At 69.7% G+C, this 230,686-nt stretch carries 175 protein-coding genes, 1 tRNA gene, 13 pseudogenes and 1 riboswitch (2 of these 190 cut by a window edge); of the genes and pseudogenes, 97 read left to right on the top strand and 92 right to left on the bottom strand.

What is annotated here, in order from left to right; translation table 11 throughout:
• Positions 1-161 (top strand): annotated as a pseudogene (locus OIE69_RS03265) (IS982 family transposase) (its annotated part extends 33 nt beyond the left edge of the window); the annotation flags it as partial.
• 267 nt (positions 162-428) lie between these two features.
• On the opposite strand, the gene OIE69_RS03260 reads toward OIE69_RS03265, so the two are convergent.
• The gene (locus tag OIE69_RS03260) at positions 429-1,682 is read right to left on the bottom strand and encodes an MFS transporter (RefSeq protein WP_326570395.1); all 1,254 of its coding nucleotides are present in this window, start codon (positions 1,680-1,682) and stop codon (positions 429-431) included.
• A 449-nt stretch (positions 1,683-2,131) separates the two neighbouring features.
• Between OIE69_RS03260 and OIE69_RS03255 the strand changes: the two genes are divergently transcribed.
• Positions 2,132-4,267, top strand: coding sequence for an acyltransferase family protein (locus tag OIE69_RS03255; protein ID WP_326570394.1), 2,136 nt, complete (start codon positions 2,132-2,134; stop codon positions 4,265-4,267).
• 37 nt (positions 4,268-4,304) lie between these two features.
• Here OIE69_RS03255 and pdxR read toward each other — a convergent pair whose 3' ends face one another.
• Positions 4,305-5,720, bottom strand: a complete 1,416-nt coding sequence (pdxR, locus tag OIE69_RS03250) for a MocR-like pyridoxine biosynthesis transcription factor PdxR (protein WP_326570393.1) — start codon at positions 5,718-5,720, stop codon at positions 4,305-4,307.
• A 47-nt stretch (positions 5,721-5,767) separates the two neighbouring features.
• On the opposite strand from pdxR, the gene OIE69_RS03245 reads away from it, so the two are divergent.
• The 3 genes and pseudogenes from OIE69_RS03245 to OIE69_RS03235 all read left to right on the top strand — a co-directional run bounded on the left by OIE69_RS03245 (position 5,768) and on the right by OIE69_RS03235 (position 10,032).
• The gene (locus OIE69_RS03245) at positions 5,768-6,976 is read left to right on the top strand and encodes an MFS transporter (RefSeq protein ID WP_326570392.1); all 1,209 of its coding nucleotides are present in this window, start codon (positions 5,768-5,770) and stop codon (positions 6,974-6,976) included.
• Positions 6,977-7,167: 191 nt separating this feature from the next.
• Positions 7,168-7,347: pseudogene (locus OIE69_RS03240) on the top strand (SAM-dependent methyltransferase); the annotation flags it as partial.
• 846 nt (positions 7,348-8,193) lie between these two features.
• Positions 8,194-10,032: a LamG-like jellyroll fold domain-containing protein gene (locus OIE69_RS03235; protein ID WP_326570391.1), complete on the top strand. Its 1,839-nt coding sequence runs from the start codon at positions 8,194-8,196 to the stop codon at positions 10,030-10,032.
• A 125-nt stretch (positions 10,033-10,157) separates the two neighbouring features.
• On the opposite strand, the gene OIE69_RS03230 is transcribed toward OIE69_RS03235, so the two are convergent.
• Positions 10,158-10,823 (bottom strand): DUF4097 family beta strand repeat-containing protein, encoded by a 666-nt coding sequence (locus OIE69_RS03230; RefSeq protein WP_326580941.1) that lies wholly within the window; start codon positions 10,821-10,823, stop codon positions 10,158-10,160.
• Positions 10,824-11,060: 237 nt separating this feature from the next.
• On the opposite strand from OIE69_RS03230, the gene OIE69_RS44725 reads away from it, so the two are divergent.
• Positions 11,061-11,816: a helix-turn-helix domain-containing protein gene (locus tag OIE69_RS44725; protein WP_392567452.1), complete on the top strand. Its 756-nt coding sequence runs from the start codon at positions 11,061-11,063 to the stop codon at positions 11,814-11,816.
• Between the two features lie 413 nt (positions 11,817-12,229).
• Positions 12,230-13,096: an AraC family transcriptional regulator gene (locus OIE69_RS03215; RefSeq protein ID WP_326570390.1), complete on the top strand. Its 867-nt coding sequence runs from the start codon at positions 12,230-12,232 to the stop codon at positions 13,094-13,096.
• 219 nt (positions 13,097-13,315) lie between these two features.
• On the opposite strand, the gene OIE69_RS03210 is transcribed toward OIE69_RS03215, so the two are convergent.
• Positions 13,316-13,807 carry an FBP domain-containing protein gene (locus OIE69_RS03210; RefSeq protein ID WP_326570389.1) on the bottom strand — a complete coding sequence of 164 codons (492 nt, stop codon included), beginning with the start codon at positions 13,805-13,807 and terminating at the stop codon, positions 13,316-13,318.
• A gap of 197 nt (positions 13,808-14,004) precedes the next feature.
• On the opposite strand from OIE69_RS03210, the gene OIE69_RS03205 reads away from it, so the two are divergent.
• On the top strand, positions 14,005-14,157 hold the full coding sequence (locus OIE69_RS03205) for a hypothetical protein (protein ID WP_326570388.1): 153 nt from the start codon (positions 14,005-14,007) through the stop codon (positions 14,155-14,157).
• A 210-nt stretch (positions 14,158-14,367) separates the two neighbouring features.
• Positions 14,368-14,802 carry a hypothetical protein gene (locus OIE69_RS03200; RefSeq protein WP_326570387.1) on the top strand — a complete coding sequence of 145 codons (435 nt, stop codon included), beginning with the start codon at positions 14,368-14,370 and terminating at the stop codon, positions 14,800-14,802.
• A gap of 140 nt (positions 14,803-14,942) precedes the next feature.
• Here the strand turns inward: OIE69_RS03200 and OIE69_RS03195 are convergent, their stop codons facing one another.
• From OIE69_RS03195 to OIE69_RS03185, 3 genes are all read right to left on the bottom strand, one after another.
• Positions 14,943-15,476 carry a hypothetical protein gene (locus OIE69_RS03195; RefSeq protein ID WP_326570386.1) on the bottom strand — a complete coding sequence of 178 codons (534 nt, stop codon included), beginning with the start codon at positions 15,474-15,476 and terminating at the stop codon, positions 14,943-14,945.
• Between the two features lie 75 nt (positions 15,477-15,551).
• Positions 15,552-16,007, bottom strand: coding sequence for a GNAT family N-acetyltransferase (locus OIE69_RS03190; protein WP_326580937.1), 456 nt, complete (start codon positions 16,005-16,007; stop codon positions 15,552-15,554).
• Between the two features lie 206 nt (positions 16,008-16,213).
• Positions 16,214-16,804 (bottom strand): PadR family transcriptional regulator, encoded by a 591-nt coding sequence (locus OIE69_RS03185; RefSeq protein WP_326570385.1) that lies wholly within the window; start codon positions 16,802-16,804, stop codon positions 16,214-16,216.
• Between the two features lie 67 nt (positions 16,805-16,871).
• Here OIE69_RS03185 and OIE69_RS03180 point away from each other — a divergent pair, with 67 nt between their 5' ends.
• Together OIE69_RS03180 and OIE69_RS03175 are read left to right on the top strand one after the other, a co-directional pair.
• The gene (locus OIE69_RS03180; RefSeq protein ID WP_326570384.1) at positions 16,872-17,570 is read left to right on the top strand and encodes an ABC transporter ATP-binding protein; all 699 of its coding nucleotides are present in this window, start codon (positions 16,872-16,874) and stop codon (positions 17,568-17,570) included.
• 5 nt (positions 17,571-17,575) lie between these two features.
• Complete coding sequence (locus tag OIE69_RS03175; RefSeq protein ID WP_326580935.1) at positions 17,576-20,380, top strand: ABC transporter permease; 2,805 nt, start codon at positions 17,576-17,578, stop codon at positions 20,378-20,380.
• 93 nt (positions 20,381-20,473) lie between these two features.
• Here the strand turns inward: OIE69_RS03175 and OIE69_RS03170 are convergent, their stop codons facing one another.
• Both OIE69_RS03170 and OIE69_RS03165 read right to left on the bottom strand, forming a co-directional pair.
• Positions 20,474-24,694, bottom strand: a complete 4,221-nt coding sequence (locus OIE69_RS03170) for a carboxypeptidase regulatory-like domain-containing protein (RefSeq protein WP_326570383.1) — start codon at positions 24,692-24,694, stop codon at positions 20,474-20,476.
• A gap of 286 nt (positions 24,695-24,980) precedes the next feature.
• A complete protein-coding gene (locus OIE69_RS03165; RefSeq protein ID WP_326570382.1) occupies positions 24,981-25,604 on the bottom strand; it encodes a hypothetical protein in 624 nt (207 codons plus the stop codon).
• Positions 25,605-26,077: 473 nt separating this feature from the next.
• On the opposite strand from OIE69_RS03165, the gene OIE69_RS03160 reads away from it, so the two are divergent.
• The 4 genes from OIE69_RS03160 (at position 26,078) to OIE69_RS03145 (ending at position 35,424) form a co-directional block, all read left to right on the top strand.
• Positions 26,078-26,338 carry a hypothetical protein gene (locus OIE69_RS03160; RefSeq protein ID WP_326570381.1) on the top strand — a complete coding sequence of 87 codons (261 nt, stop codon included), beginning with the start codon at positions 26,078-26,080 and terminating at the stop codon, positions 26,336-26,338.
• Positions 26,339-26,883: 545 nt separating this feature from the next.
• Positions 26,884-27,672, top strand: coding sequence for a hypothetical protein (locus OIE69_RS03155; protein WP_326570380.1), 789 nt, complete (start codon positions 26,884-26,886; stop codon positions 27,670-27,672).
• 83 nt (positions 27,673-27,755) lie between these two features.
• Positions 27,756-27,992, top strand: coding sequence for a hypothetical protein (locus OIE69_RS03150; RefSeq protein ID WP_326570379.1), 237 nt, complete (start codon positions 27,756-27,758; stop codon positions 27,990-27,992).
• A gap of 451 nt (positions 27,993-28,443) precedes the next feature.
• Positions 28,444-35,424 carry a glycoside hydrolase domain-containing protein gene (locus OIE69_RS03145; RefSeq protein ID WP_326570378.1) on the top strand — a complete coding sequence of 2,327 codons (6,981 nt, stop codon included), beginning with the start codon at positions 28,444-28,446 and terminating at the stop codon, positions 35,422-35,424.
• Positions 35,425-35,661: 237 nt separating this feature from the next.
• Here OIE69_RS03145 and OIE69_RS03140 read toward each other — a convergent pair whose 3' ends face one another.
• From OIE69_RS03140 to OIE69_RS03130, 3 genes are all read right to left on the bottom strand, one after another.
• Entirely contained in the window at positions 35,662-35,826 is a 165-nt protein-coding gene (locus tag OIE69_RS03140; protein ID WP_326570377.1) for a hypothetical protein, read from the bottom strand.
• Positions 35,823-36,404 carry a dihydrofolate reductase family protein gene (locus tag OIE69_RS03135; protein WP_326570376.1) on the bottom strand — a complete coding sequence of 194 codons (582 nt, stop codon included), beginning with the start codon at positions 36,402-36,404 and terminating at the stop codon, positions 35,823-35,825. The genes OIE69_RS03140 and OIE69_RS03135 overlap by 4 nt, the downstream gene beginning before the upstream one ends.
• Positions 36,405-36,878: 474 nt before the next feature.
• On the bottom strand, positions 36,879-37,523 hold the full coding sequence (locus OIE69_RS03130) for a dihydrofolate reductase family protein (protein WP_326570375.1): 645 nt from the start codon (positions 37,521-37,523) through the stop codon (positions 36,879-36,881).
• A gap of 205 nt (positions 37,524-37,728) precedes the next feature.
• Between OIE69_RS03130 and OIE69_RS03125 the strand changes: the two genes are divergently transcribed.
• The 3 genes from OIE69_RS03125 to OIE69_RS03115 all read left to right on the top strand — a co-directional run bounded on the left by OIE69_RS03125 (position 37,729) and on the right by OIE69_RS03115 (position 39,860).
• The gene (locus tag OIE69_RS03125) at positions 37,729-38,187 is read left to right on the top strand and encodes a hypothetical protein (RefSeq protein WP_326570374.1); all 459 of its coding nucleotides are present in this window, start codon (positions 37,729-37,731) and stop codon (positions 38,185-38,187) included.
• 149 nt (positions 38,188-38,336) lie between these two features.
• A complete protein-coding gene (locus OIE69_RS03120; protein ID WP_326570373.1) occupies positions 38,337-39,131 on the top strand; it encodes a hypothetical protein in 795 nt (264 codons plus the stop codon).
• Positions 39,132-39,275: 144 nt separating this feature from the next.
• Positions 39,276-39,860, top strand: a complete 585-nt coding sequence (locus tag OIE69_RS03115; protein ID WP_326570372.1) for a hypothetical protein — start codon at positions 39,276-39,278, stop codon at positions 39,858-39,860.
• A gap of 88 nt (positions 39,861-39,948) precedes the next feature.
• On the opposite strand, the gene OIE69_RS03110 is transcribed toward OIE69_RS03115, so the two are convergent.
• From OIE69_RS03110 to OIE69_RS03085, 6 genes are all read right to left on the bottom strand, one after another.
• Positions 39,949-40,710: an NUDIX hydrolase gene (locus OIE69_RS03110; protein ID WP_326570371.1), complete on the bottom strand. Its 762-nt coding sequence runs from the start codon at positions 40,708-40,710 to the stop codon at positions 39,949-39,951.
• A 73-nt stretch (positions 40,711-40,783) separates the two neighbouring features.
• On the bottom strand, positions 40,784-43,465 hold the full coding sequence (locus OIE69_RS03105; protein ID WP_326570370.1) for a CHAT domain-containing protein: 2,682 nt from the start codon (positions 43,463-43,465) through the stop codon (positions 40,784-40,786).
• Positions 43,466-43,512: 47 nt separating this feature from the next.
• Positions 43,513-45,060 carry a CATRA conflict system CASPASE/TPR repeat-associated protein gene (locus OIE69_RS03100; RefSeq protein ID WP_326570369.1) on the bottom strand — a complete coding sequence of 516 codons (1,548 nt, stop codon included), beginning with the start codon at positions 45,058-45,060 and terminating at the stop codon, positions 43,513-43,515.
• Positions 45,061-45,097: 37 nt separating this feature from the next.
• A complete protein-coding gene (locus OIE69_RS03095; protein WP_326570368.1) occupies positions 45,098-45,421 on the bottom strand; it encodes a CATRA system-associated protein in 324 nt (107 codons plus the stop codon).
• Positions 45,422-45,892: 471 nt separating this feature from the next.
• Positions 45,893-50,098 carry a carboxypeptidase regulatory-like domain-containing protein gene (locus tag OIE69_RS03090; RefSeq protein ID WP_392567451.1) on the bottom strand — a complete coding sequence of 1,402 codons (4,206 nt, stop codon included), beginning with the start codon at positions 50,096-50,098 and terminating at the stop codon, positions 45,893-45,895.
• Between the two features lie 349 nt (positions 50,099-50,447).
• Positions 50,448-53,471, bottom strand: a complete 3,024-nt coding sequence (locus OIE69_RS03085; RefSeq protein WP_326570367.1) for a family 16 glycoside hydrolase — start codon at positions 53,469-53,471, stop codon at positions 50,448-50,450.
• Between the two features lie 516 nt (positions 53,472-53,987).
• On the opposite strand from OIE69_RS03085, the gene OIE69_RS03080 reads away from it, so the two are divergent.
• Together OIE69_RS03080 and OIE69_RS03075 are read left to right on the top strand one after the other, a co-directional pair.
• Positions 53,988-55,511, top strand: a complete 1,524-nt coding sequence (locus tag OIE69_RS03080; protein WP_326570366.1) for a serine/threonine-protein kinase — start codon at positions 53,988-53,990, stop codon at positions 55,509-55,511.
• A 529-nt stretch (positions 55,512-56,040) separates the two neighbouring features.
• Positions 56,041-60,162, top strand: a complete 4,122-nt coding sequence (locus OIE69_RS03075; RefSeq protein ID WP_326570365.1) for a carboxypeptidase regulatory-like domain-containing protein — start codon at positions 56,041-56,043, stop codon at positions 60,160-60,162.
• Between the two features lie 115 nt (positions 60,163-60,277).
• Here the strand turns inward: OIE69_RS03075 and OIE69_RS03070 are convergent, their stop codons facing one another.
• Positions 60,278-61,492, bottom strand: a complete 1,215-nt coding sequence (locus OIE69_RS03070; RefSeq protein ID WP_326570364.1) for an FAD-dependent oxidoreductase — start codon at positions 61,490-61,492, stop codon at positions 60,278-60,280.
• A gap of 64 nt (positions 61,493-61,556) precedes the next feature.
• Here OIE69_RS03070 and OIE69_RS03065 point away from each other — a divergent pair, with 64 nt between their 5' ends.
• Together OIE69_RS03065 and OIE69_RS44720 are read left to right on the top strand one after the other, a co-directional pair.
• Complete coding sequence (locus OIE69_RS03065) at positions 61,557-62,162, top strand: PadR family transcriptional regulator (protein ID WP_326570363.1); 606 nt, start codon at positions 61,557-61,559, stop codon at positions 62,160-62,162.
• 307 nt (positions 62,163-62,469) lie between these two features.
• Positions 62,470-62,727: an NAD(P)-binding protein gene (locus OIE69_RS44720; RefSeq protein ID WP_392567450.1), complete on the top strand. Its 258-nt coding sequence runs from the start codon at positions 62,470-62,472 to the stop codon at positions 62,725-62,727.
• Here OIE69_RS44720 and OIE69_RS03060 read toward each other — a convergent pair.
• Complete coding sequence (locus OIE69_RS03060; RefSeq protein ID WP_326570362.1) at positions 62,720-63,238, bottom strand: hypothetical protein; 519 nt, start codon at positions 63,236-63,238, stop codon at positions 62,720-62,722. The two genes, OIE69_RS44720 and OIE69_RS03060, sit on opposite strands and share 8 nt — an antisense overlap.
• An 825-nt stretch (positions 63,239-64,063) precedes the next feature.
• On the bottom strand, positions 64,064-64,873 hold the full coding sequence (locus OIE69_RS03055) for a transposase family protein (RefSeq protein WP_326569999.1): 810 nt from the start codon (positions 64,871-64,873) through the stop codon (positions 64,064-64,066).
• A gap of 125 nt (positions 64,874-64,998) precedes the next feature.
• On the opposite strand from OIE69_RS03055, the gene OIE69_RS03050 reads away from it, so the two are divergent.
• A complete protein-coding gene (locus tag OIE69_RS03050) occupies positions 64,999-65,439 on the top strand; it encodes a flavin-dependent monooxygenase (protein ID WP_326570361.1) in 441 nt (146 codons plus the stop codon).
• A 327-nt stretch (positions 65,440-65,766) separates the two neighbouring features.
• Complete coding sequence (locus OIE69_RS03045) at positions 65,767-66,654, top strand: NmrA family NAD(P)-binding protein (RefSeq protein ID WP_326570360.1); 888 nt, start codon at positions 65,767-65,769, stop codon at positions 66,652-66,654.
• Positions 66,655-66,700: 46 nt separating this feature from the next.
• Here the strand turns inward: OIE69_RS03045 and OIE69_RS03040 are convergent, their stop codons facing one another.
• The 3 genes from OIE69_RS03040 to OIE69_RS03030 all read right to left on the bottom strand — a co-directional run bounded on the left by OIE69_RS03040 (position 66,701) and on the right by OIE69_RS03030 (position 68,720).
• On the bottom strand, positions 66,701-67,441 hold the full coding sequence (locus OIE69_RS03040) for a flavodoxin family protein (RefSeq protein WP_326580931.1): 741 nt from the start codon (positions 67,439-67,441) through the stop codon (positions 66,701-66,703).
• Between the two features lie 119 nt (positions 67,442-67,560).
• Complete coding sequence (locus OIE69_RS03035; protein WP_326570359.1) at positions 67,561-68,205, bottom strand: RraA family protein; 645 nt, start codon at positions 68,203-68,205, stop codon at positions 67,561-67,563.
• A gap of 356 nt (positions 68,206-68,561) precedes the next feature.
• Complete coding sequence (locus OIE69_RS03030; protein ID WP_326570358.1) at positions 68,562-68,720, bottom strand: hypothetical protein; 159 nt, start codon at positions 68,718-68,720, stop codon at positions 68,562-68,564.
• A 509-nt stretch (positions 68,721-69,229) separates the two neighbouring features.
• Between OIE69_RS03030 and OIE69_RS03025 the strand changes: the two genes are divergently transcribed.
• From OIE69_RS03025 to OIE69_RS03010, 4 genes are all read left to right on the top strand, one after another.
• Positions 69,230-69,463 (top strand): hypothetical protein, encoded by a 234-nt coding sequence (locus OIE69_RS03025; protein ID WP_326570357.1) that lies wholly within the window; start codon positions 69,230-69,232, stop codon positions 69,461-69,463.
• On the top strand, positions 69,444-69,845 hold the full coding sequence (locus OIE69_RS03020; RefSeq protein ID WP_326570356.1) for a PPOX class F420-dependent oxidoreductase: 402 nt from the start codon (positions 69,444-69,446) through the stop codon (positions 69,843-69,845). The genes OIE69_RS03025 and OIE69_RS03020 overlap by 20 nt, the downstream gene beginning before the upstream one ends.
• A gap of 166 nt (positions 69,846-70,011) precedes the next feature.
• Complete coding sequence (locus tag OIE69_RS03015) at positions 70,012-71,469, top strand: glycoside hydrolase family 47 protein (RefSeq protein ID WP_326570355.1); 1,458 nt, start codon at positions 70,012-70,014, stop codon at positions 71,467-71,469.
• Between the two features lie 340 nt (positions 71,470-71,809).
• Positions 71,810-72,037, top strand: coding sequence for a hypothetical protein (locus OIE69_RS03010; RefSeq protein ID WP_326570354.1), 228 nt, complete (start codon positions 71,810-71,812; stop codon positions 72,035-72,037).
• A gap of 157 nt (positions 72,038-72,194) precedes the next feature.
• Here OIE69_RS03010 and OIE69_RS03005 read toward each other — a convergent pair whose 3' ends face one another.
• Positions 72,195-72,806, bottom strand: coding sequence for a helix-turn-helix domain-containing protein (locus OIE69_RS03005; protein WP_326570353.1), 612 nt, complete (start codon positions 72,804-72,806; stop codon positions 72,195-72,197).
• Between the two features lie 138 nt (positions 72,807-72,944).
• Between OIE69_RS03005 and OIE69_RS03000 the strand changes: the two genes are divergently transcribed.
• The 8 genes from OIE69_RS03000 (at position 72,945) to OIE69_RS02965 (ending at position 79,230) form a co-directional block, all read left to right on the top strand.
• Positions 72,945-73,934 carry an alpha/beta fold hydrolase gene (locus OIE69_RS03000; RefSeq protein WP_326570352.1) on the top strand — a complete coding sequence of 330 codons (990 nt, stop codon included), beginning with the start codon at positions 72,945-72,947 and terminating at the stop codon, positions 73,932-73,934.
• A 10-nt stretch (positions 73,935-73,944) separates the two neighbouring features.
• Positions 73,945-74,124, top strand: coding sequence for a hypothetical protein (locus tag OIE69_RS02995; RefSeq protein ID WP_326570351.1), 180 nt, complete (start codon positions 73,945-73,947; stop codon positions 74,122-74,124).
• Between the two features lie 52 nt (positions 74,125-74,176).
• Positions 74,177-74,302, top strand: a complete 126-nt coding sequence (locus OIE69_RS02990) for a hypothetical protein (protein WP_326570350.1) — start codon at positions 74,177-74,179, stop codon at positions 74,300-74,302.
• A 128-nt stretch (positions 74,303-74,430) separates the two neighbouring features.
• Positions 74,431-74,964, top strand: coding sequence for a GNAT family N-acetyltransferase (locus OIE69_RS02985; RefSeq protein ID WP_326570349.1), 534 nt, complete (start codon positions 74,431-74,433; stop codon positions 74,962-74,964).
• 394 nt (positions 74,965-75,358) lie between these two features.
• A complete protein-coding gene (locus OIE69_RS02980) occupies positions 75,359-76,255 on the top strand; it encodes an aminoglycoside phosphotransferase family protein (RefSeq protein ID WP_326570348.1) in 897 nt (298 codons plus the stop codon).
• Positions 76,256-76,750: 495 nt separating this feature from the next.
• On the top strand, positions 76,751-76,885 hold the full coding sequence (locus tag OIE69_RS02975) for a hypothetical protein (RefSeq protein WP_326570347.1): 135 nt from the start codon (positions 76,751-76,753) through the stop codon (positions 76,883-76,885).
• Between the two features lie 688 nt (positions 76,886-77,573).
• Positions 77,574-78,191: a DUF6461 domain-containing protein gene (locus OIE69_RS02970; RefSeq protein WP_326570346.1), complete on the top strand. Its 618-nt coding sequence runs from the start codon at positions 77,574-77,576 to the stop codon at positions 78,189-78,191.
• A gap of 349 nt (positions 78,192-78,540) precedes the next feature.
• Positions 78,541-79,230 (top strand): hypothetical protein, encoded by a 690-nt coding sequence (locus OIE69_RS02965; protein WP_326570345.1) that lies wholly within the window; start codon positions 78,541-78,543, stop codon positions 79,228-79,230.
• A 697-nt stretch (positions 79,231-79,927) separates the two neighbouring features.
• Here OIE69_RS02965 and OIE69_RS02960 read toward each other — a convergent pair.
• Positions 79,928-80,755, bottom strand: a complete 828-nt coding sequence (locus OIE69_RS02960) for a helix-turn-helix transcriptional regulator (RefSeq protein ID WP_326570344.1) — start codon at positions 80,753-80,755, stop codon at positions 79,928-79,930.
• 240 nt (positions 80,756-80,995) lie between these two features.
• Between OIE69_RS02960 and OIE69_RS02955 the strand changes: the two genes are divergently transcribed.
• The 4 genes from OIE69_RS02955 to thiE all read left to right on the top strand — a co-directional run bounded on the left by OIE69_RS02955 (position 80,996) and on the right by thiE (position 85,135).
• Positions 80,996-81,751, top strand: a complete 756-nt coding sequence (locus OIE69_RS02955) for an SDR family NAD(P)-dependent oxidoreductase (RefSeq protein ID WP_326570343.1) — start codon at positions 80,996-80,998, stop codon at positions 81,749-81,751.
• 309 nt (positions 81,752-82,060) lie between these two features.
• Positions 82,061-82,154: riboswitch (TPP riboswitch) on the top strand.
• On the top strand, positions 82,146-83,552 hold the full coding sequence (locus OIE69_RS02950; RefSeq protein ID WP_326570342.1) for a purine-cytosine permease family protein: 1,407 nt from the start codon (positions 82,146-82,148) through the stop codon (positions 83,550-83,552). It overlaps the preceding riboswitch by 9 nt.
• Positions 83,553-83,639: 87 nt before the next feature.
• On the top strand, positions 83,640-84,449 hold the full coding sequence (gene thiM / locus OIE69_RS02945; protein WP_326570341.1) for a hydroxyethylthiazole kinase: 810 nt from the start codon (positions 83,640-83,642) through the stop codon (positions 84,447-84,449).
• On the top strand, positions 84,446-85,135 hold the full coding sequence (gene thiE / locus OIE69_RS02940; RefSeq protein WP_326570340.1) for a thiamine phosphate synthase: 690 nt from the start codon (positions 84,446-84,448) through the stop codon (positions 85,133-85,135). Before thiM ends, thiE begins: the two co-directional genes overlap by 4 nt.
• Positions 85,136-85,189: 54 nt before the next feature.
• Here thiE and OIE69_RS02935 read toward each other — a convergent pair whose 3' ends face one another.
• From OIE69_RS02935 to OIE69_RS02925, 3 genes are all read right to left on the bottom strand, one after another.
• On the bottom strand, positions 85,190-85,537 hold the full coding sequence (locus OIE69_RS02935) for a Ku protein (RefSeq protein WP_326570339.1): 348 nt from the start codon (positions 85,535-85,537) through the stop codon (positions 85,190-85,192).
• A 309-nt stretch (positions 85,538-85,846) separates the two neighbouring features.
• Positions 85,847-86,239, bottom strand: coding sequence for a fic family toxin-antitoxin system, toxin component (locus OIE69_RS02930; RefSeq protein ID WP_326570338.1), 393 nt, complete (start codon positions 86,237-86,239; stop codon positions 85,847-85,849).
• Positions 86,236-86,520, bottom strand: coding sequence for a hypothetical protein (locus OIE69_RS02925; RefSeq protein ID WP_326570337.1), 285 nt, complete (start codon positions 86,518-86,520; stop codon positions 86,236-86,238). The genes OIE69_RS02930 and OIE69_RS02925 overlap by 4 nt, the downstream gene beginning before the upstream one ends.
• Positions 86,521-86,984: 464 nt before the next feature.
• Between OIE69_RS02925 and OIE69_RS02920 the strand changes: the two genes are divergently transcribed.
• The gene (locus OIE69_RS02920) at positions 86,985-87,935 is read left to right on the top strand and encodes an SDR family oxidoreductase (RefSeq protein ID WP_326570336.1); all 951 of its coding nucleotides are present in this window, start codon (positions 86,985-86,987) and stop codon (positions 87,933-87,935) included.
• A 106-nt stretch (positions 87,936-88,041) separates the two neighbouring features.
• Here OIE69_RS02920 and OIE69_RS02915 read toward each other — a convergent pair whose 3' ends face one another.
• Positions 88,042-88,164, bottom strand: a complete 123-nt coding sequence (locus OIE69_RS02915; RefSeq protein WP_326570335.1) for a hypothetical protein — start codon at positions 88,162-88,164, stop codon at positions 88,042-88,044.
• Positions 88,161-88,712 carry a TetR/AcrR family transcriptional regulator gene (locus OIE69_RS02910; protein WP_326570334.1) on the bottom strand — a complete coding sequence of 184 codons (552 nt, stop codon included), beginning with the start codon at positions 88,710-88,712 and terminating at the stop codon, positions 88,161-88,163. Before OIE69_RS02910 ends, OIE69_RS02915 begins: the two co-directional genes overlap by 4 nt.
• Positions 88,713-88,831: 119 nt before the next feature.
• Between OIE69_RS02910 and OIE69_RS02905 the strand changes: the two genes are divergently transcribed.
• Entirely contained in the window at positions 88,832-89,878 is a 1,047-nt protein-coding gene (locus OIE69_RS02905; RefSeq protein WP_326570333.1) for an aldo/keto reductase, read from the top strand.
• 457 nt (positions 89,879-90,335) lie between these two features.
• Positions 90,336-90,980, top strand: coding sequence for a dihydrofolate reductase family protein (locus OIE69_RS02900; RefSeq protein WP_326570332.1), 645 nt, complete (start codon positions 90,336-90,338; stop codon positions 90,978-90,980).
• A 268-nt stretch (positions 90,981-91,248) separates the two neighbouring features.
• Here OIE69_RS02900 and OIE69_RS02895 read toward each other — a convergent pair whose 3' ends face one another.
• The gene (locus OIE69_RS02895) at positions 91,249-91,710 is read right to left on the bottom strand and encodes a hypothetical protein (protein ID WP_326570331.1); all 462 of its coding nucleotides are present in this window, start codon (positions 91,708-91,710) and stop codon (positions 91,249-91,251) included.
• A gap of 267 nt (positions 91,711-91,977) precedes the next feature.
• Here OIE69_RS02895 and OIE69_RS02890 point away from each other — a divergent pair, with 267 nt between their 5' ends.
• A complete protein-coding gene (locus tag OIE69_RS02890) occupies positions 91,978-92,937 on the top strand; it encodes a phosphotransferase enzyme family protein (RefSeq protein WP_326570330.1) in 960 nt (319 codons plus the stop codon).
• 277 nt (positions 92,938-93,214) lie between these two features.
• On the top strand, positions 93,215-93,550 hold the full coding sequence (locus tag OIE69_RS02885) for a hypothetical protein (RefSeq protein WP_326570329.1): 336 nt from the start codon (positions 93,215-93,217) through the stop codon (positions 93,548-93,550).
• Between the two features lie 21 nt (positions 93,551-93,571).
• Here OIE69_RS02885 and OIE69_RS02880 read toward each other — a convergent pair whose 3' ends face one another.
• The 4 genes from OIE69_RS02880 to OIE69_RS02865 all read right to left on the bottom strand — a co-directional run bounded on the left by OIE69_RS02880 (position 93,572) and on the right by OIE69_RS02865 (position 97,991).
• Positions 93,572-95,071 carry an ISL3 family transposase gene (locus tag OIE69_RS02880; RefSeq protein ID WP_455550600.1) on the bottom strand — a complete coding sequence of 500 codons (1,500 nt, stop codon included), beginning with the start codon at positions 95,069-95,071 and terminating at the stop codon, positions 93,572-93,574.
• A 520-nt stretch (positions 95,072-95,591) separates the two neighbouring features.
• Positions 95,592-95,666, bottom strand: a tRNA-Met gene (locus tag OIE69_RS02875).
• 117 nt (positions 95,667-95,783) lie between these two features.
• Positions 95,784-97,214 (bottom strand): dihydrolipoyl dehydrogenase family protein, encoded by a 1,431-nt coding sequence (locus OIE69_RS02870; protein WP_326570327.1) that lies wholly within the window; start codon positions 97,212-97,214, stop codon positions 95,784-95,786.
• Positions 97,215-97,520: 306 nt separating this feature from the next.
• Entirely contained in the window at positions 97,521-97,991 is a 471-nt protein-coding gene (locus tag OIE69_RS02865) for a VOC family protein (RefSeq protein ID WP_326570326.1), read from the bottom strand.
• A gap of 597 nt (positions 97,992-98,588) precedes the next feature.
• Between OIE69_RS02865 and OIE69_RS02860 the strand changes: the two genes are divergently transcribed.
• Positions 98,589-99,455 carry a helix-turn-helix transcriptional regulator gene (locus OIE69_RS02860; protein ID WP_326570325.1) on the top strand — a complete coding sequence of 289 codons (867 nt, stop codon included), beginning with the start codon at positions 98,589-98,591 and terminating at the stop codon, positions 99,453-99,455.
• Positions 99,456-99,777: 322 nt separating this feature from the next.
• The gene (locus OIE69_RS02855; RefSeq protein ID WP_326570324.1) at positions 99,778-101,877 is read left to right on the top strand and encodes a glycosyltransferase family 4 protein; all 2,100 of its coding nucleotides are present in this window, start codon (positions 99,778-99,780) and stop codon (positions 101,875-101,877) included.
• On the opposite strand, the gene OIE69_RS02850 is transcribed toward OIE69_RS02855, so the two are convergent.
• Positions 101,874-102,884: an NADP-dependent oxidoreductase gene (locus OIE69_RS02850; RefSeq protein WP_326580929.1), complete on the bottom strand. Its 1,011-nt coding sequence runs from the start codon at positions 102,882-102,884 to the stop codon at positions 101,874-101,876. The genes OIE69_RS02855 and OIE69_RS02850 overlap by 4 nt on opposite strands.
• Positions 102,885-102,995: 111 nt before the next feature.
• Here OIE69_RS02850 and OIE69_RS02845 point away from each other — a divergent pair, with 111 nt between their 5' ends.
• Complete coding sequence (locus tag OIE69_RS02845) at positions 102,996-103,586, top strand: TetR/AcrR family transcriptional regulator (RefSeq protein ID WP_326570323.1); 591 nt, start codon at positions 102,996-102,998, stop codon at positions 103,584-103,586.
• A 376-nt stretch (positions 103,587-103,962) separates the two neighbouring features.
• Here the strand turns inward: OIE69_RS02845 and OIE69_RS02840 are convergent.
• A pseudogene (locus OIE69_RS02840) lies at positions 103,963-104,427 on the bottom strand (C40 family peptidase); the annotation flags it as partial.
• Positions 104,428-104,676: 249 nt separating this feature from the next.
• Positions 104,677-104,961, bottom strand: a pseudogene (locus OIE69_RS02835) (glutathione S-transferase family protein); the annotation flags it as partial.
• Positions 104,962-104,980: 19 nt separating this feature from the next.
• Between OIE69_RS02835 and OIE69_RS02830 the strand changes: the two are divergent.
• A complete protein-coding gene (locus tag OIE69_RS02830; RefSeq protein ID WP_326570322.1) occupies positions 104,981-105,592 on the top strand; it encodes an SMI1/KNR4 family protein in 612 nt (203 codons plus the stop codon).
• A 223-nt stretch (positions 105,593-105,815) separates the two neighbouring features.
• Entirely contained in the window at positions 105,816-106,508 is a 693-nt protein-coding gene (locus tag OIE69_RS02825) for a hypothetical protein (protein ID WP_326570321.1), read from the top strand.
• Positions 106,509-106,844: 336 nt separating this feature from the next.
• Here OIE69_RS02825 and OIE69_RS02820 read toward each other — a convergent pair whose 3' ends face one another.
• Entirely contained in the window at positions 106,845-107,810 is a 966-nt protein-coding gene (locus tag OIE69_RS02820; RefSeq protein WP_326570320.1) for an AraC family transcriptional regulator, read from the bottom strand.
• A 103-nt stretch (positions 107,811-107,913) separates the two neighbouring features.
• Here OIE69_RS02820 and OIE69_RS02815 point away from each other — a divergent pair, with 103 nt between their 5' ends.
• The 3 genes from OIE69_RS02815 to OIE69_RS02805 all read left to right on the top strand — a co-directional run bounded on the left by OIE69_RS02815 (position 107,914) and on the right by OIE69_RS02805 (position 110,471).
• The gene (locus tag OIE69_RS02815; protein WP_326570319.1) at positions 107,914-108,654 is read left to right on the top strand and encodes an SDR family oxidoreductase; all 741 of its coding nucleotides are present in this window, start codon (positions 107,914-107,916) and stop codon (positions 108,652-108,654) included.
• 201 nt (positions 108,655-108,855) lie between these two features.
• Positions 108,856-109,707 carry a D-alanyl-D-alanine carboxypeptidase family protein gene (locus OIE69_RS02810; RefSeq protein ID WP_326580927.1) on the top strand — a complete coding sequence of 284 codons (852 nt, stop codon included), beginning with the start codon at positions 108,856-108,858 and terminating at the stop codon, positions 109,705-109,707.
• 233 nt (positions 109,708-109,940) lie between these two features.
• Complete coding sequence (locus OIE69_RS02805) at positions 109,941-110,471, top strand: hypothetical protein (protein ID WP_326570318.1); 531 nt, start codon at positions 109,941-109,943, stop codon at positions 110,469-110,471.
• Positions 110,472-110,861: 390 nt separating this feature from the next.
• On the opposite strand, the gene OIE69_RS02800 is transcribed toward OIE69_RS02805, so the two are convergent.
• Complete coding sequence (locus OIE69_RS02800) at positions 110,862-111,731, bottom strand: phosphotransferase family protein (RefSeq protein WP_326570317.1); 870 nt, start codon at positions 111,729-111,731, stop codon at positions 110,862-110,864.
• Positions 111,732-112,233: 502 nt separating this feature from the next.
• A complete protein-coding gene (locus OIE69_RS02790; RefSeq protein ID WP_326570316.1) occupies positions 112,234-112,839 on the bottom strand; it encodes a VWA domain-containing protein in 606 nt (201 codons plus the stop codon).
• Between the two features lie 447 nt (positions 112,840-113,286).
• Between OIE69_RS02790 and OIE69_RS02785 the strand changes: the two genes are divergently transcribed.
• A complete protein-coding gene (locus OIE69_RS02785; RefSeq protein ID WP_326570315.1) occupies positions 113,287-114,600 on the top strand; it encodes a tetratricopeptide repeat protein in 1,314 nt (437 codons plus the stop codon).
• Positions 114,601-114,831: 231 nt separating this feature from the next.
• Here OIE69_RS02785 and OIE69_RS02780 read toward each other — a convergent pair whose 3' ends face one another.
• Positions 114,832-115,311: a YczE/YyaS/YitT family protein gene (locus OIE69_RS02780; protein ID WP_326570314.1), complete on the bottom strand. Its 480-nt coding sequence runs from the start codon at positions 115,309-115,311 to the stop codon at positions 114,832-114,834.
• A gap of 444 nt (positions 115,312-115,755) precedes the next feature.
• On the opposite strand from OIE69_RS02780, the gene OIE69_RS02775 reads away from it, so the two are divergent.
• A complete protein-coding gene (locus tag OIE69_RS02775; RefSeq protein WP_326570313.1) occupies positions 115,756-116,172 on the top strand; it encodes a MerR family transcriptional regulator in 417 nt (138 codons plus the stop codon).
• A 192-nt stretch (positions 116,173-116,364) separates the two neighbouring features.
• Here OIE69_RS02775 and OIE69_RS02770 read toward each other — a convergent pair whose 3' ends face one another.
• Positions 116,365-117,120 (bottom strand): SDR family NAD(P)-dependent oxidoreductase, encoded by a 756-nt coding sequence (locus OIE69_RS02770; protein ID WP_326570312.1) that lies wholly within the window; start codon positions 117,118-117,120, stop codon positions 116,365-116,367.
• A 185-nt stretch (positions 117,121-117,305) separates the two neighbouring features.
• Here OIE69_RS02770 and OIE69_RS02765 point away from each other — a divergent pair, with 185 nt between their 5' ends.
• Both OIE69_RS02765 and OIE69_RS02760 read left to right on the top strand, forming a co-directional pair.
• Entirely contained in the window at positions 117,306-118,055 is a 750-nt protein-coding gene (locus OIE69_RS02765) for a transposase family protein (protein WP_326570311.1), read from the top strand.
• 245 nt (positions 118,056-118,300) lie between these two features.
• Complete coding sequence (locus OIE69_RS02760) at positions 118,301-118,987, top strand: hypothetical protein (protein WP_326570310.1); 687 nt, start codon at positions 118,301-118,303, stop codon at positions 118,985-118,987.
• 394 nt (positions 118,988-119,381) lie between these two features.
• Here the strand turns inward: OIE69_RS02760 and OIE69_RS02755 are convergent, their stop codons facing one another.
• From OIE69_RS02755 to OIE69_RS02745, 3 genes are read right to left on the bottom strand one after another with little or no spacing between them, the layout of a single operon-like run.
• Positions 119,382-120,176: a ferritin-like domain-containing protein gene (locus OIE69_RS02755; RefSeq protein WP_326570309.1), complete on the bottom strand. Its 795-nt coding sequence runs from the start codon at positions 120,174-120,176 to the stop codon at positions 119,382-119,384.
• Entirely contained in the window at positions 120,176-122,488 is a 2,313-nt protein-coding gene (locus OIE69_RS02750; protein WP_326580925.1) for an HAD-IB family phosphatase, read from the bottom strand. Before OIE69_RS02750 ends, OIE69_RS02755 begins: the two co-directional genes overlap by 1 nt.
• Positions 122,488-123,315 (bottom strand): hypothetical protein, encoded by an 828-nt coding sequence (locus OIE69_RS02745; protein WP_326570308.1) that lies wholly within the window; start codon positions 123,313-123,315, stop codon positions 122,488-122,490. Before OIE69_RS02745 ends, OIE69_RS02750 begins: the two co-directional genes overlap by 1 nt.
• A gap of 622 nt (positions 123,316-123,937) precedes the next feature.
• Here OIE69_RS02745 and OIE69_RS02740 point away from each other — a divergent pair.
• Genes OIE69_RS02740 through OIE69_RS02730 form a run of 3 tightly spaced genes read left to right on the top strand, consistent with a single transcriptional unit; the run spans position 123,938 to position 127,188 of the window.
• A complete protein-coding gene (locus OIE69_RS02740; protein WP_392567449.1) occupies positions 123,938-124,729 on the top strand; it encodes an SDR family NAD(P)-dependent oxidoreductase in 792 nt (263 codons plus the stop codon).
• Positions 124,730-124,767: 38 nt separating this feature from the next.
• Positions 124,768-125,475, top strand: a complete 708-nt coding sequence (locus tag OIE69_RS02735) for a lysophospholipid acyltransferase family protein (protein ID WP_326570306.1) — start codon at positions 124,768-124,770, stop codon at positions 125,473-125,475.
• Positions 125,476-125,487: 12 nt separating this feature from the next.
• Positions 125,488-127,188: an FAD-binding oxidoreductase gene (locus OIE69_RS02730; protein ID WP_326570305.1), complete on the top strand. Its 1,701-nt coding sequence runs from the start codon at positions 125,488-125,490 to the stop codon at positions 127,186-127,188.
• 210 nt (positions 127,189-127,398) lie between these two features.
• On the opposite strand, the gene OIE69_RS02725 is transcribed toward OIE69_RS02730, so the two are convergent.
• The 3 genes from OIE69_RS02725 to OIE69_RS02715 all read right to left on the bottom strand — a co-directional run bounded on the left by OIE69_RS02725 (position 127,399) and on the right by OIE69_RS02715 (position 133,883).
• Complete coding sequence (locus OIE69_RS02725; RefSeq protein WP_326570304.1) at positions 127,399-131,163, bottom strand: S8 family serine peptidase; 3,765 nt, start codon at positions 131,161-131,163, stop codon at positions 127,399-127,401.
• Positions 131,164-131,950: 787 nt separating this feature from the next.
• The gene (locus tag OIE69_RS02720) at positions 131,951-132,688 is read right to left on the bottom strand and encodes an SDR family NAD(P)-dependent oxidoreductase (RefSeq protein ID WP_326570303.1); all 738 of its coding nucleotides are present in this window, start codon (positions 132,686-132,688) and stop codon (positions 131,951-131,953) included.
• A 172-nt stretch (positions 132,689-132,860) separates the two neighbouring features.
• The gene (locus OIE69_RS02715; protein ID WP_326570302.1) at positions 132,861-133,883 is read right to left on the bottom strand and encodes a hypothetical protein; all 1,023 of its coding nucleotides are present in this window, start codon (positions 133,881-133,883) and stop codon (positions 132,861-132,863) included.
• A gap of 315 nt (positions 133,884-134,198) precedes the next feature.
• Here OIE69_RS02715 and OIE69_RS02710 point away from each other — a divergent pair, with 315 nt between their 5' ends.
• Positions 134,199-135,218, top strand: coding sequence for a helix-turn-helix domain-containing protein (locus tag OIE69_RS02710; protein WP_326570301.1), 1,020 nt, complete (start codon positions 134,199-134,201; stop codon positions 135,216-135,218).
• Positions 135,219-135,558: 340 nt separating this feature from the next.
• On the opposite strand, the gene OIE69_RS02705 is transcribed toward OIE69_RS02710, so the two are convergent.
• Positions 135,559-135,876, bottom strand: a complete 318-nt coding sequence (locus OIE69_RS02705; protein ID WP_326570300.1) for a DUF6221 family protein — start codon at positions 135,874-135,876, stop codon at positions 135,559-135,561.
• 77 nt (positions 135,877-135,953) lie between these two features.
• On the opposite strand from OIE69_RS02705, the pseudogene OIE69_RS02700 reads away from it, so the two are divergent.
• A pseudogene (locus tag OIE69_RS02700) lies at positions 135,954-136,194 on the top strand (IS5/IS1182 family transposase); the annotation flags it as partial.
• Positions 136,195-136,223: 29 nt separating this feature from the next.
• Here the strand turns inward: OIE69_RS02700 and OIE69_RS02695 are convergent.
• A complete protein-coding gene (locus OIE69_RS02695; protein WP_326570299.1) occupies positions 136,224-137,228 on the bottom strand; it encodes an ArsR/SmtB family transcription factor in 1,005 nt (334 codons plus the stop codon).
• A 134-nt stretch (positions 137,229-137,362) separates the two neighbouring features.
• On the opposite strand from OIE69_RS02695, the gene OIE69_RS02690 reads away from it, so the two are divergent.
• Entirely contained in the window at positions 137,363-138,334 is a 972-nt protein-coding gene (locus OIE69_RS02690; RefSeq protein WP_326570298.1) for an SMP-30/gluconolactonase/LRE family protein, read from the top strand.
• An 874-nt stretch (positions 138,335-139,208) separates the two neighbouring features.
• Here OIE69_RS02690 and OIE69_RS02680 read toward each other — a convergent pair.
• A complete protein-coding gene (locus OIE69_RS02680; RefSeq protein WP_326570297.1) occupies positions 139,209-140,114 on the bottom strand; it encodes a hypothetical protein in 906 nt (301 codons plus the stop codon).
• A gap of 912 nt (positions 140,115-141,026) precedes the next feature.
• Between OIE69_RS02680 and OIE69_RS02675 the strand changes: the two genes are divergently transcribed.
• The 5 genes from OIE69_RS02675 (at position 141,027) to OIE69_RS02655 (ending at position 149,453) form a co-directional block, all read left to right on the top strand.
• Complete coding sequence (locus tag OIE69_RS02675) at positions 141,027-145,667, top strand: family 78 glycoside hydrolase catalytic domain (RefSeq protein ID WP_326570296.1); 4,641 nt, start codon at positions 141,027-141,029, stop codon at positions 145,665-145,667.
• Positions 145,668-145,867: 200 nt separating this feature from the next.
• Entirely contained in the window at positions 145,868-146,413 is a 546-nt protein-coding gene (locus OIE69_RS02670; protein WP_392567448.1) for a GNAT family N-acetyltransferase, read from the top strand.
• Positions 146,414-146,824: 411 nt separating this feature from the next.
• Complete coding sequence (locus OIE69_RS02665) at positions 146,825-147,208, top strand: VOC family protein (RefSeq protein WP_326570294.1); 384 nt, start codon at positions 146,825-146,827, stop codon at positions 147,206-147,208.
• Between the two features lie 422 nt (positions 147,209-147,630).
• Positions 147,631-148,170: an ArsR/SmtB family transcription factor gene (locus OIE69_RS02660; RefSeq protein WP_326570293.1), complete on the top strand. Its 540-nt coding sequence runs from the start codon at positions 147,631-147,633 to the stop codon at positions 148,168-148,170.
• Positions 148,167-149,453, top strand: coding sequence for an MFS transporter (locus OIE69_RS02655; RefSeq protein WP_326570292.1), 1,287 nt, complete (start codon positions 148,167-148,169; stop codon positions 149,451-149,453). Before OIE69_RS02660 ends, OIE69_RS02655 begins: the two co-directional genes overlap by 4 nt.
• A gap of 93 nt (positions 149,454-149,546) precedes the next feature.
• Here OIE69_RS02655 and OIE69_RS02650 read toward each other — a convergent pair whose 3' ends face one another.
• Entirely contained in the window at positions 149,547-149,867 is a 321-nt protein-coding gene (locus tag OIE69_RS02650) for a hypothetical protein (RefSeq protein WP_326570291.1), read from the bottom strand.
• A 102-nt stretch (positions 149,868-149,969) separates the two neighbouring features.
• On the opposite strand from OIE69_RS02650, the gene OIE69_RS02645 reads away from it, so the two are divergent.
• Positions 149,970-150,422, top strand: a complete 453-nt coding sequence (locus tag OIE69_RS02645) for a helix-turn-helix domain-containing protein (RefSeq protein ID WP_326570290.1) — start codon at positions 149,970-149,972, stop codon at positions 150,420-150,422.
• Here the strand turns inward: OIE69_RS02645 and OIE69_RS44715 are convergent.
• On the bottom strand, positions 150,376-151,008 hold the full coding sequence (locus OIE69_RS44715) for a DJ-1/PfpI family protein (RefSeq protein WP_392567447.1): 633 nt from the start codon (positions 151,006-151,008) through the stop codon (positions 150,376-150,378). The two genes, OIE69_RS02645 and OIE69_RS44715, sit on opposite strands and share 47 nt — an antisense overlap.
• A gap of 130 nt (positions 151,009-151,138) precedes the next feature.
• Between OIE69_RS44715 and OIE69_RS02630 the strand changes: the two genes are divergently transcribed.
• A complete protein-coding gene (locus OIE69_RS02630) occupies positions 151,139-151,612 on the top strand; it encodes a hypothetical protein (RefSeq protein WP_326570289.1) in 474 nt (157 codons plus the stop codon).
• A 237-nt stretch (positions 151,613-151,849) separates the two neighbouring features.
• Here OIE69_RS02630 and OIE69_RS02625 read toward each other — a convergent pair whose 3' ends face one another.
• Together OIE69_RS02625 and OIE69_RS02620 are read right to left on the bottom strand one after the other, a co-directional pair.
• Positions 151,850-153,160, bottom strand: coding sequence for an AfsR/SARP family transcriptional regulator (locus tag OIE69_RS02625; protein ID WP_326570288.1), 1,311 nt, complete (start codon positions 153,158-153,160; stop codon positions 151,850-151,852).
• Between the two features lie 507 nt (positions 153,161-153,667).
• On the bottom strand, positions 153,668-157,462 hold the full coding sequence (locus OIE69_RS02620; RefSeq protein WP_326570287.1) for a S8 family serine peptidase: 3,795 nt from the start codon (positions 157,460-157,462) through the stop codon (positions 153,668-153,670).
• Positions 157,463-158,446: 984 nt separating this feature from the next.
• Between OIE69_RS02620 and OIE69_RS02615 the strand changes: the two genes are divergently transcribed.
• Both OIE69_RS02615 and OIE69_RS02610 read left to right on the top strand, forming a co-directional pair.
• Positions 158,447-161,833 (top strand): S8 family peptidase, encoded by a 3,387-nt coding sequence (locus tag OIE69_RS02615; RefSeq protein ID WP_326570286.1) that lies wholly within the window; start codon positions 158,447-158,449, stop codon positions 161,831-161,833.
• Positions 161,834-162,199: 366 nt separating this feature from the next.
• Positions 162,200-162,946 carry a cysteine hydrolase gene (locus OIE69_RS02610; protein WP_326570285.1) on the top strand — a complete coding sequence of 249 codons (747 nt, stop codon included), beginning with the start codon at positions 162,200-162,202 and terminating at the stop codon, positions 162,944-162,946.
• Positions 162,947-162,988: 42 nt separating this feature from the next.
• Here the strand turns inward: OIE69_RS02610 and OIE69_RS02605 are convergent, their stop codons facing one another.
• Positions 162,989-163,597, bottom strand: coding sequence for an ABATE domain-containing protein (locus tag OIE69_RS02605; RefSeq protein ID WP_326570284.1), 609 nt, complete (start codon positions 163,595-163,597; stop codon positions 162,989-162,991).
• Positions 163,598-163,693: 96 nt separating this feature from the next.
• Here OIE69_RS02605 and OIE69_RS02600 point away from each other — a divergent pair, with 96 nt between their 5' ends.
• Positions 163,694-164,491: an MBL fold metallo-hydrolase gene (locus OIE69_RS02600; RefSeq protein ID WP_326570283.1), complete on the top strand. Its 798-nt coding sequence runs from the start codon at positions 163,694-163,696 to the stop codon at positions 164,489-164,491.
• A gap of 310 nt (positions 164,492-164,801) precedes the next feature.
• Here the strand turns inward: OIE69_RS02600 and OIE69_RS02595 are convergent, their stop codons facing one another.
• Positions 164,802-165,653: a class I SAM-dependent methyltransferase gene (locus tag OIE69_RS02595; protein ID WP_326570282.1), complete on the bottom strand. Its 852-nt coding sequence runs from the start codon at positions 165,651-165,653 to the stop codon at positions 164,802-164,804.
• A gap of 756 nt (positions 165,654-166,409) precedes the next feature.
• On the opposite strand from OIE69_RS02595, the gene OIE69_RS02590 reads away from it, so the two are divergent.
• A complete protein-coding gene (locus OIE69_RS02590; RefSeq protein ID WP_326570281.1) occupies positions 166,410-167,891 on the top strand; it encodes a CoA-acylating methylmalonate-semialdehyde dehydrogenase in 1,482 nt (493 codons plus the stop codon).
• Positions 167,892-167,956: 65 nt separating this feature from the next.
• Here OIE69_RS02590 and OIE69_RS02585 read toward each other — a convergent pair whose 3' ends face one another.
• The 3 genes from OIE69_RS02585 to OIE69_RS02575 all read right to left on the bottom strand — a co-directional run bounded on the left by OIE69_RS02585 (position 167,957) and on the right by OIE69_RS02575 (position 170,043).
• Entirely contained in the window at positions 167,957-168,529 is a 573-nt protein-coding gene (locus OIE69_RS02585) for an ABC transporter substrate-binding protein (protein ID WP_326570280.1), read from the bottom strand.
• Positions 168,530-168,941: 412 nt separating this feature from the next.
• Entirely contained in the window at positions 168,942-169,700 is a 759-nt protein-coding gene (locus OIE69_RS02580) for an SDR family NAD(P)-dependent oxidoreductase (RefSeq protein ID WP_326570279.1), read from the bottom strand.
• Between the two features lie 190 nt (positions 169,701-169,890).
• A complete protein-coding gene (locus OIE69_RS02575; RefSeq protein WP_326570278.1) occupies positions 169,891-170,043 on the bottom strand; it encodes a hypothetical protein in 153 nt (50 codons plus the stop codon).
• Between the two features lie 373 nt (positions 170,044-170,416).
• Here OIE69_RS02575 and OIE69_RS02570 point away from each other — a divergent pair, with 373 nt between their 5' ends.
• Positions 170,417-170,872 (top strand): NUDIX domain-containing protein, encoded by a 456-nt coding sequence (locus tag OIE69_RS02570; RefSeq protein ID WP_326570277.1) that lies wholly within the window; start codon positions 170,417-170,419, stop codon positions 170,870-170,872.
• A 294-nt stretch (positions 170,873-171,166) separates the two neighbouring features.
• Here the strand turns inward: OIE69_RS02570 and OIE69_RS02565 are convergent, their stop codons facing one another.
• The 3 genes and pseudogenes from OIE69_RS02565 to OIE69_RS02555 form a co-directional block, all read right to left on the bottom strand.
• Positions 171,167-173,719: an NACHT domain-containing protein gene (locus OIE69_RS02565; protein ID WP_326580922.1), complete on the bottom strand. Its 2,553-nt coding sequence runs from the start codon at positions 173,717-173,719 to the stop codon at positions 171,167-171,169.
• 181 nt (positions 173,720-173,900) lie between these two features.
• On the bottom strand, positions 173,901-174,308 hold the full coding sequence (locus tag OIE69_RS02560) for a hypothetical protein (RefSeq protein ID WP_326580920.1): 408 nt from the start codon (positions 174,306-174,308) through the stop codon (positions 173,901-173,903).
• A gap of 254 nt (positions 174,309-174,562) precedes the next feature.
• A pseudogene (locus tag OIE69_RS02555) lies at positions 174,563-174,796 on the bottom strand (AMP-binding protein); the annotation flags it as partial.
• A 611-nt stretch (positions 174,797-175,407) separates the two neighbouring features.
• Here OIE69_RS02555 and OIE69_RS02545 point away from each other — a divergent pair.
• Positions 175,408-176,481 (top strand): IS110 family RNA-guided transposase, encoded by a 1,074-nt coding sequence (locus tag OIE69_RS02545; RefSeq protein ID WP_455550595.1) that lies wholly within the window; start codon positions 175,408-175,410, stop codon positions 176,479-176,481.
• Between the two features lie 40 nt (positions 176,482-176,521).
• Here OIE69_RS02545 and OIE69_RS02540 read toward each other — a convergent pair whose 3' ends face one another.
• Positions 176,522-177,916, bottom strand: a complete 1,395-nt coding sequence (locus OIE69_RS02540) for a pyridoxal phosphate-dependent decarboxylase family protein (protein ID WP_326570276.1) — start codon at positions 177,914-177,916, stop codon at positions 176,522-176,524.
• A 447-nt stretch (positions 177,917-178,363) separates the two neighbouring features.
• Positions 178,364-179,737, bottom strand: a complete 1,374-nt coding sequence (locus tag OIE69_RS02535) for an MFS transporter (RefSeq protein WP_326580918.1) — start codon at positions 179,735-179,737, stop codon at positions 178,364-178,366.
• Positions 179,738-179,891: 154 nt separating this feature from the next.
• Here OIE69_RS02535 and OIE69_RS02530 point away from each other — a divergent pair, with 154 nt between their 5' ends.
• Positions 179,892-180,701, top strand: coding sequence for a transposase family protein (locus OIE69_RS02530; RefSeq protein WP_326569999.1), 810 nt, complete (start codon positions 179,892-179,894; stop codon positions 180,699-180,701).
• A gap of 775 nt (positions 180,702-181,476) precedes the next feature.
• Here the strand turns inward: OIE69_RS02530 and OIE69_RS02525 are convergent.
• The 3 genes and pseudogenes from OIE69_RS02525 to OIE69_RS02515 all read right to left on the bottom strand — a co-directional run bounded on the left by OIE69_RS02525 (position 181,477) and on the right by OIE69_RS02515 (position 184,929).
• Positions 181,477-182,052, bottom strand: coding sequence for a TetR/AcrR family transcriptional regulator (locus OIE69_RS02525; protein WP_326570275.1), 576 nt, complete (start codon positions 182,050-182,052; stop codon positions 181,477-181,479).
• Between the two features lie 929 nt (positions 182,053-182,981).
• Positions 182,982-183,639, bottom strand: a pseudogene (locus tag OIE69_RS44710) (IS5 family transposase); the annotation flags it as partial.
• Positions 183,640-183,873: 234 nt separating this feature from the next.
• Positions 183,874-184,929: an aldo/keto reductase gene (locus tag OIE69_RS02515; protein WP_326570274.1), complete on the bottom strand. Its 1,056-nt coding sequence runs from the start codon at positions 184,927-184,929 to the stop codon at positions 183,874-183,876.
• Between the two features lie 303 nt (positions 184,930-185,232).
• On the opposite strand from OIE69_RS02515, the pseudogene OIE69_RS02510 reads away from it, so the two are divergent.
• Positions 185,233-185,442, top strand: a pseudogene (locus OIE69_RS02510) (nucleotidyltransferase family protein); the annotation flags it as partial.
• A 103-nt stretch (positions 185,443-185,545) separates the two neighbouring features.
• Here OIE69_RS02510 and tnpA read toward each other — a convergent pair.
• The gene (gene tnpA / locus OIE69_RS02505) at positions 185,546-186,004 is read right to left on the bottom strand and encodes an IS200/IS605 family transposase (RefSeq protein ID WP_326570273.1); all 459 of its coding nucleotides are present in this window, start codon (positions 186,002-186,004) and stop codon (positions 185,546-185,548) included.
• Between tnpA and OIE69_RS02500 the strand changes: the two genes are divergently transcribed.
• Together OIE69_RS02500 and OIE69_RS02495 are read left to right on the top strand one after the other, a co-directional pair.
• Entirely contained in the window at positions 186,003-187,253 is a 1,251-nt protein-coding gene (locus OIE69_RS02500; protein ID WP_326570272.1) for an RNA-guided endonuclease InsQ/TnpB family protein, read from the top strand. The genes tnpA and OIE69_RS02500 overlap by 2 nt on opposite strands.
• A pseudogene (locus tag OIE69_RS02495) lies at positions 187,246-187,689 on the top strand (nucleotidyltransferase family protein); the annotation flags it as partial. The gene OIE69_RS02500 and the pseudogene OIE69_RS02495, both read left to right, overlap by 8 nt.
• Here OIE69_RS02495 and OIE69_RS02490 read toward each other — a convergent pair.
• From OIE69_RS02490 to OIE69_RS02470, 5 genes and pseudogenes are all read right to left on the bottom strand, one after another.
• Positions 187,673-188,091 (bottom strand): annotated as a pseudogene (locus OIE69_RS02490) (transposase); the annotation flags it as partial. The pseudogenes OIE69_RS02495 and OIE69_RS02490 overlap by 17 nt on opposite strands.
• Before the next feature lie 38 nt (positions 188,092-188,129).
• The gene (locus tag OIE69_RS02485) at positions 188,130-190,991 is read right to left on the bottom strand and encodes an FtsX-like permease family protein (protein ID WP_326570271.1); all 2,862 of its coding nucleotides are present in this window, start codon (positions 190,989-190,991) and stop codon (positions 188,130-188,132) included.
• On the bottom strand, positions 190,988-191,725 hold the full coding sequence (locus OIE69_RS02480) for an ABC transporter ATP-binding protein (protein ID WP_326570270.1): 738 nt from the start codon (positions 191,723-191,725) through the stop codon (positions 190,988-190,990). The genes OIE69_RS02485 and OIE69_RS02480 overlap by 4 nt, the downstream gene beginning before the upstream one ends.
• 99 nt (positions 191,726-191,824) lie before the next feature.
• A complete protein-coding gene (locus tag OIE69_RS02475) occupies positions 191,825-192,451 on the bottom strand; it encodes a PadR family transcriptional regulator (RefSeq protein ID WP_326570269.1) in 627 nt (208 codons plus the stop codon).
• Positions 192,452-193,023: 572 nt separating this feature from the next.
• Positions 193,024-194,202 carry an adenosylhomocysteinase gene (locus OIE69_RS02470; RefSeq protein WP_326570268.1) on the bottom strand — a complete coding sequence of 393 codons (1,179 nt, stop codon included), beginning with the start codon at positions 194,200-194,202 and terminating at the stop codon, positions 193,024-193,026.
• Between the two features lie 465 nt (positions 194,203-194,667).
• Here OIE69_RS02470 and OIE69_RS02465 point away from each other — a divergent pair, with 465 nt between their 5' ends.
• Together OIE69_RS02465 and OIE69_RS02460 are read left to right on the top strand one after the other, a co-directional pair.
• Positions 194,668-194,886, top strand: a complete 219-nt coding sequence (locus tag OIE69_RS02465) for a hypothetical protein (RefSeq protein WP_326570267.1) — start codon at positions 194,668-194,670, stop codon at positions 194,884-194,886.
• The gene (locus OIE69_RS02460; protein ID WP_326570266.1) at positions 194,870-195,241 is read left to right on the top strand and encodes a fic family toxin-antitoxin system, toxin component; all 372 of its coding nucleotides are present in this window, start codon (positions 194,870-194,872) and stop codon (positions 195,239-195,241) included. The genes OIE69_RS02465 and OIE69_RS02460 overlap by 17 nt, the downstream gene beginning before the upstream one ends.
• 2 nt (positions 195,242-195,243) lie before the next feature.
• Here OIE69_RS02460 and OIE69_RS02455 read toward each other — a convergent pair.
• From OIE69_RS02455 to OIE69_RS02440, 4 genes and pseudogenes are all read right to left on the bottom strand, one after another.
• Positions 195,244-195,395: pseudogene (locus OIE69_RS02455) on the bottom strand (transposase); the annotation flags it as partial.
• A 79-nt stretch (positions 195,396-195,474) separates the two neighbouring features.
• Entirely contained in the window at positions 195,475-195,789 is a 315-nt protein-coding gene (locus OIE69_RS44705; RefSeq protein WP_392567646.1) for a transposase family protein, read from the bottom strand.
• 239 nt (positions 195,790-196,028) lie between these two features.
• The gene (locus OIE69_RS02445; RefSeq protein ID WP_326570265.1) at positions 196,029-196,832 is read right to left on the bottom strand and encodes a phosphatidate cytidylyltransferase; all 804 of its coding nucleotides are present in this window, start codon (positions 196,830-196,832) and stop codon (positions 196,029-196,031) included.
• Positions 196,829-198,592, bottom strand: a complete 1,764-nt coding sequence (locus OIE69_RS02440; RefSeq protein WP_326570264.1) for a histidinol-phosphate transaminase — start codon at positions 198,590-198,592, stop codon at positions 196,829-196,831. Before OIE69_RS02440 ends, OIE69_RS02445 begins: the two co-directional genes overlap by 4 nt.
• 744 nt (positions 198,593-199,336) lie before the next feature.
• On the opposite strand from OIE69_RS02440, the gene OIE69_RS02430 reads away from it, so the two are divergent.
• Positions 199,337-199,540, top strand: coding sequence for a cold-shock protein (locus OIE69_RS02430; protein ID WP_326570263.1), 204 nt, complete (start codon positions 199,337-199,339; stop codon positions 199,538-199,540).
• A gap of 785 nt (positions 199,541-200,325) precedes the next feature.
• Here OIE69_RS02430 and OIE69_RS02425 read toward each other — a convergent pair.
• From OIE69_RS02425 to OIE69_RS02410, 4 genes and pseudogenes are all read right to left on the bottom strand, one after another.
• Positions 200,326-200,727, bottom strand: coding sequence for a hypothetical protein (locus tag OIE69_RS02425; protein WP_326570262.1), 402 nt, complete (start codon positions 200,725-200,727; stop codon positions 200,326-200,328).
• 316 nt (positions 200,728-201,043) lie between these two features.
• Positions 201,044-201,217: a hypothetical protein gene (locus OIE69_RS02420; RefSeq protein WP_326570261.1), complete on the bottom strand. Its 174-nt coding sequence runs from the start codon at positions 201,215-201,217 to the stop codon at positions 201,044-201,046.
• A 799-nt stretch (positions 201,218-202,016) separates the two neighbouring features.
• Positions 202,017-202,364 (bottom strand): annotated as a pseudogene (locus OIE69_RS02415) (hypothetical protein); the annotation flags it as partial.
• A gap of 893 nt (positions 202,365-203,257) precedes the next feature.
• Positions 203,258-204,628, bottom strand: a complete 1,371-nt coding sequence (locus tag OIE69_RS02410; RefSeq protein WP_326570260.1) for a cytochrome P450 — start codon at positions 204,626-204,628, stop codon at positions 203,258-203,260.
• 559 nt (positions 204,629-205,187) lie between these two features.
• Between OIE69_RS02410 and OIE69_RS02405 the strand changes: the two genes are divergently transcribed.
• Entirely contained in the window at positions 205,188-206,111 is a 924-nt protein-coding gene (locus tag OIE69_RS02405; protein ID WP_326570259.1) for an AraC family transcriptional regulator, read from the top strand.
• A 453-nt stretch (positions 206,112-206,564) separates the two neighbouring features.
• Here the strand turns inward: OIE69_RS02405 and OIE69_RS02400 are convergent.
• The 3 genes and pseudogenes from OIE69_RS02400 to OIE69_RS02390 all read right to left on the bottom strand — a co-directional run bounded on the left by OIE69_RS02400 (position 206,565) and on the right by OIE69_RS02390 (position 210,082).
• Positions 206,565-207,042: pseudogene (locus tag OIE69_RS02400) on the bottom strand (HIT family protein).
• Positions 207,043-207,292: 250 nt separating this feature from the next.
• Positions 207,293-208,312: an SDR family NAD(P)-dependent oxidoreductase gene (locus OIE69_RS02395; protein ID WP_326570258.1), complete on the bottom strand. Its 1,020-nt coding sequence runs from the start codon at positions 208,310-208,312 to the stop codon at positions 207,293-207,295.
• A gap of 348 nt (positions 208,313-208,660) precedes the next feature.
• Positions 208,661-210,082 carry a cytochrome P450 family protein gene (locus OIE69_RS02390; RefSeq protein WP_326570257.1) on the bottom strand — a complete coding sequence of 474 codons (1,422 nt, stop codon included), beginning with the start codon at positions 210,080-210,082 and terminating at the stop codon, positions 208,661-208,663.
• A gap of 669 nt (positions 210,083-210,751) precedes the next feature.
• On the opposite strand from OIE69_RS02390, the gene OIE69_RS02385 reads away from it, so the two are divergent.
• The 4 genes from OIE69_RS02385 (at position 210,752) to OIE69_RS02370 (ending at position 212,215) form a co-directional block, all read left to right on the top strand.
• Positions 210,752-210,892 carry a hypothetical protein gene (locus OIE69_RS02385; RefSeq protein ID WP_326570256.1) on the top strand — a complete coding sequence of 47 codons (141 nt, stop codon included), beginning with the start codon at positions 210,752-210,754 and terminating at the stop codon, positions 210,890-210,892.
• A gap of 86 nt (positions 210,893-210,978) precedes the next feature.
• Positions 210,979-211,173, top strand: a complete 195-nt coding sequence (locus OIE69_RS02380) for a hypothetical protein (RefSeq protein ID WP_326580916.1) — start codon at positions 210,979-210,981, stop codon at positions 211,171-211,173.
• Positions 211,174-211,565: 392 nt separating this feature from the next.
• Positions 211,566-211,790 carry a hypothetical protein gene (locus OIE69_RS02375; RefSeq protein ID WP_326570255.1) on the top strand — a complete coding sequence of 75 codons (225 nt, stop codon included), beginning with the start codon at positions 211,566-211,568 and terminating at the stop codon, positions 211,788-211,790.
• 152 nt (positions 211,791-211,942) lie between these two features.
• Positions 211,943-212,215, top strand: a complete 273-nt coding sequence (locus OIE69_RS02370) for a hypothetical protein (protein WP_326570254.1) — start codon at positions 211,943-211,945, stop codon at positions 212,213-212,215.
• Between the two features lie 293 nt (positions 212,216-212,508).
• On the opposite strand, the gene OIE69_RS02365 is transcribed toward OIE69_RS02370, so the two are convergent.
• Positions 212,509-214,431 carry a glycoside hydrolase family 35 protein gene (locus tag OIE69_RS02365; protein WP_392567446.1) on the bottom strand — a complete coding sequence of 641 codons (1,923 nt, stop codon included), beginning with the start codon at positions 214,429-214,431 and terminating at the stop codon, positions 212,509-212,511.
• A 77-nt stretch (positions 214,432-214,508) separates the two neighbouring features.
• Between OIE69_RS02365 and OIE69_RS02360 the strand changes: the two genes are divergently transcribed.
• From OIE69_RS02360 to OIE69_RS02325, 8 genes are all read left to right on the top strand, one after another.
• Positions 214,509-215,531 carry a LacI family DNA-binding transcriptional regulator gene (locus tag OIE69_RS02360; RefSeq protein ID WP_326570252.1) on the top strand — a complete coding sequence of 341 codons (1,023 nt, stop codon included), beginning with the start codon at positions 214,509-214,511 and terminating at the stop codon, positions 215,529-215,531.
• A 265-nt stretch (positions 215,532-215,796) separates the two neighbouring features.
• Positions 215,797-217,122 (top strand): carbohydrate ABC transporter substrate-binding protein, encoded by a 1,326-nt coding sequence (locus OIE69_RS02355; RefSeq protein WP_326570251.1) that lies wholly within the window; start codon positions 215,797-215,799, stop codon positions 217,120-217,122.
• A 107-nt stretch (positions 217,123-217,229) separates the two neighbouring features.
• The gene (locus OIE69_RS02350) at positions 217,230-218,216 is read left to right on the top strand and encodes a carbohydrate ABC transporter permease (protein ID WP_326570250.1); all 987 of its coding nucleotides are present in this window, start codon (positions 217,230-217,232) and stop codon (positions 218,214-218,216) included.
• Between the two features lie 23 nt (positions 218,217-218,239).
• Positions 218,240-219,157, top strand: coding sequence for a carbohydrate ABC transporter permease (locus tag OIE69_RS02345; protein WP_326570249.1), 918 nt, complete (start codon positions 218,240-218,242; stop codon positions 219,155-219,157).
• A 40-nt stretch (positions 219,158-219,197) separates the two neighbouring features.
• A complete protein-coding gene (locus tag OIE69_RS02340; protein WP_326570248.1) occupies positions 219,198-219,377 on the top strand; it encodes a DUF6903 family protein in 180 nt (59 codons plus the stop codon).
• Positions 219,374-220,798 carry an alpha-L-fucosidase gene (locus tag OIE69_RS02335; RefSeq protein ID WP_326570247.1) on the top strand — a complete coding sequence of 475 codons (1,425 nt, stop codon included), beginning with the start codon at positions 219,374-219,376 and terminating at the stop codon, positions 220,796-220,798. Before OIE69_RS02340 ends, OIE69_RS02335 begins: the two co-directional genes overlap by 4 nt.
• Positions 220,795-221,955, top strand: coding sequence for a peptidylprolyl isomerase (locus OIE69_RS02330; protein WP_326570246.1), 1,161 nt, complete (start codon positions 220,795-220,797; stop codon positions 221,953-221,955). Before OIE69_RS02335 ends, OIE69_RS02330 begins: the two co-directional genes overlap by 4 nt.
• Entirely contained in the window at positions 221,952-224,321 is a 2,370-nt protein-coding gene (locus tag OIE69_RS02325) for a discoidin domain-containing protein (protein ID WP_326570245.1), read from the top strand. Before OIE69_RS02330 ends, OIE69_RS02325 begins: the two co-directional genes overlap by 4 nt.
• Positions 224,322-224,423: 102 nt before the next feature.
• Here the strand turns inward: OIE69_RS02325 and OIE69_RS02320 are convergent, their stop codons facing one another.
• From OIE69_RS02320 to OIE69_RS02310, 3 genes are all read right to left on the bottom strand, one after another.
• On the bottom strand, positions 224,424-225,179 hold the full coding sequence (locus tag OIE69_RS02320) for an IclR family transcriptional regulator (protein ID WP_326570244.1): 756 nt from the start codon (positions 225,177-225,179) through the stop codon (positions 224,424-224,426).
• A gap of 135 nt (positions 225,180-225,314) precedes the next feature.
• Positions 225,315-226,166, bottom strand: a complete 852-nt coding sequence (locus OIE69_RS02315) for an alpha/beta fold hydrolase (RefSeq protein WP_326570243.1) — start codon at positions 226,164-226,166, stop codon at positions 225,315-225,317.
• 162 nt (positions 226,167-226,328) lie between these two features.
• On the bottom strand, positions 226,329-227,150 hold the full coding sequence (locus tag OIE69_RS02310) for an alpha/beta hydrolase (RefSeq protein ID WP_326570242.1): 822 nt from the start codon (positions 227,148-227,150) through the stop codon (positions 226,329-226,331).
• 611 nt (positions 227,151-227,761) lie between these two features.
• On the opposite strand from OIE69_RS02310, the gene OIE69_RS02305 reads away from it, so the two are divergent.
• Positions 227,762-228,589 carry an SDR family NAD(P)-dependent oxidoreductase gene (locus OIE69_RS02305; RefSeq protein WP_326570241.1) on the top strand — a complete coding sequence of 276 codons (828 nt, stop codon included), beginning with the start codon at positions 227,762-227,764 and terminating at the stop codon, positions 228,587-228,589.
• Between the two features lie 63 nt (positions 228,590-228,652).
• Here the strand turns inward: OIE69_RS02305 and OIE69_RS02300 are convergent, their stop codons facing one another.
• A protein-coding gene (locus tag OIE69_RS02300; RefSeq protein WP_326570240.1) for a helix-turn-helix transcriptional regulator crosses the window boundary here: on the bottom strand, positions 228,653-230,686 show its 3' portion. The gene runs 708 nt beyond the window's last position; only the last 2,034 of its 2,742 coding nucleotides appear in the window; its start codon lies off the right edge, out of view — the gene reads right to left on this strand; the stop codon is at positions 228,653-228,655.

Below are 230,686 nucleotides of genomic sequence, written 5' to 3'. Positions count from 1 at the left end.
ACCTTCAAGGGACAGCTTGACGTCGAACGGCGCCGAGGGCGCACACCGGGAGGTGTCATAGCCCGCGTCATGCAACGCATCCTCGCGCTGACCGCCGCGATCCGACACAAGGACGCCACGGACAAACCGTCCTGCGCTCACTGATCGCCTACGATCACTGAGCCCTTGGAATAGATCATCCAGGAGAGATCAGATGGCAGAGCGGCACGGCACGGGCTCAGCGGCAAGGTGCGCTGTCGTCGCGTCCTCCGCGGACTGAACGCACTCCTCGGCAGCGCGATGCGCGGCCGGGGCGGGTCGCAGTGATCAATGGGCTGTCGCCAGCGGGAAGACCGGTCTTCTGCAGGAATTCACCGACGGCGTCGTCTCCGCCGGGGCATGGTCCTCGAAGCCTCGGGATCCGCCGGCACGTCCGGTCGGTGCTCGGCTCAGCGGTACGTCGATACGGCGGCCGCCGCTTCCGCGGGGGCACCGGCCCGCGGGCGACGGAAGCAGATGCCGCACAGGCGGAGCAGCACCGCCCCCGCGAGGAACGGAGCCCGGGGGCCGATGCCTTGATAGGCCGACCCTGCCAGCAGGGTCCCCAGCGCGCCCGCGCACATGTTGGTCATCTGGAAGGACATCGTGACGCGGCCCAACAGCCCTTCCGGAAGCTGGGACTGACGCAGCGACACCGCGGTGACGTTCCACACCAGGCCCACCGCGCCGTACACGGCGATCAGCACCGTCGCCATCAGGACGGACCGGGCCGAACCGATGCCGGCGCAGAGCAGCGCGGTGGCCGGCATGCCGATCCGCAGCACCCGGCGGGCCCCGATCCGGGCCTCCAGCAGGGGCGCGAGCGGCACCCCCGCGATGCCTCCCACGGCGTAGGCCACCATCAGCGCCGCGAAGCCGGGACCTTCCAGTCCCAGCGTCCGGCGGGCGTACAGGACCAGGACGGACATCAGACCGACCACGACGAGATTGCCCATGGCGGCCACCGCGCACAACTGCCGCAGCAGCCGGTGCCTCCACAGCCACGTCAGCCCTTGCAGAACGTCGTCGCGCAGCGATCGCCGTATCGGGGCGCCATCCTCGGGACGGGTGCGGGCGCTCCCCGCCACCAGCAGGATCAACCCCGCCGAGCACGCGTACGACACCGCGTCGACGGTGAGCGGAAGCACAGGCGTGACGCCGAACAGGACCGCCCCCACCGGGGTGCCCAGCATGGGGCCGGCGAGCAGCGGACTGACCTGCAGGCGTGCGTTCGCCTTGGTCAGCCCCTCGGGCGGTACCAGCGCGGGCACGATGCCCGACCAGGCTCCGTTGAAGAGGGTCTGACCGCAGCCCAGGAGGAAGGCCACACCGGCCAGCACCGGTATGGACAGGCCGTCGACGAAGGTGAGAAGTGCCAGGCCGGCCATCACGACCGCACGGGCCACGTCGACCAGGCACAGGACGCGACGGCGCTCGAACCTGTCCGACAGCGCACCGGACGCCAAGCTCAAGAGAATCCAAGGAAGTTGCCCGGCGAGGGCCACGAGAGCGACCTGCCGGGCGTCGTCCGTGAGGCCGGCGGTGAGCAGGGGAAGAGCGACCAGGCGCATGCCGTCGCCGATGCCGGAGACCGTCACCGAAGCCCACACGGCGTAGAACGGGCGTGGCAGTCGATCGCGGCCGCCGGACATGGGAGAGCTCATGGCTGAGTCGTGGTTCCTCGGAGCTGGAGGTGGACGGGTCGCGTGTCGGACTCGGCCGCAGCGCATCCGGAACGAGCGACATGCTGTGCGGGCGTGCCCAACACGTGGGGACATCCGGGGCGATGCCCGGTTGACGGCCCGTTAATTCACGGGAGAGGACGACGCGTCACCCGTCCGTCGACCGCGGAGGAACGCGAAGCGCGAGGCCCCGCCTCGGCACGGCAGGCACACGGGCGGCCGTCTGCACATGCGTCCCGCCGGCGCCACGAACGATGAACGAACGGACAACAGCGGGCGTGCGGTCGGCGAAGAACGTGCGAACCGGGCCGAATGACCGCAACTCTGCCCGAGGGTGAGAGGTCTTGGCCCGTGGCGTCGCAGGGTTCGACGTTCATCTGTGATGATCAAGGGAGAGTTCCGTGGTTCGTGCGTCGTGGCCTGCGGAGAGTGTGACGCCGGCGCCTCCACAGCCGGCTCAGGACGGCGGCCGGGCGGCTCCGTCCGGCGCCCCGTCCGCCGGCGCTCGGCTGCGCGCGGACATCCAGGGCCTGCGCGCGCTCGCGGTGGTCCTGGTGGTGCTCTCGCACGCCGGGGTCCGGCGGCTGGCGGGCGGCTACATCGGCGTCGACGTGTTCTTCGTGATCTCGGGCTTCCTCATCACCTCGTTGCTCTCGCGCGAGCTGGCGCGGACCGGCCGCGTGTCGCTGCGGCAGTTCTACGCCCGCCGCGCGCTGCGGCTGCTCCCCGCGTCCACCGCAGTAGGGCTCGTCACGCTCGGCGGGGCGTGGCTGTTCCTGTCGAAGGTCCGCTTCCAGGAGTACGTGGGGGACGCCCTCAGCAGCACCGTCTACCTGGTGAACTTCCGGCTGGCGAACGCCGGCACCGACTACCTCAGGGCCGACGGCCCACCGTCGCCGTTCCAGCACTTCTGGTCGCTGGCGGTCGAGGAGCAGTTCTACCTGCTCTGGCCGTTGCTGCTGTGGGGGAGCTGGAGGCTGGCGCGGCGCCGGACCGGACTGCTGGCGGCGCCTCTCGCCGTGCTGTGCGTGATCTCCTTCGTGCTGAACGTGTCGGTCACCGGCGCCTCGCCCTCCTGGGGATACTTCGGTTCGCACACCCGCCTGTGGGAGCTGGGCGCGGGCGCGCTGCTCGCCCTCTCCGCGGGAAGGCTGGAGCGGCTGCCGGTCTGGCCGGCCGCGGTCATGAGCTGGACGGGACTGGTGTCGCTTCCGGTGGCGGCGCTCCTCTTCGACGAGGACACGCCGTTCCCCGGCTGGTACGCCCTCGTGCCCGTGCTCGGCGCCGTGCTGGTGCTGGCGGGCGGCTGCCGGCCCACCCGGTTCGGTGCCGGACGGCTGTTGTCGCTGCGTCCCCTCACGTGGGTCGGGGGCCTGTCCTACGGCTGGTACCTGTGGCACTGGCCGGCGCTGCTGATCCTGCCGGCGGCGCTGAACAGGCAGCCGAGCGTCGGGTTCACACTGCTCTGCGCGGCGTTCGCGCTCCTGCCGGCCTGGGGGACCCTGCACCTCGTGGAGAACCCGGTGCGCTTCCACCGCCTGTTCCGTGGCCGTCCCGTACGGGCGCTGGGCCTCGGGGCGGGACTGACGGCGTGTGCCGTGGTGGCGGCACTGGTCGCGACGGCCTTCCCGCCGCGGATCAGCTCGGGAGTGGCGGTGCCCCAGCTGAAGAGCGTGCTCACCGCGACCGCCGACCCGCAGGCGCGCCTGACCCGGTTGCTGGCGGCACCGCCGCCCGGCCTGCCGGCCAATCTGAGGCCCGCACTCACCGAGGTCAAGGCGACCTCGTCCTCGATCTACCGGGACGGCTGCCACATCGGCTACCAGAGCACGGCGACCCCGCCGTGCGTCTACGGCGACCCGGCGGCGTCCAGGACGGTGGTGCTCTTCGGGGACTCGCACGCGGCCCAGTGGTTCCCGGCCCTCGAGCGGCTCGCCCGCGAACATCACTGGAGGCTGGTCTCACTGACCAAGGCCTCGTGCAAGGTCGCCGCCGTCACCACCGTCTACCAGGGCAGGCCGTACACGTCCTGCGACCGGTGGCGTACCAAGGAGCTGGCGCGGATCAGGTCCCTGCACCCCGCGCTGGTCGTCACCTCCTCCTCGGACAGCGCCGACCTGGCCCGGCCGTCCGCGGACCCGCGCCGGCAGTGGACGGACGGCTTCGAGCGGACCTACCGCGAACTGAGGAAGTCCGGCGCCGAGGTGCTGGCCGTCCAGGACACCCCCTGGCCCGACGGGGACGCGGTCGAATGCGCGGGGGACCATCCGCTGGAGCTGCAGCTGTGCACGTCCGACATCGGGCACGCGGTCAGGGATCCCGACAAGAAGCGGGAGATCTCCGAAGCGGCCGCGGCCGCCGGCGTCTCCGTCGTCGACCCCGTGCCCTGGCTCTGCGGCACCGGCGGCACCTGCCCCGTGGTGGTGGAGGACACCTTCGTCTACCGCGACGACAGCCATCTCACCGAGTCCTACGCCGAGGCCATCGCACCCGTACTGGACCAGACGATGACCACCCTCTACGGATCCGACCTGACCGGGCACCCGGAACCGGCCCGTCGGGGATAGGCCACCGGGCGCGGCCGGCACAGGGGTCGCGGCGCTGTCAGCCCGCCAGGAGGTCGCCGACGGCGGCGATACCGGCGGTGATCGCGTGCCGGCCGGTGTTGCCGAAGCCGAGCACGAGGCGCGGCCCTCCGGCCTGGTCCGGTGCCGTGCGGTGAGCGGCCATCCCGTAAAGGCCCACCCGGCGGGCCCGTGCCGCGGCCACGGCCTGTTCCTCGTCGCGGCCCGGGCCGAGGTGGGCGACGGCGTGGAAGCCGGCTGCGAGGCCGGTGAGCCGGATGCCCGGGGCGTGCGCGGCGAGTGCCTCGACCAGGGTGGCGCGCCGGGCGGCGTACTCGGCGCGCATGCGGCGGAGGTGGCGGTCGTACCGCCCGGAGGTCATCAGATGCGCGAGTGCGATCTGGTCGAGGGTGGGCGATCCGCGGTCGTCGGACGCCTTGAACGCGACCACGGGTTGGTGGAGGAGCGGTGGGCAGAGCAGCCAGCCGAGCCGGAGGGCCGGCGCGAGGGATTTGCTGACGGTGCCGATGTTCAGGACGCGGTCGGGGGCGAGGCCCTGGAGGGAGCCGACGGGGTCGCGATCGTAGCGGAACTCGGCGTCGTAGTCGTCCTCGATGACGACGGCGTCACGGCGCTGCGCCCAGTCGATCAGCGCACGCCGTCGCCGGGCGGTCATGACGACGCCGGTCGGCCATTGGTGTGCGGGGGTGACCAGGACCGCCCGCGCTCCGGTGGCCTCCAGGGCCCGCACGTCGACGCCGTCCTCGTCGACGGGCACCGGTACGGCGGCCATCCCGGCGTGCGCGGCGGCCCGGGACGTCGCGTCGGGCGCGCCGGGCTCCTCGTAGGCGAGTGTGGTCACACCGCGGGCGGCCAGCGCGCGCAGGGCCAGGGCGAGGCCCTGGGCGTAGCCGGAGCAGATGACGGTGCGTTCGGGGTCGGCGGCCGCGGCCCGTACCCGGCGCTGGTACCCGGCGACGACCTCGCGCAGCATGGGCGCGCCGTGCGGGTCGCCGTAGTCGAGCGCGGCGGTCGGCAGGGTGCGTGCGGCCTCGCGGATCGCCCACAGCCAGTCGGCGAGCGGGAAGGACGCGAGGTCGGGGACGCCGGAGCGGAAGTCGGCGACGAGCCGCGGCCCGGCAGGTGACGGCCCGGCGGGTGCGGCGGGCGCGGGCCGGGGGCAGGCACGGGCCGCGACGGTGGTGGCGGCACCGACGCGGCCGGTGAGATAGCCCTCCGCCTGCAGCTGGGCGTAGCAGTCCTGGACCAGGCCGCGGGAGACCCCGGCGCGGCGGGCCAGTTCACGGGAGGACGGCAGTCGTTCCCCGACCTGGAGGCGGCCGGCCCGTATGGCGTCCCGGATCTGGCGCTCCAGCTGCGCGCGCAGCCCCTCGGCGCTGTTCCGGTCGACGGCGAGCAGCAGTTCGGGCGACAGACCGGACCACTGGAGCGGCATGGAAATGGAGCTTACCGGGGGACCGGCCGGCTCATAGCGTCGACGACATGACCACGCCACCCACCATCCCGCCCACCATCCCGCCCACCGGCACGGCCGCCGACACCGCACATCTCCCGGACCCCGCTTCCACGTCCGCCCGCCCCCCACTGGTGACCCGTCAGCTGCTGCTGCGCTTCGCGACGGTGATCGGCGCCTCCGCGAGCTTCTTCCTGCTGCTTTCGGTGGTGCCGCTGTACGCCCAGCGCAGCGGCGGCGACGCGGGGCTGGCCACCGGCGCCTTGATGCTGGCCACCGTCGGCGGCGAGTTGGCCACGCCACGCCTGGTGGCCCGCTACGGATACCGGATGGCGCTGGCCGCGGGCCTGGTCCTGCTCGGCGCGCCCGCACTGGTGCTGACCGCCGGGGACGGCATGGTGTGGATCGTGGCGATGTGCCTGCTGCGCGGCTTGGGTTTCGCGCTCACCGTCGTCGCCGGCGGCGCTCTGACGGCCTCGCTGATCCCGGCCGAGCGGCGCGGCGAGGGGCTGGCGCTGGCCGGGATCGTGTCCGGCGTACCGTCCCTGGTGGGCCTGCCGCTGGGTGTCTGGCTGGCCGCGCACGTGGGGTTCACCCCGGTGTGCGTGGCCGGCGGGGTGGTGGCGCTGGCCGCGGTCGTGGTGGTGCCGGGGCTTCCGGGGCGGGAACGGTCCGCGGACCGGGACGCCGGAGTGGTCGCGGGCCTGCGCGACGGGGCCCTCGCCCGGCCCACCGCGGTGTTCGCGACGACCGCGCTGGGCGCGGGGATCATCGTGACGTTCCTGCCGGTCGCCGTCCCGGCGTCGCTGTCCGCCCTGGTGACGGTCGCGCTGTTCGCCCAGCCGGCGACCTCCACCGTGGCCCGCTGGTTCGCCGGCCGGTACGGCGACCGCCACGGCCCGGCCCGTCTGGTGCTTCCCGGCCTGCTCGCGTCGGCCGCCGGCCTGCTGCTGACGGCGGCGACGGGCAGCCCGGTGGCGGTGCTCGCCGGCGTCACGCTGTTCGGAGCGGGCTTCGGGGTGGCGCAGAACGCGACGCTCACGCTGATGTACTCCCGGGTCCCGGAGTCCGGGTACGGCACGGTCAGCGCGCTCTGGAACGTCGCCTACGACGGCGGCATGGGTGTGGGCGCCCTCGCCTTCGGCGTGACGGCGGCCCACACCGGCTACCCGGCCGCCTTCGCGCTCACCGCCGTCGCGATGCTCGTCGCCCTGGCCCCGGCATGGCGCGACCGCTGAACCCGGCTGCCGCACGGACACGGACACGGACACGCGTACGGCGTGGCGGGCTCCCGCTCTGTCGCGATCCCTTTCGGTCCCACCTGTCGGCGCGCGCCGCCGTCGACCGGTGGGCCAGGACGGCCGGCATGTCTTCTGCGTCCGAGAATCAGCTGCCGCCCGCACACCCGTCCCCGGCCAACGACGCCACGATGAGCTTCTGGAACCGGCCGCTGCACGCGATGACCGACGCCTTCACCGCGGCGGGTCTCCGGATCTCCGTCATCAGCGAACCCCAGCCCGTCCCGGCCGCCCGCGAACTGTTCCCCGACGCTTTCCGTGCCCTGTCCAGCAGCCTCAGCTTCCTGTTCTTCGTTCTGGAGGCCGGCTGAGCCGCCGTCGTGGGCGCTGACTTGGCGACGACGCGATGCGCCGATGTACCTGCGCTATATGTCCCGGAAGTGAAGGTGAGGCGTCGACTGCGGAGACTGATGGCGGCGGGTGCGTGCCGGCCGTTCGTCGCTTGCCCGCGGTGCTGTGCGTCGCTAGGCTCAGCCCGAGTCAGTATTTGACGCGTCAAGCAAGCGTCGTGAAGGATGCGCGGTTCCTTTGGGCGCGCTTCCCGGGCGCCGCGGTACTGCCGTCGCGGCGTCAAAGCGATGCCCGGGACTCCGGCGAAGCCCACGGGTGAATGCTCGCTTCCAGGGGTGGCATTGATCGGCTGAGTTTGTGTCGCCGTCCGCGAGGAATTGCCGCGGGTATTTCCGGGCGACCGCCGCGGCGTTGCGCATTCCGAGCCGAAGGCATCACTTCGACGACTCCTCGGATTGCCCCGCTGCGACGGAAAGGCGGGCCCTGACGCCCTGACCGCCCGCGATGATGCGCCTGCGCCAAAGACCGACGCCCGATCCGTCCAGGTCAACCGGTCCTGCCGGCGGCTTTCGAGTGCCATGTGACCTGGTGATCAGCCGTCATTCGGCAATCCTCCCCCTGGGGGTGATCGGCTCGGGATTTCGGTTCCGGACAGGAACTGGATCGTCTTTCGTCATCTCCCGTCTGCCCGGCGCGCGCTGCCTCTGACTAACGTCGTTGCTGTTTGAAACTATCGAACCGGGAAGGGCCCCCTCATGTGCATTCACGATGACCACTCGTCACACGAACAGGACGGGCAGAGTCGGCGAGGGTTCCTGCGCAACGCCGCGTTGGCCGGTGCGGGAGCGGCAGCCGCAGGAACCGGCGTGTCCGCACTCGTCGGCACGCCCGCCTTCGCCGCCGACGCGACCCAGAGCGGCAGGACCGGTAGCTGGAGCCCGGATCCGACCGCCCTCCAGTTCACCCTCGCGGTCATGCCGGACACCCAGTTCCTGTACTGGGGCAGCCAGGACAGCGTCAACCGGACGCCGCAGGAAGAGTCGTTCCGCTACATCATCGACAACAGCGGCCAGGACGCCGACAACATCGTGTTCATGACGCACCTCGGTGACCTGACGCAGGACGCCGACCCGTCGTCCTTCGCGCAGGTCGACAAGGCGTTCTCCCTGCTGGACTCGCACGGCGCCGCATACAGCGTGGTGGCCGGCAACCACGATGTGTCCGGTGACGACTCCCGCGGCGACAGCTCGTACCTGCAGACCCTGGGTCCGCGGCGGTTCAAGCGCTCGAAGACGTTCGCCGGGGCGGACCCGACCGGCTACAACACCGCCCACATCTTCCACGCCGCCGGCCTCTCCTGGCTGGTGCTCGCGCTGGACTGGCGGACCACTGACCAGGGCTTCGCGTGGGCCAACAAGGTCATCAAGGACCACCCGAAGATGCCGGTCATCCTCACGGCGCACGACATCGTCTACTCGGACTACGATGACAACGTTTTCCCCTACGAGTCCGGCGACCCGGAGGACAACGCCGAGCTCTCCGGCTACGGTCAGACGATCTGGGACAAGCTGATCCAGGAGAACGACCAGATCTTCCTGACCCTCAACGGCCACTACTGGCCGTCCGGGCGTACGACCAGGAAGAACGCCGTCGGCAACGACGTGCACATGCACATCACGAACTACCAGAACCGCTACTTCGGCGGTGGCGGCATGATCCGGCTCTACCACTTCGACCTGGCCCGCAACACGATCGACGTCGAGACGATCAATCCCTGGATCCTGGCCCAGGACCCGGAGTCCCGCAACAAGCTGGCGGCCGAGCACGCCCGGATCACCGGTCCGGTCGACGACTTCTCGGTGCCGATCGACTTCGAGCAGCGCTTCTCCGGCTTCATACCGGTCCCGGTCCGGCCCGCGCGGCCGGCCGCCCGGGAACTGGTCAAGGGCACGGTGGCCTACTGGCGTTTCGACGGTCAGGGCGCGCCCGGTACCGCGCTCGCCGCGGGCCACACGATCCGCGACCTGTCCGGCAAGGGCAACGACCTTACGGTGGTGACCGTTCCGGGCACGGCCGCCGACGCGCTGACCTGGTCCGACGACCATCACCCCGACCAGCCCGCGCACGCCAGCCTGAAGTTCGCCGGCGGCAGGAACCCGGTGCACGGCTCGTACCTGACCACCGGGCCGAAGGCGCCGCTGAACACCGAGACGTTCAGGTCCGGATACACGATCGAGTCGTTCGTGATGATGCCGCTCGACTGGGACTCCGGCAGGAACGGCAACGCGTCCTTCCTCAGCCGCCGGGGTTCGGCCGGGGCCGCGGGCAAGCACGGCAAGAACACCGACCCGAACGAGCCCCTGGCCCAGTTCGCCATCACGAACAACGGCCGCGAGCCCCAGTTCAACCACTACCCGCAGAACACCACCTACCCGACGACCAACTGGGGACACGGCCTGGTGGAGCTCAGGTGGTGGCACCTCGCGGTGGTCAACGACGGCCGCTACACGCGGCTGTACGTCGAGGGCGCTCCGGTCGCCGACAACCCGAACCGGGTGTCGCAGGGCCTCACCTCGCTCGGGTTGCCCTGGCTGGTGGGCGGCCACGAGTACGCGGGCGCCGTCGACGTCGTCTTCCACGGCAACGTCGGTGACATCCGCATCGTGAACCGTCCCCTGTCCGTCGACGAGTTCCTCACCGCCTAGCGGGGCGTTCGCTCCCGCCTCCGGCCCGGCAGCCGGAGGCGGGAGCGAACCCCGCGGTGGGATGTCGTTCGAGCGTGAGCCGAGACAGCCGGTGCGAGCATCCGAGGGTGTCTCCCGCGACTCCCTCAGAGGCTGCGGGCGGTGATGTCACCGTGCGGGGTGGTGGCGTGGATGTGGAGTTCGGTCGCGCCGTCGTTCTTCAGGGCGTTGCTGACACGGCCGTGGCCGGCGCCGGCGTCCAGGGCGGCGGACACGCCCGCGGCGGCGGTGACCGTGATGTCGCCCATCTGGGTGTGGAGCTCGACCGTGCCGCGGACGGCTTCGGCTATCCGGATGTCGCCCCGCGCCGTGCTGATGTTCGCGGGGCCGGTGAGCCGGCCGATCTCCACGTCGCCGTCCACCGCCGTGAGGCGAACCCCGGCGGCTTCGTCGATCTTGATCTGGCGGTATGCGCCGTCGAAGGCGACGTCACCGAGCCGGCCGACGCCGCGCAACTCGCAGCCGGCGGCCTTGCCCTGGATACGGGAGCCGGTCGGCAGCTGGACGGTGACCTCCAGGGATCCCGAGGGGCCGAGGAGCCGGTTGCCGGAGTCGGGGGTGCGGATCTGCAGGATGCCGTCGGTGTAGGTGACGGTGGTCTGCTCGGCGGTCCGGACGTCGCGGCTCTTGGAGGGGTCGGCGGGCAGGACCTCGACGGTGGTGTCGGCGCGGTCGGCGGCGATGAACCGGACGCGTCCGGCGGGGATGTCCAGGACGGCGGAGATGGCGGCGGTGGTGTCGAACTTCTGCATCATGCTCTCCCGTACTCGCTGACTGTTTCTGACACCGGAAACGCTACGTTGCTTTCCATGTGGTGGCAACGTACTTGTTGCATCAGAACGCCTTCACTGCAGGTAGGATAGCAAATATCGTTGCAACGATGCTGAAGATAACGCAACGTCAGCCCTTCTGATCATTGCAATGGTCGGGAAGTGAACGCTATGGTGCGGGAATCGGGAACATCGCGAGGGATCACCAGGGAGATCAGGATGCCGGGAGGCAGGCTCACCCAGCAGGAACGCCAGCAGATCGCGTCGGGGCTGGCCGACAGCCTTCCGTACGCCGAGATCGCCCGGCGCCTGGACCGCCCGACCTCGACGGTCACGCGCGAGGTGATGCGCAACGGCGGTCCCACCGCCTACCGCGCCGACCTGGCCCACCGGGCCACCGAGCGGCGGGCCCACCGGCGCAAGCCCGCCACCGTCAGGGGAGCGCAGTCGGCCCCCCAGGCGCACGGACGTGACGCGGAAGCCGTGGCCGAGTACGAGGAGACGTTCACCACGGTCATGATGGCCTCGGGTCTGAACAAGATGGGGGCCCGGGTGCTGACGTGCCTGTTCACCACCGACGCGGGCAGTCTGACAGCGGCCGAGCTCACCGAGCGCCTCCAGGTCAGCCCGGCGTCCATCTCCAAGGCGATCGCCTTCCTGGAGAGTCAGAGCCTGGTCCGCCGGGAACGCGACGAACGCCGCCGTGACCGCTACCTCGTCGACGACGAACTCTTCTACCAGGCGACCATCGCCAGCGCCCGGGCCAACGACCAGTTGGTGGCGACCGCGCGCCAGGGCGTGGCCGTCCTCGGCCCGGACACCCCGGCCGCCGCCCGCCTGGAGAACATCGCCCGTTTCCTCGACTTCATCAGCGAGAGCATCACCCGCGCCGCGGAACAGGCCCGCGAAGTCCTCCACACCAAACCCGGCACCACCGCGCACGACTCCGACCGGCCAGGTCCGGGGCGCGGATAGGCCGTGTTGTGGGGCGGCCGTCACTGATGGCTGCTTCTGTCGTCGGGCTGGCGAGAGCATCGAAAACATCAGGTGTGTGCTGCTCAAGCGGCGTGGTCACCCGGTGCCACGCGGGCCGTGGGACTCCTGCTTCGGACATCTGGATTCCGCTCACGGGCGACCGCTTATCAGAGGAGGCGACTGCCGGTCTGCCGTAGTCAGACCGTACGCGGAACCACTGACAACGTATGACTTTCGCCCGTGCCCCTGCGGGCCGGCCATGGCGTTCGGCCACGCATGCCCACCACACGGGGAACTCCTGAAACTCGCCCTCGGGCTGCCTCGCGCACCCGACTTGATCGGGCACAAGATGTCGGGTCCGGTGTGGCGGGCACTGCCTAGCGTGGTGGTCGTCAAGAGGAAGGAGCCCGGGCATGCTGGAGCGGCTGAACCAGGCCATGGAGCACATCGAGCGCGGCCTCGACCAGGACATCGAGGTGGGCGAGCTGGCACGCATCGCGGCCACCTCGGAGTACCACCTCCGTCGGATGTTCTCCGCGCTCGCGGGCATGCCGCTGTCGGAGTACATCCGGCGCCGTCGGCTCACCCTCGCGGGCGCCGAGGTGCTCGCCGGGCGTGAGACGCTGCTGGAGATCGCGGTGCGCTACGGCTACGGCTCAGGCGAGGCGTTCGCGCGGGCGTTCCGTGCCATGCACGGCATCGGACCGGGCGAGGCCCGGCGGACCGGCGCCACGCTCAACTCCCAGTCCCGGATGGCCTTCCGACTCACCATCGAAGGGAGCAGCAGCATGCGATACCGCGTTGCGGACAAGGCGGACTTCGCCGTCGTCGGACTCAAGGCCCGGGTGCCGCTGGTGCACGCGGGGCCGAACCAGGCGATCATCGACTTCGTCCGCGGGATCGACCCGCGGCTCCAGGAGCGCCTGGAGAAGTTGTCGGATCAGGAGCCGCACGGCATCGTCGCGGTCTGCGACGACCTCGACCCCAGCCGCGCCGAGGGCACCGAACTCGACTACTACCACGGCGTGATCACCTCCGCGGCCGCCCCCGAGGGCACGACCACGTTGGCCGTCCCCGCCGGCACCTGGGCGGTCTTCACCACCTCCGGGCCCGCGCCGCAGGCCATCCAGGAACTGTGGCGCGACGTCTTCACCGAGTGGTTCCCGTCGAATCCGTATCGCAGTCGCACGGGCCCTGAGATCCTGCGCATCCGCCTGTCGCCGGACAGGACCGAGGCCGACGCCGAACTGTGGCTGCCGGTGGAGCCCGAGCGCGGCTGACGAAGCGCACGCCCTTCGGCGCAGATCAGCGCCGCCGTCGGGCCGCATTGTCAGTGCCCGCGAGTCCCGTGCGCGGAACTGGGCCGGACGGAGATCGTGAGGGACTCGCGGCCATGGGGGGTGGGTAGGAAGGTCCCCGGCACCCGGCCCGGGACTGGAACGGGATCCCTGTCCCCACCCCCCATCCCAGCCGTCGGGCAGCCACGGCGACGGGCCGCCTCACGCGGTGACCTTGGCGATGAACGCGGCGAGGTTCGCGACGGTCCGCTGGATCTTCTCCTCCAGGGTGAGCGTCTCGTGGAGCCGCGCGCCGATGCCCGCGTCCTTCTTGCCCCGTACGTACAGCGGGCAGGCGAGGTCGCTGCACATGTAGGCCCCCACGGTGTTGCCCTGCTGCCCGGCCTTGCCGGTCTTCGCGGCGACCATGAGCGAGACGCCCCCGGAGTGGGTGGTCAGGCACATGGAGCACATGCTGAGCCGCGCCTGCCAGGCGGCGGCGCTGGAGGAGCGCAGGGCGAGTGCCACCGCGCGGCCGTCCAGTTCGGCGACGAGATAGGACCGGTCGGGGGCCTGTGGGTCGCGCCAGCCGAGGAAGTCCAGATCATCCCAGGGCTGCTCGCTCAGGTCGCGGGGCACGTGCAGGCGCTTCGCCTCGCCCTTGCTGCAGTTCACGAAGGCGGCGCGGATCTCTGGCTCGGTCAGTGGCTTCATGAACGGCAGGCTAGTTTGCCTAAAGCTATTAGGCAAATAATTAAGAGGTGAAGCCCTGCGGCAATGGGGTGCTGGTTCGGGATGGCTGGAGTGGGAGCGTCCGACTCGGACAGGGCGGACACGGCCGGCGACGTCGGCTTCGACCAGGCCGCCCTCGCGGCGGCCGACCGCCGGGTGCTCTCGGTGAGGAGCGGCTGTTGGTCGATCAGCGGTACAGCGCTCTGTGGGCGGATCCACTCGACGGGGTGGCGCGGGGCGGCGACCCTGCCGGGCTCCATGCCAACGGTGCCTGCACCGGCAACCGGCGCGCCCTGGAAACCCTGTATGTGCCGGTCGAGGGTTGCTTCTGAGCGATCGCCGCCGTAGCGCGAGCACTGCTCGTGGCGTGCGGTTGCCGGAGCCCGCCTGGTGCCACTGGGTCCGGGCCGGTGCCAGGAGAAGACCGTGTGATTGAGAGGATGTGGTCCCGAGCCCGGCGCGTCTCCCCGCGCTGCCCATGGGCTGTCCAACCCACAGGTCCGGGCTTTCTGCATCCACGACCGGAACAAAGGTGATCAGGCATGGTTCCTCGGGTCGGCGACGAAGTGATCGTCTCCTGCGAGCCGGCGACCGCTCGGGTGGTCGAGAAGCATCGCTACATCACTGTGGAATGGCCGTGGCGAACGGCCGACAATTCCTTCAACATCCGATGGAGCGGGCACGTGAACCTCCCGTACGGCGATGCCCATCAAGAATGGAGCCCATACCGTCTGGAACCGGCGGCCTTCGCCCTCCGCGTGGGAGACGTCTGCACCGTGTCCATCCCGCCGACAAGGCTCCACGTGGGGCACTACGAAACGTACGATCCTCCACGTCACCTCGGCTGGGCTCCCGCGCCCACCGCAGGAATCTACGTCATCCCTCCGGAGAGAATGGACCTGGACCTGGAGGACGCGGGGTGCATGCTCTACCTGGGCGGGGCTGAGCCCATTCGCGTGGAACCGGTCAAGGACTGAGCCGCGTCACATCCGGCTCCAGGTACCACACGGACCGACATGCGGCCTCGCGGTTCCCGGCGCGCTCCGCGAACGCAGGGGACTGCCCCACACCGTCCATCCCGGTGTGGGGCAGTCCCGACGGCCCGGTGCCCCGCGGCTCAGCGGTAGTCCTCCGGGTGGCCCTGCATCCAGCGGTTGATCCGGTCACGGGTCGCCACGATTTGGTCCTGGTGCTTCTTCAGGTTTTCGAACGAGGTGTCCGTGCCAAGGGTGTCGTGCAGCTCCGCCGTCCACGCGAGGGGTTCGCGGAAGTGTCCGGGGCCCTGCGGATCGGCCTTCATCGCCTCGTCGAGTTGGGCGAGTTCGTCGCGCACCCGGGTCAGGAAGTACTCGCACTCGCCCGCGGACGTGCTGGGAGTGCAGCCGGAGTGGTAGGTCGCCTGCAGGGTGGCGAAGGCGTCGCGCACCTTCTCCGCCGTCACCTCCGGCTGCCCGTCCGCAGGGGGCGCGGAGTCCGCAGGCGTGGACGCCGAGGCGGACGCGGACGCCGACGCGGACACCGGTGTGCGGGTGCTTGCGGCGGTCCGGTCGGAGCCGTCGTCCGACGGCGCGGCGCACGAGAGCAGAAGCGCCGCGAGCGGGACGGCGAGCAGCGGGGCACCGGGCAGGCGCCGTACGGGTTGCTTGATCACGGGAGGTACGACGTGGGGCAGGGCCGTGCGGTTCCTCACCGCGTCCGAGTCCGGCGTCCGGCGAGCCGGCGCCGGCTAACCCTGCAGGGTGTAACGGAAGACGCGGGTGTCGCGCACGAGGAAGCCGAGCCGTTCGTACAGCCGGTTCGCCGCCTTCCGTGAGGGGCGGGAGGTGAGGTCCACCGTGCGGGCTCCCGCCGCGTCGGCCAGACGTACCGCTTCCTCGGTGAGGGCGGCACCGACGCCGTAACCGCGGGCGGCCTCGTCGACCACCACGTCCTCGACCCAGGCGCGCATCCCGGTCGGCAGGGGGAACATCGCGAGTGTGAGCGTCCCGACGACGCGGCCGTCGACCCGTGCCACCAGCACCGTGTTCGCCTCGGCGGCCAGGAGCCGGCGCAGCGACTCGTGGTCGGGCGGTGCGGCGCTGCTCGACAGTTGGGGCAGCAGGCGGGTGAACGCCTCGACCATCTCGTCGTCCGCTTCGCGTGCGACCGCAACCTCAAGGCTCATGATCCGGTTCCTGTCCAGGTGTCTCGGCACCGGGCGGCCACTGCCGTGCCCGGGAGCGCGGCCTCGCACGGCCACGGGCACCAGTCTCCTCACGAACCCGCCCCGGCGGCCATTCCTGCTCATCCACCCGTGGCCGGCGCGGTCGGCGCTTCCCGGCGAGGAGCCTCGGTCCCGTGTCGGCGTCACAGTGCGCCCGGGCCGCCGGCACGCACCGGGGGACCGCGCTACGTCGTCGTCGCGCTGCGCTCCTGGGTTTCCGCTTCCTCCGTCGCCTGGTGCGAGGGGACGGCGGGTTGGGCGAGCGGCGCCAGTCGTTCGGTGGCGGTGTCGACGAGTTGCAGGTCGGTCTTGGTGTGCGCGATGGCGGCGTCGATGAGGAGGGCGACGAGGGGGTCGTGGGTGTGGGTGCGGCGCAGTCGGGTGAGGGCGGCGAGTTCGGAGAGGTAGGTCTGGCGTTGGGCTGCCACAAGCGTGTCGAGGGCATCGGGGCCCAGCTTGGCCGCGCCGAAGAGCTTGAGGAAGAGTTCGTCGCGGTATCCGCCGGTGCGGACCCAGGCCGTCGTGGCCCAGGTGTCGAGCTCGTTCAGCCCTTGGGCGGTGAGGGTGTAACGGGTCTTGTCGGGGCGGTCGTTCTGTGCGACGTGGGAACGGAAGACATGGCCGTCGCGGACGAGCCGGTCCAGGATCTGGTACAGGTGCCCGATGTTGAGGCCGCCCCACTGCGGGCCGATCGCCTCCTCGAAACGGCCCTTGAGCTCGTAGCCGTGACTCGGTCCCTCGGACAGCAGCGCGAGCACCGCGTGGTGCAGTGGCATTTTGCATCCCCTCTGTGTTGTGACAATGTACGCCTGCATTGTTGCAATGCAGGAGGGCGGTCAAACGATGGGCGTGGCCTTGCGGGGTGTGACCCGCCGGCATCCGGGGGTGGTGGCGCTGGACGGCGTCGACCTGGAGATCGGGGACGGCGAATCGGTGGCCTTGACCGGCCCGTCGGGCGCCGGCAAGTCGACGGTGCTGCATGTGGTGGGCGGTATGGACGTGCCGGATTCCGGCACGGTGGAGGTCGACGGCACCGCGCTGGCCGCGGGCGGACTCGACGCCCACCGCCGCCGGATCGGCTTCGTCTTCCAGCGCTTCCATCTCCTTCCCGCCCTGACGGTGCTGGACAACGTGCTGGCCCCGGTGCTGCCCCGCCGGGTGGACTTCGACCGGCGGGCCCGCGGCATGGAACTGCTGGAGGCCGTGGGCCTGGCCCACCGGGCCGGGGCCCTGCCGTCGGAGCTGTCGGGTGGTCAGCAGCAGCGCGTCGCGGTCGCGCGGTCGCTGATCAACCGGCCCGGTCTGCTGCTGGCGGACGAGCCGACGGGCAATCTGGACAGTTCGACTGGCCGGGAGATCATCGACCTGCTGCTGTCGCTGACCGGGCAGTACGGGATGACGCTGCTGGTCGCGACGCACGATCTGGAGGTTGCCGCGAGCTGCGACCGGATCGTGCGCCTGCGCGACGGACGGGTCGTGGCCGACGAACGGATCACGCCGGCGGCCGACGTCCTGGACCGGCTCGGGGGGCTGCGCCCGTGATCGCGATGATCTGGTCGCAGTTGCGGCGCCACCGGGCCCGCGCGCTGGCCCTGGCCGCGGGCATCCTCGTGGCCGCCACCAGCTTCACCCTGCTCACCTCGACGGTGACCACCAGTCAGGCGCAGACCACGGAGACAGTGCGGGAGAACGCCCGCTCCGCTTACGACGTCCTGGTGCGCCCCCGCGGCAGCCAGACCGCCCTCGAGCGCCGCGACCAACTGGTCGGTGCGAACTTCCTGTCCGGCATCTTCGGCGGCATCGGCATGGGCCAGTACGAGCGGATCAAGGTGATGCCCGGGATCGAGGTCGCCGCACCCGTCGCCAACGTCGGCTACCTGATGGTGCCGGGAACGCTGAAGGTGGACGTGTCGTCATTCCTGGACGGCACGGCGCAGGCCCAGATGCTTCGGATCAAGCCGACGCTGACCGCGGGTCTGGGCCGCTACCGCGCCGCCGACCAGTACCTGTACGTGAGCCGCAACCCGATCGAACCGTCCGAGACGTTGTCGGACTCCACGTTCCCCGGCCTGCAGGAGGAACACGCGGACCACCGGACCTATCCGGTGTGCTGGTACTACAACTACAACAAGACCGATGTGCACGTCGAGCACACCGACGACGGTGGGTTCGGGCCGTTGCAGCCCAACCTCATTCGCGAGGACCGCCGCGACAAGTCGCCGTTCGACCCCGACGTGAACAGCTGGCTCACCTGCCGGTCGGAAGGGGGAAAGGCGGTCGCCGAGATCCCGGTCACCTACCCGGTACTGCTGTCGGCGGTGGACCCCGCCGCGGAGGACCGGCTGGTGGGCCTCGGGCAGACCGTCACCTCCGGCCGCATGCTCACCGACCGCGACAAGCCCGTCTGGGGTCGCGAGGAGAACTGGTCCAACCTTTCGTACTGGACGATCCCGATGGTGCTGAGCGACAAGCCGCTGACGTCCGGGACCGTGGACGCCGCCGTGGAACGCCTGGACACGGGCGACCCCGCGGCCCTGCGCGGCAAGCTCGGCAGCCCCGCGGCCCACGACTTCGTCAACGACTTGCGCGGCACTCCGGTGGGGCGTGTCAGCGCCGACCTCGCGCAGGGCTATCCCGGCACATCGCTGTTCGCCCCGCAGGCCGACAGCTACTGGACCGTCGGCCCCGTCGACTACCGCCGGGCCGGTGCGGGCCTGGCGCCCCGCGCCCACGCCGACCAGTCCCCGGAGACATGGCGCACCAACCAGGACCGCCAGTTCATCGAGTACGTGCCGGAGGAGAACACCGGCACCCAGTTCCGGGAGATTGCAAGCCACCCCGGAACCACGTGCTGGGGCACCCGCACCTGCGGGCACGAGGACCACGGCAGGACACCGATCCCCTACCTGAACCCGGTCGGCCGCTACGACGCCACCAAGCTCCCCGGCTTCTCCGGCTCGTCCTCGCTGTCCGCCGTGCCGCTGGAGACCTACCGCTCGCCGCAGGTCACCGGTGCCGACGAGGCCGGGCGGAAGGCCCTGGGCGACCGGCCGCTGCGTCCGGACCGCAATCTCGGCGGCTACCTGGCCGCACCACCCACCATGCTCACGTCCCTGGACGCGCTGCCCGTCCTGACCGGCAGCCGCCGGCAGCCGACCGTACAGGACAAGGCCCCCATCAGCGCCATCCGGATCCGGGTCGCCGGCGTGACCGGCGTCGACGCGGCGTCACAGGCCCGGGTCAACGCCGTCGCCGGCCGCATCCGCACCGCGTACCCCGGGCTGCAGGTGGACATCACCATCGGCAGTTCGCCGGCGCCGCAGACCGTCGCGCTGCCCGGCGTCAACGTGACGGAGAACTGGACCGCCAAGGGCGTGGCCCTGCACATCCTCAAGGCCGTCGACACCAAAAGCGCGATGCTGTTCGTCCTGGTCCTGATCGTCTGCGCGCTGTTCCTCGCCCAGGCCGCCCTGGCGTCGGTGCGATCGCGACGCATCGAGATCGGCACCCTGCGGTGTCTGGGCTGGAGCCCACCGGAGATCCTCCGGCTCATCCTCGGTGAACTCCTCGTCATCGGCCTGGGCGCGGGAACCCTCGGCGCCCTGCTGGCCTACGTGCTGGGCGTGCTCCTCGGGCTGCCCGACGCCGGGTGGAAGGCGGCGCTCGTACTGCCCGTCGCGCTGCTCCTCGCGGTCACCGCCGGGCTGCTCCCGGCCTGGCGCGCCACGCGCCTCAAGCCACTGGACGCGATCACGCCCCCGGTGACCGCCACCGGGCGCGCGGCGCCCGTCCGTTCGGTCCTCGGACTCGCCGTACGCAATCTGCTGCGGTTCCCCGGCCGCACCGTGCTCGGCGCGGCGGGCCTGGCACTGGCGGTGGCGGCCTTCACCGTGCTGCTCGCCCTCACCCTGGGTTTCCGCGGCGAGGTGGCCGGCTCGCTGCTGGGCAACGCCGTCGTCGCACAGGCCCGCACCGCGGACTACCTGAGCGTCGCCCTGTCGCTGCTGCTGGGAGCCGCAGGCGCCGTGGACGTGCTGGTCCTGTCCATGCGCGAACGCGCCGCGGATCTGGCCGTCCTGCGTGCCACCGGCTGGACGACGCGGGAACTCGCCCGGCTGAGCTTCTACGAGGGCGCCCTGCTCGCGCTGCTGGGCGGCCTCGTCGGCGCGGTCACCGGGCTGGCGACGGTCCTGGCGATCGGGTGGGGCACGCTGGGCGGCCGCCTTCCGGCGGTCGGCGGGGCGGCGCTGCTGGCCACCCTGGCCGCCGTGGCCCTGGTCTGCGCCGCCCTGGCGTTCCCCGTCCGCGCCCAGTCCCGCATCGCCCCCGCGCATCTGCTGGCGATGGGGTGAGGTGACGGCCGCCGGAGCCAGCGAGGACGCGGCCTGGACGGCCGGATGGGGCCGGTCCCACGGGACCGGCCCCACCATGGCTTGCGACCCCGCCTAACTCCTGGTCAGGACCACGTCGGCGGTGACGGCATCGCGACCGTGCGCCCGCACGGTGCGCTCGGCCGGCCGGTAACCCTCGGCACTCACCGCAAGCGGGACGCTGTCTCCGGACGGCGGGAGCCACAGCCGGTACGTGCCGTCGACGGCGGTGCTCAGGGTGTGCGCGCCCGTCCCGTTCCCGACCCGCACCGTTGCTCCGGCCAGCGGCGTGCTGCCGCCGTGCCGCCCGGCGCCGCTGACGGTGCCGCTCAGGTGCGTCCACCCCGGCGGCGCCACCACCGTCATGGTGACGGGCACGGTGACGGAGGCGTACGGCCCGTCGCTGTCGATGACCAGCAGCGCCCGGTGCGCGCCCGCGTCGGCCGGCCCCATGGCTCGCGCGTCGACGGTGACGGTCAGCTCCGCCGTCCTGCCCGCACCCACCGATGCGGAGCTCGCCCTCCCCGCCAGCCACGCCACGTCCCCGTGGGGCGCGTCGTAGCCGGGCAGTTCGAGGGCGGAGGTCTGCATCACCCTGTCGGCGCTCTGGCCGCCCACGACGGACCAGCCGGGCGCACCCGCCGCCGCGTACAGCGGCTGCGGCAGGTTCGGCAGCGCGCTCCACGTGTCCGCGGCCGGATCGTAGGCATAGGCCTCGTTGGTCACCGCGGCGGCCCCGACGAGCACACCGCCGGCGGCCATGAGCCGGCCCGCCCCGACGCCCGTCGCGGCGCCCCAGAAGTCCACCGGGGGGTCGGCGATCGGCGTCCAGCGGCCGGCGGCGCGGTCCAGGGCGTAGCCGGCGGCCGTGGCGTGCGGAGGCTGCCCGTCGCCCTGGTGGACACCACCCGCGCAGTACAGCGTCCCGTCGACGGTCCCGCAGCTCTGCCAGGAGGTCGGCAGAGGGTAGGCCGGTCCCGTGGACCACGTGTCGCCCGCCGGGTCGTAGACCTGGACGTCGCGTGTGCCGCAGGAGATGCCGGTGCAGCCGCCGATCACATAGAGCCGGTCGCCCACCGCCGCCGCGGCGGAATTCCCGTACGCCTTGGGCGCGTCGGCGATCCGCGACCAGGTGTCGGTCGCCGGGTCGTAGACCTCGCCGCCGGCGATCGGCGTGCCCGCGCGGTTCTTGCCGCCGACGACGTACAGCTTGCCCCGGACGAACCCGTAGGCCGCGCCGCTGCGCTTGGTGACGGCCGGGGCGAGGTCCTTCCAGGTCGCCGTGGCCCGGTCGTAGGAGCGCAGGGCGGTGGTCCACTGGCCGTCGGGCGTCTGGCCCAGACCGCTGTACAGGACACCGTCGTACGCGGCCGCGATTCCCCCGGTCATGGGCTGCGGGAGGTCCGCGAGCGGCTGCCACGCCTGCCCGGCGGTCGCCCCGGCGGCGGCGCCCGAGGCCGCGGTGGTGGCCGTCGCGACGTCGAGCGGGTCGGGCCTGGCGGCCGTCCGCTCCCTCGGCGCCCCCGGCATACGCGCCGAGGTCTCCGCGACGGCCTGCTCGCCGACGGCGAGCGAAGCCGGGGCGCCCCCGGTGTTGCGCACCTTCACGGTGACGGTCTTCTTCCCACTCCAGGGAACGGTGACGCCCACCGCGCCGGGGGAGGCCTTCAGCCGGGACGGGTGAAGGGCGAAGTCCGCGGAGGTGACGGCGTCGGCCTCGACCTTCACGGTGGACGTGCCGGCCGGATAGCCGAAGGCGGGCAGCCCGGCGGTGAACTCCTGACGGCCCGTACGGGAGGAGAAGGCCCAGTACAGCCCGTCGCCGACGGCCGGGTCGTCCGGCGAGGCGATGCTCCGGCCGCTGTCCTGCGGCGCCTTGGCGGCGGAGACGGTCGCACCGACGATCCCGGCACCGGTGTTGGCGTCCGTCACCCGGCCCGTCAGCAGTCCGCCGGGCACGGTGACCAGGGAGCGGGTGCCGACGGCCACGTTGTCCAGCTGCCAGATGCCGGTCAGGGAGCCGGCGAAGTGGAAGCGCAGCCGCACCGAGGGCTTCCCGGCGTAGGCGGTGAGAGGCACCGTCTGGTGGGAAGGGCCCTCCACGACGTCGGTGTGGTGCCAGAGGTTCTCCCAGTGGTCCCCGCCGTCGGTGCTCACGTCGATGTCGGCCGTCGGGTCGTTGAAGCGCCACAGACTCGGCAGAGCGGTGTCGAACTCCAGCGTCGGCCGCGTCTCCTTCGAGAGGTCGTACTCCGGGCTGATCAGCTCGGTGTCGACCGCGCCCCAGCCGAGCGCGTAGTCGTCGACCTGGGCGAAACCGCCGTCACCACCGGTCTGGTTGCCGCGGGTGAGCGGGTCGTCGAACCCCCAGCCCCCGGCGTCGGTGTGGTTGACGATGCTCCACCCGGCGGGCTTCGCGGCGGTGTCGAAGGACTGGAAGCCGCCACCGCCGTACTCGACGGCGTAGCCGGGCGGCAGGGCGCCGGTGCCGACCAGGGACAGCGCGAGGTCGGCGGTCTTCGGGGACGATCCGAGCACGACCTTCGTCTCGGCCGGCCGGTAGCCGGGGTAGAGGCCGGTGGCGCGCAGCGTGTACGTCCTGCCGCGTTCGAGGCGGACGGAGTAGCGCCCGGTCCTCGGGTCGGTGTGGACGGTGCCGGGTACGCCGTCGACGGTCAGCCGGGCGTAGACGCCCCAGCCGTGTCCGCCGCCGTCACGGACCGTCCCGGAGACCGTGGCGGTCGGCACGGCGGCGAGCGCGGCGTTCCGGGTCAGCTCCGTGCCGTCGGCGAGGGTGACCTCGCCCAGGTTCTTCCGGGCGTAGCCGAAGGCGTCGACCGTCAGCGTGTAGGAGCCGGTGGGCGCCGCCAGCGACCACCGGCCGTCGGCCCCGGTCAGTGCCGAGAGCGCGCCGAGCCGTACGGTCGCCCCTGACAGCGCCTTGCCGGTGGCCTTGTCGGTGACCTTGCCGGTCACGGTGCCGTGCGGGCCGGGCCGGAAGGCGCCGACCCCCTTCGGCGTGCCCAGACCCGTCGGCCCGTCGTAGCCGGGGCCCGCGGTGCAGCTGTTCGCGGGCTCGCAGGCGGGAGGCCCGTCCGGGTCGCACGGTGCGTCGTCGGAGCAGTGGCCGTTGCCGCCCGTGGTCACGTCGTTGAGCGCGCCGGGGGAGCGGTACGGGTACGCGGCCGGGTAGGTGCCCTCGACGGGCGTCCCGGCCAGCGCGTACAGACCGGCGATGATCGGGGCGGAGGCGCTGGTGCCGCCGTAGACCCCCCACCCGCCGCCGGAGTAGGTGTTGTACACGGCCACGCCGGTGTCGGGGTCGGCGACCGCGCTGACGTCCGCCACCGATCGCCGGTCGCACCCGGTGCCGGTCTGGAACGCCGGCTTGGGCTGGTAGGCGGAGCACCCCGAGCCCGTGCCGCTCCACACCGTCTCCGTCCAGCCCCGCGCACCGGTGTCGCTTCTGCTGAGCGAGGTGCCGCCGACCGACGTCACGTACGGGGAGGAAGCCGGGTAGCTCAGCCCGTGGCCGTAGTCGCCGGAGGCGAACACCACGGCGGTCCCGGGATGGTCGAAGTACGCCGCGTCCAGGGCGGCGAGGTCCGGGCCGTCGTAGTAGGCGCCGTAGGAGTTGGACACGTAGCGGGCGCCCAGCGCCACCGCGGTGTTGACGGCGGCGCCCAGGTCGTCCGTGGCGGAGCTGTCGGCCTCGACGAGGAGGATGTGCGCCTTCGGCGCGACGGCCGAGACCATGTCGAGGTCCAGGGAGATCTCGCCGGCCCAGCCGTCGTTGGACTGCGGGTAATCCGTCCCCCCGCGCTGGTCGACCTTGCGGAAGCACCCGGTGTCGCTCGTGCAGGGCGGCAGCCCGTACTGGGCCCGGTAGGCGGCCAGGTCCATCTCGGCCTTGGGGTTGTCGTACGCGGCCACGACCGCGATGGTCGCCCCCGCGCCGCCGTCCGCCGGCAGGTCGTAGGCCGAGCGCAGGTCGGCCGGACCGAACCCCTCGGGAGCGGCGGACCGCGCGCTGCGCCCGCCGGTGGCGTCCGCCTGCCGCACCGCGAAGCACCCGAAGTGCCCGGGCTGCGGGGTGCCGCAGAGCGACTCCGACTCCGCCGCGGGACGTGAGTCGTCGGCGACGGCAGGGCTCTGCTGCGGCAGTTGGACGGCGAGCGCGGTCAGCAGCAGGGCCGCGGCCGCGCCTGTGGCACGTTGCCACCGGGATCCCGGCGGCCTGGCAGGGGCTGCCCTGAGGGATCTGGAAAGGGGGCGTGAGGGACGGCGTATGAGCACAGAGCGACTCCGATGGAGGACGGAGTGGACAGGGCGGTACCCGATGACGTTGTCGGACGAGGTGACGGTTGCCGAAGAAAGATCGCGTGTACTCGACAACCAGGTCAATGGGTGGAGTTGGCGTCTTGGCGCCGCGTGTCGTGTTCACGCCGCCCGGGTCACGGTTCCACCGCGGCGATGTATCCGACTGACGCCGGCCGGAGGCCTACGTCGTCGTCAGCGGAGGGTCATCGTCGATCAGCGCGGCCGCGGGACCGTCCCCCGAGTGCCCGATTTCCATTCGAGGTCAGGGTTCCTGGCGAGGCTCGATGCCGGCGGGAAAGCCGTGGATCCCTGAGGCGTTGACGTCGCTGTCAGGGATGTCGAGAGGGCAGAAGCCCCAGCTTCGTGCGATTCGTACTACATCGAATTCCCCGGGCATGGCGGCGAACCAGGCGTCCCATTCGGGTTCCTGCCAGTCCCGCCAACCGTCTTCGAGCCAGCGCTGTCCGACACCGAGTTCCAGCTCGATGTCGGAGGGTTCGCCGATGTGGAGCGGTACTTGACCGCGCTCACCGATGTAACAGTAGGCGCGGGTCAGGTCGCCGGATTCCACTTTGGCCCAGGCGTGGTATTCGCCGATGCGGTCGGTGGCGAAGAATTGGATGTCCCCAAGTTGCGTACTCAGCGAGTGAAGCCAGTCGGGGAAGCCTGGCTCCGTGGCGTCGGTCCCGGGCGGCAGATGGATCCGGCCGTGAGCGAACGTCCAGTCGGAGACCGGCCGTGCCACGAAGACCCCCTGCCGGTAGGCGGCGTCGGTGCCGCCTTCCCAGTCCATGACCTGACGGTGTCGCAGGCCAAGGGCGTCGGCCACCTCCTCAGGCGCGGCGTCCCGCACAGCGAGCCACGATGTCTTGTAGCCGATGCCCATGATTCCTCCCACCAGGTGACTCAGCAGCATCGCAGATGCCGCTGACAACGCCCTGGTTCGTCTCGGGGCAGTGGCAGGGGTGGTCACTGTGTGGAAGGACAGACCTCGCTCGGTCAGCGCACTAATCTGTGGCCCATGCATCAGCCCCGAAGGCGCGACCGGCGCTTGGCTCGCCGTGTACCGTCGGCGTCGGTCCGACGCCGAGCGACGCCTCGGCTCACGCCCGTCGGCGCTGAGGTAGTCCTGGTCGGCTATTTCTCCGCAAGAGAGAACGACTTCGAAGGGCGCATGACGTCGGCAGCCGCTGCACTGGAGGCGCGTGGAGTTCGGGTCGTCGCGCAGATCGTGCAGCGACGGGGGGTCTCCGACGGCGGGGTCAAGAAGATGGGTCTGCCCTACTCCTCGCGCACCGCTCTTTGGGCGGTCTGCAGACGGGGGAGTATGAGGTCGACTGCCCTTATTGCGGCGTCAACGTGTTCGTCGTCATCGGACAGGACGGCCACTTCTGCTGCACCGACGACTATGCGCTGCAAGAAGTGCAGAAGTCACCCCTCCAGCCGGCGCGAAGGCAGCAGTTGGAAGGGCTGCCGCGCAGGTTGTTCACGCGGGCCTTGGCGGATGGCCAGGAGGGCCTGGCTCATGGCGTCCGCCACCTGTTCGGGCGGGCCGCCTGCCCGGACTGCGGGACCGACTTCTCGGTGGCCGAGCGGGTGGTGGCCGGCTGGATTCCCTGACCGTCCGAGGCCATGCGCGGGCGAGGATTCGGGTCCGTGGCAGTCGGAAGCCGGCTGGGCCGTACAGGGCTCTCTTGATCGTTTTCACGCGATGGTCATGGTCTTCGACCTTGCCGGTGCCGCATTCGCGAGACGCGCGGGTCAGAGTGCCTGGTCGGCATCTTCCACCGATGCAGAGCGTTCATCGCGGCGAATGGCCAGGCGACCTCCTGCGCGAGTGGGTGAATCCGCAACTGGGCCCTGCCCATCGAGCTCGAGGCAAGTGGACAACGGGAGGTGTTCAACCGTCTGGCCGCGGCCGACGGCGTCTACTGCCTCAGCGCGCTCCGTGATGAGGCGGTTCACGACTGGGGACGTGCGCGCACGACCAGTTCCACGAGTTCGTGCTCGTCAGCCGCTCGGCTGGGGCAGTTCACCCGCGTCGTAGCGGGCCGCCACCGCTCCGCAGCCCCTGGGCGTGTCGACCGGCGTCCGCGAATGGGAACGGCTGTCACAACCGGCCTATACGCTGCGAGCGATCCACGACCTGATGACCGGAAGGCACGATGACCCGCACTACCCGTCCCACGGTTGAGGCGATACTCGCCGCGATGCCCGAACTCGCCTCCCACGCGCGCGACGCGGTCATCTTGCATCCCGAGCGTGCGGAGCCGGACCACTGGAGCAGCTCCATAGGCGGGCCGCTGCTGTGGCCGAGTGACGAACCGTGGCCCGAGTGTTCCCTGCCCGACGTGAACGACCCTGCCGACTCGCCTGCCACGGCCATGGTTCCGGTCGCACAGATCTTCCGACGCGACGTGCCGGGCCCCTGGTGGCCCGTCGGCATCGACCTCTTGCAGATCCTCTGGTGCCCCAATGAACACTGGGATCCTCCGGCCCCTCAGGCCGACGTCAGCCCCGTGCTGGAGGTGCGATGGCGCCAGGCTGCCACCGTCGTCGGTCACTTGGCGACTCCGCCGGTGCCCTCACGGTACGAGGAGGACGGCTACCTGCCACAGGCGTGCGCCATCACCGCCGAGCGTGTGACCGACTTCCCCTTCCGGGAAGAACTGCCGGCGGAGCTCCGTCCGCGCCTTGAGGAACTGGTCCGCCAGACCGGCGACGGCGGTGACGTCATCACCCGCCTCACCGGCTGGAAGCTCGGCGGCTGGCCGACCTGGCACCTGACGCACCCCATGGTCTTCGCCTGCGAGGACTGCGGCACAGCCATGACACTCATGTTCACCGTCGCCAGCGACGACGAGACGGGCGTCGTCGTCGGCCGGTGGGGAGACCTGCGCATCTTCACCTGCCCCGCCGACCACCGTCACGGGTTCCAGGTGGACCTGCACTGACGTGCACCTGTGCGGCGGCGCTCCTTCATACATGGACGGGCACCGCCGCGCCGCACAGGGCGGACCTGCGCGATACTGGCGCCGTGGAATGGTTCGAGCAGGCCCGGGCAGCGGAACAGGCCCGGGATTGGGACACGGCCATCGCGCTGGTGAGCGCCCACGCAGAGTGCTACGCCCGCGATCACCACATGCACAGCAACCATCTGTGGCACATGGATCTGCTCGTTCGTGCTGAGCGGTTCCCGGAACTCGCGGAACTCGCACGCACGGATGTCCATGCACGCCGGAGACTCAACAGCTCGCTCGGCGAGCGGGGATGACAGCGGCGTTGCGCAGCCGCGCCGAAGACGGTGACCGCCGCCGGCGGGATCCCCGCCTGCTGCCCCGACTCCGGGTCCCACCCCGCCGAACCGGCGTGGAGGCGACCGCCTGACCGGAGCCGGATCACAGCACCCACGACGACGATGTCCCGCGAAAACGCGTCAGATGCGTGATGCGTGCCGGAAGGTGGAGGAAGTGTGGCCGGTGCCCGGATACGGCATCCGACACGTACCTGCTGTGCGCCTTCTGTTCGCCTCCCGTACGCCTTGGCCGTATGTGATGGCGGACGGCTGTGGACACGGCGGGTACGATCCTGCCTGTTCATTGCCGTCTCGCTCTGGGTTGCACGCCCGGCGTCCGGGCTGACAACGTTGTCTTCTGGTGAGGCCGAACTGTGCGTGCGCATCGCGACGCTGGAGAGGTTACGTGTCCATCAGATCCCATCCGCCCTTGCCCCGCGCGTCACATCCGAGAACATCCGGTCACCGTCGCAGCCCCCTGCGGGCGACGGTCGCCGCGCTGCTGACCGGGGCACTCGGCCTCGCCGCGCTGGCGGGTGGTGGCGCGGCCGCGGCCGTGACCGCCTCGGCCACCTCCGCGGGGTCCGCGGGACCCTCCGGGGGCACGGACTACACGAAACTGGTCGACCCGTTCGTGGCGACCGCCGGCGACGACGGCAACGACCTGCCCGGCGCCCAGGCGCCGCACAGTCTGGCCAAGGTCAGCCCGCTGACCACGCCGAACCGCAACCACCCCGGGTACGACTACAACGAGGACCACATCGCCGGGTTCACCGCGACGAACCTCGACGGCGTCGGCGGCTCGGGAGGCGGTGGCGACCTGCTGGTCGTCCCGACGTCCGTGCGGTACGACAAGCGCCCCGCGCCCAGCACGTACGCGCACGCGTACAGCCACGCCGACGAGACCGCGACGCCCGGCTACTACCAGGTGGGCCTCGGGGCCATCTCCGGAACCGGGTCCGCGGTGACGCAGGACCCCGGCACCATCAAGGCCGAGGTGACCGCGACCACGCGCACCGCGCTGGAGCGGTTCAGCTTCCCCGCCGGGTCGGACCCCGAACTCGTCCTCGACCTGGCGAACAACTTCACCAGCCGCACCCGCTCGACGATGAAGGCGACGACGCTCCCGGACGGGACCACGTCCATCAGCGGGCTCATCGCGGGCTCGTTCAACGGCGCCTCGTACAAGCTGTACTACGACGCCACCACGAACGTCCCCGTCACCTCCCTGAAGAGCTGGGGCGCCGACGGCAAGCTCAGCGACGCGACCGCGCAGGACGGCGCCGACACCGGCGCCGTCCTCGGGTTCGACACGTCCCACGGGGACGACATCGAACTGCGCATCACGCTGTCGCCGATCAGCGCGGAACAGGCCGCTACCGACCAGCGCAACGAGGTGGGCGACCTCACCTTCGACCAGGCCCGCGCGAGGACGAAGGCGGAGTGGAACAGCGCGCTCGGCGCCGTCGACGTGCGCGCCTCGGCGAAGTCCGACCCCGGGTCGACGCTCACCAAGGAGTTCTACACGCACCTGTACCGCATGTACGCGCTGCCGGTGAACGCCACCAGCACCAACGGCACGTACCGCGGCGCGGACGGAGCGGTGCACAAGGCGAACGGCTTCACGTACTACGACGGCTGGTCCACCTGGGACGACTTCCGCAAGTACTCCGTCGAGGCCTACATCGACCCGGCCACCTACCGGGACATGATCCAGTCGCTGATCGTGCTCTTCGCCGACCAGCGCACCTCCGGCAAGAGCCTCGGCAGCCTGACCCACTCGGTCCCGACCGTGCGCTGGGAGCGCTCGGCGGTGCTGGTCGCCGACGCGCTGTCGAAGGGCTTCAAGAACTTCGACCGGCTCGACGAGGCGTATCCGGCGCTGCTGTCGTACTCCGGCTACTACACGGGTGCGCAGCTGCGGCAGGGCTACATCACCGGTGACCCCGGTACGACCGTGCAGCGCGGATACGACCAGTGGGCGCTGTCCGTCATCGCCGACGCGCTCGGCAAGGAGGACGACGCGAAGAAGCTGCGCGCGCAGTCGACCATGGCGATCGACAACCTCGTGAAGTCCGGTGCCTGGACCGCGGCCGACGGCACCAAGGTCGGTCTGCTCACCCCGCGCGCCGCGAACGGCGACTGGCAGAGCGCCGACTACGAGAAGTTCGAGGCGGCCGGCCTCTACCAGGGCACGCTGTGGCAGTACCACTGGTACGACGCGTACAACATGGGCGGCCTCATCGAGGCCATGGGCGGCGACAAGGCCGGCAAGGCCGCGGTCAAGCACATGTTCGGCGAGGACTCGGCCGTCGACGACGGCTCGACCATGCTGCACTCCAACGCGAACGAGATCGACCTGCAGGCCCCCTACCTCTTCAACTACGTCGGCGAGCCGAGCCTGACGCAGAAGTGGGTGCGTGCCATCTACACCGGCACGACCTGGAACCGCTACATCGCGACGGGCTCCACGAACGAGGCCCCCAGCTCCGGCGGCCAGTTCACCCCGCCGATCAAGACCCAGGTCTACAAGCTCTCCCCGAACGGCTTCCTGCCGACCATGGACAACGACGCCGGCACCATGTCGACCATGTTCGTCGGTGCCGCTCTGGGCCTGTTCCCGGTGACCGCCGGCTCGAGCCAGTTCCAGATCGGCAGCCCGTTCTTCGACTCCACGACGATCAGCTACGCCAACGGCTCGAAGTTCACGGTGAAGGCCGACGGCGTCTCGCCGAGCAACTACTACGTGCAGAGCGCGACCCTCAACGGCAAGCGGTTCGACAACACGTGGCTGGACTACTCGCAGATCATCTCCGGCGGCACGCTGGACTTCACCATGGGCTCCAAGCCCTCCCAGTGGGGCGCCAAGACCAAGCCCGCGTACTCGCTGAACACCGACGGGGGCGACACCGGTGACGGCGACACCGGCACGGACAAGGGCGACACGGTCGTGTCGGCCCGTCCGGGCACCGTCGACACCGACGAGGACGGCACCGTCGACGGCAGCGTGAAGCTCACCCTGGACGGACCGGCGTCGTTCGACGCGCGCAAGGGGACCAGCCTCACCAAGACCGGTGCGGCCGGCGTGACCGGCCTGCCGAAGGGCGTCACCGCGGACCTGCGCGTCAGCGACAAGCGGACGGCGACGCTGTCCCTCACCGGCACCACGCAGGTCGACGCGCGCTTCGGCATCACCTTCCGCGACGCGGCCTTCGCCCACGGCGTGCGGGCCTCGACGGTGAGCGGCACCGGGATATCCCCGACCGACCCGCTCGTCATCTCCGCCGCCGCCGTGCACCGCAAGGCCCTCGGCGCCCTCGTCGACCAGGCGTCCCTGGTGCGCAGCGCCAACTACTCCGACGGCTCCTGGAACCTGTTCCGGTCGGCCCTCGAACGCGCGCGGACCGTCCTCGCGGACACCGGCTCCGTGACGGGCACGATCATGGCCGCGCAGGACGCGCTGCAGACGGCCGTCGACGGGCTGACCATCGACGAGGGCGGCTACGCCGTCCTGCAGGCCGAGTCCCCCGACCAGAAGGAGGGCCCCAGCCTCGTCAGCGAGCGGAACAACTCGGACGGCAACCTCGGTGGCGTCACCGAGGGATCGTGGGAGCGGTTCACCAAGCTGGACTTCGGCGGCGTCGCCCCGCGGACCATCTCGGTCCGCTACGCCAACTCGCAGCCGACGAACGCCAAGCCCAGCAGTGTCGACATCCACGCCGGCGCCGCCGACGGCCCCGTCGTCGCCACCGTCCCGCTCCCCGGAACCGGTGGCTGGCAGTACTGGAGCACGGTGCAGGCGGCCGTCACCGACCCGGATGCCCTGCTGGGCGCGAAGAGCGCGACGTTCGTGTTCCACGCCCCGTCGGGCCAGCAGTGGGTGTCGAACTTCGACTGGTACCAGTTCTCGCCGTACGAGGTCTCGACGTCCCCGACGACCACGCTCGCCACGCTGACCGCGGTCAACAGCACCACGACCGGCAACGGTTCGCTGCCGCTCAACCTCGGCAACGGCATCTTCGAGAACGTGACGAACGGCGCGTGGGCGCAGTGGAAGGACACCAACCTCCGCAACGGCGCTGACACCGTCACCGTCCGCTACGACAAGCCCCAGTCGCGGGCCGCGTCGGACTCGCACATCGAACTGCACCTCGGCTCGAAGGACGGCGCCAAGACCGTCGACATCCCGCTGGACTACAGCGGATCGGGCTGGGGGACCATCGCCACCACGAGCGTGCACCTCGACCCGAGCGTCTTCACCGGCGTCCAGGACGTGTACGCGGCGTTCGTCTCCAGCACGCAGACCGCCTCCCAGCCCTACGTGGGCAACGTCTACTCGCTGGCCCTGACGCAGACCGCCGACGCCCCCGTGGGCTTCGACGCCACCGCGTTCCGTTCGCACAGCGGCGGCGGCCTGAAGAGCGAGCCCGTCGGCTGGACCGGCTCGGGTTCCACCACCGACCTCGGCGGTACCTACAACGGGGCCTGGGTCAACTACGGGGACATCGACTTCGGCGGTTCCCCGAAGAGCACCGTCACCATCACCTACGTCAACAACTCCGCCCGCTGCGGCACCGGCTCCGCCGTCGAGCTCTACCTGGACTCCTTCGACGCGGCCGACCCCGGCACGCCGTACGCGACCGTGCCGCTGCCCGTCACGGGATCCGCGTGGTCGTCCGGAGGCACGACGAGCCTGGCGCTGCCCAAGGCCGTCACCGGCACGCACACCGTCTACCTGCGGCTGACGACGACCCCGGACTCCTCGCACCCGTACGTCGCCAACCTGGGCCGGATCACCTTCAACCACGTCGAGACTCCCGCCGTCACGGACAAGTCCGCCCTGCGGAAGGCGATCGAGCAGTACGAGGGGCTCTCCGCCGACGCGAAGCGCTACGACGTGATCGACTTCGGTGTGTACGGGCGTGAACTCGCGGCCGCGCGCACCCTCGTCGCCGCCGACGACGCGACCCAGCTCGAAGTCGACACGCAGACGCGCAGCCTCACCCTGGCCGCGGGCCAGCTGATCCCGCTCCCGCGGCTGAAGCTGGAGGACCTGGTCGCGACCGCCTCGGCCCTCGACAACGACCGCTACACGGACGCGTCGTGGAAGGCGTTCACCGGGGCACTCGCCGCGGCGAAGACCGCGGTCGCGGACGGAACGGCCACGGACGCGGCACTCACCGCCCGTTACGAAGCCCTCCGCCACGCCATGGCCGGGCTCATCACGAAGCCCAAGGCGGTACCGGCCGCGCCCGACGCGGTGTCGGCGACCTCGTCCGGCACGAGCGTGACCGTCGCCTGGTCCGCACCGAAGGACACCGGCGGCTCACCGGTCACCGGCTACAAGATCACCTTCAGTGACGGCCACCAGATCGAGATCAACGATCCGGACAGCCGCAGCACGACCTTCACCTGGCTGCGGTCCGGAAGGTCGTACACGGCACGCGTCCAGGCGGTGAACGCCGTCGGCACCTCCCAGCAGAGCGCCGCGACGGCACCCGTGGTCACCGGCGGCGGCAAGCCGCAGAAGCCGGCCGTCACGGGTGTGATCACCGACGGCAAGCAGGTCCGCGTGACCTGGCGGGCGGGCGGCGACGGCGGATTCCCGATCGTCGGCTACACCGTGGCCCTCGACGACGGAACCACCGCGCACGTTCCCGCCACCGCGGGCACGACGCTGCTCACGACCACGGGCAAGGCGAAGGCCCACGCGGCCACCGTCACCGCGGTCACCCTGGCCGGAACCTCGGACGACTCCACCGCGACCGTCCCGGTGACCACCTCGGCCTCCGCCGCCGCGGACGCCTCCGACCCGGCGTACGAGCCGTCCCCCTTCCCGGACGACACGCTCAACGCCACCTACACGTCGGACAAGTGGCCCGGCACCGGCGACGGGACCGACTACTTCTACGGCCTGCTCAACGGATTCGACCACCTCGACTCCGACATCCTCGCCGCCAACACCAAGGTGCCGGGCGGCACCCCGCTCACCGCTGAGAACGACCGGATCGCCGTGCGCATCAACAACGCGGCGACGCAGAAGGAGGTGGACCGGGCCGAGGTCGACGCCACGAACAGCTCCACCGTCACGATGGCCGACGGCCTCGGCTCCCGGCTCGGCCAGATCTACCTGGACGCCCTGAACGGCGGCCGGCTGCCGAAGACCGGCGCGCTGTTCTCCCGCGTCACGCAGGGCCTCGACAAGGGCGGAGCGGCGAAGGACCACTTCGGCTACCAGCGCCCGTACGTGCGGCTCGGCTTCGTCGGCGACGGCGGCGCCGTCTACGAGTCGCAGGACGGTTCCTACGGCAGCCTCACCACCAGCGGCTCGTACCCGAGCGGCCACACCTACGGCGGCTACGAAGCGGGGACCATCCTCGCCACGCTCCTGCCGGAGCTGGCACCGTCGATCCTCGCCCGCACCTCGGAGTACGGGGACAACCGCATCGTCCTCGGGTTCCACTACCCGCTCGACGTCATGGGCGGCCGCATCGGCGCACAGGCCACCGTCGCGCACCGGTGGGCGGACCCCGACTTCGCGAAGCTGCTGACGCAGGCCCACACCGAGATGGAGAACGTGCTGCTCGCGCAGTGCGAGAAGGAGGGCTACGGCGACACGCTCGAGGCCTGCGAGGGCGACTCCTACGCCGGTCTGACCACGGCGCAGCACGTCGACCTCTACACGCAGCGCCTGGACTACGGGTTCTCCCGGGTGGAGAAGTCCGGGCAGGCCCTCAAGGCCCCGTCCGACGCGGCGGCCCTGCTGATCACGGCCTTCCCGGACCTGACCACCGAGCAGCGCACCCAGATCCTCGAGCAGACCGCGACGGACTCCGGCTCCCCGCTGGACCTCACCGCGGACGGCGGAGCGAGCTGGGAGCGGATCAACCTGGCGGCCGCCATGGCGGCCGAGGTGGTCGTGGGCGCCGACGGGTCGGTCAAGGTGACGAACCACACCGACGCCACAAAGGCCGGCGTCGCCGACGCCAAGGCGATCACCGTCGGAGGCGTCGCGATCGACGGGTTCGACCCGGCAGTGTCCACGTACGTCGTCGACTGGCCGAAGAACCGGAAGCTCCCGGCCCTCTCCGCCGTACCGGCCCAGTCCGGCGCGCGGGTGAAGGTCACCGACGGCAGTTCGGTCCTGTCGTCGACCGGGCACCGGTTCACCACCCGCACCATCAAGGTGACCTCGGCCAACGGTTCGGTCACCCGGACCTACACGGTCGGTTTCCAGCCCACGGACCGCGACGACCGTCCGGTCGCGGCCGGCGGCAACGGCGGTGACCGCACCACTGGGGCAGCCGACCTGCTCAGCCGCGGAAGCAACGGAACCGGCTCCGCCGGCGGCGCCGGATTCTGGGCGCCGTCGACGGAGTGGGCGAACCCCATGTGGATCCCTCGCTCGTAGGGCGCCACGTGACCCCCGGTCCCGCCGTGTCCCGTGAGGCCGCGGCGGGATCCGGCTGACCCCCGCGAAGTGCCGCACCGAAGACGGCCCCTGCGGGTGAACGACTGCCGTTCACCGCAGGGGCCGTCGCCATCTCGGCGTGTATCCGACCGGTCGGGCCTCAGGTGTGGTCAGCCGGCACGTCCTGCGCGGGGCGCACTGGCGACGCCCACACCGACGCGGTGTCAGGTGAGCGCTTCAGTCGTCGAGGAAGAGCTCCTCGATCCGCAGGCCGCAGAGCTTGGCGGGCGGATCGGCGTCGGCTGCCCGACCGGGGACAGCGATGCGCAAACGCAGCCGGAGGCCCGGTCTTGTTTCACCGTTCGCAGTGGACTTCTTCGCGTACCCGCTCAGATCGGTCAACGGCGCACCCGATAGCGCAGGTGAAGCACCCGGTTGCCCTGAATCACCACGTCAGGATCCTCCAACAGGTGCTGCGCGTGGACCGACCCGAAGTAGCGCTTGCCGGACCCGAACACGACGGGTACGACGTCCATGCGCACCTCGTCGATCAGGCCCGCGGCAAGCACCTGGCCACCGACGTCGCCGGCGGCGACCTCGACCATGCGGCCACCCGCAAGCTCCTGCGCCTTGGCCACGGCTGCCTCGACGCCGTCGACGAAGTGAAACGGCGCCTCGGGGTCCCAGCCCTCGGGCTCCGGCCGGTGCGTCACGACGACCACGTGGTCGATCCCGCCCGGCGGCTTCCCGTCCCAGCCGTCCGTCAGGTCGAAGACGTGGCGGCCGACGATCGTGACTCCGATCTGGTCCCAGTACGGCCGGGTGTAGTCGTAGGACGTCTGCGACACCTTCAGCGCGCCGCTCTCGTCCAACGGGACGTCACCGCTGGACAACCAGTCGAACAGCGGTCCGGGCTGGTCATTCTCGTCCGCGACGAAGCCGTCCACCGACACCGAGCTGTACATGACCACCTTGCCCACGGGACTCTCCTCTGCTTTGGGGTGCCACAAAAAGCGTGTCGTGAGCTGTCGCTCTGGTAGGAATCAATCGGCCGGCAGCGGCCAGCCGTCCAGCGAGTGGCCGGGGCGCTTTGCGGTCCGTCTCGGTTTCCGTCTCGTTCGAAGCCGCACGCCGTGGTTCGCACTCGTCCGCGAGCCACTGCACACCCCGCTCCGACAACGGCAATGAACCCGCCCGAACGGCCGGGGACGCCATCCTCACCGCACCAGGCAAACCTTCAAAGCTCGCCCCGTGCTCCGGCGCTGGTCCGCCTGCACCTCTGCTACCGCCGGGTGCCCGCTGCGGCTTGCCGGGAGGTCGGGATTCGGCGGGTCGGCGCAGCCATAGCGGCCTGCAGTCAGGCCTCGCCGACCCGGATGCGGGCGCCCAGGTCCCACATCGGCATCGGCCACCCGGCTGCCGGCGAGACGGAGCCACCCGGCGTGAGGCGGCGCTCAGTCGTTGCGCCCGACACCGCGATCGGGTGCGCTCATGTCGCCCGTCCCGGGCGTGCCGTCGGCGATTCCGTAGCGCAGGTACACGGTGCCCGTCGGACTGGCCGCCGGCGGCTCGAGGAGAGTGACGTTCGTGGGCACCGCGCCATCGTCGAACACCTTCTTGCCGACGCCGAGCACGATCGGGTGCACCCAGAGGTCGAGACGGTCGAAGAGCTTCTCGCGCAGGAGGGTCTGCACCAGGTTCAGGCTGCCGACGACCTTCACATGCTCGTGCCGGTCACGGATCTCCCGCACCGCACCGGCGAGATCCGGGCCGAGCTGCGTGGACCCGCCCCACGAGAGGTCGGGCTTGCCGCGAGAGGCCACGTACTTCGGGACGCTGTTGAAGAGCTTGGCGATCTCGCCGTCCTCGCCGCCCTTCTGGTGCGGCCAGTAGGCGGCGAAGATGTCGTACGTCCGCCGGCCGAGCAGGAGGGCGTCCGTGCCCTCGTACGCGGCACCGACCTGCGCCCCGGAGATCTCGTCCAGCAGGGGCGCCTGCCAGCCGCCGAACGGGAACCCCGCCGGGTCCTCGTCGGGGCCGCCGGGCGCCTGCCCGACGAGGTCGAGGGTCGCGAACAGTTCGATGTGGATGAGGCCCACGGTCTACTCCCGATGAGTTGGTCGTCCCGGTCGAGAGGTAGACCGGCGGGCGCCGGCGAAATCATCGCTGCGACGGCATCCGGTCTCCGGATCCTCGACCGCCTCCTCGAGTGCATCGGTCACCCCCGGCGACCCATGACGCACGACGCCGCGACGACGCCGCGACGGCGGCGCGCGTCGACCCGTCACCTGCCATCATGCCGAGGTGGCCACAGACATCGTCTTCTTCCTCGCTCCCGACGACAAGACTGCCGCCAGGACCCGGCTCAAGGGTCCCGGGCCGGCACTCACATCGTTGGCGTGTCATGACTTCACCGCGGACGATGCCGTCGTGGAGTGGGAGATGTACCTGGACGCACCGTCCGCCCCTCTCCCACCGCAGCACGAGCTGAACAAGAGGGAATGGCCCCGCTACGTCGCGCCCGTACTGAACGACGGGGTCGGGGTGTTCGCGCTCTCTGCGCGGCTCACCAGTGCGCTCGCCACCGCGACTCCCGCCTTGTTGAGAGGACTTGCCGCACGCTGGACCGAGAGGCTCAGGCTCGAGGACGGTGACGACATGACCGACGACGACCTTCTGACGGTTCTGAAGGGGATCGCCGGGCTCGCGGCAGCGGCCGAGGCTTCCCGCGGCAACCTCGGTCTCTATTGCTGGCACTACTGAGCCAAGCGGCTCACCACCTTTCGGGGAGGATCGGGCGTCGCCCGAAGGTACGGTGGGCCGAACACAGAACGGAGGCTTCTCTCGACTTGGCATCGCCATCGCCATCGATCGCGATCGAGGCGCCGTCGTGGACGCTGTAGCCTCCGCCCGTGACCATCCGCGACAGTTGGACCGAGGATCCCCGCCCTCACGAGCTGCCTCACTACCGAACGCTCCTGGACGGTACGGACTGGGCGTCGCTCGGCACCGCGCGCGGAACGGGTGAATCCCTCCCGACCGCGCTGAAAGGCCTCCTCAGCCCCGACCCGGTCGTCAGGTCGGCTGCCATCGGCGTCGCGCTCGGGGAAGTGACCCACCAGAACACCATCTACCAAGCCACCGTGCCCGTGGCGCTCTATGTTGCCGCCATCCTCAACCACCCTGTCATCGTGGCAGGCGATGTCGTCCGTGTTGCCGGCATGCCACCGCACCGCCCGGCCCTGGTGGTACTCCTCGAGTGGCTCGGCGACACGGCCTACGACGCCGACGACGAGTGCGTCGCCATCGCCGAACGCTATTGCGACGAGGGGTGTCCCGACGAGTGCTGCAGGCAGATCCGCGAGTTCCGAGACGTGCGCCCGGCTGTCTTCTCCGGCGTCCGTCCTCTTCTCGGCCACGACAACGCTGACGTACGCGACGCGGCCCTCGTCGCCGCGATCCCCCTTGCGGAGCACCCCGTTCTCACCGCGCACCGCGCCGAGCTGGTCGACCGCGCCCGCCGTCTGCTGGCCACCAGCACGCACCGCCGCCGTCGATACCGTGTCCTCGACGCCATGAAGGCATGGGGTCACGACACCGGGGGCCTGGAAAACGCGGATGAGGCCGAAGCCCGCAGACTTCGCGCCCGCCGTATGGCGGAACGCAACTCGTGGACAGGCGGCTACAGCGAAGACCCACCCTTCTGACCCGGGTAGATGGGCACTCCAGGCATCCGTGGCTGGTGCCGATCCGCTCACCGTCCGGTCACCGTGCCGCGATGAGGGCGGCGACAGCGACGGCCACTGCCTGGCTGACCGATCGATGTCGGATGTGCGCTGTAACTTCCCCGCATGGGTGTGTACCTGGTCAGCGTCGGCGCGGAGGAATGGTTCGGTGAGGAGGAGGACGGATGGGGCGAAGTCGCTTCAGCGCTCAGCGCTGAACTCAGGCGGCGGGGCCTGCCGCCCTACGAGGGCGTACCCCCGGAGACGGACTTCGTGGCCGGCTCAGGGCAGGCCTTCGAGGAGAAGCTGACGCCACCCATGACCGGCTTCGACGCCTTGTGCCAGACGCACCTGTCGCAAGAGGAATCGGAGACCCTCTGCGGCTGGAGCGTGCTCCTGCCCTTCTCGCTCGACGAGGAGATCTGGTTGCCCGTCGACTCCGGGTACTGCGAGTCGACCCTGGTCGTCGGTGCTCCCCAGGTGTTACCGCTCGCGGAGAAGCTGGCGGCAGCCATAGAACTGCCGCCGGAAATCCCGGAGACATGCGACAACCTCGACCTGAGCATGTGGTTCAGACACCGGGCGAAGGACCTGGCCACCATGCGACCAGGACTGTGGAGCGAGGACCTGGACGCGGCCTTCTACGTCGCGCTGTTTCTGCGCGCCGCCCAGCACTCGATTCGGCGTGGCTGTCCCATCGTCCTGACCTGAGACCCGCCTTCCGTCCCGCAGGCCTTTCAGCGGGCATCACCCACCGTGCGCTCGTTTCGATGCCGCCTGCGCGACTCCGATGCGAGCCTCAGGGGGCCGACGGCAGCAGCCCGCGGGCCGTGGCCAGGGCCCAGGCGGCAAGGGTGAAACCGTCGTGGATGTGTCCCTTGGCGAGTTCGGAACGCATCTCGTCGGGGGTGAGGGCCCGGAAGGCGTCGATTCCCTCCTCACGCGCGTCGGGGCCGGGCATCTCGGGGAACGAGGACGAGGCGAGCCGCGCGAGGTAGAGCTGGTCGCGGCCGCTGTGCATGCCCGTGTCGGAGGTGAGCTCGCCGAGATGGATCATCTCGGTCACCTCTCCTCCGAGCTCCTCGAGCAGTTCACGGCGCGCGGTGGTGGAACTCTCCTCGTCGGGCTCACCGAAACCTCGGGGGATCTCCCAGTGCCAGTCGCGGTCGGCGTGCCGGAAGTGGTGGAGGAGGACGATCCTGCCGTCGTCCAGGACCGGTAGGACCACCGCGCCTCCTCCCGGGCCCTGGGGGACGAAGCGGATGTAGGTGTTGACGCGCCCGGAGCGGAAGCGCACGGCGTCGCGGATCATGCAGACGTAGGGGTCGCGGTAGACGACGCCGATGTCCGCGCAGTCCTCGGGGAAGCCGAACGCGACGGCCAGTTTCTCCACTTCGCGGGTCACGCGGTCCTGGTCGGCGCGGTCGAGCAGGATCTCGTACGCGGTCCCCGGGGGGTTCACGAAGAGCTCCGGCCGTTGCTCTTGCAGAGCGGTGTAGGCCCTGAGCCGTGCTTCCCTGCGCTCCCGCACGGCGTTGTCCTCGGATCCGGTCTGCGTCATGTGTCGCCTCGTCTCTTCCGGTTCGTGCGGTCTGGGTCTCGGGCTGCCGTTCGTCGTGCGCCGCTGCTGGACGTCACAGGTACAGGGCCAGCGGGGTGTGCTGGATGCGGCCGGCCAGGTTCGGATAGTCGTCCAGGACCGAGAGGTAGTGCTCGTGGAGGGCCTGGACGACGTCGAAGGGCGCGCTGTCGGCATCGCCCAGGACCTGCCTGCTCTTGCGGAGCAGCGCGCGTACGGTCTGCACCAGGGCGATGTCCAGGACGTACCAGAGGGGCAGGCAGACCGCTCCGGCGCCGCTGATGATCAGCGAGCGCATGAAACCCAGTACGTCGCCCCCGTCGGAGCGCATGCCCTGTCCCGCCACGCACGCACCGAGGACGGTCAGCTTGTTGCGCGGCAGGCTCACGCGCAGGGCGAGGTCGAACTGGGTCAGCACGTCGTGGCTGCCGAGGTGGAGCAGAGGACCGGCGGCCTCCGGGCCGTCCACGTAGGTGCCGTGGCCGGCGTAGACGAAGAACTCCGGCTCCTTGGCCACGAGTGCGCCCAGGCCGTCCCAGTCGGCGGCGTGGGCCGGTTCGGCGTACTCCAGGCCCTCCGGAGGCGGCCCGGCCACGAAGACCTTGCCGGGGTGCCAGCCGGTGCCGACGAGTTCGCGGCCCGAGGCGTCGGCGTCGGTCGACAACAGGGCCGTCAGGTCGTCGTCCTGTTCCATGAGCTGGCGCTTGAGCAGGTGGCGTCCCTGCGTGACGAAGGCGGCCACGCTGACGGAGTGGGAGAGCGGGACCCGTGCGGCGAGCGGCCGTGTGTCGTCGGGTCCCACGGCGACGTGGAGCGGTATGGCGAAGACGTGGTCGGTGGGGATCAAGGTGAGGTGGGTCGTGGTGCCACCGTCGTCGACGCGGTCCCAGACGGGTGCGAGGAGGAGGTCCCAGACGCGGCGGCAGGTCGCCTCGGAGGGCCACGGCGAGTCGGGGTCGGAGATGTCGGCCCACACCAGATCGGCCAGGCCCGCCACCTTTTCGTAGGCGATGCCCGGCACGGTCGTCAGACGTCCGTCCCGGCAGACCATGATGCCGAGCGAGTCGGACACCGCTCCGGCTCCGCCCGTCACACCGTCGGGTGCGGCGTAGCGGAAGTAGCGCACCACGCAGGAGCCCGGGTGATTGAGGGTGTACTGGACGAGGCGGTGCGCGATGTCCTCGTCGTGCGGAACGGACGTCAACGGGGCGTCCAGGAAGTGCTCTTCGTACTCCTGCTCGCGTTCGGCCAGCACCTCGCGCAGGGCTTGCGTCAGCTCGGGTGAGGCGGCCCGGAGCGCGGCGCGCACTGCGGGACCGGCACCGGGGCCGGGGCCGGGGGCTTCGGGCGAGGGGGCTCCGGCGATGGGATGGGCGGGCGGCCTGAGCGACGAGGGATGCGAGGAGCCGAGCAGGTCGAGCAGTTCACGGCCTGCGGATTCCTCGACCAGGGAGAGGACCCTCTCCTGGTCCGCCTGTGTGTCGTGCCCGCGGACGACGGCTTCGGCGATGGCGTGCAGGAAGGCCGGTCGCATGTGACGGGCGTACGTCCGCTTGTAGGCGGGCAGCGCGATGGCCGATCGGACCGAACGCGCCAGGCCGAGCCGCCGTGTGAGGACGTCCTTCGGACGGCTGTCGGGCGGCAGGGCTTCGGCGGTCCGCTGGTATCCGCGAACGGTGTAGGCGTAGAAGTCGACGTCCAGCCCGGCGTGATGCCCGTCCGCGGAGTCGTCCTGTTCGATCTCGTCCAGGAGTCGCCTCAGCTCCGCCAGCCCCGGGCCGCCGCCGCTGCGGAGCGCGAGATTCTGCCGGGCGATGGCCCTTCCGCGTTGCCACGGGAGGGTCAGCAGCTCCTCGAAGTGCTGCCGGGCGTTCTCCGGGTCGCACAGCGCCTGATTGGTGCGTGACTGCGCCACCCGGTAGACGTCGGCGAGGCCCTCGGAGATCGCCAGGGAGCGTGAAGTGACCGCCAGCGACCGTTCGGGCTGTCCGGCCTCACGGAGCGCGGTGGCGAGGTTGTGGAGCGCGTTGGAATAGCCGCGGAGGAACTCGCGGTGGCGGGCGGGAGTGCCGGGCGCCGGAGGAACGGCGACGTCGACACCATGGAGATGGGCCAGCTCCTCGATCTCCCGCAGGAGCGCCTCGAGTTCGGTGACGAACCCGCCCGTGGCGGATGCCTTTCCACCGTCCCGCATCGGCTGCCCCCGCTCCTCGAACCGTGCGCGCTCGCGGTTGCCGCGCAGATCCGGCACGACCCACCACAGTCCGGCCTGCTGGGCGATGTCGACGGCGGTGCCGAAGGAGATGCGGGCGGAGGTGAAGCTGCCCAGCCGGTACCGGATCCGGCCCTCTCCGTCGAACCACCGGGCGAGCGCGTAGGCGGCGAAGGGGTCGTCGGCCGGCAGCTCACCGCGGAGGTGGAGATCGTGGAGCAGCCGGGCGTCGGCTCGTGAGGCCTTGATCAGCTGCAGGCCGGTGAACAGCTTGTACGTCACGTCCGCGTGGACGATCTCGCACCAGTGGGCGCCGACCCGGCGCGCCGTGTCCCCGATGTCGTTCCGCCGGCCGTGGCCGGACTCCCCGGCCAGCCGCAGGAGGCGCAGGGCGTCGTCCTGCCGCATGGGAACGTCGAAGTCCACGTCGAAACGGAGGATGACGTCCTCGACGTCCAGTTGGCCGATGAGAGCGAGAATGGCCGAGACGGAGTCTTCCGGCTGTGGGCTCGTCGACTGGGGCATGGCCTGTTCGGCTCCCGCTTCTGTGAGGACGGTGTGGTCGGGGGGAGTCAGCGGCGGCGGGCCGCCCGATGGACCGCCGCGGTGACGGCCAGGCCCACGGCCACGCATGCGCTCACTGTCATGACGGGTGCCGGCGGGGCGTGACCGAGGTGCAGGCGCCACAGTGTCAGCGCCAGCCAGCACACCGAGGATCCGAGCAGGCCCGCGGCTGCCGAGTCGATCCAGCGGTAGGGGAGGGAGGCCGCGGAGATCGCGGCCTGCCTGAGCACCGCCAGCGGCAGGAGCAGCGCGGCGGCCGCGAGGACGAGGATGGTGGGCAACTGGGCGGCCTTCGGGAGCGGAAGGTCGTAGTCGAGGGTCTGCACCACGGTCAGTGCGGTGAGCAGGGACCCCAGTGTCGAGGTCTGCACCAGGCTCAGCCGGTTCCGGTACTCGTTCAACGCCCGGTCGGTGACCGCGGTGGCCGCGGTGCGCGCCGCCTCGGCTCGTTCGCGGGCGGTCGACAGGTATTCCAGATCGTTCTGGACCTGGGCGATCAGGGTCTCGGCCGCGGCCAGATCGCGCTCGGGCCAGGACGTGCCGTGTCCGACGCGGCGCAGCCGGGGTGTGTTCAGGCGCATGTTCGTGATCGCGATGTTCACCGTGCGGGCCAGGTCGCGATGCTGGGTGATCGTCCACAGTGTTCCGTGGGGCCCGAGTTGGGTCTGGTCGAGCATGGCGGCCGCTGCCAGCACGTCCTTGAGACTGACCGGTTCGCCGGAGGCACCGGGCTGCAGCGCACGCAGCAGGGCGCGGCTCTCCTGGTCGCTCTCGGCCCGGCGCTCGTGCAGGGACTTCTCGGAGGCGAGCGTGTGGTACCGGCGGGCCTCGTAGCCGGACTTGGCGGCGTGCAGCAGGTAGCGGGTCAGCGGCCGTAAGCCGTTCTCGCCGTCCCTCGCCCAAACCCATTCGTCCAGTGCCTCCTCGGCTCGGAGCGGGGCGAGGACGCAGAAGTCCGTCACCACGTTCCTCGGGTCTCCCGAGCCGGTGCGCCAGACCGAGAACCCGTGCTCTGTGACGTCGTGCCCACGCCACCAGGTGTCCTCGTCCGCGCCGGACGGCGGCGCGTGGCGTCGGACCGATTCGGCCAGGGGCGGCTGTGACCGGGGCGTCCCCGCCTGGTGCAGCGCCGTGAACACGTGGAACTCGCCGAGGATTCCGTCCGGTACGGGGTCGGCGACCCCTGCGGCGATCAGGGCCGCCGACCACTGGTCCAGCAGGCTGTTCCACTGCCCGAGCCCGGCGTCGAGGTCGTTCGGAGCCAGCAGGGCGACCAGTCCCAGCACATCGTGCTCGGCGAACCGAAAGGCGGCGTGGATGCCGGGCCCGCCCTCCCGCTTCGCCGCTTCCAGGATGGTGAACTCCGTCACGACGGCGTCGGATTCGGGGACGGGTTCTTCGCGTGATGGCAGTCCATCGAGCGCCTCGGTGATGCCGAGCAGACCGCACGCGTCCCACAGGCGTCCGAGGTATTCCTGGGGGGCGGTGTCTTCCGGCTCCGGAACGGCCGGCACGAGGCATGTGATGATCAGCGACGGTTTGACGAACCGTTGCACCAGGCGTCACCCGATTCCGGACGTAGGCGAATGGCGCTCAGTCGGTCGAGGGGTCTGTGCCCCTCTTGTCGCGCGGTTCGTGCGGGCCGTCCAGATCGAGGGTGAGTCTGCCGACCAGGACGTTGCGTTGCTCGCGCCGGTCCGCAGGGATGAGGGTCTTCCGGGCGCCGGGCAGGGTCCGGGCACGATAGGCGGACTCGAGTGCCTGCAGACTCGCGAGGCTCTTGGTGATCAGCTCGGGGGAGTCCGCGGCCACTGCCGTGTTGAGATCTCCGAGCACCGCCTCCACCTTGGCCCATCCTTCGGCCGACAGGAGCCAGTCGTCGAGCGCCCGCAGTCGGTTGACGGCACGCCGCTTCACGTCAGCATCCACCGGTGGCCCCCCGTTGCTGCTTTCCCGTATCCGCTTCCGGAATGAGGGCCCAAGGATATCGCTCGGCGCTCGTCCGCGGCTGGAATTTCCGACTCGGCGAGCGGGGTGAGCAGTTCCGTCATCCGGTCGGCGCGGGGCCCCGGCCTCCGCTGATCCCCATCGGGGGTCCCCGGCTGCCGCCGCCCGCCTGTCCTGGTCCCGGTACGGGTGCTGCACCGGCCGGCGGAGGATGCCGGTGGCCGGGCGCCGTGCTCGGGGATACGGCGCCCGGCCCGCCGACGGGAAGAACCCGCCGTGGCTAGAGAGAGCGTCCCGCCACGACCGGCCCGACGATGCCGCGGCGCGCCCAAAGGACGCGGCTGATCGTCCGGGTGGACCATGGCGGCGGCCGCGCGCAGTCCGCGGTGGGCTGCGCGCGGCCGGCCGCCACGCGCGCGACGGGGCCGCGGGGGATGGTGGCTATGCCCGCTTGAGAGTGACGTCGTGGGTGACGACGGCTCCCTTCTTGAGCCGGACGGTGGCCACGGTCGGCCGGTAGCCGTCCTTGGCGACGATGACGGTCAGCGGGTTGTTACGGGTGTCGAGCCACAGGCCGAAGGTGCCGTCCGGGCGCGTGGTGAGCGTGTGGGAGCCGGCCCAGCTGTCGATCTGCACGGTCGCGCCGGCCAGTGGGGCGGTGCCTCCCGTGGGGGTCGCCCCGAGGATCGTCCCGCTGATGTCGCCCCATGTTCTCGGCGGGTCGACGTGCAGGGAGACGGGGATGTCGGGCACCGCGTAGGGGGTGTCGGTGAACAGGGCAAGCCGGGCGCCGTAGTCGCCGTGCTGCGCGACCTCCAGTTCCGCGGTGTCGAAGGTGAGGGTGAGCACCGTCTTCTGGCCGGGGGCCAGGGTGATCTTCTTGGCGGACTCGCCGAGCCAGGTGACCTCCGACAGCCCTTCCTGGTCGTAACCGGGCAGGAGTTCGACGGTGGTGGTGGGGGAGAGCTCATAGGCGTCGACGGTGCCGCCGACCTTGTAGAAGCCCGTCGCGCCGCCGCTTCTGAACGTGGGGGTGTTGGCGTTGGGCAGGGCGCTCCACGTGCCGGTCGCGGGGTCGAGGGCGAAGCCCTGGTTGGTGAGCCGGCTGTCGTCGGTCACTCCGCTGGAGACCAGCAGCAGCCCGTTGGCCGCGGTGTACGCCGCCCCCCACAGCGGGATCGGCATGTCGGGCAGGGCGGACCACTTGTCGGTGGCGGGGTTGTAGACGTACGTGGAGGACACCGCGACGGCGCCACCGCTCTCCCCGCCCGCGCAGTAGATCCTGGTGCCGATGGCGGCGCAGGACTGCCAGGCGATGGGCTCCGGATAGGGGGCGATCTCGGACCAGCGGTCCTCCCGGGGGTCGTAGACGGAGGCGTCGGTCGTGCCGCAGCTCGTGGCCGAACAGCCGCCGATCGTGTACAGCTTTCCGTCGAGGACGGTGCCGCCCGATCCGGCGTAGGCCTTGGGAGCCTTCGCGCCGCTGGTCCAGGTGTTGCGGACCGGGTCGTAGACGTCCAGGCCCGGGTCGATGCCGCCGGTGCTGCTGCCCCAGCCGCCGGCGGCGTAGAACTTGCCGTCGATGAAGCCGTGCGCGGGTGCGCGGCGCGGATGGGGGGACGAGGTGAGCCGGGTCCAGGTGCCCGTGTCCGGGGAGAGACGGTAGAGGTCGCCGGTGTCGTCCTCGCCGTCGTACCCGTAGACCGAGTAGACCTTGCCGTCGTAGGTGTCGACGACGTTGTCCATGATGGCCGTGGGCAGGTCGGGCACGGGCTTCCAGGCGTCACCCGAAGGACCGGCCTCGACGGAGGCGGCCGCGGGTCCGCCGGTCCGTGTGGTCCGGCCGTCGATCTGGGCGGTGTGCGCGTCGCTGCCGGACGGCGGGAGCCGGCGCGGGCCGACGCGTCGCAGCGGTGCGCCGTCCTCCGTGCGGCCGGAGCCCGCGCGTTCCGCCAGCGTCAGGGTGGCCGGGGCGCCCCCGGTGTTGGCGATGGTCAGTTCGTGGGTCGCGCTCTTGCCCAGGACCGCGGTCGCCTCGATCGGGTCGGTCGTCAGGGACAGCCGGCCCGCCGTGAGCCTCCATGCCGAGGTGACGGCGGTGTCGGCGCGTGCCGCGACCGTCTTGGTCCGCTCGGTGTAGTGCGGCGTCGCCGCCGTGAGGGCGTGCTTGCCCAGGGGCGCGGTCAGGGTGAAGAAGCCGTCGCCCAGGTTCGGGTCCTCGGGCGTCGCCGCCGTGATCGTGCTCAGGGCGGGCTCGTCGGGGGAGGTGACGGTGGCGGAGGCCAGCCCCGCGCCGGTGTTGGCGTCGGTGACGGTTCCGGTGAGCAGGCCGGCCGGGGTGGGCGTGAGCTCCCGGCTGCCGACGAAGACGTTGTCCACGGCCCACCACATGGCGTAGGAGGCGGTGTAGTGGAACCGCAGCCGGACCGAGGGCCTGCCCGCGTACGCGGCCAGGGGTACTTCGATGTGCTTCGGGCCGGCCGCGTCGGTGGTCAGGGACCGGACGTTCTTCCAGGTCGCGCCGTCGTCGGTGCTGACGTCGAGGTCGGCGGTCTGGCCGAAGAAGGGCATGAGGTCGGTGTCGAAGGCCAGCTCGGGGACCGCGACGCCGGTGAGGTCGAACCGGGGGCTGACCAGACTGGAGTCCTGGACGGCCGGGTAGCCGTAGTGATCGCTGTCGACCACGGCGAAACCGCCGTCGCCGCCGGTGGTGTTGGACCGGCCTCCGGGGTCGTCGAACGCCCAGCCGCCCTGGGTTCCCTCGGCGTTGACGACCGACCAGCCCTCGGGCGGGGCGTCCGTCGAGGTGAACCGCTGGGTCGGGCCGGTCAGCCTCGGCGCATAGGCGGGTGCGCCGGCCGACCAGACGTCGGCGGGCACCGGGACGTCGAGCCTCTGCGCCGTCGTGCCTGCCGCGAGGTGCCGGGTGACCTCCTCGTAGCCGGGCAGGGAGGCCGTGATCCGCAGGGTGTGCGCGCGGTTCTGGGGGAGCTTGACGCTGTACGCGCCGGTCGCGGGGTCGGTCCACACCGGGCCGCCGGGCGCACCGTCCACGACGATCTTGGCGTAGAGCGGCCAGCCGTGGCCGGAGCCGTCGGTGATCTTCCCCGTGATCGTGCGGCTGGGCACCGTCTGCAGTGCGTAGTCCCTGGTCAGGGCGGCGCCGTCGGCGATCGTGACGTCCGGTGTGGACACGGTCGCGTAGCCGAACGCCTCGACGCCGATGTCGTAGGTTCCGGCCGGCAGGGACAGGGCGTAGGCACCCGAGGCGTCGGAGTGCACCACGACGTCCCCGCCCGATATCGCCGCCCCGGGCACCGGCTTGCCGGTCCCGGAGTCCGTGACCGTACCGGAGACCTCCCCGCGCGGTCCGCCGCGGAAGGCCCCGAGGCCGCGGGGTGTGCCAAGTCCGGTCGGTCCGTCGTAGCCCGGCCCCGCGGTGCACAGATAGGCCGGGTCGCACTCGCCGTTGGACCCGCTGGTCACATCGTTGAGTCCGCCGGCGGCGGCGTAGGGGTAGGAGTTGGGGTAGCTGTCGGCCGCCGGCGTTCCGGCGGCCGCGTAGACCCCGGCGATGATCGGCGTGGCCGCGCTGGTGCCTCCGTAGACCTGCCAGCCGCTGTTCCCGTAACTCTGGTAGACCGCGACGCCGGTGGCGGGGTCCGCGACGGCCGAGACGTCGGCGACGGTTCGCCGCGGGCAGCCGGTGTCCTTCTGGAAGGCCGGCTTCGGCTGGTAGGCGGAGCAGCCCGAGCCGGTGCCGCTGTCGCCGTTGCTCCAGACCGACTCCGACCATCCGCGGGGGGTGCTCGGGTCACGGGTGAGGGAGGTGCCGCCGACCGAGGTGACGTGGGGGGAGGCGGCGGGATAGGGAACCCCGTACTTCAGGTCTCCCGACGCGACGACCATGGCGACACCGGGGTGGTTGTAGTGCGGGTCGGTGGTCTCGGCGGGGTCCTCACCGCCCCCGGGGTAGCTGTCGTAGTAGGAGCCGTAGGAGTTGGAGACGAACTTGGCGCCCAGCGCGACGGCCTGGTCGACGGCCGCCCCGAGGTTCTCGCGGTCGGCGCTGTCGGCCTCGACCAGCAGGATGTGCGCGTTCGGCGCCACGGCGGACACCATGTCCAGGTCCAGCGAGATCTCCCCGGCCCATTCGGGATCGGGCTGCGGGTAGTCGGTGCCGCCGCGCTGGTCGACCTTGCGGAAGCAGCCGTTGTCGGAGGTGCAGGCCGGCAGCCCGTACTGCTCCCGGTAGACCGCCAGGTCCTGCTCGGCGGTGGGATCGTCGTACGCGGCGACCACGGCGACGGTCTGGCCGGTGCCGCCACCCGCCGGAAGGTCGTACGCGCTGCGCAGATCGCCGGCGCCGTAGCCGGCCGGCTCGGACGCGCGCCTGGCGGTCCCGAGGTCCGTGCGCCGCAGGGCGAAGCACGCGAACTCGTTCTTCTTCGGCGCGGAACAGGAGGGCTCCATGGACAGTCCGTTGTCCCTGGAGGTGTCCGCGGCCTGGCCCGTCGCGCCGGACGGCGTTTGTGCGGCGGCCGGTGCCTGCGTCCCCAGCAAGGTGAGCAGTGACAGGCTCAGCGCCGTCAGGCCCGCGGTGAGTCTGTGCCGACCGAAGCGCGCGAGCTTTCTTGGTATATGCAAGTAACTGTTCCCGTCTGTCCGGTGACGCGCGATCAACTGTGGAGCGGAGATGGCGAATGAATCCATTCACCGCGGCCCCATTAGACATCGCTTCGCCTGGCCGGGTGGGTTGTTGAGCTGATCGCGACGGACTTGGGGGAGCAACCCCCGAGAGGGGATCGGCGTCGGGGCGGGAGCCGGGATCGACGCCGCTTCCTCGGGCGGGGGCCGTACAAGAGGGCCGACCCGCCATGCCGCGGCGCGGCAAGGAGGCCCAGTGGCCACCTGCGCCACTGGGCCCGCCCACATCCGCGGAGACCTTGCCCTCGGACCGCGCGATCAGGCCGCGGTCCGCGTCATGGTCCGCCTGTCAGTCGAGCGGTTCGATCCAGAGGTTCCTGAACCGGACCTTGTTGCCGTGGTCCTGGAGCCGGATGGCGCCGGCCGCGGCCGACTCCGCGTCGCCGCCCCCGGTCGGGCCGTCGACGGCCACGCCGTCGTGGACCTTCTTGCCGTTCCACACCACGGTGATCCTGGCGTCGTCGGTCTTGTCGCCCTCCGCGTCGAAGCGGGCAGCCCGGAAGACGACGTCATACGTCTGCCAGGTCTCCGGTGCGGTGGCGGCGTTCAGATCGGCGGCCTTCTTGTTGTAGATGGACGCCGCCTCGTTCGAGGCGAGCTGCTCCACTCCGAAGGAGTCCAGGATCTGGAGCTCGTACCGGTCCTGGAGGTAGATGCCGCTGTTGCCGCGGTCCTGCCCGGTGACGTCGTCCGGCAGCTTCGGCACCCTGAATTCGGCGTGCAGTCTGAAGTCGCCGAAGGCCTGCTTGGTCCGGATGTCGCCGCAGCACACCTCGATGGACTCCTCGGCGGTGTGCGGCCATTCGACGCTGCGGCCGTCGGTGTGCTGCCAGGCGGTGGCGGCGCTCCCGCCGGAGAACAGGTCGATACGGCCGCCGGGTCGGCGCACCTCGACCATGTCGAGGTTGACGTGGCCGGTGTCCTCAGGCCCGTAGGTGTAGGTGATGGTGTTGCGGCCCTTGCGCAGTTCGAGCCGCTCGGACCGGGTGGACCAGCGGTTCCAGGCACCGGTGGAGGGCAGGCTCGTCCGCAGCGGCTGACCGCCGTTGACGCTGACGCCGATGGTCTTGGTGCCGGTGAAGGGATGGGGGCCGTTGGCGTAGCGCAGCCCCACGTCGTAGGTGCCCTTCTTGGGCGCGTCGACGTCGAAGGTCGCGGTGGCGCCCGGGGTGCCGAAACCGTCGACGAAGCCGCCTCCTGTGTAGCCGGCGTGCTCGGTGTCGATGTCGGCTCCCCCGGAGAGCCGCGCGGACTCGGCGTCGTACGCCGTCACGGGTGACTCCGGGCCCGGACGTGCGTTCAGCGTGTACCAGGCCTCGGTGGACCACAGCTGCTCACCGTCGGCCGAGGCGAACGGGCGCGGCGAGCGCACGTGCACCACCCGGTCGGTCTGCAGACCGGGCACGGTGATCCTCACCGTGCGGCGGTCGCCGGAGACACGGGCCGCCGCGACAGGCAGTTCCTCCTCGTCCACCTTCGGGCCCCCGTAGGCGGGGGTGGGGACGTAGCGCCACTGCTCGACGGTGTAGGCACCGCTCGTCAGCTTGGCGGCGGTCTCCTCCGACAGGGGCTTGGTGTAGGTGAGCTCGAAGCCGTCCCGGGTGGCGCGCATGGTCTTGATGTCGAAGACGTTCTTGCCGTTCGGCGTGAGTTTCTGGAGGCCGAAGCGGAGCTTGCCCTCCTGGCCCCAGTTGCCGTCCGCGCCGAGGCCGCCCGCGTAGATCGCACCGTCCGGTCCGGTGCTGATGCGGGTGATGCCGGCTTCCAGGCCCTGAGTGTGACGGAACACCGCGCCCTGGTACTCGCCGTCCACCTTCTCCAGGTCGGCGCGCTGGAGTCCGCCGTAGGTGACGTCGCCGAAGAGCAGCTGCCCGGCGAAGGGCCCCTTCTTCAACAGTATCGGTGTGCTGGGCGAGTTGGCGATCTCGTTCTGCGGCAGCCACAGCACCGGCTTGGTGACCGTGCGGTCGTCGAACGGGCCGTCCGGGTTGGTGTAGTGGTTGAAGAACCGGTCCTGCTTGATGTGGACCAGCTTGGAGGCGGGCAGCCAGCCGCCCTGGTTGTCGGTGACGAAGAGCTCGCCCCCGGGACCCCGTCCGATCCCGTTCGGTGTGCGCAGGCCGCCGGCCAGGTAACTGACCTTCCCGGTCTTCTTGTTCACCTTGATGGTGCTGCCGCGGTTCGCGGCCGGCTGCGGATCGGTCGTCGCGCCGCCGTAGTTGATGGCCACGGACAGGTTCAGATAGAAGTTCCCGTCCTCATAGAGCAGACCGAAGGCGAACTCGTGGAAGTTCCCTCCGTACGGCCACTCGGCGATCTTGCGGATCTCGCCCGCGGTGTTGTCGCCCTCGAGGTCGGACAGCTCGGTCAGCTGGTGCTTCTCCGAGACGTACAGCTTTCCGTCGACGTACTTGACCCCCATCGGCTCCTTCAGGCCGCCGGCGATCTTCTTGTACGTGACCCGTTCCGGGCCGGTGTCACCCGTGACGTGATCGAGGACGTACACCGCGCCCTCGTTCACGCTGCTCCCGCCCCAGGTGGTCACGGCGAGCCGGCCGCCCGGCAGCCAGTCCATCGCGGAGACCTGCGGCTCGAAGCCTGCGGGGCGCAGATCGGTGAGGGTGTAGCCGGGGTTGACCGAGGTCAGCGGGAGGCCGTCGCCGGGGGTGTCGTAGCTGCCCTCGCACTCCTTGCGCCCGGGGGCGGTGACCCGGACGACGCCGGCGTCGGTGCTGAGCACGGAGTTCGGGACGACGGCGAAGTCGGCCGCGCCCGGGGGCCTCCACTGCAGGGTGACCTGCTGGCCGCCGCCGCGGTCGAAGTGGTCGATGTGGAGGGCGTGGTACCCGGGCGTGAGGGTGATCTCGCCGTCCTTGGGTTCGGCACCGTGCAGCCCGTCGTGATCGATGACCTGCTGACCGCCGATGAAGAGGCGGGAGCCGTCGTCGCTGATCAGCCGGAAGGCGTACGAACCGGCGTCGGGGACATTGATGTTGCCGATGATCTGCGACACGAAGTTGTCGGTGAAACCGAAGCCGTCGGTGGAGGTCCAGTCGGCGGTGGGGATCAGTCTGTCGACGTTGGGGGTCTGGGCCGGCTTGAGGTCGCAGAGCTCGTCCAGCGGCGACTGGATGTCGAAGACGCGGAGCGTGACACCGGGCTCCTGGGGCGGCAGGTCGGCGAAGGGCCGCTCCTCCGCGCCGGCGGTGGCGGTGGCGAGACCGCTGGTGAGAAGTGCCGAGAGGAACAGCCCGGTGATTCTTCGTGTTCCGGGGCGATTGCCGCGGAGGTTCGGGTACTTGCGTGGCGTCACTCTTCCTCCTGCTGGGCGCGCAATGCGGCGCGAGCGGGGCGGCCCGCGTCCGCGGAGTGGAGTCATGCACGTACGAGTGGAGCGCTGGCGTTGCGTGACCGTTGCCTGCGTACTTCCGCGCGAAATCGACGCCCAGCGTACGAAGGTTGCATCGAACCGTCCATACTTTGTCCTCAACTGGGTAAAACTTGGGTGGGGTTGGGCCGCACCCTGGGCTGTCGCGTAGGGCAGAGCGGCTGCCCGCTGCCTGCTGTGTGATCGGCGGGGGAGTGGGCCGGAGAACGTCTCGGCCTCCCCGCCGGGAGTCGGCCGCTCCCCGCGGCCCGGCCGGCGGTCGAAGCGGGTGAACTGGGGGCGGCCCGCGATCACTCCGGGACTCATCGTCCGAGTGGTTGCCGGCCTCACAGGCCCTTGCGACATCTCCCCGTGGTCACCCGAGGGTGACAGAATCCCACCCTCGGGCGTTCGAGGGCGCAGCGGCGGTCTCGGTTGCCCTCAGGTGGCGGGGGAGGCCGAATGGACGGGCTCATGCCGGGCGATCCGAACACCGTGGGCCCCTACCGGTTGCTGGGCCGACTGGGCTCCGGCGGCATGGGCCGGGTCTTCCTGGGTCGTTCGGTGCAGGGGCGCACCGTGGCGGTCAAGCTTGTCCACGCCGAACTGGCGGTGGACGCGGAGTTCCGGCAGAGGTTCCGGCGAGAGGTGCACGCGGCCCGCCGGGCTGTCGGGGAGTGGACCGCCCCGGTCGTGGCGGCGGACACCGAGGCCGCGGTTCCGTGGGCGGCCACGGCCTACGTCCCCGCGCTGGCACTGCACCAAGCGGTGGAGCGCCACGGATGTCTGCCGGAGGGATCCGTGTGGGCCCTGGCCTTCGGTCTGGCCCGGGCCCTGGAGACGATCCACGGCTGCGGTCTGGTGCATCGAGACCTGAAGCCGTCGAACGTACTGCTCAGCCTGGACGGGCCCCGGGTGATCGACTTCGGGATCGCGCGGGCGCTGGACGGAGGCGGACTCACCCGCACCGGCGTGGTGGTGGGCACCCCGGGGTTCATGTCCCCGGAACAGGTGCTCGGCGAGCCCGTCTCGGGTGCCGGCGACGTCTTCTGCCTCGGCTCGGTCCTCGTGTTCGCCGCCACCGGGCGGTCCCCGTTCCCTCACGCGGGCAGCGGAGCGGCGGGACTGCTCGCCGTGATCTCACAGCCGCCCGACCTGGAGGGCCTCAGCGGGCCCCTGCGCGAGGTCGCGCAGGCGTGCCTGGCCAAGGATTCGGCTCGGCGCCCCACTCCGGCGCGCATCGCGGAGCTGGCCGAGTCCGCCGGGTACGACCGCTCCCGCCCGTGGCTGCCGCCGGCACTCCTCGACCACCTCGGGCGGCACGCGGCGCACCTGCTCGAGGTGGAAACGCCACCCCCGACGGCATTTGACCGGCCTGCGCGGCAGCCTCAGCCGGACTCGCCCGCCCCGGCTGACCGCCGCCGGGCCGCCGCCCCGGTCTCCCCGCCCCCGCCGTCTCCTTCCTGGGGACCTCGTCCGACCCTGCCCGGCGATCCCTCACCGCCACGGCGGAGACGAGGACGGTCGTTGCTTCTCGCGGTAGCCGCCCTCTTCGTGGGCGCGTTGGTCCTGAGGATGCTGACCGACGGGTCGGACACGCCAGCGGGGGACGGCACCGCGCGGCCGACGCCGTCGACCGCCTCGACCGGCCTGAAACCCGCGTCGCCGGCGTTCCGTTACAAGGGCACGTGGCGGGGGACCGTGCATCAGGGGGACGACAAGCTCTACCCCGTGAAAGTCGCGTACAAGGGCGGCAAAGTCGGGGACGTGGTGGGCAGGGTCGAGTATCCGACACTGGAGTGCGGTGGTGACTGGGTGCTTGTGTCCCAGACCGTCCAGGGCCTGGCGGTGCAGGAGCAGATCACCGACGGCACTCTCAACTGCACGGACGGTGTGGAGATCACGCTCACGCCGTCAGCGGACGGCACCCTGCGCTACGCGTTCGAGTCCTGGGAGACCGGCAGGTCCACTCTTCGACGTGACTGACCGTGCCGCAACTCGTGCCGCGATGTCGCGGTCGTGACGGGCGGGCAGCCGCTACCTGCGCATACCGGCAAAGAATCGTGAGCAGTCAGACGATGTCGTCCGAGAATCCAGGGCGGGTCTCTGGTCGGGCGCCGCCCGCATTCGGTGCATCCCGCACGCGGTCGAAGAAGGGAGTGAATGCGACAAGCAGGGCACACGGGCCCGGAGGCGGCGTCCGGGCGACAGTCCGGGAATCAGACGATGCATGCGCCAACCACCTTCATTGTGGGACTTGTTGAACGTGGCGTCATTGATCACGCCTACTCTCCGGTATCCGGACGCATTCACGTCGAGTGCACCGGAGAACGCAAAACAGCGACCCTTTTCCGCCCTTTTCGGCGTTGACATGGACACAAGATCTCTCCGCTAATGGACTCCCGGCGACCACAGAAGTTCGCTGTCGAACCTTCATGATTCGGCGTTCCTGTGATGACTTGGGAGTCGGACGTTGCGCGTACCACACATATCCGTTCCACCGCTGCGGCGGCGGATGTCCACCTGGCCGGCGGTGATCGTCACCGCCGCGATGGCCGTCCTGGGCATCCAGACACCGACCCAGGCCGCGGCACCCTCCGCCGCGCGTGTCACCGCCGCCACGACCGCTGACGCGGACGCCCACGCGCCCTACGAGGCGGCGTGCGGCGCCGCCAAGAAGGGCGAGGCCACCTGCTACGCCCTGCGCCGCACCGATGTGAAGCCGTCCAAGGGCCTGCGGACCCAGGCGGCGCCAAGCGGGTTCGGCCCGGCCGAGCTGCGCTCGGCCTACAACGTCCCGGCGGGCGGCGGAGCAGGGCAGACGATCGCCGTCGTCGACGCATTCGACGATCCGACCGCCGAGGACGACCTGGCGGTCTACCGCGAGCAGTACGGCCTGCCCGCCTGCACGACGGACAACGGCTGCTTCACGAAGGTCGACCAGCGCGGCGGTACCGACTACCCGCAGCCCGACCCCGACTGGGCCGGGGAGATCTCCCTCGACCTCGACATGGTCTCGGCCATAGCCCCCAACGCCCACATCCTGCTCGTCGAGGCCGACACCCCGGGCTTCGAGGACCTCGGCGCCGCCGTCGACACGGCGGTGGAACTCGGCGCCAAGTTCGTCTCCAACTCCTACGGCACCGACTACCGCTTCGGCAGCGGTGAGGACCCCTACCAGACGACGGTGCTGGACGCCCACTACAACCACCCCGGCGTCGCGATGGTCGCCTCCTCCGGCGACTTCGGTTACGGCGTCTCCTACCCGGCCGCGTCGTCATACGTGACCGCGGTGGGCGGCACCTCCCTGACCGCCGACGGCGGGAGCAGCCGCGGCTGGTCCGAGACCGCCTGGGGCGGCGCGGGGTCCGGGTGCTCGCTCTACGTGCCCAAGCCCGCCTTCCAGAAGGACACCGGCTGCGCCAACCGCGCCGTCGCCGACGTCTCCGCGGTGGCCGACCCCGCCACCCCCGTCGCGGTGTACCAGACCTACGGTGGCGGCGGCTGGGCGCAGTTCGGCGGCACCAGCGCCGGTTCGCCCATCATCGCCGCGGTCTACGCCAACGCCGGCACCCCCGTCGCGGGCACCTACCCCAACTCCTACCCCTACGCGGCGGACGGGGGGCTCTTCGACGTCACCGCCGGCGACAACGGCACCTGCACCCCGGCCTACCTGTGCTCCGGATCCGCCGGATACGACGGTCCGACCGGTCTGGGCACCCCCGACGGCCTGCGGGCCTTCCGGACCGGCCCGCACGGGACGCTGTCCGGCACCGTCACCGACCAGATCACCGGCGAGCCCCTCGCCGGCGCCACCATCAGCGCCGGAACCGAGAACGTCACGCGCAGCGGGCCCGACGGCCGCTACACCCTCGGCCTCCCGGTGGGCCACTACGACGTCACCGTCGACGCCTACGGCTACGCCGGCGGCACCGCCAAGGACGTCGACGTCACCGAAGACGGCACCCTCACCCGGGACTTCGCGCTGAAGCCGGTCCCCAGCCAGACCGTCTCCGGCAAGGTCAGCGACGGCTCCGGCCACGGCTGGCCGCTCTACGCCAAGATCACCGTGGACGGCGTCCCCGGCGGTCCGGTGTGGACCGACCCGGCCACCGGCGCCTTCACCCTCAGCCTTCCCGAGGCCCACGACTACACCCTCCACGCCGACGCGTCACTGCCCGGCTACACGACGGCGACCAGGTCCCTCACCGTCACCGACGCGCCCCAGTCGCTCCAGCTGCCCCTGCGGGCCGACCCCTGGAAGGCCACCGCGCCCGGCTACGCCGTGCACCTGGACGGTGCCACCGAGCACTTCGCGTCCACCGACTCCGCCCCGCAGGGCTGGCGCGTCGTCAACGCCGACGGCAGCGAGGGCGGCTGGACCTTCGACGACCCCGAAGGGCGCGGCAACCAGACCGGCGGCGACGGAGCCTTCGCCATCGCCGACAACCCCACGATCGGTTCGCCCCACGACACCCAGCTGATCAGCCCCGCCTACGACCTGACCGAGGCGACCGACCCCGAACTGGCCTTCGACGCCATGTACTGGGTGTCCGACGGCAAGGCCGTCTCGGTCGACGCCAGCTCCGACGACGGCGCCACATGGAAGTCCCTGTGGACCGCGACGGCGGGCTTCGCCGACCACGCCAAGGTCGAGATCCCGCTCGACGGCCTCGCCGGTAAGCGGGACGTCCGGGTGCGCTTCCACTTCGTCACCGAGTTCGCCTGGTGGTGGGGCGTCGACGACGTCTTCGTCGGCGACCGCGGATACACGGCCACTCCCGGCGGACTGGTCACCGGCACCGTGACCGACGCCAACACCGGCGACGGACTGGTCGGCGCCGGCGTCACCGTCAAGGACGAGCCGGGGGTGACAACGACGACCGTCGCGACCCCCGAGGACCCCGCTCGCGGTGACGGGCTCTACCTCATGTTCTCGCCCGGCCTCGGGAAGCACGAGGTCGGCGCGGCAAGGCCGCGCTACACGGAGCTGAGCAAGACCGTCGGCATCGAGGCCGACAGCGCCGTGACCGCCTCCTACAAGCTGAAGGCCGGTCAGCTGACCGTGACGCCGGACGCCGTCGGCGCCACCCTGGGCTGGGGCAAGTCCACCACGCGGAACATGACGGTCAAGAACACCGGTGGCGCGCCCGTCACCGTGACAGTGGGCGAACGAGCCGGAGGCTTCCAGCCCCAGGCCCTCGGCAGCGGCGCACCCCTCCAGACCGTCAAGGGGCACTTCTCCCCGCACGCGAGCAAGAAGGGTCCGGCCTCGTCCGGGCCGAAGCGCACCGCAGCGCCGTCCGGGGACGCCTGGCAGGCCGCCCCCAACCTCCCGGAGACCGTCCTCGGCAACGCGGTCGGCACCTACGAGGGCAAGGTCTACTCCGCCTTCGGCTACACCGGCTTCGACGTCAGCAACGCGATGTACGTCCTGGACCCCGTCGTCGGCACCTGGAGCCAGGTGGCCGGCGCGGCGGACCGCCGTGAGGCCCCCTCGGGCCAGTTCGTCGACGGCAGGTTCTACACCGTCGGCGGCTGGCTCCCGGACAGCACCACCGACCCCAAGCTGGAGATCTACGACCCCGCCGCCGACCGCTGGACCACCGGGGCACCGGCACCCGCGGCCTACGCGGGCCAGGGCAACGCGGCTCTCGACGGCAAGTTCTACACGGTCGGCGGCTGCGACGACCGCTGCGGCACCGTCGAGGCGTACTCCTACGACCCCGACACCGACACATGGTCCCGGATCGCCGACTATCCCGAGCGGGTCGCCTGGGAGTCGTGCGGCGGCGTCAACGGCAAGCTCTACTGCGCCGGCGGCAACGCGGACTCCACCGGTGAGAGCAAGCACGCCTACGTGTACGACCCGGCCGCCGACACCTGGACGTCGCTTCCCGACCTCCCGATCCCGCTGTGGAGCTCGTCCTCCACCGCGGCGAACGACCGGCTCGTGATGACCAGCGGCATCAGCCACGAGGCCCTCACCAACCAGGGCTTCGCCTACGACCCGCAGGCCGGCGCCTGGACCACCCTGCCCAACGCCAACGTGGCCACCTACCGCGGCGGCGCCGCCCTCGGCCTCTACAAGATCGGCGGCGGAAGCGAACCGTACACCCCGAGCAGCACCGTGGAGTTCCTGCCCGGATACGACCAGGGCGGCACGACCGACGTCCCGTGGCTGAGGACGAGTTCCCAGCACTTCACCCTGCAGCCCGGGGCGAGCACGGCGGTCACCGTCACGCTGGACGCCTCGGTGCCCGAGATCGCGCAGCCGGGTGACTTCACCGCGCAGTTGGCGCTGGACAACGACACCCCGTACGGGATGCGGAAGATCCCGGTGTCCCTGCATGTCGACCCGCCGAAGACCTGGGGCAAGATCACCGGCACCGTCCGGGGTGTCCAGAGCGACGGCACCACCAAGCCGCTGGCCGGCGCCACCGTCGAGATCGGCAGCTGGGCCGCCGACTACTCCCTCAGGACGGCCGCCGACGGCACGTACTCCCTGTGGCTGGACTCCCGCAACAACCCGCTGGACGTCATCGTCGCCAAGGACGGCTACCGTCCGGTGGCGACCACGATGAAGGTCAAGAAGGGGGCGACGGTCACCGGCGACTTCACGCTCAAGAAGCAGTAGCCGCCGATTGTCCGGCGCAGGCGGACGCGGGCCGGCCCCTCGGGGCCGGCCCGTTCTCGTCACGGCATGCCCCGGCGCGACCCATGGGCGGCTCGGCTCGGGCCGGTCCCGGCCGTCACCCCACCGGGGCGTCGAAGTCGATCGGGTACCGGAACTGCCAGGCGTTCTTCTCGGGCTTGGCCAGCTTGAACATCACCGGCAGCAGTGCGTCGCGGACCACCCGTCCGACCGGGCCCGCGGCCTTGCGGGCGTTGGTGCGGGCAGTCTCCTTGACGATCCGCTCCACCCGGGGCCGGCGCAGCTCCTCGTAGCGGGCCAGTGCCTGAGGCAGGGGCAGGTCGCGCAGGCAGCGGGCGAGTTCGACGGAACTCTCCGCGGCGAGCGAGGCCCCCTGGCCGGAGCTGGAGGAAGGGGCATGGGCCGCGTCCCCGGTCAGGACCATCCGGCCGCGGCTCCAGCGCACCGACCGCGGCAGGCTCTCCGTGCTGCCGGCGAAGAGCATCGTCGTCGGGTCGGTGGCGGCCAGCATCCGCCCGGCCGGGGTGACGTCGCCCTCGCAGACCTCGGTCAGGTGCTCCAGCCAGTAGGCGCCCCCGCGCTCGCGCTGCTCGGAGGACGTCAGCGGCTGCGGAACCGGCAGGTTGACGAACCAGAAGCCCCTGCCGTCGGCGAGCACCTGCCAGGCGAAGAAGCACCGCTTGCCGAAGGCCATGTGCATCATGCCGTCGGTGGGCGCGACGCCGGCGTCGGTGACCATCGCGCCGAACCCGGCCGTGCCGGCGAACCGCGGCGCGGAAGCGGCCGGGTCGATGAGACGGCGTACCGTGGAGCGCAGTCCGTCCGCGCCGATCAGCACGTCGGCGGTCGCCGTGCTGCCGTCCTCGAAGTGCGCGGTGACACCGTCGGCGTCCTCGCTCGCATCGACGATGCGCCTGCCGTAGACGGTGGTCAGCTCCCGCTTCGCGGCCGCCTCGCGCAAGGTGCGGAACAGCTCCGCGCGGATCACGAAACGCGTCGGGTCGATGCCGGGCAGCGTGCCGAACTCGGCCAGCTTCTTCCCGTTCCAGCTCCTCAGCACGATGCCGTTCATCTCGGTGCTGACGGCGCGGATCGCATCGCCGACGCCGATCGCGTCGAACGCCTGGAATCCGTTCGGTGCCAGGCCCATGCCGCCGCCGATCCCGTCGGCCGGACGGTCGTACGCCTCGAAGACCGTCGCCTCGATGCCCGCCTGCTGCAGCGCCATCGCGGTGACGGGACCGGCGACACCGCCGCCGATGACCAGTGCGGAGTGAACCGTGCCCTTCGTCGTGCCAGTCGAGTTCGTCATGAGTGCATAGTTTCAGTGCAACTAGTTCCTAGTCAACTAGTTCGGTCGTGGGTAACATCGGCCCATGAGCACTACGCCCCGGAGTTCCCCGCTCGCCCTGACCGTCCTGGCCCTGCTGCACTACAAGCCGCTCCATCCCTACGGCGTGCAGCGGCTGCTCAAGGAATGGGGCAAGGACCAGGTCGTCAACGTCGGCCAGCGGGCCGGCCTGTACCGGACCATGGACCGCCTGCTCGCCGCCGGACTGATCGCCGTCCGCGAGACGGGCCGGGACGCCCAGTACCCGGAGCGCACGGTCTACGAGGTCACCGACGCGGGCAGCGAGACAGCGCACCGCTGGCTCGACGAGATGCTCTCCACGCGGAAACAGGAGTTCCCCGAGTTCCCCGCCGCGCTGTCGCTGCTGATGATGCTGACACCGGACGCGCTGCGCGACGCGCTCGGTCGCCGCGCGGAGGCCCTGGAGGCGGCCCTCGCCCGGTACGACGCGGACCTCGCCCGGGAAGCGGAGAGCGGACTGCCCCGGATCGCGACACTGGAGCTGGGGTACGTGCGCGCGATGACGGCGGCGGAGCTGTCATGGGTCCGGGACGTGCTGGCCGACTGCGCGGCCGGACGCCTGGCCTGGTCGCCCGAGGAACTGCTCGCACACGCGGGCGACGACGTGTGACCACGCGCCCCGGCGCCGCGGTCCTTTGACGCCCGGGACCCGGTCGAAGCCCGCCTCGAGCAGCAGTACCCGCGGGCCCGGAGCCGCAGAGCGCAGGCCACTCCCGCGACTGAAGTGGGAGGGTGACGGGACTGCCCGACGAGGGACGGCGAGACCGAGACGGAGAGGTCGCTCGGTCGCAATCCGTTGCGCTGTGTGCGGCATCCCGGCACGGTGTACAGGCCGTCCCCGGCCGGCCTCGATGATCGGCCGGATAAGACCAGCCGCGATTCGCTGGTGCAAGCGATGAGAGCAGGGGGGTTTCTCGATGACAGCGCATGAGACCGGACCGAGGATAGCGATCCTGGGAGGCGGTATCGGCGGCCTCGGCGCGGCCGCCTTTCTGTACCGGGAGGGGCTGGCGGGTACGGTCTACGAGCAGGTGTCCCGGTTGGGCGAGGTCGGCGCCGGCCTGGTCGTGGCGCCGAACGCCGCACGCTCAGTGGATCTATTGCAAGAACCTCTGACGATGGCGATTGACCGTCCCACTCGAATATTCTCTCTACTCTCTGATGCGCCTAACTAAGACTATCGAGAATCTTTTCGATGGCAGACTTTCGAGATCGAGCTGCAGATTTGGGAATTTGGCTCAACTTGTCGACGGCGACCGACATCCAGTCGAGATCGCCGAGATGTTTTGCCTTGTTTCTTGCGATGACCTGCTTCAGGAACTCGTCCACAAGTTTGATGTGGTGGCGCGGATACCTTCGGGAGTGATGATCAAAATCGGTGCCCCAGTCTTCGTATGGGTTTCGCAATGTCGCACCGACTCTGGCGCCACCGCTAGCCGCATATGGAACCCCCGACAGATGTGCCAGAATTTTGGCTGTCCGCTCGAGACCCTTTGAGCTCGCTATTTTGCCAGGTTGAGTTTCCAGGCCGAAGTTCATGAGCCGCGACCAGGCAATGAGCTGCCGCTCGGTGCCATCGGACCAATGGGATATTCCTTCTGACTTCAGCTTCAGATGTTCCCCCGAGGGATCTCCGATGACCCAGTAAGCTCCGGCATGTTCTAGTGGTCCCAGTTCTTTACGCATTGTCACTTGCGAATTTCCACACTGTCGCCGTGGCGGCCACGTGCCACTTGAGGATATTCATCGAAGCTTTGTCCAATTCTGGTCTAGTTGATTTCGCAAATGCTGCGGGTGACGCCGTGAACTTGGCGAACGCATAGTACCAGCTCAGCCTTCGGCCGTCCCGTCCTCGCCATCCGGCCATCATGTCGAACCACCATCAACTTACGCAGCGAATCAACGACTCAGGACACTAGTCCCACTGTACAAAGTTACATTGGCTCGCCTCGGGGAAATCGGCAGGGCCTCGGTTCGTCTTGACTCATTTAAACGCATCCTTCGGATCGCGGGTCTATGGGTCGAGAACAACCACGCATTGTCGCCGCGTCACCAGCGGGTCCAGGCGTTCGCATGCGGTAACGCTGCGATTCTTGCGTGTGCCTTTCAGAATTCCAGATGCCCACGAGGCCGGCTGTCTGCTCACTCGCGATTGCAACCGCTGAGAGCGCTGCATGCAACACCGAGGGGGAAGGGGGGTTCGAAACCTTGGGGGCACCCTTCCCAGCACCCCCGCACTTGTCGAGAATCGAATGCGCGGGGGTTAGCTCGAGTTGGCGGGAAAGGCGCAGGTCGGCAACGTACAGTCACTTTGGGAGTGTCCGCATGCCCGATCCCGCTGAGGCTTACCGGCGCGAGACACCGGAACCCATCGACTACGGAGTATTCCTCAACATCGCTTGGCACCACGGCACAGCACAGATTGAGGAACTTTATTGACGGGTGGCATCGGAGGGCAGCCGATTGCCGAAATTATCAAGCTCGCGTTGAGTGACGTTTTCTCAACGGTGATCATTTCCAATTTTCGTTGAGGACGAGGGCGGCGCGGGCGATGTCGCCGATCCTCCTGGGGCTGAGGGTGACGTGCTGCAGGGTCCGCCAGCGCTGCTTGAGTTCGGCGGCGGCGCGTTCGCCGAGCGCACGAATGCCTCTGATCAGGGCATTCGTGGTTTGCGTGTCCGCGTGCAGCGCCCGTTCGGAGCGGCCCTTGGGGCGTCGGACGGGGACGTGGATGCCGATGCCGGCGCCGATGTAGCCCTTGTCGGCCAGGGTGGGCAGGCCGTCGGCCGCGGCCTTGTAGAGCGCGGGAAGTGCGTGGATGCGTGCGGCGGTGATGTCGGGAGTGGAGCCGGGCTCGACGTCGGAGACCCACAGCGGGGTGCCGTCCGGGGCGGATAGGAACTGCACGTTCCCGCCGAACGCCTTGTGTTTCTGGCTGAACCACAGGTCGTTGCCGTTCTCGCGGACCCCGGCGACACGGTCGGACTTGATCAGGGTGCCGTCCAGGACCACGTGGGTCATGCCCTCGCGCCGGCAGCGGTCCAGGACCTCGTGCAGGTCGGGGGCCTGGCCGGCGAGGACGTCGATGCCTTCGTGGAGGTAGCGGTAGCCGGTGGCCTGGGAGACGCCGGCGTCCCGGGCCAGGCAGTGCACGCAGCCGCGCTCGCGGAACCAGCGCAGCACCAACACCGCCTGACGGAACGGCCCCAGTGCCCGCGAGCCCCTCGGCGTGCCGATCCGGCGCCGGTGCGCGGCCAGCAGCCGGGACAACTGGTCCACGACATGGCGCGGGACATCGAGCATGGCAACATAGGTGATCAACGTGAGGCCTCTGGTTACGCGGACGATCTTGTGGTGAGAACCGTCCTACCAGGGGCTTCACGTCTGCCCGACTCCGGGGCGAGTTCGTCCTACCTGCTTACGATCAGCGTGGTTCACGCGGCTTCGTGAAGATCATTTCGCTGAGAAAACGTCAGTGGCTTAGACGTATCGACGCGTTGCGCAAGCGCGCCGTACAGCTCGACGTCGGCTGGGAGTTCCGGCGCTGGCAGGACGGCACGGTGTTCTCCGCCGAAGACCTCGCGGCCGACTGCGAGCGGCTCTACGGCGAGCAGACCTACACTGCCCACCGGGCGGACCTGCTGGCGGCGCTCCGGTCCCAGCTTCCAGCCGGTGCCGTCGTCCTGGGCCACAAGTGCGCCCGTGTCGACACCCGTGGGGAGAGCCTGCGGCGCGACTTCGCCCACGGCGCCGGCGCCGAGGCCGACATAGTGATCGGCGCCGACGGTGTGCACTTCGTCCTCCGCGGCACCCTCTTCGGCCCTTCACCGGCCAGCTTCTCGGGCTTCTGCGCCTTCCGCGCGCTCGTTCCCGCGGACGCGCTGTAGGAACGGCTCCGGCGGCGTCCGACGCCACGCCGGTGAGCGGCCGATGCGTGCGCCGTCCGCCTGCCGAGGTGGCAACCCTTGGGCTTTTTAGATGCCCAATGTAATCTATACGTAGATAGTCCGATTGCCGGCAGGGATGTTCACGGTGCGCTGCCGGACGTATACAGCCGGTGTGCGGACGGGCACCGTCCGCGGTGCTGCCAGGCCCCTTGCCCGGGGCGAGGCAGTGGCCTCAGGTCCCGTCCACATCCGCGGTCCCGCTGTCGGGGCCCGAGGCCCAGGCCTCCCTGCACCAGCAACACCGGCGAGGCAGAGAAGAAAGAATCAATGACCACGATTTTGATCACGACAGCCAACGGCGAGACCGGCCGACCGTTGGTCGACTACCTGCTCAAGGGCGGGTTCCACGTGCGCGCCATGGTTCGCACGGACGACGAGCGGGCCCAGCGACTGCGTGACAAGGGCGCCGACGTCGTCTTCGGTGATCTGCTCAACCTGCGCGACGTCCGCAAGGCCATGGAGGGCGTCCAGCGCGCCTACTTCAACTACCCGATCGGCGACGGACTGGTGGAGGCCGCCGTGATGTTCGCCCAGGCCGCCAGAGAGGAGGACCTCGAGCTCATCGTGAACATGTCGCACTTCCAGTCCCGGCCCGATGCGCACAGCAAGGCCACGCAGAACCACTGGCTCTCCGAGCAGGTCTTCGAATGGTCGGGAGTCCCCACCACTCACCTGCGGGTCACGTTCTTCATGCAGTGGCTGCTCTACATCTCCGGGTTGATCCGCTACGGCCGCTACGTGATGCCCTTCGGCAAGGAGAGCCGTTTCGCCCCGATCGCCGGCCGGGACATCGCGCTGACCGCCGCCAACATCTTCGCCTCGCCCGAGGAGCACGGTGGGCAGGTCTACGCCCTCACCGGCCCTGTCGAGTACAGCCACGAAGAACTCGCCGCCGAGGTCGGCCGGGTGCTGGGCAAGGACCTTCCGTTCGAGCAGGTCACCGCGACGACCTTCCTGGAGATGCTCGGCATCGGGCATGACATGGCGAAGCTCAAGCACTTCGAGGCCGTGACCCTCGACCAGCAGGAGGGCCGTCTCGCGGGCATCAGTGATAGGGCGCCGCGCATCAACGGGCAGCCGCTCACGACGGTCGAGGAGTTCGTCAATGAACACCGCTCGGCCTTCGAGCTCGACTACGGCAGGCCGAGCACGTAATCGGCCGGCCCGGGGCGACCCCCACGTCCCGGTGGTGGCCACGAGGTCATCGGTGTTCCGGGTTCGGGAAGTCGGGGCGGCAGCCGGCGTCCCACTCGGTGCGCTGGTTGCCGTATGCCGGGAATCCTCCCGCGTGTCGCAACATGGCTGCCAGATGCAGGAGGTTGTAGGTCATGAACGCCGTGTTGCGGTTGGTGAAGTCGTTCTGGGGGCCGCCCGAGCCCGGGTCGAGATACGAGGGGCCGGGTCCGGCCTCCCCGATCCACCCGGCGTCGGCCTGCGGTGGAATCGTGTAGCCGAGATGCTGGAGGCTGTAGAGGACGTTCATGGCGCAGTGCTTGATCCCGTCCTCGTTCCCGGTGATCAGGCAACCGCCGACGCGTCCGTAATAGGCGTACTGCCCGGCGTCGTTGAGCAGGCTGGAGCAACCGTAGAGCCGTTCGATGACGCGCTTCATCACCGAACTGTTGTCACCCAGCCAGATGGGCCCGCACAGCACGAGGACGTCCGCGGCCAGGACTCGCTCGAACAGGTCCGGCCAGGCATCACCGGCCCAGCCGTGTTCCGTCATGTCGGGCCAGACGCCCGTCGCGATGTCGTGGTCGACCGCGCGGACCGTCTCCACCTGCACGCCGTGCCCGCGCATGATGCCCGCGCTCAGGTCGATGAGCCCGTCGGTGTTGCTGATCTCCGGTGAGCGCTTCAGCGTCGTGTTGACGAACATGGCGCGCAGTCCTTCGAACTGCGGCACCTGCGCCGCGGATGCGGGCGTCGGGTGGGCCGTCACCTGTTCCTCCCAGCGTGGGTCCTGTCCGGAGGACGCCCGGTCGGGAGCGATGTCCTCTTCGAGGAGGCTCACCCACGCACGACTCGCGGGCAACCCGACGACCGGGACCGCCCTCGCGGCTACCGCGGTGGGTGTTCGTCGCGGATCCGGGCAACGGATGCGGCGTCCTCGGCGTCGATCTTGGCCGCCTCCTGCAGGACCCGCTCGATACTGGCCCGCGGAATGACCACCGCTCCCGCAGTGTCCGCGAAGACGTAGTCACCGGGAGTCACGCACACACCGGCGATTTCCACCGCGACGTCGGCCGCGAACGGCATGACGGTGTCGCCGCCCCAGCGCGTTGCCTCGCCACGGCACCAGGTCGCGAACCCGTGGTCGCGCAGTTGGGCGAAGTCCCGCAGCCTGCCGTCCGCCAGCACGCCGGCCAGCGCGTGACGAGCGACCCGGGACAGTTTCGTGCCGCCACCGTGTGAGACGTCCCGATAGCCGCCGCCGGAGAGCACCAGGACCTTCCCGGCCGGGTCGTCACCGACCGCCTGATAGAAGAGCTCGCCGAAGCCGGTCCCCGTCTGCGGCAGGTCGTCCCGGTAGGGCAGGTAGGCAAGGGTGGCGGCCGGCCCGAAGAGCGGCCTGGTGGGGTCGGGGCTGGACAGGGCGAGGATGTGCGCGCGGTGGTTGTGGAGGCGGCCCATAGCGTCCACCAGCGGCGCGCAACCGAGCCGTGCGGCCGTGGTCGCGTAGTCGGCACCGTGATCACTGCTCATGCGTCTCCTCCTGGCCCGCTCGCGATCTGTCCGCCGCTGTGGCGCGCCGTGTCCCAGGCGGGCCCCGGGTGCGTGAACCCGTCGCGTCCGGCCTCGGAGATGCGGCGCACCGGGCGGCTCGGGAGCGTCACGGACGAGCGCAGCCTCCGATTGTCCGCCAGGGCACATCCGTCACCGGGCGCCCATGGCGCCGCGAGGGTCGCCGATGCCCCGTTCGGGTGATCCCCGCGTCATACGTCGGCACCCACGAGAGCACGCCGTCCCGGCAGGGCGGTCCAGCCGATCCTAGGACGGAATCGGCTCGAGCGCCCGGGCTGCTCGGAGGGGGCGTGCTCCTGGCGCGGGCGGACAGCCGGTCAGGTCAGCTGGTTGCGTTCCAGCGAGAAGTAGGTCACCTGGTAGTGGGTGCTCTGGATGTGTGAGGGCAACTGCCGCACATGATCGGCGCGGATGGTGGTGTAGACGTCGTGCCTGGTCATTCCCGGTGCAGGGGTGTAGGTGCCGGAGAAGGTCATCAGATCCTGGTCGCGATGACTGAAAGTGATGATGAAGCAGTATTCGACGAGGGGTTCCGCGGGGTGCGACATGGTCGCCTCTCGGTGGTGTGGGCTCGGCTCTGTCAGTGCGGACGTACGAGTGATCCATCGGGTTGCGGTCGTCGCCGTACTACCGACAGTCGAGTCGCCGGTCAATGGGGGTGGGTGAGTTCGTCCGCGAACCGGCCCTGGTCCGTCCGCCGCACATGCGCAGGTACATGCGCGGGCCCTGCGAAGAGCGGGTGGGCGCGCCGCGCGTTCACCCGGAGGGGAAGGTGACCCCGGTCCGCTCATCGGAGAGGGCCAGAGCCGGCGCTGGAGCGATACGGCGTGGGACTGGGCACTGGACCGGACGGTCCGCGGGTAGCCCCGGCTCTGCTGGAAGCCCCGGGGTCCGTGGTACTCCCCTCCCCGGACGTCGGGATCGGTCGCGGCGCGGAGGAGGGGAAGGGCCCCCATCGGCGGGCAGCGCCCTGCACGACGACCTGATGCCCGTCACCAGTCGCGTCACCGCCGATCCGGACGCGGCGTTCGACCTGCTCGTCCGTGTCTCGGCTGCAGCCCACGGGCTCGCCCTCTTCCTGCAGCAGGACATGCTGCCCGGCGCCTGGAACACCCTGGCGACCGTCGAGGGCCAGGCCGCGCGTACCGCCCGCGACCTCGTCCGCCATGCGACGGGGCCCACCGGCACAGGAGGCCGTCGTGCCCACCGCGACCGGTGACTTCGAGCGCGCTCTCCACCAGCTCGGCCGCGGCAAGTCCGTCAGCCTGACCACGTTCCGCAGGGACGGGCGCGCGGTCGCCACCCCCGTAGGCTGCGTCGTCCACCAAGGCGTCCTCTATGCCTTGACACCGCCGGATTCCGGCAAGACCAAGCGCATCCGGAACGACCCGCGGGTCACTGTCGCGCCCTGCCGCATGAACGGATCCGTCCCCGGCGACGCACCCGTCACCCCGGGCACCGCCCGGCTCCTGGACCCCCTGGAAACCGCCCGGGTGAGGGAACTGATGCGGCGGCGGTTCCCCGTGTACCGCCCGGTGCTCCTCGCCGATCGGATCCTGTGCCGCGAACGCCCTCTGGCCGCCATCGCCGTCACCGCATGACCTCCGTGCGTTGCGGGAGTGTGCCGCTGCGGCGGCGCATCACGCGCGGGGTGGGAGAAGACCCGAAAGGCCCGGGCAGCGCTCTGCCGGAGGGGCGTCCCGTCAACACGGTGATGTTCCGTCATCCGCGTGAGGAGGGCAGGGCTTTCGGGGGATGTTCCGGGGCATGAGGAAATGTGCGGGTCCCGGCTCTCTCTCGCGGCGCGGGCTGCTCGGTGCTCTCGCGGCCCTCACCCCCGTCGCCGCCGTCCCGGTCGTGTCCGTGCCCCGTTCCGCCAGTGCTGCCCCGGAGCCGTTCGCGGGTCTGGGGGAGGAGTCCGTGGCCGCGTTCCGGCGCGCCTGGGACGCCTATCGGCGGCTGGCCTGGGGACGGGACGAGCTGCGGCCGCTCAGTGGCCGCGGTGCGGACTTCTTCGCCCCCGGTCACACGTTCGGGCTGACGATCGTCGAGGCGCTCGACACGCTGTACCTGATGGAGCTGGACGAGGAGCTGGACGCGGCCGTCCAGTGGGTGAAGAACGAGCTCGCCCTCGATCAGGACGTCTCCGTCCAGGTCTTCGAGACGATCATCCGGCTGGTCGGGGGCCTGCTGTCGGGACACCTCGCGACCAGGGACCCCGCGCTGCTCGACCTCGCCCGCGACCTCGTAGACCGGTTGATGCCCGCCTTCCTCGCATCGCCCACGGGCGCCCCCTACCGGTACGTCAACCTCTCCACAGGCGCGGTGAGCGGCCGCCACAACCACCTCGCCGAGATCGGCAGCTGCATCACCGAGTTCGGTGAGCTGTCCCGGCTCACCGGCGACCGCACCTACTACGACGTGGCCAAGAAGGCGCTGCGCGCCGCCTGCGAACGCCGCTCACGGCTGGACCTGCTGGGCACCACCCTCAACGTCGAGACCGGCGTGTGGACCGGGACCACCGCCACCCTCGATCCGCCGACCGACTCCTTCTTCGAGTACCTGTGGCACGGCTGGAAGCTGTACGGCGACGAGGAACTGCGCACCTGGTACACCACCCTCACCGCCGGGATCTTCAGACACCTCGCCGACCGGAGTACGGGGCGGCTGTGGTTCCGTCAGGCGGAGATGAGCACCGGTCGCGCCACAGGACAGGTCCAGTCCGAACTGACCGCCTTCTACGCCGGACTGCTGGCCCGCAGCGGGCGCGTCGCCGACGGTGAGAGCTACCACGACAGCTGGACGGCCGTGCTCGACACCTTCCGCCTGCCACCGGACCTCCTCGACTACCGCATCCTGCGCGCGAGGAACCCGTCCTATCCGCTGCGCCCGGAGTACGTCGATGCCTGCCTGTCCCTGTGGCTCGTCACCGGGAAGGAGCTGTACCGAGAACGCGCCCGCGAGATGTTCGACCGCCAGGAGCGGTACTGCAGGGTCGCCAACGGCTACACGGTCGTCCGCGAGGTGACGGCGTCCCCGATGAAGCTGGGGGACCTCACCCCGGCGTACTGGTTCAGCGAGAACGCCAAGTACTACTTCCTGCTGTTCGCTGAGGCGCGGCGCTTCGACTACGGCTCGGGCTATCTGACGACGGAAGGCAATGTGCTGCGCGGGCTGCGGGCCCCTGCTCCTGAGCCGGGCGGCGGTGGCCCTGTCGGGAAGTGACGCGTGGCCGGGAATCCGCCACGGGCGGTCCCACACGCGCATGCGCCCGGGCCTCGCGCAGCCGGGCCGGCGCGGAGACGTGGAGACGGGCGGGCAGGACCAGCGCATGGGGGCGCTCGCACTCGCACCGGACGCCTGCTCGTAGGGACAGCTCGAGCCGGGTTCCCGACCGCCGGGTGGTGCGCACCGAAAGGATCGCGCCAGTCACGAGCCCAAAGCGCTGGAGTTGTCCAGATGATGCGCCAGTTCGAGATGTGGCACGCCACACATCGATACATTGGGAGTCCGCTGTCGGGGCGAGCCGGATGCGGGATCCGGTGAGGTTGAGGAGTCGTTGGCCATGGGGGAGTCCGGGTACACGGAGCGCTGGCTGGAGACCGGCTCGGGTCCCGGTGCCGTGGTCCGGGCCCGTGTGACGCAGGCGAACCAGGCGGTCCAGGCGGCGTACCGCACATGGCTGGACCACGCCACCGAATGCCCCTCGTGCCGGGACGGCGCCGCCCGGGAGTGCACGGTCGTGCAGCCGCTGTGGGACGCCTACCAGGCGGCTCAACAGAAGGCCCTGTGACCTTCTCGAGCACGATCGCCCGAGCGGCCGGTACCGGGGCGCCACGCATCGCGGCAGTGCAATCGTCACCGGCGCCCGTCGCGGTCGGGGACGCCGCCGAGGCGTGAAGCCGCAGGCGCGGGCGAGGGGGGAACGGCCCCGGAGGCGGTGCTCCGCGCTACCTGGCCCCGCGGCCGAGAGCCGGAGGGGTGCGCGGCCGTAGGCGCTCTCCCTGCGGCCCGAACATGATCAGATATTCGACCGGTCCGCCGGGTCCGGCGTTCGCGACTCCGTGGGGGGTGCGCGTGTCGAACTCGACGACGTCCCCCGCACTCAGGACGAGGTCCTGCTCGCCGAGCGCCAGCCACAGCCGCCCGTACAGGACGCAGAGCCATTCGTATCCGTCGTGGGAGGCCTGCCGCGGCCGCGTCGGCGCCTCGTCGACGGCGGGCAGGACGTGCTTGTGGGCGTGCAGACCCCCCACGTACCGGGTCAGTGGCAGCACCGCCTTGTCGTCGCCGGGATGCTGCGGCGTCGGAGTGCGCGGTCTCGGCGGTGTCACGGGTGCGGTGCCGGCCAGCTCGTCCAGGGAGATGTCGTACGCCTTCGCGAGCTGCAGCAGCACATCGAGGGTCGGCTTGCGCCGGCCGGTCTCGATCCGCGACAGCGTGCTCAGCGAGACGCCGGTTGTGTGGCTGACGTCGGTGAGCGTGGCGCCACGCTGCTCGCGCGCGGCGCGCAGCCGGGGGCCGATGGCCGCCAGCGTGGCGGCTGTGCCGTCATCCGTCACCCTGCTCCCTCCGGCCGCGTCGCCTCCATCACCCTGTCCTGCAAGTTTGCCAGATTGGCAAGGGTGCTCGCGCCGGGCGGGCGCCGCGCCGCATGATCGGTGGGCAACCGCGGCCCGCCCGTGAACCGAGGAGAAGCCATGCACCAGCCCGCACCGTCCGCCGACCCGCGCCACCGCATCATCGAGGGACCCGCCGGACGCCTGCACCTGGTCGAGCAGGGCACCGGGCCACTGGTCCTGCTCGTCCACGGCTTCCCCGAGTCCTGGTACTCCTGGCGCCACCAGCTCCCGGCCCTCGCGGCGGCGGGGTACCGAGCCGTGGCGCTCGACGTGCGCGGCTACGGGCGCTCCTCCAAGCCGGCCGCCCCGGACGCCTACCGGATGCTCGACCTGGTGGAGGACAACGTCGCCCTGGTGCGCGCCCTGGGCGAGGAACGGGCGACGGTCGTCGGGCACGACTGGGGCTCCAACATCGCGGCTGCCTCCGCCCTGCTCCACCCCGGGGTCTTCCACGCCGTCGGACTGCTGAGCGTCCCCTACGCACCGCCCGGGGGCCCCCGCCCCACCGACGTCTTCGCCCGGATGGGCGGCGACCAGGAGTTCTACGTCTCGTACTTCCAGGAGCCCGGCAGGGCCGAAGCGGAAATGGAGCCCGACGTCCGGGGCTGGCTCGCGGGCTTCTACGCGGCCCTGTCCGCCGACACCATGCCGGGCCAGGGTGAGCCCGACCCGCACTTCGTGGGCCGCACCGGCGGCCGCCTGCGCGACCGCTTCCCCGTCGGCAAGCTGCCAGCCTGGCTGACCGAGGACGATCTCGACGTATACGCGGGGGAGTTCGAGCGCACCGGCATGACCGGGGCCCTCAACCGCTACCGCAACATGGACCGCGACTGGGAGGACCTCGCCCAGTACGCCGGCGCCCCGATCAAGCAGCCGTCCCTGTTCATCGGCGGCGCCCTGGACGCCTCGACGACCTGGATGGCCGACGCGATCGACGCGTACCCGGCCACGCTGCCCGGCTTGACCGCCACCCACATCCTGGACGGCTGCGGGCACTGGATCCAGCAGGAGCGCCCCGATGAGGTCAACCGCCTGCTGACCGGCTGGCTCGCCTCCGTCCAGGGCTGAACCGACGGGCGTGCAGGCGGGTCTGCGCCGCAGCCCGGCCGCCGTCGTCGGCCTGGACCCCGACGAACTGCAGGGCAAGCGGCTGACGGCCCGGGTGGGCGCCGGCCACCGCCTCGAGGACCTCCGTCTCGCCCGGCCCGAGCCACGGTGCGGCGCAGCGGCCCGGAATCCTTGCCGCGGGCGGCAGTGAGTGCCGCCCGGGCGGGACTACCGTTCCACCGGGCCAGGGAGGCCGTCCGGCAGTGGACGGCGTCATCCAGCCGGCACCATCGGGTGCGGGCATCGGCGGCACAGGCGGCACCACCTCGTCCGTCGCCCCCGGTATCGGCCAGACCGGAGGCCCGGGATACGTCGTCATCTGGTGGTGACCCACGGGCCCGGCGCGTCGTGTGGCGCGCCGGGCCCCGGTGTCGGGCGGGGCTGGTCCCCGGAGGTGAGGACCACCTTGCCCCACCCCCGATTACCGTTGCGGCGTCACCTTCGCCAGGATGAGCCCATGACCGAGATCCAGACTCCCCGCCTGCTCCTGCGCCGCTGGCACGACGACGACCTGGTACCCATGGCCGAGATCAACGGCGACCCGCAGGTGATGCGCTGGGTCGGCGACGGCTCCGTGCGCGACCTGGAACATACGGCGGAAGCCATCGAGCGGTGGGAGGAGGAGTGGGACGAGGAGGGCTTCGGCCTCTTCGCCGTCGAGATGCTCGCCTCGGGCGAACTGGCCGGTTTCACCGGCCTGACGCTGCCGGAGTTCCTGCCGGAGGTGATGCCGCAGGTGTCCGTCTGCTGGCGGCTCGGTCCGCAGTTCTGGGGTCAGGGCTACGGTTCGGAGGCCGCTCACGCCGCGATGGAGTTCGCGCTCCAGGACCGCGGCCTGGACCGTCTGATCGGCATCGCCCGGATCGGCGACAACGCCTCGGAGAACGTCATGCGCAAGCTCGGCATGGCGCCGGAGCGCGATACCACGCACCCGGAGTACGGCTTCCCGCTGCGTGTCCACACGATCGACCTCAGTGAGTTCCACGGCTGAACCCCGACCGCCCCACGACCAGGCGCCCACGCTGACCACGGCCCCCTGCCGGCGGGCCGGGGCCACGCGCACGCGGAGCGTGGCCCGGCCACCGGCAGGACCGCCCCGTCACGCGCGAGCAGTGACAACCGAGTGCGCTGTGCGCAGAACACGGTGGGACTCCTTGGCGCTTGGGTCCGTGGTGTCGTGCTCGTGTCCCCTCTCAAGTGATCCGGTCCCAAGCCGTGGCTGTGGCCTGGGGCGACCAGAACGGTTGAGACGCCTGGGTACCCGAAAATTTCAGTTGATCAGGACTCGGGCGCGTGAATACTGGCTGTCGTCTCCGTTGATCTGGCCTGCTGGCGGCGCTTCGCGGGGGACTGTTCACATTGGACCGGGGGAAGGGCCTGCGAGAATGACCATGCACGATGACCAAGTGGACGTGACCACCGACATCGTTGCGGCTCTGATCCAGGAGCAGTTCCCTCAGTGGAGCGGCAAGGCGATCCGACTTCAGTCGTCGACGGGGACGGTCAACGCCATCTTCCGCATCGGGGACGACCTCTCCGCGCGTTTCCCGCTGCGTCTGACCAATGCCGCGGAGGCGCTGGCGGTTCTGGAACGGGAAGCCCAGGCGAGCGCGGAGCTGGCACAGGTGTCTCGGTTCCCCGTTCCGGAACCCGTCGCCCTGGGCAGGCCTGGAGCGGGTTGCCCCATGCCGTGGTCGGTCCAGACATGGCTGCCGGGAACAGTCGCCTTCGATGCCGACCCGAGTGGGTCGGACGCCTTCGCCGAGGACCTTGCGGCCTTCATCGCAGCCCTGCGGGACGCAGAGACGCGGGGGCGTCGTTTCAGCGGCGATAACCGTGGCGGCGTTCTCGCTCACCACGACGACTGGATGGCGAAGTGCTTCGAGGAGAGCAAGGGGCTGCTCGACGTGCCCCGGCTGCGCCAAGTGTGGGGCGAACTCCGGGAGTTGCCACGCACGACTGCCGATGTGATGAGCCATGGTGACCTGATTCCCGGCAACGTACTGGTCGCGGGAGACCGGCTCAGCGGCGTACTCGACACCGGCGGCTTCGGCCCGGCCGACCCGGCGCTGGATCTGGTCAGCGCCTGGCACCTGTTGCAACCGGGCCCACGGGAAGTGCTCCGGCGGACGCTGGGCTGCGACGATCTGGAGTGGGAGCGCGGCAAGGCATGGGCCTTCGAACAGGCGATGGGTCTTGTCTGGTACTACGTCGAGAGCAATCCGACGATGAGCAGAATGGGGCGTCGGACACTCGACCGCATTCTGGAGTCGACGAAGTGATGTCGCCCCGATCGCAGGCCGTACAAGGTGGCCCCGAGCGCCAGGAGGCTCCTTCTTGGGTCCCTGTCGAAGGCGAGTCGAGGGTTGCGACGTCCACGTGGATGGGCCTACCTTGGCGCGCGACAGGGACCCAGGAGTCCGCGACGAAGCGCTCCATATCGTGCGATCCGCAACGACTCTCGTTCTGCCGGTTGAGGCAACTTGCCTGGCCCTGCCCCCGTGGCGTGCCAGATGCGTGCCGGATCGAACGGTGAACCCCGGTTAACAGCGGGCATCTCATGGCCATCGGGCAAGGGTGGCAGCGGACGATCTACCCAGGTCACGGATACAGGCGGGCACCAATGAGCGGTGATTGCCAAGCCCAGGGTCTTGGTGATCAGAACGGCCGCTGGATCTCGTGTGCCTCCGGTGCAGTGACACATCGCGCCAGGAGTTCATCGATCACGTTACCCGTCTGCCCACGCTGTAAGGTGCTCTCACCGATCAGGGGGAGTCGTGGAAGACCTGACAACATCGCTTGTGTCGCGCGTGTTGAGAGCAGTCGCGTCAGTGGCGTCGTTCATCGTGGACGTGCTCGGTGTTCGCGACTGGATCAAAGGCGTCAGGCGCGACAAGCGCGGCAAACGATGACCACTGACGCGTAGTAGTTGCCGTGTCGGCGAGCAGCGGTACGGATCATGCGCTGCCTGGAGATCGGCTGAGTGTCCAACTGCGCTACAACGGCCCCGTACCAGGGCGCACAATCACGGACGTTCGCGGACGGTTCGCGCAGGTCACGACCGGTTTCGCCGCAGGTCACGCAGTCGCTCGCCTTGCTTCGGGACGAAGAGGCTGCCCCGTTAAGGTGCTCGACATGAGCAGCGACCTGCCCACCTGCCCCGAGTGCGGGCAGCCAATGAAGTCTGGCGGCCTCGTGCTCTCCCAGCGGGAGGACGATGGCCGGAGGGTCTGCCGGTCGCTTTGGAGATGCACCAAGCGGCACGTCTGGTGGGGGTGGGCCGACCGGACGGACGAGCCATTGGAGATTTGCCCGGTGCCGCAGCTGTTCCGCTACATCCAACGATGTCATCAACGGCCACGAACGGTTCCGGAGCAGCTCGGCTGCTGGAAACCCGACTCCAGCAGCGGCCGCGTGGTTTCGTCAGGTGCGTCGGGACCCGGCCCGAACTTACAAGGCAGGTGTCGGCGGCGACGTTGGGCCCCATGCGCCATGCAGGCCGGCGCGGCGGCCCGGTGGGCGACATCTGCAGGCATCGTGTCAGCCGCGGGGTTCGGCCAGGAAGCAGGCCGGCAGATCCGAGGGTGGGACGCTTGCGCCATGACGAATGCCACCGCCGACGATTACCGCTGGTTCGAAGCGGACTTTGCCCGCCTTGCCGAGGCGTACTGCATCACGCTGGTGCGCGGGATCACGCCAGTGGAGGTGCTCCAAGTTCTCAAAGCTGAGGTGCGAGGGCACGGCATTGGAGTGGCAGCGCTGGACGAGCACGCCTACGAAACGGCCCAGGTGCACGAGGGCACCCATGGTTACCTCGGAGTGGCGCCCCTCCACGGCTGGACGGTGATCGTGGAACCCAACGGCTACATCGGGACGCTCGACGGAGCCCTGTCACATCTGTCGGCCGGGCGCGCGGTGGTGTCCCACTTTCGGAATGTCAACGCGGTCGATCATTTCAACTGGTTCGAGAACGGCAAGCTGCGGCTGCACTTCGAGCCGCTGTTTGCCTACTACCGAGACGGCAGCGACCCCGAGAGCTTGGTGACAGCCATGCGCGAGGTGGGCTTCGCCACGGAGGAAGGAAGCTCAGCTGACCTGGACGTGGTCACCGCTGCCACCTTCGCTCTCGCCGAGCGCGTCACCGGGATCCGACTGACTCCGGAATTTCTGGAGAGCACCCAGTTCATCGAGGGCCTGGCGCCGATACCCAGCGGCTGACCAGATCTGACCAGCCCGAACGGGACGCGGGTGCTCCGCGGCTCCTGACGGCAGAAGGCGATGGCACCAGCGCCGTACACATGAGGACCTCGGCGGTAGCAGGGGACCGGCGCGGAGCCGGTTCAGTGGCAACGCGGCAGCGCCCACGTGGCCAGGAACGAACTCCTGGAGCGTGTGTCGAGGACGCCAGGGCTATCCCAAGGAGGCGTCCCATGCGCTCCGCTGTCAGAGCCTGATGAGACCGTTCCCGCGAGAGTGATGGTGCACCGACCAGCCTCAGGCCCGACCCGTCGGCCCCGCTCTCGCACATGGCACGATGCCCGACCACGGACGAGCACAAGGAGATCCCATGAACGATCAAGGCACGCCTGCTTCGGCGGGTGACTTCAGGGTCGTCGCTGTTGATGCCGACTGGCCGGAATCACGGCAGTTCATGGGTAGCGGCCACAACCAAGTCACCGGCGACATCCATGTGTTCCTGTGGTTCGGCTCTGCGTCCTATGACTCCCAGGCCGAGCACGTCACGGTTCTCAGCGCCTCCTCCGGCAACGCAAGGGCCGGCGAGGCACTGGAGGACGCTTTGGACGACTACTGCCACCTCGGTGAGGGACTTCCGGTCAGCCCGCCGGTCTCCGAACCCGTCACCATCAGCGCAGACGGGAAACCCGTGACGTTCGAAGTCTGGCGGAACGGCAGCAACCCCCATTGGGTCGCCCGGGGCCGCGTCGAGAACACCGAAGTGGTCCTGTCAGGCTCCGAGATTGAACCCGGCGAACTGCGCCTGGTCTGCGTGAACGACCTGGCCGCGTACTCGGCCCCGATCGCTTTCCTCCCGGCCCGGGAAGCGATCTCCGCTGCCATGGGAAGCGATCTGCGGGCGGCGGGGTCCAGCCGGCAGTGGCAAGTCCAGGACGCGCACACCGCGCTGCGGGCCCTGCGCGACATCGCCGCCCGGGGTGCCGCTCTCGGGGGACCCAGTCGGGAATTGCACGGAGAGGAGGCGGACACGGTGATGCGCGCCCTGCGCAACCTCGCTTAGGGTGCCAGCCGACCCCGCAGGAGAATCGGGGGCAGAGAGCTGATCAGCTGCCGCCGCCCTGGCGTAGGCCTTGAGGCTCGGGTGCACGTCATGCTCTCCGTCGCTGCCGCGGTCGTCGTGACCCGGGCTCGTCCGCCATGGTTGGCCCGGCAATGGCCTGGCGTCGGTCCGCGGTGAGATGACGGCACGATCAGCCTGGGCGCCTTCGACGGCGCGTGCATGAAGACGGTGGACGTCGACATGGGTCCGGTCGGCTGGCCGGTCACTTCTCGCGCGGGGAGGCGGACTCCTGACCAGTCACGGGACAGCCCTGAGCACCTCCTGGTCATGGGGCACATCAGCAGGATCGCGGCGTGACGGATCAGGGCATCGAGTTCCGGGTCTTCCGACTCCACGCCGTGCCGGCGGTCCTCGCGCTCGCGAGCCCGTCGTGGCAGGGCGGTGTCTGGCTGCGGTCAGAGCAGCTTGGACGCGACGGCCTTCATAGCGGCCCACTCCGTGTCGTAGCCGGGATGGACCTCGGCGACCATGCGAACCGCACGACTCCGCAGCCCAGCGGGGTGAGGAGAGGTACGTGCCGCGACTCGATTCTCTCAAAGAATCGAGCCTCCACCCGGCCCGGGGCGGCCCATAGGAGACTTTTTAGATTCTTTGCATTTCCTCAGAATTGCGACGCAAATCAACAGCGAATGACTGCCTAAGAGATAAGGGAGCCCAGTAGTCGCAGGCGTTGCGCAGAATCGGAGCCGTGTGCGGCGCCGAGGAATACAATGCGTTGGCCGGAGTTCTCCGTCACTTCCAGGCTTTCCTCGTTCAGAGTCAGGCGGCCGACCATGGGATGGTCGATCTCGTACACTCCGTGCGTGCATTGACTGACCGGGTGGGCGGCCCAGAATCGGGCGAACTCCGGACTCTTGATGCTCAGCTCGCCGATCAACTCCGCGAGCTGAGTATCGTCAGACAGGTCAGCGGTGGCCATTCGGAGGTAGGCGGCCACGTCGCGGACCTCGTCCGCCCAGTTGACGATGAGGTCGCGCATCGCCGGTTCGAGGACCACCTGTTTGGCCAGGTTGACCCGCTGCCCCTGAGTGAGGCCGAAGAGCGCATACCCGAGCCTGTTCGCGCCGAGCAGGTCCATGTGTCGTCCGACGATCAGTGCCGCTTGCTCGCTGTTGCTCCCGACCAGTGCGAGCAGTGAGTCGCGGATCTTTTCGGGCCCGAGGTCCCGTTGGGTGAATTGCCCGGGCGAGGCCAGACGCAGCAGGTGAAGTCGCTCGCTGTCTTTGAGGCGCAGCGCGTTGGCGATCGCTTCCATCACGGATTCGGAAATTTGGTGGCTCTCTCCCTGCTCGATGCGGGCGTAGTAGTTCACACTCACACCCGCGAGCAAAGCCACCTCCTCGCGCCGCAGGCCCGGAACGCGCCGAACTGTCCCGTATGTCGGAATATCCAACTCGGCGGGGGTCAGCGCCGCCCGCCGCGACCGCAGGAAGTCGCCGAGTTCCGTGTTTCGCTGCTCGCTCATGCCCCCCATCCTGCTCTTCCACCCGCGGGACAGCCAACCCACGCCATGGGTACCCACAACGTGGTGAGGCGCCGCACGCACCCGCTGGGCCAGTCTCTTGGGCATGACCAGGCAGCCCACCTGCGTCACGTGGACCCGCTGCCGGCGAGATTGTCGCCGCGCTGCAAATTCCGGAGTGGCCCATGCGTGGGCGCGCCGGCACTAGTCCTAGCTAACTGCGGTAAATGATTGTGAGAACTCATGCATCAGAAGCTCACAGGCCAGGTCGCCCTGGTGACAGGCGGATCGCGCGGGATGGGGGCGGCCATTGCCGTCAGGCTCGCGGCTGATGGCGCCGACGTGGCATTCAGTTACGCGGCCGACCCTGAGAAGGGGAAGAAGACCCTGGCGGCCATCGAAGCGACCGGCCGTCGCGGATTGGCTGTCCAGGCCGACCAGGCCGACCCCGGACGAGCGGAGCATCTTGTCCGCCAGGTCGCCGATCACTTCGGTCGACTTGACATTCTTGTCAATAATGCGGGAGTGCATGTCACGGGAACAGTCGACGCGCCGGATCGCGACCAGAGTCAATTCGACCGCCAGTTGGCCATCAACCTTCAAGCCGTTGTCAGTACGGTGGTCGCTGCCGCGCCCCTCCTGACGGAGGGAGGGCGGATCGTCTCCATCGCCTCCAATGGATCCGAAACCACCAGGGTGCCTTTCCCCGGTCTCTCCGACTATCTGGCGACGAAGGCTGCGGTCGTCACCTATACCAAGGGCTGGGCGCGCGATCTCGCCCCACGTGGCATCACCGTCAACGCGATTCAACCCGGCGCGATAGACACCGATATGAACCCGGCTGATGTTGAAGATGCCTCGTTCGTCACGTCACTCACCCCGATGGGACGGTTCGGGCGCCCCGAGGAGATTGCCGCCGCCGTCTCCTTCCTCGTCGGGCCGGAGGCTGCATTCATCACCGGAGCCAGCCTTCCGGTCGACGGCGGTTTCAGCTGCTGACCATCGCGGGATGGTTCTTGCAAGTGATCGCATTCGCGGGTTCGACAACCTGACGACGTCGTGATCGCTGAGCAAGGGCCATTGCGCCGGCGGTACTACATCCGTTGGCACAACAACGGCCGTCCGAAGGCGGCCGAAAATTGTGCCTCGATCTCTCGTGAGGGCCCGCCGACGGAGTCGGCGGGCCCTTTCGCCTTGCAGGCCGGAGGAGTCGCCTTGTCGGCCTGGGTACGTACAGCCCGTCCCGCCCGCGTGGCGGTCCCACCCCGTCGACGCGCCGGGCTTTGCCGGCGGGCTACTCTGTCCCCCTGACCGGACACGGGGTGCCCCACCGGGGGCTGAGATCACACCCGTCGAACCTGAACCAGTTCGTACTGGCGGAGGGATGTCTTCCATGCCATTGGCGCATGTTTCCAGCGGTCTGCCCGCCGACGGCCGACAGACCGTCTTCGACGGGCGGATGCCGGCGGCCGCCGGCGATCTCCGGATCGAGGCACACGGCATACAGCCGGTCCCCGAGAGCAACCGCTACGGCGGCCCGGGGCGCCTGTTCACCGTGTGGTTCGCTCCCAATCTCACCATGACCGGCGTGTTCACCGGCACCATCGGCATAGTTCTCGGCCTGGACTTCGCCACCGCGCTCACAGCCGTGGTGCTCGGCACCGTGGTCGGCGCGATACCCACCGCCTACCTGGGCACCTGGGGCAGCCGGACCGGCGCTGGGCAGCTGCCGCTGGCCCGGCTCGCCTTCGGTCGGGCCGTCGCGGTGCCCGGCATCCTGCAATGGCTGTCCTCGGTCGCCTGGGACGCCCTGATCGGGCTGTTCGGCGGGGATGCGCTGGCGCGGCTGTGCGGGTGGCCGTTCTGGCTCGGAGTCCTGGTCATGATGCTCGCCCAGGGCGCTCTCGGTGTCCTGGGCTACGAGGCCATTCACCGGCTCCAGATCGTCATGACCTTCGTTCTCGCCGCCGCCTTCGCGCTGATCGCCTGGAAGCTGCTCGACGGTGTGCACCCCGCGGCAACCGGCTCCGCCCATGGCGCCGACCGGGGCGGGGCGTTCGTCCTGACCAGCACCATCGCGCTGAGCCTGTCCCTGTCCTGGGCCCCCTACGCCAGCGACTTCAGCCGCTACCTGCCGCGGAACACCTCCCGCTCGCGCATGTTCTGGTTCACCCTGGCCGGACTGGTGGTGTCCTTCGTGGGCGTCCAGGCCCTCGGGCTCTGGGGCGCGTCCGTCCTCACCGACCAGACCGCCGCAGGCGTGGCCAAGCTGCTGGGCGGCGGGCCACTGGGTGTGTTCGGACTGCTCGCCGTGGCCCTGGCGGCCCTGTGCAGCAACGCCATGAACGACTACAGCGGATCCCTGGCCCTGCAGACCGTCGGTGTGCGCGTTCCCCGCCCGGCCGCGGCTGCCTTCGCCGCGGCGCTCGGCTTCCCCCTGGTCCTGTGGATGCACGCCGCCGACACCACCGCCCGCTTCCAGAACGTGCTGCTCTTCGTCGGCTACTGGATCCCCGGCTTCGTCGCGATCGTCATCGTCGACTGGCTGGCCCGGGCACGAGCGAGGGCAGGCGCGCCGATCGACCTCGCCGCCGAGACCGGCCGACCGCAGCCCGGCTGGTCCGCCGTCGTCGCGTTCGCGGCCGCCTTCGCCGCGGCTGTGCCGTTCATGGACACCAGCCTGTACGTCGGCCCGGTGGCCGAGGCCCTGCACGGCGCTGACCTCTCGTACTATGTGGCGTTCCTCGTGGCTCTCGGCGTGTACACCCCACTGCGCCTGCGCCACCGTGCGCGGCCCTGAACCGTCGCCACCCGTCCATCCCGGCGCTGGAACCGCCGCCCGCCGCAGGCGCCCGCACACCGTCCGTCCCCCAAGGAGCGAGTCCGCATGCCCCCGACTTCCGCCGATCACACCGCCTTCGCCGCGCAGGCGCTCGCTCGCGTACGGGCCCACTCCCCGCTCGTCCAGTGCCTGACCAACTCGGTGGTGACGGGCTTCACCGCCAACGTCCTCCTGGCGCTGGGCGCTTCACCCGCCATGGTCGACATCCCGGGGGAGGCCGGACCGTTCGCCGAGGTCGCCTCGGGGGTCCTGGTCAATCTCGGCACCCCGCACGCCGAGCAGCGCTCCGCCATGATCGAGGCCGCGCAGGCGGCCGGCTCGGCCGGCACCGCGTGGGTGCTCGACCCGGTGGCGGTCGGCGCACTGCCCGTGCGCACCGCGCTGGCGCGCGAGCTCCTGGAACTGCGGCCGACGGTCGTACGCGGCAACGCCTCCGAGATCATCGCGCTGGCGGGAGCGGGCGGCGGCGGCCGCGGAGTGGATTCCTCCGACGGCGTCGAGGAGGCCGAGGAAACAGCGCGGCGCCTGGCCGATGAGACCGGCGGCGTGGTCGCCGTCTCCGGGCCCGTGGATCTCATCACCGACGGGACGCGTACGGCGCGCATCGCCAACGGCGACGCGCTGCTCACCCGGGTGACGGGCGGGGGCTGTGCGCTGGGCGCAGTGATGGCCGCCTACGCGGCCGTGGACGAGGACCGGTTCGCCTCGACGGTCGCGGCCGTCACCGCCTACACGGTCGCCGCCGAACTGGCCGCGAAGCAGGCCTCCGGGCCCGGTAGTTTCGCGGTTGCGTTCCTGGACGCGCTTGCCGCGTTGCGGGAGTCGGACATCGTCGGGCGGGCGGCTGTGTCGTGACGGTGACGCCGGTCGATCTGTCGGTCTACCTCGTCACGGACGCAGTCCAGTGCAAGGCCCGGGGCCGCAGCGTGGCCGAAACCGTCGCCCAGGCCGTGGCGGGGGGCGTCACTGCGGTGCAGATCCGCGAGAAGCACACCGACGGCGGTGATTTCCTGCGCACGGTCACGGAAGTGGCAGCAGTCCTCCCGGAGCACGTGGCGTTGATCGTCAACGACCGGGTGGATGTGTTCCTTGCCGCCCGCGCCGCCGGCATACGCGTGTCGGGCGTCCACGTCGGGCAGTCGGACCTGCCTCCGACCGCCGTACGGGAACTGATCGGACCGCACGCGGTCCTGGGCCTGAGCGCCGCCACTCCCGAAGAGCTGCGCGTCGCCGCCCAGGATCCGGCAGGCGTCCACCACGTAGGCATCGGCGCACTGCACGCCACCCGGACCAAGGCAGACGCTCCGCCCTCGCTCGGCCATGACGGCTTCGCCCGTCTCGCCCGGCTCAGCGAGCTCCCCGCTGTGGCCATCGGCGGCGTGAACCCGGCCGACCTCCCACGACTGCGGGAAGCCGGGGCAGCGGGTGCGGCCGTCGTCTCCGGCATCTGCGCTGCCGAGGACCCCAGTGTCGCGGCCCGCGCCTATGCCGACGCCTGGAGCCGAGTGCCGACCCGGAGCGGGGAGAAGAACCTCGCCTGACCAGCTTTGAACTCCCGCTCGGTCGCCTGGGCGGTCGAGGAAGCGTCGTCCGGGTCACGGACACATCGGCATGCGCGGCACGAGCATGCCGCGCCGTGGCCTCAGTACTGCTGACTGCTCCCCGGCGCGCAAGGTGACTTCGGCGACCGCCACCGCGTCGTGCCTGGCCAGAGCCTCCACCAGGAGCGGGTGTGGGCGCTGACCCTGTTCGCCGGCAGCGGCTCCCCAGTAGGGCCTGGTGTGGAGCACTGGGTCGACGCCGCGCTGGTCGATGAAACCGAGGACATCGACAGTGCGCCTTGTAGGGCGGGGGAGTGCGGCCAGATCCTTTTCGAGGAGCACGACGGTGCGGCCGTCAGGCCGCTCCATGCCGCGCGCGATCTCCGATGGGGGTATCTCCACGTCTTCGGGTTCATAGGACTACCTCCGGTGCCTGAGGCGGGCTCCGTCGCTCGCGCGCGGACCCGGTGGAATCCGGTGCCGTGCCCCCTTGATCGCGGGGTAGAGGCCGATCGGGATGATGACCAGGCCGAAGCTCACGTAGCCGGCCCGGATCCCGCGCGTACCGTCAGCCTGCAAGACGGGGCAGTTCCCCGCGAGGGGTGCTGCTCCGGGGCGGTGATCAGGCACCTTGCGGCGCGGGGCACCCGCCCGACTACCGTCCGCGCCGGCGCAGGGGTGGGCCCACCTGGAAACCGGCGTGGGAGCGGGTCAAGTGTGAGCCCAGCGACGGAGCTGCAGCGCACAGGCCTGCACACCGGTGGCGCCACGGGCGACGTCGGTCACCAGCGTGACCGCTTCCTTCTGCGACGGGTAGTCCAGCCTGTAGCCGTTCACCTTGAGGAACGCCACCGTCGCCAGCCACGCGAACCGGCGATTGGAGTGTTCGAGGGCCGGGAGCCTGGACAGGGTCTCCAGAATGGACGCGGCCATGAGCCACACCGAGCCGTACACGTTGCGACCCATCGCGCGGGCGCGCTGCCGGCTGACCGCGGCGAAGAGTGGGCCGAGATCGGTCGGCTGCGGGTAGCCGGTGATGTGCTCGGCGACCTGCAGCAGCCATGAGACGTCGGGAAGCTCAGGCTTCGGGGCGTCGTGGGTCACGCGGCGTTCCCGCGGGCGTCCAGGCCGGCCAGTGCGTCAGCGGCCTCGGCCTCGCTCGAAAGACGTGCCGGGTCGGGCTGGGCGTCCTCGGGGTCGAACTCGGTCCACGCCGAAGCGATGCGCTCTTGCTCCGCCATGGCGGCCGCCAGGAAGGCGCGCGGTCGGGCCAGGGCGCGGTCGAGGGCGGCGTCGCGGATGAACTGCTTGTCGCTGACACCGGCCGCGGCCGCGGCGGCGGTCACCGCTTTGAGATCGTCGTCGTACTCCAAGGGAACGTTCATCGCAGGCAAGGCCCCAAAGGTATCTCCGGTACCGAGCGCCCGCGAGCGAATCACCTCGCCGGGATGGCGTGGCGCCGCCATGGGGGAGTCGCAGATGGCAGGGGCTGGTCGCTTCGGCAGGCTGAAGTCGAACGTGTGCGCGATAGTGATGCGTCGCAGGCCTGCTCCGGGATCCGAGGGCAGTGCTCCTGCGCCACGTCGACGCCCGAGCTCTTGCAGGCAGCGGGTCGCCTTCCACCCTGACGGCCGGTTGTGAGAGTGCCTCCTGCCCCCGCGGATGCTGCACGGGCCCACCGGGCTCGCTCGCGCTTGCTGCTTCGGGAGTGCGCCGGGGGGCCTGCGCGGGCGGGCGCCGCGCCTTTGTGGCCGAGACCTCGTGCACGTCGCGGAATGCGCGCCGGAGAGCCTGCGCGCGCTCCGGTCCTGCCCCCGCACGCCTCTGCTGGTGGTTCGTTCCGGCTGCCATGATCGCTTACGAGCGGCACGGCGTGCCGCCGGCGACTGACACGGGGGGACGCATGACGCGGCGATGGCTTGTGACGGGGTGTTCGTCGGGACTGGGGCGTGCACTGGCGGGCGCGGTGGCGGAGGCCGGGGACCTGGTGATCGCCACGGCCCGCAAGCCGGCGGCTTTGCGGGATCTGGTGGCGCGTTATCCGGATCGGGTGACGGCGATGGCGCTCGACGTGTGTGACGCCGGGCAGTGCGAGGCCGCGGTGACGTACGCGGTTGATCACTTCGGCGGAGTGGACGTCCTGGTGAACAACGCGGGATCGGGGCTGTTCGGCGCGGTCGAGGAGGTGTCCGACGAGGAACTGCGCGCTCAGCTCGATGTGCTGACGGTCGCCCCGTGGCGTCTGAGCCGCCTTGTCCTGCCGCTGATGCGCCGTCAGGGATCGGGTCACATCGTCAACGTCTCCTCGCTCGTCGGCCGGATGGGGCTGCCCGGCCTGTCCGCGTATGTGACGGGCAAGCATGCGCTGGAGGGTATGACCCAAGCGCTTGCCGCGGAGGTCGCGCCCTTCGGGATCAGGGTGCATGCGGTGGAGCCCGGCCAGTTCGCCACTCACTACAGCACCGCGGTGACCGAGACCGCCGACCGTATCCCCGAATACCTGGTGAGCACGGCGGAGGTGCGAGCGGGCTTGCGGGCCATGCTGGACGATCCGTCGATCGGCCGCCCCGAGGTGTTCGCCGCCCATGTACTGCGGCTCGTCGCGGCCCGGTCGGCGCCCGTGCGCGTGCCGATCGGGGAGGACGCCTATGCCTACCTGGAGGCGGTCGAGGCCGCCGCTCGCGACGAGCTCTCGGCGGCACACGCTTTCGTCCACAACCCCGCCCCGGCGCCGCGAGAATCGCCGGCGTCACCGGCCGAGGAGGTCGTCGCGACGTTGGCCGCACTTCCGGAGACGTGACGCCCGCAGCCACGTCCTCGGCACTCGGCCGACCCGGTTCGTATGTGTGGCAGTTCCGCCGACCGACCGCTCCGCTTGGTGGTCCGGTGGTGGTGACACCCGGCGGTCAGAGGTGCCGAGCGAAGGCCGGGTCGGCTGGAACCACGTGGGTGTGGTCGACCGGGAGGTGCTCGATCTCCTGGGCGTTCGTGGACCGTGCGGTGAAGGGGGCGACCAAGGGCGGGTTCACGGCCGGAAACCGTCGATCGCCAGCTCCAGCAGGCGGTCGACCTGGGCGGTGCCTTCGGGGTTGTCCGGGGTACGCCACAAGCAGCTCATGAGCATGATGACGTCGACGGGGTCGATACCGGGGCGTACCTCGCCGGCGCGTTCGCAGGCGTCGAGGAGCCCGCGTACGGCGGCGGTGACCGGGGGCCACGAGGCGCTGACGACTTCTTGTGCGGCGGCGGAGTGCAGTGCCTCTCCGAGTCCGTGCTTGATGCGTACGTAGGTGGCGAGGGTGGTGAACCAGCGCCGCAGCGCGTCCAGCGGGGCATGGGTGGCGAGCAGGTCCGGCACGGAGTCCACGAGGCGGTCCACGTCGCGGCGGTGGACTTCCAGGATCAGCGCCTCCCGGGTGGGGAAGTGCCGGTAGAGCGTGCCGGGGCCGACGCCCGCGCGCTTGGCGATCGAGTTGAGCGAGGCGTCCGGGGACTCTGCGAGCGCGTCGTGGGCGACCTGGAGGATCACTTCCCGGTTCTTCAGCGCATCGGAGCGCTGCCGTGCGACGTCGGGCATGGATCCTCCTGGAGTGCGGACGGCCGTCCATTGCGAAGCGGAGAACTCTCCGCTAACGTGACCGAGGTCAAACGGAGAGATCTCCGCTTACTGTCGTCCTCCATTGTAGGAGCCCTTTCGTGCGCTACATCAAGCTCGGCCGCACCGGCCTGGACGTCTCCCCGGTCGCCATCGGCGCCATGACCTACGGCGAACCCGACCGCGGCCACCCCGTCTGGTCCCTGGACGAAGAGGCCAGCCGGCCTCTCATCAAGCACGCCCTGGAAGCGGGCATCAACTTCTTCGACACCGCCAACCTCTACTCCTACGGGTCAAGCGAGGAAATCCTCGGCCGCGCGCTGAAGGACTACGCGAACCGCGACGACGTCGTCATCACCACCAAGGTCCGCCACGCCATGCGCCCGGGCAGTCCCAACGGCGGCGGCCTGTCCCGCAAGGCGATCATGAGCGAGGTCGAGCACAGCCTGCGCCGACTGGGCACCGACTACGTCGACGTCTTCATGATCCACCGACTCGACAACGACACGCCGCTGGAGGAGACGCTGCAAGCGCTGCACGACGTCGTGAAGTCCGGCAAGGCCCGCTACCTCGGCGCGTCCTCGATGCACGCCTGGCAGTTCGCCAAGTCCCTCCACCTGCAAGAACGTCACGGCTGGGCACGGTTCGCCACCCTGCAGGACCACTACAACCTGCTCGCCCGCGAGGAGGAACGCGAAATGCTCCCGCTCTGCGCCGACGAGGGCGTCGCCACCATGATCTGGAGCCCTCTCGCCCGCGGCCGGCTCGCCCGCCCCTACGACCAGGCGAACGACGGCGAGCGCGCCGCGACCGACGGCGCCTACGCCGACACGCTCTACACCAACGCCGACAGCGACCGGCAGATCATCGACGAGGTCGGCGCCATCGCCGAGGCCCGCGGCCGCACCCGCGCCCAGATCGCCCTGGCCTGGCTGCGCCGCAACCCCGTCGTCGCTGCCCCCGTCGTCGGCGCCCGCACCTTTCAGCAGATCGACGACGCCGTCGCGTCCCTCGACCTCGACATCACCGACGAGGAGGCCCGCCGCCTGGAAACCCCCTACACACCCCGCCACGACTTCCAGGGCATCGCCGACGTGCGCGAACTCGAACGCATCAAGGCCGGGATCCCCGGCTACGCCAACGTCTGACGCCGCGGCCGAACCGGGCAGGTGCTGCTCGCCGTCACGCTCACGCCGGTGGCACTGTCCACGCTCAACGCTCCTCGGCTGGAGCACCGCTGCGCAGGTCCGGCCTGTACCGGCTCTTCGGCACGCAGGTCACGCCCTTGGGATGGTGGCTGCTCACTGCCGCGTTCGTCGTCCTGCCGGCCATCGCGGTGGTGACCGCGTGGCCCGCGTCGGCCCACACCCGCAGCCCCGCCGGGCATGTCCTGGGCGCCGAACCTTCCTGAAGGAATCCGACCAGGGCTACCGGTCGCCGCGATGCCGTTCGTGTCCGGTTCGGCCGCACCGCAGGTGAGGCTGTGTCCTGACGCGCTGGGAAAAAATATTGCGGGCCGCTGTCGATCCGGTCGTGTTCCGTTCGACGCCATGGTGTGGGGCGCCTCGCCACCGGGTGACGCGACAGGACCTGATGAGGAATGACGTGGATCAACTGCTGAGAGTCATGAACTTCAATGTCTCGAGTGACGGAATCGGTGCCGGTGAGCACCAGAGCCTGGAGAGGCCGTTCGGCTGTGACCGCCCCGAGAGGCTGTTCGGCTGGGCCGGCGCCACGGCGAGCTGGCCGAACCGGACCGATCCGGGAGGCAGCCGGGGCCTGGACGACTACTTCACGCGGGACTTCGCCCGCAACATCGGTGCCGAGATCATGGGCCGCAACAAATTCGGGCCCCAGCGCGGGCCCTGGCACGACCATGAGTGGCGCGGCTGGTGGGGAGAGGAGCCCCCGTTCCGCACGCCGGTGTTCGTCATGACCCATCACAAGCGTCCATCGTTCGCGCTTTCCGACACCACGTTCCACTTCGTCGACGGCGACCCGGCCACCGTCCTGGAGGGGGCGCGTGAAGCAGCGGAGGGCAAGGACGTCCGACTCGGCGGCGGCGTCACCACCATCCGGCAGTTCCTCGACGCCGACCTCGTCGACTCCCTGCACGTGGCGGTCGCGCCCGTAAAGCTAGGGACCGGACTGCGACTGTGGGAGTCCCCCGAGGAGCTGCTCGACCGGTTCCACCTGGAGGTCGTGCCCAGTGCGAGCGGCGTGACGCACCACCTGTTCTGGCGAAGGTGAGGCGAGGACCCGCCTGAGTCAGGCCACGACAGTGAGGGGGCGTCCGCCCTTCCCCGGCGGCGCCCTTCGCACTCGGCATGCGGGCGCACTGGCGTGCGGGGTGGTGACGAGTACCCAGGTGGGCGGGCGTGAGCGTTGCGCCGACGCAGGTAGCGGTGCAGGACGTGGGTATCCGCGAGACGGCTTCGGTGACCCGCCGGCTCACGCTGGGTCGGCACCGGGGGGACGGGCGCCGCTATCGGCCCGTCCCCCGGCTCGAGCGGGCCGGTTATGCGGTGTAGCAGTGCGGTTGGCCGTTGGAGTTGAGCGCGCAGATGACCCGGTCGTAGTCGTGGAAGCGGGTCCACATGAAGGCCGTGGGGGACTGCGCCCAGCTGCCGTCCTGGTAGATGTAGTTCGATTCGACCATGACGCCGTCCGCGTCGTAGAGCCAGCCGAATTCGCTGTCGCTCGACTTTCCGGACGGCAGCCACCGGGTGTTGCAGTTCCAGGTGGCCCGGACGACATTGGCGCTGCCGTCGTTCCCGCCGCTGGGGTTCCACAGGTTGCACCTGCTGGCGCCGTCACTCAGGAAGCGGGCTGTCTTGACGGTGTAGTTCGACGGCAGCCTGTTCTCCACCGTTCCGAACGCACCCGCGTGGGCGGTTGAGACCGGGCCCGCCAGGGTGAGGGCGTTCGCCCCCAGCGTGAGCAGGGCGACGGCCGCGATCCGGAGCTTGTTCTTGATCAAATTCTCCCCCTGTGATGCCGTTGCGACGCCCCGAGTCTGGTGATAGGAAACTGTCATGTCAATGCCAAAACGTGGTGCGGTCGGACCATGTCCGGCGTTGATCCCGCCGGCGGCCACGCAGGCTTCTGCCTGAGTCGCCGAAGACTGCATCGCGCCGTTCGAGATCGGATCCGGGGGGTCGGCGCCGGCTTCGGCCAACTTGCCAAGTGCCCGTCCAGGGCGATGCGATCATCGGGCACGGTGACTCGTTCCGACGAAAGGAGAGCCATGGACCGGGAGAAGGCCGCGGATCACGCCGAGGTTTTCGAGCACTTCGGAATCCCCGAGCAGGACCGGCCTGAGGAGTCCTGCTACGACTACGCCCCCGTCTTTCGCGCCACTGTCGCCGGAAGTCCGTCGGCGGTGAAGCGCACCCGCAACCTGCCCGCCGCCGCCGCGATCGGGCGCTGGACACGGGCGATGGCGGACAGCGGCATCGGGGTCGTCACTCCACTCGATCTGCCCGGAAACCCCGCGCCCATCGGCGACCGCGTCTGGGTCGCCTACCCCTGGATCTCCGGGCGGCCGTACGACGGGTCACTCGCCGACATCGCCGCCGCCGGTGCGTTGCTCGGCCGGATGCACGCGCACGCGTACGAGCGGGATCCGGAGCTGCCGGGCTTCGCGTGGCCCGAGCACGACGACGCGGACGTGGAGGCGGAGATCGAGGATCTGCGCCGGGTGCTGACCCTCCGGGCGCCCGACATCGCGGAGGCCGTCCTGGCTCGATCCGCACCATGGCACCGCTCGTTCATGGCCGAAACGCTGCCCGCCATCCGGGATGGAGAGCTGCCTCATGTGGCCGCGTCCACCGACTTCAAGGCCAACAACCTTGTGTTCACCGACAACGGGCCGGTGCTGGTCGACCCTGACAATGCCGACTACCTGCCCCGCGTCATCGACCTCGCGATGGCGGCACTCCTGTTCCACAATGAGCATCCCTCCGCGCCTCCGCGTCTGTTCACCCCGGCCGAGTGGCAGGTCTTCACAGGTGAGTACCTGGCCCGGGTTTCTCTCTCCGAAGCAGAGGTCAAGCTGTGGCCCACTGCCCTGCGCTATCTCATTACGGAGTGGGGGACCTGGACCTTGGTCGATGCCGACGAATGGGGTGATTGGTCGCATCCGCGCAAGCGTGACTTTCTTCGAGATCTCGCAGTAATCGATCCTGATGTCATGCCAATTGCCTAGATTTCGCTGATAGATCTGAACCCGTCTCCTGTCCGGAGGACCTCCCGCACGGATGTGGGTGCGGCATGACGGCATCTGTGTCCTACGACAGGAGGCTGCAATGGCAACGTTCTCGAACGAGCCGGAGGTCAAGCGCGCGACGGCGCCTCGCAGGAGGCGGGCGTTCTCGCTGCGCACGTATCCCGGTGATGCGGATTCGTGAAAATGGCTCTGTCCGCAGTTCCGTGAACGGACATATGGCAGGGAGCGCACGTGCCGCATGTGACACTCTGGCCGCATGGCAGAGAGCGACCGGGAACGCGCGGTAGAGGGCTGGATCTGGAACGAGAACGTCCAGCCCTTCTTGGCTCTCCTGGCGCGTTACGCAGGCTATGACTTCGATGGCACCGACTGGCAGGCGGTCGAACTCGGCCTTGAAGCCACTGATGATGAGCACCTAGATCGCTGGTACAGCTATCCACTCGCCGGATCGGACCATCGCTTCGAAGTGCACCTTGCCAAGGCCGTGGGTGGCGATGAGGTTTCTGTCCGCGTGGCGGGAACTTCCAACCTTGAGCTGCTGCTGAGAGCAGACACCCTGATATCGGCCTTTGCCACCAGATTCGTCCCTTGAGGCGAGCGTGAGTCGCAGCCCTCATGACTGAGTGAGAATCCGGGTGCGGAGGAGATCGAATGAGGCTCGGCCGTACATAGCTCGCTTGAGTGCTTTCACCCTGTTCACGTGGCCTTCGACGACGCCAGAGCTCCAGGGCAGGGTCAGCCCGGCGGTCACCGCGTCGAGGTCCTGGCGGAGGAAGCCGGCGAAGCCCTTCATGGGCTTCGGGGCGTCCTGCTCGGCTTGTCGGATCCACTCCAGCAGCAGGTATCCGCGCTGGTGGCGGAGCATGTCGGCGAAGGCCCGCGCGAGATCGCAGGCACGGGTGACGTCGGGGCAGGCGAGCCTGACTTGAAGAAGTCGCTCGTCCTGGCTTTCGGCGAGCGTTTCCCGGGGCCGCATGATCCACGAGGTGATCTTGCGGGGGCTGGGGATGTCGGCCCGGACTGGTTCGGCGGTGCCCGCGCGGAGGGCAGCGAGGTGTTTGCGGACGACCTGGCGGCTGCCGCGGTAGCCGCGGGCCTGGATCTCCAGGAACAGCTGGGTGCCGCTGACCTGGCCTTGGGCTTCGGTGAAGCGGGTGCTGAGGTATGCCTTGAACGGGTCCAGGACGCCGCCCGGGCGGCGCTCGCGGGCGGAGGCCAGCAGTTCGTCGAGATTCGTGTCGCGGAAACGGCGCACGGTCTTGCGGTCGAGGTTCAGACGGCGGGCGATGGCGCTGATCGTCCAGCGTTTGTCCAGCAGGCGGTGGATGTCCTCGTAGCGGTGGCGGGTGCGTTCGATGATCTGGGTGCGGGGCAGTTCCGGGGGAGGTAACAGCGTCGGGGGCGGCTCCGGCACCTCGGTCATCGTCTCTTCCTCGGCATGTTTGCGTAGGCAATCGCGGTGCTGGTGGCAGGTCTTCTCCACCGCGGCGGACAGGTTCTGCAGCAGGTGCCACCGATCGGCGACTTCCAGGGCGTGAGGGGCGGCCTCCCTGACTGCCTTGGTGTAGGCGGTGGCCCGGTCCCGGCAGATGATCTCGGCTCCGGGATGCTCGGTGAGCCAGGCCGCGAACGTCTCCGAGGTGCGGTCGGGCAGGACGTCCACGACCTGGCCGGCCTCGACGTCGACCAGCACGGTGCCGTAGGTGCAGCCCTTGCGGAAGGCGAACTCATCGACCCCCAGCACCCGCGGCGCGCGATCCGGCACCGTCGGAGCCGTCAATAGTCTGAGTAGCCGGGTCCGGCCCGCGACCACCCGCAGGCGGCGGCACAACCGCGCGGCCGGACGTCCGCCCAACTCCACCGCGATCGACCGCAGCCACCACGTCAGCCCGACGCTGGAGCGGCGGTGCCGCTCGGACAGGCCCGGCACCTGTTCGACGAACGTCTTGCGGGAACAGCTCCTCCGGTCACAGAAGTACCGGCGTACCCGCAGGCGGATTATGACCCGGCGAGAGGCCAACGGCCTTTCGTTCAGTGTGCGTTGGTACGTGCTATGTATGCGGCGGGCCTGTTTCCGGCAGTCGGGGCATCGGCCCGGCCGAGCAGCGGACATCGCCTCCACGACGAGGACGTCGGTGGAGGCGCTGACGCTCTGCACTCGCACATCGACCCCGGGAAACAGCAGAGCCTCGACCGTTTTGCTCGTCATGCCGGGACATACTCTGCCGAAACGATCCCTCTCTCACTCCGCTGACCTGGGCTTTCACGGAACTGCGGCCAGAGCCGTGAAAATCCCCAGGGCTGCTCTTCTCCTCAGTCCGTGCGCTCGGCAACTGAGTGGGGATGGTGGGGAGCGAAGAGCGCGTTGAGGGCCCGGCGACCGAAGGTTGCCGGGCCCTGGTGATCGGTGAGGTCAGCCGCGGGGTGCCTCGGGGGTGAAGAGGGTGAGTGGTGTGCCTTCGACGGCGATCGCGGTGAAGCCGTTCTCCGTGCCAGGATGCCCCGGCCTCCAGGCCGGGGAGGAACGGACCCCTGCGGAGCACCGTCGGGACTGTCAACCTCGGTCGGTTCGAGCGCCCGTATACGACTCCGGCCCCTGCCCGACGGGAAGTCGGGCAGGGGCCGGATGTTCGTAGCGGGGGCGGGATTTGAACCACGCGACCTCTGGGTTATGAGCCCAGCGAGCTACCGAGCTGCTCCACCCCGCGTCGGTGCAGTCAGCTTACGCTACTCGGGCCGACCGTGCGGGGATTTATCGCGGAGACGCGCCGGTGCCGGCCAATGGGACAGGGGCAGGACAGCCCCGCGTGCCGGCCGGGGCGAGCTCAGCCGCGGTAGGTCTCCAGCAACCGCAGCCAGACCTCGCCGAGGGTGGGGAAGGCGGGGACCGCGTGCCAGAGCCGGTCGAGGGGCACCTCGCCGGTGACCGCGATGGTGGCCGAGTGCACCAGTTCCCCGACGCCGGGGCCGGCGAAGGTGACGCCCACCACGGTGTTGCGGTCGGTGTCGATGAGCATGCGGGCCCTGCCGCGGTAGTCCTCGCCGTACTGGTGGGCGCCGGCGACGTGGGCGAGGTCGTAGTCGACGACCTCGATGCGGCGCCCGCTCCTCTCGGCCTCGCGGCTGGTCAGGCCGACGGAGGCGACCTCGGGGGTGGTGAAGACGACCTGGGGGACGGCCGCGTGGTCGGCGGTGGCGACATGCGCGCCCCAGGGAGCGTCGTCGATGGGCTCCTGATTGGCGCGGGCGCCGATGGCGGCGCCTGCGATGCGGGCCTGGTACTTGCCCTGATGCGTCATCAGGGCGCGGCGGTTGACGTCGCCGACGGCGTAGAGCCAGCCGCCGTCGACGTCGGTGACACGGAAGGTGTCGTCGACGGCCAGCCAGTCGCCGGGGGTGAGACCGACGCTCTCCAGGCCGACGTCGTGTGTCTGCGGGGCGCGGCCGGTCGCCAGCAGGATCTCGTCCGCGACCAGCTGCCCTCCGTCGGAGAGTGTCATCCGTACCTCGCCGTCTTCGCGGGTCAGGGAGGTGACGGTGGTGTTGAAGCGGATGTCGACGCCTGATTCGCGCAGTCCGTCGGTGACCAGTTCGCCGGCGAACGGTTCCATCCGCTCGAGGAGTCCGTTGTCGAGGACGAGCATGGTGACCTGGGAGCCGAGGGCCTGCCAGACGGTGGCCATCTCGACGGCGACCACACCGCCTCCGACGACGGCGAGGCGGCCGGGCACCTTGTCGGCGCTGGTGGCCTCGCGGCTGGTCCAGGGGCGGACGGTGTCGACTCCGGGGATGGGGGGCAGGGCGGCGCGGGTGCCGGTGGAGACGGCGACGGCGTGGCGGGCCGCCAGGGCGATGGTGTCGCCCTCCGGGGTCTGCACGGCCACCCGCTTGGGGCCCGTGAGGCGGCCGTGACCCCGTATGAGATCGACGGAGACCGAGTTCAGCCAGTCGACCTGGTCCTCGTCCTTCCAGTACGAGGACATCTTGTCGCGGTGCGCGAGAACCGCTTCGACGTCCAGCGGGCCGGCCACCGCCGGGTCGAGCCCGGGAATGCGGCTCGCGTCGGCACGTGCCACCACCGGCCGCAGCAGTGCCTTGCTCGGGTCGCAGGCCCAGAACGAGCACTCGCCGCCGAGGAGCTCGCGCTCCACGATCACGGTGCTGAGCCCTGCGGCGCGGGCGCGTTCGGCCACGTTCTCGCCGACCGGCCCCCCGCCGATGACGATCACGTCGTAGGTGCGGGTGGTCTCGTTCATCACGCTGTGGTCCTCACTGTTTCGTTCGTCATTGCTTCCGTTACTTGGCCGGACACTTCTGCGGCACCGGCCCGTCGCCTGCCGCGTTTGCCGCTACCCGCGGCTGTCCGGCGCCCGGGCCGCCGTGCCGCACGGAGGGTGCGGTCGCGGATGGGCCGGCCCGGGCGGGGGAGAGGGGTGTGGCGTCGCCCGGCGGTCCGGTGCGGGCCTTGGGCCCGGCCCGCGGGAACCGCCGGGCCGGACCGGCTGCCCATCCGGGTCGGACACGGCCCGCTGCGGCCTGCGGACGGGCGCTGGTGGGGTTGTTCAGCGGCCGGGGAGGCGCTGCGAGACCTCCTGGAGCACCCAGCCGTTGCCGTCGGGGTCGCTGAAGGTGAGGAAGGAGCCGTAGGAGGCGCGCTCGGGGTGCAGGCCGGGCAGCCGCTCCTGGCCGGGCTTGCGGTGGGTGACGTCCCCGCCCCCGTGGCCGTGGAAGAAGGGGCCGGCGTCGTGGAAGATCTCGCTGACCTCGATGCCGCGCCCGGTGAGCTCCGCATGCGCCTCTTCGATGTCGGAGACGATGAGATACAGGCCCTGGAACGAGCCGGGTGCGATGGGCGTCATCCCCTCGCCGAAGATGATCGAGCACTCGGAGCCGGGCGGCGTGAGGTGCACCACCCGGAATTCCTCGCTGGCCGTGTAGTCGACGTCCAGGCGAAATCCGGCCTTCTCATAAAAGGCCTTGGCCCGGTCGGTGTCGGAAACGGGCAGCACGATCATTTCGAGCTTCAGGTTCATGGGAGATTTCCTTTTTCCTTGGCGATGTCGGCGTGTTTCCAGAGAACCAGCCGAGAGGGCGCTTGGGAGCGGTGCAGCAGGCCTGCCTCGGCCGTGGCCCACTGGTCCAGGTACTGGCAGGTCCCCCCAGCCCCATTGCCGGTAATGGGTGGTAGGGGGCTTCACGAGAACCCAGGTGGTGACCTCGCCGGCGCGGGCCCCGAGACGGTGCCCGGCCGCCGACAGGACATGCGACTCGCCGGGACCGGCTCCGCTCGCACTGCGTCGTGGGCGTCCGGCACCTGACCGCGGACTCCCGCGGGTCGGGCGGCGGTGGCCGTTGCGGGCGGCTTGCGGCGCCGACTGCCGGACCGTGTCTGCGGTCGTGGCGGTAACCCGGCCTCGTATCAGGTGATTCTGAATATCGCGGGCGCGCACGTATCGGCCCGATCGGCGGGGCGGATGATTTCATACGCCAGGATTGCAAAAGGCGTCCGCTCGTCGACGTCAGCCGCTTGTCGGGCAGAAAACGGCACGGCTCCTTTTTTTCGTTTCCGGGCGTGGCCCTTTCCCGTGGTCGTCTTGCTGGAATGGCGCATCGAGGGCTAACCTCGATATATGGCCAAGGCGTCGTCCGCTTCGGGTGACAACAAGGAGCTGAGCGACTTTCTGCGTTCGCGGCGGGCCCGGGTGACTCCCGAGCAGGCCGGAGTCACCCCGGGATCGAGTCGCCGTGTTCCGGGACTCCGCCGCGAGGAGGTCGCCCTCTCGGCGGGATTGAGTGCGGACTACTACGTCCGACTGGAGCGCGGACGGGTGGCCAATGCCTCCGAAGCGGTGCTGGAGGCCGTGGCCCGCGCTCTGCTGCTGGATGACGTCGAGCGTGCGCATCTGTTCGCCCTGGCCAGGCCGCAGTCCGTGGTCACGGTCAGCCGGTCCGCTCACCCCCGTCGGGTGCGTCCGGGTGCGTACGCACTGCTTGAGGTGCTTCGGGACACTCCCGCGATGATCCTCGACGGCCGCATGGACGTCCTCGCCCTGAATGCGATGGCACGCGCGATATTCGCCGATTTCGAGACCATGCCGATCTGTGAGCGCAATTTGGCGCGATTCATGTTTCTCGACCCTGTGGCGCGTGAACTGTTCGTCGAGTGGGACATGGCCGCCCGCATGGTTGTCACGGGTTTGCACCTGTATGCGGGCAGGCGTCCGAACGATCCGCAACTGACCGAGCTGATCGACCTCCTTTCGGAGGCGGACACAGATTTTCGCCGATGGTGGGCCGCGCACGATGTGGAGGCCTTTTCTCACGGGACGAGACACTACCGGCACCCCGTAGTCGGCGAATTCACCCTGAACTATGAGACCCTCATATTTCCGGGTGACCCGGACCAATGGTTGTTCGTGAGCACGGCGGAACCGGGCTCACGGTCTTCCGAGGCCTTGCGCGCCCTCGCCGGCCGGATCGACGACATGGACACCTAGCATCGTCCGGCGGATCGGTTGCGGCACGCATGGGATTCGCCCGGTGACCACCTTCTCTTCGTTCGGGGCACCGGGCGGGCGAGAGGTGCAGCTGATGCCTCCGGGAGACTGCTCCGGGCTCTGCCCGCCACGTGACGCTGCCCAGGTGCGGCCACTGCGCCTGAATCGACGGCACGGAGGCGTTCCGGAGGCGTTGCGGAATACGATGGCGGGCTTCCTCGCGGAGCGATGATCTACTCTTTGACAGTTCCCGAGTGGCTATGTCTTCATGGCGTGGCGTTCACGGACTGTTTGGGTGCGGGGCAGCGACAAGGGTGGATGGATGAAGGTCTCGTTTCTGATCAACAACGCGTACGGTATCGGCGGCACCATCCGCTCGACCGCGAACCTCTCCGCCGGCCTCGCCGAGCGGCACGAGGTGGAGGTTGTCAGCGTCCACCGCGTCCTGGACGAACCGCCGCTCTCCCTCGACCCGCGGGTCAGGCTCGAGTCGCTCATCGACATGCGGCCGGACAGCCCGACGTACGAGGGCGAGCACGAGCTCACCCGCCGGCCGAACAGCATGTTCCCGGAGTCGGGGGTGGACTTCGGGAAGCTCCACTTCACCGGGCTGCACGACCAGCGGATAGCCGACTACCTGGCGCGGACCGACGCGGACGTGGTGGTCGCCACCCGCCCGATCCTCAACGGGTACCTGTCCCGCTACGGGCAGAGCCACTACATGAGGGTGGGACAGGAACATCTGACCCTCCACTCCCACAGCGATCAGTTGCGTAACGACCAGAACGCCGCGGCAGCCGGCCTCGACGCGTTCGTGACCGTCTCCGAAGCCGACGCCGCCGACTACCGCGCGGCCCTCCCGGACTTCGCCGACCGCGTCGTCTGCGTCCCCAACGGAGTGCCGGCACCTGCTGTCGAGATGTCCGCCCTGGACAGCAAGATGATCATTGCCGCGGGCCGGCTGGTGGCGGTCAAGCGCTACGACCGGCTGATAGACGCCTTCGCGAAGGTGGCAGCCGAGCGCCCGGAGTGGACCCTCCGAATATACGGGCGCGGCCCGATGCGGGCCGCGCTGCGTGAGCAGATCGACGCGCTCGGCCTCTACAACCGCATCTTCCTGATGGGTCCGGTCTCCCCGATCGAGACCGAGTGGAGCAAGGGTGCCATCGCGGCCGTCTCCTCGGACAGCGAGTCCTTCGGTATGACCATCGTGGAGGCGATGCACTGCGGAGTCCCGGTGGTCGCGACGGACTGCCCGCACGGCCCGGGCGAGATCATCACCCACGGCAAGGACGGGCTGCTGGTGCCGCTGGACGGCGGCCCCGACGCGTACTCCCAGGCCCTGCTTCGCCTCATCAACGACTCCGAGCTGCGCCGACGTATGGGCACCGCCGCACAGGCGAAGGCCGCGACCTACGCCCCGGCCGTGATCGCCGCACGCTACGAGGAACTCTTCGAACGCCTCCAGCGGGAGCGCCGCAGCCGAAGCTCGCTGGCCACCCGGCTGCGGACCTCGCTGCGGGCCCTCGTCCCGTCCGCGGGCAGGAAGGACGACCCGCAGCCGGCTGACGCCGAGCAGCCCCCCGCCCCCCGCAGTCACGTAGCCGCGACGGCGGACGGCGGGTTCGTGGTCCGGCTCGACCTCGACACCATCCCCCGCACCAAGCCGCTGGACTTCGTCGCACGCCTCCGCCGCGACCCCGAGCGCCGGCAGATCCTGGTACCGCTGGAGCCTGCCGCCACGGGCGGGCAGCACGCGACCGCACTGGTCGAGCGTGCCGCCCACCAGCTGCCCGAGGGCCGGTGGGACTGTTATGTGCGCGTCCGCGGAACCAAGGAGCGGTACCGCATCGCCGCCGAACTCGTCGAACAGGCCCGGCTGATCCCCCTCACGCCGGTGGTCGGCACCGACGGAGTGTCCTCGTGGATCCCCTACGCCACCAGTGACGGGTTCCTCGCGATTCGGACCTGGCTGCGCCCGGCGCACGGAGAGGTGGAGTCGGCCGTCATCGGTGAGAGCGAGGCCACCGTCACGGTCCGGCTGCTGGGCGACGCCCGGCTCGCGGAGACCGCCGACGCCACGGTCCGCGCCGTGTCCCGGGAAGACACCGCCCACGACTTCGAGGTGCCGGTTCGCGTGCTGGGCGACGACCGCTTCGAGTTCGTCCTGCCGTACCGCGAGACCATGGAACGGCGCAGCGTCGAGCACGACTTGTGGGATCTGTGGCTTCAGCTCGGCGACCGGACCGTGCCTGTCGGACGGATCACGGGCGATCTCGTCGAACGCAAGAAGACCGACGCCTTCCCGCCGATCCTGCTCGACCATGCCGAGCGCGGCGCCACCCGTATCAAGCCGTTCTTCACGGTCAGCAACCATTTGGCGCTGAGCGTCAGGGACGCCGCCGAGGACACGGATGCCTAAGCGACCGTGAGCACGATCTTGCCCTGGATGTGTCCCCGGGCGGCGCGTTCGTGCGCGGCCCGGGCATCCGCGAGCGCGAACGTGCTGTCGATGGCGACGCGGACCGTGCCCGCGTCGAGCAGGCGTCCCAGTTCGGCGAGCTGTGCGCCGTTCGAGCGGACCTGGGTGCCCGTGACGGTGACGCCCAGCCTTGCGGTCTCTTCCTCGTCGAATTCCCCGAAGAACACGGGGAATTGGGAGCCGCCGCGCTTGAGCGTGCGCAGCAGGCGCTTGCTGTCGGGGCCACCCACGGCGTCGAGAACGAGGTCGATGTCGTGCACGACTTCCTCTGGGCGGCTCTTGGTGTAGTCGATGAACTCGTCGGCGCCGAGGTCGCGCAGGAACCATTCGTGTGCGCCCGAGGCCACCGCGATGACACGTGCGCCCTTCCATTTCGCCAGCTGTAGCGCGAAGTGCCCGACGCCCCCTGCGGCGCCGTTGATGAGCACCGTCGTGTTGGCGTCGAGTGGCACCGGACGATGCTGCGCCGCCTGGAAGGGCGAGGGGTGATCGTGTCCGAGTCCGATCAGGAACTGCCACGCGGTGAGCCCGGCCATGGGCGCCCCGGCGGCGTGCACGTGATCGACGCCGGCCGGTTTGTGGGCGAGGTCCGACGCAGGCGCGGCCACGTACTCGGCGTAGGTGCTGCCGTCGAAGCTGGGGAAGCGAAGAAGGCCGAAGACCTCATCCCCGATGGAGAAGTCCTCCACGTCCGCGGCGACGGCCTCCACGACGCCCGACAGGTCCGTCCCCGGAACGACTGGCAAGCTGAACTTCGGCCTCACCTCCGGAGGCAGGTTGGACATTCCGTCGCGCAGGTACCAGTCCGGAGGGTTGATGCCTGCCGCGTGCACGCGAACGAGCACCTCGCCCGGCCCCGGCTCGGGCATCGGCACCTCGTCGTAGCGCAGAACCTCAGGGCCGCCGTGCTCGTGGAGCCGGACCGCCCTCATAGTGTGTTTCGGCATCGCTTTCTCCTGGCTGTGATGCGGGATACGATCATTCGGATCAGCGATCCACATAGGTGGACCACTGGTCCGAATATATGGACCACCGATCCGGATAGTCAAGAGGGACAGATGCGGGCCGACGCCAGGAAGAACCGCGACCACCTGCTCGCAGTCGCGGGCACCGCCATCGCCGAGCAAGGCGTCGAGGTGTCACTGCGCGACATCGCACGCCGGGCCGACGTCGGCCTGGCGACGCTGCTACGGCACTTCCCGACACGCGAGGCGCTGCTCGACGCCCTGCTCCACACGAGCTTCGACGAACTGACGGCCAAGGCAGGCGCCCTCGAAACGTCCGGCTCGCCCGACGAAGCTCTCGTTTCGTGGCTACGGGACTGTGTCGAGTGGACGACCGAGTACCGGGGTGTGACCGTGCTGATGGCCGCCGCGATCGAGGACTCGGGATCCGCACTCCACGCCTCGTGCGTCACCCTGCGCGCAGCCGGTGCGCGGCTCCTCACGCGCGCCCAGGCCGCGGGCCTGGCGCGGAGCGACATCGACGGCGCCGATGTGTTCGCGCTGGTGGCGGCGCTCGCCTGGCTCGGCGATCAACCCGCGCTAGCGCCGCGCGCCGGCCACCTGTTCGACGTCGTCGCAAGCGCGATCCTGACCGGCGCGGCCAGTGGCGATGCCGTGAGGGGAACGCCGGACGCGCGCTCGTAGCTGAAATCGCCGCGCACGCGGACCGGCGAACACCGGGCCGCGCGCTTGCCGGCCCGGCGTGAAGTCCACGTGCTTCGGGATCCGGTCGTGGGGGACGTTCCCCGTGGCGGATACGGACCGTGTCCCCTTCGAGGGGCTGCTCCTCGAAGGGGATCACGCCGGTCACCGACGCCTGGACCCCGAACGCTGGTCCCCACCAGAACCAGGCCGGCCGTCGGCCGTCCGGCAGCGCGGGCCACGGCGGTGGGTGCACGGCCTCCCGGCCGTCGGCGTGCGCGCGGCGCTCGGTGACAGCACCGGGGGAGAGGCGCCCGTCGATCTCGAGGCCCGTGCAGGTGGCAGGCGCCTGCGGTCAACCGGTCCGGCGGTTTTGGCGTCAGATGCGGACGCCGAACTGGAACGGCATGTTGTTGATCGACTCGTAGCGCACGACAGTGCCGGTGCGCGGCGCGTGCAGGACCATGCCGTTGCCCGCGTAGAGGGCCACGTGGTGCTGGTCGCCGTAGAAGATCACGAGATCGCCGGGCATCAGCTGGCTCATCGACAGGCGGGTGCCGGCATTGGCCTGGGCCTGCGAGGTCCGCGGCAGCGAGACATCGGCCTGGGCGTACGCCCACATGGTGAGGCCTGAGCAGTCGAAGGACGTCGGACCCGTGTGGGTGTAGACATACGGCATGCCGATCCGGGTCTGGGCGGCCGCGAGGGCGGCGGCGGCGCGGCCGGAGGCCGGGGCGTCGTTGCCGAGGTTGACGCGCTCATTGCTGCGGGCGGCGCGGGCGTCCTCCGCGGCGACGGCGGCGCGCTGAGCGGCGGTCAGCGAGTTGAGCAGCCTCCGCGTCTTGTGATCTGATCAAATCCCTTACGAGATAAAGTCGTCCGCTCGCGCCATGCTTCCGTGCGCATCACACGTGCAGTGATGGTGAGTTGACACACCGCTCCGAAGGCGGGCGCCCCGAGCGTGCTCGGTCACCGGACCAAGTCCCGCATGCGCCGGAGAACTCACGTGCTGACGCCGTCCCGAGGTACGAGCTGCCGGGGCGGCCCCGGCGACGATGCCGGCCGGCAAGGCCGGGGACGCGGCACTCAGGGGGCCCGCCGGCGGCACCTCCTCGGCCGCGGGCACGGGACCAGAGGGGCGCCGTCGCCGAACGGTCGGCCGCCCGGTTCCTCCCTGTGGTGTGGTGTCAGCCAGGTCGCGAAGTCGGGTCCGAGCGGGGCGAATCCCGTTCGGGTTCACCCCGGTGAGCACCTGGCAGCAGTGCCGCTCGATGTGCTCGAAGTCGACGGTGTCGCCGAAACCCGCTGTCCGGTGAAGGTCGCGCGCATAGCCCCAGCGCAGCGGGTTCTCGGCGAGCTCGTACAGGTTGCATGTGAACAATGAAAGACTCCTGGCCATGACCGCGATTGATCACGACGTACACCAGGCTTGGGACCGTATCGGTACCTGGTTCGAGGGGCGCCTCCGGAAGGCCCCCGTGAGAGCGGCTGCAGACGAGAGCCGGCTCCGCGCGGCCGAGGCAGACCTCGGGGTGAGCTTCCCCGCCGACCTGGTCGCGTGGTGGACCCTGCACCGGGTCAGCGCCGACTACTGGATCCCGCGATCGTTTGCTCCGGTGGGCCTGGAAGAAGCTCTGGAGACGAGAGAGATCTGGTTGCTTGTCGCGGAGCAGGAAGGGACTTCCGTGGACGAGAACGGCGAACCAGAACCGCGTTTTCTGCCCTCGTTCCTGCCGATCGCGATGAGCCCCGGCGGTGACGGTCTCATCGTCGACTTGCGGCCCGGCGATTCGTACGGCGCGGTCTTCCTGTGGGACCACGAGACCTGGTTCCTCGGAGTGGAATTGTGGAACTCGGTCACTGCCATGCTCCAAGACGTCGAAGCCGCCGTCCGGTCAGGGTCGCCGGCCCTCCTTCGGCATGCTTCCCTCGGCGGCACCGCACAGCCGTGCGTCGCCGTCGTGGGCGACGGCGGCGATCTGGCATGGGAGGTGGCAGAACACCGATAGGGCCGCGTCCAGGGCGGCGAGGTCGGACACAGCGGCACTCCGGTGGTTTCGTTCACCACGGTGAACGGCGTACAGCATGCCTGCAACCAGGGGCTTGGCCACCGGCTCGGAGGAGGCTTTCGCCATGGCGGCCCGTGAAGCGGTGCGCAACGTCGTGCGCCTACTATGCGATCACCACCGGCCACGGACCTGGCCGTCAGCCATGAGTGCGTGAGGGATCGCCATGAGGCGTCGGATCGCTGCCTGTGTCGCCGTCCTGGCGGTCGCGAGCGCCGGCGCGTGTACCGAAAGCGCTGCGCACACCGAAGGGAAGGCGGCAACGTCGGCGCCTGCTCGCACCATTGGTCCGAGCGCATGCGGGAACGGCACGTACCAGTGGTTCAACGTCGAGCGGCCGATCCGGCTTTCCGCTCTCTCCGATGTGCAGACCCTCGGCAAAGGCGGCGGCAAGTTCACGAAGGCACCCAAGCACCGGGTGTCGTGGCCCGAGACGTCCGTATCGGCGCACGGCCCGGCGGTGCCGCGGCGGGATGTGTTGTTCTCCCTGGCCAAATTGGTAGGCGAGGCCCAGGAAGACGACACCGGCGCTGACATGGCCTTCACCGATGTCGGCAGGAAACCGGGCGATCCCAATCGCAGCCGGGCCATCTCGACGACGGGGGCCGGGCGCTATGTGATGTACGACGAGGCGCACATCGTAGAGGCGGACTTCCGGTATACGTGCCCACACTCCATGGCGGTGACCATCGGGCATGCGAAGAGCTGGACGATGGAGGGTTCGGGCATCCTTGAGTGTGGCACGCCGATCGATTTCGGCAGTCAAGCCCATCAGGCCGTCGCCCGAGTGGCTGCCCGCATTTCATGCGGCCCGAAGTCGCGCGCCGCCCAGGCCAAGGCGGTTCCGCGCAGTGACTGACCTCAACCCCTGGTCGCGGTGGCGGTCGCCGGGTACGGGCACCGCCTTTCGTGCCCGTAGCGGTCACTGTGGGCGCGCCGGCGGGTCAGGACTTCGATGTGCTCCGCCGGGGGGACCGGAGTGGCTGAAGCGAGGGCACGAGGCGCTGGAGATCGGTCCCTGCCCCGAGCGCGGCGCATGAACGGCGGCAAGGCGAGCAACTGATGGTCCGTGGTTCGCCGTACCTCCAGCCCCCATGAGGTGGGCGTGAGCTGACGGTAGGGAACCTCAGGTCCATCTCTCACGGGATCGACCCGCTGCTCGCGGCTGGGGATGGCGCACGCTTGGGCGCGGTGGTCAGACGGGGGCAGTGGCGGTGTCAGCCGGGGCCGGGTTGCCTTCGCTTCGAGCGGTTGCCCTGAACTGGCCGGGCGGCTGCGAGCGCGCGCGGCGGAAGGCCCGGCTGAAGGCGTAGCCGGAGGAGTAGCCGACCGCGGCGGCGATCGTGTCGAGGCTGTCCTGGGTTTCACGTAGGCGGCGGGCGGCGAGGTCCATGCGCCAGCGGGTGAGGTAGGCGCCTGGTGACTCGCCGGTCGCAGCCGCGAAGCGGCGGTCGAGAGTGGCTCGCGAGACTCCGACTTCTCGTGCGAGGGTGGCGGTGGTCCATGGCCTGGCGGGCTCCTCGTGGAGCCTGGTCACGGCGGCTGCCACCACCGGGTCGCCCAGAGCTCCGAGCCAGGAGGGTGCGGGCGTTCCGCCGGAGGCGAGCCAGGCTCGCAGCACGTGGACGAGGAGTACGTCCACCAGTCGGTCGAGGACCAGGCCGGTGGCCGCGCGTGGAGTGGCGAGTTCGCGGCCGAGCAGGCGCACGGTGTCCTGGGCCAGTCCGTCCGGGTCGTCGCCGGCGCGCAGGTGGACCACCTGGGGGAGCAGGGTGAGTACCTGGGTCGAGACGGTCCGATCGTGGTCGTAATCGGCGCACAGGATGCGGGCGCGTACAGGTCCGGTGCCGATCGACACGGTTTTGGAGCTGGTGAGGTGCCAGTCGTCGGATGTGCGGGGCCCCGTGCGGGCCACGGCTGACGGGTCGCTGCCGAGTGCGTGCGCGGCCCCGCCGGGCAGGAGGACGACGTCGCCCGGCAGCAGTTGGAGGGGCGGGCCGTCGGGCAGGCCCACCCAGACCGTTCCCGCGGTGACCGCGTGCAGCGACGCGCGCGGCGTTGCGGAGTTCCACCACCAGCCCCAGTCCTCGCCGGCCTCGATCCGTGCACCGACCGCACCTCGGACATCGGAGAGGGCCAGTACCTCGGCGAGCAGATCCATGGATGCAGTCTACCTCGGCGTGGATCTGTGGTGAGTCAAACAGATATGTATCTGCGGGAATGAGCCATCGTTCTGCTCGGCAGCTGCGTCATACGGTGGGCCCATGAAGATTTCGGGAAGCACTGCACTGATCACCGGGGCCTCTCGTGGGCTCGGACGTCATTTCGCCGAGCAGCTCCTCGCGCGTGGTGCCAGGGTCTACGCGACCGCACGCGACCTCGAGCGCGTGGACATCACGGGTGCCGAGCCTCTGCACCTCGACCTCCTCGACCCTGCCTCCGTCACCGCTGCGGCCGCAGCCGCACCGGACGTCAACCTGCTGATCAACAACGCGGCGATCAGCCTCTACCAGGACCTTGTCACCGGCGACCTGGACAAGATCCGTCGCGAGGTGGACACCTCGTTCTACGGCACCCTCTCGGTCGTGCGTGCCTTCGCGCCGGTGCTCGCCGCGAACGGCGGAGGCGCGATCTTGAACGTGCTCTCGCGCCTGTCGTGGCTCTCCTATCCGGGGGCCAACTCCTACGCGGTCGCCAAGGCGGCCGCCTGGAGCCTGACCAACGGCGTCCGCCTGGAGTTGGCGGGGCAGGGCACCCAGGTCACCGGCCTGCTGATGAGCTCGACCGACACGGACATGATGAGCGGGTGGGACATCCCGAAGAACGACCCCGCGGATGTCGTGCGCCAAGCCCTGGACGGACTCGAAGCCGGCGCGCTGGAAGTCCTCGCCGACGAGGACACCCGTTTGGCGAAGGTGGCGCTCAGCGCCGACCCGGGCGAGACGTACGGCGAGTTCCTCACGCAGTCCGGAACGCACGGCCACCGGGAGGGCGCTCGGCAGTGAGGCGCGGGGACAAGCCGCGCCGGGCCACCCGGCCCTCTTCTCCTGGAGTTGTGGAGCAACTTTGCTCGCGCTGGTTGTACATCCATTCGATCCTCTCGGGAGTCCTATGGGCTGACGGCCTCGTTTTGCCGTCAACCCGTAGGAGCATTTGGGGTATAAGCTTTGAAAAACGGCATAAAAATTACATCTCGCTTGGCCACGGTGACCATCACCGCGGGAGCAGTGCTGTCTGCTGGAGCGCTCACCGCTCCGGTCCAGGCGGCGACGCTGGCGGTGCCCACGATCACCGCCAAGGGCGGGTTCGTGATGAACAACGGGACCGGTAAGGCCCTCTTCTCGAAGGCTGCCGACACCCGTCGTTCCACCGGCTCCACCACCAAGATCATGACCGCTCGGGTCGTGCTCGCCCAGCCGCATCTGAACCTTGACGCCAAGGTGACGATCCAGAAGGCGTACAGCGACTACATCGTCTCCAAGGGCGCCTCCTCGGCGCGCCTGATCGTCGGCGACAAGGTGACTGTCCGCCAGCTGCTGTACGGGTTGATGCTCCCGTCCGGCTGCGACGCGGCCTACGCCCTCGCCGACAAGTTCGGCACCGGCTCCACGCGGGCCGCACGGGTCAAGTCGTTCATCGGCAAGATGAACTCGACGGCCAAGAGCCTGGGTCTGAAGAACACTCACTTCGACTCGTTCGACGGCATCGGGAACGGGGCGAACTACTCGACGCCTCGCGACCTGACCAAACTCGCCAGCAGCGCGATGAAGTACTCCACCTTCCGTGCCGTCGTGAAGACCAAGGCGACCAAGCAGAAGGTGACCACGAAGAGTGGCGGTTCCCGCTACATGTCGTGGACCAACACCAACACGCTGCTGAAGAGCTACTCCGGAACCATCGGAGTCAAGACCGGTTCCGGCTCGGTTGCCAAGTACTGCCTGGTCTTCGCCGCGACCCGAAACGGCAAGACGGTCATCGGCACCGTTCTCGCCTCCTCCTCGGCGACCAGCCGTTCGACGGACGCGACGAAGCTGATGAACTACGCGTTCAAGAAGTAGGCGCGCCCGCTACGACGAAGGGCCTGCCCGTGACCGCGAGGTCGCGGGCAGGCCCTTCGCCGTTAGCCGTCGGACACCACCGGGCTGAAGCCCGTGCACTGCGCTGTTGTGACTTGGGCTCGTAGGACATCCGAGGGCCGCAGGCGGACGTCCCCAATCGTGCCCGGCAGCAGGGTGGATCGCTCGGTGGCGGGGGCATAGTTTGAAGTGTCCACGACCCGGGAGGGGACCCGATGAGGCGTACGGAAGCGGCCAAGCAGTTGGGGAGGTTTGTGCGCGAGCACCGTACCGATGGTGCACGGCGCCTGCGGCAGGCGGGCATCTGGCTTGCCGTCGGTGCCGCGGGCACGGCCATCGGGGTGCCGGTGGCAATCGCGTCGGTGGGCACCACCGAAGGGGCCCCGGGGGTGGCGGGGTTACTCCTCGGGGTCGGCCTGGTGGGGTTGGGCCTGGGGATCTGGCGCCTGGTGCAGGCGTTTCGTACCCGGGAGCAGTGCATTGACATCCATGAGCGGGGGTTGACCCACCGGGTGGCAGGCACCGCCACCGTGATCCCCTGGGAGGAAGTCGCGCAGGTGAGCACGTCCGGCGGTGACGGTCGACCGCTCGCCGATGCCCGGGGTACGGGCTCCACATGCGAGATCCGACTGCACAACGGACGCCGGATCCGCGTGGATGCCTTTACCGAGGACATCCGGGATCTGGCGGCGGTCGTCCACCGTGCGGTTCACCTCGGGCAGTTTCCCCAGGGCCGAGGACGCTGACTGGCACCCTGCGTGCTGCAGCCACAAGGGCCTCACATTGATCAGCTTCTCGCCAGGCCCCAGGCCGCCCCAGCAACGGGACCGGAACCCCTCTGTCCGGCAGGATGAGCGAGGTGGACGCTCGGCTCGACCACGAAGCCTCGACGTCGGCAGCCTGACCTGGAGCCACGACCACCGCCGGCGGGCAGTCCGAGACACCCCGACCGCTCTGCCGAGCGGGCCGTGACCGCTACCGGCGCCCCCGCCTCGTCCAGGTCGATGGCGCAGGCCGGCCGCGGTTCGCGGCGAGGCCCCGACGAACGCTGAAGGATCTGCACGAGCCTTGATTTGCCGCCTCGTAATCCCGAGAGACGGGGCGATCAAGGGAGTTGGAGGCAGCAGCATGGGACGTCACGGTCTCGCGAGCCTGCCTTGATCCCCATGGGCGTTGCGCTCGAGCCAGGGCACGATGTGGTCGACGTAACTGTCCACGTTGGACAGGGTCTTTCCAGGCAGGACGGCGATGAGGTGTCCGATGCCGAAGGTCTGGTCCCAGGCGCGTGCTCGTCGGTAGGTCTCGTGGTCGACGGCGTTGCGGATCGTGTCCCAGCCGTGCCAGGCCATGCAGGCGGCATCGATGGCGGGGTCGAAGGGCAGCGCGAGGTCCCAGTCCAGTACCCCGATCAGCTTGCCGTCCGGGCCCCAGTGGACGTTGGAGCCGGCGAGGTCGCCATGGACGAGCGCATCCGGCACGGGTTCCAGGGCGACTGCGTTGTCCAGGCGGCGCCGGCCTTCGTCGCGCCACCGCGGAGGCAGCCGGGGGATGACATCCTCGGCCAGGATGCCGGCCCAGCCTCGTGTCGGAGTCTGTTCCTGGGAAGCGCTCAAGGCTCTACGGAGTACCGGAGTGAGAGGTACCTCTCGGAGGGCCCGTAGGAGTTCGCCGATCTGTTCCGGGTCCCCCTCACCCTCAGGTAGCGCGGTGCCGTCAAGCCAGGACACGGCGACGGCGACACGACCGTCAAAGGCGGTGACAGGTGTGAGCGGTTCCGGTACGGCGAACGGCAGCCCGGCCGACCCGATCGCGCGCAGTAGCTCCGTCCGGCGCGGGAGTGCTTCCGCTGCCGACGGACGCCTGCTGATCCGCACGGCCGCGACTCCGGGGAGAAGCACCACGTGATGGATGTTGCCGTCGGCAGCCAGAAGCGCACGATTCAACGGGGCGCCGGGCAGCAGTGCATCAACGATCTCCAGCAGGTCTGGCGGCACCTCGTGACCCACGCTTCAACCCTCCGTATGTCCGAGCCAAGAGCGTAGCGGCGGTGGAAGCGCCGTGGACGACACGCACCGCGCCGTGCACTGACCGTCCACGATCGCTCGGCGCCAATGGGCCTCGAAGTCCGCGAGGAGGTGCGGGGCGTGTTCCTGAATGGCCCGACGCAGGGCTTGTGGGGTTTGCTCGGGCATCGGAGGGACCCGGGGCTGTTCTCCCCTGGGTCCGTCGAAATGCCCTCGCTGGGCCCTGCCTTGGGTCTCAAGCCGTGTCACGGCAGTCGCCGGAGGGGGGAGGCATCAGGAGCAGCCGTAGCCGCTCCCGCTCAGATCAACCCGCCTCATACGCGCATCGACGTCTCGGACACGAAGCACTGAGATGGCCGACCGGACAAGTCCTAGCTTCGCATCTGAGGAAGCGCCTTCCGCCAGCGGACGAAAGGTTTGAGTACGCCACGGAAGAAGAGGTAGTCGGGCGTGTCCTGAATCGAGTCCCATCCTTGGTAGAGGTTCACGTTGGAGATGTGTGGCGCTTCGGCGCGCAGCCTGTCCAGGTGATCGAGAACGGAAGACCTGTACCTGTGTCGCCGACGAACTGCCAGAAGACGTTCTCGCCGGATGCCCCTTCGAGTTCATCGGCCATGTAGGGACCGTCCGAATGGAATCCCCATATGAAGAACAGCACGAGGGTCGGTCCCTCGTTCTCGGGGAGGCTTCGCATGATCCCCCTGATCGCCTCAGCTGCGTCCTCGGGGCCGAAGAGCTCGTAGCGGGCCGTGTGCTGGGTGAGCAGGTTGCCCCGTGCAGCGTCTTGAGAGAGCAGAGGCCCGCGTGGGAGGACCGCCCAGTCCGCGATCCACCCTGCGGCTTGAGACAACCGGAGTTCAGGGAGACGGTGGGTCTGTGACGTGTACATCCAGGCATCGACGCCCGCCCCTGGAGCCAGGAAGTCGCCCAGCGTGGCGACTCTGCGGGCCATGTCAGCGATGAGGCCGGTCTCGAACGGATGACGGTGTGCCCCAGGTAGGGCTAGTACGACGCGAGTTGAATGCCGCTTGGTTCCGCTGATCCGGGCGGCTACGGACGCAGAGTAAATCCCTTTACGGGTCACTCGCATAGCCTATTCGACCGTACTGACGGCAAGACCCTCGCCTGGTGGAGCAAGGGGAAGACGCAAGTTGTGGCCACGCTCACGACAATGGCGACAGACGGTGGCAGCACCCCGTGTCCTGCGGCGGCCGTGATCCATGTCGGGCGGGCCGAGCCGGCGGGGTGTGCTTGCAGGTTGCGGACCAGGCAGAGGCAGGACTGGCGAGCCGGCACCCAGTCGATCGGTTCCTGCCCCGCGTTGCCGCGTTCGGTGGCGGCCACTGCACGATGCCCTGTCCGAGGTGGATTGGTTCGCAGCGCGCGGTTGCCGCCAACAGTCCTGCGGCCTGTCCCAGTTGTCGGCGCGTGTCTGTCGCTGCGCCGACTGGCGGGGAGCTTCATGTCGACTTTGCTGTATGCGAAGCCGCCGCTGGTGTCGGCATGGTGTCGGCGGCGGGCGTTATGGTGCGTGGCCGTGGACGCTACTGATCTCGAGTACCAGACCCGGACGCGGTCCGGCTGCATCCCGCCAGAGCTCGTCTCGCGGCTGCTCGAACGTGGCCACGTCGAGGTGGTGGAGCAGCAGGCGGGACGCGGCGAGTGGTTCTGCGCCCTGGCGTGGGCGCGGTTGCTGGGGGAGCAGGGCCGGCAGGCCGACGCGCTGGAGGTGCTCGCCCCATACCGGGCAACCGGCTGGTGGACGGCCGTCGTGGCCGTGGCCGAGTTGCTGGAGGGCTGGGGCCGCGTCGAGGAGGCGATCGAGATCACCCGGGTCCGTATGGCGGCTGGGCATCCGATGGCGCTGGAGTTCTACACCCGTCTGCTCGCCCGGCACGGCCGCGCCGAGGAAGCGTTCACTCTGCTGCGTCCGTACTTTGGTGAGCGGTCCCTCACCGTCGCTCTGGTCGATGTCGCTACCGCGGCCGGCCGTGAGGAGGAAGCCGTCGCGCTGCTCGCGCCCCGGACCGAGCATCGTTGTTCCGACTTTCCGTGGTGCTGCGGAGGGCTCGATCGCGACAGGGTGATCGGGCTGATCGCCACGATCCGCGAGCGTCAGGGCCGCATCGACGAGGCGATCGCCCTGCTGCGCACCGGCGGCACCACGCCTCGCAGCAACCGTGAGCAATTGGCGGCGCTGCTGGCGCGGCAGGGCCGGCTCGGCGAACTGCGGGCGGCTGCGGCGAACGACGAGTCCGGGTACGTCGTGGACCGGCTCGCGTGGTTGCTCGAGGAGCGTGGCGACGTGGAGGGGGCGATCGCGGCATACCGGCAGGCCGACGGAACCGCGGCCCACGGCGCCAACTCGGCTTTCGAGCTCGCCCGGCTCTTGGCCCGGCACGGCCGGGGGAAGGAAGCCATCGACGTGATGCGTGTCCAGGCCGACGGCCGGAACGGGTACGACTGGGTCCTCCATGCTCTGTCCGAGCTGTGCCTGGAGGAGGGGCGCCCCGAGGACGGCCTGGCGCATCTCGAGGCGCTTGCCGCTGCCCGCGGGGGCGAGGTGGAGTGGGACCTGTACTGGATACGGCTGCCGCTGATCGCCGCCCGTGACGGCGTGGACGAAGCGATCGCACAGGGCCGCTCCCATCCCGAGGGCGCCACCTCGTATGCGGCGCCCCACATCGCTGAGTTGTTGGCCGGCGCGGGACGCACTGAGGAGGCCGTCGCCGTTCTCGAACAGCACGCACCCGGGAACAGGCACGAGCTGGCCGGCTACCTCATCGACCTCGGCCGCGTCGAGGACGCCCTGGCCGTCCTTCGGCCGCGGTCCCCGGCGACAGGGGCTTGAGCCGAGAAGCCAGACACGGTCGGAGTGCCGCCGCTGTCGGAGCGCACGGTGCGGGTGTCCGGTGGATGGTGTATCCCGCGACGTCGGGCGACGTGCTGGGTTGCCAGGGCATACGCCGTGGGGGTGGCCGTCGGTCCGACCACGCGGCCGGCTGGTAGCCGTTGGTTTCGGTGAGTCGAAGCGCCGGAAGGCGAGGCAGGGCGTGGTCCGGGACAGGCCGTGCACTCGCGTTCATGGGTTGTGCCGTGCGTCTGCGGCGACGGCGGGGAGGCGAACGGCCATGCGTGGCAGGAAGTAGCCGACGAGGGGCCCCATGCACAGCGCGACGAGTACAGTTCCCACCCCGAAGGTGCCGCCCAGGAGCCAGCCGGCGGTGGCGACGGTGATCTCGATGCCGGTGCGCACCGCCGCGATGGGCAGGCCGGTGAGCCGGACGAGTCCGGTCATGATGCCGTCGCGAGGGCCCGATCCGAACTGCGCGCCGAGGTAGAGCGCGTCGAAGAAGGCCAGTGCGACGAGCCCGAGTACGAGGTATCCGATCGCGGCAGGGGTCCCGTGGGGGCGGGGGAGCACGGTGGCGGTGGCATCCGCGGCGAAGCCGACGATGGCGACGTTGAGGAGGGTGCCGAGGCCGGGCAGTTCCCGCAGGGGAATCCATGCGAGGAGCACCAGCAGCGAGATCAGGTTGTCGTCCATCCGAACGAGAGGCATGGGTGTGAGCAGGGCGCCGACAAGGCGAACCGTCAGGACCAGTCCCGACCATGCCGCGGCCATGGATTCGGTGGGCCCGGCCCGGCCCGGACCGAGAACACCTGTCCCGCAGTCCAGTCGGCGAAGGCCCGCGGACAGTTGCTGTGAGCCCATCCCGCTGTCCGGGCCGCGCATCGGCCCGGACAGCGGCCGGACACCCGGGGCGGCGTCGGCCGGCAGGCCATGGAAAGCGGGAGTACAGATTGAGCTCTTTCCGGTCCGCGGGTCGCATGGAAGCGATTCCGGCGTGACCGGGGCGGGGGCGGTTGGATCTCACCTTCGGGGCCGTGGAAGAAGCCAAACCTTTACAGTAGTGTGAAGGTCCTGCGGCCGAAGGCGAGACCGCTCACCTGTGTGACGACGCGGCGTACCGTCCGCACGGATGCCTGGCAAGAGGAGGGCAATGTGAAGATCGGCGAGCTGGCCGCGAAGACCGGTGTCGCGCCGCGGTTGCTTCGCTACTACGAAGAGGTCGGCATCCTGACGCCGTTCCGGAGCCCCAACGGATACCGCACCTACGGCGAGCCGGCCATCGACCGTGTACACCAGATCCGCGAACTCCTCGAAGTCGGTTTGACGACGGAGATGATCCGCGAGGTCCTGCCCTGCCTCGAGTCCGCCGAGGGCGAAGCGCACGCCCGGGAGTGCCCGGACGCAAAGGACCTGGACGGTCTGCGACGTCAACTCGGCAGCATCAAACGACGCATCGACGTGCTGCAACGCAACCAGCGCGCGATCGAGGCATACCTGCGCTTCCAGGAGGACGCCACCGCCCCCGCGCCCACGACCGCGGATGGAGTCATGGTCCTGGTCGCGGAGTGACAGCGGCGAGACGCACGCGGTCGAGCGCTCACCTGCGGCGAGGCGCTGTCGGGGAGGCGTAGGGCTGACGCTGCCGGTGAGGTGAAGGCGGGCCGGAGGGCGCCGCAGCGGACGGATTCCCCAGTGGCGGGGCCCCGGTCCCGTCGAGTGCCCTCCCGGCACCGGAGCCCCACGTGTCATGGGTGCCGCGAATCAGATGCTGTATCCGCCGTCGACGGTCAACCGTGCGCCCGTGATGTAGGCGGCGTTCTCACTGGCGAGGAAGGCGACCGCCTTGGCGATGTCCTCGGTGGTGCCCATGCGCCCCAGGGGTGTCATGGCCACCTGCGGGGCCGCGTTCGGTCCGTCCGCAGGGTTCATGTCCGTGTCGGTCGCCCCGGGCTGTATGACATTGACGGTGATGCCGCGCGGGCCGAAGTCGCGCGCCCACCCGCGGCCGAGCTGGTCGATCGCTGCCTTGCTCGCCCCGTATTCGGCGACGCCGGGGACAGGAATGCGGTGGGCGACGATGCTGCCGATCAGGATGACACGCCCGCCGTCGGGCAGAAAGCGCGATGCGGCATGCGTGGTGACGACGGTCCCCATCACATTGGTGGCCATCATGTGCTGGACCCCTTCGAGAAGGTCCAGGTCCAACTGGTCGACGGTGCCCATGACGGCGACTCCGGCAGAGTTCACCAGCACATCGATCTGGCCGCCCAGGAACTCGGCAGCCTGTTCGACCGCGGTCGACGCCTCGTGGGGAACGGACTGATCCGCCTGTACGGCGAGGGCCTTCGCCCCGAGTGCGACCAGGTCGGCGACAACCTCTTCCGCCTGCTCGCGCGACTTCCGGTAGGTGATGACGACGGTTGCGCCCTCGCGCGCCAGTTCGCGAGCGATCCCCGCACCGATACCCCGCGACCCTCCGGTCACGAGCGCAGTCCGTCCGGTCAGTGCCTTGGACATGGCAATGTCTCCTTGCGCCGTTCAGCTGGCTTTCAGCTACTGACCGAAGCTAAAGATTGAGCCTTTTCAGCGGGGCCACCGATCGGGTGACGGCCAGCTGGTCGGCGACCCGTGCAGAACGGACGAGGCTCCTCGGCGGTTGAGCGAGATGTCTGACGTCTCAACTCTTTTGCCGGGGAGCCTCGTTGGTTACCTATCCTGCAGCACTGGACCTGCCGCACGCGCTGGTTGAGTGGGTGACCATGCTGATCGTCACCCGGGAGGGTGACCGCCGCTGCAAGCTCCGGCCCTCGCAGCGGGCCCTGGTCGCCCTCGTGTACCTGCGCAAGCACGACACCCTCGCGCAGATCGCGGCCGGCTTCCGGATCAGCGTCGGCACCGCCCACGCCTACGTGCACGCGGTCATCGACCTCCTGGCCCACCGCGCGCCGGGCCTGACCCGCGCCCTGCGCGAGGCGGACGCGGATTACGTGCTGGTGGACGGGACTCTCGCCGAGTGCGATCGGGTCGGCGACGGCCGCGCCAACTACTCCGGCAAGCACCGCCGCCACGGCGTGAATCTGCAGGTCATCACCGACCCGCAGGGCGAGATCGTGTGGATCTCCCGCGCTCTGCCGGGCCGCACCCACGACCTGACCGCGGCTCGTACCCATCGCATCGTGGCCACCTGCGTCCGCCTCGGCATCCCCGCCCTGGCCGACTTGGCCTACCTCGGCGCGGGCGGCACCTTCGCCGCTCCGACCAGACGCCCGCCCTGCAAGGAGCTCACCGCCCGGCAAAGATCACTGAACCGGGCGCACGCCCGGCTCCGGTATCCCGTCGAACGCGGCATGGCCACCCTCAAGCGCTGGCGCATCTTCCGTCACGCCCGCTGCAGCCCCAACCGCCTGTCGTCAGCAGCCAAAGCCATCCTCACCCTGGAGAAGCAACGCTGAAAAGGCTCATTGACATTAGTGTGAAGGTCAAGCCGGGAGGTCATGACGTCCACCACTCGCGCTTGCGCTCGTGAGACGCGACATCCGCGCTGATGGCAGTGCGGTCGCGCGTCTACGTGGGTTACCCACTCTGACGGGCAGCTGGTGCACGCCGGTCCGAATCCGCTGCAGAACCCGATCGCTCACCTGCCCGTGATGTGAGTGGCGTGAACTGCGGGAACCGTTCGGGCCGTGGAAGACGGTCGATGCGCCGCCTCTCGACGACCCCGGCCGGGGCCGTCGCCGTCAGGGTCACCGAGCTGGACGCCATGACACCGGACACCGTGGCGGGCACGAGCGGCCCGCGCGAAAGCGACCCGTCGGTCGACGTGGTCCCGCGCGGCACGGAGAACATCGCCTGGCCCATGGCGCCGAACCCGGGCACGCAGTCCGTCACTCCCTTCGACTTCACGAGCACCGTGGCCGTGACCACCGCCAAGGGCACACTGACCGTCCTCGCGGGCACCGAGCTGAGGTGGTCCGTCGACGGCGACCAGGTCGACGGCCGGCTCGCCTGGACGCTCAGGATTGGACAGCGCGGCACGGGCCCGCATCGTCGCCGTTGTCCTGGACGACGCAGGTCTGAGCAGCCGGTGGACACCAACGAAGCGGTCCGGCCGCCTGGGCGCCGGGTGTTCACCGCCGCGGGCACCAGCAATGCGGCAGGCACGGTGACGTTCTACTGCGAGGTCGCCGAGGCGGTCCGCTCTGAAACGGACGAGGTATCAGGCCTTGGCCCTGTGGGAGCGCCACAGGGCCGCCGCGATCGAAATGCCGACGAACAGCATTGCCGCGGGCCTGGCGAACAGGTAGCCCTCATTGGCGGCGGCAAGACACGCGAAGCCCGATGCGCCGAAGCCCAACTGGACCACCTCAATCCACACGCGGCGTAGCGCCTCGCGGACAGCGATCCCGAGGCTTCCGGTGGCGAAGAGGACGAAGACGACGGAACCAGTCCAGTGACCAGGCATCGACAGATGATGCCACGGCGTGCTGATCACGGCCAGGTCGGGCAGCGAGGCGCACGTACCGGCACGACACGGCCGCATCGCGGCGGACCCGCCCGCCTGGACTCATCGGGGCGCAGCTGGTCCCAGGCCAGGCCGGCAGCACCTGCTGGCGGGCTCGATGGCCGGCGCTCTCATCAGCGACCTGGACGTCGTCCGTGTGACGCGCCCTGACCACCGTGTTCGCCCGGTCTGCTGCGACGACGACGGCCTTGTTCCCGACTGCCTCGCGAGCATCGTGCCGTAGTCCCCGCGGAGCGACCGCGTGCGCGCGAGGGACTCAGGCGGCGATCCCGCGCTTGTCCATGGAATCCTCCACTATGCGCAGACCGTCCATCCCCGGCAGCTTCGCGATGTGTGAATCGATGTCGCGGATGAGCTTGCGGCCCTCGGGGCCCGCGAAGAGGTGGGCCATGACGTACGTGACCTCGCTCTCGGACATGACGCCCGAGCCGACCGGGCCCCAGGCCCTTTCGAGCGCGAACCGGGCCACCTTACGGGCCTTCTTGCTCGCCGCGAGCCGATCACGCGCCTGCGACGCGTAGAACGCGACGTGCTTCGTCTCCTGCTGGGCGATCCGTTTCAGCAGTGGCACCAGCACCGGGTGGCTCTCCAACGCGGCGAGCCGCTGGTACGCCGCGGTGGCCGACCACTCGTTCGCCGCGCCCCATGCCATGTGCACCGCGACGAAGTCGTGTCCGACGAGGCGGCTCATCGCCGTCTGCTTCACCGTCCCCAAGCGGTCCTTCCAACCGAGCTTCAGACGGGTCGCCTTGAGCTCGTCGAAGTCGATTCGGACGCCGTGGCGTTCGAGCACGGCCGCGAGCGCTTCGCCGTGCCAGAACTCCTCGCGGTTCCACATCGTCATGAAGGTGCCCACCGCCGGCTCGTTGTGGGACGGGGTCGTCAGCAGATCACGCATGTAGCACACCGTGTGGTATTCGATGTCGCACATGTAGCGCAGCGTGCGCAGTGTCCCCTCGGGCAGCGGGTTGCGCTCGAACTCGTCGAAGTCGAGGTCGGCCCACTGCACTCCGGTGGAGTTCTTCGCGTACCTGTCTATGTCGAAAGCCATCAGTCACTCTTCTCGTCGGTGCGCGGCGGCATCGTCAGCCGTGCAGCGATGACCTCGCTGCGTACACCCGGACCGCCTCTCTTCCAGCGGTGGATGTCCCAGTTCCTCTTGTGTGACGCACGCGCCAGTTCGGCGTCGGGGTTGATCGCCGAGGGCTTCCCCAGCAGCGACAGCCACGCCAGGTCGGAGTGGCTGTCGCCGTATCCGTAGGAGGCCGCGAGGTCGTAGCCGCCCTCCTCGGCGTAGCGCCGAAGCCATGCGGCCCTCGCCTCGTCGACGAGCGGCGGTTTCGCGAGGTAGCCGGTGAGCACACCGTCCCTCACGTGCATGGAGCTCCCGACGACCTCGTCGAACAGGCCGGCGAGCGGAGCGGCGAGCAGGCCGATGGAGCCGGTGACCAGGACGGTGCGGTGACCTGCGGCACGGTGCTCGCGGATGCGCGCCAGGGCGTCCGCGCACGTGTGCCGCAGCATCGTGTCGGCGTAGCCGCGCCCTACGACCTCCTCGAGACGGGCGACGGGCATGCCGCGGTAGCGGCGCAGGAACGCACGGATGAACTCGCCGCGGTCGCGCTTCTCGGCGCGGAGGTAGCGCGGCAGCGCCACGAGCAGGTCCGCGACCTCCTTCGGCCAGGCCGTCTTGCGGAATCCCGAGGTACGCACCCAGAGGTACTGCTCGACGATGTTGGAGTCGACGACGGTCCGTTCGAGGTCGAAGACGGCGAGCACGTCCGTACGCCGTGGCAGCCCGGGTTTCGGGCAGGCGTTCGCGGGTCGGACGGCCGCGGCCTTCCGGCGACGGTGGGCCGCTGTCAGCCGGCTCAGGGAGGGGAGGTGCACCTTCTGCAGGTACTCCTCCCAGTCGATCCGCTCCACATCGAAGCCACGGTCCTCGCGCACCTCGGCAGGAAGGGCGTTGTTCAGCGCGCGGGCGTTGCGGTCGTCGAAGACGATCTCGGTCTGCACGTACGCGCGGTAGAGATCGGTGAAGTTGCTGAGGGTGGCGATGCCGGCGCGCAGTTTGGCGTTCTGGGCCACGAGAGCCCGCTTTCGCTCGTCGTTCGGCAGCAGCCGCAGGCCGGCGTCCCACAGGTCGGCCTTTTTCCGCGCCAGCACAAGGCGTCGGTTGAACTTGCGCTCGCCAGCGAACTTCCAGGTCGGTACCTCGACGAAACCGTCGTCCTTGGGCAGCGGGTGCTGCACGTAGTAGTCGCGTACGTTCTCGTACATGCGGTGGAACGGCAGCGGGTTCGACGCGCCCGAGGCGATGTGGAAGTACTCCGGCTGGTCGGCAGGGGCCGGGTTGGCCGCCGCGGCGAGGATGGCGTTGACGACGAAGTCGACGGGGATGACATCGAGGATCGAGTCGGGAAGCCCAGGGAAGTCCGGCAACTGGCCGCGGCCGTAGGCGAAGATCAGCGGGTCGGCTACCTTGAAGCCGTCGATCCAGCCGGGGAACGGATGCTGGAGTGCGCTCTCGATGATCGCGGGCCGGACCACCGAGAGCCGGTGTCCGGCCTCGCCCCAGAGGTCTTCCGCGGCACGTTCGGCGAGTGCCTTCGTCAGTGTGTAGACGTCGGTCCACCCCAGGCTCTGGGCGCGCCGCCGGCCGGCGTCGACGAGGTGGGAGCGTACCCACTCGCGCCGGGCGTTCTCGCTCGCGCGGGCCGCCGCGATCGGGCCCTCCTTGCCGTGGTCATCGCGGGCGCGGGACATGAAGCGCTCGAGCCGCGCCGGTTCCCGCGACGTCAGCTCGGTGCGCTCGTGGGCCTGTGTCGCGGAGCGCCACTCGGTGCGCCAGTCGACGTCGTGCTCGAGCTTGGCCTCGGCCACCACACCGCGACGGAGTCCCCCGACGTAGCAGGTCGACACGTGGACGACGTGCGGGTCCGATCCGGAGGCGAGCAGGGCCTGGTAGAGGCTGACGGCACCGTTGACGTTCGTGTCGAACGCCTCGTGGATGGGCGGGTCGAACGAGACGGTCGACGCCGAGTGGATCACGACGTCAAGGTCGGAGGGCAGCTCGGGAATGCTGGTCATGCTGCCGTCGAGCACGGTGATCCGCTCACGGACGACGCGCTCGGCCTCCTCGGTCCCGACACCCTCTCGCCAGCGCCCGAACACGGGTTTGCGCAGGAGCCGCCGGAGCCGGTCCTGCCCGGTCTGTCCGCCCTTCCCGCGTACGAGGAGCGAGATGTGGGTGTCGGGGTGATCGGTGAGGAGCCGCTCCAGCACGGCTTGCCCGACGAAGCCGGTGGCGCCGGTGAGCAGGACGTGCACGGTGCCGAGTTCGGTCTTGGCAGTGTGCGGCATCACGGGACGAGCCTCGATTCCACGGTGGACGCGACACCGGGACCGATGCCGGGGAGCGCGGCGACCATCGCGCGGATCCGGCCCGCCTCGGCCCTTCCGCTCTGGTCGCCGAAGACATGGCGTTCGAAGAAGGTGCGCTCGTGCCGCGAGCGATCGACCGAGCCGAGTGGCCAGGCGGTGTGCCGCAGGGCGCGACGGGTGATGCGCCGGGCGCGAACCGAGCGCCCGAGGCGCAGTTCCGCCTCCTCCGCGAGGAAGTGGATGTGGCGCTGTTTGATCTCCACCACGGGTTCGATGATCGATGCCATGACGGGGGACACTCCGGCCAGCCGTCGGTAGGCCGCCTGTGTGATCCATTCGTCGACGAGGCTCGTCGTCACGTGTTCGGCGACGATCTGCGTACCGGTGATGTTGGCGATGAGGGAACGACGGATCGGTCCACGGCGCTCGCGGCGCTCCGCCAGTACCCGCCGTGCCGGGCCGGCGCTCGAGGGGAGGCCGTGGGCGGCGGGTGAGGCATCCAGGACGGCGTCGAGGGCGTCGGCGATCCAGAATCTCTCGAACATCCACGTGGTGAGGAACGCGGTGACCCGGGCGTCCTTGTGCGTCGCCGTCACGAGGAGGTCGCGCACGCGGTGCAGCGTCGTACGTTCCATGTCGCGCAGCGCGCGAACGAGCCGGACGGATTCGGTGTCGAGCGGCTCTTCGGCGAGTGACGCGAGGTCGAGCCTTCCGCGGTGGCTGCCGTGTGCCGTGCGGGCGAACTCACGCACGTTGAAGCCCGCTGTCCCGGGCGGCGCGGTCGTCGCCTCGTCGTTTGAGTTCATGCGCGGGCTTTCTGGGGCCGGAGTGGGGGCAACTTGGTGGGGGCCCCGGAACGTGCGAAAGACCCTCAGGGGCTATGGCGTGTGACCGGGAGGCCGGCGCATGTGTGACACGTGGCCTGGTTCCGCTCGGGGGCGGATGGTGCGGGTGAGGGGATGATTCGGGGCAACCGGGCGGATCGTGACAGGTGACCTTCTGCGGGGGGCAGGGCCTTTTGTGCTGACTGGTGCGGCGGTGCCGGAGATCCTGCGGTAGCGGGGCAGCGTCTCGGCGTGTCGGTGCGGGCAGTGTTTGCAGGCCTTGCCGGGCATCGCCCGGATGTGCGGGCCTCGTCCGTCGGAGGACCGCGCACTTCCGGCGGGACGACCCGCGCCGGCACACAGCGCGCCATGGGGCCTGCGGGTACAGGGCGAATCCCGAGTCCGCACGAGCATGTGCGGAAGCTCGTGTCACACGGTTGATGTGTGCCCGGTCAAACGGACTGAGCCGGGAAACGAAGGATGCGTCAGGCACGGGGAGTCAGCCATCGGCTGCCGTCGGGCTCGACGGCGTGGACCCGCTCGCCACCCCATGTGAAAGCTACGAGCGGGGAGCTCGGATGCCAAGAAGATGGCATATGAAACTATGCTGAGCCGTACGGGAGTCGCACTTGTCACCGGTGCGACGTCGGGTATCGGGGCAGCGTTCGCGCGCGCTCTGGCGGACCGCGGTTGGGATCTTGTCCTGGTGGCGCGCGACAGGGAGCGTCTCGGCCGGATGGCGGTCGAGCTCGGATCCCGGGGCCGCGCCGTCGAGGTGCTGCCCGCCGACCTGTCCGATCGCGCCGACGTCGAGCGCGTCGCCGCCCGGGTGGAGGATCCCGCCCGTCCGGTGGAGATGCTCGTGAACAACGCCGGGTTCGGCGTGCACGCATCGATGACCTCGGCCGACACCGCCCCGCACGACCGGGCGATCGAGGTCATGGGGCGCGCGGTGCTGGTGCTCGCAGGTGCTGCCGGGCGGGCCATGCGCGAACGTGGGCACGGGGCGATCGTCAACGTGTCCAGCACGGCCGGATTCGTCACGATGGGGAGCTATTCGGCCGTCAAGGCCTTCGTGACCTCACTCACAGAAGGTCTGGCGAACGAGCTGCACGGAACGGGCGTCACCGTGACGGCGCTCTGCCCGGGCTGGGTGCGCACCGAGTTCCACGCCCGGGCCGGAATCCGGTCGTCGAGCATTCCGAACTTCCTCTGGCTCGACGCCGATCGACTCGTGGAGACCAGTCTGCGCGACGTGCGGCGCGGACGGGTCATCTCCATGCCGAGCTTCCGGTACCGGCTGCTCATCTGGTTCACGCGTCATCTTCCACGCCACACGGTGCGGTGGATCTCGCGACGGATCTCGTCCACCCGTAACGACAGTCGCACGCACTGAAAAATCGGTGCGGGCGAGCCCGCACGGGAAGGAAGCGGATGCCCGCGACGATGCGCGACCGTTTCACCTCACGCTTTCACGCCGCGGCGCGCTTCGTCGCGCAGCGTGGCCTGCTCAAGCCCGTCGTGTGGCGCGTGACCCGCGTTACGGTACTCGGGCGCGAATGCCTGGAAGAAGTCGAGGACGCGTATGTGGTCGTCGCCAACCACACTTCTCACCTCGACACGCCACTCATCATGGGCGCGCTGCCCCGCCGATTGGCGCGTTACCTCGCGGTGGGAGCCGCCGCCGACTACTTCTTCGACGTGTGGCGGCGGCGCGGCCTCACGGCCCTCTTCTTCAACGCCTTCCCGGTCGACCGCACCGGAACGAGCGTGCGCAGAGTGAGCGCCAAGGGTTTGCTGAACCGGGGAGTGCCGCTCCTGATCTTTCCCGAGGGCACTCGCTCGCGCGACGGATCGCTCGGGGCGTTCAAGCCCGGGGCGGCGGCGCTCGCCTCGTCCGCGGAGGTGCCCGTGCTCCCCGTCGCGGTCATCGGGGCGTACGCGGCGCATCCCCGCGGATCGAGCTGGCCGAAACCGGGCCGCCTGCCGGTCGGGGTGGTCTTCGGCGAACCGCTCACCGCCCTTCCCGGAGAGTCCGTGGACGAGTTCAGCGAACGCATCCGCTCGGTGATCGCCAGCCTTGCCGAGGAGCACTCCCACCGGATCCTCGGCACCCGTGCCACCTCACGTCGTGACAGCTGAAGGAGACCGTCTGTGACCGAACCCGCTTCCCGCACCGACGCAATGAGCACCGGTGACGTGAAACACATGAAGTGGTGGGGCTGGGGCGTGGAAGGCGTCGGCTTCCACCATGAGGACAAGCCCGGATTCGCACCTTTCGTGCACAGGGCCGTCGGGCTCGACCTCTGGGCGGGCGAGCGCACCGGACGGCCCGACTTCTCACAGTTGAAGGTGCCGGCCTCGACGGTGCCGGACGCGTTCGTCAGAGTCCTGACCGGCATCGTCGGGCCCGGGAACGCCGTCGTCGACGACCTGTCCCGGGTCGTCCACACGTACGGCAAGAGTCTGCGTGACCTGGTCCGCCTCCGCGCCGGCGAGATCGCGCGCAGTCCCGACGTGGTCGTCTACCCGGGGGACGAGGCGGAGGTGCGGAGCGTCGTCGACGCGGCCGTCGAGGCGGACGCCGTGATCATTCCCTTCGGCGGCGGCAGCAACATCGCGGGCAGCCTCGAGCCGCACCCGGACGAGTCGCGGGTGGTCGTCGCGCTCGACCTCGGTCGCCTGAGCCGGGTGCTGGAGATCGACACCGACTCCGGTCTGGCGCGCATCCAGGCCGGGGCCCTGGGCCCTGATCTCGAGGCCCAACTCAACCGGCGCGGCTGGACGATGGGGCACTTTCCCGACTCGTTCACCCATTCCTCGCTCGGCGGGTGGGTCGCCACGCGCTCGTCCGGCATGCAGTCGGACAAGTACGGCGACATCGCGGACATCGTCAAGGGACTGCGTGTCGTGCGGGCCGGCGGCGTCCTCGTGATCCGTGCCGTTCCGAGCGCGTCGACCGGTCCGAGCGTGCGGGAGATGGTGGTGGGCTCGGAGGGGCGGCTCGGCGTCATCACCGAGGCCACGGTGCAGGTGCACCGGCTCCCCGAGAGCCGTGGCATCTACGCCTACTTCTTCAAGAACTTCGACCACGGCCTCGCCGCGATGCAGGAGATCGCCGCGAGCGACGTCTCGCCCTCGGTCACCCGCATCTCGGACGCGCACGAGACAGGCTTCTCGCTGGCGACGAGCAAAGCGTCGAAGGGTGTCGCCAAGAAGGCGCAGGCCGGCCTCATGGCGTACCTCAGGCGGCGTGGCTGGAACCTGGACGAACTCTGTCTTTCCTTCATCGGCTTCGAAGGGGACACGGCGCACGCGAAGCGCCAGAAGTCGGTCGTCGACCGGATCGTGCGCAAGCACCACGGCGTCGGCGTCGGAAAGGGACCGGGTGCGCTCTACGACCAGAAGAAGTTCGACACGCCTTACATCCGCGACTTCCTGCTCGACCACGGTGCCGCCGGCGATGTGAGCGAGACCGCCGGCCCGTGGTCGAGACTCCGTGGCATCCATGCGGCGGTCTACGACGCGGCCGACAGCGCCTACGAAGAGATCGGGCGCAAGGGCTGGACGATGTGCCATATGTCGCACTCGTACCACTCCGGCGCCTGCCTGTACTTCACTTTCGCCTTCGTGTTCGGTGACGATCCGCTCGGCGAGTACGACACGGTCAAGCGCGCGATTCAGCAGGCGTTCGTCGATGCGGGCGGCACGATCTCGCACCACCACGGCGTGGGCCTGGAGCACGCGCCGTGGCTGGAGGAGGACATCTCGGCGCAGGGCGTCGCGGTCATGTCGGGCCTCTTCGAGGCCGTGGACCCGGGTGGCAACTTCAACCCGCGCAAGATCGTGGTCTGAGCCAGGCCTGCCCGGGCCCGGCGGGAGAGCGCCGACCGACTACGGCAACGGCCCTTGCTGTGACGCGTCAAGGTGTTCCCCGAGGTCGACCGGGCCGAGTGGTACCCACTCGGCCCGGTCGCCGACGAGATGATCCTCGCCGCGCAGCGGACCCTCTTCGACCGCAGCGCCGGATGGAGGCGGACCGGCAGGTCCGTCGGTGACGATCGGTCAGCGCAGGCCGGTGGCCCGGATGACGGTCTGCGTCACGGTGTTGCCCCGCGTGTCCGAGGCGTGGACCCGCACCGACAGGAAAGCGGCCTTCCGCGGAGCGTCCAACGTCACGCGTACGGCGCCGTCCCGCAGGTCCCGCGGCTTGACGCGGTGCCAGGTCCCGCCGTCGTCGTAGGACACCTCGACCTTGTCGGTGCGGACCCGGGCCGTGGAGACGCCTCGGATGTGCGACGGCTCCACAACGAGATCGGCGTCACGCCGGGCCGATCCGTCGGTCGACGTGCGGATGGCGTAGTCCAGCTGAACAAGGGGGAGCAGCGGCGCCTCGCCGTTCCGCGGCGTCTCGGACGTGAAGCCCCACTCGGTGCGGGTGGAGGTGGAGTACGGGTACCCCTCGGTGCGCTTCGTGGTGGTCACCAGCCGGTAGCGGCTCGTGGCGCCCGGAAGCGTGAACTGGAAGTAGGGGCCGTCGGTGCGGCCGAGCAGCTTGTTGCTCCGGTGGAGTTCGACGGACTGCGTCGTGCTTCCGGGGCCGTTGGTGCCGGCGTGATTGCGGCCGCCGTCGCCGAAGCCGGGGATCTGCCCGAGGACCGAGTCGCCCGAGCGCCGGGGGGTGTCCAGGTACTCGACGACCCGGGGTCGTTCGATCGGACCGAACCACTGGACGTTCGTGGCGCGCCCTGCCGGGTAGGCGACCTGGCCGGAGTACTGGTCCGAGTACTGGGTGCCGCTCTGATGGGCCTCCTCCCTCCAGACGGCGTCGGGGGCGGCGGTCACCCAGTCGGTGCGTCGCGCCCCGGAGGTCGACAGCCGGGTCGTGTCCAGCAGGAAGAGCTGGTACGGCTGGATGTCGAACCGGTTCTCGTACACGTTGTTCGTCGTGCGGAAATCGACGTCTACCCGGGCGAGTTCCTTCTTGCCGGGTGCATAGCGCAGGGTCTTCGGGATGCCGTCGTGCCAGGTGCGCACCAGGTCGTAGAGGTAATCGGTCTTGGAGCGGCCGACGATGCGCATGGGGACCGAGCCGGAACCGCTCTGGATACGGTCGATCAGGATCTCGCCCTCGGTTCGCGAGATGCCCGCGACGACGATCTTGCTACGGCTGCCGCTCGGCCAGTAGCGACCGCTGTCGCCGTTGACGATGACGAGGACCGCCACGCCGGCCTTCTCGGCGGCGGCTATCTGGTCGTGAGCGACGGTCCGGGAATCGCCGTCATCGTCTCCGTCCGGCAAGGGGACATGGCGAACCACCGCCACTTTGCCCCGGGCCCCGGCCGCTGCGTAGTCCTGCTCTCGGCCGTCACCGGCGAAAACGGCCGGGAGGGTGTGCGTCCGGTCGGCCGGGCGGGCCGAACCGGGCTCCAGTGTCAGGTCGTCGAACTCCTGGGAGCCCGAGGAGAGGCTGAGCAGAGGCTGCTCCATCCGTGCCCGCACGGTGTACAGCAGGTCGCCGTCGGTGGGCTTGCCCGCCGGCAGCGCCCACAGGCTGTCGTGCTGGGGAGCGAGGGTCGACGCCTCGCCGATGGCGGGAGAGCCGTCCGTGAACGACCGGAAGAAGTCCGCGCGGACAGCACCGGCCGTGGTCTTCTGTGGTGTGACGACCTCGGTCAGTCGCAGTTCCCTGCCGTCGACGGTCACCGACGTGTCGGCGTCGCGGATCTGGACGCCGGTCCTGACCAGGAGCGCCTGCCCGAGCGAGGAGGCCCCGTGGGTGCCGCGGACGTCGCCCCACATCCACGCCGTGTAGACGCCGTTAGGTGCGACGAGGTCGATGTCACCGCGTGTGTTGGTGACCCCTTCGAAGCGGGCCCCGTCACCATGGCGCTGGATCCGCACCACGTTCGCCAGCGGTTCGCCGTCCCGGCCCTGGAAGTGCAGCCGCAGATGGTGGTGCTCCTCGCGGGTGCTGACGGCGAGCAGGGTGCGCGTGGAGGGCTTGCCGTCCACCAGCCCTGTGAGGTGTCCGGTGAAGCGGGAACCCGCCGGCGCGCGGTCGAGGACGGTGGTGAGCGTCGTGGTGGCGGTGCCGCCGGCCGGCACGGTCACCTGGCGGTCCGCCACGGTGAACAGGCCCCGCGGTGCGTCGGGCGCGTCGACCCGTAGCGTGAGAGTGACCGCCTTGTCGCCGGAGTTGTGCCATTCGATCCGGCGGTCCACGGTCTGCCCCGGCTTTCCGCCCAGGGAGTGGATGCCCGCGTCGGCGGTGCCGGTGGCCACCAGGTCGGCCGCGGAGGCCGCCGCGGCGTCGACACGCCCGTTGCCACCGTCGTCGGCCGTGTTGGCGGGCGTCTCGGTGGCCGTGCTGACGAGGGCGTCCTTGATCCGGGCCCCGGACCACTGCGGGTGACGGGCCGCCACGAGGGCAGCGGCCCCGGCGACGTGCGGGGTCGCCATGGACGTGCCGTTCAGGGAAGCGTAGGAGCCACTGCCGAACGTGGCGTACTGCGAGCGTGCCGCGAGGATGCCGACGCCGGGCGCGGTGATCTCGGGCTTGATCGCGTCGTCACGGAACCGGGGGCCGCGGCTGGAGAACGCGGCCACGGTGTCCGTCGAGTCGACGGCGCCGACGGTGAGGGCGGCGTCCGCGGAGCCCGGGCTCGCGACGGTGGACGCTCCGTTCTCCCCGTTGTTGCCCGCCGCGACGGCGAACAGGGCGCCCGTCTCGGCACTGAGCGCGTTCACGGCCTGGCTGAGCGGGTCCGTGCCGTCGTCGGGGGCGAATCCGCCGAGGCTCATGCTGATGACGCGCGCCTTGGTTTCGCGTGCCGCCCACTCCATGCCGGCGATGACCCAGGAGTCGGCTCCGGAGCCGGAGTTGTCGAGGACCTTGCCGACGTGAAGCTCCGCGCCCGGCGCGACGCCCTTCTCCTTCCCTCCCGACGCCGCGCCGCTACCGGCGATGGTGGAGGCGACGTGCGTGCCGTGGCCGTTGCGGTCCACGACGTCCTCGTACGGGATGAAACTCCGGGACGAGGCGACGACCCCCGCGAGATCCGGGTGCTCGTTGTCGTATCCGGTGTCGAGGACGGCGACGTCGACACCCGTGCCGGTGTTTCCGCGCGCCCAGGCGTCGGGTGCGCCGATCTGCGCGACGCTCGACTCGAGTGTCGCCTTGACCTTGCCGTCCAGCCACACCTTGCGGACGCCGCCGGTCAGCGCCGGCTCGGCCGTGTCGGTGCCGCGAGCCGCGGACGTCCCCTGGGTGAGCTCGGCCCAGAAGTCCGCCGCCCGGCTGTGGCTCTGGTTGACAGCGGTGCTTTCGATGCTGGTCAACGTCCGCGCGCCGGTGGCGCCCTCCGGCAGGGACGCCAGGTCCTTCCTGCGGAGCGAGTCCGAGGAATAGCTCAGGATGAGGGGCAGCCCACGGGAGCGCGAGTCGTCGTACCCGTCGGCCACGAGTCGGGTGACGTTGAACAGGGCCTCATCGAGGAGACCGGCGGCCAAGTGCCGCTCCGCAGCGGCGGGTACGACGTAGACGTCTCCGTCCCTGCTGCTGACGCGTACGTTCGCCCGGTCTCCGTTCGGCGCAGCCACGGTGACGGTCGCAGGGCCGGTGCTTTCGGGGGTGACGGTGACGCGGTCCCCGGTGATGAGGGTGACGGTCCGCGGAGTGGATCCGAGCGAACCGCTGTTGGCTATGGGGATGCCCTTGACCGCGGCGGGGGCGTGGTCGGCGGCTGTCGCCGGGGGGATCACCGTCAGCAGCGCGGTGGCCGCTGCCAGGATGGGCAGGCCCCGCAGGGCCGGAGTACGAGGTCTCACACGAGTCCTTGATCGAGTCGCCGTAGGATGTCCAATGCATCGTAGTCACAACATGTGCTGTGCTTGTCGTCTGGCTTCGGCCCAACCCACCGTCCGTGCCGCCCTCGAAGCCACTCCGCCGACGCCGCTCAGGCGGTGGGCGACTCCCGGCGAACGGTGCGGCTGCCCCACCGGGATTGGCGTCAGCAGTGCGGTGACCGCCGCCAGGTGAGCGCAGGCCCTGGCGGGGTGGAGTTCGAGGTCTCACGCGAGTCCTTGATCAAGACACCGTGAATGTTCGATGCATCGCAGTCACAACATGCGAAGTGTCTGTTGTCTGCCTTCCACCCGGCCCACCCACGGCCCGCGACTTCCGGGCGATGCGCGTGCCGGCCGTTGTCGGTGTCGTAGGCATTCGCGCCGCCGTTGGGATCGTCCGCATGTGAGGGTGCCCCGAAAGGCGGCTGACCGGGCGACGCAAAGCGCCCGCCCCCACTGTCGGGGGCGGGCGCTTCGGGTGAGCCGGGCCCGTGTCGCACCGGGCCGATGGCCACCGCTCGGCACGGGTGATCAGTCCATGCCGACGCAGACTGCCCTGTCATGCAGGCTGCGCCTACTGAGACCGGACAGCCGGCCGATGTGTGACAACGAGCCGTGCACGCGGGCGATCTCACGGTTTCGTCATCGTCCGGGGCCGGGAGAACGGTCAGGCCGTACACCTACCCGAACCGCCGACCGCACCCCCGCAGGATCACGCGCGCCGCGCGTCGGTTGCTGCCCGCATCCCCTGCCCCGCGGGGGGAGGCGGTCAGATCGCGGTGGCGCCGGCGTCGGCGGCGACCGTGGCGCCGGTGAGGTAGGCGGAACGGGAGTCGTCGGCGAGGAAGAAGACGACCTCGGCGATCTCCCGGGGCTGGGCGATCCGGCCGAGCAGGGTGATCTTGCCGAACCCTTCCGCGGCCTCCTGGCCCCACAGGTCGATCACCGACTGGGTGCCGGCCGGTCCGGGAGCGACGGCGTTGACGCGGACGCCGGCCGGGCTGAACTCGGCCGCCCAGGTACGGGTCAGCGACTCCAGCGCGGCCTTGGTGGCGGTGTAGACGGACATGCCGGGCAGACCGACGCGGGCGCCCATGGTGCTGACGTTCACGATGGCCCCGGAACCCCTGGCCACCATCCCGGGTGCCAGGGCCGCCGTCAGGAAGTACGGGGCCCGGATGTTGGTGGCGACCGCCTGGTTGAAGGACTCCGCGTCCTGCTCGACGGTCGGCAGCATCGGGAAGACCGCCGCGTTGTTGACCAGGATGTCGACATCTCCCGCCTCCTGCGCGAGCGCGCGCAGCGAGTCCAGGTCCTCGAGGTCGGCCGCGACGAAACGGGCCCGGCCGCCGGCCTCGGTGATCGTGCGTACGGTCTCGCCCCCCTGGTCGGCGCGGCGACCGGTGACCACGACCTCGGCGCCGGCGTCGGCCAGCAGCAGGGCCGTCTCACGGCCTATGCCGCCGGTCGAGCCGGTCACCAGGGCGATCTTGTCGGCAAGTGCCATGTGGGGGTCCTCCCAAGGGCCGAGGTCCGCGGACTTCGGCCGATCTGGCCGGCCGGACACGCGACGACGTCCCGCGAACCGGCGGCAAAGTACTTGTCGTGACAAGCATGTTCAGATTTGATTGCCACGTCAAGTAGGTGTCGATGGTCGGTCAGGCGGCGCTGACGAAACGTCAAGCTCGGTCGTAGATCGCCCGCAGCCACGGTGCCCTGACGGCGGGCATCCGCGCGAGCGTGTACCGGAACGCTTCACTGGACGGCTGGAAGGGGCACCACGGGTGTGGTGGCAGCGGATCGTCCCGCTCCACGCCGGCCGGCAGCCCGCCGACCACCGGCAGCCGGGTCCGGTGTGGCGGAAAGGCGAGCTCGGCCCAGAGCGCGGCATCCATGGGTACCGGCACCGCCCCGGCACGCGGCTGCCACACGTCTCCGGTCTGCGGATGGACCGGCACGAGCGCCAGGTCGGCGGCCGGCTCGCCATACCCCGGTCCCGCCAGGTCCAGCCGCTTCGCACCTTCCCCCGCGGGCAGCAGCGCGCCGAGTGCCCGGCCGAGGAGTTCGGCGACCGGCCCGGGCGCCACCTCGACAGGAGCGCCCCCGGCGGCCACGACCACCTGGGCGAGAGCCACGCCCGCCGGGATGTCCCGGTACTCGCTCAGCCGGTGCCGCAGTGCGCCTGTGGCCAGCAGCTCCGTCCAGTCCATGACCGGCTGCTCCGGCGGGCTGGGCAGCCGCACCACTGCCTGCGGGACGAGCCGGACGACCTGCCAGTACCCGCAGTCGTCGATCCGCGTTCCAACCTGCAGATCGCAACCCAGGCAGGCAAGGTTCGGCCCGTCCCTCCCGTCGATCCCCAGGCAGTAGCCCCCGGCCCGCTCGAGGATCAGCCTGGTGCCGCGTATGTCGCCGGGCGCGAGGAGGACGGTGTCCGGCGGCCCGACGGACAGTGCCCCGAACGGCGCGAAGCGCCCCCGCTCCGCCGCCTCGCGTGTCCCGACCTCGTCCCACTGCTGCCACGGTGGCCCGTACGGCGCGGGGTCGACGGCGTATGTTCCGGCCTCCAGCAGCGGCGGGTGCAGTGTCTCCCAGTGGGTGTCGGCGAGGTGGACCGGCAACGCCACCTCCGACACCGCCGCCGTCAGGACCGCCCCGCAGCCCGCACAGCCGAACACCGCCAAGCCGTCCCCTCCCGTCATCGAAGCTCCTGCATCCCACCAAGTGGGCTGATCGGGGAGCAAGGGGTTTTCGCGCGACCCTGACCGCCCACCGATAGGCGAGCGGGTCGCGATGTCGGGGCCGCAGCTTTGAGACGCGCGAAGTCGCGCGAGGTCACGGAATCGGCGCGGCAGCGCCGCATGAGGCAGGACCTGTGGTCCGTCGGCCTACCGCAAGGCTGCGCGGAGAATAAAGGTGCAAGATACAGTAAAAGCGGCAATAGGCCCTATTGATCGCAGTACGGTGGAAGCCTGTCCCGGCGTGCAGTCCCGCAAGCAGTTCCGGAGGGAGCCCGCATGACAGACCGGCTCGATGTGGCGTCGCTGGCTCCCGGCGATCGCGCGGACGCGGTCCGTGAATTCTCGTGGTCCATCAACGGCCGCATAGAGGTGGACCTTCCCCCGAACCCGGATCACCTGAGGGCCAGTGCGACCACCCACGCGGTGGGGTCGGTGAAAGTCTCGGAGATCGGCTGGAACGTGACCGGCCTCCGCCGTGTCACCGCCCCGGTCGACGAGGACATGGTGCCGCAGGTTCTCGTCCATCTCCAGGAAGCGGGGGTCTCCCGCTTCCAGCAGGGGGGTAGGCAGAGTGTGACTCGGGCGGGAGATCTCGCGGTCATCGAGAACGCGAAGCCCTATGAGGTCTCTTTTCTCGGCACGATGCATTCGGTACTCGTACGCGTTCCCACGTGCGTCCTGGGGCTGCGGCCGTCCCTGCTCGACCACGTCACAGCTGTACGAATCGGTTCGGAGCGCCCGGTCGTGGGTGCGGCAGCGGCGCTTTTCGCCCGGCTGGCGCGTGACCAGGCCGCCGTCGACGAGGCTGAGACCGCCCTGTTCGCGCAGCCCTGTGTCGACCTGATCAGGGCAGTGGTCAGCTTGACCCTGGGCCGTGACGACCTGGCCAGAGCACCTCTGAACAGCACACTTCTGCAGCGTGTTCAGGAATACGTCCGCCTCCATCTGGCAGAACCCGACCTGACTGCGGCACGTATCGCCGCCGAGCATCAGGTTTCCGTACGCCAGCTCTACCTGGTCCTGTCCCGAGCGGGCATCACCCTCGGCGACTGGATAAGGACGCAGCGCCTTGAGGAGTGCAAGAGGGAACTGGCGTCGTCGGCGTATCAGTTCATGACGATCGAGTCGATTGCCCACCGGTGGGGGTTCGCCAGCGCACCCCACTTCAGTCGGGTGTTCAAGGCGGCGTACGGCGTGAGCCCCCGCGGGTTGCGGCTGCAGACACCCGGCAGGGAGAGCGGACTTTCACCGGCGACAGTGCCTACTCGCCAGGGAACTTCGGCCGGCTCTCTTTGACCGTCTCCGGGCCCGACCCGTGGCGACGAAGGAGCCGGGCAGGCCGAAGCCGCGGAGACATCCCGCTCTGAAGGCCTGGGGGAGTGGCCACCGAACGACGCTCCACCCCGTCGCCCCATGTGATCGGGCGGACAAAGCGCGGCGTCGCCAGGTCCGGTTCCCGGTTCCCGGCAGGCGCCCACCGGAGCCCGGGCATTTCAGCGGCGGCGGGACGTACCGTCGACGCCGCGCGGCACCGTCAGACCGCGTATGCGGCCTCAGAGCCCGTAAATGATGGTCAATGCGAGGCTCGATCGGCCTCCCAGCATCGTCGGGCGCTCGGATCTGCTTCCGCCCTGCTTCAGGCCCGGGCGGGGAAGTCAGGATGGTCGGTATAGGGCGAAGCAAGGTCGCGCAGGTCGTGGCACGGCCACGGATCGCGCGCGTGACGGGCCAGGATACGCCGCTTGGCCTTGACCTCGCGCAGGACGCGGACCGGGTCGTGCAGAGCCACATGCAGAGCAATCGTGGGGTGGAAGCCGGAGACGTCAACCTGACAGAAGTCGACGGTGTGTCCGTGGGCAGACCACTCCCCATAGCCGTCACCGTCGCATCGCCGCGCCGAGTCGGCCTCCTCGTCGAGCCGAGCCTCAATGAACTTCACGAGTTCTTTCGTCATGTGGGCATTTTCGATGTTGTGCAGGACGTCGTGAAACGACTTTTGCGTCGGCGTCCTGGACAGCCCCGCTCAGCGGGCTGAGCTCGCGGCAGTTTCGGGAAGCTGGTGACGATCCTGCGGCGCGAGGGTGCGGAAGCGGTCCGCAGGGGTCGACCATGGAGCCTGGTGCTGGAAGACCGGCAGCTGCTTGTCGCGGCCTCCAGGCGCACGAACCCGACTATGCGCCAACTGGCCGCGCTGCTCGGGATTGCCGAATCGTCGGAGCCGCGCGGCACTCAACCATGCCCGAGGCCACTCAGAGATCATTCACGGGACAGCCCTCCGGCCGAGTCGGCATGGCGACGGCGCTACGCCGAGGATGGTTCGCCCGACAGCAGGGCCGCGCCGAGCGGGGTGAGGGTGTGCAGGACGGCGGTGCCGATCCGGGTCGTGCGTACCAGTCCGGCGTTCCGCAGTACTCCGGCGTGCTGGCTGGCCGTCGCGAGGGAGACCTGGACTCGCTCGGCGAGGGCCGTGGTCGTGGCGGGCTCGCGCAGGACTTGGAGCACCGCTGCCCGGGTGCGTCCGAGCAGCGGCCCGAGGACGGCTCCCGGCGGGGCGGCCGAGGTCCCGGCCGACTCGGGCACGTGCATCGGGTAGGCGAGCACGGTCGGCTCGTCGGGCTGGTACCGGATCATCGCTCCCGTGGCGAACCAGGACGGCATGAGCAGCACCCCGCGGCCGCACAGCGGGACGTCGTAGTCGTAGCGGGACGGCAGGTACAGGACCGGGGGATCCCAGCGCCAGGTAGGGGCGAGCGTGGTCAGCAGAGCGTCGACGCCCCCGCGCAGCAGCATCTCCGCCCGCAGGGCCCGGTCCGCCGCGCCGTCGGTGCGGACCCGGGGCCACAGCGGGGCGATCGACGAGGCGAAGTAGCCGCTCAGGTCGGCCGTCAGGACCCGTCGTGCGGCGGGCGACCCGGCGGCGAGTTCCAGCATCCAGCGGCTGGGCGGCTCCTGACCGCCGCCCGACCCGCCGGGGCCCGGCAGGACGCGCAGGTCGGCGGCGAGGCGTTCGGCGGGGGTGCGGCCGGCCAGGTCGACGGCGGTCGCGAGGTCCCCGGCGGCGGGCTGGAGCAGGAAGTCGGGCAGGTATCCGTCGCGGGGCACCAGGTCGAGCAGGACGCCGGCGCGATCGGCCAGGCTGCCGTTCAACCGCCGCCTCCACTGCCCGGCGGCGGGGTGCGACCGGCCCCTTCCGGCGGTCGGCGCACGCAGGCCGCGCACGCTGAGGACCGCCTCCCACAGGGCGTTGGGCGCCGGGGCGAGCGTGATCCGGCGCAGATCGGTGGTGTCGAAGTGTAGGCGGATCACAACGACCGATTATCGGCCCGGCGGAGCCTTTCGCCCAGACGTGAAAGGCGATGCGGTCGCTTCCGGGGCTCGGCAGGCTCTCGGGCGTCCCCGCGTTGTGGGGACGCCTTCCACGTACCCCGGAGGTTCTGACGATGCCCCGCACCACCCGACTCCCGCGGCTGTGCGCCGCGGTCCTGCTGGCCGGCCTGGCGACGGTGCCCGTCCAGGCCGGCCCGGCCGCCGCGCGCGAACTGCCGCGCACCTACGTCGTCTCCCGGGCGCCCGGTGTGCTGCCGGAGGGAATCGCGATCGACCGGGACGGCACGATGTACGTGTCCTCCGATGGCACCGGCGCGCTGTACCGGGGCGACGTCCGCGACACCCGTCTGCGGCCGTTTCGCGCGGAAGGTCTGGCGGACCGCCCGAGCACACTGGGCGTGCACACCGACGGCCGGGGACGGGTGTACTCGGTCGGGGGCGCGGAGTTGACCGTCCACGACCGCCGCGGCCGGCTGCTCGCCACGCGCACGGCGCAAGGCGGGCCGCTCGGCGCGTCCGACCTGAACGACCTCGTGATCACCGACGACGCCGTGTACGTCACGGACTGGGCCAACCCCGTAGTGTACCGGGCGACGCTCCGCCACGGGCGGCTGGGGCCGCTGGAGCCGTGGCTGGACGTCCGCTCCGCGTTCCCGCAGTTCCCCGCGCAGTACTGGCTGCTCAACGGCATCGTCGCGGACCGGTCGGGCCGTACGCTGCTGGTGGCGTCCAACGGGACCGAGGCGCTGTGGCGGGTGGACGTCGCCACCCGGGAGGTCGGCCAAGTGGACCTGGGCGGCGCGTCCTTCGGGGCCGACGGGATGCTGCTGCGCGGACGGACGCTGTACGCGGTGCTCAACTACGGCGCGCCGAACGGCGTCTACGTCGCCGAGCTCGACCCGGACCTGCGCTCCGGCACGGTGACGCACCGCGTCACCGGCGAGCCCTTCGACCTGCCCACGACGCTGGCCCGCCACGGCTGCCGGCTCTACGTCGTCAACAGCCAGAACGACGACCCTCCGGGCCGGCCCCCGTACACCGTGAACGCGATCGACGACCCGGTGTGCGCCCGGACGTCTCGGTAGCCGCGCCGGACGTTCTCGGCGGCGGCACTGGCCCGCCGCCGGGTGTGGCGCCGGCGTTAGGACGCCGGCGTGGCCAGGGCGTCGTACAGGGCGGGCAGGACACCGGCCGCGGCGGGGTCGCTCACACCGGGCGCCGCGGCCCGTCCGCTCGGAGGTCCTGGCGTCCGGCGCGGCCTCGGAGGAGCCGGACCACGGGCAGCGGGTGGGCATCGAGGTCGAAGTCGTCGCGCGGAACCCGGCCGATGTCGGGTTCGTCCCGCGGTCCAAGCGGTGGATCGTGTAGCAAACGAACGGGATCTTGATGCTGCACCGTTGGCTGGTGCGCGACTACGAGCACCGGACCGCCCCGGCCGAGTCCCGGGTGTACTGGGCGACAGGCGACCGGACGTGTCGAGGATGCTGACCGGCTCCTCCACCCCTTTCTGGCGTTGAGCAGGAACGGTGGAGAGCTGACTTTGGGGGCGGCACTTGTTCGGCTGGGGGCGGGAGGGTGAGATCGCCGCGCAGGCTGAGGCGGCTCGGGAGGAGATCGCGGATCTGACGGCATTGTTGGACGGGTTCGACACAGCCGCCGAGGAGATCCGGATCAGCCGCAAGACACTGCTGGAACCGCCCGATCCACCCCGTCCGAGCCGACGGCCGAGAGACTGCCGGACCATCCGGCCTGCCAGCGGCTCATGGCGGCCTTCGCCGCGGGCAATGCCCGGCTGCGGGCGCGGGCGGCGTGTGAGGCGATGGACGGGGAGATCGCGCCCCACAGCATCGACAACGTCCGCCTGAGCTCAATCGGCTTGCCGGGCGGGGAGTCCTGGCCGAGGCCGAGCAGGGGTGTTGACCCTGCCGCGACCGTAACCCCCGTCCCGGACTCCGTGAATCAGCTCGCGCGTCGTCCTGTGAGCAGGTCCTGGTACGACGTGGACTGGAGCTGCAGGGGTGGAGCCAGGTCGCCAAAGGACTTGCCGAACGCTTGTGGCGACCGCGCCAGTTCCATCAGCTCCTGGTCCGCTGCGTCGTCGCCGGCTAGGTCGGGCGCCAGGGCCGCGCAGGCCCGAACGCCTGCATGCGGGTCAGCCAGCCAGGGGCGCGTGTCGCCGTCGAGGTGGCCAATGGCGATCACAATCGTCGCCAGATCGTGCGAGGAATCGGCGGCCCGGGCCATCGACGTCAACTGTTCGAGCAGCTCCGGACGTTGCGCGGAGGCTGCGGGATGCCGCGCCAGTGACCCGACAGCTGCGGCGGCGCATGTCCTGCGCCTGGCGCGTTCCGACGCGAGGTGCGGCAGCGTTCGCCGCAGGAGCGCGGGAACCAGGTCGAAGCAGGCGAGCGCCGCCTGATCGAGGACGAGTTCGCCCAGACCCGTGCCGTCCCGCCACATCCGGGCCCTGCCATCCGCATCGGTCGACACGTACTCGGCGGTCCAGGACCGCAGTTCCGGTGCGCGGTCCTTGGCCCGAGCACGGATCTCCGCAGCCCGGTCTCCGAGGTCGGCGGCGACCCCGACCTCGTACAGATAGGCGAGCATGGCATCGGGCAACGAGGGATCATCCGGCCCCAGCAGCGGATTGTCCAGGAGTTCGGCGACAAGCAGCGCGGTGGGCGCCGTCGCAGGCCAGGCCTTGCCTTCGCGGCGAAGCGTCGCCGACCACAGGTGCGAGTACCCGTCGACGAAAGCCTTCGCATCGTCGCCGAGGAGAGCGGCCAGGTGCCGCGGCGTGTCGCCGGCGGGACCCGAGGCATGGAAGAGGCCGGACCAATCCATGTCATGCGTACGGTCATCCACAACGGGGATGGTGCCACAACACCTCGACGGGCTCGCATTGCCCGGACTCACTCCGGATGGGCGGACACGTTCACCGAGCCCGGTCCCCGACCCCGGACGCGGACACCCGACCCGCCGACCTCGCTCAACCCGCGATCACGAACCGGACATCAACGTGTGCATCGCCTTCTGATGTGTCACCGCTTGTCGCGCAACAGCCTGGCTATCATCACCAGCGCGACCATCATCACGATGATGGTGACGAGAACCCCCAGGGGAGATCCGTCGGGCCATCCTGTGTAGGCCATGTCTATTCGATCTTGCATGTTCGCCTCGCAGTGTGGTTGCGGAGAGGAGCCGGGGTCGGGCTCGACCTCCGAGTGGGTCCAGGGGGATGAAGGGTTGCTCCAACTGAGCGCCTACCCGTGAACTCCTCATCCAGACACGTTCGCTGTGTTGGCGGTTTCCCTGCCATACCCGCGGAACGGCGGCGGATGGTGTCCCTTCTCGTGGTCCAGCCGATCATCCGGCGATTGGGTTCTGCGTGTGGGGGAGCGCGGGGGCGCCTCCTGGGAGCTCGGCGCGGTAGATCTGCTCCTTGCTGCCTTCGGGGAGTCGGCGGCCGGCAGGCACAACGACACTCCCCAGTGGACGCGCTCAGGATCGATGCGGTGCCCGCGAAATGAGGACCTCCGGACCGGGCTGCTTCCCACCACACCAAGACTTCGCAGCCCGGCCTCAGCGTGGGTGACGGGCCCGTGGGCCGTGCCACCTGGCCACCAGCTACCACACGGACGTGACGCCCGTCGACTTAAACCGTTTCATTGGCCTCTCGAATCTGATCCACAAAATCCGTCCAACTCGTTGCCACAGAGGTGTGATCGCCTCCAGAGTGTCATTGAAGCGATTCATTACGCCTCTTGAGGAGCGCCCGTGCGTCAGCAGATCGCCGCCGTGGTCGCTGCGTCAGTCTTCGTCGTGGTGGCAACCACGACGCCGACCGCAGCGAGTCCACCCGCCGCCCCCGCCGCCCCTGCAACGAGCGTCAGCGATTTGACGGTCAACGCCCTTGACGACCCGCTCGGTATCCCGCTGACGGCGCCGACCCTCGGCTGGCAGCTCGCCTCCGAGCGCCGCGGTGTCACGCAGCGGGCCTATGAGATACACGTCGCCTCTTCGGCGAACCGCCTTGACCACCCCGACGTCTGGGACAGCGGCAAGGTCTCCTCCCGTCAGTCGGTCGACGTCCGCTACGGCGGCCCCGCCTTGAAGCCGCATACCGACTACGTCTGGTCCGTTCGCGTATGGGACGACCGGGGCGTCGCCTCCCAGTGGAGCGCGCCCGCCACGTTCGGCACCGCTCTGGGAGCCCAGCCGTGGACCGCCGCGTGGATCGGTGCGGAGACACCGGCACCGGGTGCCAAGTGGACCGACTACACGGTCAAGTTCACCGCCTCCGACATCAGCGGGGCACTCGGCGTCTACTTCCGTGGCCAGGACGCCGAGAACGCCTACATGTGGCAGATCAGCGACACCGACGACGCGCTGCGCCCGCACGTGAAACGCAACAGCGGCTACTCGGTCCTCAAGGCGACTCCGTTCCCGTCCGGGTTCGACTTCGCCGCCGAGCACGACTACGCGATCGCCGTCGACGGCGACACGATCACCACCACCGTCGACGGCAAGCAGCTGGACCAGCGCACCGACGCGACGTTCGGCGGCCCCGGCACGATGGGCTTCCGCACCAGTGGCGCGGAGCGCGGTCTGGTCCGCGACGTCACGGTCACCAGCGCCGACGGCACGGTCCTGGTCGACACCGCTTTCCCGACGGGCGACCGCACCTTCGCGTCCGGCACCGTGACCGGCGGCGGCCTGCGCGTCGACAGCGCGGGCGGCGAGGCCTGGCTGCGCCGCGACAAGCCTGTTCCGCTGCTGCGCAAGGAGTTCGACCTCGGCGGCAAGAAGGTCGCCCGGGCACGCGTCTACGCATCGGCGCGCGGCGTGTACGAACTGCGGCTCAACGGGGCGCGGGTGGGCAACGCCGAACTCGCACCCGGCTGGACGGCGTACGACAAGCACATCGACTACCAGACCTACGACGTGACCCGGCAGGTCCGCGGCGGCGCCAACGTCCTCGGCGCCGAGGTCGCACCGGGCTGGTACAGCGGCAAGGTCGCCATGTTCGGCACCGACGTCTACGGCAAGGACACCTCGGTGATCGCCGAGATGCTGGTCGAGTTCACCGACGGCACCAGTACGACCGTCCGTACCGACGGCACCTGGACCACCACCGGCGGTCCGACCCGCGAGGCCGACCTGCTCGACGGCGAGGCCTACGACGCACGGGTGGCGAAGCAGGTCGACGGCTGGGACAAGCCCGGCTTCGACGACGCGAACTGGGCCACGGCGGACGTCCGCGACGAGCCGGTGAACGTACTCGAACCGCAGACCGCGGTCGACGTACGGGTCACCCAGGAGCTCAGGACGGCGAAGCGGATCGACTCGCCGACCGACGGTACCTACCTCTACGACCTCGGGCAGAACATGGTCGGCCACGTACGCCTCACCCTCAAGGGCGAGCCGGGCCGGACGGTGAAGATCCGGCACGGCGAGGTGCTGAACCCCGACGGCACGCTCTACACCGCGAACCTGCGCAGCGCGAAGGCGACCGACCACTACACCTTCGCCACGGACCAGCCGGAGACGTTCGAGCCGTCGTTCACCTTCCACGGCTTCCGGTACGTCGAGATATCCGGCGTCGACGAGGCCCCCGCGGCCAAGGACCTGGTCGGTGTCGTCGTCGGCACCGACGGGGACCTCACCAGCAGCCTCGACACCAGCTCCGACCTCGTCAACCAGTTGCACAGCAACATCGTCTGGGGCATGCGCGGCAACTTCCTGTCGATCCCCACGGACACCCCGGCGCGCGACGAGCGCATGGGCTGGACCGGCGACATCAACGTCTTCGCCCGTACGGCCGTCTACAACATGGACGCCCAGTCCTTCCTGACCAAGTGGCTGCAGGACCTGAGAGACACCCAGCGGTCCAACGGTTCGCTGCCCGGTGTCGCCCCCGTGGTCCCCGGCCGCTTCGACGGCGGCTACGAGTCGGCCGGCTGGATGGACGCCGGCGTGCACGTGCCGTGGACGCTGTGGCAGGCGTACGGCGACACCGACGTCATCCGCGAGAACTACGACATGATGAAGAAGTACGTCGACTTCCTCGACGCCGACTCCACCGGCCACATCCGCTCCGCCGGCGGCTATCTCGACTGGCTCAACCTCGACGACGCGACCCCGGCCGACGTACTCGACACCGCGTTCGTCGCCAAGAGCACACGCGAGTTCGCGCAGATGGCGGCCGCCGTCGGCCGGGACGCCGACGCGGCGGCGTACCAGCAGCGCTACGAGGCGATCAGGTCGGCGTACCAGGCGGCGTTCGTCGGCGCCGACGGCACCGTGAAGGGCGACAGCCAGACCTCGTACATCCTGACGCTGACCAACGACCTCGCCCCCGCCGACCGGCGCGACGCGGTGGTCGCCAAGTTCGTCAAGACCCTCGAGCGCCGCGACTACCACCTGTCGACCGGCTTCCTCGGCGTCGACGGACTGCTGCCGGCACTGACCGAGGCGGGCCGCTCCGACATCGCCTACCGGCTGCTGCAGCACGAGGACTACCCGTCCTGGGGTTACGAGATCGGGAAGGGCGCGACCACGGTCTGGGAACGATGGAACTCCATCAACCCCGACGGAACCTTCAACGACGTGGGGATGAACTCGTTCAACCACTACGCGTACGGCGCCGTCGGCGAGTGGATGTACCGCACCATGGCAGGCGTCTCGGCGGCTGAGCCGGGCTACCGCAAGGTGCTCATCGCCCCGGAGCCCGGTAAGGGCATCGACCACGTCGACTTCCGTCACGAGACGCCGTACGGCACCGTGCGCAGCGCGTGGAACACGACCTCCGGGACGATGAAGCTCGACGTCACCGTGCCGGCGAACACCACCGCCGAGGTGCGCATCCCGGCAGCCAACCGCTGGGCGGTCACCGAGGGCGGCACGCCGATCAGCGAGGTCGACGACGTGAGATACGTCGAGCAGGCCGACGGGGATGTGGTGCTGGAGGTCGGCTCCGGGCGCTACGCGTTCGCGGTCGACCAGGTGCTCGGGGACCTGGGGGCGGCCCGGGCGCAGGCAGCGTCGTTCGCCGACGATGTCGACGCGCTGCAGGCGCGCGGTCTCGGCAAGATCGCCAAGGGTCACCTGCAGGTGCGCACCGCCCTGATGCGGACCGAGCTCGCCGCCGCCTGGCGCCTGCAGAGCGAAGGCGCGGACGAGCGGCTGACCGCCGCCGCGGTGCACCGTGCGCTCGCCGGCGTGGCCGACCTCGACCGATGGACGCAGACATACGCCGAGCAGGGCGCGATCGACAAGACGGCGGCGAAGGCGCTGCGTGATGCACTGACCGGCATCGAGCAGACCCTCTCGCGGGCATCGTCGCGCCTTGTCGGCGCAGTGGCCACGCTGGACGTGCCGGCCGGCGAGATCCTCCCGGGCGATGTCGTCCGCGTGAAGGTGGCGTTGAAGAACACCGGCAAGCGGCCACTGACCGGCGTCGATTCGTCGCTTCAGGCACCCAGCGGCTGGACGGTGAAGTCCGTGGGCCGGCACGCGTCGACCACAGGTGCGGGCAGTACGCTCGAGCACGCCTACGACGTCACGGTTGCGGCGGACGCACAGGCGTCCATGGCCGACCTCACCGGCTCGGTGTCCTACCAGTACGCGGGAGGAACGGCGACGCTACCGGTCTCGGCGGGCCTGGTGGTCGCCCCCGGCGTCGCCATCGACGGTGTGTCCACGACGCCTGACCCGGCCGGACCGGGTGAGAAGGCCACCGTCAGCACCGTGCTGACCAACCGCACCGATGTTGCGCAGTCCGGCAAGCTCACGCTCGACCTCCCCGACGGCTGGCCGACGCCGAACCCGGTCGGCTACCACCTGAACCCGGGGGAGGAGACGACGGTCGAAGCCGTCGTGACGGTGCCGCTCACCGTCGTCGAGCGGGCGGCCACGGTCACCGTGGCGACGGGCACGACGGCGGCGGAGCAGGCGACCGGCACGATCGCGGTCTCGCTGCCCGCGCCACCCGCGGCGTCGAGCGACCATGTCGACCTCGGTGACGGGACGTCGGAGTCCGCCCACCGGCTGACGGCGTCGGAGCACTCGGGGACGAACACCGAGGCCGGGCTGACACGGCGCTACACCCACTCCTCCTACCCGGGTGGCTGGATGGAGTTCGATGCCGCCGTACCCTCCAGTGGCCGCTTCGTGGTCCGCATCGTCGAGACCTTCGACGGTGCTCGGCGCAAGACCTATGACGTCCAGGTCGACGGCGAGGTGGTGCACAGCGTCGACCTGAGGCGAAGCGAGGGAGGCCAGGGCACCATCACCCACCAGTTTGTGGTGGCCCCCTCCGCCGGCACGTCGGACGGCACCGTGCGGCTCCGATTCCAGGACACCGGCGCCGACTACGACCCCTCGATCGCCGACGTGTGGGTGATGCCAGTCGACTGATATCACTGGTGACCGTCATGTGCCTGAGCACCCCGGTGACGGGGTGCTCAGGCAGTTGGTGGGGCGCCCACGCTGAGGTCGGGGCCCGTGTTCGGCCGTCGACACCGTCATCCAGATCGGGCTGACAGGTCAGAAGCTGCTGCCGTTGCCGGTCATTCGAGGTCCTGCCGGCGGGCGTGCGGTGTAGTTTGCTCGCCGTGATGGAACGTGGACCGGGCGCCTGGCCACCTGCTCCGATCAGGACCGAGCGACTCGTGCTCCGCCAGTCCGAGGCTCGGGACCGTGCGGCGCTGATCGAGCTGTTCGCCTCGCCAGAGGTGGGCACCTACATCGGTGGCCCTCGACCGCGTGGTGAGCTGGAGCGCACCGTGCCCGAGGTGCCCGGGCGACGCCCTGGCTTCTTTGTGGCCGAGCGCGACGGAGCGATGATCGGCATCGTCACACTCGATCGGCGCGACCCAGAGCGTCCGGGTCACATCCGCCCGGAAGGCGGGGAGGCGGAACTCGGCTACATGTTCCTGCCCCACGCGTGGGGATGCGGGTACGCCGCCGAGGCATGCGCCGGGGCACTCGACTGGTTCGCCGACACGCTTCCCGGCGAGCCAGTGGTGCTCACTTCCCAGACCGCCAACGACCGCTCGATGCGCCTCGCGGCGAAGTTGGGGTTCACCGAGGTGGAGCGGTTCGAGGATTACGGCGCCGAGCAGTGGCTCGGCGTCTGGCTACCGGCCACGCCGTCTGCTTGAGCCCCCGCTCATTGCCGCGAGCCGGGCTGTCCCGGTTGGGCGGCAGGCCCGACATCACGCATTCACGTTCACTGGCCGTCCAGGGCGACGTCGGTCCACCACGGTGCTCGTTCGGCCGGCCAGGCGTGGCATGCGTCCGTGAGTCCCCGAATACGGCTGCGCCCGCCGTGTGTCAGGAGCAGGAAAATAGACCCGGTGCCGCCGCGGTGGCGCGGGTGCCACCGGCAGCCGTGTTCACCGTACCGGCAGGTCCGCCGGTCTGCGGGTATGCAGCGGTCGGTGCCGGCGGGTTGGGGCCGACGGACGGAGCCGGCGCCGCCTCAGGCAGCGCTCGCCCTGTCGTGTCGCGCGGGCTGAGTCCCTTTGGTGCCAACGGTATTGGCGCGTGTGGGGGTCTCGGTAGGCTCAAGCATGCGATCTCGAACGGGCGGCATGTGGTGGGGGACGACGATTGAAGCGCCGGACCCCAGCGGTTTGGCGAGGTTCTACGCGGAACTCCTCGATTGGCACATCGGGCACGAAGAGCCGGGAACAGCCATCGTGGCCGCCTCACCGCAGGGACCCTTCTTCGTGTTCCAGCAGGCAGAGGGTTATCGGGCTCCGGTGTGGCCACCGGCCGACGGCGACCAGCGCCCGATGATGCACTTCGACTTCCAGGTCGGCGACCTGGATTCGGCGGTCGCCGAGGCGGTCGCCCTGGGCGCCACTATCGCGGAGTTCCAGCCGCAGGAGAACGTCCGGGTGCTCTTCGACCCGGCCGGCCACCCCTTCTGCCTGTGCCGCGACGACGAATAGATCAGCCAACGTTTGCCCTGCCGGCGACTTCGTGTAGGCGCTCGCCGGCGGCGTGTTGTTCCGCCGGACATCCGATGCGGTTGATCCGTCAAGCGGGACCGGGTGTCTTGGGGTGAGGAAGGCGATCGCCTCGTCGTAGCCGGGGCGGACGGTGGGGTAGTGGTGCGGGCACCTCAACCAACGGCTGGTGATCGAGAACAGCCGCCTCTTCCGGGCAGCTGCCGAAACACCCGAAAGCCAACGGCTTCTTGACAAATCAAGGACTCGGCCGGCGCGGATGAGCTTCCGCGACGGCCGGAGCGAAGGCGCCCGGGTGCGGGTTGAGCGAGGTCGAGGAGAGGCCCCACGTACTGGACAGCCCATTCCGGAAGTCCGAACAAAACCCCTTGCCTAATGGTCAAGAAACGTTGACCATTGAGGGCATGCCTACCGACGATCTACCCGAGACGTTCCACGTCACCACGGACGAGCAGTTGCGCGCCGTCTCCAATCTGACGCGCCACCGGATCATGGCCGTGCTCCGCTTCGAGCCCGCGACGATCACGCAGATCGCCGAGCGAGTGGGCCTGGCGAAGGGGAGTTCCAGCTACCACGTACGGCTGCTGGAGCGGGCCGGCCTGGTGAAGGTGGTGCGAACGCGGAAGGTCCGGGGGGTCACCGAGCGGTACTACGCGATGGCCGCGCGGTCGATCGAGCTGCCGGACCCGGGCGAGGGTGGGCCGGACGTGCTGATGCGGCACGCGGTGGCGGACCTGGAGGCAGCGCCGGCGGATGGCGAACGGCACGTACGGATGGCGCATCTTCGGCTTACCGAGGAGCAGTTCGCGGAACTGGGGGCGCGGCTGCAGGCACTGGCGGACGAGTACCGGGAGCTGTCCGATCCGTCGCTGCCGGACGCGTCACTCGTCTTCGCACTGTTCCACCCGGCACCGCGCGCACAGGCCGAAGGGGACGCCAAGTGACCTCAGACGTTCAGAAGCTGCCGACCGGGTTCGGACGGTTGTGGACCGCGCAGACGGTGTCCTCGCTCGGTGACGGGGTGACGCATGCCGCGCTGCCGCTGCTCGCGTTGACGTTGACGCGGGATCCGATGGCGCTCGCCGTCGTCACGGCCGCCGGGACGCTGCCGTGGCTGCTCTTCGGGGTGCTGGGCGGTGCGCTGGTGGACCGCTGGGACCGTCGGCGCACGATGTGGGTCACGGACGCGGCGCGGGCGATGCTGCTCGCGATACCGGCGGCAGCGGCAGCGCTCGACGTGCTGAGCATTCCACTGCTCGCGGCCGTCGCCTTCCTGCTCGGCCTCGGCGGACTCTTCTTCGACACGGCCGCCACGGCCTATCTGCCGGATCTGCTCGGCCGCGACCCCGCGCTCCTGGAGCGCGCCAACTCCCGTCTGCGCGGGACCCAGACCGCCGCGTCCGGCTTCGCGGGTCCGCCTGCGGGCAGTGCCCTGCTCGCGCTCGGGCGGGCGGTTCCACTCCTCGCCGACGCGGTGTCGTTCGCGCTCTCCGCACTGCTCGTACGGTCGCTGCCTGCCGCACCCCAGCCCGTACCGCAGGCCCGTGAGTCGCTGCTGCGGCAGGCGCGGGCCGGCGCCTCGTACGTGTTCCGGGATCAACTGCTGCTCGGGCTCGCGCTGCGTCCGGCGGTCGGGAACATCGCCTTCCTCGCCGTGGAGACCGTACTCGCCCTCTTCGCGCACGATCGTCTCGGCATCGACACCTTCGGTTTCGGCCTGCTCCTCACGGCGGAGGCCACCGGCGGTCTGCTCGGCGCGGGCATCGCCTCCGTCCTCGGCCGACGACTCGGCACCGGCACCGCGCTGACCTGCACGGCCGCAGTCGAGGGACTTGCCATTCTGGGCCTTGCCGTCGCCCCGAACCCGTACGTCGCGGGCCTCGCGCTCGCCGTCTGCGGAGCGGGCATGGGCGCCACGATGGTGCTCGGCCCCTCGCTCCGACAGGCGATCGTCCCCGCCCACCTGATGGGCCGGGTCGCCTCCACCTCTCGCATGCTTGCCATGTGCGCCGCCCCGTTCGGCGCCTTCCTCGGCGGTTGGCTGGCCACCACCTACGACGTACGAACCCCGCTCTACACCGCCGCCGGCCTCCTCCTCACCATGACCGCCATCACGTCGACCATGACCAGCAACCGCCGGGTTGAGGCGGCGCTGCACGCCGCCGCTCCGGCCAATGATCCAGATCACCCGGAATCCTTGGATCCTGTTCACGAGGCTGTCATTTAGGGTCCCGCGAGGTCGTTGAGTCGGTGCTAAGTGGTCGGTTCCGAAAGTCCCTCGGGGGTTGACTTCGAAGGTGGGGTCGTGGCCGGCGTCCGGTCAGACATCCGGGGTGGCGAGGTGGCTGCAGGCGCAGTCGAGGGCCTCTGTGGGATTGCCGGCGAGTGAGCCGGTGGGCAGGACGGTGTTCTCGTACGTGTCGCTGCCGGCGGGGTGGAGGGCGAAGCCCCACGTGGTGGCGGTGCCGGTGTAGCGCAGCCGCATCAGTTTGACCTGTTCGCCGTCGGCCGGCTCTCCGGCTGCGTAAGCGAAGGCGCCGCGGTGGCGGATGTTCAGCCGGGCCGGCTGAGGCCGGACGGTGCCGGCATGGTCGTCCGGGCGCTGCTCGAGCGAGAGCCTGTGTTCCGAAGGGCCGGGCATGCCGTCATCCTGCCTGCCTGCCTGCCTGCCTGCCGGGCCGGGACCGGGAGACGGCAGGCTACGGCTGTCGTCCTCTGCCTCCCTCATGATCGGCTCCGCTTCATGCCTGCTGTCCCGGCCCGCTTGATCGCCCTGACCGCCTCCGAGCGCGAGCGGCTCAAGAAGATGGCCTACGGCCACAAGACCGAGTACCGGCTGCGGGCTCGGGCGCAGTTGGTCCCGCACGCGGTCAGGGGCCGCTCCGACGCCCGGATCGCCCCGGAGACCGGCCTGCATCTGGACACGGTGCGCAGGTGGCGGGGCCGCTTCGTCGAGCAGCGCCTGGCCGTGCTCGCCGACCGTCGACGCTCCGGCTGCCCGCCGGCCTTCACCGCGCTGCAGATGGCCGAAGTCAAGGCGCCGGCCTGCCGGTTACCTGCCGAGACCGGCACACCACCGATCACCGGGAATCATCCTGGCTCCGCATCGCCGCATGATCAACCCCGGAAGGGCTTCCGGAGCCGACTGCTCAGAGCCAGGGCCGGCGGCCCGGTCCGGTCGGGTGCGTGCCTGTGACGCCCATGACCACCGAGTAGAGGCTGGTCTCTGCGGCAATGAAGAGACGGTTGCGCTTGGCGCCGCCCCAGGAGATGTTGGCAACTGCCTCGGGGACGTCGAGACGCCCGATCAGCGTGCCGTCGGGGTCATAGCAGTGCACTCCGTCGCCCATCGCCTCTGGGTGTTGTGCGGCGAGCTGGGATGCGTGCCGCCAGTGCGTGGTGGCGCGGCGCCCGTCCAGTAGTCCGGTGGCGGCCAGGATGCCGGCCCCGGTACACACCGAGGCCACGCGTCGGCTTTCCTTGGCCAGGCGGCGTACGTGGCCGACGAGCCGCGGGTCGGCGGCCGCCCGCTCGTCTCCCAGGCCGCCCGAGACGATCAACGTGTCGAGTGGACCGGTGAGTCGCTCAAGGGGTTGCTGACTCTGCAACGTCAGGCCCGAGCCACAGGTGATCGGGTGGCCACCCGGGCTGGCCACACTCACGCGGTAGGGGAGGGCGGGGTTACCGATCCCATTCGCCATGGCCAGGCTCGTGGTCACGCAGGCGATGTCCAGTAACTCGGCCGTGTCGTAGCCGACGATCACGATCAGGCGTTCGTCCACGCGGCGACCCTATGCCAGAGGGACCGGCACCCCAAGGTTCCGGACGTCTGATGGGGCGCCGCTTTCTCGTGGAACCGGCCGGAACGACAGTGGAGTCATCACCGACACCATCGCTTCGGGAGGCCACCTGATGATCGGTTCCGCTCAGGACGACGAGGTAACGGCCACGGCCGGCCGGGACGGTTCGGAGACCGCCACCTCCGGCTTTGTGAACACGCTCAAGCACCGCTGGCCGACGTGGCTCGCTCTCGCGTTGGTGGTCGCCACGTTCGCGGACGGCCTCCCGCGCCTGGAGTTCCTGGCGTGGCTCCTCGTCGTCATGGCGGTCTGCTACCCGATCTTCGGGGCGTTGCGCGGGGAGCTCCGCAGGTCAGGCGTGCTCGTGCTTCAGACGGCAGGACTGGTTGGCTTCGGTGTCCTCGCCATGGTGGCGCTGGCTATGGATCACAGCCTCGGCTGGTACGTCCTGGCTGCCGGCTGGCTCAGTCACGCTGTTTGGGACTTCGCCCACCACCGGGCCAAGACGGTTGTGCCTCGGGCCTGGGCGGAGTGGTGCTTTGTCGTCGACCTGTTCGGCGCTGCCGCGATGGTCTTCATGTCGTAGCCGTGTTTCCGGGATCGCGCCATGCCGTTGACGTCTTCTCCGCGGTGACCATTTCCAGGCTCCGTTGGGGACGACGACGTGGGCGATGTCTCTGATCAGGTTGTTGGAAGTTCGCCTGTTCGCGTGCAGGGCCTGCTCAGAGCGACATTTCAGGCGCCGATGCTGCTGCAGGCGGGTAGATCCTTTTCCTGGCGGATTCTCGCCGCACCGCTGAGAGTGAGTCGAAGATGGAGATCATCAGCTGGTGACGACCACCAGCGAACTCGGCGTGCCGGTCAGCAAAGGGCGTATCTGTTCGGCGTCACGGGCATTGTCGAGTACCAGCAGTATCCGCCGGCCGGAGAGCAGAGTGCGATAAAGCGCTGTCCGGCCCTCCACGCCGGACGGGAGCAGCGATGAGGCGACCCCGAGGGACCGGAGAATCGATCCGGATGCCTCCATCGGAGTCATGGCCGGGCTGGAGGAATCGTATCCGCGCAGATCAAGATAGATGTGCCCATCGGGAAATCGATGTGCGATCCGGTCTGCCCAGTCCTCCACGCGGGTGGTCCTGCCGGCTCGGGCCATGACGACGATCACGCCGATCGCCACGGTGGCGACACCTTGTGCATCGACTGCCAACAGGGTGTCGACCAGGTCGAGTTCATCGTCACGGCCGTCCAGAGTCGGCAAGTCGGCGGGCGGCGGGGACGGAGCCCGGGGTGGTGACACCCCGAGGGTGGTTCCGGCTGGGGACTCTGGGACGGCGGAGCCGACTTCAGGATCGGGAAATATGTCCGACACCAACAATTCGGGGTCGGCCCTCCGGACACGTTCATGGAGGACCTGCAGCCGGGGGCCGGGCTCCGCGCCCAGGTCCTCCGAGAGGAGATCCCACACCTCTCGGTACACCGCAAGTGCCTCTGCCTGCCGCCCGGTTTTACAGAGAGAGAACATCAGCATCTCTCTGAATCTTTCGTTCAGGGGGTGTTTGGCGACCAGATCGAAAAGCTCCGCGGTGGCCTCGCCGAACCGGCCGAGCTCGTATTCCACGTTGATGCGTCGCTCGACAGCGACGAGGCGCAGCGCCTCAAGGCGGTTGCGCTGAGACATCGCGTACGTTCCGGGAATTCCGGCCAGCGGTTCTCCGCGCCACAGGTCGAGGGCATCGCGGAGATGAGCTATGGCTCTGGCGTGGTGTCCCGTTCCGACGGCCCCCTCGGCCATCGCGACCCGCTGACGGAACACACTCAGATCCAGTTGGTCCGGGGAGACCCGCAACGCATAGCCATTGCCCGCGGAGACGATGAACGAGGTGCCCGCATCGTGGGCCGGTCCCAGACTCTTCCGCAAACGGTGTATATAGGTGCGGATTGTCTGCCCGGCCGTACGTGGAGGAGCCGTCCCCCAAACCGCCTCGATCAACTCGGAGAGCGAGGCATGGCCGTTCTCCCGCAGCAGAAGCACCGCAAGGACCGCGCGTTGCTGACGGGATCCCAGCTCGATCTCCGTCGAGCCGCGCTGGGCACGCACTGGGCCCAACACCGTGAACCAGAAGTGTTCGCTCACCTTGGCACTGTTCCCTCTCGGATCCCAGCCTCGATTCGTCAGCGGTGGTGGCTACGGGGCGGCGGATCCACTGGAACAGGCGATGCGGCAGCGATGTGTGCGCGTGCCTCCCGCACAGCCCCTGCCGCACAGTCGCGTTGTGATGGGCCGGTCCGGTCTCCGCTCGGGCGCTCTTGAGGCAAGGAAGCCATCGAGGTCCGGAGCCCGGCACGGGCAATCCCTTGCCGCCGACAACCGATGCCGATCACGAAACGCGTGGCCGGGGCGGACGGCGTCGGCCATCGCGCAGCAGTGCCCAGCTTCGCCCAAGGCCGGGCCGGCGAACGCACCGGCAGCCGCGGCAGTGCGAGCGACCCGTCGGTTTCCCATGTGTTCACGCCAGGTAGACGATGTGCCCGGCGTGGATGTGACGACTCGATGGCGGCGGATCGAGTCGCATCCCTCCGGCCGGCACAGCAGGCCCGGGACGGCGTTCCGTCCCGGGCCCGCTCGGGTGTGCGGTTCAGGTCACCTCAGGCCGAAGGCCCTGGTGATGGTCTGCTGCACGGCGTTCCCCCGGTCGTCGACGGCCGTGGCGCGAACGGTGACGTGAGAGGCCTTCGACGGGGCGTCCAGGGTGGTGCGCCAGCCGTCTCCCTTGCGCGTCACGCCGGCCTTGTGCCAGGTCTTGCCGTCGTCGTAGGAGAGCTCCAGGCCGACCTTCCCGATGGCCGAGGAGGGCGGTATGTCCTGGCCGGGGTCGGACGTCGGCGGGTGCTCGGCGGTGACGGTCAGGGACGCGTCACGCCGCGCCCTGCCGTCGCCGTCCGTGTCGACGGCGTAGTCGAGCTGGATCAGCGCCACGGCGCGGCCCTCGTACTGCGCACCGGCGGCGGAGGTGAAGTCCCACTCCGTCCGGGTCGCCGTGGAGAACGGGTTGCCCCATGCACCGCGGGCGGTCTCCAGCACATACCGGTACGCCTGCCGCTCGGGCTTCAGACCGGTGGCGACGGTGAAGGTTCCACTGCTGGAATTGAGGAGGGTGTCCCCCTGGTAGAGCGAGGCGGTGGCCCGGGCGTCCGGGGTCAGTGCGTAACCCTCGCGACCGGTGCCGGCGTCACCCCAGCCCGGAACGTTGACGAAGAGCAAGTCGTCCTGCCGGAAGTTGAATGTGCCGGGGAAGGAGGTGTTGATCCGGGGCCGGGTGACGGGTGCGAACCAGTCGTCGGAGGTGGTGGTGCCGGCCTTGTAGCTCCGCGGCGGGGCCAGGATCCTGATCTCGCCGAGCACCGTCGCGGCCTGCGCCCACCGGACGCCGGATCCGGTGGAGACCCAGTCGGTGCGGGTTCCCCTTGCCGGGCGCGGGAGTTCGGTGTCGACGCGGAGACTTGGCGCGTCGGGCCAGACGGCGTAGCGGGTCTCGCGGGCGTCGGCCTGCCGGTAGTTCTTGAACGCGACGTCGATCCTGGCCAGGTCCTTGGCTGCGGGCCGGTAGACCGTGTCCGCCGGCACCGCGCCCTCCCAGGCGTCGGCCAGGTCGTACAGGTACTCGGTGGTGGGGTTGGAGAACACCTTCAGCTCCGTGCCGCCGGGGGCGGAGGCACGGCGGATCAGGCGGTCGCCCTGGTCCTTGCCGACCGTGACGACGGTCAGCGGCGGGGTGGCCTGGGTGCGGGGGTCCAGCCGTCCTTCGCCGTCGTTGACGACGATGAGCAGCTTGGCCCCGGCCGCCGCGGCGGCCGCCACCTGCTCGCTCGCGGTGACCGTGTCGTTGCGGACCACGACAGCGGCCTTCCCGCTGGCCCGCAGACCCTTGTAGTCCGCCGCCGCGCCCTGCCCGGCGTAGATCGCGTCGAGCCGGCTCGTGCCCTTGTGCAGCGGGGTGGCGCCGCGTCGTACGAGGATGTCGTCGACAGCCTCCTGCCGGGAGGCGAGTTTCAGCGGGGGCTGCTCGTTGCGCCAGCGGGTCCGCATGGTCAATTCGCCCTCGTCGACCTTCTCACCGGTGGGCAGCGCCCATACGCTGTCGTACGTGGGCCACTGGTAGAAGGACAGTTTGTGGGTGCCGGAGGCGTCGAGCGTGCGGTTGTAGTCCACCCGCATGTAGGTGGTGACGGACTCCTTCGGGGTGACCGCGGTGACCCGGCGGGTCTTGGAGGCGTCAAAAGTGAGCGTCGCGTCCTCGTCGAGCCGGAACTCCGGATCGGCGACCAGGGCCAGGCCGCGCGAGTGCGGACCATGGGCGCCCTCCACCGGGATGGCCGCGACGACCGACCAGGGCCCGGAGTACATGGTCACGGTCACGGATCCGGCGACGAATCCCGCCATGGTGATCCCGGGCCGCTTGCCCTGCTGAAGCACGACCCAGTAGTCGCCGGTGACGGGCTTTCCGGAGCGGTCCTTGGCCGCGATCGTGAGGTCGTGCAGCTCGTACGTGGTGACGAGGCCGAAGGCCGTGGCGAGCTTGACCGAGCCGCCGTCGGCGGCCTCGATCCGGGCGTTGTAGAGCATGGCCTCCTCACCGCGGTCCGGGTGCGCGGTGACGGTGACCGCGGCGGTGCCGTGTGCGGGCACCGTCACCCGCGGAGCAGACAGCGTGAACAGGCCGGAGGGGGCCTTGCCGGCCTCGACCGCGAGGTCGAGGGTGACCGGGGTGTCGCCGTCGTTGGTGTACGTCACCTTGCGGTCGACGTTCACCCCCGGCGTCGGCGGCCACTCCTGCACGGCGTCGACCACTCCGGTGGCGTACACGTCGGCCTTGGCGGCCGCCGCGGCGTCCAAGCGGCCGTTGCCCGCGTCGTAGGCGGAGTAGTCGGGCGTGGCCTTGGTGGTGCTGACCAGGACGTCCTTGATCTGCTGCCCCGTCCAGCCCGGGTGCGCGGCCGCGACCAGGGCGGCGGCGCCCGCGACGTGCGGGGTGGCCATGGACGTGCCGCTCATGGTGGTGTACGAGCCCGCACCCGACGCGTGCTGCGACCGGGCGGCCAGCACGCCGACGCCGGGAGCCGTGATCTCCGGCTTGAGCGCGCCGTCCCCGACGCGGGGTCCGCGGCTGGAGAACGAGGCCAGCCGGTCGGCGGAGTCGACCGCGCCGACGGCCAGCGCCGCGTCCGCGACGGCGGGTGAACTGACCGCTCCTCGCGGGCCGGTGTTGCCCGCGGCGATCGCGAACAGCGCCCCGGTCTCGGCGCTGAGCGTGTTGACCGCCTCGCTCATCGGGTCGGTGCCGTCGGTCGGCTCGCCGCCCAGGCTCATGCTGACGACCTTGGCGTGCTGGTCCCGTACGGCCCACTCCATGCCGGCCAGGATCCAGGAGGTCTGGCCCGCACCGGAGTTGCCGAGGACCTTGCCCACGTGCAGCCGGGCTCCGGGGGCGACGCCCTTCTCCTTGCCGTCGGACGCGGCGCCGGTGCCGGCGATGGTCGAAGCGACGTGGGTGCCGTGGCCGTGATGGTCAACGACGCTCTCGTCGGGGACGAAGCTCTCGGCGGCCGCGACCTGGCCGACCAGGTCGGGATGGCCGGCGTCGATGCCGGTGTCCAGCACCGCGACGTCCACGCCCTGGCCCGTGTGACCGCTCTCCCAGGCCCCGGGCGCGCCGATCTGCGCGACGGATTCGGCCAGATCGGCCTTCACCTTGCCGTCCAGCCAGACGCGCTGGATACCGCCGGCGAGCAGCGGGGCCGGAGCGCGCTTGGAGGTCACCGCACCACCCAGCGTGCTGCTGCGCGCGAGGGCGGAGGTGTTCACGTTCTTGGTGAGCCCGTCCCAGAACTTCCCGGCTTCGTCGCGCTTCTCCGCGACCGCGGCCCCCTGCAGGCTGGTCAGCGTCCGCTGGCGCACGGCGCCTTGGGGCAGCGAAGCGGCACTGCGCGCGCGGGCCGCGTCGGCGTATCGGACGATCAGCGGCAGATGGTCGCTACGCGTGTCGTCGTAGCCGTCGGCGAGCAGCCGCGTGACATTGAACAGGTCCTCGTCGAGGATCCCCGCCGAGACGTACGGCAGCACCTCCTGCGGGTACACGAAGGTCTCGCCGTCGTGTGTGGCGGTGTACGCCGACACCGGCCGGCCTTCGGGGCCCTCCAGCGACGTGACCGCGGACTTGCCGGTGCCCGTGACGGTCACCTTGTCGCCGTTGATCAACGTGATGGTCCGGGGATCGCCGGCGTCCTTGCGGATCGCCACACCCGCCGGGAGCGTGGTGTCCGCCGTATGGGCACCGGTCTGAGTGGCGGAGGCTGTGACCGCGCCGAGCGACGGCAGCAGCGCCAAGGCGATGCCGAGCGCCGTCAGCCTTCGGCCGCGTACAGGTGAACCAGGCAAAGGAGCTCCCAATCGAACTGAAAACGAACCAGCGGATGTGCGAAATGCCAAAGACGAATGAATCCGCTTCCGGACGGTCGTGTCGAGATCGCCGACCTGTCACTTTGACGCCATGTCACTTTTGCGCCGATGCCTGCATGCGACCAAAAGGGTCATCTGTGCTGCCCGACCGGCCTTCCGCAAGTTCCCGAATGGCCGTACCCGGATAGGCACGGCACTCCGACAGGACGTTGGAATTCCGGCCGATCGGGGCGCCGGCCGCTGGACGGGGGGAAGAGGAGGCCGAGGATCTCGTTGAACGAGGTTCCGCAGAGCGGCGGTACAGCCGGCTCGGGGTGACGGGCAGCGGGGGGCGGGTGGCGAAAGCCCACATGCGGCCGTCGGCGGCCGGGCGCCGGTTCTTGACCGTACCGGCCACCACGGCATGGCAGCCGCCTGATCCGCGGGTCGCCGGGGCTGGGCCGGGGCAGGCCTTCACCGCCCTGACCTCGGCACATCGTGTGCGGTCGTCGCCGAGCTCGGCTACGACCCGGGCCCCTGGACCCCGGGCGGCCGGGATCGCTGCAGGGGCCCGCCCTCGCCGCCGCCCGCGAACTGGTCCGCGGCGCGTTCAAGCTCGGCGGGTACGTCGACACCGTTCGGCGGCTTGGTCGGGCGCGAGCGCACGTTGCCTGACGCGGTGGTCCGGACACGGCACTACTGGGACGCGCGCTCCCCGAATGACCTCTTCGAATCCGGCCGTACCGAGAGAGGCGGGCGGGGAAATTGCGGATTCCGGCCGGAAAGCGGGGACAGCGCGCAGGTTGGGGTCGAAAAGTTCGCTAATGCCGTGGATGACAAACCGATTGACGACCAGTTTATCATTCGTCTATCCAAGATCAACCCGTTGACACCCTCTCGGGACTGGTGCTTCGCTGTGCGGCGCGCCCCAAGTCCACCGTGAAACCCACGCGTCGGCGCGGGGTGAATGAGCGAGAGGACACCGTGAAATTCACGTCCAAGAGACCTGCGTTCGGCACGGTCCTGGGAATCAGCATGCTGCTGGTCGCCGCTACTTCGTCGGCGTCCCTGGCACTTGCCGCCCCCACCGGCACGGCATCGTCGGCCGCACAGCTCTCGGCCTCGGCCTCGGCCTTCGGGACGGGCCCCGAGATCAAGGGCGCTTCGGCCGGGGCGGGTGTGCAGCGGTGGATCCCGCTGATCACCGGTGACCGGATCGCGGTGAACGCGAAGGGCGAAATCGTCGCCGCGCGTCCCGCCGAGGGCCGGGAGGACATACCCATCCGGGTGGAGACCCGCGACGGGCACACCTACGCCCTGCCCGATGACGCTCGGGACCTCGTCCGGAGCGGCCGGGTGGACCGGCGTCTGTTCGACATCACCACGCTGAGTACGCCGGCCTACGCGGATCGCCATGACCTGCGGCTCATCGTGATGTACGACGCGGCCCGTCCGGCGGCCAGGTCGGCGCTGCGCGCCGCCGGGGGTGCCAAGGTCGAGCGCACGCTGCCGAGTGTCAACGCCGACGCCGTCGCCGCGCCCGCGGACGGCAGTGCGGAACTGTGGGCGGCGGTCACCAGCGGGTCCGCCGACGCGATGAAGCGCAGTGTGGCTTCGGGTGTCGCCTCGGTGTGGCTGGACAGCGTCGTGCTGGCGAGCCTGGACAAGAGCGTCCCGCAGATCGGCGGCCCGGAGGCGTGGGCGGCGGGTTTCGACGGCACCGGTACGCGTATCGCCGTCCTCGACACGGGTGTCGACACCACCCACCCGGATCTGGCCGGACAGGTCGTCGCCGAGCAGAACTTCTCCGACTCGCCGGACACCGGGGACCGGTTCGGTCACGGCACGCACGTCGCATCCATCACGGCCGGCACCGGAGCCAAGTCCGGTGGCACGTACAAGGGCGTGGCGCCGGGGGCCCGCCTCCTGAGCGGCAAGGTCCTCGGCGACAGCGGCAGCGGCAGCATGTCCCAGATCATCGCGGGCATGGAGTGGGCCGTCGCCGAGAAGGCCGACGTCGTCAACCTCAGCCTCGGCGGCTACGACTCCCCGGAGATCGATCCGGCGGAGGAGGCCGTCAACAGGCTCTCGGCCGAGAGCGGAACCCTCTTCGTCATCGCGGCGGGCAACAACGGCGAGCAGGGAGCCGGCACCGTCGGCTCCCCGGGCAGCGCCGATGCCGCCCTCACCGTCGGCGCGGTGGACAAGCAGGACAAGCTTGCGCCGTTCTCCAGCACCGGCCCGCGCGTCGGTGACGGCGGCATCAAGCCGGATCTGACGGCGCCCGGTGTGGCCATCGGGGCCGCGGCCGCGCACGACAGCTACCTGAGCACGGTCGCCCCCTCCGTCGCGGACGGCTACATCGCGCTCAACGGCACCTCGATGGCCACCCCGCACGTCGCCGGCGCCGCCGCCATCCTCGTCCAGCAGCACCCGGACTGGACCGGCGAGGACATCAAGGACGCGCTGGTCTCCTCGACGACGCCCGGCGGGTACACGCCCTTCGAGCAGGGCTCGGGCCGGGTCGACCTGCGCAACGCGATCAAGCAGACCGTCGTCGCCCGCCAGACCTCGCTCTCGTTCGGACTCGCGCAGTGGCCGCACACCGACGACCAGCCGCTCACCAAGGACCTCACGTACCGGAACACGGGCAGTGCCCCGGTCACCCTGAAGCTGACCGTGGACGCCACCGGACCGGACGGAAACCCCGCACCCGGCGGGATGTTCACCGCGGACGACCAGGTCACCGTCCCGGCGCACGGCGAGGCGACCGTGAAGGTCACCGCCGACACCCGCCTCGGCGGTGACACGACCGGTGCCTTCACCGGGCGGATCACGGCCGCCGGCGACGGGCAGACCGTCGGCACCGCGCTGGCCGTGGACCGCGAGTCGGAGATGTACACCGTCACGGTGAAGACCCTCGACCGCAAGGGCAAGCCCGCGCCCGCCCCCGCCTGGGACGCCCAGCTGCAGGGCCTGGAAGGACCCGCCAAGGGCGCCAACACCGTGCTGTACGGCGACACGCACTCGGTGCGCGTCCCCAAGGGCCGGTACTTCCTCAACAGCATGGTCCGGGTCGACCCGGAGGGTTCGTACGGCCAGGGCGGTGACTGGTTCAACCAACCCAACCTCGACGTCACCAAGGACACCGTGGTGACGGTGGACGCGCGCACCGCCAAGGCGCTCGACATCACCGTCCCCGACCGTTCCGCGCAGCCGGCCCTCGGCTTCTTCAGCGCGGGCATCGAGCTGCCCGACGGATTCGGCACCCGCTACGGGGTCTTCACCAGTTCCCTCGCCCAGTACCGCACCGCCCACCTCGGCCCGAAGGCGGCCGATGGCGACCGGCTGACGCAGCAACTCATGACCACGTTCTCCACCGGCGTCAACGGGCACGACGAGTACCACCTGGTGTACCAGCCGACCGGTGACAGGTACCTCACCGGCTTCACCCACCACGCCAAGGCCCGGGAGTTCGCCAAGGTCCAGGCGAAGCTCGGAGCCCCGGCGAAGGGCAAGTTCGGATTCGTCACGCCGATCACCGAGGGCGGTGCCGGCCTCGGCACCGTGCACGCCCTGCCCTACACCGGCACCCTGCACCTGCTCTCGGGGAACCCCTCGTGGCAGCTGAGCTTCATGCAGGTCGACGCGAACGACTCCTACGAGACCAGCTACGACGCGCTGCCGAGGACGTTCAAGCCCGGACGCTCCTACCAGCACGTGTTCAACGTCGGTGTCTTCGGGCCGGATCTCCCGGAGGGCGCCGGACTCATCGGACTGCTCCGGGCCGACGAGGCGATCGACGGACGGCTTCCGCTCTTCTCCGACAGCGAGGGGAACATCAGCAACAACCACTCGCCGATCGAGAGCGCGCGAACGTACCTCTACCGCAACGGTGAGCTCGTCAACATCAGCCTCAACCCGATGGACGTCTTCTACATCGCGGAGAACGAGCGCGCCGACTACCGCCTGACCACCTCGGTCAAGCGCGGCACGGTCGCCGACGTCTCCACGAGCATGACCGCGAGCTGGACGTTCTCCTCCGAGTACGCCCCCGGCATCACCAAGCTCCCGACCTCCGTCGTGCGCTTCACCCCCGCCCTGTCCCTCGACAACACGGGCAAGGCCCGGGCCAAGACGTGGGTGCCGGTGACCGTCAAGGGCACCGCCGCGGGCAGGAACCTCAAGTCGCTGAGCGTGTGGGCCTCCTACGACAAGGGAGCCAACTGGCAGAAGCTCAACGTCTGCGACGGCCGGGTCCAGATCACCAACCCCAAGGCCGGCGGCAGCGTGTCGTTCAAGGCCCAGGCCGTGGACAAGCAGGGCAACACCGTCGACGAGACCATCGTTGACGCCTACCTGACGAAGTAGTCCGCACCGGGCCGGAACCGCACTCCAGGGCTCGCGCCCTCCGCGGTTCCGGCCTGCGGAAGTCTGCAGGTTCTGCGGGCGTCAGTACACCGACAGGGCCCCCGCCCCCGGCGGGGGCCCTTCCCATCCAGGGCCAACGGGTGGCGACCAGGGCCACTACAGCGAAGCTGCTGTGGCCAACTGGCCGCGGGGATGGTCAGGTGCGTCGCCGACGGTGCGGGAGCGCAGGCGATGAGCGGGGCAGGCCAGACCGGCCTGCGTGGTGGACCTGACGGGAGGCGTCGTTTCGGAGACGCCGCGGCCACGGCGATGGTCGCTCACGCCTCGGGATTGCGGTGACGGCGGCCGAGGTGCGGCAATTCACCGATGCGGAACGTCGCGCGTTGGGGCAAAGTGGAACGGAGGGGCCGGAGCGGCTTCGAAAGGCATCCGCTGCAGGGCTTGTTTTCGCGTCAGGAGCGCCAGGTGGAAATCAATAGCACCGACACGGCGATTGTGTTCATCGACCCGCAGAACGACGTGCTGAGCGAGGGTGGAGCGGCCTGGGACGCGGTGGGGGCGAGCGTCACGGAGAACAGGACCGTCGAGAATATGGAGAGAATCTTCGAGGCGGCGAAGGCGGGCGGATATGAGGTCTTCATCTCGCCCCATTACTTCTACCCGACCGACAGCGGATGGCGAATGAACGGGCCCCTCGAGACGAGCGAGCTCGAGAACCACACGTTCGCTCGGGCGGGACAGCTCGATCTGACTGGGTTCCGAAATTCCGGGGCGGACTGGCTGGACCGCTTCAAGCCCTACATCGAAGACGGCAGAACGGTGGTCGTCAGCCCGCACAAGGTATTCGGGCCGGAAACCAACGACTTGGTGCTGCAGCTGCGCAAGCGGGGAATGCAAAGGATTATTCTCGGCGGGATGCTGGCAAACATGTGTGTCGAGTCCCACATGCGTCACCTCGTCGAGCAGGGGTTCGAGGTCGCCGTGGTCAGGGATGCGACAGCAGGACCACGGCACCCGGTCTGGGGCGACGGATATCAGGCGGCGATCATCAATTACGGCTTCTTCGCCCATGCGCTGCTGTCGACTGACGAAGTGCTCGACGGTATGCGATGAAGAGCTCGCAGCCGGAAACGAATAGGGGCCTTGGGCGGGGTGTCAGTCCGCGGTGCCGGTGCGGCGGGCGTAGGCGCGGGCGGCGCGGACGCGGTCGCCGCAGCGGGTGGAGCACCAGTGGCGCCGGCCGTGGGTGCGCATGAGGAACCGGTCGCAGGGGGCGGAGCCGCAGGCGGCGAGGATGCCGGCGTCGGGACCGGTGAGCAGGTCGGCGGCGTCGGCGGCGAGGGTCGCCAGTGCGTGGTTGACGGCCCGGTCGATGGGGTGTGCCTGGACGCGGCGCAGTCCCTGGGTCGCGTCCCAGGCGAGGAGGGGTGCTGTGGGTACAGCCGTGAGTGCCTCGTTCACGGCGCGCAGGGAGTCTTCGGGCGGGGTGGCGCTGTCGACGCGGGCGGCGAACAGGGCGCGTACGTGTGCGCGCAGCGTGCGCATCCGCTGTGCGCACACCTCGTACAGCTGCACGTCCGGGGTGGTCAGGTTGTGGGCGGCGAGCCAGCGCATGGCGGATCCGGGGGTGGCGAGCAGGTCGTAGCTCTGGCCGGCGGGCAGGGTCGCGGCGGTGTTGGCGAAGGCCAGGGAGCGGTACTGGTCGGCACCTGGAGCTGGGGGCAGGGCGGTCCGCGCTGTGTCGGTGGCCAGGGTGTCGTCCATGCGTCTCATGGTAGCGATTGCATTTTTCCGTGATGGTCGCCTAGCCTGGTGTCACGTTAAACAAATAGTTTTTTCGTGAGAAGTGGGGGAGGCGTGATGTCTCAGCTCAGTGCCGATCCGTTCCCGGTCCACACCTACGGCGGTCCGACCGCCTTGTTCGAGTACGGCGGCCTGCGGTTTCTGACCGACCCGACGTTCGACGGCCCCGGCGACTACGGCCGGCCCGGCCGCCCGGTCCTGACCAAGACCGCCCCCTCCACCGGCACCCCCGCCGATGTCGGCCCCATCGACGTGGTCCTGCTCTCCCACGACGAACACCCCGACAATCTCGACACCTCCGGCCGCGCGCTGCTTGCCGATGTCCCGCTCACCCTGACCACCCCCGGCGGCGGCGAGCGCCTCGGGCAGAAGGCCCAGGGCCTGGCCGACTGGGAGAGGGTCGAGTTGGAGCGACCGGGCGGCGGCACTGTCACCGTCACCGGTGTTCCCGCCGTCCACGGACCCGGCCCGCGCGAGGAGGTCGAGCCCTTCACCGGCCAGGTCGTCGGCTTCGTCCTGACCGGAGAGGGCCTGCCGACGGTCTACGTCAGCGGCGACAACGCCTCTCTTGACGCCGTCAAGGAGATCGCCGGGCGCTTCGCCCCGGTGGACACCGCCGTCCTGTTCGCCGGCGCACCTCGGTTTCCCATGCTTTTCGACGGCAACCTGATCGTCCTGGACAGCGCGCAGGCCGCCGAGGCCGCCCGGATCCTGGGCGCCCGCCGTGTCGTCCCGGTCCACCACGACAGCTGGGCCCACTTCACCGAGGGCCGCGAGGACCTGGAGGCCGCCTTCACCGCCGCGGGCCTGGCCGACCGCCTGGACCAGGACTGGAGGCAGCGCTCCTCGGCCTGAACCGCCGCTCAGAACTGAGACGTCATGGCGAGGGCGGGGCCCGAAACATGCCCCGCCTCCATTCCCTGCAGCAACCCCTCGCGCCGTGCCAGAACGGCAGAGAACGCCCCGATCGCATGTCCAGCGGAACCAATGTTGGTCGCCGGCACGTCCATGGGTGACTGCGGGAGCCGAGCCTCGCCTCGAAGAAGTTCAGCAACCGCGCGAACCCGAACCGGGTCGGTGAGCGACCATGTGCCCGAAGGAGCGCACGTGCTCGGCAAGTGCCGTCAGCTCGGGGCAATCGGCCCGGACGGGACCGCGAGGCGCTCTACCGTCGGACCGCCGAGATCAGTCCGCCTGGCCCCTCCTCGCGCTGCGGCGGGGTGCTGATCGGGCGGCCGTAGGCGGCAGCGCGTTCGCGCAGGGTGTGGCTGTCGGCCTCCCAGCCGTGCCCGGCCAGCCAGCCCACCGGGTCGTCGGGCATCTCCGAGACCCACATGGACGCCGCCGATCCCGGCGCGGCGTCCTCGCCGAAGCGCTCGATCACACCGCGCGAGCCCAACGTCAGCCCCATCCGACTGCCTGCCGCCGACTGCGCGCTGATCCGGGCCAGCAACAGCTCCACCGCGTCCTCGGGCAGATAGATCAGCAGTCCTTCGGCGATCCACGCGGTCGGCACCGCCGGGTCGTGCCCTGCGGCGGCCAGCGCGCCTGGCCAGTCCTCACGCAGATCCTCCGCGACGGGGATCCGCTCGCAGCCCGCAACGGCCCGCTCCTGGCGCAGCACCGAAGCCTTGAAGTCCAGTGGCGCGGCGGTGTCGACCTCGAACAGCCGGGTGCCCTCGGGCCAGTCCATCCGGAAGGCCCGGCTGTCCATGCCGGCGCCGAGCAGCACGACCTGCCGGACACCGGACGCGGAGGCCTGGTGCAGCAGGTCGTCGAGGAACTTCGTCCTGATGACGATGGAGAAAGAAACGGCAAGTCGGCGGCGTCGCGCGGCCTCGTCATCGGGCAGCGGTGGCGACGAGGGCCACAAGCCGCCGGCCATGGCGAAGGCCTGTGCCAGTGGGTCGCGAAACAGCGCGTTCTCCCGCTCGGTCTCCAGCGCCCGCACCCTGGCCACTCCCACCGCCGTGGCCCACACTCCCGACGGCTGTACCCGCTCCTGCTCATCAGTCACTGTGCCAACCTAGATGACGCGCCCGGGGCGTCGTCGATCCCCAGCCGGGGCAACGTGAGGTGTCTGGCCAACGTCTTTCCTTTGGTCGGCCTGACCTGCTGGGAAGGTTGACCGATCGATGAGCGACCCCGCCCGCGGGCGCGCCGGGTGCGAAGCGGCGGGGCCGCACGTTCAGGTTGCCCTGGCATAGGCACGGGCACATCGGTCGTGCCCGGAGGAGTCCCTTCACCGGTGGACCGGCGGGGGCTTCCTCGATGCCGATCGCTTTCGAAGCAGATCCAAGCTGTCGGACGCGCTGCGCAGCATCGGGCCACGTTGCGTGACCTTCGTCCCAGCAGAACTGGCCGATGGGCCCGTAGCCGCCGCGGTAGGTGCGCACCGCGGTCCCGAGGCCCATCTGGGATCCGGTCTCCGGTCCTCGACACCATCCGCAATGATCCCGAGGTCCTGCGCGATCACATGGTGGAAAGCGTCAAGCAGGTCCCTGTGGCCCGCCCGCGTTGGCGCTCGACATGCGAGTGATCCACCCCACGACACTTCTGGACACGAGGCAGGCACTTCGGGCCGAGAGGCTCCGGAGCGACCAAACGCGCGGACCGGAGAAGTAGCTTCGATGTCGGCAGTCCCGCTCTCCCGGGCGGTGCAGGCGAATCCGTGGCCGGGCCGCGGACCGTCCGCTTGAGGTCGAAGCCCCTGTGGTCGACGACCGGAGCCGCATGGCTGCCCGCCGCCGTCACCTTTGAAGGAGTTCCGCCGATGAAGACCGTCGTCCACTGGATCGGTGGCAAGCCCTTCGGGGATGCCGCGGGAGCTTCCAGCACCTGGGGCCCCGTGACTGACCCGGCGACCGGCGAGGTCACCACGCGGGTCGCGATGGCCGGAGCCGACGAGGTCGGTGCCGCGGTCGCCGCGGCGAAGGAGGCCTACGCGACCTGGCGCACGTTGCCGCTCGCGCGGCGGATCGCGATCCTCTTCCGCTACCGCGAACTGCTGGACGCGCGCCGGGACGACATCGCCGCGCTGATCACCGCCGAGCAGGGCAAGGTCCACACGGACGCGCTGGGCGAGGTGGCCCGGGGCCTGGAGATCGTCGAACTGGCCTGCGGGATCGGTGCGGCGCTCCAGGGCGACACGTCCACGGAGGTGTCGGACCACGTCGACGTGGAGTCGCTCCGCCAGCCGCTGGGTGTGGTCGCGGGCATCTCGCCGTTCAACTTCCCCGCGATGATCGGCATGTGGATGTTCCCCATGGCGATCGCCTGCGGGAACACCTTCGTCCACAAGCCGAGCAGCAAGGCCCCGTCCGCGTCCGTGCTCCTCGCGGAACTCGCGGCCGAGGCCGGTGTCCCTGACGGTGTGCTCAACGTCGTCCACGGCGACGCCGTCGCCGTGGACGCGCTGCTCGACCACCCGGATGTGGCGGCTGTGTCGTTCGTGGGCTCCACGCCGGTCGCCCGGCACGTCTACCGCAGGGCGTCCGCGAGCGGTAAGCGCGTCCAGGCCCTCGGCGGCGCGAAGAACCACATGCTGGTGCTGCCCGACGCCGATCTCGACGCGGCCGCCGACGCCGCCGTGACCGCCGCCTACGGCTCCGCAGGCCAGCGCTGCATGGCGGTGTCCGTGGTGGTCGCCGTCGGCTCCGCGGGCGACGCGCTGGTGTCCCGGATCGCCGAGCGGGCCGCGAAGGTCAAGATCGGCCCGGGCGACGACCCGGCGTCCGAGATGGGCCCGCTCGTCACCAGGGCACACCGCGACGACGTCGCGGAGTACGTCGCAGGCGCGGCCGCCCAGGGCGCCGACGTGGTCCTGGACGGAAGGGACTTCACCGTCAATGGCTTCGAGAACGGGCACTGGATGGGCATCTCGCTCCTTGACCGGGTCAGTACCCACTCGGACGCCTACCGGGACGAGATCTTCGGTCCCGTCCTGTGCGTGGTCCGCGCGGAGACCTACGAGGAGGCCATGCGCGTCATCAACGGTTCCCCGTTCGGCAACGCGAGCTCGATCTTCACCCGCGACGGCGGTGCGGCCCGCCGGTTCAAGCTGGAGGTCGAGGCCGGCATGGTCGGCGTGAACGTGCCGATGCCGGTGCCGGTGGGCTACCACTCCTTCGGTGGCTGGAAGGACTCGGCCTTCGGCGACCACCGCATGTACGGCAGCGAAGCCGTGCACTTCTATACGCGTGGCAAGGTCATCACGAGCCGCTGGCCGGACTCCGCTGAGACGGCGGCCTGTTGAGGACCCGAACTCGACAGCGTCTCACGGCTCCGCATGGAGCGGCTCACAGCACCGTTGGTGCTGGACTACGGCATTCCACTCGCGCTCGTCACCATCCGGAAGCGGGGCGCATCGTTCGGCCACGTGAACGGCACCTGGTCTCTGCGAGCAGTGGGTTCGGCGGCGGCCGCGGTGATCGCCGCGGCGCCGACGGCGAGGTCGGGTTGGCCGTCGGTCGTGAAGTACGGCGCGATGAACCTCTCGTAGTGGGCTTGGCCTTCGCCAGCGGTCTGTCCGCCGAGAAATGTCCGCATGTGCCGCACCGAGGTGTCGGGGTCGTCGCGGATCGCCTGCGGGGCGCGCCGGTGGGCTCGCACTACGGCTTGGACCGCGGGGTCGTCCGGGCGGATGTGGGTGGGGGCGACGGCCACGCCCACGGTGGGGATCCGGAAGTGGTCGCCGACCCAGGCCAGCACGTTCCAGCCGTGCTCGGCGGCCACTGCCTCCGGCGCCAGGGTGCTGCCGACCAGGGCGGCGTCGACCTCCCCGGTGCGCAGCCGGCGCAGGTCCATGCCGTAGTCGCCGGGCGGGCGGACGACGGTGTGGATGTCGCGGTCCGGGTCGAGGCCGGCCTCGCGCAGCACGATCCGGGTGAGCACCCGGGCGCGGTGTGGGGGGCGTGCACTGCCGGCCGCCGGCCGGCCAGGTCGGCCAGGTCGGCCAGGTCGGCCAGGGAGGTCATGCCGGGGCGGGCGAGGAACCAGAACAGGGGGCGGTCGGTGTTGACGTTGAGTGCGACGCAGGGCGTGCCGTCGGTCAGCCGGGACAGCAGCGCCCGGCCGAGCCCGATGGTGGCGCAGCGGCGCAGCCGCTCTTCGTCCCAGGTGCAGCCGTCTCGCAGCGCGACGTGGACACCCTCCTCGGCGTAGTAGCCCTCCTGATCGGAGATGTACGCCTCCGGTTCCTCGTGCAGACCTCGCCCGACGTAGGCGAGATCGATGGTGTGCATGAATGCCTTCCCTGGTTGGACCACCGCTCATCGCGCCCGTTCGTGGCGCGGGAGGCGGCGGGTCAGTGCATGGACATTCCGCCGTCGACCAAGGCCGTGGTGCCGGTCATGAAGGCGTTGTCCTCGTCGGCGTAGAAGGCGACCGCGTGGGCGACGTCAGCCGGGTGGGCGAGGCGGCCCAGGGGAGTGGCTGCCACCTGCCGCTGCTTGAACGCATCGTCCAGGACGTCCGCCGCCATGCGAGTGTCCTCCACCGGGCCCGGGGCGACGACGTTGACGGTGATGCCGCGCGGGCCGAGTTCCTGGGCGAGGTAGCGGGCGAACTGCTCGAGTGCTGCCTTGGCGGTGCCCAGCGCGATCATGCCCTCCCGTGGTCTGCGGCTGAGGGCGGTGCCGAGATAGACGATGCGTCCCCACCGCTGTCCGGTCATGGCGGGCAGGACGGCCTTGGTGACCGTGTACGCCGCGCGCATCTCGGCGTCGAGCTTGCCTCCGAGTTCTTCCCACGTCATGTCCTGGAACGAAGCGACCGCATAGGGGATGAGGGCGTTGTGTACGAGCACGTCGATGCCGGTCCATGCCGCAGAGACCCGTTCGACCATGCGTTCGACGGCCGCCACTTCGCGCACGTCGGCCTGCACGGCCATGGCTTGACCGCCTGCGGCTGCGATGTCGGCCACGACCTCCTCGGCCGCCTTGTCGCTGCTGAGGTAGTTGACCACCACGCGCATCCCTCGCGCTGCCAGGAGGCGCGATGTGGCCGCACCGATCCCGCTGCTTGCCCCCGTCACCAATGCCACCCTGCCGGTCGCCCCAGTCATGGGCCCACTTCCTCCTCGTCGTCGCGGACAGCCGGAATGACGGCTTTCCACCGTGCCGTGTGTGGTCTCGCTGGGCAGATCGGGCGGCATCGGAGGCAGCCCTCGCCGGTGTGCGTTTCCCGTACAGCTGGGCGGCCGCCGATGGACCGGTGCGTCCACCCGCTGCTCCATATACTGACGTAGCATCACATCAGCACCCGAGCAGCGAGCTGAGCCGCGCCGCAATGTGCGGCGAGTCGACGGTCGTGATGGGCGTCAGTGCGGTGTCGGCCGTTCCGCTGAACAGGTACGCCTCTTGTGGCCATGGGCAGCAGTCCAGTGACTCCGGCTCGGTGGTGGTCACGCGGTCATTGGTGTTCCGGGTTCGCGAAGTCGGGGCGGCAGCCGGCGTCCCACTCGGTGCGCTGTTCTCCGGGCCGCCCGAGCCCGGGTCGAGATACGAGATCAGGCAACCGCCGACGCGTCCGCAATTGGCGTACTGTCCGGGGTCGTCCTGCCTCCGCGCCGTCGCCCGTCGACGGGCGGTCCGCGTCCCTGCGTCGCAGGCCGGGCGCCAACCCGCCCGCACATATCGTTGAGCCTGCCCGGATTATCAGCCCATGCGTACGGCGGCCTCAAACCCGTCCACTCAGCGTGTTTGGAAGGCCACCTTTCCATGCGCGATCGTGGGCCTTCCGCGGGACGCCATGGGCGGCCCAACTCCCGAAAGGCACGGAATGAAGCGCATGATCGCGGGACTGTGGCGGATCATCCGGGGGCCCCTGCAGTGGCGGGTCATGTGGCTGGCGAACAGCAAGTACATGGTCGGCGTGACCGGCGTTGTCCGCGACGCCGAGGGTCGTGTGCTGCTGCTGCGCCACCGCCTGTGGCCCGAGGGCCGCCAGTGGGGCCTGCCTACCGGTTACGCCAAAGCAGGCGAGGACTTCCGCGACACCGTCGCCCGCGAGGTACGTGAGGAGACCGGCCTTGACGTCGAGGCCGGCGAGTTGGTCCACCTCAAGAGCGGCTACAAGTTGCGCGTGGAGGTGGCGTATGCGGCCGAGCTCGTCGGTGGCTCCCTGAAGATCGACTCGTTTGAGGTTCTGGAGGCCACGTGGGTATGGCCGAACGACCTGCCGCCGGGATTGCAGGAATCGCACCGACTCTTGATCCAAAGCGGACCCAACGGCTGACCCGCTCGACCGGGCTCAGCCCTCGACTGCTCGCCCCGCACGAACGCCTGGCCTCGTTGTCGTACCGAGGGGTCCGTTCGGCGGTCGAACGGGGTCCCCGATGCCGTGGCATTCCGGTGGTTCTGGCAGGGAGGGCGCTGACCGGCCACGCCTCTCTGTCTTCCCCGACTGGCTGTGTCGCCTGCTGATGGGTTCCGCCGTCGCTGACCGGTCGTCGGACAACGGCCGGCTGACGCACGCGGTCTCTCGGCTCCGCCGCTCACAGCAGGGCAGTGCGCCGGTGGAGACCCCTGGTCACCGGCGTAGGCCGGCAGTGCCCGGAGGCCTCCATCGTTCGCCCGCGAAGCGTACGAGCGCGTCATGCAATTCGGGTGGGGTTGTCGTGTCGTCCGGGTCTCCGGTGGGGCTGTCGAGCGGCCACAGGGCCACCCATCCCGTGCTGTTGACGCGGATCCGCGACCCCGGAGCGGCCTCGGGCGTGAGCTCCAGGTGGAGCATGACGGTGCCGTCGTCGTTCTTGCCGAGCGGCGGTTCGAACAGGCGCGGTGCGACCGTCGCGACGTCCTGCCACTCGAAGCGACGTGTTCGTTTGCCCAACGCGAACTCGACCCCGTCCTTGTCCAGGCGCAACTCGGCCCGACGCCAGGTGAGGGGTGGGATCAGCAGGTCGATGACGGGGGGAAGCGCCGCGAAGAAGCCCACGGTCTGCAAGGCGCCGGGATCGTGCCAGCCGTCCCCGAAGGTGATGATGCCGGTCCACATCAGCGCGAGCGTCCACATGATCACGTAGGTGGCCGGATGCCCTCTGCGGCGCCGCAGCCCGACGTAGCCGGGGACGCGTGCTTCCTGTGGGGTGCTGCTCGCCGCAGGAAGCGGGCGAACCGGCCAGGGTGCGCGGGTGCCGCCGCGCCGTCGACCGCGCGGCGGGCCGCTGCCGCGCCGATTGGCCGCGAGGCGTGCTTGGAGCTGGGCGTGGCGGAACTGGTAGACGCCGCCGATCTGTCGCAGCAGGCCTACCCGGCGCGCGTCCTCAAGGAACGCCATGGTCGACCACGGCAGCGTCCCCAGGCTCGCGAGTGTCACCTTCGCGAGCAGCCACTGCGTCCAGGGACTGAGTGCAAGAATCACCGCAGCCACGCCCACGGTTCCCGAGAGCCAGCCGCCGAGCAGCACGGTGCGGTCGGGGACAGGGGCGACGGCCAGGCTGCCGATGGCCCCGATGACGGGTGCTACTCCCAGGAGCATGAGCATGGTGCTGGCCCGCTCGCCACTGAGCAATGCCCGCGGCCCGACGGACTGCGCGGTGTCGGCCGGCGCGCCGACGACCATCATGAGCAGAGGCGGAACGATGAAGCCCAGCGCCAGGAGCGGTTCGTCCCGGGTCAGGAGGAGGGCAATGGGCGCCAGGAACACAAGAAGCCAAAACAGGCCCGGGATACGGGAGCGGTGTCTGCCGAACGCGGCGAGCCGGCGTGGAAGAGAGCCCTTCCACAGCTGCGAGAGCAGCAGGAGCATGCCTCCAGAGATGCCGCAGATCATGGCGATCGTGGCTCCCGCGGCTACCTGGAGGGCTTGGAGGGGATCGCCTCCGGTGATCCAGTCCTGGAACCTCGTGGAGCCCGCCGTCACCAGGACGTAGCTGGCCACCAGTACCGGTGCTTTGAGGACGGTCGGTGGCTTCGACCGGTGCAACTCCCACCAGGCGAACTCCTTCGTCTTCGCGGTGGTGAGATGGGCTGCGAGGAAGCCGAGGGCACGCTGCGCCTGCGCGTGCCCCCACTCGCGTATCGGACGGGGCTGATGGGGCGAGGCCGGCCCGGAGGGGAAGGCCGCGGGAACGATGGAGTCCAGCAGATGCCGCTCGATGTCCACGACGTCGGGGAAGACGGACTCGTCGGCGAGTACGCCGGGGTTGGCGCCCGCTCGGGCGTACACCGTGCGGGCCAGCCACAGCATGAGGGGGGACGAGAGGGCTCGGGCCGCCGCGGCTTCCGGGTGGGATGTCAGGCGGTCGAGGAGTACCTGCCACTGCTGGGTGCGTTGCGGATGAGAAGAGTCGCGCAGGTACGTCGCCGCTGCGGCCCCGTCCACGGGCTGTGCCGTGATCACGGCCGCCGCCTGCAGCACATCTTCTTCCTCGACGAGTTCGGTGTACTCGGCTGTGCGGGAAGTGAGGATGAGCGGCGCGCCATCGGTACCCGCCTTGTTGAGCCCGGCCAGCGCCGCGGACCGGAGCAGGGGCGGTAGCTCGTCCAGGCCGTCGAGAACCGGCAGTACCCGCCGGTCGCGTACCAGTTCGCGGATCCGGGCCCGGTTGAGGTCCGTGGTCAGGCCGTTGTATTCCTCGTGGATACGGCGCGCGAGCCAGACGTCGAAGTGTTCCTTGTTCGCGTCCCAGGACGAGACCAGCAGCGGTACGGGGACGGGTTGCGTCGCATCGTGCAGGCTGAGCAACTGCAGGGTGAGCAGGATCGCCAGGGACGTCTTGCCCGTACCGGGGCCGCCGATGATCACCAGGCGCTGGGCGGGCAGAGCCCGGAAGCCGGCGGCGAGGTCGGCGAGGCCGGCGGTGCTGCCGGCCAAGTCTGCGCCGATGTGCTCACGGTGGTCTGCGACCGTCCAGTCGGCCCGCCAGCCCACCGCCAGCCTGGCGCTTCCGGCCAGGCCCAGGGCCCCCGCCTCGTCCCGCCACTGGGCGAGCACCACCCGTGCCAATTCGACGGCGGCGCGGTCCGGCGACGTCGGCAGATGCAGGTGCACGTCGCCGAAGTCCCGGCCCTGGATCACATATGTCGCACTGCCACCGGAGAACACATTGTGCACATCGCCCTGTGTCTGCTCTGACATGCCGCTCAACCGGACCGTCTCTGCGGCCTGCGGGAAAGCTCCACCTCGTACACCCCCGTCATGCCCGCGCGGCGGCTCCCCCCACCCGATATCGGGCGGCCGGCCCGGGGCACGCGACCACATGGAAGCGGGTCGGTGGAGCCGTAGCAGGATGTCACAGCGCGACAGGGCTGGCGCCGCGTCATGGCTGGTTGAGTGTGATGGGGCCGTGGAAGTCCCGCCCCATGATGACGGTGCCCTGGCGGCCGCCCGTGACGCTGTTGTCGACGTTGCCCTCACCGGAGCGCGCCACAGTGTCCTCCGCGGCGCTCCGCCAGGCCGCGAAGTGCTCCCGGAAGGCGTCGTCGTATGTGACTCGCAGCGCCAGCGCGCGGGCGAGCGCTTGCGCGCGTTCCGCGCTTTCGGCCTCTTCGTCGAGGGCAGCGAATTCTTCCTGCCCTGACGGGATTCCCCCGGGCCCTTCGGGCCCTGTGTCCGGTGCAGTTGGGCGCCGCACGAGGTCGCGCAGTGACATCCATGCCTGCTGCCCCGCTGCGCCTGCCGTGCCGCTGGCCAGCGCCATGAGAAGTTCGCCCGCGATCGCTTCCATTGTGTCCTCCGTTCCCCGTCCTTCCCTTCGGGATGGCCTCGCATGTGTCGGAGTTGAACCAGGTGAAGGGCTCGGTGCTGTGGTCGGGGTGTGGCATGTATCCGCTCCCGGCGTGACCCACGCTTTCCATGGGTGGGCGAAGAGCGCTGCGCCGGAACGCTGAGCAGGGTGCTCTGGCGGGCGAGTGGGGTGTGAGGCCGCGGTGCGGCGGTGTGGTCGCCGCCGACGAACAGGGCGCCGAAGGTGTTGTCCATCAGCACGGCCACCCGGCGCTCCGGCCCCGCACCCCTGGTGACCAGCAACCGCGCCAGCTGGTTCGCCCAGGCGTTCAGCTCCGCATACGTCAACCGGGCGTCCCCGAACACCACCGCGGTCGTGTCCGGCGTGCGCGCGACCTGCGCCTCGAAGAGCTCGGGAAGCGTCGCGAGGGGAACGTCGCGGGTGGTGTCGTTCCATTCCAGCAGGATGCGGTGGGTGGGCTGGGGCATCGTCCTGGTGACGGGCGCGCTCGTGTGGCTGTTCGCCTCCCGTAGCGCCGAACCCGGTCAGGCGCTCCTGGGAGTTCTGCCCGTGCCGGTGCCTGCCCATCGATCTCGCCGACCTGGCGTCGGTGAGGGCGTTCTGCCGATGCTGGGAGGGCCCCTTGGACATGCTCGTCGCCAACGCCGGGATCATGATGCTTCCCACGCTCCACCGCAGTGACCAGGGCTGGGAGATACAGCTGGCCACCAACTGCCTCGGCCACCACCCCCCAGGTCATCGTTTCGGCAGGGGCAACAGTCATGCCGGGCCCGGAGGCCAGCGGCCCCGTTGCAGGACCGCGAAGAACATAACTGTGAGAGTTCTTCTGCGGCCCGGGATGGGTTGCTGCCAGGCTCGGCGCTCGTGATCCGGCATGACTCGCAACATAACTGGCGTCCCGTCAGGGACTGCCGTGCCCCCGAGATGTCTGCCGGACGCGGGCGTCGGCCTGGCCCACCCGTTGGCTTGATCAGCAGCTTGTCCGCCTTCCGGCGTGACTCATCACAGTTCCGCCACGCGGTGACTCCACCCAGGCCGACGCCGACCACGGCCCGTCCGCCCTGAGGAGAACAACCGCGTGACCATGCTCGCAGAACACGTCGACGGCGTCATCGGTGTCGACACCCACCGCGACACGCTCGCCGCAGCCGCCGTCAGCCCCATCGGGGCCGTCCTGGAGACCACCGACACACCCGCACACATCCGCGGCTACCAGCGTCTGCTGGACTTCGCCCAGCAGCACGTGCCCGGCCGACGCTGCTGGGCACTCGAAGGAACCGGCAGCTACGGCGCCGGCCTCGCCGCCTTCCTGGAAGACGCTGGTGAACGCGTCGTCGAGGTCTGCCGTCCCAAGCGCCCGCCGGTCCGGGGAGGCCGCAAGACAGACATGCTCGACGCCATCCGCGCGGCCCGTGAGGCCCTGGCCACGGAGCACGTCATCCAGCCCCGAAGCCGCGGGGAACGCGAGGCGATGCGCGTGCTGCTGGCCACCCGGCAAGGCGCCGTGCACGCCTCCACGGCGGCCATCAACCAGCTCAAGGCACTGATTGTCTCCGCGCCGGACGACCTCCGCGCCCAGCTGCGTCGCCTCAGCCGACCGCAGCAGGTCACACGCTGCGCTGGCCTCCGCGACCGCCCCGCGCTGTCGACCGAGCACCGGATGACCATCCGTGCCATGCGGAGCACCGCCCAGCGCATCCGGCACCTCCAGGTCGAAGCCCGCGAGCTGGAGAACGAGCTTCTCCAGCTCGTCCGCCAGCAGGCCCCTGAACTCTTGGAGTTGCTCGGGATCGGGCCGATCACCGCAGCTCAGATCCTGGTCAGCTGGTCGCATCCGGGCCGGTTCCGTTCCGAGGCAGCCTTCGCCTCCTTCGCCGGGGTCGCGCCGATCCCGGCCTCGTCAGGGCTAACCAACAAGCACCGGCTGAACCGGGGCGGCGACCGCCAGCTGAACCGAGCGATGCACACGATCACCCTGATCAGGATGCGGCTCGATCCTGCCACGAAGACGTACGTCGCCCGCCGCATCAGCGAGGGCAAGAGCCCCCGCGACGCGCAGCGATGCCTCAAACGCAACATCTGCCGCCAGATCTTCAAGATCCTCGAACGACGGAACCAACAGAACCCCGAAGAGCTTCCCCGAGCGGCTTGACACGACATAGCAGCCTCGGGAGCCTGACAAGTGCGGCCGGTCAGAGCTGCTCGGTCTGGTGGGCGATGAGGTCGAGTATGTCGTTGATCCGGTTGGCGTGGGTGCGGTGGGTGACGATGCAGATGCGGATGGTTTGGCGGTTGTCGATCAGGGTGCTCGACAGTAGTAGGCGCGGGTCGTTGTTGATGCGCTTCAGGAGCTTGCGGGTGGCTGTGTCGGCTTCTGAGGCTGCGTGGGTGCTGTGGTCGCGGGGGCGGACCCGGAATGCCACTGTGCTGAGGTCGGGGCGGCGGGGGACTTCCAGTGCGGGTATGCGGCTGAGTGCGGTGTGGGTGTGCTCGGCGAGGTCGAGCTTTTCGTCCAGGGCTTGCCGGAAGGCGGAGACGCCGTGCAGGTGGAGGGGTAGCCAGGCGCGCAGTCCGCGGACCTCGTGGGTGAGTTCCGGTCCCATGTGGGCGTAGTTGGGCAGTCCGCCGGATGTGCCGATGTCCTGGAGGTAGTCGCCGGTGCCTTCGTGTGCGGCGTAGAGCTTGGCGGGGTCGCGGACGACGAGGGCGCCGGTGCCGAAGGGCAGGAAGAGGGTCTTGTGCGGGTCGAGTGTCACGGAGTCGGCCCGTTCGGTTCCCTCCAGTTGCCGGCGTCCCCGTTCGGTGAGGCGGAAGAAGCCGCCGTAGGCCGCGTCGACGTGGAACCAGAGGTTCTCCCGCTCGGCGAGATCGGCCAGGGCGGGCAGGGGGTCGACGGTGCCGGTGTCGGTGGTGCCGGCGGACCCGACGATCAGGAAGGGCCGCAGTCCCGCTCTTCGGTCGGCGTCGATCATCGCCGCGGCGGCGCCGGGGTCCATCCGCAGGTCCTGGTCGCAGGGCACGGTGCGGACGTGTCGCGCCTTGAGCCCGGCGAGCCGGGCGGCCTTCGCCACGGAGTGGTGGGTGTATTGCGTGACGTAGAGGGTTCCGCCGTCGAGTTCCTCGCCGAGGTGTTCCTGGCGGGCGGCGACCACCGCGGAGAAGGTGGCCATGGAGCCGCCGGTGGTCAGCAGGCCGGCACTCCCCTGGGGGAGCCCGCACACCTCCTGGGCCATCCAGCGCAGCACGCTCTCCTCCAGGGCCGTCAGCGCCGGGGCGGCGAAGGCGAGGCTGCCGTACCGGTTGATGCCGCGGGCGTAGAACTCGGCGAGCGCGGAGCTGTACAGGCCCCCGCCCGGGACGTAGGCCAGGTATCCGGGACCCGCTGTCTCATAGGCACAGCCGACGGCGCCGTCGAGGCGGTCGAGCAGCTCCTTCAGGTCGCCCGGCTGCTCGGGCGGCGCGGCGAGGAAGGACTCCACGAGATCAGCGGTCACCGCGGCACCGGTGGTGTTGTCGGTGGGGCGGTCCGGGAGACCTTCGATGAAGTCGATGACGCGGTCGAGGACCAGGCCACCCATCTCGGACATGGCGGCACGGTCCGGCTCCAGAAACATTTCGTTCATTTACGCCGGCCGTCACGAGCGGAGTCAGGACGGCCTCCAGGCATGCCAATGGTCATGTACGTGTCCTTCGTGAATGAGTGCGCCTGTTCAATCGGCTGATGGAACAAGCGTTGGCGCAACAGCGAAGCAACTGCCCGTCCGAGCCGGGACTTCTCGTGTTCGGTGATCCGCGATCGAGAGACACGCCCCGGCACTGACGGGAGCGTCCGGCCCGCTGGAACCACTTCGGCAACTGCAAGAAGTTCCCTGTGCCGGAGGTGTCGGGTCGATCTGAGGAGGCGTCAGCCGGATGGCTGGAGCTGGTCGCCGAGGATCCCCATGGTGGCGTTCCGTGAGATGGTTTCGTGGCGCTGTGCCAGACCGGGAAACCCTTGGCTCAGTCCCCGCAGCTGATCGGTTCAGTACGATTTCTTACCCGGCCGTGTTGCCGCTGGGAGCCGGAGCAGTGGCTGTTTTCTGCAGTACCGACTTCCTCTGCCCAGGGATTGTGGTCTTCTGCTGCCGGGGTATCAGGAGAGCGGCGAGCGCACCGATGACGAGGGCTGTGCTGAGCATTGCGAAACCGTGCGTGTAGCCGGATTCCTTGGGCAGGCCGTCCGGGCGGAGGTTCGAGGTCACGATGCTGGCCATGAGGGCCGCGCCGATGGAGCCTCCGACGGTGCGGAGGTTGGTGTTCATGCCGCTCGCCACACCTGTCTGTGCCGGCGGTACCGCGCTGATGATCAGGCTGGCCATCGAGGAGTAGGCCAATCCGAATCCCACCCCCATGATGCCGGTGGCGAGGTAAAGCTCCCACTTTTCGGTGTGCGCGAAGGTGAGGAGGAGCATCGCGGCGAGGCTGACCAGCAGACCGAGGAAGACCGTGCTCTTGCCGCCGATCCTGCTGACGAGCCGGCCGGAGATCAGTCCGGTGAGGAACATGGTGACGGTGAGCGGTAGCAGGATGAGCCCTGCCTCCGTCACGCTCCCGCTGAAGCCGTATCCCGCCGATTTCGGTGTCGTGACGAACTGCGGGAGGAAGGAGAACACCGCGAACATTCCGACACCGAGCAGCAGGGCTACCAAGTTGTTCGTCCACACCGCCTTCTGCCTCATCATGTTCATGTCTACGATGGGCGTCTTCGCCCGCTTCTCCATCAGAACCCAGGCGAAGGCGATCGCGACTGCTGCGACGAGCAGTCCGACTACCCTGCCCGAACCCCAGCCCCAGGCCGGGGCCTTGCTGAACGCGACAAGCAGGGCGACGAGCCAGACGGACAGTGCCACAGCCGGCAGCACACTCAGACGGCCACGGGTTCGGTTCAGAGACTCGGGGACGAGGATGAACGCGGCCGCAGCGGAGGCGGCTGTGACGATCATCGGCAGCCAGAAGAGCCACGTGTAGCCCAACGAGTTGTTGATGGGACCGGCGAGAACCACACCGGCGCCCCCTCCCGCCGCCATCAGTGCGGCGAGGGCGCTCACCGCACCGTGGAGTCTCTTCTTGGGGAACTCGTCCCGGATGATCCCGAAGGCCAGCGGAAGCACGCCGCCGCCGATGCCCTGGATGGTCCGACCGAGGATCATCGTTTCGATGTTCGGCGCCAGTGCTGCGACCAGGGAGCCGATCGTCAGGCCGATCATGGTCAGGACGAATACCTTCTTCTTCCCGATCATGTCGCCGAGCCGGCCCATGATCGGCGTGAAGATCGAGGCGGAGAGAAGATAGGCGGTCATGACCCAGGTCGCGGTGGACTGGGACGTGTGCAACTCGTTGCGGATAACGGGCAGTACCGGCGCAACCAGTGACGTTTTCTCAGCGAAATGATCTTCACGAAGCCGCGTGAACCACGCTGATCGTAAGCAGGTAGGACGAACTCGCCCCGGAGTCGGGCAGACGTGAAGCCCCTGGTAGGACGGTTCTCACCACAAGATCGTCCGCGTAACCAGAGGCCTCACGTTGATCACCTATGTTGCCATGCTCGATGTCCCGCGCCATGTCGTGGACCAGTTGTCCCGGCTGCTGGCCGCGCACCGGCGCCGGATCGGCACGCCGAGGGGCTCGCGGGCACTGGGGCCGTTCCGTCAGGCGGTGTTGGTGCTGCGCTGGTTCCGCGAGCGCGGCTGCGTGCACTGCCTGGCCCGGGACGCCGGCGTCTCCCAGGCCACCGGCTACCGCTACCTCCACGAAGGCATCGACGTCCTCGCCGGCCAGGCCCCCGACCTGCACGAGGTCCTGGACCGCTGCCGGCGCGAGGGCATGACCCACGTGGTCCTGGACGGCACCCTGATCAAGTCCGACCGTGTCGCCGGGGTCCGCGAGAACGGCAACGACCTGTGGTTCAGCCAGAAACACAAGGCGTTCGGCGGGAACGTGCAGTTCCTATCCGCCCCGGACGGCACCCCGCTGTGGGTCTCCGACGTCGAGCCCGGCTCCACTCCCGACATCACCGCCGCACGCATCCACGCACTTCCCGCGCTCTACAAGGCCGCGGCCGACGGCCTGCCCACCCTGGCCGACAAGGGCTACATCGGCGCCGGCATCGGCATCCACGTCCCCGTCCGACGCCCCAAGGGCCGCTCCGAACGGGCGCTGCACGCGGACACGCAAACCACGAATGCCCTGATCAGAGGCATTCGTGCGCTCGGCGAACGCGCCGCCGCCGAACTCAAGCAGCGCTGGCGGACCCTGCAGCACGTCACCCTCAGCCCCAGGAGGATCGGCGACATCGCCCGCGCCGCCCTCGTCCTCAACGAAAATTGGAAATGATCACCGTTGAGAAAACGTCAGTGACTGGAGCAACGCGAAGGCGAGGACGCCTGCGACGAGTACGACGTAGGTGACTCGATAGTGTGTGCGCTGAGTTTCAGTCGCCATGTGTGACTTCCTTCAATTCGGAACTGATTATTCCGGTTAGGGCGTACGTCATTCGGAGTGCTTCATCCCGTCGGCACGGTGAGGAGCCCGCGTCGCAGCCGAACAACTCCCGGGTCATGGCTGGTTGGAGGCGCTCGTCCGCTGCATTCCGGCGGTCCGAGGCCGCGTGAAGCCCGACTGACGGAAGTGCCGCCGCCATCAGGGTCGTCGGGCCGTGCTGTTGCCGGCTCCGCTCCGCCGCAGCGGCAGTACCCAGCTCTGGACGGCTTGGACCGCCGCGTGCGTCCGGGGAGGGCTTGAGGCTGCCGAAGATGCTGTCCATGCGAGTCGGCGGGTGTTTCTACGTTCCGCGGCCGCGGCCGGGGTCGCTGTCTCTCAGGTGTTCGGGTAAGGCCGACTGGCCTGCCGAACGTGTCCAAGTAGGTGAGGGCTCTGCGCCTTCCTTACGACGACTCGTTCGGGACAGACCGTGCCCGGGGCCCGGCGTGGCCTGGACTGTCCGTTCCGTCTTGGGTGTCGCGTGGGCGGGGACGCGGGTGCTGTGGCGGCGGAGAACTCGATGATCCGACCAGGCCGTCTTCACCGCCTTCCGGGCCCGCTGCCGCCATCGACGGGAAGTTCGGACGCGCCGGGCAAACGCCGGGGTTCCGTTTCCGGAAGCGTCGGTTCAGGAAAGCATGCGGATCACCGTGGCGCCGAAACGGCTCCACACTTGGGGGTCGCGCTCGTCCATCCGTATCAGTTGCAACGACACGCCGCACAAGATCACCCGCAGATCCAGCAGGGTGGTGTCGTCGCGGATCGCTCCCGCCGCGCGTGCCGCTTCCATGACCTCCGTCAGCGACTCCAGAACGACAGCGACAGCGGGGGAAGCGTCGCCTGCCAGGCGGTCGGCGAGCAGGCGGTCGCGGGCGAGGAGCTCGAACAGTTCGTCCACAAAGCCGCTGAGAGCTTTGTGCGGATCGGTCGCTCGTGCGGCGGTCGCTGTCCGTCGCCCCAGTTCTTCCAGGCTCAGTCGGGTGACCGACTCCAGCAAGTCCTCTTTTGTGGGGAAGCTGCGATACACCGTCGCCTTGCCCACCCGAGCGCGGGCCGCGATCTCGGGCACCGTTGCGCGCGCACCGTTCTCACGGAAGACCTCGACAGCCGCGGCGATCACGCGCGCGTGGTTGCGGCGGGCGTCCGTCCTGCGCGGCGATGGCGGCTGGTCCCCTGTCGCAATCGGTGTCTGAGATGGCTTCATGGGGGGTGCTCCTCATTCTCAGAGCTGGAGAGGGCGGCGTCCGTGTGCGAAACAGCCTGACGGCCGCCCGCCGTGCTGGCCGGCTCCGCCCCGGAGCTTCCCGGGGCATCGACCGCGGTCCAGGCGACCCCCGCGTGTACGGGGTGAATCCGGCGCATCGCCGATCATCACGAACGCGTCGGCTGAGTTCCCGGGGTCTCGTGCCGGACCCAACCGGGGGAATCCCTGGGCGGCGCCTCAGTCGGAGGGGGTGGGGGGCTGTCGGGGGTGTCCAGAAGCGGTTCATCGCCGTAGTCCCGGTGCAGGGTGGAGCCATCGGTCAGGGTGATCTGAAAGACGTGTCGTTCGCCGTAAGAGGAGCCGTCGCTCAGCTCGTCGAGCACGGTTACCGTCCCCCCCCCATGACCTGCGTTCGGGTGGCGGCGACCATCGCCGCGAACTCGCCCCGGTCGAGCACTTCGCCGTCGCTGCGGTGCGTGAGGCAGGCGCGTGGAAACGGTCGAGCACCTGGTTCGGTTCGACACCGGGTTCGGGCTCGAGGACCAGAGTTTGGAGAGCTTCGCTGATACGGGCGTGGGCCATCGCTGGACTCCATGAGTGAGGGGGAATGGGATGTGGACCCGCGAGTCCGCATCGCCGACGTTACCGGACCCTCGGGTCCGATTGTCTGTCGGCAGCACGTGGCCCTCGTCACAGCGGCTCCCTGTGGCACCGGATTCACGGGTTCGCTGGATGGGGGCGGGCGCCCCGTGGCGCACCTGGGCGCACGTGTCGCGGTCGGAGTACGCCGTGTCGGCGGCGACCGCGCCGAGGCGGGTGCGAGGCGGCCGACCGGCTGGGCCGAGTGCGTTGATCTTGTCCGCAACGGCGGTGAACTGCGGGTTGTCCGCCGCTCCGGCCCGGCCCGGCCCCGCGAATAGCGCGGATGATCTGTTGCTGTAGGCCTTGTCCGCCGCAAAACGGTCGGGCTTCTTGCGGGGCATGCCCGGGCCGATCTCTGGAACGCGGATCTTGTCCAGCACCTGTTTGAACTGGGTGCAGTCCGCCCGTTGTCCGGTGTGACGATCAGGGACAGCGGGCGGCATCGGCCGTCCGCGCTCAGGTGGAGTTTGCTGGTGAACCCGCCCCGCGAGCGGCCCAGGCCCTCACTTCCTGCACCACCTCCACCAGGCGGGCGTGCAGGCTCTGCCACGCTGTTTCGCCCTGGTGTTCTGCCTGCTCGGCCCCCTTTGAGGCAGGAACGGGTGGCGGATCGGTGCGGGCACCGGCCGCGTGCTGATGTGCGATGGTGGAGTCCACCGAGATGTCCCGGTCGATCTCACCCGCGGCATCCGCGGCAGCCTGGACCTGCTGCAGCGGACGCTCCCATGTCCCGTCGGCCGGCCACAGTCGGTGTCGTTCGTAGACGGTCTTCCACGGCCCGAACCGTTCGGGCAGATCACGTCACTGCACGCCGATCCGCACCTGGTGCTGGATCCCGTCGATGACCTGCCGATGATCGCTCCACCGGCCACAACGCCTGTTACTGATCGGCAGGAACGGCCGCAGCCGTTCCCACTCCGCGTCACTCAGATCGCCCCGCCCCATGTCCACATCGGGATGCCAGGCCGCGAAGGGTGTGTGCGACGGCGGCGATACGCGAGGGCAGTTCCGGCTGCACCGATACCGCCCACAGATGCTCCTGGCCGTCGAATGGGCGGCCGCGGCTGAGGGCGAGCGCGGTCTCGGGCGGCGTCCCTATCGCTGCCAGGAAGTGCGGGCTGTGGCTGGGTCACCTTGTCTGCTTCCTGCGCGCCGCAAGGCAAAGGACGCGGCCTTAAGTCACGATGCGGCCCGTTCGTCTGTCGGGCGGCGGCGGAGCGTGTTGTCCGTCAGAGCCGGTGGCTGCCAGACGCCGTCGGGGCGGTAGAGGTTGGTGCCGGGCGGGACGATCTCGTCGATGCGATCGAGAGCCGCGTCGTCGAGGACCACTGGTGCGCCCTTCAGCAGGGCCTCCCACTGTTCCGCCGTGCGAGGGCCGATGATGACCGAGGTGACGGCAGGATGGGCGAGCGGGAAGGCGACTGCCAACTCCGGCAGGGTGCACCCGATGTCCGCGGCCAGTTCGGCGAGCCGATCGGCGGCCGCCAGCTTGGTGATGTTCTCCGGGATCGACGGGTCGAAGCGGGCGGGGTTCAACCGCGCACGCCCGGTGGTGAGATCGACTGCCTGCCCTGCCCGGTAGCGGCCGCTGAGGAAGCCGGAGGCGAGCGGGCTCCATGTCAGCACTCCCATGCCGTACCGCCGAGCTGTCGGCAGCACCGCGGCCTCCACGCCTCGCGCGAGGATCGAGTACGGGGGTTGCTCGGTCCGGAAACGCTGGAGGCCGCGTCGCTCCGCCACATGCTGCGCCTCCGCGATCTCCTCGGCCGGGAACGTTGACGACCCGAACGCCCGGATCTTTCCCGCTTGCACAAGGTCGCCGAGGACACCGAGTGTCTCCTCGATGTCCGTGGTGTGATCCGGACGGTGCACCTGGTAAAGGTCGATCCACTCGGTGTCGAGCCGCCGTAGGCTCGCCTCCACAGCCTGGGTGATCCAGCGGCGGGAGTTCCCGCTCCGGTTTCTTCCTTCGCCCATCTGGAAGTGGACCTTCGTCGCGAGCACGGCCTCATCCCGCCGCCCGGACGCTCGTAGTGCCTTTCCGACGATGACCTCGGACTCACCGGCCGAGTACATGTCCGCCGTGTCGATGAAGTTGACGCCCGCGTCCATGGCGGCGTGGATGATCCTGGCGCTGTCCTCGTGGTCGGGGTTGCCGACCGATCCGAACATCATCGTGCCCAGGCAGTACGTGCTCACTTCGATGCCGGTGCGGCCGAGTGTGCGGTATCGCATGGCGTCCTCCTCACTGTCGGGCTGCCCTGGCGCATCCTAGGAGTTGAAGTCCACTCCATGGCAAACGACTTGGGGCACACCGTGATCCTGGCGTGGGCGGGTTCTCGTGGACACGGGAGCGGTCTTCTGTAGATCCGTGAGCCCAGCAGCCGCGAAGTGAGAATGGGGTATGGAGCCGGCTCGTGCAGCTGCACGCGTGTTCGCGACCCTCAGGGAGGGCGCTGACCAGGCCAGGCTTCTCTGTCTCCCTTCATTGATGTCTTGGCGAAGACTGGACGGCGTGTCGCGTGGTAGGTATGAGCGGTGATCGGTCGCCTTCCCCTGGACGAACAACTCGCCGTCCTGAAGTCCGTGCTTTCCCGCAACGAGGTATTGCTGGAGGTGCTGAGCCGAACCATGAAGCTGGAGTTGCCCGGCTGGTACGTGACGGCAGGCTGTCTGTTCCAGACCGTGTGGAACGTTGTTACAGACAGGCCCCCCGTCAACGGGATCAAGGGCTACGACGTCTTCTACCTCTGATTTTGGTCAGTGCTCCGTCCTTTAGGGCGGGGGTGAAGGCCGTCCTTGGTCCGGAGCCGCGAAGCGGCGGAGTTCGCTACCGGCTCCGGGGTGACGGTCAGGCAGGCCGTTTCTGGCTGTCGATGTACTGGCGTACGGCGGTCAGTGGGGCGCCGCCACAGGAACCGGCGAAGTAGGAGCCGGACCAGAAGTGCCCGCCCCACAGGTACCGCTGGACGTGCGTGTCGTATTTTTTGCGCAGCATTCGGGCGGACACGCCTTTGAGGGAGTTGACCAGCTTGGAGAGCTGGACTTTCGGGGGGTAGTGCACGAGCAGGTGCACGTGGTCGTCCTCGCCGTTGAATTGCTTCAGTTCGGCCTCGAAGTCCGCGCACACCTCCCGCATGATCTCCTCGCACCTGGTGAGCATGGTGTCCGTCATGGCTTCACGCCGGTACTTCGTGACAAAAACCAAATGGACATGCAGGTTGTAGACGACGTGACGACCCGTACGTACGTACGTCCGGATTGGGATTCCACCGTGGTGACATAAACCAAAGGATATGGTGAGCGTCATGCAGCTTCGGTACAGCTTCCGCGTGTACCCGAGCACCGGTCAGCGCACCGCGTTGGCACGGGCGTTCGGGTGCGCCCGGGTTGTCTTCAACGACGCGCTCCGCGTCCGCGAACAGGCTCGTGCGGCGGGGCTGCCGTTCGTCCCTTCGGCCGAACTGTCCAAGCAGCTCACCCTCGCGAAGAAGACTCCCGAGCGGGCATGGCTCAACGAGGTGTCCTCGGTCGTGTTGCAGCAGTCCCTTCGGGACCTGGACGCCGCGTACCGAAACTTCTTCGACGGCCTCAGGGGCAAGCGCCCCACGATGGGACCGCCCCGCTTCAAGTCCCGCAAGGACACCCGGCAGGCGATCCGGTTCACCGCGAACGCCGGATGGAAGATCACGACCGGCGGGAAGCTCCGGCTGCCCAAGGTCGGTGACGTGGCCGTGAAGTGGTCCCGCTCCCTGCCATCGGCACCATCCACGGTGACCGTGGTCAAGGACAGTGCGGGCCGGTACTTCGCCTCGTTCGTGGTCGAGACCGACCCCGAGATGCTGCCCGCCACGGACAACGTCGTCGGCATCGACGTGGGCCTGACCCACTTCGCGATCCTCTCCGACGGAACGAAGATCGACAGCCCCCGCTTCCTACGCCGGGCCGAGAAGAAGCTGAAGAAGGCTCAGCAGGATCTCAGCCGGAAGGCCAAGGGATCGAAGAACCGGGCGAAGGCCCGAATCAAGGTTGCACGCGCCCACGCACGGACCGCCGACGCGCGGCGCGAGTTCCACCACCAGCTCTCCACGAAGATCATCCGCGAAAACCAAGCGGTTGCAGTGGAAGACCTGGCGGTCAAGGGACTCGCCCGCACCCGCATGGCCAAGTCTGTGTATGACGCCGGATGGTCGACATTCACCGCGATGCTGGAGTACAAGGCGGCCTTGTATGGGCGGACTTTCCACCGCATCGGACGCTTCGAACCGACCTCTCAGGTCTGCTCGGCCTGCGGCGTCAAGGACGGTCCCAAGCCCCTCAGCCTCCGCGTGTGGACGTGCGGGGCCTGCGGGACCGTCCTTGACCGGGACATCAATGCGGCGGTCAACATCGCGAAGGCGGCCGGACTGGCCGTATCAGCCTGCGGAGCGCGGGTAAGACCGGTACTCGTACCGGCGCAGCGCGAAGAAACAGGAACCCCCCCCGAAGCCCCAGCCGGTGACCACCGGCAGGCAGGTGGGAATCTCCGTCCTTTAGCGGAGAGGATGTCAATTCGATGACAGCGACCTGTCGTGGGAGGCGGAGGACGCCGTGATCAGGAAGGGGGAGGAGGTCTTCGGTGGTCTGCCGGCCGGGGTCGAGATCCGCAACGAAGCCCGAGTCCACCTCTGGTACGAGCAGAAATTCGAGGTCCCCTGCGCTCCGCACGAGTCCACGGAATCAGCCATCGACTGCTTCGCTGCCACCACCTGTTGCGTGGGGGTACGCCTGGAAGCCGACGGTCGATGGCGGGTCTATGCACCGCACGGACTCTCCGACGTGTTCAACCTCGTCGTACGCCCGAATCCGGTACTCGCCCCGCGAGGGGTCTACGAGGCCAAGTCGGCTCGCTGGCGGGAGCAGTGGCCCGAACTGACCGTGCTGGACTGGCCATCTGCGCCCGTGACAGGGAGGAGCTCCTCATCTGCGAGTGGGAAGGCCGACGGAGGCGGATGATGCTGCATGCCAGTTCCCATAGGCCTTGATGGAGATCGGTACGACGCTCGTTGCGGATCCGGAGTCGTGTGAACTGTGGAGCCAGGTGAAGGTGCGCTCGACCACCTTGCGGGTCTTCCCCAGTCATGAGCAACGCCGCGCCGGGCGATGAGGGGCTTGATGCCGCGCTTCCACAGCAGACGGCGGCACTTGTCGTAGCCGTAGCCGGTCTGCGAACAGCCGCTTGGGCTTGTTCCGCGGACGGCCCCGTAGCCCGTGTATGCGGGGGATCGCGTCAAGCGGCGGCATCAGTTGGGTGACGTCGTGCCGGTTCCCTCCGGTCACGGAGACGGCCAGCGGGGTGCCCCGCCGGTCGACGATCATGCTGCCGTTCACGTGGCGGACACGGTGCTCTGGGCCGGGGTGCCTGCAAGCGACCCCGGCCCTGTCGGGGCGATACCCTACGTCGCCCGGTATGTGGTCGTGGGTCTCGACGAGGTGGTCAGTGCCGCCAGGCAGGCGGTGCCCACCGGCACCGCGACCAGCAGGACGGCCAGCAGTCCCCAGGGCACCGCGATCGGCACGTGCTTGATGATCAGGCTCGCGCTGCCCAGGTCGAGTTGCTGCTGGTTGAAGGCCTCGGCGATGCGCCGGTCGACCAGACGCAGCCCGATGGCGGGGATGATCCCGGTCACGGCGCCCAGGCCCACGCCGGTGGCGGCCACCACGGCGCACTGGAACGCGCTGAGCAGCCGACGGGTCCTGGGCGGCGCCCCGATCGCGGCGAGGGTGGCGAGGTCGGTCTCGGCGTCGGAGCGTGCCAGGCCGGTCGCGGTCCCGGCGGCCCCGAGTGTGACTATCGCGGCGAAGATTGCCAGCGCGAGCGGTACGGCATCGTCCGGGTCCTCGGGTCCCTCCTCCAGGTGGAAGCGGACGTCGGCCCCGGTGTTGTCGAGGGCCTGCTGCGCCTTCTGCCGCTGCGCGTCGGTCGGCGGGTGCGTGGTGGTGAAGTAGGCGCCGAACGGCACCGTCTGGACGTGCGCAGACCTGACCGCCGCCCGGGGTACGACCACTACCACGCCGTAGTGGTGCGGGCTGCCGGGAACTTGGTAGGCGGGAAACGCGACCACGCTGCCCGGCGGCTCCTTCCCCGGTCCGACGGCGGAAGGCTCGTGGGGCTCCCCGGTGATCAACCGGACGGTGACCCGGCCGTGGGCGTCCATGTTGCGGCGGTCGAGGGAGACGGCCCGGCCGTGCGCCAGGGCAGCCACCGCCCCGGGGTCGTCGATGCCGAGCACCTTCAGCAGTTTCGCGTCGCCGACCAGGACACCGCTGGGAGCCGTCATCTCGTCCACCCGCTCATGTGTGCAGCGCCAGTCATAGGCCAGCGCCCTCAGCTCGGCACGGGGCATCGAGGACAGCGGGTTCGAGGGACCTGTGTCGTCCAGCGGGCAGGCCTTGGCGGGAGGCCGCACGACCTCTACGTAACCGCACATCGTGTTCACGTCGCAGCCGGGGTAGCTTGCGAACACCTGGTCCACGTCCGCCTCGACTCCGACGGGCAGGTTCCGGGCGACGGCTGTTCTGGCCGCCGGGGCATCGCGGCCGCGGTCGTCGTCCACCACCACGGAGACCGCGCCAGTGGGCAGTGATGCCGCGTAGCGCTCGCGGTCCTGGGCGGCTGTGCTGTCGGTGTAGGCCGCGACGGTCACGGTGCCGGCAACGGCGGCGAGCACAGCCGCCACGGCGGGGGCGGTACGGGCGCGGTTGCGCGCGGCGTCCCGCAGCGTCAGGCGCGGCGACAGGCCCCACCGGCGCCCGAGTCGGCCGGCGACCCCCATGAACGCCGGGGTCATCGCGACGACGCCGATCTCGGCGATGACACTGCCGGCCGCGACGACGACCTTCCACTCGGTTTTCATCGCCCCGAACACCGCGATCGCGGTCCCCAGCAGGAACGCGGCCAGGCCCACGACGGTCAGTCGCCGTCCGGCGCGCCGCACCCCCTTGCGGCCGTTGAGCGCGGCCAGGACCGGCTGCCGGGCCGCCGTGAGGGCGGGCAGGGCCGCGGCCGCGAGGCCCGCGAGCACGGCGAGGAGCGCGATGCCGAGGAGGTCGATCGGGTGCGGGTCGAGACCTCCGAACCGCGCCCCGCTCCGCTCCTCGAACAGCGGACGCAGGGCTGCGGCCAGGCCGACGCCGAGGACGATTCCCACCGCGGCCGCGATCGCCCCGGCGATCAGACCTCCGGCGAGGACGACGGCCCTGATGTCCTTGCCCTCGCCGCCGCCCGCGCCGATCAGGCCGAACTGGCGGCGCGAGCGCTGGGCCCCGACGGCGAACGCGGGCCCAGCGAGCAGGCAGACCTCCGCGAGCGCCAGGACGACCACGGTCACCGCCGTCGTGGCCCGCGCGGACACCGGCCGGAGCAGGGGCAGATCCGGGCGCTCCCGGTACAGCGGCACGTCGGAGCGGGCCGGCGGATGCAGCGTCACATCACGCGAGACCACGGCCACACCCAGGGTGTTCGCCTCCACCACCACGGACCAGTCGAACCCGCCCGGCACCGACACCAGGAACGTCTCGGTCGCCGGCTCGGACGGCGTCCTGTCGGCGGCCGCGAGCGCCCTGCCGTAGGGCGCAAGGAGCGCGCCCGGCAACGCGTTGACCTCGTCCGCCGCCAGCTCTCCGGGGCGCTCGTAGGCGCCGACGATGCGGTAGGAGGGGCTGAGGTCCCGCACGGTGAGCCGTGACCCCACCCGCAGGCCGCTCGCCGTCAGGAAGTGGGTCGTCACCGCTACTTCGTCCCGGCGGACCGGGTGGCGGCCCTGCTTCATCGTGGTGATGCCGCGGGCCATCGGGTCGGCGGTCTCGAGTTCGAGGACGTCGACGTCCAGTGCGCCGTGGCGGGTGCGCACTTCGGCCGTGCCGGCGAGACGTTCGAGCTTCCGCGCGTGCGGCGGCATCGACTGCGCGAGGACGGCCGCGGCGGACGTCGGGGTCGGTGGGCCGTTCGTCTCAGCGGTGTTGCCCGCCCGCCCATCGGCGGGGGTGTGGTCCACGTAGGTGGCCGAGGCGTCGGGGTCTTGGAGGATGGGGCCGAAACCGGGGTAGCGGATCTCGGCGTCCGCCTGTCCGAGGGTGCGCTGCAGCTGCTGCTCCGGGGAGAGCTGTGCGCTGCGCAGCGTCACGTCGGCCGCCGACGCCCCCAGCACGGGCAGGGCGAGCATGCCGACGACGAGCAGGGTGCGGCCGGGGGCCCGCCGGGCGTCTCGGCCGGCGATCCGCAGTGCCGCCCGCCAGGCGTGGAGGCGGGCGGTCACCGGCCTGCCGTCCCGGTGAGCAGCGCCTCCACGGGCGTCCTCCTGCTCTCGTCGACGACGACGCCGTCGCGCAGGAAGACCATCCGGTCCGCCCAGGCGGCGAGCCGCGGTTCGTGGGTCACCAGCACACCGGCCGCTCCCGCCTCGCACCTCCTGCGGAGCAGGGCGAGCACGGACTCGCCGGTCTCCGAGTCGAGCGCGCCCGTCGGCTCGTCGGCGAGCAGCAGACGGCGCTCGCCGACGAGCGCCCTTGCGATCGCGACGCGCTGCTGCTGGCCTCCGGACATCTCGTCGGGGAAACGGTCCGCCAGGTGCGCCAGCCCGACGTCGCCCAGCGCCGCGACGGCCTCCTTGCGCGCCCGGCGCACAGGGACGCCGTCCAGTTCACGGGGGAGGGCGATGTTCTCCGCGGCCGTGAGGGCGGGGATGAGGTTGTAGTCCTGGAAGACGTAGCCGATGCGGCGCCGGCGCAGTGCCGCGAGCTCCCTGCGGCCGGCGGTGGTGAGTTCGGTGTCCTCGACCGTCACGGTGCCGGACGTCGGGGTGTCCAGACCGCCCGCGATCGCGAGCAGTGTGGACTTGCCGGAGCCGGACGGTCCCATGACGGCGACGAGTTCGCCCGCGTGGACGTCGAGGTCGACGCCGCGCAGGGCGTGCACCTCGGTGGCTCCGCTGCCGTGCGTCCGTGTCAGGTCGCGTATGCGCAGGACGGGTTCGGGGGTGAGTGGGGGCAAGACAGTCCTCTTCGGAAGGTGTGCGGGCCTCGGAAGGCTGTGGGGGAGTAGGGGGGTGTGGTGGCCGGGAGGTTGGTCAGGCGGTTGGCCGGGGCGCCACTAGGAACGCGATGCGCGGCGGCGTCGGCCTCGGGGCGTGCCGTCGTCAGCGCGCTCCTGCCGGGTGTCGGCCTCCGCCTGCCGAGTTCCGGCGGCGGCTGCCATCCTGACCAGTCGTGCCTCGCAGTGGTCGAGCCAGCGCACCTCGGCCTCGGTCTGGAAGATGAGCTGTTCGAGGACGAGCACCCAGGCCATTTCCTCCGGCCGGTCCGACGGCGGCTCCGGGGTCCGGGCCTTGAGCCGGGTGTAGTCCTGCATCGCCCGCAGGGTGTGGTGCCGCTGCAGCTGGATGACGTCCTGCACGTCGACCCCAGGCGCGTTCACCGCCATGGCGAGCTTGATCGCGAGTTCGTCGCGCGGCGGGTTGCTGCGGTCGACGGGACTGCGGAACCAGGAGTCGAGTTCGGACCGCCCTTCCTCGGTGATGCGGTAGAGCGCGTGCCCCGAGCCGTCCTCTCCGTCCTGCACGATCAGCCCGTCACGCTCCAGCCGGTTCAAGGTCGTGTACACCTGCCCGACGTTCAGCGACCAGGTCGCACCGGTGCGACTCTCGAGCTCCGAGCGCAGCTGAGCCCCGTAATGGGGTCCGTGTTCAAGCAGGGCGAGCAGCCCGTGACGGATCGACATACCGAGTATGTATACCAGGTATGTTCACGTCGGAGATGCTCGCCGCAGCTGAAGAGAGGCAGGCCAAATGGGCATGCTCGTAGGGCTTGCCCGCTACCTTGTTCGGCATCTCGCCGTGGGCCTGGCCGGTCCGGCGGGCAACAGCAGCCCGCTGCCGGCCGGGGTGCGCCGGACGCTGGGTCTGAGCCCGCGCCGGCCGCAGAATGCCGGCTTGTTCACGCACCGTCCTGAGAGGGAGTCGGCCTCTGCGGCGCCCCGCCTGCCGGTTCGGCCGGTGGTGTGCCTGCTCTACATCCGCTGGTCTGCGCGGGCGCGGCCGGGACGGAGCGCTTTCACGCGGGCCGAGCACCTTCACCGGCACGCCGGCACGTGCGCGCTTCCCATCCCCCCGTGACCATCTTGCTGCTCCGACGAGCAGCAAGATGGTCATGGAAGCGGGGGCGGTGTTGCCCGTATGCGGGACCCATCGCCCGATCGAACGAGGTCACACCCTTGGGCTCACGTCTGCCGACGCCGCACCGTTCGGCAGCCAGCGCCTACGCCTGATCCAACCTCTCGAACAGCGTGGACGGTCAGGCACTCAGCAAGGAGACCAGGTCGGTGGCCACTTGGCGGTCGATCGGCGCCGGCACAGCCTGTACTCCCGGGACGAGCCGACTCTCCGCTGCTGCGGTGAGAGCCGCGAGGCTCCTGGCCTGGAGAGTGAGTCCGAGGTCCATGGCCTGGATGGGGTTCCCCTTGGCAGCCGTCAGGTTGATCATCTTGGTGTCGGCGAGGACGATGACCTCTCTCCCGTCCTTCAAGCGGTGAACCGCGCGTTCCTGGCCGCTGGCTCCCCGGCGCTCGACGGTCAACGTGCGCCCGGACAAGGCTTCGGCGTCCAGTTCCCAGGGCATGTGCCCGACGCCGGCGATCACCGTGCCGTCCGCGAGAACGTCCAGTTCTGCTGCGCCGATGACACCGGGGTGCCCAGTGGCGAGGAACAGTAGCCGGGTCTCGGGCAGGAGATCGCGCAGCGCTCCCACCGCATGCCCTGCCATGACGGCCTCGAGCGCGCGGTACGGGTCGACGTCGGCCACCGAGACGCGGGCGCCGAGTTTGGCGAGGGTGTCTGCCACCCCCTTGCCGCACGGTCCGTAGCCGACGACGGTCGCCCGCGCTCCGGGGAGCATGAGGTTGGTGGCGTTCATGAAGCCTTGCACGACACTCTGCCCGACACCGTACTCGTTCTCGACCAGCAGCTTGAGGCGGCTGTCGTTGATGACGACCACCGGAAAGTCCGGTTGGGTGTCCCAAGAGCGGATGCGCAGTCCGCCGGTGGTGGTCTCCTCGGTGGCCCCCATGAGGGAAGGCGGACCGCCGCGTGCGAGCACGCCTTCGATCAGGTCGCCCCCGTTGTCGAGGATCAGGTCGGGCTCCGAGTCCAGCACACGGGCAATGTTGTCGCGGTGCTGCTCCAGGCTGTCCGAGCGGTGGCCGATGACGTGCACGCCCGCGTCGCGCAGGGCAGCGGCGGTGGCTTCCTGAGTCGTGCCCGGGGAACCCGTCAGCGTGACATGAGCGCCGGCCTGGGCCAGGTGGGACACGAGCACGGCGGTCTTGGGTTCGATGTGGAGGCAGATGCCGATCCGCCGGCCGGTGAAGACGCTGGCGTGGATCTGCATGGTTGTCGCAAGCAGCGGCATGTGGCGGGCGGCCCACTGGGTGTCGTCGTGGGAGATCGCGACGGGCGAAGGGGAGAACTGGGGCATGACAGGTTCCTTGGCTGTGATGGGAGCGTTGGTGCGTGCACTCGGTGCACGAAGTCGCACGGATGCGAACCAACGCCTCAGCCGTAGAACTCACTGCGGTAGGAGTGGTCGCCGAAGATGCACAGGCGGCGGCTTCTTCCGATCATGCGCATCGGGGCCTCCCTCCCGTGGAAACGGTCCCTGCAGCTCTCAGACGACGAATTCACATCGTAAGTTACACGTATAACTAGACGCAACGGCAGACCAGTAAGGCCCGTGTCGCCGCCGACCCGTAGGTGCCGCTTTCACCTACATCGCGTGCCGCCCGTCCCGGCACCCGATCTTGTGACCTTCCGGGCCGGGCGCCCGTCGACGTGGCGCGTGGGCAGCAGTCACTCCATGGCGGAGGAGAACACCGCGGAGGAGGACACCCGAACCACGTGGGAAGCACTACCGATCATGGCTAGCGAGAGCTAGCATCGCTGTATGGCCAAGACGCAGCTGAACGTGCGGCTGGACGAGGAGACGGTGGAGGCGGCCCGCCAGGCGGCGGGCAACCGGCACATGTCCCTCCAGGAGTACATCGAGCACCTGGTGAGGTCCGACACCGATCCCGTCCGGAAGGCGTTCCTCGCGTCGGCGGCGAACGTGATCGAGGAGTTCGGGGACCTCATCGAGGAGCGCGTGCGTGAACCTCGAGGTTGACCTCGGCTGGATCCTGAGTGTTGCGAGTCAGGCGGGGGAGGACGATCCGGCCCCGGACGACTTCGGCGTGCCCCTGTCGGCGGTGGAGCGGCACAAGGCCCAGTTGTTCGACCGGGACGTCTACGACGGGCCGGTGGCGCGGGCGGCCGCTCTGGCGCACTCGCTCGGGCGTCTGCGGTGGCTGGAGCGGTCGAACATGACGGTTGCCGTGGCGGTGACCGTGGCGTACCTGCAGGCCGCCGGCCGCCAGGTGAAACCCACCTGGGACGAGGTGCGGGCCCTGGTCGACGAGCTGCGCGACGAGGCGTGCACGGTGCAGAGCGTGGCGTCGTTGCTGCGGGCGTGGCCCGCCTGATCTCATCTGGTGATTCTGCGGTGGCGGATGAGGGTGCGGGCGATGCTGGCGAAGGCCAGGAAATGGTCGGCTGGGCGTTCGTAGCGGCGGTGGAGTTGCGGCATCCGGCAAGCCAAGCCATCGTCCGTTCGATCTTCCAGCGGTGTCGGCCCAGCCGGCCGGCCCGCCTTTGCAACCTTGCCCTCACAGGAAGACGTCAAGAAGGCGCAGCAGCACCCTGGCTGACGCAGATATCACCTCCTGCCACAGCTGCGCCTGCGCGTCGTAGAGGCCGGCTTCGAGAGGTGGTGCCCGACGAAATCCAGGCGCCACCCCGCGCTTCCGGCGGGCGGGCGGGCCCCGGGTATCCGCTCGACGAGGGTATGGCGTGCGCAGCCCGAGTTCCCGCAGGTGAACCGACGGACCCTCAGCCGGCGGACAACGCTTCGGCCACCGCTCGGCACATCAGCGGGAAACCGCAGGTAGGAACCATGAACCCGGTTCGACCGAACTCCGCAGAGCGGGCACACGGCGCCGTCCGCGATGCATAACGCATCAACGCGCACCATCTCGATGTCCACGTCCACCGACAGCACCGCGACGTTCGCGATCGACGGGAACGACAACTCCTTCAGCCGGAGCACGACCTCTTCCACAGCCCCGCACTGTCGGCCCGACCGCCTTCCCCACGGACCATTTTCGGCGACTTCACGTACGACTCGAAGGGGCCTGGCTGCCACTCAGAGTAGCCGCGTCGCAGAGGTCGAGGCAAAGCCGCTTGCCGCGTATGAAGCCACCGCCCCGTGGCTCACTCCAGCACCAACAGCACCGCCAGAGCGACGAGGAGGGAGTCGATCCGGTCGAGGATGCCGCCGGAACCGGGCAGCCACCGGCCGGCGTCCTTGGCGCCGGCCCCCCGCTTGACCATCGACTCCAGCAGGTCCCCGAGCGGCCCGCCGACCGCCACGGCCACCGCCGTCTGCCACGTCAGGGAGGACAGCACGGCCAGCGTGAGGAGACCGGCCGCGGCCCCGGCCAGCGTGCCGCTCCACCGCTTGGCGGGCGACAGCGGGGAGAGCCGGGGGCCACCGAGACGGCGACCCGCCGCGTACGCGACGATGTCGGCGATCGACACGGCGACGAACAGGACGAGGCCGAGGGCGCCGGACGATACGAGGCCGGCCAGGGCGCCCAGCCACACGAGCCCCAGCAGGCCCGCCCCCAGGCGGCGGAGCCCGTGCTCCACGTCGCCCGAGAGCAACGGCACCCCGGCAATCGCAAGCGCCCCGGCTGCCGCCACCCGGAGCACCTCCCCGGGAGCCAGCCAGGCGGTGAGGACGAGTCCGACGATCGCCGCGTCCAGCACCGCCCGGTCCACCGGACCCAGCCGGAGCAGCCCGCCGAACTCCGCCACCGCGACCACACCGACCACGGCCGCGAGCACCGCGATCCCCGGTGGACCGAGCCAGAACGCAGCGGTCACCAGGGGCACTCCGAGCGCCCACACGCACCAGCGGACCATCAGTTCACGGCGCCGGGTCGCCGCCACCGCGACGCCTCCGACCGCCAGTGCCCCGCCGAGGTACGGCACGAGACCGGCGACCGTCGTCACCGGGAGGCCCGTCCCGGCGCGCCCGACACCACTGCGGCCGGCGCGCGCAGCGCGTCCAGGGCGCTCTGGCACGCCGCCACGATCCGCGCGTTCTCCGCCGTGTCGCGGACGGCGATCCGGACGGTCCGCCCCTCGTACGCCGGGGACATCGGTGACAGGTCACGCAGGAACACGTCGTGCCGCCGGCACTCGCGCACCAGCCGCGCCGCGCTCGGTCCGTCCGGCGGCAGGGTCACCGTGAGGAAGTTCGCCACCCCCTCGTCGACCGAGGAGAAACCGTCCAACTCCTCGAGGTCGTACGCCAGTCCCCGGCGCAGCACATGGGTGCGGGCCCAGCGCTCCGCGTAGTACGCGGGGTCGCGCAGCGCCGTCACGGCAGCCAGCTGGGCCGGCAGGCTCACGGGCCACGGCGGCGTCCAGCGCCGCAGCTCCCCGGCCGTCTCCGGACCGGCCACCAGGTACGCGGCCCGCATCCCCGACAGCGCGTACATCTTCGACAGCGAGGTGCAGACCACGACCCGCGCGTCGACCGAGGCGAGCCCGGCAAGCGAGTCCGCCGGATCGACATACCCCAGGTACGCCTCGTCGATCCACCACCGGGTCCGCACGGGCGAGGCCTCGATCACCGCGCGCAGCGCGTCGGCCGGGGCGTGGCGGCCGGTCGGGTTGTTCGGGTTGACCACGACCACGAGGTCGTACCGTCCGTCGCCGGTCGTGGTGGCGAGCCGGGCCGGGTCGAGCAGCCAGCCGTCCTCCCGGCGCAGCTGGAGCCGGTCGACCCGGCAGCCGATCACCCGCTCGGTGACATGGGCGTACTCCCCATAGCCCGGATCGAGCAGGAGCACCCGGCTCCCCGGCGTCAGCCACCGGCCGAACGCGCGGAAGATCAGATCGGACGAGCCGGCCCCGACGACCAGCGACTCCACCGGCAGCCCGCGGACCCCGGCGATCTCCGCGAGCAGTCCCTCCGCGCCCGTCGGCGGCGAGGTCCGGGCCGCCCACCCCGGATCCTCCGAGAGGACCGCGCGGACCCCTGGGGACGGCGGGAACCAGGCGTCCAGCACATCCGCCGCGACCACCTCGTGACGGCGGGCCAGGGTCCGGAAGTCGGTGCCGATCGCCGAGAAGAACGCCCCGCCGTGCTCACAGCCGTCCGCACGCGGCGCGAACGGCACGTCGAGCCGCCAGTCGAGGCCCGTCCGCAGCCGCTCCAGGATCCGGCCGTGGCGCTCCGCGACCGTCCTCGTCAGCTCGGCCACGGAGCCGCTGAGGACCTCGAACGAGACTGCGCCCGAGCGGACCGTGCGCCCCACCGGCCGCAGCCCGGCGGCGAGGTACATGTCGAGCAGCTCCGTGCGTCCCATCGCCACCACCCGGCGGCCGCCCCGCGCCGCGACCCAGCGCAGCGCCGCGTACATGAGGAGTGGCGCCGCCGCGGTGGACCGCCAGTGCTCCTCGACGGTCAGGACGCGGATCTCGAACGGCGCCTCCTCGGTCAGGACCGGCAGCTCCTCGCGCGTCAGGTACTTGTCGAGTGAGTAGCGGCCGACCCACGGCGGGGTGAGGCTGACGAAGCCGATCCGCGTCTGGCCGCGCGCGGCCACGAGATAGACGTTGTCGCCGTCGAGTCCGTCACTCAGCCTTCCCGACGGATCCACCGGATGCTGGCCGAGCTCCTCCGCGTACACGCGGTGGCGCAGTTCGTGGATCCAGTCGTGATCCCGAGGAGTGGCAGTGCGCAGCTGCAGGGCGTGGTCCATGCGTATGTCCCCCTGAGACGGTCCGGCGTTCGCGCCCCAGCATGGAGGAGTCCGGCAGACGGCACCTGAGTACGCGTACTCAGCCGGACAGCGCAGGAGTTGGAAGCGGTCCAGGTCAGGCCCGAGTCCATGGGCAGGTGCCGAACCACCGGCGCCGGCCGTGCCCCGGCACAGATGTTCGGCCGCGCCTGCTTCCAACTTCTCGGGAAGCGCGTCCTGTTGTCGTGACGGGCAGCGATGGCGTCACAGAAGTTGGGCCAGAGCCCGAGAATGGGCAGCACCGGCGTGAGACGGCAGTAGCCGGACCTCGGGATCGAACACCGTTGGCCTGACGTGACGCGGTGCAGCCGCCATCGCTGCCGTCCCCGATGGCGGCTGCGCTGCGTCTCAGTTCAGCCGGGTGGTGGCATAGGCACCCATGGCGTCGCACCGGTACACGGCGAGCCCCGGAGCGATGGCCTCGTTTGCTGCGCGCCAGGTCTCGTTGCCGCCAGTTCGACTACGCCCGCATGTCCGTCCCCTCTCCGTGATCTTCTTCGGTGCTTCTTGACCAGCGAAGATCACGGCCTGCGTGGGTCCGGCACGGCGGCAGATCACCCGAACGAGCCGTCTGCGCCGACGGCGGGCGTATCCGGTGGCTAAAGCGCTGCATCATCGGGTATGTATGGGCCGCGGCCCAGAACGGGGGTCCGCCGGCGCATCCCGCAGGAGCGCCGCGTCAGCAGTATGTGAGGGACGAACACAGTGGCATCTGGTGTCGTGAAGTGGTTCAACTCGGAGAAGGGCTTCGGCTTCATCGAGCAGGACGGGGGTGGGCCGGACGTCTTCGCCCACTACTCGAACATCGCGGGCAACGGCTACCGCGAGCTGCAGGAGGGCCAGCACGTCACCTTCGACGTGACGCAGGGACAGAAGGGCCCGCAGGCGGAGAACATCGTCCGCAGCTGATCGCTGGGCAGCAGATGCGGCCCGCGCCGTCTCGAGTGGGGTCGACCTCCAGGTGGAGGTCGACCCGACCTCGTGCTTTTCGGGAGCGGTAGGGTGACCCGGGCAGCCGCCGTACCAGAGGCGGCCCCCACACCGTCAGCCTGTGAGCGTGAACAACTTCCGGGTTCGGCAGCTCCATCTTGCTCGAGCAGAGTGCGGCCGCCCTCGACGAGCTCCGTATTCGCTGGGCGTAGGGACAACGTGGTGCCTGCGGCTGGGCGGCACCACAACTGTTCAGCGACACCCAGCCACTCGGCCGTCCCGCGGCCGACCGGCCACGCTACCTCCCGTCTGTCAACGCCGGCCGGCGCTCGCTGGACCGCTGTTCGGCGGCCTCGAATCAAAGGTGCAGGAAGTGCCGGGCCTCCACACGGCAGCGTTGAGGGCTGTGGCGACGGCGGTCTGGGCCGCGCCTTTGAACAGCCCGACGTCCGCCTCATGTCGGCCAGGGGTTGGGCTTCACGGTGACTTCCTTCGGAGTCCGTGCTGGTCGACGTGCACGACCAGGGTGCCGTGGCTGTCGATCACCACCGAGATGCCGCGGGCATGGGGAGTGTCCGACCGAACGTCCAGATACCGTCCAAACCACTTCGGCACCCCACACGGCTCGTCACCGCAACCCAAAAGCCGTTGGGTGTCTCGATCAGTGGACCCCGCAGGTCAACGATCAACTCGCCGCCGTCCGTCGTCGCAGCAGAGTGGACAGCCCAGGCGTCGACTCCATGATTGATCAGGAGCCATGACCTCTAGTACGAGTTGCAGAGGCCCTCGTCCGGACAGAACATGGCCCACGTGAAGTTGTAGCCGTTCACTACGGTTACAGGATTTGGGTCGGGGGCGAAGTTGATGTGGGACCCCGTGTCGGGTGTGGCGGTGAAAGTGACCGTCGTTCCGACCTCGAAGCTCGCGGCGCAGGTGCCGGTTGGGTTCGGCTGCGGTTCTTCGGTGGCGTATGGGTCCCATGCCGTCGTGTGGCAGTTGATCCCGGCCGGCTGACTGGTGACGGTCCCGCCGCCCCAGCCGTCGAACCACACGTACAGTTGCGCGGTGGAAGCCTGAACCGGGGTGATGGAGGCGATCGCGACGGCTGTGGCGAACGCGGTGACGAACCCGGCCGCGCGCCGGGCGCCGTTGCTGTTCTTGCTCATGGGAGTCTCCTCGGATCGAATGGAACCCCCTCGAATCAGCGAGCAGCCTACTCGCCCCCCGGTAGATATGGTATGGGAGCGGGTATTGCGGTAACTTCCGTCAGACTTCGCTGGATATCGATTGAGTTGTGACAGAAAAACCCTGAATTGTGATCGGCCGTGTACGGTGCCCCTTGATTGTCCGGCTACCCGAGTCGACGCCGCTCCGTGCAGTGCCCCAGCCGACACCCGCCCCCTCCCGGCAGGTGGTGCCTAACGTGTGCTTGCACACGCTGGTCACCGCTCCGCGCTCGGCACATGGGCCCGGCCTGCTGCGCTACCCCTTTTCGATGAAGGTTGCCGTGGCGAAACCGATCACGACAGCAGCGGCAGTCGCGGCGGCACCGGCCGAGGTGGCGGAGTAGGCGCCGAGTTTGCCGACTGCGCTGGCGAAGGTGCCAACGGCGAACCCAACGTTCGCTGAAGCCGAGGCGATGATCGCAATCACCATTCCCCTCGGCGTGCGGTGGCGGCTTGCCTGGGGTGGTGTAGCGTCCAAGAGGAACTCCTGTGCTAGAGCGCGGGCAAGTTCGTACAGGGCCCGCCGGCCAATCTGTGAGAGGCAGCCGGTGGGCCCTTAGCGTGATAAGGCTAGGCGGGTGTCCCGCGCGACGGATATCCGAACCTCACGCTCTGTCAACCGCAATTTCCGCGTAGCACTCGCAGCGGCCCTCCCGCAGCTACTTCCGGAGCCACGGCGAGGCTCTGACCTGCGATGTGGATATGCAGCGCCCGACTCACAAAGAGTGGCGGCATATGTCGAATACCAGATGTTGTACATGGGCCCGCTCGGAACGCACGACGCCCTACTCCGTGGAGTCCCCGCGGATGAACCGAGTGACGCGGCTCTGGTCCGGCCTGTCGGTCTCAGACCCTAAGCCCTGCTGTGCAGGTCGCGGCGTCAGGCGCAGTCAAGCTGCCGGTATACGCGGCGGGCGAGGTCCCAGCGTACGTGCGGACGCGCACCCAGCTGAAGGAGGACCAGCTCAAGCCTGCCGCGGGGCAGGATCCGGCAGCCCTGCTGCGGATGTACCGAAGGAGCCACGGCTGGGGGAGTCTCAGCTCCACGGCCCGGCACCAGGGCAGCGCCGATGCGGCAGTTGTCGGATCGGCAGGCGGCGAGTATGACGGCCCGCTGCACCTGTCCCAGATGCCGCGTGGTCGGTGAACCCATCGTCTACGTCGGCCGCTGCCAGGCCTGCCGGGTAGCCGACGCCCGGAAGCACCAGCGCGGCGTCGCGCATCTTCTACCAGTCCTCAACGGCCTCGTGGACGTCGGACAGGACCTGGCGCAGGTTCATGGTGATCTGCTTCAGGTCCTCATGGTCGGTCTCGCGGTCGATCTCCACGTGGATCCAGGACTCGACCAGTGCATCGTGCGGTACACCGGAGGCGTCGCCGGGCGCGGCGTCCAGCACCTCCAGCAGCTTCCCGGTCACGTCACGGCGCACCAGCATCTGCGGGTGGACGACGACGTGGATCGCGTGGTCCTGCCGGGACAGTTCGTTGGTGCCGGAGTCGACCAGGAACGGCATGTCGTCGGTCACCACCTCGACGACGGTGGGGCTGCACGCCCAGCCGTTCTCCTCAGCCGAGGGAGCTGGGAGAGGCAAGGCTGCGACAACGTGAGGGGTGTTCGAGCCGTCGTCCGTTCACCACCGTCCTACAGCTGACCTCTGCGAGAGGAACAACTACCCCGCGGGGCGTCCGAAGCGGTCGGCCAGGCGTCCGGGCGGAGTCACTCCGGCGCAGGGGGCACTCGCTGTTGGGGTGGCCCGGTGGATCCGGCCGCGGATCGGGTGGACACAGGGCGAGAGCCTGCGTCGTCTGGCATTCGCGTTGCGGCCGTGGCTTGCTGCCGGGCTGTCCCGTGAGGACATCGCTGCCGAGCTCGCTTCCTCGCTCGGCAGCCGCGTACATCACCCGCACGCCGGCAGAAGGCCGCCCGCACGGACCCCGTGGCACTGCTGGACCCGCAGCTCCCTCCGGCACCGGCCTCTACCGTCGTGGCCGCGCCCTCAGCACTTCCTGGACGTGACCCTGCAGGTGCGGCACGCCTGGTCTGCCGTGCCACCGGCGGGAGTCGCTGGTCCACGTGCCGTCGGTGTTGTCGAGGATCTGGTGGGCTTCGTGGCCGCCGATGTCGAGCCCAGGCCCAGGAGTCCCGTGGTGAGCCGGACCGGCACCGCTGGGGTGGTGGTCCGCAACCTCTCGTACGTCCCGGCGGGGTCGGTCGTGAAGCCGCCTGCGAACAGAGGGAAGGCGCCGGCCGGGCAACGGGGCGGTTCAGGTGCGGACACGCGGGCTCTGGAAAAGTAGGGCTGGGCGCGTGCGGCCGCGCCCGGACAGCGGCACCGCCGGCGTCACATGACCAGGCTAGTGGAGTGAACAGGGTGCGTGACGTGTGGAGTTGCATCCGGCCGGGCGTGCACTTGGGCGGTAGCGCACCGGTGCCGGGCCCAGTCGCGGGCCTGGCACCGGCGGCATGTTGTCAGGCCGGGGAGATGACGGGGGCGTCCCGACGCATCACGGTCATGGGCAGGTGGTCGGGGTGCGGGACGGCGGAGGTGGCTTCCTTCGGTGACGTACCGGGAACGTGGCGAAGCTGCCAGCGGGGCAGGATCGTGGCGAGCGCGATGATGATCGCGGTCCAGGCGAAGGCGTCGCCGATGCACTTGCGGTTGCCGGCGCCGAACGGCAGGAACACGCTGCGGGGCCGGTCCCCGGAGTTCTCTGGCAGCCACCGGTCGGGGTCGAAGCGCTCCGGGTCGGGGTAGGCCCGCGGGTCACGGTGCAGGGCATAGAGGCTGAAGGCGACCTCGGTGCCCGGCATGAGGTCGTAGCCGCCGAGCTCCACGGGCTTGGTCGCGCGTCGCATGAGGAGGGTGACGCCGTGCAGGCGGACCGTCTCGTCCAGGACGCGTTGCATCAGCGGGAGCCGACGGACGTGGTCGAAGGAGATCGGTCCGTCCCCGACGACCTGTTCGATCTCGGCGACCAGCCGCGCCTCGATGTCGGGTTGGCGGGCTATCTCGTGGAAAACCCAGGCCAGGGTGCTGGCGGTGGCTTCGGTGCCGGCGAACAGGATCGTGCCGAGTTCGTCACGGACCTCGGTGTCGCTCAGCGGCTGGCCGGTGTCGGCGTCCCGTGCGTCCAACAGCGTCGACAGGACGTCCGGTGCGTCCGGCGCGTAGGCGTCGCCGGCCGCGCGGGCGTCGGTGATGACCTTGTCGAGGACGTCGTGGAGTTCGCGGGTCGCGGCGTCGAAGCGTCGGTTGGCCGGGATCGGCACGTGGTCGAGCAGTTTCGGGGAGACCGTTCGCAGGAGCAGGTTCTCGATGATGATCGGGACGTTGCGCTGGACGCAGTCGCGGGCCAGGGCTCCGATGTCGCTGGAGAACATCGACGCCGCCACGGTCGAGACGACGAACTCGCCCATCACCTGCTCTACCGCCAGCCTCGTGCCGGGGCTCCAGGACGCGGTGATCTGTTGGGCGTGGTCGGCCATGAGCTGGGCGTATCCGGCGATGCGATCACGGTGGAACATCGGCTGCATCAGGCGACGGTGGCGGCGGTGGGTGTGGGCATCGGCGGTCGCCAGGCCGTTCCCGACCAGGCTTCGCAACCGGTCGAAGAAGCGGCCCTTCTCGAAGCTGGCCGATTTACCCACCATGACGTCGTGGGCAAGGCCGAACGAGTTCACGAAGAACACCGGCATCGTCCCGATATCGACGCGCACCAGGTCGCCTGTGTCACGCAGGGACGAGACGAACCTCAGTGGTGAGCGCGCCAGTGGTACGGCGTGCCCGAACAGCGGCAGCCGGCCCGGGGCCCGCGGAACGGACTTCAACCCCACAGACATGCGAACATCCCTTCTTCATGATCCACAGTGCAGAGTCGTGACGGAAAGGGTTGGAGGTCGCCGACCGGCGACGCCTACGAGAGGACGGCCGTCGCGGCCGCGACAGCGCGCGTGTAGGGGGAAGGCCGCAGGCTTGCTGCCGCCAGTGAGGCGGCGTGCGCGCAGGCCAGGAAGGGCCCCGCGGGGGCCGCAAAAGGGGCAGATGGGTCGAGGATCGTGGACCGGTGGGGGGTGTGCACCACGATCGATCACCTCGGCTGTTCACGTTGGCACCACTCACGGCCGGGTGAGCGGCGCGAGCGGTTCATATGACAGGGTCAATCGTCTCGCCGACGATGATCACGTCAAGAGTGTCGAATGAGCCAAAGTCGTGACCGACTCTGACGCTTCACGACTCCTTTTCTGCTCCATCGCTTCACCAGACCACGTGGTGCACAGGGATCAGGATGCGGCCGAGCAGGATCACTCGTCCCGCGCCGCGGATGTGGGCCGAGCCATCGCGGGGATCAGGAGCGCCGGCCGTTGGGTCCGTGCGAGATGCCGATGCGATAGTGCGGCTATGAGTGACGAGCTTGCGGCAGTGTTTGACCTGCTCGAAGTCAACGGGGTCATATCCGCCGGCTTCACCGTGGGAGGCAGATGGCGCACCCGGTTCCGCCCGCAGGTACACCTGAAACTGCTCACGGTTGCCCGAGGAGGCGTTCGGGTGTCCGTGAACCATGAGGCGGTGTCCCTTCGGGTGGGTGTGGGGGACGTCGTGGTGCTCAATGGCTGCGAGTCCGTTCTGATCGAGGACGACCTTGAGAGCGGGGGGCTCCAGACATCGTTCACACATCCTGCTGACCAGGCGTTCTTCGACGCCGGTGGGGGAGACGACACTGTTGTCGTAGGCGGCCACATCGACCTTGCCGAAGGGGCCGAATCACTGGTCGCGGGCCTGGGCGGCCCGCTCCTGCGCCTTCCTGCCGGCACAGACACCGCCAGACTTACGGGCATCCTGAATCACCTACTCGACGAGGCCAGGTCGGCGCGATTGGCCTCGGAGCCGGCCGGTAGGCTGCACGCTCGTCTGGTCATCCTCGAAATCCTGCGTGCGGCTGTGCAGGAGGGTGAGTCCGTGCCCGCTGGCTGGGCACGCGGGCTTCTGGACGACGGCATCCGCCCCGCCCTGCGCGCCATGCATGACGATCCAGGGCATCCATGGGGTCTGGAAGAGCTCGCTCGCCGCTCGGCGATGTCCCGCACCGTATTCGCCGAACGGTTCGTCTCCGTGGTCGGGAAGCCGCCCCTGACGTATCTGACGGGCTGGCGGATGTATGTGGCCCGACGGGCTCTTCGCCAGGGCGACGTACGTGTCGACGAACTAGCGTTGCGGCTTGGCTATTCCACGGCCAGTGCCTTCAGCACTGCCTTCCGTCGTGAGACCGGTGCTTCCCCCAGGACCTACCGGTCGCTGTACGCCGGGACGGTGCCTGCTGTCTGAGATGCCGTGTGGATGCTCTCATTCACCTCAGGTAGCTGGTCCGACGTGGTCTTTCCGGTTTCGGCATGCAGGGGTCCGGCTGGCCGAGCGCCGCCGCGCTCCGGCAAAAGACGAAGACCACGCGGCGTCTCGGTGAGACCGCTTCTCTGGGGTTGTGGCCTGAGCTACCGCCACGGCCTCAAATTCCCAGCGGATTCCGCTCACGTCAGCAAGTGGCCGCGGAACGTGACCCGCTGGAACCGACCGCGACCCGCAACTGTTCCCACTCTCACCAGCCAGTCACCCCAACCTGCAGCAGACCCTCGCGCTTCTCGCGACACCCGAAGCCGCCCGTCCTTCCGTCCCCACCAGCAGCCCCGACATCGTTCCACTGCGGCGGACTCAGTGACCGTCGTCCACCGACCGTCACTGATCACCGAGCCCGCCGACCTGACGGTCGGCGGGCTCACACCGTCAGCCCATCGAACGCAATCGATCCAGTTCGCTCCCGATCCCGTCCCTCAGCACGTCATGCTGCGGCCCCAGCCTGAACCCGTCGTCACTCCACCGGTCAGCCGGATACAGCCACACCGGCCTGCCCACCAGCTCAGCCGGCTCCCACTCGAACCGCGGCCAGACATGGGCATGCAAGAACGGGTCTGTTCCCCAGAATCTCCAAGTTGACACGGCGGAAGCCGGAGTCCAGGCGTCGGCAGACGCGCTCTACAGCTTCTCCGAGCCGGTCCATGTCGGACAGAAACGACAGCCGCCTCGCCTTCGGCAGATCAGATAGCCGCTGAACACCTGGCTCGTCCACGAGGAGAACCGAGTAACCCGGCAAGAACTGAACGTCGCCGATCACCGCGAAACCCGACTCAAGCCGCCGCAGCACGGTCGGGTTCTCACCTCGCAGAGCGGCCCCGATCCGATCCATCCTCCAGTCACCGGTCATGGCCTCAACTTAGCCACAGGTGATCAAGGCCCGCTCTTCGCTCCCCAACCTCCCCACACACATCAAGAACCAACCAAACGAGGCGAGCACCGACCCCGGCCGTTTTCACGAATGTCATCACGGCCGGCGTTTGGCGATTGAGCATGGCGCTCACGCTTGCCCTGGCGTAGGGACGGCTGGGGCATTCCGTGCGAAATCAGGCGGGCGGGCCGGGCTTGCTTGATTGGGCTGCACCGGACCGTATTCCCTTCTAGGGGATCCGGGTGCCGATCACGAGGCGCTCGCTGAGGTCCCAGAGCCGGTCGGCGATGCTGCGGTCGATGGCGTGCGGGACGACTCCCACTGGGGTGTCGCCTGCCACGGCAAGCGCCTGCAAGTGGGCAGGCTCGGGAAGCGCGACGAGCGGGGAAACCTCGTTGTTCTCTCCGTAGACGCCGCCGTGGCCGGTCAGACGGGGGTCGGTGGCCATCCAGGTCTGGGTGGACGCGCCCTGCTGAGGGGTCTTCTTGCCGGCCTCAGGGTCGATGACCCAGTTGCCTTCCTCGTCCATCAGGTTCATGGCGCGGAGGATCTCGGGGGTCGCCCAGGGGGAGAGGTCGGTGCTCGGGATCGCTCCGGGGTGGACGGCGAACGCTTCGATGCCGTCGTCGGCGCCCCGGGCCGTGACACCGACCGCGTGCAGGATGTTCGCGGTCTTGGACTGCCCGTAGCCGAGGATCCACTCGTAGCCGCGACGCTCGAACATCGGGTCGTCGAAGTCGATCGGTGACATGCGGTGCGCCCAGGCCGCGACGTTCACTACCCGCGCGCCGCCTGCGGCTGCGAGCGCCGGCCACAGCTGCTGCACCAGCTGGAAGTGGCCGAGGTGGTTGGTGGCGAAATGCGCTTCGTAGCCGCAGACATTACGGGTGAGGGGCAGCCCCATGATTCCGGCGCTGTTGACGAGGATGTGCAGCGGCCGGCCCGAGGCGACGAAACGGGTGGCGAAATCGTCCACGACACTGGGGTCGGCTAGATCCAGCCGGTCGACCTCTATGTCGTCGGCGATGCTCTCCAGCCGAGCCCGGCCCTTGGCGGGATCGCGGACAGGCACCACGACGTGGGCGCCTGCGGCGTGCAGGGCGCGGGTGGTCTCCAGCCCAACCCCGGAGTGCCCGCCGGTCACCACCGCCGTTCCGCCCGTGAGATCGATACCCGCGACGACCTCGAGAGCGCTGTGCGCTGCGGTGAAACCGGACCCGATGGGCTGCTGCCTGAACTGTGTCGTCATGTCGTCCTCCTGCCAGCCGTTGTGCTGGCGGTGGTGCGGTGGGGGTGTTGAGGTAACCGCTGCTGTCGCCAGCCGTCGAAGTCGGCAGGTCCTGAGTGCGGTGCGCGATTCGTTCTCGCGCACTGATCACACTAGGTACGGGGCTGCTTGAGAATGATCTTCCGGCGTCCGTAGTTCTTGCGCGATCGTCCGGAAGCCACCAACCGCTGTTCTCGCATCTGCTCGGGTCGCTTGGCGCCCTGCGCGCACGGCCGTGCCCGGGGACCTGCGTTCCCCCTGCAGACGAACGTCCCGTCCCAGGCCCTCTACGGGCCCGGGACGGGACGTCGGTTGGGAGTGGAGCTGTGGCTACAGGCCGAGCAGGCGCCGCCACCAGGGCTTACGGGCTGTCAGCGGAGCGGGCGCCGCGGCGGGGGTCGTCGACAGCTGGTGCTGCGGTACGGCCTGCGGCAGCGCAGACGCCGCCTGCTGGGCGACCTGTGCCTGCGTCGTCGTGGCCGGTGATTCGGGGGCCTTGCGGGTGAACTCCACCGGGAGCGTGATCAGGGGGTGTGCCATCCAGGTGAAGACGCGCTGCGTCTCGCCGGCGACCCGCAGGTCGGGCAGCCGGGTCAGCAGGACATCGCACGCGGTTTCGACGATGGCCCGGCCGATGTTCTGTCCGGGGCACTCGTGGCCGCCGCCGCTGAATGCCAGGTGTGAGCGGTTGCCGTGCATGGGCGCTGTGAGGTCGGGACGGACCTGCGGGTCGGCGTTGCCGGCCGCCAGGCCCATCAGGACCATGTCACCCTTCTCGATGGTCTGTTCGCCCAGCGTGGTGGGTCCGGTGGCGTACCGGGCCGGCAGGACAGCCAGCGGTGGCCGGTCCCACAGGATGTGGTCGACGGACTCCTCCAGCGTCTGCGTGCTCCCGTTGAGGCTGGCGCGCGTCCTGACGTCCGTGAGGTAGATCTCGATGGTGTCCGCGAGCAGGCCGCTGGTGGTGGTGTGCGCGGCGACCAGCGTGTGCCGCAGGTGTTCGGCGACCTCAGTGTCGGTCAGGCGCGCATCGTCCTGGATCAGGAAGCTCGGCAGGTCGTTCTCGGGCTTGACCTTGCGGGCGGTGACCAGGTCCTGCAGGACCTGCATGACGAACCCGTTGCTGGCCGCCGCGGTGTCGGTGCCGGCGATGAGGTCCTGGCAGGCCGCGATCAGCTTCGGGGCGGTCTCCTCAGGGACGCCGAGCAGTCGCATCATGGTGAGCATCGGGACCTGCTGGGCGTACTGCGCGACCAGATCGGCGTGCCCGTCCCGGCAGAACCCGTCGATCAGCGTGTTGGCGATGTGCTGGATCCGCCGCCGGACCCCGATGTTGTTGAACTTCGCGAGGCTGGCGTTGACGGCTCCGCGCAGGCGGCGCTGCTCGTCGCCCTCGGAGAAGTTCACCAGCGGCTGCCAGAAGAGCAGCGGGGCCAGCGGGTGCTCGGGGGTGAGACTCTCGCTGTCCCGCCACAGTCGGGAGTCGGCCGAGAACCGCGAGGGGGTCCGCATGACCTCCATGTTCTCCCGATGCCCCAGCACCAGCCACGCTCGGACCCCGCCGGGGATCTCCACGGGCGCTACGGCCCCGTGCTTCGCGCGCAGTTCTGCGTACAGCTGCTGGGTGTTCTCCACGGCTTTCGGCGCGTGCAGCTGCTGCAGACCGTCGGCGTACAGGCCATGTGCAGGGCAGCCGGGGGGCGGCACGGCCGCGGGAGCGGACTGGGGGTGTTCGGGCGGAGAGGTGGTCACGAGGCCTCCGGGGGCATGGTGAAGTACCGAAGCGAGCGGGTGAGCGAAGCACGGCGTCGTCGACCGGCCGTGACCGCTCCTTCCATGGGCAGGCAGTACCGCGGATCCCCCCTAAGTCCCGTGGTGCGACTGCGTGTTGGCAGCATATCCACACTGAGAGCAACGTCGGACGCTTGATCGTCCAGCGCTGCGAGGTGCAGCAGTCGCGGCGTGGCAGGCAGACGAACGACTGCGAACCGTGCGCGTATCGACGACACAGAGCGCCTCGACCGGGGCCAGCCGTTGCCAGGGACATGCCGCGCAGGTTAGGACAGGTCAGCGGCCGATGCGGTGTGTTCATCGCATTGCACCTCCCTGAACGCAACCGTGCGCCCCCCTCCGGCGGGCGGACGACCGGACAGTAGCCATAGGCGGGCTCGCCCGTGACGGTCGGCGGTGGCTACGGAGAGGGGGGCCTGGCCGCTTGACGTGGTGCTGAAGAGGATCCCAGTCCGAGAGCAGGCCGGGGGGGATCTGGCTTATGTTGGCAACACAAGGTGACGGTCACGCGGGGGGCCCGCGTTACGCAGTGGTTGCGGCGCATTGTCCGTGATGGACCGTAGCGGCGGACAAGCGGCATGATCTTGACCAGGCCAGGAAGGACTGGATCGCCACCCCTACTGCCCCGACGTGACACAAGCCGCAGGCCGGACGAACTTCTACAAGATCGAAGCCGTCTTCGTGGGCTACGACATGGTGTACCAGGTCCAGGCCGTTGTCACCGTCAGCCGAACCGCGGTGACTGACCTGGGGGCCGGCGGGCCGCGGTAGGGAGCGCGATCGGGAACCGACAGATCGTGAGGTGCGTCCGTCAGATGACGGGTCGGCGGGACCCTCTGTTTGCGGAGCTGGAGAACATGTTCGTTGTGGTGTTGCTTGGTGTACTGGCGCTCGTCGTCGGCGGCTGCGTATGCGTGGTGTGGGCGGAGCGCGGCGGGCCCCGCTGGGTCCGCGTCGTTGCGACCGGGACGCTTGCTGCGGGCGAGTTGCTCCGTCAGTCGGACAGGAGCCGGCGCCGGAGCATGAGCCGGACGGGCGGCGACGGCGACTAGTACTCCAGCAGCCCTTCGCTGTCTGGCCTGGTGAGAGGCGTTGTTCGGAGTGTGCGGAGGGGATTGTCGATCTGGGGCGCTCTCGCCGGATTGCCCCTCCAGCGACTGGAGCCGTCGCTTGTAGTGGCGGTGGCGTGCGATGGCCTGGTGTCTGCGTCGCCAGAGCGACCGGCCCACGGTGTGGACGCGGAGCGGACGGTCAGGTTGGGGCGGGCGGCGAGTTGCCAGGAGCCGGTGGACTTCTGCCACGGTGAGTGGGACCAGGGTGCCGGAACCGATTCTGCATCCCCCTTTGCCGCCGCTTGAGCTGCGGTGGCCGAGCCGGACTCCTGTGGCACACCGCGACGTGCGATCAGCGGCTTGATGGCGCGTTGCCACACCAGGCACGTGTCGTGGTCGTAGTCGCCGCGGTCGTCGAAGAGCGTGTCGCGTCGTTCAAGCGGCCCGCCGACCAGGCCGGCTACGGACGGGACCTATACCTCCAGCGGTGCCGGCTCCGTGATGTCGTTGCGATTGCCGCCACTCAGCGACACGGCGAGCGGGATGTCCCGCATGTGAAGGAGGAGATGGTGCTTGCTGCCCGACCGGGCACGGTCGACCGGGCGGAGCCCGTTTGAGGCCCTGCGGGCGGCCCGTCCATGGCGGGAGTCGGCCGCCGCCGTTGACCGGCCGAACTGCCTCGGCACCCGCAGCCGAGTCGGAAACAGGTGGAGCCTTCCCCATTACAGTCTGCTCATACACCGGCCGCAACCTTACCGAAGAGGTTCAGATGCTCTACCAGAGCCCTGCCGACTTCTGCGCCGAGTACGCGAGAGCGCACAACCGCGGCAAAACTGATGGGTCCGGCGCCGTGACCGGGCTGGAAGAGGTGACCGTCGTCAGCGAGACCCCGCAGACGGCGCGGATCGAGGCGCTGTGGTTCTCCTCCGGCCACGACCCGTATTCCGGGTACTACGACGTTTTTGAGCGCACCGCCTTCGTCCTGGTCAAGCAGCACGGCGGGTGGCGCCTGCACTCCGAGAAATCTCTCGGCTACGAGTGACCCCTGATCAGCGTCTTTGCCCCTGTGCCACGCACGCCATCGTCACCGCCGTCACCGGCCTGCTCGCCGACCGGCCCCTGCGCTTGCTGAAGATCTGGCGCGAGTAGATCCCGACACCGTCCTCCTCGAATGCACCCTCGCCAAGGACGCCAGCGTCGCTCCCGAGGGCACCGGCTGCAGCTGTCTGGCGCTCCTCTCCCCTGCCGGCCCGTTCGCCGACCCGGACGGGTTCGTGTGGGAGACGGGCGCGGCCGGGTGAGCGGAAGGGGAGCGGAGGGGGCGCCCCGGCCCGATCAGTCGAACTCTTCGACGTACTCCTCGGTCGGGCCCAGTTCGGGCTCGTCCCGGAGTTCCAGGGTGTCCCCGAGGCCCTCGAGTTCGAGGACGGTGACGGTGTTGACGCCCGCGTGCAGCAGCGGCGCCGGGCAGTACAGGGTGACCTGGGGGCCGATGTCCCAGTGGCGGCCGAGCAGGAAGCCGTTCACCCAGACCAATCCGTGCACCGAGCCCGGCAGCGCCAGGAACGTGTCGGCGGGCGCGTCGGCGTGGAACTCGGCGACGGCGAACCCGGCATCCGTACCGGTGACCGAGTCGGCACCCGTACCGGTGACCGAGCCGGCGCCCGCGTCCAGCGCCGCCGACAGCTCCCGCTCGGACCAATCGGGCAGTGCCACCGGCGTGCTCTCCCAGCCCTGGACCATGCGCCGGTCGACCAGGACGGGACCGAGCAGCCCCTTGGGACGGCCCACGCTCGGACCGTAGTTGACTCTGCCGAGGCTCTCGACCAGGACGTCCAGACCGACGGTCTCCCCGGTGCCGGTGATCTTCAGCTCGGGGGAGTCCGCGTCGGCGACGCCGAGGTAGACGCCGTCGGCGAAGACCAGGGCGCGGTCGCGGACGTCGGTGAAGACCAGCCGGTGTTCGCCGGCGGGGATGCGCGGGCGGGCGGTGCAGCGCACCAGGCCCGCGTCCAGGCCGAGTCGTTCGAAGGTGGCGGGTCGCGGCGCGGCCGAGGTCTCCACCGGTACGGCTCGGAGCGCGGCGTCGAGGCCATCGAGCAGGCCGGCACGGCGGACCAGCGCGACCCGGGACGGCGGGAGGACGGGAAGCCGCTCGGGGGAACGCAGCGGCCCGGTCGCGCCCAGTACCTCGCGCATCGCGTGGAACTTCGGCGTGAAGCGGCCGTCCTCGGCGATCGGCGCGTCGGAGTCGTAACTGGTGACGACGGGCTCCAGCCGGCCCTCGGTCTCGTTGGCGCCGGCCCACAGACCGAAGTTGGTGCCGCCGTGCGCCATGTAGATGCTGACGCTGCCGTGGTCGTCGAGGATGCCGCTCAGGGTGTGGACGGCGCTGTCGACACTGCGGACGTGGTGCCGTTTGCCCCAGTGGTCGAACCAGCCGTTCCAGAACTCCGCGACGACGAAGGGCTCCTGTGGCCGGCGGCTGGTCAGCAGCTCGCGGGCCGCCTTGGGCTGGGAGCCCAGGGTGGCGGCGGTGAGGGTGCCGGGCAGCGTGCCGCCGTCCAGCATCAGTTCGGTGGGGCCGTCGGCGGTGAACAGCAGTTCCGTGATGCCCCGTTCGGCGAGGGCCTGGCGGTTCCAGCGCAGATAGGCGTGGTCGTCGCCGTAGGAGCCGAACTCGTTCTCCACTTGGACGGCGACGACCGGTCCGCCCTGGGACGCCTGCAACGCGGCGAGGCGGGGGATCAGTTCGCCGAACCAGCCGGCAACGGCCGAGGTGAACTCCGGGTCGGAGCTGCGGATCGCGAGGTCCCGTCCGGTCAGCCAGCTGGGCAGGCCGCCGTTGGACCACTCGGCGCAGATGTAGGGACCGGGCCGGACCACGACGTCCAGGCCTTCCTCTCCCACCGTGCGGATGAACCGCTCCAGGTTCCGCCAGCCGTCGAAGCGCGGCGTGCGGTCCTCTCGGGGCTGGTGGAAGTTCCAGGCGACGTAGGTGTCGACGGTGTTCAGCCCGAGGTCGGCGATCCGGCGGACGCGGTCGCGCCAGAGGTCGGGGTGGACCCGGAAGTAGTGCAGTGCCCCGGACAGGATGCGGTGGGGGATCCCGCCGCGGTACAGGCGGCCGTCTCGCCAGGAGAGCAGTGCGGGGGAGGCGGCCGTCGCCGCCGCGCCCGAGGGCGCGGCGAGGGGGGTCGCGGCGGCTTCGGCCGGGCGCGGCGGCGGGCCGATGTTCGTCGTGGGCGACTCGTTCACCAGGGGAGCGTATGTTACCGATGACATCAGTAACAAGCCTGCTAAGGTCCTCCGAACCGATCGGGGGAGGGAACACCATGAACGAGGACGCCTCGCGGCCGCGGCAGCCGAGCATGGCCGACGTGGCCAGGGTCGCCGGAGTGTCGGCCCAGACCGTCTCCCGCGTCCTGCGGGGCTCGCCGAACGTCAATCCTGAGACGTCCCGGCGGGTCCTGGCCGCCGTGGAGCAGATCGGCTACCGCTTCAACAGCGCCGCGCGGACCCTGTCCTCGGGCCGCAGCCACACCATCGGCCTGGTCCTGCTGGCCTCCGGCGGGTACTACTCGCGCTCGGCGGTGACCGCCGGTGTGGAGTCGGCGGCCGGCGAGGCCGGGTACGCGGTGAGCATCGCGACCATCTCCGCTCTGGACGTGGGCCTGATGGAGCGTTCCCTGGCCAAGCTCGCCGACCAGAACGTCGACGGCTTCGTGATCGCGGTGCCACTCATCTCGGTGACCCGCAAGATGGAGGAGATCACCCGGGACATCCCGACCGTCACCCTGGACGGGTCGCGGACCGCGGGTGCCCGGGTGCTCGGCATCGACCAGCGCGAGGCCGGCCGGATCGCCACCCAGCACCTCCTCGACCTGGGACACCGTCAGGTGTGGCACGTCTCCGGGCCGGACGAGTGGATCGAGGCCCGGCAGCGCCGGGAGGGCTGGCGGGAGTGCCTGGAGCAGGCCGGAATCGAGGCTCCGCCGCCGCTGGAGGGCGACTGGTCGCCCGTCTCCGGTTACCGGCAGGGGCAGATCATCGCGATGATCCCCGAGGTCACGGCGGTCTTCGTGGCCAGCGACGAGATGGCCTTCGGGGTGATCAAGGCGCTGCGCGAGCGGGGCCGTTCGGTGCCGGAGGACGTGTCCATCGTGAGCGTCGACGACATCGCCCTGGCCGCGTTCTGCGCGCCGCCGCTGACCGCCGTACGGCAGGACTTCTTCGGCTACGGCGCCGCGGCCGTACGGCTGTTGCTGGACGCGGACGCGGACACGGGTTCGGAGGAGGCCGTGGGTACCCCCACGCTCTCCGTACGGGCCTCCACGGCGCCGCCGCGCGCCGTCTGAGGGGCGCCCGCGGGGCGCTCAAGAGCCATGTTTCGGCTGTGAGCTGATCCGACGGCATCCAACCCCTTGCGCCCGTCATGTGATCGATGCCATGGTACCCAGCATGTTATCGGTGCCACCGTAACAACGCCGGGTCGTACGTCCACCGGATCCGGGGTGCGGTGGCGTGGTGCCCGCGACGCGGAGGGGCCCCGGACGGGGTCCGTGACGGGCCCGCACTGCCGCTCAAGTCAGGTGGGCGTACGTCCATGGGAAGGACCCCCAAATGAGGAGATCGTTCGCCTTCGCCGGCACCACGGTCATGGCGCTCTCGCTGCTCGTCGGCTGCTCGTCCGCCGGTGACTCGGACTCCGGCTCGGGCACGACGACCCTCAAGGTCGCCGCTCTCGAGGGCGGCTACGGCAAGGACATGTACAACCAGGTCATCAAGGCCTACGAGTCCTCGCACCCGGACGTCGACGTCCAGCTCCAGATCTCGAAAAGCATCGAGGACGAGATCACGCCGAACATGAAGGCCGGCAAGTACCCGGACGTCGTCGTGCTCGGCCAGGGTCGCGAGGCCGGTCTCACCGAGACCCTGATCAAGGACAAGGCGCTGGAGGACCTCACCCCAGTCCTGGACACCAAGGTCCCCGGCGGGGAGCAGACGGTGGGCGAGAAGCTGACCGACGGCATCGTCGGCAACCTCAACACCAACCCGTACAGCACGGACAAGACGTACCTGATGCCGATGTACTACTCCCCGACCGGCCTCTTCTACGACAAGGGCCTGTTCAAGGAGAAGGGCTGGGACGTCCCGACCACCTGGGACGAGATGTTCGAGCTGGGCGACAAGGCGAAGAAGGAGGGCATCGCCCTCTTCACCTATCCGACCGCCGGCTACCTCGACTCGTACTTCTACGCCCTGCTCGCCGACGTCGGCGGGGAGCAGTTCTACCAGGACGTCATGACGTACAAGAAGGGCGTCTGGAAGACGGAGCAGGCCAAGAAGGTCCTCGACATCACCACCAGGCTGCTCGGCTACGCCGGGAAGTCCACCGTCGGCTACGCCAACGAGCAGGACTTCACCAAGAACCAGCAGTCGATCCTCGACAACAAGGCGCTGTTCATGCCGAACGGCACCTGGATCACCGGCGAGATGGCCGACGCGCCCCGCTCGGACGGCTTCGAGTGGGGCCTGACCCCGCTGCCCTCGGTGAACGAGGGTGACACCCGCTACCTGACCACCTCGGTCGAGTCGGTCTGGGTGCCCAGCGCCGCCAAGAACAAGGACGAGGCGCAGGAGTTCATGGCCTTCCTGTACTCGGACGAGGCCGCGAAGATCTTCGCCAAGTCGAACGCGATCCAGCCCGTCAAGGGCCTCTCGGACAGCCTGACCGGTGAGAGCACCGAGTTCTACTCGCTCTACGACGACAAGTCGGTCTCCGCGCTGGTCGGCGGCTTCGCCTCGACGAACCCGGTCGAGGGTGTCGACATCAAGTCGACCCTGTTCGACACCGCCAACAGCATCATCAGCGGCGACACCACCGAGGCCAAGTGGCAGGCGGCGCTGGACGAGGCCAGCGACAAACTGAGCCAGGCGGGCAACTGACCGGCCCGGCGGCGGCGTGGTCCGGCCGGGCCGCCGCCGGAGCCTTCCCCATCCGGTGAACCTCCGGGTTTGCCAGCACCACTTCGTACGACCGGAGGACCGGCACGGTGACGACCCTCTCCACCCCACCCCAAGAACCGGCGGCACGCCCCGTGAGGAAGACCGGGACGACCTTCCGCCGCACCCGGCCGGGTGCCCCCGCCCGGCCCCGAAAGCGGGGCGACACCCGCTTCGTGCTGGCCTGCCTGCTTCCCGCGCTGGTCCTGTTCGCGGTCTTCATGGTCTACCCGACCGTGAACGTGTTCCGGATGTCGCTCTACACCTGGAGCGGCTTCTCCCCGGACATGAAGTTCGTGGGGCTGGACAACTTCCGCCATCTGCTGGACGACCGGCAGTTCGTACGGGCCTTCCAGAACACCGTCACCCTGCTGGTCGTGGTGACCCTGGTGACCATGGGCATGGCCCTGTTCCTCGCCGCGATCATGACCCGGCAGAAGCTGCGTGGCAGCAACCTCCTCCGGTTCATCCTCTACATCCCCAACATCCTCTCCGTGGTCGTGATCGCGGCTATCTTCTCCGCCGTCTACGACCAGAACAACGGCCTGCTGAACGGCACCCTGCGGGCGGTGTCCCTGGACACCTGGCAGCAGGTCTGGCTGGGCGACCAGAAGCTGGTGCTCTACTCGGTCGGGATGGCCATGGTCTGGCAGTCGCTGGGCTACTACATGGTCCTCTACATGTCGTCCATGGCGAGCATCCCCGAGGAGCTGTACGAGGCGAGCTCCATCGACGGGGCCTCCGCCGTACGGCAGTTCTTCTCCCTCACCCTGCCGCTGATCTGGCAGAACCTGCGGACCTCGTTGACCTTCTTCGTGATGAGCGCGGTCAACCTCAGCTTCGTGCTGGTCCGCGCGATGACCGGCGGCGGCCCGGACGGCTCCTCCGAGGTGCTGCTCAGCTACATGTACAAGCAGGCGTACACCAACTCGTCCTACGGCTACGGCATGGCCATCGGTGTCGTCATCTTCGCGTTCTCGTTCCTCGTGTCGCTGCTGGTGAGCCGCGCGACGCGGCGCGAGCCCCTCCAGTTCTGAGGACGGAACCCCACACCATGACCATGATCGACTCATCCAGCGCCGGCGCGCCCTCCGACGGCTCCGCCCGTCCCGGCGCGGGCCGCGCCCGCACCGGCCGCGCGCTCACCTACACCCTGGTCATCGCCCTCGCGCTGGCGATCGCCGTACCGGTCGCCTGGGTGCTGACGGCCTCGCTGAAGGCGAAGAGCGAGTTCTTCGGCAGCCCCTGGACCCTCCCGGAGGGCCTGCGCCGGCAGAACTACGTCGACGCGTTCACCGACGCCCACCTCGGCACGTACTTCCTGACCTCGGTCTTCGTCACCGTGCTCGGCCTGGTCCTCGTGCTCGCGGTGTCGGTGCCGGCCGCCTACGTCATCGCCCGCTACGACTTCCCCGGCAAGGGCGCCGTCGAGACAGCCCTGCTCGCCGGCCTGTTCGTGAACGTCAACTACATCGTCGTGCCGATCTTCCTGATGCTGGTCGACTGGGACAAGGCGCTGGTCGACGTCTTCCCGGACGGCTTCTTCCTCGACAACCCCACCGTGCTGTCGCTGGTGTACGCGGCCACCTCGATCCCGTTCACCATCTACCTGCTGACCGCGTACTTCCGGTCCATCCCGGTGGAGTACGAGGAGGCGGCGGGTCTGGACGGGGCGTCCCGCTTCCGGACCATGACCACGATCATGCTGCCGATGGCCCGTCCGGCGGTGACCACCGTGATCCTCTTCAACTTCCTCGCCTACTGGAACGACTTCATCATCTCGCTGACCCTGCTGCCGGGCGAGGGCAAGACCGTCCAGGTCGGCCTGCTCAACCTGTTCACCGCACAGAAGGCGGCCGCCGACTACGGCCGTCTGTACGCCGGCATGGTCATCGTCATCGTGCCCGTGTTGCTCGTCTACGCGCTCATCCAGAAGCGGCTCATCGAGGGGATGGCGTCCGGCGGAGTCAAGGGCTGACGTCCCCACATGGACCCGAGTCGAAAGGAAACAAACGGAGATGAAGGACTCGACGCGTGCCGGCCTGCTCGTCGTCGTGCGCACCCTGATCGCGGCTGCCCTGGTGGCGCTCGTGGTAGTGGAGCGGACGTCGGTCGGCTGGGGCCACCTCGCGGTGATGCTCGTCGCGCTGGGCGGACTGCTCGCCCTGCTCGCCTCGTACAACCGGACGTTCCGGTGACCGCCGCGGCGTCCGCGCGGACGCTGGCCGCCGTCCGGCCGAGCGAGCGGCAGCTCACCTGGCAGGAGATGGAGTTCTACGGCTTCATCCACTTCGGCATGAACACCATGACCGGCCGCGAATGGGGCGAGGGACACGACGACCCGGCCCTGTTCGACCCGTCCGAGCTGGACGCCGACCAGTGGGTGCGGGCGCTGAAGGCGGCCGGGATGACCGGTGTCATCCTCACCTGCAAGCACCACGACGGCTTCTGCATGTGGCCCAGCGACGCCACCGCATACTCGGTGGCGGCGTCCCCCTGGAAGGACGGCAAGGGCGACGTGGTCGCCGAGGTGGCCGACGCCGCCCGCCGGCACGGCCTGGAGTTCGGCGTCTACCTCTCTCCCTGGGACCGCACCGAGGCCTCCTACGGCTCCGGCACGGGCTACGACGACTTCTACGTCGCCCAGCTCACCGAACTCCTCACCCGCTACGGCCCGGTGTTCTCGGTGTGGCTCGACGGCGCCAACGGCGAGGGCCCCAACGGCAAGCGCCAGAGCTACGACTGGGAGCGGTACTACGCGGTGGTCCGCGAGCTCCAGCCGGACGCGGTCATCAACGTCTGCGGCCCCGACGTCCGCTGGTGCGGCAACGAGGCCGGCGAGACCCGCCCCGACGAGTGGAGCGTCGTACCGCGCGCCCTCCAGGACGCCGAGCGGACCGCGTCCCGCTCGCAGCAGGCCGACGACGGCACCTTCGCCCGGCAGGTGCGCAGCGACGACCAGGACCTCGGCAGCCGGGCGGCGCTCGCCGGGCACGAGGACGACCTGGTCTGGTTCCCGGCCGAGGTCAACACCTCGATCCGGCCCGGCTGGTTCCACCACGAGGCCGAGGACTCCCAGGTCCGTTCGGTGGACGAGCTGTTCACGCTCTACCTCCGCTCGGTCGGCGGCAACTCCTGCTTCCTGCTCAACGTGCCCCCGGCCGCCGACGGCCGGCTCCACCAGGCGGACGTGGACGCCCTGGAGGGACTGGGCCGGCGGATTACGGACTTCCGCGCCCGCCGGATCGACGCCACCGCCACGGTCAGCTCCGGCACCCCGGGCGACATCGCCACCGTCTGGCCCGGCCGGACCAAGTCCTCCTGGCGCGCCGGCGAGGACGACGCACGCCCCTCCGTGACGCTCGCCTTCGGCGGCCCCCGCACGGTCGAGGCGGTCGTCGTCGGCGAGGACATCACCCAGGGCCAGCGCGTCGAACACGTCGTTGTCCGGGGAGCCCTGGACGGCGTCTGGACGACGCTCGCCGAGACCGGCGCCGTCGGCTACCAGCGCGTACTCACCTTCCCGCCCACCGAGGTGGACACCATCGCCTTCCAGATCACCGCGACCCGGGACACCCCGGTGCTCGCCCGGGTGGCGGCGATCGGGGCGTCTTCGTGAGCGCGGGCGGCCGCCGGCCGGGCGGTTCGCGCAAGCCCGGCGCGCGCAAGGCCTCCGCCGCCCGGCGGTCGGTCGCGCCCCCGCCCACGGCGGCGGGCCGCGGACGGCTGTCGCGGCGGGTGGCCGCCGTGTCCGGCGCCGCCTGCCTGGCGGTCGCCGCGCTGGTCGCCGGCACGGTCACCGCGTTCGGCGGGCAGGACCACGGCGACGAGGTCGCCTCCCTGGACGGCCACCCCGTCACCCGGGAGGAGCTCCTCTTCCACATGGACCGCCTCGCGCCGACCGTGCAGAACGAGCTGCGCAACACGTACCCCGGCCTGAATACATCGTTCTCCTGGAACACCAAGGCCGGGAACCGCACCGCGCTGCAGCGTCTTCAGACGCGGGCGCTCGCCGAGATCCGCGAGGACAAGACCACGTTGCTGCTCGCGCAGCAGCAGGGCCTCGTCGGCTCCGTCGACTTCGCGGACCTGGAAGCCGAGCGCACCGCCGAGAACACGTCCCGAGCCGAGGCCGTCGCCGCCGGCCGGACCGTGTACGGCGTCACGGACTACTCACCGGACGAGTACTACGGCCATCGGCTGACCGAGCTCGCCACCGACCTCAAGGACAGGCTGAGCAAGAGCTCGGGCGACCCGCTGCACGTCACCGACGCCGAGGTCCGGAAGGCGTACGACGACGACCCGGACTCCTGGAACGCCAACGCCACCACCTACACGTACACGCGGCTCGTGGTGCAGGTGCCGGGGAAGGCGGGCGCGGACTTCGACGCGAAGATCGCGCGGCGGGTAAAGGCCGCAGGCGACCTCTCGGACGTGAACGGGGTGGCGGACGCCGAGGTCACCACCGACACCTACGGCGGTGACGGCACCACCAGCGTGAACACCCACGACCAGGACCTGATGTCCGTGCTCGGCGACCTGAAGCCGGGCGAGATCTCCGAGCCCGAGAAGGGCGGCGGACAGATCACCTACTACCAGCTCGACAGCAAGAAGACCAACGACGACAAGGCGTTCAGCGACTACAGGTCGCGGATCCGCCAGTCGCTGGTCGAGAAGAAGTACGACGGATACCTCCAGCGCCGGGCCAACGACGCCTCGATGCGAGTCGACCACTCGGCGATGGCCGCCATCAACGCGAAGGATGTGGACCAATGAGCCCTGCCGACGTCGACCCACCCGAGGACAGGAAGGCGCGGCGCCCGAGAATCACCGGGCGGACCCTCCGCGCGGGCCTCACCTCCTTGCTCGCGGCCCTGCTCGTGGGCTCGCTCGCGCCGTCCGCGTACGCCGCCGCGGAGCCGGCCGCCGCGGCGAAGTCCGCGACGAAGGCCGCGGCCACCGCGAAGTCCTGGCCGGGCAACACCCCCAACAAGACGGGCGGCACCGACTACTACATCGACGCCACGCACGGTCACGACACCGCGTCCGGCACCTCGGCGCAGCACGCCTGGAAGAGCCTGGCCAAGGCGAACGCGACCACCTTCAAGCCGGGCGACCGCGTCCTGCTGAAGGCCGGCGAGCAGTGGCAGGACGAGCAGCTGTGGCCGAAGGGCTCCGGCAGCGCGGGCAAGCCGATCACCATATCGGCCTACGGTGACAAGAGCGACGGCCGCCCGTACATCGCGACCAACGGCAACGTCCCCAGCCCCTTCAACGCTGACGGCACCAAGAACCCCGACACCGTGGGTCTCACCGGTGCCATCGTGCTGCGCAACCAGCAGTACTGGGACATCAACAACGTCGAGCTGTCCAACGACGACGACTTCTCGACCGACATCACCACGGGCACGTACGTCCGCGACGGAATCATGGTGTCGATCAACGCCGACCTGCTGAAGGCCGGCGAGGACGACATCATGGACCACTTCCGGATCTCGGACATCTTCGTCCACGACCTCGACGGTCCGAGTCGCTGGCAGAAGATCCACTACGGTGCGGTGGACTTCCAGGTCTTCGGCAACAAGAGCTACAAGGACTACGCGACCGGCGGCCATTACTTCAAGGACGTCCGGATCGAGAACAACACGTTCGTCAAGGTGGAGCTGCACGCGGTGCAGTTCGGGTTCAACTGGTTCAACGCGGACGGCACCGCCGCGGGTCAGTACGACGACAGCGGGAAGTTCCACGAGGGCTGGGAGCAGCTGTGGGTGCGTACCCGCGACCTGTACAGCCGTGACGTCTACATCGGCCACAACTACGCCGAGAGCATCGGCCAGGGTGCCGTCCAGCTCGCCGACACCGAGCGGATGACGGTCGAGTACAACGAGGTCAACGGCTTCCTGGAGCGCTACGACGCGGTTTCCTGCGGCCTGTACCTGTGGGCGGGCGCCGACTCGACCATGCAGTACAACGAGGTGTACGGCGGCCCGGACAACGAGTACGACGGCACGCCCTGGGACATGGAGTACACCAACTTCAACGTCACGTACCAGTACAACTACTCGCACGACAACGCGGCGGGCTGGATGGCCTACATGGGCAACAGCTCGAACTCGGTGGCGCGTTACAACCTGAGCGTCAACGACAACGGCGTCCTGGTGAAGAACATGCTGTCGTCGAACTACGAGCCCTCGTACTTCGTCAACAACACCTTCGTGTACGACGGTTCCAAGCTCGACTACGTCCACGACGAGACGTTCCTGAGCCGCGTCTACTTCCTCAACAACATCTTCCACAACACCTCGATGACCGACGAGACGACCTGGTACCGCCGCACCGGCGCGCTGCGCCAGGCCGTGTTCTCGCACAACGACTACTACGAGGCGAGCGGAAGGCACTCCACCCAGGAGCCGGCCGACCCCGACGGCCTGCGTGTGGACCCGCAGTTCAAGGGCAGCGTGGACACCTACGTCACCGATGCCGGCGTCGCGAAGATCCGTACCGCGGCGGCGCACTTCTCGCTGAGCAAGAACTCCCCGCTGATCGACGCGGGCCGCTACAACACGCACCTGGGCGCCGCCGACTTCCTCGGCACCAAGCTCTACTACGGTGACGCGCCCGACATCGGCATCGCCGAGTCCCGCAAGGGCAAGCGGGTCGCCCACCCGGTCGACGCCGACCCGATCGAGGAGGAGGCCGACAACCGCGTCGACCTCGCCCTCGGCAAGACGGTCACCGCCAGCTCCACCCACCCGGGGGCGAACGGCACCCTCGGCGCGGAGAAGCTGACCGACGGCGACCTCAGCACCCGCTGGGCCGCCGCCGACGCCGCCGCCTATCCGATCACCCTCGACGTCGACCTCGGCGCGGCGACCACCTTCGACCAGGTCTACCTGGACGAGTACACCGACTCGGGCACCAACCCCCGGGTCCAGTCCTTCGACCTGCAGCGCTGGGACGACACCACCGGCACCTGGGTCACCTTCGCGAGCCGCGACACCGGCATCGGTCACGACCTGACCGTCACCGGCTTCGGCCCGATCACCACCTCCAAGCTGCGAGTGGCCCTCACCGGCCAGATCGCCACGGAGCAGTACACGCCGACGCTGACCGAGATCTCGGTCTACCACTCGGCGTCCTGACCCCCCGTCCGGTCCCGCGGGCATTTTCCGCGGGACCGGCGCCGGGCGCGGGCCTTGGCCGACGAAGGTGCTCCGTAGGCCGTCGACCGTCCCGAGACGCGTTCACTCGCGCAACGCGCGGGAGACCTTTCGGGCCGCCGCGCGGACGACGGGAGCGAGCGTCTGGGGGGATTGACTGCCCGCCCTGAAGGCGATGGAAATGGCCGCCACGACCGAGCCGCCCGCACCGATGATCGGCGCTCCGATGCAGTGGACGTCCGGCCCCACCATTCTGTCACTGCTGGCGTACCCCTCCCTGCGGACGTCAGCCAGCAGGGAGCGGAGCCGGACGGGCGAGGTGATCGTGTTACTGGTGTAGCGACGCGGTGGGGTGCTCAGGTACTCCTCTCGGACGTCGTCAGGCGCGTGGGCGAGCAGGACGAGTCCCGCTCCCGTGGCGAATGCGCCGAAGCGGCCCCCCACCCGGCTGTCGGCCTGCGGGGCGCCCGGCGCGCTCAGACGCTCGAGGAAGACGACGTCCAGGCGGTCTCGCACGGAGAGGTGGATGTGCTGCTCCTTCGTCGCGTCGTACAGGTCCTGCAGCATCGGCAGGGCCGCATCGCGCAGCGGGAAGCCGCGGGGCGCGAGGGTGGCCACCTCCCACAGCCGCAGGCCCACCCGGTAGCGCCGGTCGGGTCCACGCTCCAGGGCTCCCCATGCGACGAGTTCGGCAGCACGGCGATGAACCGTGGGCAACGACAGGCCCGTTCGCCTGGACAACTCGGTGAGGGTGAGTGCGGGGTTTTCGTGGGAGAAGGCTCCGAGCAGCGCCAGGACCTTGTCGGTCACCGACATGCCGCGCTCATCGGGCATGTCCATGCCCCTTCCTTCGTGTGCGGGACGGACTGCGCGCCGTTCGCCGGGCGCGCCGGCCGCGGCCACTCCCCGCACGACGACCTGGGCCGTCGTGCGGGGTCCGTCGGGCCGCCGGGCGATGCCGGGGCCCGCTTGCTGTCAGTGGACGGTCCCGGCGGCCTTCTTGATGAGGTCGGTGACGATGCCGGGGTTGGTGACCTGTGCGGCGTGGGGGGTGTTGGCCTCGACGGTGTGGGAGTGGGCGCGGTCGGCCATGAAGCGTTCGGTGGCGGGCGGGATCACGTGGTCGTCCTTGGAGACGAGGAACCAGGACGGGACGGTCTTCCAGGCGGGGTCGCCAGAGGCTTCGCCGAGTGTCTCGGGAGCGGCGGGGCTCTGGGTGGCGGCGAGTTCGGCGGCGGTCTTGCTGCTGACGCGGTTGCTGAGGAAGAGGTTGCGGTACTGGTCGGCCTTGGCGTAGAGGTCGATTCCGGTGGTGCCGTCGGGCTTGGCGAAGGGGACGGGGGTGAGGGCGGTGGGGATTTGGGCGTCGGGGTCGTTGGTGATCTGGGTGCCGGGGAACTTCGCGGTCAGGGTCTTGACGTCCTCGCCCTTGTCCGGTGCGAAGGCGGAGATGTAGACGAGCGCCTTGACGTTCTTGTTTCCGGTGGCGGCGTTGGTGATGACCGAGCCGCCGTAGGACTGGCCGACCAGGACGACGGGGCCCTGGACGGTCTTGAGGTACGAGGCCAGGTAGGAGGAGTCGGCGGACAGGCCGCGCAGACCGGTGGGCGGCGCGACGACCGGGTAGCCGTCGGCCTGCAGGCGCTCGATGACGCCTCTCCAGCTGGCGGCGTCGGACCAGGCGCCGTTGACCAGGACGACGGTCGGCTTGGAGGCGGCCGGGTTGTGGTGGAAGGGCGCGGCCGACGCGAATGTGGTGACGCCCGCGGCCAGGGCGACCCCGGTCGCACCGAGAACGGCTATACGGAAAGCACGACGGCGAAGCATGATCTTCTCCTGATGTGATGGGGTTGTTGCGGCGGGCACCCAGGCCCGCGCGGGTGGTGCCGGGCCGTCGGTGACGGACGGCGCGTTCATGAGGTCAGAAAGGTCGGCAGATCAGGGCCGGCGGTCAGTGGGTCCCGCGGTCGGTGCTCCCGCGGTCCGCGGTCACACGTGGGCGGGGAGGTGTTCCTCGGCCCAGTTCAGTGCGTAGTCCGCGACTTCCCGCCAGCCGTCCTGGCCGATGATGAAGTGCGAGCGCCCGGGGAACTCCTGGTAGTCCGTGACGGCGGACGACTTCCGGTACAGGCGCCAGTTGGCCTTGTTGACCTTGGGCGGGACGATGTGGTCGGCCTCTCCCGCGATGAACAGCAGCGGGGCCCTGCGGCTGTTACGGAAGTCGACCCGGGTGGCGGCCCGGGGGTTGAAGTTGGCGAACGCCCCCTGGAAGAGGACCCGGGCCGAGCCCGGCACGGCATAGCGCTCGTAGTGGGCGTCGGACTGGCTCTCGCTGAGCGTGTTGGTGATGGCGTAGTGGAACTGCCGCGCCGTCAGGGAGACCGCCTTGTTCTTGTTGGCCGGGTTTCCCAGCACCGGCCACGCCGACCTGAGCGTCGACAGCGGCAGCGGAAGCACGCCCTTGACGGCCGCCGAGTCGATGGCGACCCCGGCACTGCCCAGGCCCCGATCGAGCAGGATCTGCACGATGGTGCCGCCGAACGAGTGGCCCACGAGGATGGGCGGATGAGGCAGGGCGCGGATGATCCGCTCGTAGTGGTCGACCACCTCGAGCAAGCCGACCCCCGCGATGCCCGAGGGGTCACGCCGCAGCTCCTCCACCTCACGATCCAGACCCGGCCAGGCGGGAGCCATGACTCTGTACCCCCGCGCCTCGTAGTACTGCTTCCACCCCTCCCAGCTGCGCGGGTTCACCCACAGGCCGTGGATGAGCACGATCGTGCCTGCCTCATGGGCATGGGGCTCACTCATGCGGACCTCCGAAACGAATAGAACGTTCTGTTCACTTAAGCTAATCCCGCCGATGCCCGCAGGCAAGCGGTGCCGCGAAGGGCGCGGGGCGCACCGTCAGGACATGTCCGGCGCGTACGAGCACCTCGGGCGCATGCCGAGCCCGCGTCGACCTGCATCGAGCACGAATCCGGACCGCGCCAAGCCGGCAGCGCGCGCCGGCCTCCCTCAGCGCTCCCCAGACTGTCGCCGGAGGCACCGGACCCACATCCGTCGAACGTCTGCTGGAAAACCGGTCACCGAGCTGTGCCGGGCAGTCGTTTCGACAGCGCACCAGGTGTCCGCCTGGTTGCCGGCCAACAGCGCGGGCGCCACGGACCGCGCAAGGCCCGGATTCCTCGGGCGAAATGTCCAGGAGCCGCGTCCCGGAGCCCGGATTCCGCCCACGCGCGGACCGGGACCAGCCATGAACCCCAGTCGTCGGCACTGCCGGATGACTTATGCGGGCCGGTCCCACCGGCACCGATACTGAGCAGGTTCCCGTGCGGTCACGCGCCGGTGCCGGATCTGTCGTGGCCCATCGTCGGCCGGGACTACCGCCGCCTCACCGCTCCCACCATGCGCCGAGGAGCATGATGTCGAAGATCATCCTTGTCACCGGGGCGTCCAGCGGCCTCGGGGCGGCGACTGCCCACGCCTTGGCCGAGGCCGGTCACATCACCTACGCCGGAATGGGCGCGGCCTCAGGCCGTCCGCCGATCGCCTCCGAACCGGACTGGGCCGCAGGCCATCTGGGCGCTCGGCCGCGTCCGATCGCCTTCGACGTCGCCGATCAGCGCGCGGTCAGCGCCGCGGTCACCGACATCACGGCGGAAGCCGGACGGATCGACTGCGTGGTCCACACCATGGGATCTGTGCCCCGGGGCCCCATCGAGTCCTTCACCCCCTACCAGTTGGCGCAGATCTACGACGCGAACGTGCTGTCCACCCAGCGGGTGAACCGCGCTGTCCTTCCGCAGATGCGCGAGCGCCAGGACGGCCTGCTGGTCTGGGTGGCGTCCGGCGGCGGCCCCGCGGACGAGGCCCCCTACCTCGCCCTGCACTCCGAAGGCGTCGCGGTGATCGGCCATCTCGCGGCAAGCTACGCGAGGGAGCTGGCCGGCTTCGGGGTGGAGGCCACAGTCGTCGTGGCCGGCCTGACCGTGCCCGAGACCGGCCGGCGGCTGCGGCTTGTCCTTCCGGACGACCTCGGTACGGCGCAGGCGTACGAGGGCCGGTATCCCGGCCTGGTCGATCGAGTCGACGCGCACCTGGCGGATCAGGCCGCCACGGCGGCGCGTCTCGCCCGCGCGGCGCAGGCCGTCGCGGCCGTGGTGGACAGCCCGAAGGGCACTCGCCCGCCGCGGGTCACCGCCGGTGCGCCCGGTGACCGGCTGCCGGGTACAGGCGACGTCGGTTAGGAAGAGACGGAAGGACGCGGTCAGGGCGTGGAAGCGGAAAGGTACCCGGCGTGGGCGCGGGTCTCACTCCTCCAAGGCCCCGAGCGCGTCGCGGAGCGCTGCCCGGGAGGTGATGCCGAGCTTGGGAAAGATCTGGTAAAGGTGCGCTCCGACCGTCCGGTGCGAGAGATAGAGCCGTTCGGCGATCTGCTTGTTGCTCAGCCCCGATGCCGCCAGGTCCGCGATCTCCCGCTCCTGTGGCGTGAGCACCTTCCCGCCCGCTTCGGGTCTCGGCGCAACCCATCCGGCGGCCCGCAGCTGCTTGGCCGCACGATCCATCCAGGGACCGGCGCGAAGCTCGGCGAAGGCGTCGTAGGCCAGCGTCAACTGCCCTCTGGCCTCCGCGTTCGCCCTGGCTCGTCGGAGCCGCTCGCCGTGGGCCAGCCGCACCCGGGCCACATCGAACGGCCATTGCTCGACTTCCGGCAGGGCCAGTGCCTCGCCGAACAGACGCACTGACTCCTCGTCGTCCGTGGCGCACAGAGCGGCCGAAGCGCCGGCGAGGAGCGCGAGCCGCGGGGAGAGCACGGCGATGTCGTTGTCCCGGATGGCGCGCACATGAGCAGCCGCTTCCGCTGGGCGGTCGGTGCGGACCGCGGCTTCGACGAGATCCATCATCACCCACAGGGCGTGCGGCACGTGGGAGGCGAAGGTGCCCGCGGGGCTGATCGCCGTCGCGTGCCGATAGGCGCTGGTGAAGTCGCCGCGTCCGAGATCGGCCACGGTGCGTATGTGCCGGGCGTAGTGCAGTGCCGTCCCGACACCCCGCGGTGCGGCCCACTGGGTGATGTGCCCGGTGAGGAGGTCCACCGCTGCGTCCTCCCCGCGGGGGGCCGCGACGACGGCCCGGCAGTACCAGAAGTACCAGGTGAAGAACCGGTATCCGGAGTCCTCGCAGAGCTGGACTCCTTCCTCGGCCAGTTCGACGCACTCGTCCCACCTGCCGGTCAGATAGTCGTTCAGGCACAGGTGCATCAGGGCGCCGAGGTGCCGGCGCACCGGGCCGCCGTCCCGTCCCTGGCGGACGACCTTCCACGAGGGCTCGCGGAGGGCCGACAGCCGATCGAGGTAGAGCGCCGCGGTGCCGATCCTGACGATGCGGCCGGGGTCGGTCTCTTCGGGAAGTTCGCCGAGGATGCGCTCCATCTCGTCCAACGCGGCCGCTCCCGAACGCGCCGGGTCGGAGAAGGTCTTGCCGGCCACGGACAGCAGTGCGGGCGGCTCCGGGCGCAACCGGGAGAGCGCGGTGTAGAAGGGGTCCCACAACTCCGCTCGGCCGCTGAAGAAACACAGGAGCAGCAGCAGGTGCACGGCGTCGACGACCGCGTTGTCCTTGGCGTCGTACTGGTAGGCGCCGGACTCGATGGCGCCCACCAGCAGGCGGTGAGCCGTGTCGATGTCCCCGTCGCCGTTGATGACCAGATGGACGGCTGCAGCTGCGGAGTGCAGGGACCCGGCCAGGTCCGGGTCGGCGCGTCGGGCGTCTTCGAGCAGCTCCGAGACGCCGCGCAGCTCCCCGGTCGCGTCGGCGCCGATGTAGGCGGCCTCGGCCAGGCGGCGAGCCCGGTCCGACCCATGGGGACTCAAGTCGGCCGCCCGTATCAGGGCCGCAACCGCCCCCAGGGCGTCGCCGCGCGCCATGATGCGGTGGGCGGCCTGCTCCAGCAGGGCGGCGACCTGCTCGTCCGGCTCGACGGACGCTTCTCCGAGATGCCAGGCCCGGCGCTCGGGCTGATGCGCCAGAGCCTGGGCCAGGGCCCGGTGTGCCGCGCGGCGCTCGGCACTGGAGCAGGCGTCGACGACGGCCGAGCGGATCAGGGGGTGGCGGAAGACCAGCCGCCGGGTGCCCTCGTCGACGGTGACCAACTGGCCCTGCTCGGCCGGGGCGAGATCTTCGAGGCCGGCGCCGCAACCGGCCTGCCGCGCCGCCGCGTGCAGGACCCCGAGATCGCCGGTCCCGTCCATCGTGGCGAGCAGCAGCAGACGGCGGGTGGCAGCCGGGAGACCGGAGACCCGGGAGACGAACAGCGCCTGGAGCCGCTGGCTCAGCGGCAGGAC

The sequence above is a fragment of the Actinacidiphila glaucinigra genome (assembly GCF_035918135.1).
GTDB classification, from domain to species: Bacteria; Actinomycetota; Actinomycetes; order Streptomycetales; family Streptomycetaceae; genus Actinacidiphila; species Actinacidiphila glaucinigra.
Note: the sequence above shows the minus strand (reverse complement) of the source record. Positions and strands in the feature narration are given on the sequence as shown.

What these genes read in the sequence shown, in the direction of transcription:
- OIE69_RS03260 (WP_326570395.1), bottom strand. Translation starts at nt 1,682, where the DNA reads ATGAGCTCTCCCATGTCCGGCGGCCGCGATCGACTGCCACGCCCGTTC.
- pdxR (WP_326570393.1), bottom strand. Translation starts at nt 5,720, where the DNA reads ATGCCGCTCCAGTGGTCCGGTCTGTCGCCCGAACTGCTGCTCGCCGTC.
- OIE69_RS03245 (WP_326570392.1), top strand. Translation starts at nt 5,768, where the DNA reads ATGACCACGCCACCCACCATCCCGCCCACCATCCCGCCCACCGGCACG.
- OIE69_RS03230 (WP_326580941.1), bottom strand. Translation starts at nt 10,823, where the DNA reads ATGCAGAAGTTCGACACCACCGCCGCCATCTCCGCCGTCCTGGACATC.
- OIE69_RS44725 (WP_392567452.1), top strand. Translation starts at nt 11,061, where the DNA reads ATGCCGGGAGGCAGGCTCACCCAGCAGGAACGCCAGCAGATCGCGTCG.
- OIE69_RS03215 (WP_326570390.1), top strand. Translation starts at nt 12,230, where the DNA reads ATGCTGGAGCGGCTGAACCAGGCCATGGAGCACATCGAGCGCGGCCTC.
- OIE69_RS03210 (WP_326570389.1), bottom strand. Translation starts at nt 13,807, where the DNA reads ATGAAGCCACTGACCGAGCCAGAGATCCGCGCCGCCTTCGTGAACTGC.
- OIE69_RS03200 (WP_326570387.1), top strand. Translation starts at nt 14,368, where the DNA reads ATGGTTCCTCGGGTCGGCGACGAAGTGATCGTCTCCTGCGAGCCGGCG.
- OIE69_RS03185 (WP_326570385.1), bottom strand. Translation starts at nt 16,804, where the DNA reads ATGCCACTGCACCACGCGGTGCTCGCGCTGCTGTCCGAGGGACCGAGT.
- OIE69_RS03180 (WP_326570384.1), top strand. Translation starts at nt 16,872, where the DNA reads ATGGGCGTGGCCTTGCGGGGTGTGACCCGCCGGCATCCGGGGGTGGTG.
- OIE69_RS03175 (WP_326580935.1), top strand. Translation starts at nt 17,576, where the DNA reads ATGATCTGGTCGCAGTTGCGGCGCCACCGGGCCCGCGCGCTGGCCCTG.
- OIE69_RS03165 (WP_326570382.1), bottom strand. Translation starts at nt 25,604, where the DNA reads ATGGGCATCGGCTACAAGACATCGTGGCTCGCTGTGCGGGACGCCGCG.
- OIE69_RS03155 (WP_326570380.1), top strand. Translation starts at nt 26,884, where the DNA reads ATGACCCGCACTACCCGTCCCACGGTTGAGGCGATACTCGCCGCGATG.
- OIE69_RS03115 (WP_326570372.1), top strand. Translation starts at nt 39,276, where the DNA reads ATGGGTGTGTACCTGGTCAGCGTCGGCGCGGAGGAATGGTTCGGTGAG.
- OIE69_RS03110 (WP_326570371.1), bottom strand. Translation starts at nt 40,710, where the DNA reads ATGACGCAGACCGGATCCGAGGACAACGCCGTGCGGGAGCGCAGGGAA.
- OIE69_RS03105 (WP_326570370.1), bottom strand. Translation starts at nt 43,465, where the DNA reads ATGCCCCAGTCGACGAGCCCACAGCCGGAAGACTCCGTCTCGGCCATT.
- OIE69_RS03080 (WP_326570366.1), top strand. Translation starts at nt 53,988, where the DNA reads ATGGACGGGCTCATGCCGGGCGATCCGAACACCGTGGGCCCCTACCGG.
- OIE69_RS03075 (WP_326570365.1), top strand. Translation starts at nt 56,041, where the DNA reads ATGTCCACCTGGCCGGCGGTGATCGTCACCGCCGCGATGGCCGTCCTG.
- OIE69_RS03070 (WP_326570364.1), bottom strand. Translation starts at nt 61,492, where the DNA reads ATGACGAACTCGACTGGCACGACGAAGGGCACGGTTCACTCCGCACTG.
- OIE69_RS03065 (WP_326570363.1), top strand. Translation starts at nt 61,557, where the DNA reads ATGAGCACTACGCCCCGGAGTTCCCCGCTCGCCCTGACCGTCCTGGCC.
- OIE69_RS44720 (WP_392567450.1), top strand. Translation starts at nt 62,470, where the DNA reads ATGACAGCGCATGAGACCGGACCGAGGATAGCGATCCTGGGAGGCGGT.
- OIE69_RS03060 (WP_326570362.1), bottom strand. Translation starts at nt 63,238, where the DNA reads ATGCGTAAAGAACTGGGACCACTAGAACATGCCGGAGCTTACTGGGTC.
- OIE69_RS03045 (WP_326570360.1), top strand. Translation starts at nt 65,767, where the DNA reads ATGACCACGATTTTGATCACGACAGCCAACGGCGAGACCGGCCGACCG.
- OIE69_RS03035 (WP_326570359.1), bottom strand. Translation starts at nt 68,205, where the DNA reads ATGAGCAGTGATCACGGTGCCGACTACGCGACCACGGCCGCACGGCTC.
- OIE69_RS03030 (WP_326570358.1), bottom strand. Translation starts at nt 68,720, where the DNA reads ATGACCTTCTCCGGCACCTACACCCCTGCACCGGGAATGACCAGGCAC.
- OIE69_RS03025 (WP_326570357.1), top strand. Translation starts at nt 69,230, where the DNA reads ATGCCCGTCACCAGTCGCGTCACCGCCGATCCGGACGCGGCGTTCGAC.
- OIE69_RS03015 (WP_326570355.1), top strand. Translation starts at nt 70,012, where the DNA reads ATGAGGAAATGTGCGGGTCCCGGCTCTCTCTCGCGGCGCGGGCTGCTC.
- OIE69_RS03010 (WP_326570354.1), top strand. Translation starts at nt 71,810, where the DNA reads ATGGGGGAGTCCGGGTACACGGAGCGCTGGCTGGAGACCGGCTCGGGT.
- OIE69_RS03000 (WP_326570352.1), top strand. Translation starts at nt 72,945, where the DNA reads ATGCACCAGCCCGCACCGTCCGCCGACCCGCGCCACCGCATCATCGAG.
- OIE69_RS02985 (WP_326570349.1), top strand. Translation starts at nt 74,431, where the DNA reads ATGACCGAGATCCAGACTCCCCGCCTGCTCCTGCGCCGCTGGCACGAC.
- OIE69_RS02980 (WP_326570348.1), top strand. Translation starts at nt 75,359, where the DNA reads ATGACCATGCACGATGACCAAGTGGACGTGACCACCGACATCGTTGCG.
- OIE69_RS02970 (WP_326570346.1), top strand. Translation starts at nt 77,574, where the DNA reads ATGACGAATGCCACCGCCGACGATTACCGCTGGTTCGAAGCGGACTTT.
- OIE69_RS02965 (WP_326570345.1), top strand. Translation starts at nt 78,541, where the DNA reads ATGAACGATCAAGGCACGCCTGCTTCGGCGGGTGACTTCAGGGTCGTC.
- OIE69_RS02960 (WP_326570344.1), bottom strand. Translation starts at nt 80,755, where the DNA reads ATGAGCGAGCAGCGAAACACGGAACTCGGCGACTTCCTGCGGTCGCGG.
- OIE69_RS02955 (WP_326570343.1), top strand. Translation starts at nt 80,996, where the DNA reads ATGCATCAGAAGCTCACAGGCCAGGTCGCCCTGGTGACAGGCGGATCG.
- OIE69_RS02950 (WP_326570342.1), top strand. Translation starts at nt 82,146, where the DNA reads ATGCCATTGGCGCATGTTTCCAGCGGTCTGCCCGCCGACGGCCGACAG.
- thiM (WP_326570341.1), top strand. Translation starts at nt 83,640, where the DNA reads ATGCCCCCGACTTCCGCCGATCACACCGCCTTCGCCGCGCAGGCGCTC.
- OIE69_RS02925 (WP_326570337.1), bottom strand. Translation starts at nt 86,520, where the DNA reads ATGAACGTTCCCTTGGAGTACGACGACGATCTCAAAGCGGTGACCGCC.
- OIE69_RS02920 (WP_326570336.1), top strand. Translation starts at nt 86,985, where the DNA reads ATGATCGCTTACGAGCGGCACGGCGTGCCGCCGGCGACTGACACGGGG.
- OIE69_RS02910 (WP_326570334.1), bottom strand. Translation starts at nt 88,712, where the DNA reads ATGCCCGACGTCGCACGGCAGCGCTCCGATGCGCTGAAGAACCGGGAA.
- OIE69_RS02890 (WP_326570330.1), top strand. Translation starts at nt 91,978, where the DNA reads ATGGACCGGGAGAAGGCCGCGGATCACGCCGAGGTTTTCGAGCACTTC.
- OIE69_RS02885 (WP_326570329.1), top strand. Translation starts at nt 93,215, where the DNA reads ATGGCAGAGAGCGACCGGGAACGCGCGGTAGAGGGCTGGATCTGGAAC.
- OIE69_RS02880 (WP_455550600.1), bottom strand. Translation starts at nt 95,071, where the DNA reads ATGTCCGCTGCTCGGCCGGGCCGATGCCCCGACTGCCGGAAACAGGCC.
- OIE69_RS02870 (WP_326570327.1), bottom strand. Translation starts at nt 97,214, where the DNA reads ATGAACGAGACCACCCGCACCTACGACGTGATCGTCATCGGCGGGGGG.
- OIE69_RS02865 (WP_326570326.1), bottom strand. Translation starts at nt 97,991, where the DNA reads ATGAACCTGAAGCTCGAAATGATCGTGCTGCCCGTTTCCGACACCGAC.
- OIE69_RS02860 (WP_326570325.1), top strand. Translation starts at nt 98,589, where the DNA reads ATGGCCAAGGCGTCGTCCGCTTCGGGTGACAACAAGGAGCTGAGCGAC.
- OIE69_RS02855 (WP_326570324.1), top strand. Translation starts at nt 99,778, where the DNA reads ATGAAGGTCTCGTTTCTGATCAACAACGCGTACGGTATCGGCGGCACC.
- OIE69_RS02850 (WP_326580929.1), bottom strand. Translation starts at nt 102,884, where the DNA reads ATGCCGAAACACACTATGAGGGCGGTCCGGCTCCACGAGCACGGCGGC.
- OIE69_RS02845 (WP_326570323.1), top strand. Translation starts at nt 102,996, where the DNA reads ATGCGGGCCGACGCCAGGAAGAACCGCGACCACCTGCTCGCAGTCGCG.
- OIE69_RS02830 (WP_326570322.1), top strand. Translation starts at nt 104,981, where the DNA reads ATGACCGCGATTGATCACGACGTACACCAGGCTTGGGACCGTATCGGT.
- OIE69_RS02825 (WP_326570321.1), top strand. Translation starts at nt 105,816, where the DNA reads ATGAGGCGTCGGATCGCTGCCTGTGTCGCCGTCCTGGCGGTCGCGAGC.
- OIE69_RS02820 (WP_326570320.1), bottom strand. Translation starts at nt 107,810, where the DNA reads ATGGATCTGCTCGCCGAGGTACTGGCCCTCTCCGATGTCCGAGGTGCG.
- OIE69_RS02815 (WP_326570319.1), top strand. Translation starts at nt 107,914, where the DNA reads ATGAAGATTTCGGGAAGCACTGCACTGATCACCGGGGCCTCTCGTGGG.
- OIE69_RS02805 (WP_326570318.1), top strand. Translation starts at nt 109,941, where the DNA reads ATGAGGCGTACGGAAGCGGCCAAGCAGTTGGGGAGGTTTGTGCGCGAG.
- OIE69_RS02790 (WP_326570316.1), bottom strand. Translation starts at nt 112,839, where the DNA reads ATGCGAGTGACCCGTAAAGGGATTTACTCTGCGTCCGTAGCCGCCCGG.
- OIE69_RS02780 (WP_326570314.1), bottom strand. Translation starts at nt 115,311, where the DNA reads ATGCCTCTCGTTCGGATGGACGACAACCTGATCTCGCTGCTGGTGCTC.
- OIE69_RS02770 (WP_326570312.1), bottom strand. Translation starts at nt 117,120, where the DNA reads ATGTCCAAGGCACTGACCGGACGGACTGCGCTCGTGACCGGAGGGTCG.
- OIE69_RS02760 (WP_326570310.1), top strand. Translation starts at nt 118,301, where the DNA reads ATGCGCCGCCTCTCGACGACCCCGGCCGGGGCCGTCGCCGTCAGGGTC.
- OIE69_RS02755 (WP_326570309.1), bottom strand. Translation starts at nt 120,176, where the DNA reads ATGGCTTTCGACATAGACAGGTACGCGAAGAACTCCACCGGAGTGCAG.
- OIE69_RS02750 (WP_326580925.1), bottom strand. Translation starts at nt 122,488, where the DNA reads ATGCCGCACACTGCCAAGACCGAACTCGGCACCGTGCACGTCCTGCTC.
- OIE69_RS02745 (WP_326570308.1), bottom strand. Translation starts at nt 123,315, where the DNA reads ATGAACTCAAACGACGAGGCGACGACCGCGCCGCCCGGGACAGCGGGC.
- OIE69_RS02740 (WP_392567449.1), top strand. Translation starts at nt 123,938, where the DNA reads ATGCTGAGCCGTACGGGAGTCGCACTTGTCACCGGTGCGACGTCGGGT.
- OIE69_RS02735 (WP_326570306.1), top strand. Translation starts at nt 124,768, where the DNA reads ATGCCCGCGACGATGCGCGACCGTTTCACCTCACGCTTTCACGCCGCG.
- OIE69_RS02720 (WP_326570303.1), bottom strand. Translation starts at nt 132,688, where the DNA reads ATGGCACTTGCCGACAAGATCGCCCTGGTGACCGGCTCGACCGGCGGC.
- OIE69_RS02715 (WP_326570302.1), bottom strand. Translation starts at nt 133,883, where the DNA reads ATGACGGGAGGGGACGGCTTGGCGGTGTTCGGCTGTGCGGGCTGCGGG.
- OIE69_RS02710 (WP_326570301.1), top strand. Translation starts at nt 134,199, where the DNA reads ATGACAGACCGGCTCGATGTGGCGTCGCTGGCTCCCGGCGATCGCGCG.
- OIE69_RS02705 (WP_326570300.1), bottom strand. Translation starts at nt 135,876, where the DNA reads ATGACGAAAGAACTCGTGAAGTTCATTGAGGCTCGGCTCGACGAGGAG.
- OIE69_RS02690 (WP_326570298.1), top strand. Translation starts at nt 137,363, where the DNA reads ATGCCCCGCACCACCCGACTCCCGCGGCTGTGCGCCGCGGTCCTGCTG.
- OIE69_RS02670 (WP_392567448.1), top strand. Translation starts at nt 145,868, where the DNA reads ATGGAACGTGGACCGGGCGCCTGGCCACCTGCTCCGATCAGGACCGAG.
- OIE69_RS02665 (WP_326570294.1), top strand. Translation starts at nt 146,825, where the DNA reads ATGCGATCTCGAACGGGCGGCATGTGGTGGGGGACGACGATTGAAGCG.
- OIE69_RS02660 (WP_326570293.1), top strand. Translation starts at nt 147,631, where the DNA reads ATGCCTACCGACGATCTACCCGAGACGTTCCACGTCACCACGGACGAG.
- OIE69_RS02650 (WP_326570291.1), bottom strand. Translation starts at nt 149,867, where the DNA reads ATGCCCGGCCCTTCGGAACACAGGCTCTCGCTCGAGCAGCGCCCGGAC.
- OIE69_RS02645 (WP_326570290.1), top strand. Translation starts at nt 149,970, where the DNA reads ATGCCTGCTGTCCCGGCCCGCTTGATCGCCCTGACCGCCTCCGAGCGC.
- OIE69_RS02630 (WP_326570289.1), top strand. Translation starts at nt 151,139, where the DNA reads ATGATCGGTTCCGCTCAGGACGACGAGGTAACGGCCACGGCCGGCCGG.
- OIE69_RS02610 (WP_326570285.1), top strand. Translation starts at nt 162,200, where the DNA reads ATGCGGAACGTCGCGCGTTGGGGCAAAGTGGAACGGAGGGGCCGGAGC.
- OIE69_RS02605 (WP_326570284.1), bottom strand. Translation starts at nt 163,597, where the DNA reads ATGGACGACACCCTGGCCACCGACACAGCGCGGACCGCCCTGCCCCCA.
- OIE69_RS02600 (WP_326570283.1), top strand. Translation starts at nt 163,694, where the DNA reads ATGTCTCAGCTCAGTGCCGATCCGTTCCCGGTCCACACCTACGGCGGT.
- OIE69_RS02590 (WP_326570281.1), top strand. Translation starts at nt 166,410, where the DNA reads ATGAAGACCGTCGTCCACTGGATCGGTGGCAAGCCCTTCGGGGATGCC.
- OIE69_RS02580 (WP_326570279.1), bottom strand. Translation starts at nt 169,700, where the DNA reads ATGACTGGGGCGACCGGCAGGGTGGCATTGGTGACGGGGGCAAGCAGC.
- OIE69_RS02570 (WP_326570277.1), top strand. Translation starts at nt 170,417, where the DNA reads ATGAAGCGCATGATCGCGGGACTGTGGCGGATCATCCGGGGGCCCCTG.
- OIE69_RS02565 (WP_326580922.1), bottom strand. Translation starts at nt 173,719, where the DNA reads ATGTCAGAGCAGACACAGGGCGATGTGCACAATGTGTTCTCCGGTGGC.
- OIE69_RS02560 (WP_326580920.1), bottom strand. Translation starts at nt 174,308, where the DNA reads ATGGAAGCGATCGCGGGCGAACTTCTCATGGCGCTGGCCAGCGGCACG.
- OIE69_RS02540 (WP_326570276.1), bottom strand. Translation starts at nt 177,916, where the DNA reads ATGTCCGAGATGGGTGGCCTGGTCCTCGACCGCGTCATCGACTTCATC.
- OIE69_RS02525 (WP_326570275.1), bottom strand. Translation starts at nt 182,052, where the DNA reads ATGAAGCCATCTCAGACACCGATTGCGACAGGGGACCAGCCGCCATCG.
- OIE69_RS02515 (WP_326570274.1), bottom strand. Translation starts at nt 184,929, where the DNA reads ATGCGATACCGCACACTCGGCCGCACCGGCATCGAAGTGAGCACGTAC.
- OIE69_RS02500 (WP_326570272.1), top strand. Translation starts at nt 186,003, where the DNA reads ATGCAGCTTCGGTACAGCTTCCGCGTGTACCCGAGCACCGGTCAGCGC.
- tnpA (WP_326570273.1), bottom strand. Translation starts at nt 186,004, where the DNA reads ATGACGCTCACCATATCCTTTGGTTTATGTCACCACGGTGGAATCCCA.
- OIE69_RS02475 (WP_326570269.1), bottom strand. Translation starts at nt 192,451, where the DNA reads ATGTCGATCCGTCACGGGCTGCTCGCCCTGCTTGAACACGGACCCCAT.
- OIE69_RS02470 (WP_326570268.1), bottom strand. Translation starts at nt 194,202, where the DNA reads ATGCCCCAGTTCTCCCCTTCGCCCGTCGCGATCTCCCACGACGACACC.
- OIE69_RS02465 (WP_326570267.1), top strand. Translation starts at nt 194,668, where the DNA reads ATGGCCAAGACGCAGCTGAACGTGCGGCTGGACGAGGAGACGGTGGAG.
- OIE69_RS44705 (WP_392567646.1), bottom strand. Translation starts at nt 195,789, where the DNA reads ATGGTGCGCGTTGATGCGTTATGCATCGCGGACGGCGCCGTGTGCCCG.
- OIE69_RS02440 (WP_326570264.1), bottom strand. Translation starts at nt 198,592, where the DNA reads ATGGACCACGCCCTGCAGCTGCGCACTGCCACTCCTCGGGATCACGAC.
- OIE69_RS02425 (WP_326570262.1), bottom strand. Translation starts at nt 200,727, where the DNA reads ATGAGCAAGAACAGCAACGGCGCCCGGCGCGCGGCCGGGTTCGTCACC.
- OIE69_RS02420 (WP_326570261.1), bottom strand. Translation starts at nt 201,217, where the DNA reads ATGGTGATTGCGATCATCGCCTCGGCTTCAGCGAACGTTGGGTTCGCC.
- OIE69_RS02410 (WP_326570260.1), bottom strand. Translation starts at nt 204,628, where the DNA reads ATGTCTGTGGGGTTGAAGTCCGTTCCGCGGGCCCCGGGCCGGCTGCCG.
- OIE69_RS02405 (WP_326570259.1), top strand. Translation starts at nt 205,188, where the DNA reads ATGAGTGACGAGCTTGCGGCAGTGTTTGACCTGCTCGAAGTCAACGGG.
- OIE69_RS02395 (WP_326570258.1), bottom strand. Translation starts at nt 208,312, where the DNA reads ATGACGACACAGTTCAGGCAGCAGCCCATCGGGTCCGGTTTCACCGCA.
- OIE69_RS02380 (WP_326580916.1), top strand. Translation starts at nt 210,979, where the DNA reads ATGTTCGTTGTGGTGTTGCTTGGTGTACTGGCGCTCGTCGTCGGCGGC.
- OIE69_RS02370 (WP_326570254.1), top strand. Translation starts at nt 211,943, where the DNA reads ATGCTCTACCAGAGCCCTGCCGACTTCTGCGCCGAGTACGCGAGAGCG.
- OIE69_RS02360 (WP_326570252.1), top strand. Translation starts at nt 214,509, where the DNA reads ATGAACGAGGACGCCTCGCGGCCGCGGCAGCCGAGCATGGCCGACGTG.
- OIE69_RS02355 (WP_326570251.1), top strand. Translation starts at nt 215,797, where the DNA reads ATGAGGAGATCGTTCGCCTTCGCCGGCACCACGGTCATGGCGCTCTCG.
- OIE69_RS02345 (WP_326570249.1), top strand. Translation starts at nt 218,240, where the DNA reads ATGATCGACTCATCCAGCGCCGGCGCGCCCTCCGACGGCTCCGCCCGT.
- OIE69_RS02340 (WP_326570248.1), top strand. Translation starts at nt 219,198, where the DNA reads ATGAAGGACTCGACGCGTGCCGGCCTGCTCGTCGTCGTGCGCACCCTG.
- OIE69_RS02325 (WP_326570245.1), top strand. Translation starts at nt 221,952, where the DNA reads ATGAGCCCTGCCGACGTCGACCCACCCGAGGACAGGAAGGCGCGGCGC.
- OIE69_RS02320 (WP_326570244.1), bottom strand. Translation starts at nt 225,179, where the DNA reads ATGGACATGCCCGATGAGCGCGGCATGTCGGTGACCGACAAGGTCCTG.
- OIE69_RS02315 (WP_326570243.1), bottom strand. Translation starts at nt 226,166, where the DNA reads ATGCTTCGCCGTCGTGCTTTCCGTATAGCCGTTCTCGGTGCGACCGGG.
- OIE69_RS02310 (WP_326570242.1), bottom strand. Translation starts at nt 227,150, where the DNA reads ATGAGTGAGCCCCATGCCCATGAGGCAGGCACGATCGTGCTCATCCAC.
- OIE69_RS02305 (WP_326570241.1), top strand. Translation starts at nt 227,762, where the DNA reads ATGATGTCGAAGATCATCCTTGTCACCGGGGCGTCCAGCGGCCTCGGG.